158 protein-coding genes, 2 tRNA genes and 2 riboswitches are annotated in these 173,199 nt (G+C 37.0%); of the genes, 25 read left to right on the top strand and 135 right to left on the bottom strand.

The window, feature by feature from the left end:
• Positions 1-103: 103 nt before the first annotated feature.
• The 39 genes from P0N36_RS00800 to P0N36_RS00610 form a co-directional block, all read right to left on the bottom strand.
• Positions 104-191, bottom strand: a tRNA-Ser gene (locus P0N36_RS00800).
• Between the two features lie 64 nt (positions 192-255).
• Positions 256-341: transfer RNA gene (locus P0N36_RS00795), tRNA-Ser, on the bottom strand.
• 241 nt (positions 342-582) lie between these two features.
• Positions 583-786 (bottom strand): hypothetical protein, encoded by a 204-nt coding sequence (locus P0N36_RS00790; protein ID WP_275840798.1) that lies wholly within the window; start codon positions 784-786, stop codon positions 583-585.
• Positions 787-800: 14 nt separating this feature from the next.
• The gene (ispD, locus tag P0N36_RS00785; protein WP_275840797.1) at positions 801-1,496 is read right to left on the bottom strand and encodes a 2-C-methyl-D-erythritol 4-phosphate cytidylyltransferase; all 696 of its coding nucleotides are present in this window, start codon (positions 1,494-1,496) and stop codon (positions 801-803) included.
• A gap of 64 nt (positions 1,497-1,560) precedes the next feature.
• Entirely contained in the window at positions 1,561-2,580 is a 1,020-nt protein-coding gene (gene tsaD, locus P0N36_RS00780; RefSeq protein ID WP_275840796.1) for a tRNA (adenosine(37)-N6)-threonylcarbamoyltransferase complex transferase subunit TsaD, read from the bottom strand.
• Between the two features lie 12 nt (positions 2,581-2,592).
• On the bottom strand, positions 2,593-3,183 hold the full coding sequence (locus tag P0N36_RS00775; RefSeq protein ID WP_275840795.1) for a hypothetical protein: 591 nt from the start codon (positions 3,181-3,183) through the stop codon (positions 2,593-2,595).
• A gap of 101 nt (positions 3,184-3,284) precedes the next feature.
• Positions 3,285-4,193, bottom strand: a complete 909-nt coding sequence (locus tag P0N36_RS00770; RefSeq protein ID WP_275840793.1) for a ribonuclease Z — start codon at positions 4,191-4,193, stop codon at positions 3,285-3,287.
• A 205-nt stretch (positions 4,194-4,398) separates the two neighbouring features.
• On the bottom strand, positions 4,399-6,381 hold the full coding sequence (tkt, locus tag P0N36_RS00765; RefSeq protein WP_275840791.1) for a transketolase: 1,983 nt from the start codon (positions 6,379-6,381) through the stop codon (positions 4,399-4,401).
• Between the two features lie 99 nt (positions 6,382-6,480).
• Positions 6,481-6,921 carry a ribosomal protein S18-alanine N-acetyltransferase gene (gene rimI, locus P0N36_RS00760; protein ID WP_275840790.1) on the bottom strand — a complete coding sequence of 147 codons (441 nt, stop codon included), beginning with the start codon at positions 6,919-6,921 and terminating at the stop codon, positions 6,481-6,483.
• Positions 6,908-7,621, bottom strand: a complete 714-nt coding sequence (gene tsaB, locus P0N36_RS00755; RefSeq protein WP_275840789.1) for a tRNA (adenosine(37)-N6)-threonylcarbamoyltransferase complex dimerization subunit type 1 TsaB — start codon at positions 7,619-7,621, stop codon at positions 6,908-6,910. Before tsaB ends, rimI begins: the two co-directional genes overlap by 14 nt.
• The gene (tsaE, locus tag P0N36_RS00750) at positions 7,622-8,059 is read right to left on the bottom strand and encodes a tRNA (adenosine(37)-N6)-threonylcarbamoyltransferase complex ATPase subunit type 1 TsaE (protein WP_275840788.1); all 438 of its coding nucleotides are present in this window, start codon (positions 8,057-8,059) and stop codon (positions 7,622-7,624) included.
• Positions 8,040-8,582, bottom strand: coding sequence for a YcxB family protein (locus P0N36_RS00745; RefSeq protein ID WP_275840787.1), 543 nt, complete (start codon positions 8,580-8,582; stop codon positions 8,040-8,042). The genes tsaE and P0N36_RS00745 overlap by 20 nt, the downstream gene beginning before the upstream one ends.
• Positions 8,583-8,624: 42 nt before the next feature.
• Positions 8,625-10,778 (bottom strand): Tex family protein, encoded by a 2,154-nt coding sequence (locus tag P0N36_RS00740; RefSeq protein ID WP_275840786.1) that lies wholly within the window; start codon positions 10,776-10,778, stop codon positions 8,625-8,627.
• Positions 10,779-11,062: 284 nt separating this feature from the next.
• Complete coding sequence (locus tag P0N36_RS00735; RefSeq protein ID WP_275840785.1) at positions 11,063-12,271, bottom strand: aspartate kinase; 1,209 nt, start codon at positions 12,269-12,271, stop codon at positions 11,063-11,065.
• A gap of 31 nt (positions 12,272-12,302) precedes the next feature.
• A complete protein-coding gene (locus P0N36_RS00730) occupies positions 12,303-13,514 on the bottom strand; it encodes a cofactor-independent phosphoglycerate mutase (RefSeq protein WP_275840784.1) in 1,212 nt (403 codons plus the stop codon).
• A gap of 8 nt (positions 13,515-13,522) precedes the next feature.
• Complete coding sequence (locus tag P0N36_RS00725) at positions 13,523-14,761, bottom strand: homoserine dehydrogenase (RefSeq protein WP_275840783.1); 1,239 nt, start codon at positions 14,759-14,761, stop codon at positions 13,523-13,525.
• A gap of 4 nt (positions 14,762-14,765) precedes the next feature.
• On the bottom strand, positions 14,766-15,209 hold the full coding sequence (locus P0N36_RS00720) for an ACT domain-containing protein (protein WP_275840782.1): 444 nt from the start codon (positions 15,207-15,209) through the stop codon (positions 14,766-14,768).
• A gap of 341 nt (positions 15,210-15,550) precedes the next feature.
• A complete protein-coding gene (locus tag P0N36_RS00715; RefSeq protein ID WP_275840780.1) occupies positions 15,551-16,012 on the bottom strand; it encodes a chemotaxis protein CheW in 462 nt (153 codons plus the stop codon).
• Between the two features lie 16 nt (positions 16,013-16,028).
• Positions 16,029-17,142 (bottom strand): peptide chain release factor 2 gene (gene prfB, locus P0N36_RS00710; protein ID WP_275840779.1). Its coding sequence is split into 2 segments (ribosomal slippage): positions 16,029-17,066 and positions 17,068-17,142, totalling 1,113 coding nucleotides; the frame shifts between segments, so codons are not numbered across the junction.
• A 33-nt stretch (positions 17,143-17,175) separates the two neighbouring features.
• A complete protein-coding gene (secA, locus tag P0N36_RS00705) occupies positions 17,176-19,743 on the bottom strand; it encodes a preprotein translocase subunit SecA (RefSeq protein ID WP_275840777.1) in 2,568 nt (855 codons plus the stop codon).
• Positions 19,744-19,964: 221 nt separating this feature from the next.
• Entirely contained in the window at positions 19,965-20,489 is a 525-nt protein-coding gene (gene hpf, locus P0N36_RS00700) for a ribosome hibernation-promoting factor, HPF/YfiA family (RefSeq protein ID WP_275840776.1), read from the bottom strand.
• 747 nt (positions 20,490-21,236) lie between these two features.
• The gene (locus P0N36_RS00695; RefSeq protein WP_275840775.1) at positions 21,237-23,000 is read right to left on the bottom strand and encodes an NADH-dependent [FeFe] hydrogenase, group A6; all 1,764 of its coding nucleotides are present in this window, start codon (positions 22,998-23,000) and stop codon (positions 21,237-21,239) included.
• A 23-nt stretch (positions 23,001-23,023) separates the two neighbouring features.
• The gene (locus P0N36_RS00690; protein WP_275840774.1) at positions 23,024-24,817 is read right to left on the bottom strand and encodes an NADH-quinone oxidoreductase subunit NuoF; all 1,794 of its coding nucleotides are present in this window, start codon (positions 24,815-24,817) and stop codon (positions 23,024-23,026) included.
• 21 nt (positions 24,818-24,838) lie between these two features.
• Positions 24,839-25,234, bottom strand: coding sequence for a (2Fe-2S) ferredoxin domain-containing protein (locus P0N36_RS00685; protein ID WP_275840773.1), 396 nt, complete (start codon positions 25,232-25,234; stop codon positions 24,839-24,841).
• Positions 25,235-25,254: 20 nt separating this feature from the next.
• On the bottom strand, positions 25,255-25,731 hold the full coding sequence (locus tag P0N36_RS00680) for an NADH-quinone oxidoreductase subunit NuoE family protein (protein WP_275840772.1): 477 nt from the start codon (positions 25,729-25,731) through the stop codon (positions 25,255-25,257).
• A gap of 151 nt (positions 25,732-25,882) precedes the next feature.
• Positions 25,883-26,602, bottom strand: a complete 720-nt coding sequence (locus P0N36_RS00675; protein ID WP_275840771.1) for a PHP domain-containing protein — start codon at positions 26,600-26,602, stop codon at positions 25,883-25,885.
• Between the two features lie 196 nt (positions 26,603-26,798).
• Positions 26,799-29,651 carry an excinuclease ABC subunit UvrA gene (gene uvrA / locus P0N36_RS00670; RefSeq protein ID WP_275840770.1) on the bottom strand — a complete coding sequence of 951 codons (2,853 nt, stop codon included), beginning with the start codon at positions 29,649-29,651 and terminating at the stop codon, positions 26,799-26,801.
• Positions 29,652-29,667: 16 nt separating this feature from the next.
• Complete coding sequence (gene uvrB / locus P0N36_RS00665) at positions 29,668-31,656, bottom strand: excinuclease ABC subunit UvrB (RefSeq protein ID WP_275840769.1); 1,989 nt, start codon at positions 31,654-31,656, stop codon at positions 29,668-29,670.
• A 137-nt stretch (positions 31,657-31,793) separates the two neighbouring features.
• Complete coding sequence (locus P0N36_RS00660; protein ID WP_275840768.1) at positions 31,794-33,002, bottom strand: S41 family peptidase; 1,209 nt, start codon at positions 33,000-33,002, stop codon at positions 31,794-31,796.
• A 125-nt stretch (positions 33,003-33,127) separates the two neighbouring features.
• Positions 33,128-34,255: a murein hydrolase activator EnvC family protein gene (locus P0N36_RS00655; RefSeq protein ID WP_275840767.1), complete on the bottom strand. Its 1,128-nt coding sequence runs from the start codon at positions 34,253-34,255 to the stop codon at positions 33,128-33,130.
• A 13-nt stretch (positions 34,256-34,268) separates the two neighbouring features.
• Positions 34,269-35,177 carry a permease-like cell division protein FtsX gene (ftsX, locus tag P0N36_RS00650; RefSeq protein ID WP_275840766.1) on the bottom strand — a complete coding sequence of 303 codons (909 nt, stop codon included), beginning with the start codon at positions 35,175-35,177 and terminating at the stop codon, positions 34,269-34,271.
• Entirely contained in the window at positions 35,167-35,853 is a 687-nt protein-coding gene (gene ftsE, locus P0N36_RS00645) for a cell division ATP-binding protein FtsE (RefSeq protein ID WP_275840765.1), read from the bottom strand. Before ftsE ends, ftsX begins: the two co-directional genes overlap by 11 nt.
• A gap of 227 nt (positions 35,854-36,080) precedes the next feature.
• A complete protein-coding gene (locus tag P0N36_RS00640; RefSeq protein ID WP_275840763.1) occupies positions 36,081-37,172 on the bottom strand; it encodes a PucR family transcriptional regulator in 1,092 nt (363 codons plus the stop codon).
• 150 nt (positions 37,173-37,322) lie between these two features.
• Positions 37,323-38,435: an ABC transporter ATP-binding protein gene (locus P0N36_RS00635; RefSeq protein ID WP_275840762.1), complete on the bottom strand. Its 1,113-nt coding sequence runs from the start codon at positions 38,433-38,435 to the stop codon at positions 37,323-37,325.
• A 410-nt stretch (positions 38,436-38,845) separates the two neighbouring features.
• Positions 38,846-39,727, bottom strand: coding sequence for a YitT family protein (locus P0N36_RS00630; RefSeq protein ID WP_275840761.1), 882 nt, complete (start codon positions 39,725-39,727; stop codon positions 38,846-38,848).
• A 10-nt stretch (positions 39,728-39,737) separates the two neighbouring features.
• Positions 39,738-40,475: a WecB/TagA/CpsF family glycosyltransferase gene (locus P0N36_RS00625; protein ID WP_275840760.1), complete on the bottom strand. Its 738-nt coding sequence runs from the start codon at positions 40,473-40,475 to the stop codon at positions 39,738-39,740.
• Positions 40,472-41,011, bottom strand: a complete 540-nt coding sequence (locus tag P0N36_RS00620) for a hypothetical protein (RefSeq protein WP_275840759.1) — start codon at positions 41,009-41,011, stop codon at positions 40,472-40,474. The genes P0N36_RS00625 and P0N36_RS00620 overlap by 4 nt, the downstream gene beginning before the upstream one ends.
• Positions 41,012-41,029: 18 nt before the next feature.
• On the bottom strand, positions 41,030-42,358 hold the full coding sequence (locus tag P0N36_RS00615) for an LCP family protein (RefSeq protein WP_275840757.1): 1,329 nt from the start codon (positions 42,356-42,358) through the stop codon (positions 41,030-41,032).
• A 151-nt stretch (positions 42,359-42,509) separates the two neighbouring features.
• Positions 42,510-43,532, bottom strand: coding sequence for an LCP family protein (locus tag P0N36_RS00610; protein WP_275840756.1), 1,023 nt, complete (start codon positions 43,530-43,532; stop codon positions 42,510-42,512).
• A 146-nt stretch (positions 43,533-43,678) separates the two neighbouring features.
• Here P0N36_RS00610 and ymfI point away from each other — a divergent pair, with 146 nt between their 5' ends.
• The gene (gene ymfI, locus P0N36_RS00605; RefSeq protein ID WP_275840755.1) at positions 43,679-44,413 is read left to right on the top strand and encodes an elongation factor P 5-aminopentanone reductase; all 735 of its coding nucleotides are present in this window, start codon (positions 43,679-43,681) and stop codon (positions 44,411-44,413) included.
• A gap of 78 nt (positions 44,414-44,491) precedes the next feature.
• On the opposite strand, the gene argF is transcribed toward ymfI, so the two are convergent.
• The 3 genes from argF to P0N36_RS00590 form a co-directional block, all read right to left on the bottom strand.
• On the bottom strand, positions 44,492-45,427 hold the full coding sequence (argF, locus tag P0N36_RS00600) for an ornithine carbamoyltransferase (RefSeq protein WP_275840754.1): 936 nt from the start codon (positions 45,425-45,427) through the stop codon (positions 44,492-44,494).
• 65 nt (positions 45,428-45,492) lie between these two features.
• The gene (locus P0N36_RS00595; RefSeq protein WP_275840753.1) at positions 45,493-47,643 is read right to left on the bottom strand and encodes an RNA degradosome polyphosphate kinase; all 2,151 of its coding nucleotides are present in this window, start codon (positions 47,641-47,643) and stop codon (positions 45,493-45,495) included.
• An 11-nt stretch (positions 47,644-47,654) separates the two neighbouring features.
• Entirely contained in the window at positions 47,655-49,193 is a 1,539-nt protein-coding gene (locus P0N36_RS00590) for a Ppx/GppA phosphatase family protein (RefSeq protein WP_275840752.1), read from the bottom strand.
• Between the two features lie 199 nt (positions 49,194-49,392).
• Between P0N36_RS00590 and P0N36_RS00585 the strand changes: the two genes are divergently transcribed.
• Entirely contained in the window at positions 49,393-50,613 is a 1,221-nt protein-coding gene (locus P0N36_RS00585; protein ID WP_275840751.1) for a GGDEF domain-containing protein, read from the top strand.
• Positions 50,614-50,638: 25 nt separating this feature from the next.
• The gene (locus tag P0N36_RS00580) at positions 50,639-51,556 is read left to right on the top strand and encodes a tetratricopeptide repeat protein (protein ID WP_275840750.1); all 918 of its coding nucleotides are present in this window, start codon (positions 50,639-50,641) and stop codon (positions 51,554-51,556) included.
• A gap of 128 nt (positions 51,557-51,684) precedes the next feature.
• Here P0N36_RS00580 and P0N36_RS00575 read toward each other — a convergent pair whose 3' ends face one another.
• From P0N36_RS00575 to P0N36_RS00530, 10 genes are all read right to left on the bottom strand, one after another.
• Positions 51,685-52,461, bottom strand: coding sequence for a TrmH family RNA methyltransferase (locus P0N36_RS00575; protein WP_275840749.1), 777 nt, complete (start codon positions 52,459-52,461; stop codon positions 51,685-51,687).
• Positions 52,451-53,128, bottom strand: coding sequence for a potassium channel family protein (locus P0N36_RS00570; protein ID WP_275840748.1), 678 nt, complete (start codon positions 53,126-53,128; stop codon positions 52,451-52,453). The genes P0N36_RS00575 and P0N36_RS00570 overlap by 11 nt, the downstream gene beginning before the upstream one ends.
• Before the next feature lie 14 nt (positions 53,129-53,142).
• A complete protein-coding gene (locus P0N36_RS00565) occupies positions 53,143-54,525 on the bottom strand; it encodes a TrkH family potassium uptake protein (protein ID WP_275840747.1) in 1,383 nt (460 codons plus the stop codon).
• A gap of 327 nt (positions 54,526-54,852) precedes the next feature.
• On the bottom strand, positions 54,853-56,184 hold the full coding sequence (locus P0N36_RS00560) for a transposase (protein WP_275840746.1): 1,332 nt from the start codon (positions 56,182-56,184) through the stop codon (positions 54,853-54,855).
• Positions 56,185-56,336: 152 nt separating this feature from the next.
• On the bottom strand, positions 56,337-57,827 hold the full coding sequence (locus tag P0N36_RS00555) for a TrkH family potassium uptake protein (protein WP_275840744.1): 1,491 nt from the start codon (positions 57,825-57,827) through the stop codon (positions 56,337-56,339).
• Entirely contained in the window at positions 57,828-58,493 is a 666-nt protein-coding gene (locus tag P0N36_RS00550; protein ID WP_275840743.1) for a potassium channel family protein, read from the bottom strand.
• Positions 58,494-58,502: 9 nt separating this feature from the next.
• Complete coding sequence (locus tag P0N36_RS00545) at positions 58,503-58,925, bottom strand: potassium channel family protein (protein ID WP_275840742.1); 423 nt, start codon at positions 58,923-58,925, stop codon at positions 58,503-58,505.
• A gap of 16 nt (positions 58,926-58,941) precedes the next feature.
• A complete protein-coding gene (locus P0N36_RS00540; RefSeq protein ID WP_275840741.1) occupies positions 58,942-59,634 on the bottom strand; it encodes a response regulator in 693 nt (230 codons plus the stop codon).
• Positions 59,634-60,005: a response regulator transcription factor gene (locus P0N36_RS00535; protein ID WP_275840740.1), complete on the bottom strand. Its 372-nt coding sequence runs from the start codon at positions 60,003-60,005 to the stop codon at positions 59,634-59,636. The genes P0N36_RS00540 and P0N36_RS00535 overlap by 1 nt, the downstream gene beginning before the upstream one ends.
• Before the next feature lie 11 nt (positions 60,006-60,016).
• Positions 60,017-61,852 carry a sensor histidine kinase gene (locus P0N36_RS00530; protein ID WP_275840739.1) on the bottom strand — a complete coding sequence of 612 codons (1,836 nt, stop codon included), beginning with the start codon at positions 61,850-61,852 and terminating at the stop codon, positions 60,017-60,019.
• A gap of 60 nt (positions 61,853-61,912) precedes the next feature.
• Positions 61,913-62,042: riboswitch (cyclic di-AMP (ydaO/yuaA leader) on the bottom strand.
• A gap of 195 nt (positions 62,043-62,237) precedes the next feature.
• Between P0N36_RS00530 and P0N36_RS00525 the strand changes: the two genes are divergently transcribed.
• On the top strand, positions 62,238-62,534 hold the full coding sequence (locus P0N36_RS00525) for a Dabb family protein (protein WP_275840738.1): 297 nt from the start codon (positions 62,238-62,240) through the stop codon (positions 62,532-62,534).
• Between the two features lie 71 nt (positions 62,535-62,605).
• Here the strand turns inward: P0N36_RS00525 and P0N36_RS00520 are convergent, their stop codons facing one another.
• The 16 genes from P0N36_RS00520 to P0N36_RS00445 form a co-directional block, all read right to left on the bottom strand.
• Entirely contained in the window at positions 62,606-63,670 is a 1,065-nt protein-coding gene (locus tag P0N36_RS00520) for a branched-chain amino acid aminotransferase (protein ID WP_275840737.1), read from the bottom strand.
• A gap of 99 nt (positions 63,671-63,769) precedes the next feature.
• The gene (locus P0N36_RS00515; protein ID WP_275840736.1) at positions 63,770-65,785 is read right to left on the bottom strand and encodes a hypothetical protein; all 2,016 of its coding nucleotides are present in this window, start codon (positions 65,783-65,785) and stop codon (positions 63,770-63,772) included.
• The gene (locus P0N36_RS00510; protein ID WP_275840735.1) at positions 65,760-66,653 is read right to left on the bottom strand and encodes an ABC transporter ATP-binding protein; all 894 of its coding nucleotides are present in this window, start codon (positions 66,651-66,653) and stop codon (positions 65,760-65,762) included. The genes P0N36_RS00515 and P0N36_RS00510 overlap by 26 nt, the downstream gene beginning before the upstream one ends.
• Complete coding sequence (locus P0N36_RS00505; RefSeq protein ID WP_275840734.1) at positions 66,650-67,027, bottom strand: GntR family transcriptional regulator; 378 nt, start codon at positions 67,025-67,027, stop codon at positions 66,650-66,652. The genes P0N36_RS00510 and P0N36_RS00505 overlap by 4 nt, the downstream gene beginning before the upstream one ends.
• A 261-nt stretch (positions 67,028-67,288) precedes the next feature.
• Positions 67,289-70,390: a glycoside hydrolase family 2 TIM barrel-domain containing protein gene (locus tag P0N36_RS00500; RefSeq protein WP_275840733.1), complete on the bottom strand. Its 3,102-nt coding sequence runs from the start codon at positions 70,388-70,390 to the stop codon at positions 67,289-67,291.
• A 379-nt stretch (positions 70,391-70,769) separates the two neighbouring features.
• On the bottom strand, positions 70,770-71,087 hold the full coding sequence (cutA, locus tag P0N36_RS00495) for a divalent-cation tolerance protein CutA (RefSeq protein WP_275840732.1): 318 nt from the start codon (positions 71,085-71,087) through the stop codon (positions 70,770-70,772).
• A 58-nt stretch (positions 71,088-71,145) separates the two neighbouring features.
• Positions 71,146-71,970, bottom strand: coding sequence for a stalk domain-containing protein (locus P0N36_RS00490; RefSeq protein ID WP_275840731.1), 825 nt, complete (start codon positions 71,968-71,970; stop codon positions 71,146-71,148).
• A gap of 113 nt (positions 71,971-72,083) precedes the next feature.
• The gene (locus P0N36_RS00485) at positions 72,084-72,671 is read right to left on the bottom strand and encodes a CDP-alcohol phosphatidyltransferase family protein (protein ID WP_275840730.1); all 588 of its coding nucleotides are present in this window, start codon (positions 72,669-72,671) and stop codon (positions 72,084-72,086) included.
• Positions 72,665-73,717, bottom strand: a complete 1,053-nt coding sequence (locus tag P0N36_RS00480; RefSeq protein WP_275840729.1) for an ABC transporter ATP-binding protein — start codon at positions 73,715-73,717, stop codon at positions 72,665-72,667. The genes P0N36_RS00485 and P0N36_RS00480 overlap by 7 nt, the downstream gene beginning before the upstream one ends.
• A 14-nt stretch (positions 73,718-73,731) precedes the next feature.
• Positions 73,732-74,520, bottom strand: coding sequence for an ABC transporter permease (locus P0N36_RS00475; RefSeq protein ID WP_275840728.1), 789 nt, complete (start codon positions 74,518-74,520; stop codon positions 73,732-73,734).
• On the bottom strand, positions 74,520-75,410 hold the full coding sequence (locus P0N36_RS00470; RefSeq protein ID WP_275840727.1) for an ABC transporter permease: 891 nt from the start codon (positions 75,408-75,410) through the stop codon (positions 74,520-74,522). The genes P0N36_RS00475 and P0N36_RS00470 overlap by 1 nt, the downstream gene beginning before the upstream one ends.
• A complete protein-coding gene (locus P0N36_RS00465; RefSeq protein WP_275840726.1) occupies positions 75,391-76,620 on the bottom strand; it encodes an ABC transporter substrate-binding protein in 1,230 nt (409 codons plus the stop codon). The genes P0N36_RS00470 and P0N36_RS00465 overlap by 20 nt, the downstream gene beginning before the upstream one ends.
• Before the next feature lie 126 nt (positions 76,621-76,746).
• The gene (locus P0N36_RS00460; RefSeq protein WP_275840725.1) at positions 76,747-77,424 is read right to left on the bottom strand and encodes a TVP38/TMEM64 family protein; all 678 of its coding nucleotides are present in this window, start codon (positions 77,422-77,424) and stop codon (positions 76,747-76,749) included.
• Between the two features lie 16 nt (positions 77,425-77,440).
• Positions 77,441-78,226, bottom strand: a complete 786-nt coding sequence (locus P0N36_RS00455; RefSeq protein ID WP_275840724.1) for a (Fe-S)-binding protein — start codon at positions 78,224-78,226, stop codon at positions 77,441-77,443.
• Positions 78,227-78,228: 2 nt separating this feature from the next.
• Positions 78,229-80,019, bottom strand: coding sequence for an FAD-dependent oxidoreductase (locus P0N36_RS00450; RefSeq protein ID WP_275840723.1), 1,791 nt, complete (start codon positions 80,017-80,019; stop codon positions 78,229-78,231).
• A 147-nt stretch (positions 80,020-80,166) separates the two neighbouring features.
• Positions 80,167-81,147, bottom strand: a complete 981-nt coding sequence (locus P0N36_RS00445) for a sulfurtransferase (protein WP_275840722.1) — start codon at positions 81,145-81,147, stop codon at positions 80,167-80,169.
• Positions 81,148-81,685: 538 nt separating this feature from the next.
• Here P0N36_RS00445 and P0N36_RS00440 point away from each other — a divergent pair.
• Positions 81,686-82,792, top strand: a complete 1,107-nt coding sequence (locus P0N36_RS00440; RefSeq protein ID WP_275840720.1) for a hypothetical protein — start codon at positions 81,686-81,688, stop codon at positions 82,790-82,792.
• A gap of 105 nt (positions 82,793-82,897) precedes the next feature.
• Here the strand turns inward: P0N36_RS00440 and P0N36_RS00435 are convergent, their stop codons facing one another.
• The 13 genes from P0N36_RS00435 to P0N36_RS00375 form a co-directional block, all read right to left on the bottom strand.
• Positions 82,898-83,659 (bottom strand): tRNA threonylcarbamoyladenosine dehydratase, encoded by a 762-nt coding sequence (locus P0N36_RS00435; protein WP_275840719.1) that lies wholly within the window; start codon positions 83,657-83,659, stop codon positions 82,898-82,900.
• A 103-nt stretch (positions 83,660-83,762) separates the two neighbouring features.
• Positions 83,763-85,499 (bottom strand): sensor histidine kinase, encoded by a 1,737-nt coding sequence (locus tag P0N36_RS00430; RefSeq protein WP_275840718.1) that lies wholly within the window; start codon positions 85,497-85,499, stop codon positions 83,763-83,765.
• A gap of 37 nt (positions 85,500-85,536) precedes the next feature.
• A complete protein-coding gene (locus P0N36_RS00425) occupies positions 85,537-87,126 on the bottom strand; it encodes a response regulator transcription factor (RefSeq protein WP_275840716.1) in 1,590 nt (529 codons plus the stop codon).
• Between the two features lie 18 nt (positions 87,127-87,144).
• Positions 87,145-88,620 (bottom strand): hypothetical protein, encoded by a 1,476-nt coding sequence (locus P0N36_RS00420; protein ID WP_275840715.1) that lies wholly within the window; start codon positions 88,618-88,620, stop codon positions 87,145-87,147.
• A 149-nt stretch (positions 88,621-88,769) separates the two neighbouring features.
• Positions 88,770-89,732, bottom strand: a complete 963-nt coding sequence (locus P0N36_RS00415) for an ABC transporter substrate-binding protein (protein ID WP_275840713.1) — start codon at positions 89,730-89,732, stop codon at positions 88,770-88,772.
• Between the two features lie 151 nt (positions 89,733-89,883).
• Entirely contained in the window at positions 89,884-90,849 is a 966-nt protein-coding gene (locus tag P0N36_RS00410; protein ID WP_275840712.1) for an ABC transporter permease, read from the bottom strand.
• A 1-nt stretch (position 90,850) separates the two neighbouring features.
• Positions 90,851-92,353, bottom strand: coding sequence for a sugar ABC transporter ATP-binding protein (locus P0N36_RS00405; RefSeq protein WP_275840800.1), 1,503 nt, complete (start codon positions 92,351-92,353; stop codon positions 90,851-90,853).
• Positions 92,354-92,543: 190 nt separating this feature from the next.
• Positions 92,544-94,088 (bottom strand): HD domain-containing phosphohydrolase, encoded by a 1,545-nt coding sequence (locus tag P0N36_RS00400; protein WP_275840711.1) that lies wholly within the window; start codon positions 94,086-94,088, stop codon positions 92,544-92,546.
• A gap of 259 nt (positions 94,089-94,347) precedes the next feature.
• Entirely contained in the window at positions 94,348-96,003 is a 1,656-nt protein-coding gene (locus P0N36_RS00395; RefSeq protein WP_275840709.1) for a peptide ABC transporter substrate-binding protein, read from the bottom strand.
• Positions 96,004-96,231: 228 nt separating this feature from the next.
• Positions 96,232-97,224, bottom strand: a complete 993-nt coding sequence (locus P0N36_RS00390; RefSeq protein ID WP_275840708.1) for an ABC transporter ATP-binding protein — start codon at positions 97,222-97,224, stop codon at positions 96,232-96,234.
• Entirely contained in the window at positions 97,214-98,233 is a 1,020-nt protein-coding gene (locus P0N36_RS00385) for an ABC transporter ATP-binding protein (protein WP_275840707.1), read from the bottom strand. The genes P0N36_RS00390 and P0N36_RS00385 overlap by 11 nt, the downstream gene beginning before the upstream one ends.
• Before the next feature lie 9 nt (positions 98,234-98,242).
• Complete coding sequence (locus P0N36_RS00380) at positions 98,243-99,448, bottom strand: ABC transporter permease (RefSeq protein WP_275840706.1); 1,206 nt, start codon at positions 99,446-99,448, stop codon at positions 98,243-98,245.
• 2 nt (positions 99,449-99,450) lie between these two features.
• The gene (locus tag P0N36_RS00375; RefSeq protein WP_275840705.1) at positions 99,451-100,377 is read right to left on the bottom strand and encodes an ABC transporter permease; all 927 of its coding nucleotides are present in this window, start codon (positions 100,375-100,377) and stop codon (positions 99,451-99,453) included.
• A 528-nt stretch (positions 100,378-100,905) separates the two neighbouring features.
• Here P0N36_RS00375 and P0N36_RS00370 point away from each other — a divergent pair.
• Positions 100,906-102,042 carry a DEAD/DEAH box helicase gene (locus P0N36_RS00370; RefSeq protein WP_330683917.1) on the top strand — a complete coding sequence of 379 codons (1,137 nt, stop codon included), beginning with the start codon at positions 100,906-100,908 and terminating at the stop codon, positions 102,040-102,042.
• Between the two features lie 25 nt (positions 102,043-102,067).
• Here the strand turns inward: P0N36_RS00370 and P0N36_RS00365 are convergent, their stop codons facing one another.
• From P0N36_RS00365 to P0N36_RS00350, 4 genes are all read right to left on the bottom strand, one after another.
• Positions 102,068-102,841 (bottom strand): cell division protein FtsX, encoded by a 774-nt coding sequence (locus P0N36_RS00365; protein WP_275840704.1) that lies wholly within the window; start codon positions 102,839-102,841, stop codon positions 102,068-102,070.
• Positions 102,842-102,954: 113 nt separating this feature from the next.
• A complete protein-coding gene (locus P0N36_RS00360; RefSeq protein WP_275840703.1) occupies positions 102,955-103,632 on the bottom strand; it encodes a cell division ATP-binding protein FtsE in 678 nt (225 codons plus the stop codon).
• An 11-nt stretch (positions 103,633-103,643) separates the two neighbouring features.
• Positions 103,644-104,753, bottom strand: coding sequence for a coiled-coil domain-containing protein (locus P0N36_RS00355; protein ID WP_275840702.1), 1,110 nt, complete (start codon positions 104,751-104,753; stop codon positions 103,644-103,646).
• Between the two features lie 103 nt (positions 104,754-104,856).
• Entirely contained in the window at positions 104,857-105,012 is a 156-nt protein-coding gene (locus P0N36_RS00350) for a hypothetical protein (RefSeq protein WP_275840700.1), read from the bottom strand.
• Positions 105,013-105,290: 278 nt separating this feature from the next.
• Here P0N36_RS00350 and P0N36_RS00345 point away from each other — a divergent pair, with 278 nt between their 5' ends.
• Positions 105,291-106,193, top strand: a complete 903-nt coding sequence (locus P0N36_RS00345; RefSeq protein WP_275840699.1) for an ATP-grasp domain-containing protein — start codon at positions 105,291-105,293, stop codon at positions 106,191-106,193.
• Between the two features lie 12 nt (positions 106,194-106,205).
• The gene (locus P0N36_RS00340) at positions 106,206-107,651 is read left to right on the top strand and encodes a hypothetical protein (RefSeq protein ID WP_275840697.1); all 1,446 of its coding nucleotides are present in this window, start codon (positions 106,206-106,208) and stop codon (positions 107,649-107,651) included.
• Between the two features lie 80 nt (positions 107,652-107,731).
• On the opposite strand, the gene P0N36_RS00335 is transcribed toward P0N36_RS00340, so the two are convergent.
• From P0N36_RS00335 to P0N36_RS00275, 13 genes are all read right to left on the bottom strand, one after another.
• Entirely contained in the window at positions 107,732-108,106 is a 375-nt protein-coding gene (locus P0N36_RS00335; RefSeq protein WP_275840696.1) for a DUF1667 domain-containing protein, read from the bottom strand.
• 1 nt (position 108,107) lies between these two features.
• On the bottom strand, positions 108,108-109,370 hold the full coding sequence (locus P0N36_RS00330) for an NAD(P)/FAD-dependent oxidoreductase (RefSeq protein WP_275840695.1): 1,263 nt from the start codon (positions 109,368-109,370) through the stop codon (positions 108,108-108,110).
• A gap of 16 nt (positions 109,371-109,386) precedes the next feature.
• On the bottom strand, positions 109,387-110,829 hold the full coding sequence (locus P0N36_RS00325) for an NAD(P)/FAD-dependent oxidoreductase (RefSeq protein ID WP_275840694.1): 1,443 nt from the start codon (positions 110,827-110,829) through the stop codon (positions 109,387-109,389).
• Between the two features lie 200 nt (positions 110,830-111,029).
• A complete protein-coding gene (gene glpK / locus P0N36_RS00320; protein WP_275840693.1) occupies positions 111,030-112,511 on the bottom strand; it encodes a glycerol kinase GlpK in 1,482 nt (493 codons plus the stop codon).
• 120 nt (positions 112,512-112,631) lie between these two features.
• Positions 112,632-112,970 (bottom strand): Lin0368 family putative glycerol transporter subunit, encoded by a 339-nt coding sequence (locus tag P0N36_RS00315; protein ID WP_275840692.1) that lies wholly within the window; start codon positions 112,968-112,970, stop codon positions 112,632-112,634.
• 12 nt (positions 112,971-112,982) lie between these two features.
• Positions 112,983-113,336, bottom strand: a complete 354-nt coding sequence (locus tag P0N36_RS00310; protein ID WP_442957178.1) for a Lin0368 family putative glycerol transporter subunit — start codon at positions 113,334-113,336, stop codon at positions 112,983-112,985.
• Between the two features lie 331 nt (positions 113,337-113,667).
• Positions 113,668-114,237, bottom strand: a complete 570-nt coding sequence (locus P0N36_RS00305) for a glycerol-3-phosphate responsive antiterminator (RefSeq protein WP_275840690.1) — start codon at positions 114,235-114,237, stop codon at positions 113,668-113,670.
• Between the two features lie 361 nt (positions 114,238-114,598).
• Positions 114,599-115,123: a type 1 glutamine amidotransferase domain-containing protein gene (locus P0N36_RS00300; RefSeq protein WP_275840689.1), complete on the bottom strand. Its 525-nt coding sequence runs from the start codon at positions 115,121-115,123 to the stop codon at positions 114,599-114,601.
• A gap of 76 nt (positions 115,124-115,199) precedes the next feature.
• Positions 115,200-116,366 carry a glycosyltransferase family 4 protein gene (locus P0N36_RS00295; protein ID WP_275840688.1) on the bottom strand — a complete coding sequence of 389 codons (1,167 nt, stop codon included), beginning with the start codon at positions 116,364-116,366 and terminating at the stop codon, positions 115,200-115,202.
• A gap of 123 nt (positions 116,367-116,489) precedes the next feature.
• Positions 116,490-117,599 carry an Ldh family oxidoreductase gene (locus P0N36_RS00290; RefSeq protein ID WP_275840687.1) on the bottom strand — a complete coding sequence of 370 codons (1,110 nt, stop codon included), beginning with the start codon at positions 117,597-117,599 and terminating at the stop codon, positions 116,490-116,492.
• Between the two features lie 145 nt (positions 117,600-117,744).
• The gene (locus P0N36_RS00285) at positions 117,745-118,158 is read right to left on the bottom strand and encodes a YbaN family protein (protein ID WP_275840686.1); all 414 of its coding nucleotides are present in this window, start codon (positions 118,156-118,158) and stop codon (positions 117,745-117,747) included.
• A gap of 33 nt (positions 118,159-118,191) precedes the next feature.
• Positions 118,192-118,539: a hypothetical protein gene (locus P0N36_RS00280; protein ID WP_275840684.1), complete on the bottom strand. Its 348-nt coding sequence runs from the start codon at positions 118,537-118,539 to the stop codon at positions 118,192-118,194.
• Between the two features lie 5 nt (positions 118,540-118,544).
• The gene (locus P0N36_RS00275) at positions 118,545-119,816 is read right to left on the bottom strand and encodes a DUF1576 domain-containing protein (RefSeq protein ID WP_275840683.1); all 1,272 of its coding nucleotides are present in this window, start codon (positions 119,814-119,816) and stop codon (positions 118,545-118,547) included.
• Positions 119,817-120,033: 217 nt separating this feature from the next.
• Here P0N36_RS00275 and P0N36_RS00270 point away from each other — a divergent pair, with 217 nt between their 5' ends.
• From P0N36_RS00270 to P0N36_RS00260, 3 genes are read left to right on the top strand one after another with little or no spacing between them, the layout of a single operon-like run.
• Positions 120,034-120,405 (top strand): GntR family transcriptional regulator, encoded by a 372-nt coding sequence (locus tag P0N36_RS00270; protein WP_275840682.1) that lies wholly within the window; start codon positions 120,034-120,036, stop codon positions 120,403-120,405.
• On the top strand, positions 120,398-121,294 hold the full coding sequence (locus P0N36_RS00265) for an ATP-binding cassette domain-containing protein (protein WP_275840681.1): 897 nt from the start codon (positions 120,398-120,400) through the stop codon (positions 121,292-121,294). Before P0N36_RS00270 ends, P0N36_RS00265 begins: the two co-directional genes overlap by 8 nt.
• Positions 121,272-122,036, top strand: coding sequence for a hypothetical protein (locus tag P0N36_RS00260; RefSeq protein ID WP_275840680.1), 765 nt, complete (start codon positions 121,272-121,274; stop codon positions 122,034-122,036). Before P0N36_RS00265 ends, P0N36_RS00260 begins: the two co-directional genes overlap by 23 nt.
• Positions 122,037-122,191: 155 nt before the next feature.
• Here the strand turns inward: P0N36_RS00260 and P0N36_RS00255 are convergent, their stop codons facing one another.
• From P0N36_RS00255 to P0N36_RS00210, 10 genes are all read right to left on the bottom strand, one after another.
• A complete protein-coding gene (locus tag P0N36_RS00255; RefSeq protein ID WP_125136386.1) occupies positions 122,192-122,443 on the bottom strand; it encodes an HPr family phosphocarrier protein in 252 nt (83 codons plus the stop codon).
• Between the two features lie 3 nt (positions 122,444-122,446).
• A complete protein-coding gene (locus P0N36_RS00250; protein ID WP_330683916.1) occupies positions 122,447-123,817 on the bottom strand; it encodes a PTS fructose transporter subunit IIC in 1,371 nt (456 codons plus the stop codon).
• A 31-nt stretch (positions 123,818-123,848) separates the two neighbouring features.
• Complete coding sequence (locus P0N36_RS00245; protein ID WP_275840677.1) at positions 123,849-124,799, bottom strand: 1-phosphofructokinase family hexose kinase; 951 nt, start codon at positions 124,797-124,799, stop codon at positions 123,849-123,851.
• Positions 124,777-125,589, bottom strand: coding sequence for a DeoR/GlpR family DNA-binding transcription regulator (locus P0N36_RS00240; RefSeq protein ID WP_125136389.1), 813 nt, complete (start codon positions 125,587-125,589; stop codon positions 124,777-124,779). The genes P0N36_RS00245 and P0N36_RS00240 overlap by 23 nt, the downstream gene beginning before the upstream one ends.
• An 8-nt stretch (positions 125,590-125,597) precedes the next feature.
• Positions 125,598-126,044 carry a PTS sugar transporter subunit IIA gene (locus P0N36_RS00235; protein WP_275840676.1) on the bottom strand — a complete coding sequence of 149 codons (447 nt, stop codon included), beginning with the start codon at positions 126,042-126,044 and terminating at the stop codon, positions 125,598-125,600.
• 10 nt (positions 126,045-126,054) lie between these two features.
• Positions 126,055-127,707, bottom strand: a complete 1,653-nt coding sequence (gene ptsP / locus P0N36_RS00230) for a phosphoenolpyruvate--protein phosphotransferase (RefSeq protein ID WP_275840675.1) — start codon at positions 127,705-127,707, stop codon at positions 126,055-126,057.
• Between the two features lie 232 nt (positions 127,708-127,939).
• Entirely contained in the window at positions 127,940-130,483 is a 2,544-nt protein-coding gene (locus P0N36_RS00225) for a PEP/pyruvate-binding domain-containing protein (RefSeq protein ID WP_275840674.1), read from the bottom strand.
• Positions 130,484-130,644: 161 nt separating this feature from the next.
• Positions 130,645-130,794 carry a hypothetical protein gene (locus tag P0N36_RS00220; protein ID WP_275840673.1) on the bottom strand — a complete coding sequence of 50 codons (150 nt, stop codon included), beginning with the start codon at positions 130,792-130,794 and terminating at the stop codon, positions 130,645-130,647.
• A 21-nt stretch (positions 130,795-130,815) separates the two neighbouring features.
• The gene (locus P0N36_RS00215; protein ID WP_275840672.1) at positions 130,816-131,643 is read right to left on the bottom strand and encodes an MBL fold metallo-hydrolase; all 828 of its coding nucleotides are present in this window, start codon (positions 131,641-131,643) and stop codon (positions 130,816-130,818) included.
• A 55-nt stretch (positions 131,644-131,698) separates the two neighbouring features.
• Positions 131,699-132,067, bottom strand: a complete 369-nt coding sequence (locus P0N36_RS00210; RefSeq protein WP_275840671.1) for a DUF134 domain-containing protein — start codon at positions 132,065-132,067, stop codon at positions 131,699-131,701.
• A 162-nt stretch (positions 132,068-132,229) separates the two neighbouring features.
• Between P0N36_RS00210 and P0N36_RS00205 the strand changes: the two genes are divergently transcribed.
• From P0N36_RS00205 to P0N36_RS00195, 3 genes are read left to right on the top strand one after another with little or no spacing between them, the layout of a single operon-like run.
• Positions 132,230-132,940, top strand: coding sequence for a DUF4339 domain-containing protein (locus P0N36_RS00205; protein ID WP_275840670.1), 711 nt, complete (start codon positions 132,230-132,232; stop codon positions 132,938-132,940).
• Positions 132,937-135,294: a PKD domain-containing protein gene (locus P0N36_RS00200; protein WP_275840669.1), complete on the top strand. Its 2,358-nt coding sequence runs from the start codon at positions 132,937-132,939 to the stop codon at positions 135,292-135,294. The genes P0N36_RS00205 and P0N36_RS00200 overlap by 4 nt, the downstream gene beginning before the upstream one ends.
• A gap of 18 nt (positions 135,295-135,312) precedes the next feature.
• Positions 135,313-137,124, top strand: a complete 1,812-nt coding sequence (locus P0N36_RS00195) for a hypothetical protein (protein ID WP_275840668.1) — start codon at positions 135,313-135,315, stop codon at positions 137,122-137,124.
• 5 nt (positions 137,125-137,129) lie between these two features.
• On the opposite strand, the gene P0N36_RS00190 is transcribed toward P0N36_RS00195, so the two are convergent.
• On the bottom strand, positions 137,130-138,236 hold the full coding sequence (locus tag P0N36_RS00190; RefSeq protein ID WP_275840667.1) for an AI-2E family transporter: 1,107 nt from the start codon (positions 138,234-138,236) through the stop codon (positions 137,130-137,132).
• Between the two features lie 214 nt (positions 138,237-138,450).
• On the opposite strand from P0N36_RS00190, the gene putP reads away from it, so the two are divergent.
• Entirely contained in the window at positions 138,451-139,950 is a 1,500-nt protein-coding gene (gene putP / locus P0N36_RS00185; protein ID WP_275840666.1) for a sodium/proline symporter PutP, read from the top strand.
• A 104-nt stretch (positions 139,951-140,054) separates the two neighbouring features.
• On the opposite strand, the gene P0N36_RS00180 is transcribed toward putP, so the two are convergent.
• A complete protein-coding gene (locus P0N36_RS00180; protein WP_275840665.1) occupies positions 140,055-140,546 on the bottom strand; it encodes a shikimate kinase in 492 nt (163 codons plus the stop codon).
• Between the two features lie 198 nt (positions 140,547-140,744).
• On the opposite strand from P0N36_RS00180, the gene P0N36_RS00175 reads away from it, so the two are divergent.
• A complete protein-coding gene (locus P0N36_RS00175; protein WP_275840664.1) occupies positions 140,745-142,172 on the top strand; it encodes a helicase HerA-like domain-containing protein in 1,428 nt (475 codons plus the stop codon).
• Positions 142,173-142,203: 31 nt separating this feature from the next.
• Here the strand turns inward: P0N36_RS00175 and P0N36_RS00170 are convergent, their stop codons facing one another.
• Both P0N36_RS00170 and P0N36_RS00165 read right to left on the bottom strand, forming a co-directional pair.
• The gene (locus P0N36_RS00170; RefSeq protein ID WP_275840663.1) at positions 142,204-143,472 is read right to left on the bottom strand and encodes an HD domain-containing protein; all 1,269 of its coding nucleotides are present in this window, start codon (positions 143,470-143,472) and stop codon (positions 142,204-142,206) included.
• A 144-nt stretch (positions 143,473-143,616) separates the two neighbouring features.
• Positions 143,617-144,786 carry a hypothetical protein gene (locus tag P0N36_RS00165; RefSeq protein WP_275840662.1) on the bottom strand — a complete coding sequence of 390 codons (1,170 nt, stop codon included), beginning with the start codon at positions 144,784-144,786 and terminating at the stop codon, positions 143,617-143,619.
• Positions 144,787-144,976: 190 nt separating this feature from the next.
• Between P0N36_RS00165 and P0N36_RS00160 the strand changes: the two genes are divergently transcribed.
• A complete protein-coding gene (locus tag P0N36_RS00160; RefSeq protein WP_275840661.1) occupies positions 144,977-145,555 on the top strand; it encodes a protein-L-isoaspartate(D-aspartate) O-methyltransferase in 579 nt (192 codons plus the stop codon).
• A 96-nt stretch (positions 145,556-145,651) separates the two neighbouring features.
• Here the strand turns inward: P0N36_RS00160 and P0N36_RS00155 are convergent, their stop codons facing one another.
• The 7 genes from P0N36_RS00155 to P0N36_RS00125 all read right to left on the bottom strand — a co-directional run bounded on the left by P0N36_RS00155 (position 145,652) and on the right by P0N36_RS00125 (position 151,005).
• Positions 145,652-146,104, bottom strand: a complete 453-nt coding sequence (locus P0N36_RS00155) for a hypothetical protein (protein WP_275840660.1) — start codon at positions 146,102-146,104, stop codon at positions 145,652-145,654.
• A 78-nt stretch (positions 146,105-146,182) separates the two neighbouring features.
• Positions 146,183-146,746: a TetR/AcrR family transcriptional regulator gene (locus P0N36_RS00150; protein ID WP_275840659.1), complete on the bottom strand. Its 564-nt coding sequence runs from the start codon at positions 146,744-146,746 to the stop codon at positions 146,183-146,185.
• A 144-nt stretch (positions 146,747-146,890) separates the two neighbouring features.
• Positions 146,891-147,967, bottom strand: a complete 1,077-nt coding sequence (locus tag P0N36_RS00145) for a methyl-accepting chemotaxis protein (protein WP_275840658.1) — start codon at positions 147,965-147,967, stop codon at positions 146,891-146,893.
• Positions 147,942-148,880, bottom strand: a complete 939-nt coding sequence (locus P0N36_RS00140) for a PDC sensor domain-containing protein (RefSeq protein ID WP_275840657.1) — start codon at positions 148,878-148,880, stop codon at positions 147,942-147,944. The genes P0N36_RS00145 and P0N36_RS00140 overlap by 26 nt, the downstream gene beginning before the upstream one ends.
• A gap of 90 nt (positions 148,881-148,970) precedes the next feature.
• A riboswitch (cyclic di-GMP riboswitch) is annotated at positions 148,971-149,052 on the bottom strand.
• A gap of 176 nt (positions 149,053-149,228) precedes the next feature.
• Positions 149,229-149,567, bottom strand: coding sequence for a cupin domain-containing protein (locus P0N36_RS00135; RefSeq protein ID WP_275840656.1), 339 nt, complete (start codon positions 149,565-149,567; stop codon positions 149,229-149,231).
• An 86-nt stretch (positions 149,568-149,653) separates the two neighbouring features.
• A complete protein-coding gene (locus tag P0N36_RS00130; RefSeq protein WP_275840655.1) occupies positions 149,654-150,415 on the bottom strand; it encodes a TPM domain-containing protein in 762 nt (253 codons plus the stop codon).
• Between the two features lie 11 nt (positions 150,416-150,426).
• A complete protein-coding gene (locus tag P0N36_RS00125) occupies positions 150,427-151,005 on the bottom strand; it encodes a LemA family protein (RefSeq protein WP_275840654.1) in 579 nt (192 codons plus the stop codon).
• Between the two features lie 400 nt (positions 151,006-151,405).
• Here P0N36_RS00125 and P0N36_RS00120 point away from each other — a divergent pair, with 400 nt between their 5' ends.
• Both P0N36_RS00120 and P0N36_RS00115 read left to right on the top strand, forming a co-directional pair.
• Entirely contained in the window at positions 151,406-151,777 is a 372-nt protein-coding gene (locus tag P0N36_RS00120) for a hypothetical protein (RefSeq protein ID WP_275840653.1), read from the top strand.
• A 120-nt stretch (positions 151,778-151,897) separates the two neighbouring features.
• Positions 151,898-152,302 carry a cytochrome b5 domain-containing protein gene (locus P0N36_RS00115; protein ID WP_275840652.1) on the top strand — a complete coding sequence of 135 codons (405 nt, stop codon included), beginning with the start codon at positions 151,898-151,900 and terminating at the stop codon, positions 152,300-152,302.
• A 102-nt stretch (positions 152,303-152,404) separates the two neighbouring features.
• Here the strand turns inward: P0N36_RS00115 and P0N36_RS00110 are convergent, their stop codons facing one another.
• A complete protein-coding gene (locus P0N36_RS00110) occupies positions 152,405-154,501 on the bottom strand; it encodes a stalk domain-containing protein (protein WP_275840651.1) in 2,097 nt (698 codons plus the stop codon).
• 251 nt (positions 154,502-154,752) lie between these two features.
• Here P0N36_RS00110 and P0N36_RS00105 point away from each other — a divergent pair, with 251 nt between their 5' ends.
• Together P0N36_RS00105 and P0N36_RS00100 are read left to right on the top strand one after the other, a co-directional pair.
• Complete coding sequence (locus tag P0N36_RS00105) at positions 154,753-155,439, top strand: GTP pyrophosphokinase (protein ID WP_275840650.1); 687 nt, start codon at positions 154,753-154,755, stop codon at positions 155,437-155,439.
• A gap of 251 nt (positions 155,440-155,690) precedes the next feature.
• On the top strand, positions 155,691-157,019 hold the full coding sequence (locus P0N36_RS00100) for an MATE family efflux transporter (protein ID WP_275840649.1): 1,329 nt from the start codon (positions 155,691-155,693) through the stop codon (positions 157,017-157,019).
• 8 nt (positions 157,020-157,027) lie between these two features.
• On the opposite strand, the gene P0N36_RS00095 is transcribed toward P0N36_RS00100, so the two are convergent.
• The 6 genes from P0N36_RS00095 to P0N36_RS00070 form a co-directional block, all read right to left on the bottom strand.
• Positions 157,028-157,645: a flavodoxin family protein gene (locus P0N36_RS00095; RefSeq protein ID WP_275840648.1), complete on the bottom strand. Its 618-nt coding sequence runs from the start codon at positions 157,643-157,645 to the stop codon at positions 157,028-157,030.
• Between the two features lie 153 nt (positions 157,646-157,798).
• Positions 157,799-158,557, bottom strand: a complete 759-nt coding sequence (locus tag P0N36_RS00090; RefSeq protein ID WP_275840647.1) for an amino acid ABC transporter ATP-binding protein — start codon at positions 158,555-158,557, stop codon at positions 157,799-157,801.
• 11 nt (positions 158,558-158,568) lie between these two features.
• Entirely contained in the window at positions 158,569-159,219 is a 651-nt protein-coding gene (locus P0N36_RS00085; RefSeq protein ID WP_275840646.1) for an amino acid ABC transporter permease, read from the bottom strand.
• 87 nt (positions 159,220-159,306) lie between these two features.
• On the bottom strand, positions 159,307-160,110 hold the full coding sequence (locus P0N36_RS00080) for an amino acid ABC transporter substrate-binding protein (protein WP_275840645.1): 804 nt from the start codon (positions 160,108-160,110) through the stop codon (positions 159,307-159,309).
• A 169-nt stretch (positions 160,111-160,279) separates the two neighbouring features.
• Positions 160,280-160,711, bottom strand: coding sequence for a pyridoxamine 5'-phosphate oxidase family protein (locus P0N36_RS00075; protein WP_275840644.1), 432 nt, complete (start codon positions 160,709-160,711; stop codon positions 160,280-160,282).
• Positions 160,712-160,775: 64 nt separating this feature from the next.
• Positions 160,776-162,371 (bottom strand): complex I subunit 5 family protein, encoded by a 1,596-nt coding sequence (locus P0N36_RS00070; RefSeq protein WP_275840643.1) that lies wholly within the window; start codon positions 162,369-162,371, stop codon positions 160,776-160,778.
• 258 nt (positions 162,372-162,629) lie between these two features.
• Here P0N36_RS00070 and P0N36_RS00065 point away from each other — a divergent pair, with 258 nt between their 5' ends.
• The 3 genes from P0N36_RS00065 to mgtE all read left to right on the top strand — a co-directional run bounded on the left by P0N36_RS00065 (position 162,630) and on the right by mgtE (position 166,298).
• A complete protein-coding gene (locus P0N36_RS00065; RefSeq protein WP_275840642.1) occupies positions 162,630-163,787 on the top strand; it encodes an MFS transporter in 1,158 nt (385 codons plus the stop codon).
• A 113-nt stretch (positions 163,788-163,900) separates the two neighbouring features.
• Positions 163,901-164,887, top strand: a complete 987-nt coding sequence (locus tag P0N36_RS00060; RefSeq protein ID WP_275840641.1) for a Gfo/Idh/MocA family protein — start codon at positions 163,901-163,903, stop codon at positions 164,885-164,887.
• 76 nt (positions 164,888-164,963) lie between these two features.
• Entirely contained in the window at positions 164,964-166,298 is a 1,335-nt protein-coding gene (gene mgtE, locus P0N36_RS00055; protein WP_275840640.1) for a magnesium transporter, read from the top strand.
• A gap of 106 nt (positions 166,299-166,404) precedes the next feature.
• Here mgtE and pyk read toward each other — a convergent pair whose 3' ends face one another.
• A complete protein-coding gene (gene pyk, locus P0N36_RS00050) occupies positions 166,405-167,835 on the bottom strand; it encodes a pyruvate kinase (RefSeq protein WP_275840639.1) in 1,431 nt (476 codons plus the stop codon).
• Between the two features lie 428 nt (positions 167,836-168,263).
• On the opposite strand from pyk, the gene P0N36_RS00045 reads away from it, so the two are divergent.
• Positions 168,264-168,701: a DUF4395 domain-containing protein gene (locus tag P0N36_RS00045; RefSeq protein WP_275840638.1), complete on the top strand. Its 438-nt coding sequence runs from the start codon at positions 168,264-168,266 to the stop codon at positions 168,699-168,701.
• Between the two features lie 36 nt (positions 168,702-168,737).
• On the opposite strand, the gene P0N36_RS00040 is transcribed toward P0N36_RS00045, so the two are convergent.
• From P0N36_RS00040 to P0N36_RS00005, 8 genes are all read right to left on the bottom strand, one after another.
• Positions 168,738-169,478, bottom strand: a complete 741-nt coding sequence (locus P0N36_RS00040; RefSeq protein WP_275840637.1) for a DUF3784 domain-containing protein — start codon at positions 169,476-169,478, stop codon at positions 168,738-168,740.
• Positions 169,479-169,511: 33 nt separating this feature from the next.
• Positions 169,512-170,144, bottom strand: a complete 633-nt coding sequence (locus P0N36_RS00035) for a DUF3267 domain-containing protein (RefSeq protein WP_275840636.1) — start codon at positions 170,142-170,144, stop codon at positions 169,512-169,514.
• A 77-nt stretch (positions 170,145-170,221) separates the two neighbouring features.
• Positions 170,222-170,590, bottom strand: a complete 369-nt coding sequence (locus P0N36_RS00030) for a VOC family protein (RefSeq protein WP_275840635.1) — start codon at positions 170,588-170,590, stop codon at positions 170,222-170,224.
• A 21-nt stretch (positions 170,591-170,611) separates the two neighbouring features.
• A complete protein-coding gene (locus tag P0N36_RS00025; RefSeq protein WP_275840634.1) occupies positions 170,612-171,349 on the bottom strand; it encodes an MBL fold metallo-hydrolase in 738 nt (245 codons plus the stop codon).
• Between the two features lie 29 nt (positions 171,350-171,378).
• Complete coding sequence (gene bcp / locus P0N36_RS00020) at positions 171,379-171,834, bottom strand: thioredoxin-dependent thiol peroxidase (protein WP_275840633.1); 456 nt, start codon at positions 171,832-171,834, stop codon at positions 171,379-171,381.
• A 209-nt stretch (positions 171,835-172,043) separates the two neighbouring features.
• Positions 172,044-172,379: a YggT family protein gene (locus tag P0N36_RS00015; protein ID WP_275840632.1), complete on the bottom strand. Its 336-nt coding sequence runs from the start codon at positions 172,377-172,379 to the stop codon at positions 172,044-172,046.
• A 49-nt stretch (positions 172,380-172,428) separates the two neighbouring features.
• Positions 172,429-172,578, bottom strand: coding sequence for a lmo0937 family membrane protein (locus P0N36_RS00010; protein WP_275840631.1), 150 nt, complete (start codon positions 172,576-172,578; stop codon positions 172,429-172,431).
• A gap of 284 nt (positions 172,579-172,862) precedes the next feature.
• Entirely contained in the window at positions 172,863-173,144 is a 282-nt protein-coding gene (locus P0N36_RS00005) for a type II toxin-antitoxin system Phd/YefM family antitoxin (RefSeq protein ID WP_275840630.1), read from the bottom strand.
• Positions 173,145-173,199: the final 55 nt, after the last annotated feature.

Here is a 173,199-nt window from a genome sequence, read left to right as displayed (position 1 = left end):
ATCTTGAATTATACCTTGCAAACCGTTTAGGTCAGCGAAAAGTATTATATCATAACCATTTTGCTAAGTCAATGCTATTTCAACATTTTCTTAAGTTACTAAACGGAGAAAGAGGGATTTGAACCCTCGCGCCGCGTTAACGACCTACTCCCTTTCCAGGGGAGCCCCTTCAGCCGCTTGGGTACTTCTCCAAACGTTGAATAAACACACGTTGCACTTCTTATATTTATTGAAATCTGATGATTAAGATTCCAGCGGAGAAGGTGGGATTTGAACCCACGGTCCCTTTCGGGATCACTGGTTTTCAAGACCAGCTCCTTAAGCCACTCGGACACCTCTCCAAATGTATCCTTGCGCACTGATTGGCGCTTAATTAATTTATCATATCTCATTAATGGTGTCAACACTTTTCTTCTTTTTTTTATTAAACCAAATTATAACATTTTTTTAAGTGCAAAGCGTCTAAAAGCCGCTCTTATAAAGACTTATAGCGGCTTCTTTTTTCTGTCATTACCTTATAAATGCTATCACTTCCTCTTGTTGTCAGATAACTCCGAGCTAGTATGCTATGTATGAAAATATTCACTCCTCATAGCCTTCAAAATCATCACCATATTTTTCATAAGTATCCAGAAGATTGATATTCTTTTTCTTCATGGGTTTATGTTTTGGTTCTATCCTACTTAGCTGTGATAGTCCTTTTTCATTTTGGCTTGGATGACTCCGAACATGTTTTTTGATACGCTCATCTTTGTCCAACGCTTCCTGTTCCTTTCTTTTTGGCATAATATCCTCCGAAATTAAGTGTTTGTTAAGTTCTTTGCAATCCATTCACCATATGCTAAGTCAGATGGTGTGGTAATTTTAATGTTATCATAGGAACCTTCCACCATTTTCACTTCATGATTCATTAATTCTTCTACTAACATGGCGTCATCCCAAAAATCCATAGAGTGAGCATGTCGTCTTTCATAGGCTTGTTTAATAAGGTTCAACTCAAAAGCTTGAGGGGTCTGTACGGCCCATAATAAGCTTCGATCCGGTGTTTTTATAACCCTATGATTTGTATCAACGCTTTTTATTGTGTCTTTGACCGGTACACCCAAAACAGCAGCGTTACACTCAAGCGTCATTTGAATGAGTCTTAATATATCTTTTTCTTTGACAAAAGGTCTTGCACCGTCATGAATCAATACCAATCCTTCACCTTTAATAGACCTTAAAGCATTGTAAACTGAATCCACTCTTTCTTTGCCGCCTTTTACCATTTTTATGACTTTCGAAAAATCATTTAGAGTAAGTATGTTTTTTTCCACATAGGACATTTCATCTTCCCTCACGACAAGAAGAATGTTGTGAATTGCTTTCATTTTTTGAAAGATCATCAACGTATGATACAATATCGGATAACCTGCTAATTGAATAAACTGTTTGTTTTCATGATGTTGCATTCGTTTTCCCATACCTGCTGCTAGAATTACTACATTTATTTCCATAATAACCTCTTATTCATAATATCCGAGCATGCTAACTTAACATGTTGATTTTTCTATCGTCATCTCAACCAAACTGAATATTGGATGAAGCATTAAGTGACATATCATGATGAATACCGTTTTTATAGTCGTGATAGGCCGCCACACCAATCATGGCTGCATTGTCCGTACAATAAATTGGTGAAGGGTAATAGAGGTCATAGCCATTTTCTTTCGCTTTTCGTTGCATTTCTTCTCGAAGCCGGCTATTCGATGCGACACCACCCGCCAAGGCTATTTTATTCATACCTAGATTCTTCGCTGCCATCATTGTCTTATTCGTAATCACTTCTATAACCGCCTCTTGAAATGATGCAGCCACATCGGCTGCATTGATGGCCTCATTTTTCATTTTCATCTGATTTAAATAGTTTAAGACGGCCGATTTAATACCACTAAAACTAAAGTCGTAAGACCCTTGCTCTAAATAGGTTCTTGGGAAGTTTATTGCCTTCCCATTACCCGTTTTTGCTAATAAATCCATTTTGGGACCACCAGGATAACCCAATCCAATACTTCTTGCTACTTTGTCATAGGCTTCACCAACGGCATCATCCCGAGTTCGTCCGATAATCCTATAACTTCCATAATCTTTGACTTCTACTAAATGCGTATGGCCACCTGAGACCACCATACATAAAAAAGGTGGTTTTAAATCATGCTCAATATAATTAGCAGATATATGACCTTCAATATGATGTACACCTATTAAGGGAATATCAAGGGCAAAGGCAATAGCCTTTGCCTCAGCCACGCCCACCAGCAATGCGCCAATCAATCCAGGGCCATGGGTAACCGCTACCCCATCTAAATCTGCAAAGGTAATCCCTGCCGCGTTCAGGGCTTCATCAATAATTGGATTCATTTTTTCAACATGCTTACGAGATGCCACTTCTGGAACCACACCACCAAATTTGGCATGCAATTCTATTTGTGAAGATATGGCATTACTAAGAATTTCTTTGCCATTTTTCACTACTGCTGCGGATGTTTCATCACATGAAGTTTCAATGGCTAATATAATCATTTCTTTTTCTTCTTTCATTATTGTTCCCTACTATTCTATCGTAATCGCATCGTCAACCGGGACCCAACCTTTAATAAACCAAAGCCCGTCCGATTTTTCCAATACATATTGTTGTTGAATATTTTCACTTTTTCCCACGCTGTTTGGTATAAACACAACTTTTACAAACGCTAATCTATTATCTGTTGGACTATACTCCGGTAACAAAATTCTATAATCCACAATGTGATCATTACCTTCATTGGCTCTTCGAACCTCTTCAATAATATTCGCCATATGTTTTTCTTCTGGATTAAGTTCTAATAAAGCTTCTGCATAATAAGTCCTTTGAACTTTTGCAAGTAATCTGATTTCTTCTTCTGTTAACTTTCCTGAATACATAACTTTCATCAACATCGTGTTGAATTTAATAATCTCATAAGGGCTCTTTTGAAGCTTTTCAACATTAAATGTCAATACACCTGTGTTGGCTTTTGCCAAAGGTAATATTTCTTTTTCTTCAATGACATCATCAAATAGTCGCTTGGCTTCTTCTTCCTTGTTCTTGTTGTATATGCTTGGATTTAAAATCAATAAGGCACCTAATCCTATTAGGATCAGCACGGCAATAATCTTTCTCATAGATATCCTCCTTGTATAACAACTTCATTTATATGCGAGACTTAACTTTTAAGCCTTCAATAAATATATCGGAAAAATGGCGTAAAATATGAGTCACTAAACTATTCTTCGAACTTTAAAGTCATAGATTGTCGATCTTTTGCCACATAACTGTTTGGAAATATCTTTTGTGCCACATGTTCAAAATCTTTTGGCTTTACAAGAGCCGGACTAAAATGGGTCAGCCACATCATTTTTACATGCGCCGATTTTGCCAGTTCCGCTGCCTCCCAAAAAGTCATATGCTTATATTCTTTTGCTTTATTTTCTTCACCCGGATCACCATACATACCTTCGCATATGAATAAATCCGCTTCCTTTACGTGTGTGACCATGTTGTCTACCGGCCTTGTATCTGTACAATAACTTACTTTAATGCCTTTTCTTTCTTCACCTAATACCATATCTGGCGTTAACAACCGCTCTTCATGAAGGACAGAATCACCCTTTTGTAATACTGACCAATATTTGATTGGTATATCTGCCGCTTTGGCCTTATCCATGTCAAATTTTCCGGTTCTGTTGATAATTATATTATAACCATAGCAGGTCACTTTATGGTTTAACTTGTATGCTTCAATCTGATAACCTTTGTAATTAATAAGGTTAAAATCCTCTTCCAGCTCAATAAACTCTATCTCAAAAGGTAATTCAGGTGCAATCACCCTAAGTCCGTTAACAACTCTTTTTACACCTTTAGGCCCGATGATTTTCAAAGATTCTCTTCGATCTGAATTCCCCATAGTTAAGAGTAAACCAGGTAAACCACTTGTATGGTCACCATGAAAATGTGTAAAACAAATGGTATCAATTGCCTTAAAACTCCACCCTTTTTGTTTTAAAGTGATTTGGGTGCCTTCACCACAATCAATTAATAAATTACTACCATTGTATCTAGTCATCAAGGATGTTAACCATCTATTGGGCAATGGCATCATTCCGCCTGTTCCTAATAAACATAAATCTAACATAGTTTTATTTCTCTCTCTAATCTTAGCTAAAGTGCCAAAACTGTTAAGAGAATCTTAGTTTTGAAACTTTAACGATTTTATTTACTATTGGTTTTAGTGTCAATATTATAACATAAATATCTCTAAGGTTCTAGCGCATCAAAATTATAAGAAAAGCTGCCTCTCTTGTTGAACCAATCAACCGGAGGGCAGCTATTGTAATATTTTAAAGTTCTTTTGCTGCTTTATATACCGCATCTGTTGTAATACCGTAAGCTTCGTATACTTTCGAACCTGGTGCTGAAGCTCCAAAAGTGTCTATACCAAGCACTTTACCATCTAAACCGACATATTTATACCAAATAGCTGTTGCACCTGCTTCAATGGCAATTCTCCTTCGACATTCTTTTGGTAATACGGCTTCCTTATAAGCTACTGATTGTTCATCAAATAGATTCATAGCTGGCATACTGACCACCCTGACATCCATACCCTCTGACCTTAGTTTTTTTGCCGCCTCATAAACATACTCCACTTCTGAGCCTGAACTCATGAGAATCAAGTCTGGGATTGACTGATTAGAATCCGATAAGATATAGCCGCCTTTTAAGGCTTCTTTTCCTGTTTCTTTATAATAAGGAACATTCTGTCTGGTCAGCACAATAGCTGTAGGTCTATTCTTATTCGTAACAGCATAGTACCAAGCCGCTGCTACTTCTTTGGCATCTGCCGGTCTAAATGTTGTAAAATTTGGTACTGTTCTTAGCATAGATAACTGCTCTATTGGCTGATGGGTTGGACCATCTTCTCCTACACCAATACTATCATGGGTTAAAACATAGGTTAATGGTTGGTTCATGATTGCTGATAGTCTTGCCATTGGCTTCATGTAATCACTAAAGACAAAAAACGAAGAAACAAAAGCTTTAAAGCCACCGTGAATACTTATGCCATTGCCTATACCTGCCATTGCCAATTCACGAACACCAAAATGAATATTCATACCTTCATAATGATCCGCCGAAAAATCGCCTTGTCCATTCATATATGTTTTGGTTGAAGGTGCTAGGTCTGCTGCACCTCCAAATAGATTTGGAATAATTTTGACAAGTTTTTGTATGACTTCTCCTGAAATAGATCTCGTTGCATTTGGTTTTTCATCAAATGTCCAAAAGGCATCATCGTCCAAAGCACTTAAATCTTGTTCATCGTTTAGCTGGCTTTCGAGTTCAAGAGCAAGTTCAGGATATTTTTCCTTGTATTCTTCATACTTGTTTTGCCATGCTTCTTGAGCTATAACACCTTTTTTATTAATGCTTGTCATGTGTTCATAGACTTCTTTCGGCAAAGTAAAGCTCTCTGACTCAGTCCAACCTAAATTCTTTTTAGTTGCAGCAATGTTGTCATCACCTAATGGCTCTCCATGGGCACTGTGCTTACCTTCTTTAGCAGGACATCCATGACCGATTAATGTTTTTATAATAATGAGTGATGGTTGGTTAAGATTTTGCTTTGCTTTTTCTATCGCTAAGCCTATAGCTACTGGGTCATTTCCATCTTCAACTTCAATGACTTCCCAATCATAAGCTTTAAAACGTGCGCCAACATCTTCTGTAAAAGCTAAGTCCGTGCTACCTTCGATGGTGATACTGTTTGAATCATATAGTGTAATAAGTTTACCAAGTCTGAGAGTACCAGCAAGGGATGCCGCTTCTGAGGTAATGCCTTCCATTAAGCAACCGTCACCAACTATTGTATAAGTGTAATGGTTAATTATATCTAATTGATCTTTGTTGAATCTGACCGCAAGATTCGCTTCTGCCATGGCCATACCAACCGCATTTGTAAATCCTGCCCCCAGTGGACCTGTTGTTGTCTCAACACCAACTGTGTGTCCGAATTCCGGATGCCCAGGTGTTTTACTGTCCCATTGTCTAAATGACTTAATGTCATCTATGGTCAATCCATAGTCAAACAAGTGTAATAATGAGTAAAGCAACATGGATCCATGTCCAGCAGATAAGACAAAACGGTCTCTATTAATCCAGTTTGGATCTTTTCCATTATGGTTCATGTGGTTAGCCCACAATTCATAAGCCATGGGTGCTGCGCCCATAGGGAGTCCCGGGTGTCCTGAGTTCGCTTTTTGCACAGCTTCAGCTGACAAAATACGAATACTGTTAATCAATAATGTATCTATTTCCTTCATAATTACCTCCTTGATATGTATGGTCAGTTCCTACTCTGAGCATCTTCCACTAGCATTGTATCACAATTCTTTTGGAATTCAAGTGAAAAACTGTTCATATTATTTAAGTTGCTCTTTCCACATAATAATGGCATCTTCTTTGGGAAGGTCATAAAAACCTTTCCGACGTCCCGCTTCAGCAAAACCAAGCTTTTTATATAGCTTCAATGCTTGAAAATTACTACATCTTACTTCAAGTGTCAGTTTTTTGATTTGATTTTCTTTTGCATGGTCCATAAGCTGTTCCATTAGGAGCAATCCTAATCCCCTGTTTCGAAAACCTTTTTTAACAGCGATGTTGGTGATATGTCCTTCGTCAAATATTTTCCACAAACCTGCATAACCAATTATTTCGTCCTCATTCTCCATAACAAGATAATGACTTCTCGGACTGATGACTTCCATCAGAATAGATTCTCTAGTCCAAGGCGATGAAAAAGCTTCCAACTCTATAGTATATATCTGCTCCACATCTTTTTCAAGTATTTTACGAATTTCCATTCATCTTTTCCTCATATTCTCGTTCTGCTTGAGACAATCTATAGTAATTGGGTTGATGGGTCAAATAATCCTCCCATTCACCTTTTTTATATTTTTCTATAGCTAAAAACCCTAATGTACTGGCCCTTGGTAAAAATTCAATGGCCCTTGCAACTCTGATTCTATCTTCCAAAAGATAGCTACGAATGATACTTTCATGTGCTTCAAATCCATCTCCCAAAAATAGGATGGGTTTATTATATGTACTAATTTTCTCTAACATATCCAACACACCCATCTGATCTATGGTTATTATGTTCCTCAATATATTATCCTCATATGCAAAAGCACCCGAAAAAACATGCTGTCTTCTGGCATCCAACATGGGACATATGATGCTATCTGTTGCCTGAATGTTATGAGCCAAACTCTCAATGGTGGATATTCCTATGATTGGAACCCCCAGTACATGAGCTAATCCTTTTGCTGTGGCACTACCGATTCTAAGACCGGTATAAGATCCCGGTCCATTTGAGACTGCAATAGCGTCCAAGGTTGATAAATCCAAATTCAACTGTTTCTTAAGAGAATTTAGCATTGGCATAATCGTTTGTGCATGATTTTTTTTGTTGTTTAGAATAAACTCGCCAATAATCTTAGTGTCTTCTATAATCGCTACACCTGCAACCATAGCCGAACTCTCTATTGCCAACACTTTCATTTATTCACCTTCTTCTATGGTAATAGTTCTATAATCGAGGCCTTTGCTTAAGTCCTTTTTAATGGTAATGTATTTGGCCTCTTTTGGAATGAGCTCATCTATCCGTGATGCCCATTCAATCATGGTTACACCTTGCCCATAGAAATAATCTTCATATCCAATTTCATCTAACTCATAGGGATCCGTTATTCTATAAACGTCAAAATGGTAAAAATCCAACCGTCCATTTTCATATATATTCATAATGGTGAATGTCGGACTTGTTACATGATCATGGATTTGTAGACCTCTCGCAAAACCTTTTGTAAAAACAGTTTTGCCAACACCCAGTTCTCCATCTAAACAATATATCTCACCCGATTTTGCTGCCTTCCCTAAGGTCTCCCCAATAACTTGGGTTTCTGCTTCTGTTTTTGATTCATAGACTATCTTGGTCATTTAATTTTTCTTCCATTCTTTTATCCTTGTGTATAGACAGTTTTTTGTCTTCTATAAGTCTTCTAACTGTATCATAATCCTCTTTTTTCAAGAAATTTCTTTTCGGAACAATTAAAGCATGATTATCTTGTAAATAAACAAATATTATTTCTTTAAGCATAACAACCTTGATGACTTCTCGCCATGCAATTTGTGATGCCCCAGTATAAAGCTTTACTTTCAACATGTCTTCCTCAAAGATAAAAGTCATTTTATTTTTAAAAACAGGATTCATGTGAATTTGACGTCTCGCTTTCGCATAGAAGTCTAGAGGTGTTACAACAATATATGCAAAGGCTAAAAAGGCAAATATTAATGCACTTAATATGTCCTTATTGATTAAAAATATCGGTGCCAATATAAGCCCACCTACACCTAGCAGTGCCGTTAAGCGCCCACCCCATCTGCTATAATTATGATAAAACATGAACGTAACCACGTCTTTTACAATCAGTTTCCCTGATACCTTTATTTCTTTTGCCATAACAACCTCCTATACTATTCCTATGATTCACCTAATCTTGTTCTATGATTTACCATTGTTGATTTTCATGGTTAAACCTATACGTTTTTTCTCTATCTCGATTTTCATGACCTGTACTTCAACCACGTCCCCAACGGATACCACTTCTAAAGGATGTTTAATATAACGGTCCGTCATTTGAGAGATATGTACCAAACCATCTTGATGTACCCCAATATCTACAAAAACACCAAAATCAATAACATTTCGCACGGTGCCTTTTAATATCATACCTTCTTTAAGGTCTTTCATATCCAATACATCAACACGTAGAATCGGAGATGGCATCTCATCTCTCGGGTCACGCCCTGGCTTATCTAATTCTTTAACTATGTCTGTCAGTGTAGGAATCCCTACCTCAAGCGCCTTTGCATAAACTTCAAAATTACTTACTTTTTTACTAATTTGGACTTTTCTTTCATGGATGTCCTGCAAAGATAAGCCAAGTTTTTCTAGTAGCTTAGTCGCCACATCATAGCTTTCCGGATGAACACCTGTTTGATCGAGTATGTTCTTACTGCCCTGAATCCTCAAGAAACCTGCACACTGCTCATAGGCTTTTGGCCCTAACTTAGGTACTTTTAATAGCTCTTTTCGGTTTTTGAAGACGCCTACTTTTTCCCTATAAGCTACAATGTTTTTTGCCAAAGGTTTGCTAATACCGGATATATATGCAAGTAGTGATGGCGATGCTGTATTCAAGTCTATACCTACTTTGTTAACACAATCTTCTACCACGCCTGTCAATGCCTCAGCCAATCTTTTTTGATTCATATCATGTTGGTATTGTCCAACACCTATACTTTGAGGATCGATTTTTACCAGCTCGGCTAACGGATCTTGAAGCCTTCTACCAATGGATACAGCACTTCTAAGCGCCACATCAAATTCTGGAAACTCTTCTGTTCCAAGTTTTGATGCTGAGTAAACCGATGCCCCTGCTTCGTTAACTATGATATATTGAATGTTTGCCTTAATCTCTTTTAACATATCTGCCACAAAAAGTTCTGTTTCTCTAGACGCAGTACCATTACCTATGGCAATTAATTGTACTTTATGTTTTTCTATCAAGGGTTTTAATTTTATTTTTGCTTCTTCTACTTTGTTATGAGGTTCTGTTGGATAAACAACACCGGTTTCAAGTACCTTACCGTTTCCAGTGATAACAGCAAACTTACAACCTGTTCTAAAGGCAGGGTCCAGTGCTAAAACCACCTTCCCGGATATAGGTGCTTGCATAAGCAATTGGGTAAGATTTTTCCCAAAAACATCTATGGCACCTTCTTCAGCTTTTTCGCTCAACTCATTTCGAATGTCTCTTTCTATTGAGGGCGCAATCAATCGTTTATATGCATCACTTATTGCTTCTCTTATGGGTTCAGCGTATGTGCTGTTTGAGTTTTTTATTACCTTTAGACACAGGTACTGAATAAACCGTTCTTCTGGTACGATAACTTTAACATTCAGTATCTTTTCTTTCTCACCTCGATTTATGGCAAGAATTCTATGTGGCGCTACTTTCTTTATACTTTCTTCATAATCGTAATACATCTCAAAAACAGATGCCGCTTGATTCTTTTTTGCTTTTGATTGAATCATACCTAGTTCAAAGCTTTGATTTCTTATGTATTTCCTATAGTCAGCATCATCCGCTATACTTTCTGCAATAATATCTTTGGCACCGGCTATGGCTTCTTCAATTGTTAGCACTTCTTTTTCTGAATCCACATATTTTTTTGCTTCTTCATCTATGGATATATTCTCCTGCTGTAATAAGATAAACATCGCAAAGGGTTCTAATCCCTTACTTTTTGCAACAGTGGCTCTTGTTTTCTTTTTGGGTCTATATGGTCTATAAATATCTTCAATCTCTACTAAGGTTTGTACTTGATTTATTTTTATTTTAAGGGCATCTGTCAGTTGGCCTTGTTCCTGAATCGTGGCAATGACTTGATCTTTCTTCTGCTCTAAATTTCTTAAATAGGACAAACGATCAAATAAATCTCTTAATAGTTCATCGGTCAATGATCCTGTTATTTCTTTCCTATATCTTGCAATAAATGGTATGGTGTTGCCTTCATCAATTAACTTGACTGTGTTTTCCACCTGCCAGCTCTGTATTGAAAATTCTTTCTGCAATGCCTTATAAATATCCATCCATTTCTCCTTATTCCAAATAATTCCTATTATTCATTTCACCAAGCAATCAGGATTTATCTTATCCGTTTTGACTCTCTAATCAAGCATAAATACTATAGCATATCTCGCTAAGTATGACAAGAAGGGTGGACGCGTTTGGTCCTATAATAATAAGACCATCTCGAACTTGAGATGGCCTTATTATTATATAGTTATTGACTCAGTTTCTCAAAGGATTGCTATGTTCTTGGCAAACAAGTTGCCTAAATCATCACTAAGAAGTTTATATATGAGAAGGTGAGTTACTGACCTAAGCTAAATTCTTCATGAATAGCATTTACTGCCTCATCTGTATAACGCTCGTCAATCAATAGTGAAATCTTGATTTCTGAAGTTGAAATCATCTTAATATTAATGCCTGCGTCATATAAGGCTTCAAACATTTTACTTGCCACGCCTGTGTTCGATTGCATACCTGCACCTACTAAGGATACTTTTGCAACATGTTCATCGACAGAAACCGATTCAAATTTCAATGCTTCTTGATGGGCTTCTATAGCTTCTTTGGCATGGTAGGCATCATTAATGTCAACGGTAAAAGAAATATCTTTCGTATTGTTTCGCCCTATGGATTGAAGAATAATGTCAACATTAATATTCTCCTTTGCCATGATTCTAAATAACTTAAATGCCTTTCCGGGTTCGTCTTCTATACCGACTACCGCTATCCTGGCAATGTTTTTATCTGCTGCTACACCACTAACCAACATTTTTTCCACTGTACATTCCTCCTTAACAACAGTTCCTTCTGCTCTTGTCAAACTGGATCGCACCACCAGTTCAACACCATATTTTTTTGCCATTTCTACTGATCGGTTATGTAAAACTTTTGCACCAAGGGATGCCAATTCCAGCATCTCGTCATAGGTTATTTCCTGTAATTTTTTAGCGGTTTTCACGACCCGTGGATCTGCTGTGTAAACACCATCAACATCCGTATAGATCTCACATTTATCAGCATTTAAGGCTGCTGCAAGTGCCACTGCCGTTGTGTCAGAACCCCCTCGACCTAGAGTCGTAATATCATCATGTCGATTGACCCCTTGAAAACCTGTCACAATAACGATGTTCTTTCTGTCCAGTTCTTCAATAATCCGTTCACCTGTTATATTTTTAAGCCTTGCATTCCCGTAAGAAGATGATGTATACATTCCTGCTTGGGTTGCATTTAAAGAAACTGCATTATAACCTAGCTCTTGAAGTGCCAATGCCATTAGTGAGACAGATATCTGTTCACCTGTTGTAAGTAACATGTCCATTTCTCTTTTTGAAGGCGAGCTGCAATAGGTTTTTGCCTTGGATAGTAATTCATCTGTTGTATCCCCTTGAGCCGATAATACAACAACCACTTCATGCCCTTGATCGTAATCTTCAATAATCCTTTTAGCAACATTAAACACACGATCCCGATCTGCTACAGAACTGCCGCCAAATTTTTTAACAATTAGCACTTTTATATCCTCCTATATGTGTTTTCCAAACTTACTCTTCCGATAAAAAATAGCCCATAAGCTCATGCCCTTTTTCAAATCGAACACCGTTTTTTTCTGCCATGACCTCATCGTATGTCAGATGGTCCTCTAATGCCCTACGACTGTCGTAGAGAACATAAGGAACAGGATCTGTTGTATGTGTCCTTATTTCCACCGGTGTAGGATGATCAGGCATAATTAATATTCTATATGGTTCTTTCATCTCTGTCAAACCCTTAACAATTGGTTTGACAACTTTTTCATCAATCAGCTCAATCGCCAGTATTTTGTTTTCTAGTTCACCTCTATGACCACATTCATCCGGTGCTTCAATATGTAAATATACAAAATCATGACCTGTCTTAAGTGCCTTTAAAGATGCATTGACTTTTCCTTCATAGTTTGTATGCAAGCTACCGTCTGCCCCTTCCACATCTATGGATGTCATTTCACTGGCAATGGCAATCCCTTTAAGTAAGTCAACCGCTGAAACCATGGCACCTTTTTTTCCATACTTTTCCATAAAAGATGTCAAACTGGGCTTTGTACCTTCCCCCCATATCCAGATACTATTGGCTTTATTAAGCTTTCTTTTAGCTCTATCTACATTAATAGGATGGTCGTTTAATATTGCATAGCTTTTTTTCTGCATCTCTAAAATGATATCGCTAAAGTCGCCTTTTGGTAAATGATCCTTAATTCGATTTTCTAAAATGTTATGAGGTGGTTCTAGTTCCACATTTAAAGAACCCTTTTTCCAAATAAGTGCATGCCTATAAGATATACCGGGATAGAATTTTCTAATGGTATCTGAGAAAACATGATCAATTGCAGCAATCAGCTCTCCTGCCTCTTCTGTTGTTATTTCTGAAGCACTATGATCCAGCATGATTTTATCTTCATAAGGTTCTTGTTCTGATAGGGTGACAAGATTACATCTGAAACAGATGTCGTCATCCTCCATACTAATCCCCATGCTAACTGCTTCAAGAGGGGATCTACCTGTATAGTATATTTCAGGGTTATAGCCCATTACCGATAAATTTGCAGTATCACTTCCAGGTGCCATTCCTTTTGGAATTGTATCTACAAGGGCGACCTCGCCCTGCATGGCTAAAGCATCTATGTTTGGCTTTTTTGCTACTTGTAGAGGTGTTTTGTTCCCTAATCTTTCTATAGGGCGATCTGCCATGCCATCTCCTAGAATGACTACATACTTCATCCTTATACCTACCTTTCTAAACGTATCATACTTTCAACTGATATGATGGCTTCATTGTTCTTTATTTTTTCTATATTCAAGGCAATATCGCCTTCCCTTATACTCTCTGTAATAAACCCTATTGAATTTGGATCTTCCTGGACTTGTACCCATTCAACATGATTAAAGATCTTTTTAATAAAGGCTCTTCCTTCTTTTTCTTGATGCATTTTTACTCTAATGAAATAATTGAAGTGCCCATCTGTCATTGGCATAAGCTTCATTTTTTTCATACTCCATTGGACGATGATGTTTTTCCCTTTATGTTTTGAAGCATCTATGATATCCGCAACAACCGCACTGGCTGTCGGCAATTTACCTGCGCCTGCTCCATAAAACATCACATCACCAATAACATTACCTTTGATTAATATAGCATTAAACACACCATGTACATTATTTAAAGGATGATTAGCCCCGATCAACATAGGCATAACGGCAAGGCACACTCGATCTCCTTCTTTTTTACATCTACCTAGAAGCTTGATGTCCATGCCCATAGCCTTCGCATAAACCATATCCTTTTGAGTGATTTTAGTAATACCTTCTGTATAGATATTTTCATAGTCCACATGCCACCCAAAAGCCAGTGAGGATAAAATAGCTATTTTTCTACAGGTGTCATGACCCTCAATGTCAGATTCCGGATTACGCTCTGCAAAACCCAAATCTTGAGCTTCTTTTAATGCTACATCAAAATCAAGGCCTTCATCTTTCATCTTAGATAAGATATAATTGGTTGTTCCGTTTAAAATGCCTTCTATCTCATAGATTTCATCGGCTGTTAATGATTGATTCAAAGGGCGTATAATAGGTATTCCGCCACCTACGCTGGCTTCAAAAAGAAAATTTACATGATATTTTTTCGCAATCTCAAGCAAATGAGGACCATGTTTTGCGACTAACTCTTTGTTTGATGTTACTACACTTTTTCCTTTTTCAAGAGCCTGTTTAACAAATGTATACGCCGGCTCTATACCACCCATGACTTCTACAACGATATCCACTTCATCATCTTGTAATATGTCCATATAGTTATGGGTTAACACATGCTCTATAGATGAACCCGGAAATTCTCTTAAATCCAAAACATATTTTAACTCTATCTCTGTTTCTGCTCTTCTATTAATACTGATTTGGTTGGTCTTGAGTACTTCAACTACACCTGATCCAACCGTACCATATCCCAAAATCGCTATTTTTGCCATTCTATCACTCCCTAGCTAATATCTTAACTTGATGAACACCTTCTGTCTCAATCAAATGATTGACCATATCTTGAACATCTCCCGTTGTCGGTAACACCTCTATGCTAAATGTAATATCCGCAACTCCATTGATTGGTATTGTTTGATGTATTGTAAGTATATTTGCTTGATACTTAGCTATACAGTTTAGTAGCAAGGACAAAAGACCGGGTTCGTCGTCTATCCTCATTCCTAGAGTTATAGCTCTGCCCCTTGAGTTCTCATAAAAAGGAAAAATGGTATCTTTATACTTATAAAAAGAACTTCTACTAATCCCTACAGCTTCAACTGCTTCTTGAACTGTCATAGCTTTTTCCTTTTCTAAATATTTCTTTGCTTGTACGACCTTTAAAAACACTTCCGGTAAAGCCTTCCTTTGTATAATATAAAAATTAGCTTGATCTGGCATGATACACCTCACTTCATCCAATTATGTTTTTACTGGAAATACATTTGTTTTTTATAGAAAGATAATACCATAGTTCAACTTGAGTTTCAACACTAAATATGTATATATTTGATTAAAGTGTCAAAACTCTATAGTTGAACTTTTACATACAATATATAGTTATGAGTGTATCAACGTAACCTATATGTTTTATGTAATTTAGAGAAAACTTAGTTTTGATACTTTAACAATATTTGATTAAAGTGTCAAAACTCTATAGTTGAACTTTTACATACAATATATAGTTATGAGTGTACTTTTCAAAAAAAAAGTTGCTCCATTTTATGGAACAACTCTTCTATCTATACTTCAGCTATAACTTCACCTAAGGATATTTTTTCTTCATCCGTTACCACAAGATCAATATCAATGAGAACAATCATACGCTGGTCTACTTTTGCTACTGATTTAATATATTTCCTATTAATACCTGCAACTATGGTTGGAGCAACCTCAATGACTTCTTCCTCAATCTGAAGAATCTCTTCCACTGAATCTACAACGAATCCTACTTTAATACCATTTGTGTTGACAACAATTATTTTTGTTTCATCATCATGAGGTTTGTCTGCTAAATTGAATTTTTTCCTCAAACTGAAAATAGGAAGTACTTCACCCCTTAGGTTGATCATGCCTTCTATGTACTCCGGTGCATTCGGTACTTTAACAACCTCTTGGTACTTTTCAATCCCATTTACCATCATAATATTTAAGCCATATTCTTCTTTGTCCAGTTTAAATACAACTTGTTGTAACGTAGCCATAAGTTTTCCTCCTTAGTTAAATGGTTTTCACTGCCATCCACTTCAAATATGCATTTATAAAATCATCTAGCTGCCCATCCATCACCGCACCGACATTACCCGTTTCTTGATTGGTACGATGGTCTTTAACCATATTATAAGGATGCATAACATAAGATCTTATTTGACTGCCCCATCCAATTTCTTTGGTTTCGCCACGAATATCCGTCATCTTTTCAAGTTGCTTTTGTCTTTCAACTTCAAATAGTTTAATCTTTAGCATTTGTAAGGCTTTATCTTTGTTCTTATGCTGTGATCTTTCATTTTGGCACTGTACAACAATACCTGTTGGCATATGGGTGATCCTAATGGCTGAGTCCGTCTTATTGATATGCTGACCACCTGCGCCACTTGCTCTGAATGTATCAATCCTAATATCATCCGAGTTGATTTCCACATCTATTTCCTCTTCAATATCCGGTATCACATCACAAGACGCAAAAGATGTATGACGTCTTCCGGAACTATCAAAAGGTGATATTCTAACCAATCTATGGACACCTTTTTCAGCTTTTAAATAGCCATATGCGTTTTCACCACCGACTTCGAAGGTTATGGATTTTATACCTGCTTCATCACCTGCAAGATAATCAATCACTTCCAGGCTATAGTTTTTTTGATTGGACCATCTTGTATACATTCTATAGAGCATTTCAACCCAATCACATGATTCAGTGCCACCTGCCCCTGCATGAAGAGATATAATCGCATTATTGTTATCATAGGGCCCTTTTAATAGTGTTGCTATTACCATAGCGTCGTAATCATTTATAAACGTCGCAACGAGTTCCTTTATTTCATTTAAAAGGTCCTCATCTGATTCTTCTTCTGCCATATCTATAAGTATATCAAGTTCTTCATAGTCTTGCAATATTTTCTTATAATCATCAATCTTGTTGTTTAGAACCTTAATGCTTTTTAAGACTTCTTGGGATTCTTCCGGATGATTCCAGAAGTCTTGTGCACTTGACTGTGCTTCTAACTCTTGTCTTTTATTCTCCGCGCCAGGGATGTCAAAGAGAAGCCCTCAGTTCTTCAAGTTTACTTTCATACCCTTTCAATTGCTGTCGAATTTGATCCAACTCAATCATTTTAACACCTCTTTTATTTTATTATGGCTCATCTTACCTGCCATGACATTGTTTGTATTTTTTACCACTTCCACATGGACATGGTTCGTTTCGTCCCACTTTTTTTTCAGCTCTTTTAATGGGCGCCGGTTTCGAGCTTTCACCTTTATTGGTACCTGTAATTTTCGCCACCTGCTCACGTTCTATCTTAACTTTGGCTCTAATAGAATACATGGCTCTAACGGTACTTTCTTGAATGCTTTCTATCATATCGTCAAACATCTCAAAACCGACAAACTTGTACTCTACCAAAGGGTCTCTTTGGCCATAAGCTCTCAAACCAATTCCTTGGCGCATTTGATCCATACTATCGATATGATCCATCCACTTCTGATCAATCGATCGTAACAAAACAACCCTTTCTGCTTCTCTTAATATTTCAATATCTTCAAATTCATCTTCTTTTGCTTTATATAGTTCATAAGCCTTATTCGTAATGAAGTCAATGAACTTTACACGATTCATACCATCTTTTTCATCATCCGTCATCTGAACATGATGTATAGGAATAATATTATGCATTTGCTCCATCATACCAGGTAGATCCCATTCATCCGGATGATCCATACCATTTGAGAACCCATTGACGATTCTTTTAATATTATCTGCAATCATGTTCATAATAACTTCACGCATGTTCTGACCATCTAGAACCTTACTACGTTCTTCATAGATGATTTCTCTTTGCTCATTCATGACCTGATCATAATCAAGCAAATGCTTTCTTATACCAAAGTTATTGCCCTCAACTTTTTTCTGTGCGTTTTCAATAGCGTTGGACAAGATACCCGCAGCAATTGGCTCACCTTCCGGTAAACCTAGTCGGCTAATGGTATTTTTAAAACGGTCAGAGCCAAACAGACGCATGAGATCATCATCCAGTGATAAATAGAACTTAGACTCTCCAGGATCACCTTGACGTCCTGAACGACCTCTTAACTGATTGTCGATTCGTCTTGATTCATGGCGCTCTGTACCTATGATTTTGAGACCGCCTGCTTCAATAACGCCCTGACCCAGTTTAATATCTGTACCACGACCGGCCATATTGGTTGCTATGGTAACCGCTTGATATTGACCGGCATTGGCTACTATCTCTGCCTCACGCTCATGAAACTTTGCATTCAAGACATTATGTCTTATGCCTGCCTTCTTTAACTCACGGCTTAACTCTTCGGAAGAATCAATGGTGACTGTACCTACAAGTACCGGTTGCCCCTTCTCATAGGATGCTTGTACATCACTTACGATAGCCTTGATTTTTTCTTCATGGGATCTATAAACTTCATCTGCATGGTCTATACGAACTATAGGTCTATTCGTAGGGATAACAATAACATCCATGCCATAAATTTCTCTAAACTCTTCTTCTTCCGTTAATGCCGTACCTGTCATACCTGATCTTTTTTTATAACGATTAAAATAATTTTGGAAGGTTATGGTTGCTAGGGTCTTGCTTTCACGTCTAACATCTACATCTTCTTTAGCTTCTATAGCTTGATGCAATCCATTAGAATAGCGTCTACCAGGCATTAATCGACCAGTAAACTCATCAACAATAACGATTTCACCTTCTTTTATTACGTAATTCTTGTCTTTAAACATGGTATAATTGGCTCTAAGTGCCAAGTTAATATGGTGTAATATCTCCATATTCTCCGGATCAGAGAGATTCTCTATTTGAAAATATGCTTCAACTTTTTTTACGCCTTCTGCTGTCAAAGTGACATTTTTTTCTTTTTCATCTAAAACAAAATCTCCGGTCTCTTCAACTTCTTCATTTAGTATGGCGCTTAGTTTTGAGACTTCACCTATGATTTCACCTTTTCTTAGTCTTTTTGATAACATATTAGCCTGTTGATAAAGATGTGTCGATTTACTACTGCTTCCCGATATGATCAATGGCGTTCTTGCCTCGTCAATTAATATGGAGTCAACTTCATCAATGATAGCATAGTTTAACTCTCTTTGAACCATATCTTTTTTATATATAACCATATTGTCTCTTAAGTAATCAAATCCAAATTCATTGTTTGTTCCATAAGTTATGTCAGCTTGATAAGCCGCATGTCGCTCTTCATTGGTAATACCGTTAATTAAAACACCAACTGTAAGACCCAAAAAATTAAAGATTTTACCCATTTCCTCAGCATCACGTGCTGCTAGATAATCATTTACGGTAACAATATGAACACCTTTTTGGGACAAAGCATTCAGATAGGCCGGTAAAGTGGCTGCCAGCGTCTTACCTTCACCTGTTTTCATCTCACCAATTCGACCTTGATGAAAAATAATACCACCGATAATCTGAGTTCTAAAGGCTTTTAAGCCAAGTACTCTATATCCGACTTCTCGAACCGTTGCAAAAGCCTCGGGCAAGATATCATCCAATGTTTCACCATTATCCAATCGCTTCTTTAGTATCTCTGTCATACCTTTCAAAGCATCATCCGACATACTTGCATAAGTTGAATCCATATTATCAATTTGATCCACAAAGGGCATGATTCTTTTTAATTCTCTTTCACTATGTGTTTTAAATATTTTTCTAATTAGTGACATTTTTTCACCTTCCAAGCCTAACTATCGTGTTTTTTTCATCTGAACTTTTGTATTATTGCATTACACAATTTTACCATTAACCCTTCGGTTATTCAACCTATTGTGTTTAATAATTCATTTAGTTCCCATTATGAGCTTATCCTATCCTATAGTTTTAAAAAAAGTATTAAAAAAAGTATTAAAAAAAGTCTTCCGGATTATACCGGAAGACTTTGAATCCTTTATTCTGGTGATATCAAACCAAATTGTCCGTCTTTTCTTTTATATACCACAGCAAGTTCCTCTGTGTCTCGATCTCTAAAAACAAAGAAACTATGTCCTAAAAGTTCCATTTCCATACAAGCTTCTTCTGCATCCATGGGCTTTATGGGGAATTTTTTGCTTCTAACAATTTTCATACCTTCATCATCTTCATAATCAGCTTGTGCAAATGCCGTTCTAAAGGTTCCATGATGGCGATGACGATTAATTAATTTTTTCTTATGTCTAAGCAATTGTCGCTCTAGCACATCTATTACAAGATCAATAGCTGCATACATGTTTTCAGCTTCTTCTTCGGCTCTAATGATGGTGCCCTTTAATGGCAAGGTGACTTCAATTATATGATTTTTCTTTAAAACACTCAAGGTAACTTGTACTTCAGTGTCTTCTGAAAAGTACTTTTCCAACTTACTGAGTTTATTAGTTGCCACTTCCCTTAATGCGTTGGTTATCTCGATATTTTTCCCACTTATTGTATAACGCATACGAACAACTCCTTTCAAACACGATAACGTGTTTTTACAATATTATAGCTTTTGCTATAATATTAATATTCTATATTTATTAGAGATATCCTTCTTTTTATTAGTTCTTTTTTTCTTTTAACCTGTTTAAAAAATGTCAGAATATTATGAGACCTTATTGAACACGCTTGTGGATAACTTGGTTTTTATTATTATTTTAACCGCTTTTACTTGTGGATAGTGTGTTCAACTCTGTGTACAACCCCATTTTTCAAGCATTTTTCAAGTTTTTTTTGTGGATAATGCTTTTGGGTTCACCATATTATGTCAACATACTAATCGAGTATATGTTACAGATATATCAATATTTGAACATTACATATCACCATTATGACTTCTTATTCCTACACGACTTGAAAAGACTCACCCCGTATTTTCATATCCTCGTCTAACTTCTCTAATCCTCAATTTATAATACTGTGCATAACCTTAAGGTATACGGAAGGGTTTTCATAGGACACGGATACGATACAATAATACCATAGTAAGCCAACACCGACTATGAAGTTCCTGGAGTGGTGTTAGCTACATAAGCAGGGTTACATGGATGTAACCGCCGACTTTTCCTACATGGATGTAGGAACAAGAGGCCGTTGTAGCTAATCCACGGAAGGGTTTTCATAGGACTATTGAAATAATACCAAAAAAAGTAGTAACCTTAGATTTGCATCCATGGCTACTACTTCTTTCTAAACATAATCTAAACTATTATGCTTTATCTTTTTGACTATAATGTGTATGTAATAAATCATGGGCCTTGTGTGACATTGGCTCTCCAAGATATTTATCATATAACTCCATTACCGCTTCATTTTCATGAGATTTTCTGATTGGCATGTCTTGATCAATCTGATAAATAGCATCCATACGTTTTTTGATGATGGATGAATCACCGTGATGGTAAGGTTGTCCTCCACCACCGATACAGCCACCAGGACAAGCCATAACTTCAATGGCATGGAAGTTTCTAGGGTTACCATTACGGATCTCAGTAAGTAATGCCTTCGCATTACCTAGTCCGTGAGCAATACCAATATTTAGCTTCAAACCATCAAAATCAACTTCTGCAGCACGTACACCTTCAAAGCCTCTTAATTGCTCAAAATCAATTTTCGGTAAAGGTTTCTTAACATGAACTTCGTATGCTGTTCTAAGTGCAGCTTCAATAACACCACCCGTAGAACCAAAGATTACACCTGCACCAGTAGAAACACCAAGTGGCTTATCAAATTCTGAGTCTTCAAGCTCGTCAATATCAATATTAACTTGTTCAATTAAATGCGCAAGCTCTCTGGTTGAGATTACAAGGTCTACATCCGGATTACCATCCACACTAAATTCAACTCTATCAGCTTCATATTTTTTAGCTAAACAAGGCATGACGGATACAACTACCAAATCCTTACGGTCAATCTTTAGGATATCTGCGTAATAGGATTTTGCTACAGCACCGAACATTTGTTGAGGTGATTTTGCTGAAGACGGAATATCAATTAAATCCGGGAATTGACTCTCAACAAAGTTAACCCATGCAGGACAGCATGATGTTAGTATTGGAAGTGGAACATCTTTTTCACCTGCTAGAAAACGTCCTAAACGTCCTAGAAGCTCTGTACCTTCTTCCATAATGGTTAAGTCTGCTGCAAAGTCAGTATCAAATACCTGATCAAATCCGATTTGCTTAAGGGCTGTCACCATTTTTCCTGTAATGATTGTTCCAGGAGCATGACCAAATTCTTCACCAAGGGCAACTCTAACTGCTGGTGCTACTTGAACGATAACGGTTTTTTCTGGATTCGCTAAAGCCTCAACAACTTTCCATGTATGGTCGTTTTCTGACAATGCGCCTACAGGACATACCGCTACACATTGACCACAATGGGTACAGACAGTTTCAGTCAATGGTAACTCAAAAGCAGGAGAAACTACGGCATTGAAACCTCTATTGATGCCTGATAAGGCGCCAACTTCTTGAACATTGTTACACATGGTTTCACATCTTCTACACATGATACATTTATCCATGTCTCGTATAATTGAGGTTGAATAATCCTTCTTATACGTTGACATTTCATTACCTGTAATATTTATGTCTCTAATTCCAATCATTTCAGCAAGATCTTGTAGTTCACACTCACCTGATTGAGAGCAAGTTAAACAATCTTTTGGATGATCAGACAGAATCAATTCTGTTACAGTCTTTCTTGTTTCAAGGACACGCATGGTATTTGTACGAACCACCATACCGTCAAGTGCAGGTGTTGCACATGAAGGTGCTAAATTGCCTCTACCTTCTACTTCAACCACACAAACACGACATGAAGCCGTTTGATTGACCATTTTTGTATCATGTAAATCTAAATGACATAAAGTGGGGATGGTTATTCCAAGTTTTTTGGCACCATCCAATATGGTGCTGCCTTTTGGAACAAAAACTTCTTTCCCGTCAATGACTATTCTAATATCTGACATTTGGTTTTGCCTCCTTCTCTCAATTATCGTTTTTCAATCGCAGCAAACTTACAAGTATCGTAACAAGCACCACACTTGATACATGTTTCCTGATCAATTACATGTAATTTCTTAACTTCACCAGAAATACAGTTAACAGGGCATACACGTGCACATGCTGTACAGCCGATACACTTATCTTCAAGAATGTAATAGCTTAATAGGGATGTACATTGTCCTGCTGGGCACTTTTTATCATTAATATGAGCCAAATACTCGTCATAGAATGCATCCAAAGTGGATAAAATTGGGTTAGGTGCTGTTTGTCCCAAACCACATAATGAGGCACTCTTAATTGTACGGCTAAGTCTTTTTAATTCATCAATATGTTTCATTTCGCCTTTACCATCTACAATGACTTCAAGAAGTTCATGTAAACGCTTAGTACCTACTCGGCATGGCGTACATTTTCCACATGATTCTTCAACAGTGAACTCTAGATAGAATTTGGCTATTGCCGGCATACAGTCATCTTCATCCATGACAATCATACCACCAGATCCCATCATTGAACCTGCTGCAATTAGATTATCAAAATCAATTGGGGTATCTAAGTCTTTTTCAGTCAAACAACCACCGGATGGTCCACCCGTTTGAACAGCCTTAAATTTCTTCCCGTCTTTTATGCCACCACCAATGTCATAAATAACTTCACGTAAGGTTGTGCCCATTGGAACCTCAATCAATCCAACGTTGTTAATTTTACCGGCTAATGCAAAAACTTTGGTTCCGGTAGATCGCTCTGTTCCGATTCTGGAATACCAATCTGCACCTTTTAATAAGATGGCCGGCACATTAGCAAAGGTTTCAACGTTATTTACATTCGTTGGTTTACCCCAGTAACCAGATTCAGCTGGGAATGGTGGTTTTGTAGTTGGCTCTCCACGTTCACCTTCCATTGAGTGAATCAATGCTGTTTCTTCTCCACATACGAATGCACCTGCACCGTAAGTCAATTCAATGTCAAACTCAAAGCCTGTTCCCATGATGTCTTGTCCTAGAAGACCATAATCTCTTGCATCACTAATGGCTTTTTCAAGACGTTTAATTGCTAAAGGGTACTCCGCTCGAATATAGACGCGACCCTGCGATGCGCCTATTGCATAACCGCATATTGCCATTGCTTCAATAACTGAATGTGGGTCACCTTCAAGAATTGAACGGTCCATAAAAGCACCTGGATCACCTTCATCCGCATTACAAATAACATATTTTTGGTCTGCATCATAACCTGCTGCAAATTGCCATTTAAGACCTGTAGGGAAACCGCCACCCCCACGGCCACGTAAACCGGAGTCTTTAATTACATCAATAACATCTTCCGGTGTCATTTCTGTTAATGCTCTACCAATAGCTTGGTAACCATCTCTTGCTATATAATCATCAATAACATCCGGATCGATTAAACCACAGTTTCTAAGAGCAATACGCATTTGTTTTTTGTAGAAATCCATATCCTTAGAGTCTGAAATGATTTCTTTTGTGTCCGGATTGACATAAAGCAATCTTTCAACTTTTCTACCCTTAACACAATGTTCAGCAACCAATTCTTCTGCATCTTCCGGTACAACTTGTACATAAAATGTATTATCAGGTAATATTTTAACGACAGGTCCCTTTTCGCAGAAACCAAAGCAACCGGTTGTCAAAACTTGAACTTCATCACTAATATTGTTTGCTACAATAGCTTTTTCCAGATTCGTTACAATACCGTCTGCTTCGGCGGATTTACATCCTGTACCACCGCAAACCAGCATTTGCATTTTATAGTTAGCCATTTTTTAACCTCCTAACCTATTTTATTCAATTGTTTTATGAGTTTGTGGTATGATACCGTCTACTAAAGTACCTTCAACTATATGCTTTTCTATGATTTCCAGTGCCTTTTTTTGATCAACATTGCCATAGACCACACCGTCTTGACCCGGTAGAACAACTTCTATAGTTGGCTCTGCATAACAATAACCCATACATCCTGTTTGCGTGACAACAACATTTTCTACACCTTTTGCCGCACACTCATCTATGATATAGGTCATGATTTCTCTTGCTCCTGAAGCAATACCGCAAGTAGCCATGGCTACTCTCACTTTTACCAAGTTATCACTGTTTTCACCTTTTTCTCTTAAGGCTACTTGAGATTGAACATCCTCTTTGATCTTCTTTAGATCTGCAAATGATTTTATTTTTGCCATTTGAATGCCTCCTTTATGATTTAGTAGTTGCTGATGATTTTTTTAACGTCTTCTACGGTTACACGGCCATATACTTTTTCCCCTACCAATACAACCGGTGCAAGTCCGCAAGCACCTACACAACGTAAAGCATCTAATGAAAACTTACCGTCTGCAGTGGTTTCGCCTACCTTAATACCCAGTTCTTTAATAAATGCATCTTGCACCTTCTCTGCGCCTCTTACATAACAAGCCGTTCCCATACAAATTGCGATTGGATTTTCCCCTTTTGGTTCCATCGTGAAGTATGAGTAGAAACTTACAACGCCAAAAACTTTAGCCGTTGATAAATCCAACTTTTTGGCTATGAATTTCTGCACTTCCTGTGGTAAAAATCCGAAAATACCTTGCGCCTTATGTAAGACACGAATAAGTTCGCCTTTTGTGGAAGGCATTGAATCAATATACTGTTCTAATTCATTAAATTTTTCAACAGTTAATTCAGTGTTAACAGCCATAATTTACCTCCTTAAGTATAATATTAAATAAAGTTATCTGTGTTACACTACATTTAAACTAAATCTGCTTTTTACAATATAGTTAAATCATTAACAATCTTGATAGTAGAAAAATGCAGATTATGTCTCTATATTATTTTGAAGGTTTACTTCAAATAATAGTTCCATTAGGGGATTTTAGTTTTGTCAGTATCGCTTTAAGTGTTTTTTCTGATACATCGATGGTCTTTTTGCAACTACCTATATAGCCTAAATCGTGTGCATCTGAGTTCTGTATAACTTGATGATTTGGATATTCTTTTATATAGGATTCTATTGCATTGTGTCTAGAAATCTCTAAAGTCGGAAAATCAATGTTCTCAGGCATCATACCTAAGTTTGAGATAATACTATAGCTTGGTCGGTCTATGTGGGCCGGTATACACACCCCGTCATGATCAAGACATACCTGCACCACTTGCTCAAGGGATAAATCACATGCAAACGAAAGCAATCGATTGTTGGTTCCTATCGGATCATCCTCATCATTAAAGAGTATTTGTTCACCGAATATTTTACGATTATTCGGCCTATTGGGTAAGTGGCTATATACAATAGCTTGAACCTTTTGTACTTGGTCAAGTGTTGGAAAAAGACAGACAAGATGGACTTCCTCTCTTGATTCTATCTCCATACCAGGTATGACAATCAAATCGGATTTTAATGCAACCTTCATGACAGCTTCCACATTCTCACAGGTATTATGATCTGTTATAGCTATTACATCTACACCACATAACTTTGACATGTTAACGATATTATTGGGTGTCATGTCTTCATGACCACAGGGTGATAACGCCGTATGAATATGTAAATCGTAAGAAATTTTCATAAGACCTCTCACTTTTCGTTAAATTATTGTCAATTTGAGCATAACACAGTTAATTATAGCAGATTATATATATACTGTAAACAAATTTATCTATTTTTTTAATGAATAAAACCCTTATAAATCAAGGTTTTATTCACTAAAACGGGATTGATTTTTATTATCATTTACAATCAAACTTATCTTACTTATATCGTATTCATTTCTTCTCAAAATCTATATGCTTTTTTAAAACTTTTTTTAAAAATTGTCCCGTGTATGACGTATCAATCTCAGCAACTTCTTCCGGTGTTCCAATAGCAACAATGCTTCCTCCTCGATCGCCACCTTCTGGCCCTAGGTCAATAACATAATCTGTTGTTTTAATTACATCTAAATTATGTTCTATGACAATCACCGTATTACCGGAATCTACTAAAGATTGAAGGATTTTAATGAGTTTGTGGACATCTGCAAAATGTAGTCCTGTTGTTGGTTCATCTAATATATAGACTGTTTTACCTGTACTTCTTTTACTCAACTCTGTCGCTAATTTTACTCTTTGAGCTTCTCCACCGGATAGAGTTGTAGAGGGTTGCCCTAATTTGATATAGGATAATCCTACATCATTAAGGCAGTCTAATTTTCTTCTGACTTTTGGTATATGTTCGAAAAAATGTATCGCATCTTCAACCGTCATATCTAAGACTTCTGAGATGTTTTTCCCTTTATATTTGATTTCTAAGGTTTCTCTATTGTATCTTTTACCATGACACACTTCACAAGGTACATAAATATCCGGAAGAAAATGCATTTCTATCTTATTGATACCGTCACCCCGACAAGCTTCACAACGTCCACCCTTCACATTGAAACTAAACCTACCTTTTTGATAACCTTTCATTTTGGCATCAACGGTTTTTGCAAATATATCTCGAATTGGATCAAATAGTCCTGTGTAAGTTGCCGGATTAGACCTAGGCGTTCTTCCAATTGGAGATTGATCAATATCGATGACTTTATCAAGGTATTCAAGGCCTTCAATATCTTCATGCTTACCCGGTTTCATTTTAGCTCTATTTAGATCTCTTGCTAATCGCTTATAGAGAATTTCATTAATAAAGGAGCTTTTACCCGAGCCGGAAACGCCTGTTACTGCTGTTAATATCCCAAGAGGTATGCTAATATCAATATTTTTCAGATTATTTTCAGATGCACCCTTCACGATTAGCCAATTATCACCTACCGGACGTCTTTTTTTAGGTACAGCTATTTTTCTTCTCCCACTTAAGTAAGCACCCGTTATAGATTCTTTGTGGGCCATAATCTCCTCAGCCGTTCCAACTGCAACAATCTCTCCACCATGGACACCGGCTTTAGGGCCAATATCTACAACGCAATCCGCTTCAAACATGGTATCTTCATCATGCTCTACAACAATTAAAGTATTTCCCAAATCCCTTAGATGCTTTAATGTAGCCAGTAATCTAACATTGTCTCTCTGATGAAGGCCAATGGAAGGCTCGTCGAGAATATAAACAACACCTACTAATCCTGATCCTATTTGGGTCGCTAATCGAATACGTTGAGCTTCACCTCCAGATAAAGTACCTGCCGATCTGGACAAGGAGAGATAATCTAAACCGACATCCATTAGGAATTTTATACGCGCACCAATTTCTTTTAAAATCTGATCACCTATCATATGTTGTCGCTCTGACAAAGGAAGATTTTCCATAAACGCTTTAACATCATTGATGGACATTTCAGTTACTTCCGATATGTTTAGTTTCCCTAATTTGACCGCCAAAGAAGCCGGTCTCAGTCTTGCACCATGACAACTTGGGCAATCATTATTTGTCATAAGGCTTTGATACTCTTGACGCATATATTCTGATGTTGTTTCCTTATAACGACGCTCCAAACTGTTTAGAATTCCTTCGAAAGCAGTATCGTATGCGCCTTCACCATGATTATGGGCATAAACAACACGTACTTTTTCATTCCCGGTACCGTATAGAATAATGTCCTGGATTTTTTTATCTAAAACCTCAAAGGGTGTCTTTAAACTAAATCTATACTCTAAAGATAGGGCTCTAAATATGCTGCTCACATGACTGTCTTCATTAGAGGCTGATGACCACCCAGGTGCTTTAATGGCGCCTTCGTCAATTGATAGGCTTCCATCCGGTATAACAAGATCTTTATCAAATTCCATCGTAAAACCTAACCCATGACACTCAGGACAGGCTCCAAATGGGTTGTTAAAAGAAAACATTCTTGGTTCAATTTCATCAAAGCTAATATGCCCATCAGGGCAAGCAAAGTTCTGATTGAAATTAATGGCTTCTTCGCCAATGACGTCTATACGCAAGCTTCCACCTGTAATATGCATGACTGTTTCAATAGAATCTGTCAATCGTTTACCAATGGTCGGTTTAACAACTAATCTGTCTACTACAACATCGATATCATGCTTTTTGTTCTTGTCCAGTGCTATTTCTTCTGATAAATCGTAAAGATTACCATCAACAAGCACCCTAACATAACCACTTTTTCTAGCTTGATCCAGTATTTTTTGATGTTGTCCTTTTTTTCCTCTTACTACAGGTGCTAAGAGTTGGATTTTTTTGCCTTCTTCCAATTGTAGAATCTGATCTACGATCTGATCAATGGTTTGCTTCTTTATTTCTTTGCCACAGGTTGGACAATATGGAATGCCGATGCGTGCAAATAACAATCTGAAGTAGTCATATATCTCAGTTACTGTACCAACAGTGGACCTAGGGTTTCTACTGGTTGTTTTTTGGTCAATGGATATAGCGGGCGATAACCCTTCTATGCTATCCACGTCCGGTTTTTCCATCTGTCCTAAAAATTGTCTGGCATAGGATGATAATGACTCCACATAGCGCCTCTGACCTTCTGCATACAGGGTATCAAATGCTAGAGAAGATTTACCGGAGCCGCTAAGACCAGTGAAAACAATCATTTTATCTCTTGGAATGGTTAAATTAACATTTTTTAAATTGTGCTCACGTGCACCTTTAATGACTATATTATGACTTGACATGGTTTCACCTCTGTGATTAATCTCTAATATGTAGTTGTTTTTTTAGTATAAGTAGTTCATCTCTAAGTAATGCTGCCTTTTCAAATTGAAGGTCTGCTGCCGCTGTCTTCATCTCTTTTGATAATTTTGTTATTAATACTTCAAGTTCAAAGCGGTCCATAGATTCCGGATCTTTTTTTAATGTATAACTGCCTTTTTCTTCAGCAGCCTTTGATATTCTAATAATATCCCTGACTGCTTTTATAATAGATTCAGGTGTGATACCATGCGCTTCATTGTATGCTTTTTGTATGCCACGCCTTCGATTGGTTTCATCTATAGCTAAGGACATTGAACGGGTTATTTTATCTGCATACATAATTACCCGTCCTTCAGCGTTACGAGCTGCACGTCCAATCGTCTGGACCAATGCGGTCTCAGATCTAAGAAACCCTTCTTTATCTGCATCTACGATTGCTACAAGGGAAACTTCCGGTATGTCTAGACCTTCCCTTAAGAGATTGATTCCGATAAGCACATCAAAAACATCTAAGCGCAAGTCTCTTATAATCTCCATGCGCTCTAGTGTTTTTATGTCACTATGGAGGTATCTTACTTTTACGCCCATTTCTTTCATGTAGTCCGTCAGATTTTCCGACATCTTTTTAGTTAAAGTGGTCACCAAAATCTTACCTTTAGCTTCTGTTACCTTATGGACTTCATGAATTAGATCATCAATTTGGCCTTTTACAGGACGTATCTCAACCACAGGATCTAACAAACCCGTGGGTCGTATAATCTGCTCAGCGTATGATTGTTGAACCACTTTTTCATAAGGCCCCGGTGTTGCAGAAACAAAGAGAACTTGATTTATTTTTGACTCGAATTCGGTGAAATTTAATGGTCGGTTGTCTTTTGCTGAAGGAAGTCTAAAGCCATATTCTACTAATGTACTTTTTCTTGCTTGGTCACCTGCATACATACCTCGGATTTGAGGAATTGACATGTGGGACTCATCTATCATCAATAGAAAGTCTTTAGGAAAATAATCTATTAATGTATGTGGTGGTTCGCCTTCTTTTAGTCCAGTTAAATGTCTTGAATAATTCTCTATACCTGAACAGAATCCTGTTTCTTTCATCATCTCTATATCAAAGTTGGTTCTCTGAGCTATACGTTGAGCTTCTAGAAGCTTATCCTCTTCATTAAAAGCTTGCACAACTTCTAGCATTTCTTTCTCTATTGCTTCAATGGCTGTATTTAGTTTTTCTTCGCCAATTACATAATGAGATGCGGGAAAAATAAGTAAATGTTCTAACTCCCTAAGTACTTCGCCTGTTAAAACATTGATTTCGAGTAGTCGATCAATCTCATCTCCAAAGAATTCAATTCTTAAAGCAACATCTGTTATGGCTGCCGGAATAACCTCTACCACATCGCCTCTTACTCTAAATGTGCCTCTTTGAAAGTCTATATCATTGCGATCGTATTGAATCTCAATAAGCTTTTTTAGGATGTCATCTCTTTCCTTCAACATACCTTTTCTTAGTGATATAACCATCTTTCCATAATCTATAGGACTTCCAAGTCCATATATACACGATACACTTGCAATAATGATGACATCATCTCTTTCTGCTAAAGCTGCCGTTGCTGAATGCCGTAGTCTATCAATTTCTTCATTGATTGAACTGTCTTTTTCAATAAATGTATCTGTATGTGCAACATAGGCTTCAGGTTGATAATAGTCATAATAGCTTACAAAATATTCTACTGCATTATGCGGGAAAAACTCTTTAAACTCACTGTAAAGTTGGGCAGCCAGGGTCTTATTATGGGCCATGATTAAGGTAGGCTTTCCTATTTTTTGAATAACATTGGCCATCGTAAAAGTTTTTCCGGAACCTGTAACCCCAAGTAATGTTTCAAATTTGTTATTTTTTTCGAACCCTTTTACAAGAGCTTCAATGGCATCCGGCTGATCCCCTGTAGGTTGAAAGTCAGAAACCAAATCAAATTTCGCCATAATGACACCTCGTTTCAATATATATTTCATTCCGCATTTACTAACCCTTCAACGATATCTTTTTGACCTTTTACCCAAATATTATATCATATAAACCTCAAAAAGCAAACGTATGTTCTGTTGCGCGGAAGATTTTTTTATTCTTTTATCATGTCCATAATTGTATCAATTGCCACATCCAACTGGGGATCCCAATCGTCCGGCACCCTTGCATTTTCTTCTAATTCAGGTATTTCCGCTACAACATCCGGTTCAATCCCCACACCTTGGATGTAATGACCGTCTGCTGTGAAGTATTTGGCAACCGTCACTTTTAACACAGATCCATCACTAAGTATGACCGGTTGCTGTACCAATCCTTTCCCAAAAGTGGTTGTACCTACGATGACACCTCTCTCATGATCTTTGATTGCACCAGCTAGTATTTCTGAAGCACTGGCACTAGACTGATTGACTAAGACTACCAGTGGCTTTTTAAATTGTCTTTCCTCATCTGAATATACCGTTGCTTTGTTTCCCTCTTTATCCTCCGTATAATAGATTACACCTTTTGGTAAAAGTTCATCCGCAATAGCCGCTACCACATGAGTTAATCCACCACCGTTGTACCTTAAATCAATAATCATGCCTTCTTGATTCTGAGCTTCCAGTTCAAGAAATGCTTCCATAAATTGTGCTTCTGTAACCCTATCAAATCCACCTATTCTTAAATAACCTATCTTATTTTCCAACATTTCGTGACTAACTGTTGGGACAACAATCTCATCTCTGACTACTGAATACTCTAATACTTCATCATTTCGCCTCACCTTAATAACCACCGTTGTTCCCTTTTCACCTTTTATCAATTTGACTAATTCTTCTGTTGTCATACCGGACACATCCACACCATCAACAGAAATAAAACGGTCCATGGCTTTAAGGCCCGCCTTTTCACTTGGAGAACCTACCATTGGAGCAATAATTAATAGCTCCTCTTTAGTTTCACCAAAGCCTACATAGGCGCCTATGCCCTCATAGGTCCCATCAATATCTTCTGTAAAACTCTTGAATTCATCTTTAGAAAAATATACAGTATAAGGATCACCGACACCATCAACAAAACCTTTATAGGCCTCTTTAAACATAATATCAGGGTCTATATCCTCATGATAATACATATTTAATTTTTCTAAGATGTCTTCAAACTTTTCATCTTGACTTTTATATTCACTTTCAATTAAGCCTAATCCTGCTGATTTTGTTAAATCCAGTAGCGACTGCACGCCAAAGTATAAAGCGCCTACTAGTAGTGAAATGCTAATACCAGTACCCAATCCAATCCAAAAACTTTTTTTACTTTTCATTTCTGTCTCCTTAATTCACCTATTCATGTTATGTTATGTATTATAGCATCTGTTTATGTCAATTCAAAATCAATATTATAAATAGAAAGACCATCTTCAAATGAGATGGTCTTTCTCGATTTTTATCACTTTACATAAAGCATGGGATCCACCCATTCCCCATGTATCTGTATACCAAAATGTAGATGATTACCTGTTGACCAGCCTGTTGAACCAATCTCGGCAATCTTCTCACCTCTTGTAACCGCCTGTCCTGTTGTTACTAGAAGCTTAGAACAATGGGCATATATAGTGGCATAACCACTACCATGGTCAATAATAATATAGTTACCATAAGAACTACTGTACTTAGACAGTATGACCACACCTTTTTCAGCTGCTGTTATGGGTATGCCACCGGGTGCGGCAATATCTATACCGTTATGCATTCTTGTCGTTTTGAAAATCGGATGAACCCTAGGCCCAAAGGGTGAAGATATTCTATACCAACCCGGAACAGGCCATTCCATTTTCCCTCCCTTATAGACTAAAGTACTACGCCTAATGAGCTCTTTTATTTCTGCATCAACAGCTTTCTCAGCTTTCTCTAACTCAATCATCATATTTTCATAGACTTTTTGGTCTTCTGAGTAATTGGCAACTTCTTGATTCTTTGTAAGAATCTTGTCCTCAAGCTGAATCTTCTTAAGGTTTGTTTCAGCAGACATATGGCTAAGTTGAACTTCTTCTGCCTTAAGTTTAGCTTCTTTCTCTGTTATTGATACTTCAATATCCTCTAGGTTTTTAAATAGTTTATTGTCAAACTCCAACAATCGATTTATGTACTCCAATCGGTTAAAAAAGTCTACCATATCCTTAGAGGCAAATAAAACTTCTAAATAGCCTGAATTACCATACTCATACATAACCTTGATTCTATCTTTAGCCTGTTCATTGAGTATGTCTTTTTCCTGCTTGATGTTATTGAGTTCAATCAGTGTATCTTCTATTTCTATATGTTTGGTTTCTATCTGACGATTAAGATCATTCAGAAGGAATTCAGTATCCAATATATCCACTTCAATCTTTTCTATAGACTGAAGGGCCACCTTTAGCTCTGTCTTTGTGTTTGCCAAATTCTTTTGGACTGTCTCAAACTCTTTTTCTATGTTTTCTTTTTTCTTTTCTAACTCTTCCATCTTAGAGCCATGAACATGGGTTCCAAGTATTAGGCTCATCATCAGCAAGGCTAAGACTAGAAATTTTTTCTTCAAAATACACCGCCCCCTATACTTTTAAATATTTGTGGATTGTTACGCGACTTCCAATGAGTCCAATCATAATTCCAAATAATGCCGCCACTGGTACTAAGTTTTTGTATATGTCAAAAATGTTCATAAAGATTAAATAATTACTGATTAGCACAAACTCAGTCGTTACAAGTTCAATGACTTTTTCATAGAATACATAAATAATGGATAATGGGATTACCGTTCCTATAATGCCAATAATGGCACCTTCTATAATAAATGGACCTTTTATAAAAGCATCTTTTGCTCCAATATACTTCATGATTTCGATTTCTTTTTGCCTTGTTGATATACCAAGTCGTATGGTATTGGATATCAAGAATATAGAAATAATTAGTAAAATGGCTACTAAAACAAGGCTAGCATAACGCACCAATGTATTGAAACTTTGCATGATTTCAACAACCTGCTCTGCTTGCCTAATATTTCTGACATTCGGCAGTGCTTCAATGTATGCAACCAAATCCTTTTGAGTTTCTAGTCTAGCAAAATAAACTTCCAAAGATGCTGAGTCTTTTAATGGATTTTCACCTTCGAAACCTGCCAGTTGATCCTCTTTTCCTGAAAAATATTCATTCTTAAAACTCGTCCAAGCTTCCTCTGGTGATATATAATTCACTTTATGGACTTCATTTCTTGCTTCTAGAAGGTTCTGTATTTCTATAATTTGCTCCTCGCTTGTACCTTCATCAAAAAACACTGTCATCCCCATGGTTGTTTCTATCGCCTCTAACATATAATCCATATTGACACTCACCGTATAAAAAATGCCAACCATAAATATACAGGCTGATATGGTCGTAATAGAAGCGAAGGACATGAGCTGATTTTTAATGATGTTCATAAAACCTTGGCCCATTAAATAAAAAATCGTTCTAATTTTCATAGCCGTAATCCCCCTTTTGCATGTCTCTGATGACACGACCTTCTCTAAGGGTTATGACGCGCTTTTTCATCGAGTTTACAACTTCCTTGTCATGGGTTACCACTACGACGGTTGTCCCTCTTAGATTGATGTCCAAGAGCAACTTCATAATCTCCCAAGATGTTTTTGGATCTAGGTTTCCCGTTGGTTCATCTGCAAGCAAAATCGGAGGATTGTTGACAATCGCTCTTGCTAAGGCTGCTCTTTGCTGCTCACCACCTGAAAGCTGTTTCGGATGCATATTTGCTTTTTGCGACAATCCCACAAGGGAGAGCACCATCGGTACATTCCGTCGTATGGTTCTTATTGGTGCTTCAGTCACCTTTAAAGTAAAGGCTACATTATTATATATCGTCATTTTTTCCAACAATCTAAAGTCCTGAAATACAACACCAATACTTCTTCTTAATTTTGGTATCTTACTTCTTCTTAACTTGGTAATATCTTTTTCTTCAATATAGAGATTACCACTTGTCGGATTGATTTCCTTCATTAGCATTTTAATAAGTGTTGATTTCCCAGAGCCTGAACTTCCGACAATAAATACAAAGGCTCCCTTTTCTATCTCAAATGACACGTCATCCAAAGCTTTTACACCATTTGGATACACTTTTGTCACATTTTCTAATCGAATCATTTTAAGCCTCCCAGCGCCTTTAAGCCAACTGAACTTCTTTAAAAAAATGCATTCATTCTTCTAACAAGTTATGTTAAGTCACTTATGTGAATCTTTCTAGTCATTGGTCAATTTGTCAAAACCATAAAAGTATGTGTCTTAGAAAAAGCAAACTTGGTTATCAACACCAAACTTGCTTTTCATGTTCTAGAGAATCAAAACCGAATAACTATTTTGAATCTATAATCCTAATAATCAGATTCAACCATGTATTTCATGTATTTTACGACCATTAAAGCAATCTTGAAAGTTATTGCATCTTCAAAAACTCTCAAATCCAATCCAGTGTTTTTTTGTAGCTTATCTAAACGATACACTAAAGTGTTTCTATGGATATAAAGCTGTCTGGACGTTTCTGAAACATTAAGACTGTTTTCAAAAAACTTATTAATGGTGGATAATGTTTCTTCATCAAAATCATCCGGTGATTTATCTTGGAATATTTCGGATATAAACATCTTACATAAAGGAATGGGCAGTTGATAGATTAGACGTCCAATACCTAAACGGCTATAAGCCATAATATGGGTTTCTGTATAAAAAATCTTGCCAACTTCTAATGCCATCTTTGCTTCTTTATAAGACCTTGATACATCCTTAATATCCCGTACTGCTGTACCGATGGCTATAAAAACCGAACTCATAGCTTCAGCATTTAAGGTGTCCAGAATCATTTTTGCAATACGGTCTATTTCCTCTTGGCCATCGGCCTCTTTTAGTTCCTTAACTAGTATAATGTTTTTCTCATCTACAGCTGTTATAAATTCCTTGGTTTTAGATGGGAATATATTTCTAACCACTTCAAGAGCGTTATTGTCTTTTTCCATTTTTGTTTCAACAATAAAAGCAACACGTTTAACATCCGTGTCAATATGAAGTTTTTTGGAACGGTTATAAATGTCGACCAGCAATAAATTGTCCAGCAGAAGATTCTTAACAAAGTTGTCTTTATCAAAACGTTCTTTGTAAGCCACTAGTAAATTTTGGATCTGAAAGGATGCAATCTTTCCAATTTTATATACATCTTCTGCCTCACCTCTTGCTGATATAACATACTCAACTGTATTGTCATCAAAGACTTTGAAAAACTGGTATCCTTGAACCAACTGACTTTCTGCCTGAGAGTTTACAAAATCAGGAACAGCAAAATTGTATTCATCCATTTTATCTTCTTCTGTTGCGGCTATTACTTTACCTTCTGCATCCATAACACTGAGTTCAATTCTTGTTATGGTTTTAAGTCCGTCAATGGTCGTTTGCAATATTTGATTAGATATCATATGATAGTCTCCTTATACTCAATATTGAGCTACTCGTATAGCTACAATTCATTTCGAGCTAAACCTAATTCTATTCTATAGCATATTATTCAAAATTAAAAGAGGAAATACACATTTTTGTGCATTCCCTCTCATTTAATTTGGTTTAATCTAGTTTGTAATGACTTGCTCTGTTTCTTTATCAAATATATGTAGTCTTTTCAAATCAAATGCTACCGTTACAGTTTCACCTGGTTTAGCTTTTGATCTTGGACCTACTCGAGCGGTGCAATCATAATTATCAACTGAGCCAATCAAGATAATCTCTGCGCCTAGCATTTCTGTAACATTAACTTCGAAATTAACCAAAGCACCTGGGTGAGATGATATAAAAGCGTCTTCGTCATGAATATCCTCTGGACGAATGCCTAAAATAATTTCTTTGCCAACATAGCCACCATCAATGAGTTTTTGTGCTTTTTCTTCTATCAATATAACTGAGTTGGTGCCAAAAAGTAGTGTCACTTCATTATCGTTTTTTTCCACCTTTGCTTCTATAAAGTTCATTTGTGGTGAACCAATAAAACCGGCAACAAATACATTGTTAGGTCTTTCATATAAATTTGAAGGAGAATCACATTGCTGAATTATTCCGTCTTTCATAACGACAATTCTTGTACCTAGGGTCATAGCCTCTACTTGGTCATGGGTAACATAGATAATTGTTGTTTGAAGTCTTCTGTGTAGCTTGGAAATCTCAACACGCATCTGAACCCTTAATTTAGCATCTAAGTTGGATAAAGGTTCGTCCATAAGGAATACCTTAGGTTCTCTTACAATTGCACGTCCCATGGCAACACGTTGTCTTTGGCCACCTGATAAAGCCTTCGGTTTACGATCTAATAATACTTCTATGCCGAGAATCTTTGCTGCTTCTTGAACGCGTCTGTCTATTTCCGCCTTTGGTGTTTTACGTAATTTTAGCCCAAAAGCCATGTTATCATAAACGGTCATGTGTGGGTATAGAGCATAGTTTTGGAAAACCATAGCAATGTCCCTATCTTTGGGTTCTACATCATTAACCCTTTTATCACCAATATAAAGTTCGCCTTCACTGATGTCTTCAAGGCCTGCAATCATCCTTAGTGTTGTAGACTTGCCGCATCCGGATGGTCCAACAAAGATGATGAACTCCTTGTCTTCAACATCAAGACTAAAATCCTGTACCGCTGTTACATTTCCAGGATATACTTTTTTAATACCTTTTAAAGATAAACTTGCCATAATTACGCGTGCCCCCTTGCGAATAGTTGTGATTATAAGTGCATTATTTTGCAACTGTTAGATACTGCTGTTACTCATGAAAATAACTATACTATATCTAATTGCTTAAAACCACTGGTTAATTCAACAAAAGGCCTAGACACAATTTGTTCATATTGCATACGGCTTATTCTTTCATGTATTATTGAACACATCCTTCGATTATTTATAGAGATTATAACGAAATTTTATAACAGCTTTATCATTATTCTATGCCGTCTATAGGCATCTTCACCGAAGTTGGCTTGCTTTTTTCGACAACTTATGAAGCTGAACTCTTCGATTTGATTTTAATTTTTTTACCATTTACATATTTCTTAACATAATGCCCATTTTTCAAGGAAGAAAGTCGGGTTTCTATAGTAAATCTTCTAAAACTCATAATGCTCATACTCTTTAAACCCTTCTCCAAGTACTTCTCGAACATCTGTTACAATAACAAATGCTCTTGGGTCTGATATTTTAACAATTTCTTTTAGCTTGACGATTTGTCTTTTCGAAACAACGCAAAAAAGTACATGCTTAGCTGAAGCTGTAAACATACCTTCTCCCGTTAAGCCGGTTACACCTCGGTCAAGTTCCGACATTATGTTTTCAGCTATGGTTTTATGATGATCTGAAATGATGAATGCAGCTTTTGAAAAATGCAACCCATCTAAAATGGCATCAATAACTTTCACAGAAATAAAAACCGAAATCACCGCATACAATGTTGCTTCCGCTCCAAAAAGTAGAACACCTGAAAAAATAATGATTGAATCCAAAATCATCATGATTCTAGCCACCGATATATGCTTAATGACATGTTGGATTAGACTGGCAGCAAGATCTGTACCTCCTGTAGTTGAAAAAGCCGAAAAAACCAAGCCTAAACCAACACCCGCTAATACGCCGCCGAAGATACTAGCAAGAAGAATGTCTTTCGTCAAAACCGGTACCCACTGTGTATAAAAAAGAGCAAAGGATAAAAAAAAGGTTGCAAATAGACTCCGTCTACCAAAATCCTTGCCTTTGACAATAATCGCCATAATAAATAAAGGTATATTGATGACCATGTTGGTCAACCAAAGAGGTATACCCTCTTTTACTATATCTAAAGTTAATCCTTTAACAATAATAGCTATACCTGTTACACCTCCTGTGACCATATCTAAGGGCTCAAAAAAAGCATTAATTGCAATGGCCAATATGGTCACACCAACGATGATATACAGATAATCCACCCAAGCTTTTCGTGTTCTAATTAATTCCATCATCCGTCTCCTATAGGTATTTTTTACCTTCGACTATAACCTTAAACATAAATATGGGGAGTTTAAGCATTCTTTTAGCACGCGTGGGTTGTGTGATCAAACGGTAGAACCATTCCAATCCTAGTTTTATGAAAAGCTTCGGCGCCCGCCTAACCTTCCCTGACATACCATCAAAAGATCCTCCAACCCCCATTAGCACATTTGCTTTTAATCTATCTCTATTGTTTTTTATCCAGTATTCTTGCTTTGGCGCACCAAGTCCAACGAGAAGAAAATCCGGGTCTGTAGCATTGATACGCTCAACTATATCCTGATCGTGATCAAAGAATCCATTGTGTACACCTACAATCTTTAAGTTGGAATATTTATCCAGCATTTTTTCCTTAGCCAGTTCAGCTACGCCTTGACCGGCACCTAAAAAATATACGCTTACTTCTTTATTTTCAATCTGTCTGAAAACCTCTTGAACCAAATCATAGCCTGCCACTCTTTCCGGTAATGGTTGACCTAGTATTTTCGAAGCAATGACAACACCTATACCATCCGGAACTACTAGTTCACTATCATTAAGTACGGCTTGTAGCTTAGTGTCATGATAGGCCTCCATAACAATTTCTGGATTTGGCGTAAAAACAGAAGCTTTCTTCCGTTCTTGTAAACATTTTACAATGAAGGCTGCAGCTTCTGATCTTGTGACATGATGAAACTTCGTACCTAATATATTTATGGTCCTTCTATTTGCTATCATTTTAATGTGTACGCCCCCTTAATCATAACAAAGGCTTTTTCAGTAATCTTTATACCTCTTCCATCATCTCTGGAGATTAAGAGATGATGCTGCATAGGTACAAAAGCTCCCCCCTTAAGGTCGACGCCTTGTGTCAGATCCGCCAACCCATCGCCATTTTCGCCTTGAATAACTGTTGCTTTTCCCGCTCGTAAAATAAGCTCTGTTCCGCCACCACACAAAATCGTATCCCCTACTTCGGCCTCCACAACAATAAAACTGTTGCCTGACTGGCCGGCAATCTGTTGATCTATGTAAGCATAGACGGCCTTCATATCTATTTTTTCTGATTCATCTGTTGACCCAGTTGGGTTAATTTTAGCCAATAGGGTTGTCATGATTTCATTGCTTTTTTGGTCCACATAAGATTTTGTTACTAATGGGTCATTTACCGTACCCGGTTCTGTAGATCCTGCTTCCGTACTGATACCAACAATCCAAGTGACCATAATGACCATACATAACAAACCAATTATAATACTTATTTTTTTCTTCATCTTAAGCCACCTCATTCTTTATTCTTCTGTATTTCCTAGAACTATGATAATCTGATGCGTCTGATTCATCAATTCCGGTTGAATAATCATTTCAGAATCCTTAAAAAATGTTTTTATTTCTGTATATGCCTCAGATATGGGGACATATATTTTTGTCTTTTCTACGGGCTTATTTTCATAATCTACAGCTTCAATAGGATCATAGCCTTGTTCCTTTAATTTATCTCTTGTTTTACCTGCAAGCCCTTTAATATTAGTACCATTTTGCACAGATATGGTCAAGGTTTTTATATCAATAATCTCCTCCGGTGACACATCTATAACAGCTTCATCAATACTGTCTGAAGCTAGATATGGTTCATTGATGATTTTATCCAAGAGTTCTTTAGTTGCATCATAATCATAGATATAGTAAGAACCACCCTTATCACTAGGGTCTCTTGGCAACATGTGCATAACAAAGTTCTCCGGCTTGATTCGATCAAGGAATATTAAATAATCCACTGCTTGCTCAAAATTAGTATCCACCTTAACCAAAACAGCACCGACCACATTCACCATATTCAGTCTATTTTTTGTATTCAGCAACTGTTCTACAAAAGCTTTCATAAATACTTGTTGCATCTCAACACGGCCTACATCAGCACTGGCATAACCTGATCTAAATCTGACCAATTGTTCGGCTTGTGCACCGTTAATATATTGTTCACCCTTTTTTAAATTAATGTATAAATTCTGCAATGGGTCACTGTATTTCATATCCATGGGTATGTCTATCTTGATTTCACCAATCGTGTCAACGATATACCTAAATACATCTAATTTGATGTTCACATAATAATCAATAGGAATACCAAGGTTACTCTCAAGAACTTCTACAGATGCCTCATTTCGATTTTCATTCACATAAGCTGGTATGGCATTGATTTTGACAACCTGGTTCACATCATTTCTTCGTTCTTTGATTTTACTGTACATATCATCAGGTATTTTAATCCTTGTGTCTCTCGGAACCGAAAGTATGTCTACTTTACCACTTTCATGATGAAAAAATACAACCATAGTTACATCTGTCCGATAGCTATCTTCATCCACTCCAAAAACAGCAAAAGTGGTCAATTTTTTGTCACCGAAAATATCTTTTCCATCGGGATCAGCCGCATTTGCAGCCCCATACTCTGTTAAATTATATTTAGATAAATCTAACATACCTCCAATACTATTACCCATAACAACAACATAAATTACTGTACCAATACCGACGACTGCCATGAGCAGCGCAAAGGTAGATAAAAATATTTGTATGAATTTATTGACCAACTGTTTTTTTTGCTTTTTTTTCGACACAATGAAGCCTCCTATATACGATCTTTATACATCCTTATGAACTCTTTTTATACCATTAATCCTTAGCTTATTCAAATTAAAATCTATGAACTCTACTTTCCACTTGTCTCGTTTCTTAATGATGGATTAGGCTAGCTAGCTGGTCAAACACTTATAAATCATCTGCGGTTGTTGAATTATGAATCAGTGCATCTACAGCTTCTCTTGCTTCTTCTAAATCATAGTACTGAAACCATCTTTCATCGACCATCTCTCCGTATGAAGGTATGGTCATCATGTTCTCCGGTGACAACACATGTTCTAACTCTAGATTGAAAAAAAATTCGGCGTACTTTAACATAACAACCATGCCAAAATCCGTATCAATATACTTATACCCTTTTGAAATCAACTGGCTAATCTGATTGAAATCTCCAGAACCTAAAACTTGATCCACCATAGCAGCAATGAAAGCTTGCTGGACTTGAATTCTTTGCAAATCACCCATTCTGTACTTACGGTACCTAACCAGTTGCTCGGCTTTATCCCCATCCAGCAGTTGGGGTCCAGGTTGTAAATCTATATACAAATCTTGTACAGGGTCTGAATAATACATTCTTTGGGGCACATCAAATTCAACACCACCTACTGCATCCACCACTTCACGTAAACCTGATGAATCAATGGTCATAATATAATCAATCTTTAAACCTGTTATACCTTCAACAATCAGCCGTATATCTTCAAGAGCTCTCTCATCCCATCCTATTAGGGAATATATTTCGGTGAGCTTAGCATGGATTATCCTGTTTTTGGGATTGTTTTTTTTGATGGTTTTGAAAGGCTCTTCATCAAAGTAGATTTCTAAGTCTCTAGGTATGGAAATAAGCTGTACCTTATTCTCCTTCGGGTCAATGTGACCAACCATAAGAACATCTGTCAAACCACCGGATGTGTCAAAGCCAATAAAAAGGCCGTTAATCGATTCCGGTATGGTATTTTCTGCTTCTTCTGCTTCCCGTTCAGCATCTAATTGGTCTTGATCCCTCATCTTTTGAGCTTCTAACTCTATTCTTGCTTGTTCCTCAGCAATTCTTTCTTCACCCTTCATTTCTATAACAGCAATAAAGGACATAGCTATAATACCCAAAGTTATGCCCAACAATAAGCCCATATGGTTCGAAAATTTATCCATTCATGTTACCCTCCATCTTCACTTCCTATATAATAACATATTTTTCACAAAATAAAAGCTTTGTAACACTTATTTAAAGGTTGGATATATTCCTGAATTCTTGTATAGTATAGTTAGTCAATTTTTTAAAGAAAGAAGGTGTCAAAATGATTAATAACCCTGTAGCATTCGTCACCGGAGCCTCAAGGGGTATTGGAGAAGCCATTGCTATAACCTTAGCAAAAAACGGTTATGATTTGATTATAACTTCCAGTAAAAGTCAACTTGCCTTAGAAAATGTCGCCCTGAAAATTGAAAAGCTTGGTGTACGCTGTCTGTGGATAGCCTCGGATGTTAGCTCGTATGAAGATACCCAAAGACTTTTTGAGCGTATCGCAGATTATACAGATCATCTAGATCTAATGGTTAACAATGCCGCTTGTTCTTATGTGGGCTTATTGACAGATATGTCCCTCGAAACATGGCACCATATTCTTAATACAAATCTTTCCGGTTTATTCCATACCAGTAAATTTTCTATACCCATGATGGTTGCCAAAAAAAAGGGGGTGATTCTTAATATCTCTTCTATTTGGGGTGCTTCTGGTGCCTCCTGTGAAGTAGCCTATTCCGCTTCAAAAGGGGGCGTTAACACCTTCACCAAAGCATTAGCCAAAGAACTGGCACCTTCAAATATCCGTGTAAATGCTATTGCTTGTGGTGTGATTGACACACCAATGAATGCATGGCTATCCTCTTCTGAAAAAGAAAACCTCATTTCAGATATTGGTCTTGGACGTATGGGTACACCTCAAGATATTGCCAATATGGTATTATTTCTCGCCTCTGATGCTTCCGCCTATATTACCGGACAAATCATCACCGTTGATGGGGGTCTATAATCTGCTATATGGGCAATACTAAAGCCAGACGAAAGATTTTCGACTGGCTTTAGTAAATTATTTTGCTTCCTGCTTTGTCTATACTGTTGCAACCATAACCGCTTTAATTGTATGCATCCGGTTTTCTGCCTCATCAAAAATAATTTGAGCATGTTTTTCAAAAACATCTTCTGTAATTTCATAACCCTTTACAGCCGGCAAACAGTGCATCACAATGGTCTCAGACTTGCACGTCATTTCCAGTAATCCTTGGTTGACTTGATAAGGCTTTAATAATTCAAGTCTTTCTTCTGCCTCTGCTTCTTCACCCATGGATACCCAAACATCGGTATAAATCACATCTGCGCCTTTTACTTGAGTAATCTCTTCTGTACACACAATTTCAGCGCCTGATTCTAAGGCGTATTCTTGACAAACCTTAATCAAGTCCGGTTGAGGCCACAAACTTTTAGGGGCAATGACTTTGAAATTAATACCCATCTTTGTCATTCCGATCATAAGACTGTTACCCATATTGTTTCTTCCATCGCCTATGTAGACAAAATTCAAGCCTTTCAACTCACCAAACTGTTCTTTTATGGTTAATAAATCCGCCAGAATCTGTGTTGGATGGTAATCATCTGTCAAGCCGTTCCATACCGGTACACCACTGTACTTAGCTAATTTTTCAACTACGTCTTGCTTAAAGCCTCGAAACTGTATGCCATCAAATAATCTGCCAAGAACCCTAGCGGTATCTTCTACGGATTCTTTGTGCCCTAGCTGAATATCATTTTTCCCTAGATACTCAGGATGACCACCTTCATCAACACATCCTACGGTAAAGGCACATCTTGTTCTTGTTGATGGCTTTTCAAAAATCAGTGCTATGTTCTTGCCGGCAAGCAATTCTCCTTTAATTCCCATACGTTTCTTCTGCTTTAGGTCCTTAGATAATTCAAGCAAGTATTCAAGTTCTGCTTTGGAAAAATCTTTCAATGTCAGAAGACTTCTACCTTTTAAATTTACTGCCACATCATCACCTCTGTATTATTATTCATAAAAACTTATATTTATAATATATCAATTCTTACTGTCTGTCAAGGGTTATCCTTTTGACTGAAACTAAATGACGCTTCTACAGCATCTGAACTTAAGGGCCTAAAAACCTCTCTTTCAATTTCTGTAACATATTCTTTTTCATTATTTATTGCTTCATCCTCAAAATACTCTTGAGAATTTATAACCATTTTACCACGGCGATCGATTCGGTTGTATCTACATTTATTGTCTTTAATTTTACCTTTTACTACATCCATCAACTGAATTTCTAGGAGTGTTTTTACCCTGGCTTTAATGTTCTCATCTTCAACAGGAAAGAACAACTCTACCCGGCGGTCGAGGTTTCTTGGCATTAGATCCGCACTTGAAAGATAAATTTCTTCATTTTCATCATTTGCAAAGTAGTAAATTCGGCTATGCTCTAAATATTTTCCAATAATACTTCGAACCGTAATGTTATGACTTATGCCTTCAATACCCGGAATTAATGAACATACACCTCTGACGATTAATTCAATCTCAACGCCTTCTATTGAAGCTTTATAAAGTTCCTCAATTATTTCTTGATCACATAATGAATTCATTTTTGCAATGATTTTTCCTTTTTTGCCTTGAAGGACGTGTTGTATTTCTCGGTGAATCAGATCAACAAACTTCCCTCTAAGTCCTGTCGGTGCCATAGCTATTTTTAATAATTTGGGTGTGTCTGAATAGCCCGAAATGGCATTAAAAATCGCAGATACATCTGCACCTATTTTTTCATTACAAGTTAGCAAACCTACATCCGTATAGAATCTTGCTGTTATATCATTATAATTTCCTGTTCCTAGATGAACATAACGCCTTATGCCGGAAGCCTCACTTCTAACAATCAATGTGACTTTACTGTGTGTTTTTAACCCTACAAGTCCGTAAATAACATGGCACCCAGATTTTTCAAGACTTTTGGCCCACTGTATGTTATTTTCTTCATCAAATCGAGCCTTCAACTCCACCAACACCGTCACTTGTTTACCTGCTTCAGCCGCTGCGGCTAATGCTTTAATAATCGGCGATTGACCACTGACTCTATAGAGCGTCTGTTTAATAGCCAGGACCTTATCATCTTTTGCAGAAGACGTTATAAGCTCTACGACGGCATCGAATTTTTCAAAAGGGTGGGAAAGAAAAATATCCTTCTTTTGAATCGCTTCAAATAGGTCTGTTTCACCTAACAGATCTTTGGGTTCACAGGGATCAAAATCTCTAAACTTAAGGTGATCATAACCTTTGAGACCATACAATTTCATTAAAAATGTCAAATCAACCGCGCCAATAATATAATAGATATCCTTGGAATGAATATCAACAGATTTCTTCAACTTTTTTAAAAGTTTAGGGTCTATATGGCTTTGAACCTCAAGCCTTATCCCCTCACCCCATTTTCTTTTTTTGATAGATTTTTCGATTTCAATTAATAAGTCCTGGGCTTCCTCTTCATCTATTGATAGGTCCGAATTTCTGGTTAATCTATAGGCACTTGAACACTTAACATGGTAGCCCACAAAAATCTTATCAATATTATTCATGATGATATCTTCAAGTAAAACGAAGGATTTTTCCTCTTTATTTCCACTTGGAACTGTAACAAATCTAGGTAACACCGAAGGCACTTGTATTGTGGCAAAGACCTCTTCATCATCCTTTTTAAGGATCACAGCTACATTAAGACTTTTATTCAAAATTAAAGGAAAAGGCCGACTGGCATCCACACCCATAGGCGTTAATACGGGATAGATGAAGTCTTCAAAATATTCATCAAGATAATCGTTCTGATCCTGATTCAGCTCTTTTGGAGACAAAAAGTAGATACCCACTTTTTTCAACCCCGGTATGATGGCTCTTTTATATAGATTACCCCTATCTTCAACCATTTCATGAGTATAGGCGGTTATGGCTTCTAGCTGTTTGCTTGCATTCATACCCGAGAAATCCGGTTTTTCATAACCTACATTGACCTGTTCCTTTAAAGATGCTACCCGTACCATAAAGAACTCATCTAAGTTGGAACTCACAATTGAGAGAAACTTAATTCGCTCAAAAAGTGGGTTTTCCGGATTCTGTGCCTCTTCAAGTACCCTTCTGTTAAAGCTTAACCATGACAGCTCTCGGTTTTCATATAATTGACAATCTTTTAAATCTACATTCATTTCATAGCCCCCTATAAATCACGTGTAATAATCAGGATTGGCTTAATCCCAAACACTTCTTTGAAAAATTCAGATTTCTTTGAAAAATTCCATTCTTCTAATGTGGTATTCTTTACTGATTTACCTCTAATGATCAATTCTTTGTCTTTAATTCTAACCGACTCAATCTTGATTTTTTGTTTGTGACTTCGATCAAGAGCGTCTGCCATTCTTAGGATTCCAATAAGCTTTGCTACAATTATTCTTTCTTTTGTAGGCAATGCAGCTGGATTTTGATCTTGATCTTTCGGGACAACTATACCGTGGTATCTAGCTATATTTGCCACCATTTCCACTTCCAATGTAGACATCCCAAACAATTCCAAGGACTTAATAAGATTATAAGAATGCTCACTATGGTGATCAAGACTTATAAACTTTCCTATATCATGTAAAATGGTCGCAACACGAAGCAAAATACGCTCTTCTTTCATACCATGAATCTTTCTTAATTTATCAAAGAGCAATAGTGCATGTGCCTCAACATGATTACAATGGGTTTCATCGTAGTTAAATTTTTTGGCTAATACGGTTGCACTTGTTATGATGTCCTGAGTGGATATGTCATTCGTATGGAGATTATAGATATCCTCATGAATGAAACGAATGATACCGTCCGCTAGTGATATGTTCGGTATGATGATCTCTCCTGCTGTGGTTTTGTCAATAAACATGTTAATGAGCATCAGAGAAGGTACAATGATTTCTGCTCTTTCTCTTTTTATTTCATAATCCCTTTTTATTTCATCTGTTGTCTTCGACATGATTTCATTCGATATCGCTTTAAAATCCTTTTTCTTCATACTGTATATTGCTTCTCTTGCTTCATCATCCATCATACTTTGAATGACACCAATTTCACCACCGATTACGACTAAGTGCTTATAAGCATCTTGATCTCTTAAAAAATCCAGATCTTCCAAATTGGCTTCAATATATTCTTTAAGCACTTTATAATATTTTGTGGTTTGATTTTCAAGTGCGCCTAATATTTCTTTGATTCTAAGCGCACCCATTTTTACATTTTGGCTGGATTTAAGCTCACCATTCTTAAAGGTAGTAATCTGGATACTGCCTGCACCGATAACAATAACAACTGCACCTTCCGAAGTTATTGTGTTGTAATCAACCAGTTTGTGTTTTAGTGCCTTTAGAGTCAAATACTGTTCTTGAGAATTGTCAATAATACGTATATCAAGACCTGTCTTAAGCTTAATCTGGTCCATTATATAATCTTTATTTGATGCTTCTCTAATTGCGCTGGTTGCCATCATAACATACCGTTTTACACCATAGTCATCCATTGTCATTCTAAAATTTTTGAGTATTTCACAGGTCTTATCTACGGACTCAAAGCTGACCTTTTCGTTAGCAAAAGTATCATGGCCCAGTACCGCTATTTTCCGAAATTTTTCAAGCAATCTAAAATCACCCGCTTTATTAATTTCACCTATTTTCATTCTTATGGCATGAGAACCCACATCTATTGCCGCTATAAGGTTTTTTGGCATATTTAACATCTCCTAGCTTTTTAATTAAATGACACTATAACCATATCCTATAATTATACCATATTATCTTAATGGATTATGTAATGTTCTATTAAATACTAAGTTAACTTTTATTCTGTGATGTGATTTGTATAGATTTATGATATAATAGCTACAGTAAAAAACCATGATTTTAAAGAATCGATGGGTGGAGGTTTTTATGTCTGACTTACAAAACAGTGTCGAGCTTCTAATTAAGAGCCATATTGATGTTTTGACGAACAATCAAAAAGAGAAGAATTCTAATCACATCAGCCATCAAGATTTTACATTAATAGAAGAATTGTATGAACATGATGAAAAGGGCATTGTCCTTATTAACCATTTTGGTCATATTGAATACCGAAACAAAAAATTCTCAAAGCTTTTTATGCTGGATAAGTACGAGAAGGCTTTCTCTAATCTACTCAACTTAAGTCAATTACCCCTTGATATAAAATACGAAAATAAGATTTTCCTACTGACATATCCAAGTGGTTTAATCGCCAAACTCATCTTAAACCATCAAATTGTGAAATTCCAAAAGTCATCCCTTTTACTATTAAAATTTACCGACCAAACGGAACGCATAAAAAATGAAACAGATAATCAAAGTTTTCGAACAAAAGTTGCTGTATATTTCAAACATATAGAAACACCCATGTTTTTAGTTAATCAAGATGGTTATATTGTGGATGTCCCCCAAAATAATCTTAAGCTCTTTGGTCAACCCTTAAGAACCATATATGACGAAAGTATTTTCGAAGCTTTTCCTTATGATTATGCAAAGGAAATTATGGAGCGGGTGCTACATACAGGTGAAAAAATTAAGCTTTATTTTCAGTACCAACATGATTTGGGACAGTCCATTCAAGTCTTAGATACAACTTTACATAAAGTCGGTGATGGTTTAACACTATGCCACATAAAAGACGTATCCGATTTGAATACGATGTCATCCACTCTAGAATACTTGAATAACTTTGATCCTCTAACCGGCTTCCACAACCATAATCAGTTTGAATTAAAGCTAAAAGAACTGGATCAACATGGTTACCTACCTCTTGGTGTTTATGTTCTGACGGTTCAAGGACTAAAACAACTCAACAAAAAACTTGGGCACACAAATTCCGACCAACTTCTTATGGAAATTGCACAGGACTTAAAATCAGCTGCTAGCCAGTATGAGATACCTTGCCGTATAAGTGGCGATACCTTCATCCTTTTTTTCCCAAACTGTTCAACCGGCACTTTAAATAGGTTCGTAGACAAAATGGACCAATCTATTTTGTCTTATAATGAAAAATACAGAAAGCATTTATTAACCTACACACAGAAAAACATGATCATTAAAACCAAACAAAACAGCCTTTCTAAAACGATTAAAGGTTTACTCCCCTAACAACCAACAATACTAGGAGGTTTTCATGGCAAAACTTAAATCTAAATGGCGTTCTATCACTATTGGCTATCTTCTGGTCAGTTACTTTGTAATCGTCGTCATAAACCAACAACCTATCACATATTTCTTAATTGGCTTTGGCGTTTATTTTCTTATACTGGTGCTACTCTTTCTCGGAACGTTTGTCGGCGTACTTGGTGTTCTTATTCAAACTTTTACCAAGGACAACCAAAAAGCATTACCTTTTTATAAGTCGGCCTATAAGCTAGGTACACAAAACACCACCATATTAGCTACCTACGGCCTTTTACTCCTTCGGAATAATGAGGTAGAACAAGCGCTTAAGTGTTTCGATAAAGGCCTTGAAACGAACAGTTATTTCCTCACCACTAAAACTTTAATGGGCAATAAAGCCATTTGTTATTGGAAGCTGGGACACATAGACAAAGCCATACAAATCTATTATGATTTTTTTGATCAATATGGTGCTGAAAATCAAGGGTTTTTAACAGATCCTACTTATACAGATGAAACTATCAATGCTGTGGTAAAGGATAATCCTTATTATTTCCCTCAAGACTTCACCACTTTGGGTTATCTATTTGTCTTAAAGGAAGATTATGTCAAAGCAACTTTTTTTACGAAGGCTGCTTTGAACAAGAATGAGGATTATGCCGGAGCCTATGACAATCTAGGTCTAATAGCATTTAGACAAGACGACCTAACTCAAGCTAAAAAATACTTTGAGAAGGCATTAGAGTTAGATGAAAATGCACCCGATACTTTATATCATATGGGATTAATCTCTCAGTTAGAGAACAACAACACAGAAGCTCTTAACTATCTCGAAAAAGCTAAAAGTTGTTACCTTGATGGCTTAAGTACCATTAGTTATGAGATGATTGATGGGGCTATTAAACATTCAAAAACCACGCTTTCCTAACTTATAAAACATAACATACTTAATTAATTAAAAGCCATTCTCGTCATAACATCATGACGAAAATGGCTTTATTCATTATTAGAATGGTTAGGCGTCAAAACTTTTGTTTTGGCCCTTTAGCCTTCGAATTAATCTATACCCCTTTGTCTTACGGCCTCATATACAAGTATGCTTGTAGCAACTGCGACATTAAGACTTTCTGCTTCAGACCGCATGGGAATCTTAATATAATCAGTTGCAAGACTAGATAAGTCCCTACTAAGTCCATCACCTTCATTTCCAATTAAAAAGCAAGTTCCTTCAATATAATTACCTTCATAGTGGTTTTTTATGCCTTCTAAGTGGGCAGCAAATACATGAACGTCTTTTTCTTTTAGGTTTTCTATATAGCTGTTTAAATCCACATCTTTTAGGATATTCATTCTAAAAATCGCACCCATAGTGGCTTTAACAACTTTAGGGTTATACAAGTCTACAGTACCTTTTGACAGCAAAACCAAATCAACCCCTGCTGCATCTGCTGTTCTTAGAATAGTCCCTAGATTGCCTGGATCTTGAACATTTTCAAGGGCAATGATCAAAGGCTTATCCGGTAAAGACATCTCCACTATAAGTGGCTTCATATAAACTATCGCCAAAATACCTTGAGAGGTTGTCTCCTTGCTCATGGCTTTCATTACCGAATCGCTTACCTGTTCAACGTCCCATTCTCTACTTGAATCTATCGATTGTAACTTTTCCAATTGAGTTTCTTGTATATAAATTCGCTCAATCTGATGAAAAGGTATTTCTTTTATCAAACGCCAGCCTTCTACTACAAATTTTTGTGACTGTTGACGGTACCGTTGATTACTTTGAAGTTTTTGTATTTCCTTTACTTTTGGATTGGATCGACTACTTATCATAATTATCCTTTTTTATTACATTGATTTTTCTAAGGTCTTCATTGGCACCGATAACAACTAAAACATCTGAGGACTGAAGAACAAAGTCCGCACCTGGGGTAATGACTATTTTTTCGCCTTTTCGGATGGCCATAACATTTATACCATAGTTGGCACGCATGTTCAGTTCCTTTAGTGTTTTACCTACCCATTCATCCATGACTTCAATTTCCACAATACTATGGTCGATGGATAACTCAATATAGTCAATGAAATTCTCCGATATTAAATTATTAGCAATTCGTGTTCCGATTTCTCTTTCCGGAAAAATAACTTTATCCGCCCCAACTTTTTCAAGAACCCTTTTATGGATTTCATTTTGAGCTTTGGCCAGTACATAAGGCACACCCAGTTCCTTCGCCAGTATGGTCGCCATGATACTGGCTTGAAGGTTATTAGAGATTGCCACAACCGCCACATCAAAGTTACCAATGCCCAAGGCCTTGAGGGCATCTCCATCTGTAACATCCGCCTGTACCGCATGGGTAACAAAGTCTGCCACATCCTGAATGACCTCTTCTTTTATATCAATTGCAAGAACTTCTTTTCCGTTATAAGCTAAAGTCTCCGCCACACTTCTTCCAAATTTGCCTAATCCGAAAATTACAAAATCGTTTCTACCTGCCATAACTGGGCCTCCATTTATCCTACCATCACTTTTTCTTCCGGTTTTCTAATGTTTATTTTTTTCTTTTCATGTCTTATTGTAAGTGCGACAGCCATAGTGATGGGCCCAAGTCTTCCAATAAACATGGTCATGCTCATAATCAGTTTTCCTATTTGAGAAAGCTTTGAAGTTTCACCTAATGAAAGTCCTACTGTAGCAAATCCAGATACCGCCTCAAACAAGATATCCATAAATCCACCTGATTCCGTTATGGTTAACAACATCGTCACACCCATAACCACAGATAAACTGATCATAACAACTGCAAGGGCTCTTTTAATGGTATTTCTGGGAATACGACGATTAAATGCCTCAGCGTCATCTTTACCTCTTACAACAGATAATACTTCAAAAAATATGACGCCTATGGTGACCGTTTTAATGCCTCCAGCCGTACCTGCCGGCGATCCACCTATAAACATTAAGAGGATGGTAATGAACTTTGAAACATCGGTCATATCACTATTGGTGATTGTGTTAAAACCCGCCGTTCTCGTTGTCACTGATTGGAACATCGCACCTAATAATTTATCTTTTAAAGGCAGGTTACCAAGGGTTGCATCATTAAATCCTTCTAGGAAGAAGAAGAAAAGAAAACCAACAACAATTAGGCTTGTACTTATCACTAAAACCAGCTTTGTATGAAGTCGTAACTGTCTGAACCATCTTTTAATCTTAAAACCAAATCTCAACTCTTTTTTTGTTACTTTTAAAACATCCATCCAAACAGTAAAGCCTAAACCACCAATAATGATGAGCGCCATAACTGTAAAATTAATAATAACGCTACCGACATAAGGCGTAAGACTGTTATCACCGATAATGTCAAAACCTGCATTGCAAAATGCTGATATGGCGTGAAATATACTGTAAAATATACCTTTGGCTCCATATTCCGGTACAAACTTTAAGGATAAAAACAAGGCACCGATAGCTTCAATGATTAATGTACCAATAATAATATTTTTTGTTAATCGTACCATGCCTGACAAAGTGTTCTGATTTAATGACTCTTGAATCATCATACGATCTCTCAAACTAATTTTTCTGCCCAAAATCATAAAAATAGTACTGGCAATGGTCATAAATCCCAGGCCACCAACTTGAATGAGCATTAAAATAACTACTTTTCCAAAGGCACTCCAATGAAGGGATGTATTAACGACAACCAAACCGGTTACACATACTGCCGACGTAGATGTAAAAAGAGCATCTATAAATCCGGTACTTTTACCGGAATTACTTGATATTGGCAAACTCAGTAAAATAGCACCTACTATAATAACGACCAAAAAGCCTAGCACTAACACTTGTGTCGGTTTCAAATTTACATCCAGTTGATTTTTTTGTTTAGCCATAAGCAACCCTTACCTCTCCAAGTATTTTTATGTCTTTTTTACAGTCTTATCTACAGTCTTTTCATAAGCCAACCTTCATTATATAGCCTGTAGATTGAAAAAGCAATCCTATACCTATCTTAGCAGCTTTGAAAGGTAAAGTTCTTTCTGCTAACTCAAATTCTAATAAATTTTAAAAAAAGAAGTTTTTCCACACAGTTTCTTTTTTTACTTATCTTATCCACATACTAAGGCTCTATTTTTCCCGTTTTAAGGCTTTGTGGATAAATTAGTTTAATTTAGTTAAAATTTCACTTGGCAGACATCACTTCCTTTGCTATACTTAATTCAGTTCTTAGGTATGCCTTGCATATCTACTGTGAGTATATCTTCCCTTGTTAGTTGCCGACCAAAGCTGGCTAACAAATCGGAAGATATATTTTTTTGTCTTTTTTTAATCTCATTTGCTTTTAGATAGTACCACTCATATAACTGTTTTATCATGTCTGATATCTGTTGCATCAGATAATGATTTTTGATTGCTTCTGAATTCCAACTACATATATGTGTGATATTTCCCTGCCAGTTCTTCTGACGATTGAATCCTTCATTCTCTATTTTCCATCGTTTTCTTCCTGCTTCAACCAGCTTTTCTGCATTCTTATTTGTTATGATTATGTTTGTTAACCATTGAAATTCTGTCCGCATAACATTTTCTTTGATTACTTTTTCTTCAAAATACTTTAACATATTTACTGGGTTCCCTTTATAATCAATCTCATTTACATATGTTGCATGACCCGCCACTCCTTTTTCAGGAATCGCTTCATACTCAGCTGCAATACTTGGAATACTTCCTGTTTTATAGCGAATGATAAAATCCCACTTACTTCTTTTGCATATTTTCATCACGGGTTCCGATGCATAAAGGCTATCTGCAAGTAGCACAATGGGAAGGCGTGGAAATCTCTTCTTTATATTTCCGGCAAGCCTTTTAAATGCTTTTGTTTCGCTATCCTGTTTGCGTTCTTCTTCACTCATATTTTTCTGTCTTTTTGTATCTGCACGGTTGTTTTCTATAAATTCCGAACCTAGACTTACGATTAATTTATCACCTAAGACTATTTTTGCTTCCAATACATCGATATGATAGTTCACCTTTTCAGCATCTGTTTCTTTGTTGTAACGTCTTTCTAGACATGTTTCATTTATTCTACGACTTCCTGAATACAGTTGCGTTCCATCTACAATGACAAGCCATTTCTTCTGAAATCGTGCATCATCAAAACTTTTTCGTCGGATAAGATCATATACGAGTGATTGCTGTACTTCTTGGGTCTGTTTATAATCTAGTTCTTCAAAGTATTCATTTAGTGTGACGCCATGAGGAAGAAAATCTTTTTCTTTTTCACCCAGGAAATTCATAACATTATTTGCTATTTTTTTGTCATTAAACTCATAAGTCATAGACTGCATGCTAGTGAGCCCAGCAATTCCTTTGTAATAAGCGGTTCCAAGCATCGTTTTATTGTTATATCCTATATAACTCTGATGCCTTGGGTCAACTGTCTCTGAAAACTTTTGAAACAGAGTGGGGCAAAATTTGTTTTGGATCTTATTACATTCTACTACCGGATTCTTTTCAAGCTTATGTTTAATTCTTTCCTGTATTCTTCCCATTTTTTACCCCTTTGCGAATAAGTTTTTCTTCTATTTTACTATATTCAGCATCGATTGGCTTGTAATGGGATCTATTTGTGCGAATTATTTTTAGCTTTCAGAACTGCTATCTTAGGGCATATTCTACAACGATTTTGGAAGCTTTATCTTTACTAAATGATGCCTGCCTTATTACGAATCATTTTTAAATCTTTAAATATTTTTATAATTGCATAAAAAATAATCATTATTTCTAAACGACCAAATAACATCCCTATGATTTGAGCCCACAAAACAGATATTGGCGCACTCGCGGACGTTATGCCAACAGATAGTCCGACTGTACCAATACTTGATGCATACTCAAAAAGTGATTCTCGAAGTGGGTAGCCATTCATCAACATAATGCTCACACCTATAATATAAATAATAATATAGATAAAAACAAAATTACTAACATTTATTACTTCTTGGCTCTTTAGAAATACCCTGCCTTCTGGTTTATTCACTGAAATCTCTTCATAATGCTTTGATGGTAAAATAAATCCCTTTAGGTTCCTAAGAAGGCTTTTATAAAGGACGTAGATCCTATATTGTTTAATGCCACCGGCTGTTGAGCCTGTTCCACCTCCAATAATCATTAACACAATCATAGCAAGAATTCCAAAATCATTCCAATCTGAGTAGCTCACCGTTGAAAAACCTGTCGTTGACAAGGCTGAAGTCAGTTCAAATATTGCAACTCGAAAACCTTTCCCTAGACTATGATAGAGTTCATTCATAGAAAAATAGGTGACCAATGGGATCATAATGCTTAATAAGAAAAACATGAGCTTAATTTCACCTAATTGAATAAACTTTTTAAATTCTCCTTTAAGAACCAAGTAATGGGCTGCAAAATTAACCGTTCCTAAAAACATGAGTATTAATGTGATCAACTCAATGGCCAAATTATTATATTGGCCGATGCTATTTGGAACAGTTGAAAACCCACCTGTTGATAATGCAGCTATTGAATGGTTGATTGCATCAAACACAGGCATTCCCGCAATAATATAAAGAATCGTCCCTGATAAAATATAACCGATATAAATTGTCATAATTAATTTAGCTGATTTTGTGATGTTGGGTAAGAGCAAATCTGTTCTTCCCTCTGCACTATATAAACCTAATCCAGAAGGGCCAATAATTGAAGCCAGAACAATAACCGCAATACCTGCTCCACCAAAAAACTGCATCGTACTTCGCCAAATCAAAAAAATATGTGAAGTTTTAGTCACATCTACAACTGAAAGTCCTGTTGTTGTCCACCCACTCACGGATTCAAAAACAGCTTGTGTAAAGTTCAATTGACCAGACAATACAAATGGCATGGCCGATGCAATACAGATTATTATCCAAGACAAAACAACAATGATGCCACCTTCTTTAATTGACACTTTTACTTGCTGTTCTTGACTTTTTGTAAAATACCATACAACAAAACCAATAATACCAACTAAGATGGCAGGTAAAAGGAAAAATATGGCTTCTGAAGATTCATCTCTATAAAAAATCAATGATATCAGCGGAAGTATTAAAATTGCCCCGTTAAGCATTAATACAATACCTAGATAGTGTAAAAGCAGACGATATTTTGCTTTCATTTGATTGATAAAATTCATTTAGTCCACCCTTCCTCGAATGCACTTGAGAACTTCTGATTGCACTTTCGGTTTACTCATAATGACCAAACGATCTTTATCCATAATTTGTGTATCACCCTTAGCAATAATAACCTCTTGATGACGCACAATACAGCTAATTATTGCATCTTTGGGAAAATCAATTTCATGGATCTTTTTGCCTCTAACTGGATGTTCAAAAGCAACATCCACTTCCATGAGTGATATCTTATCTTCTGCAATAGGCATCAAATTTTGAATATCGTCTACAATAGCCCGCTGTTCAATTAATGAAGAAATAATATTTGTCGTACTGATAACCGTATCAACGCCTAATTGCTTAAATATCTGTATGTTTTCAGGATCATTCACAATCGCAAATGTCTTTTTGATACCATATATTTTTTCTGCAATTTGACAAACCACCAGATTATCCGGATCGTTCTCTGTTAGAGCAATCACCATGTCTGCATCTGCTATTCCGGCATCCTCTAACATATATGGTTTTGACCCATCACCTTTTACCACTGTGGCTTTAAAGGTTCTTGATAATCTCTTACAGAATTCTTCATTTTCATTGACAATTGTTAAATCGTACCCTCGAGATATAAATGCTTTTGCTAAAAAGTAAACTTCTTTACTTCCGCCTACAATAAAAATCTTCATGATGTCCACCTATTTTCTCAAAATTATTCGTTGAAATTCTAATGCGGATAAAGCTGTTGGTGATATGGTTTCTATGTTTAGCTCAGAATAGACCTTCTCTTTTGAAGGGTCCGTCAATCTAGCGACAACTTGATTGACGCCAAAAATACTTTTTGCAATTTGCGCCACCATAATATTAATATTATCATTATTCGTTGTAGCAACAACAACATCCGCTGATGCTATTTTTGCTTGTTTTAGCACTTCAATTTCTAAAGCGTTGGCTTCAATGGTAAAACCACTAAAAGAAGCATTCAGTCTTTCAAAAGATGCTTCATTTTTATCAATCACCACAATGCTATTTTTTTTCCCTTCTCCTAGCATATTTGCTAAATGACCACCTAATCGTCCACATCCAACGATAATCACATATTTTTCTGTTTTGTTTAACATTATCCTTCGCTCTCCCTTAACTCTTACCTTTTTCCAGGTTTTCACCGAGATCGATGCCGTTTTTTGTATAACTATAATTTGTTGTTCTCGATAGGTTATTGCTTGCTGCTTTATGAGAAGGCTCTAAAGCTAAAGCCGCTCTATAGTGAATTTGTGCTTTTCTTACATCCATATTCATCTCTGATAAAACGCCAAGAAGATTATGTGGGTCCGCTGCCTCAACTTCAATACTGATTGCTTTCTTTAAAAATGTAGCTGCCTTACCAAATTCTTTGTCTATGATACACTTCTTGGCAAATTCAATTAAATCTGAATAAGATTCCAGATTCACTTCCTCAAGATCTTTTCTTAATGTCACCTTTTTTACAACTGTCCTAATCTCATCCGGTGTAAAGGGTTTACTTAAGAAGTCAACAGCACCAAGCTTCATGGCTTCTACTGCATTTTCAACGGTTCCGTATGCTGTCATCATGACCACACTGACTGTACTGTTACTATCTCTTACTTTTTTTAGTACTTCCATTCCTGATAGACCAGGCATTTTTATATCTAACAGAACCAAATCATACTGCGTACTTTGGATCATCTCATAGCCTTCTTCTCCATTTACAGCAATATCCACAAGGTACTCTGTTTCATTCAAACAGTTTTTAACCGTCATCCGAATATTTTTTTCATCATCGACAATAAGTATTTTCTTTTTATTCATTACACAAGCTCCTTCAAATAATGATGTATTTTTTCTAACAGTTTCTGCGGTTCAAAGGGTTTCATTATATAATCGAGCGCCCCAACATCAAAAGCCTTGTCAATATCAATTTGCTGGCATTTAGCACTCATAATAATAACAGGTATTTTTTCTGTTACTGAGAATTCTTTAATCGTTTTACATACCAGATAGCCGTCAATATCCGGTAACACCAAATCCAGTAATATCAAATCCGGTAAGTAATCTTTTGCTGCTTTGATGCCATCAAGTCCATTGCTTATAGCTTGTACATTATAATCATGGCCTTCTAAATACATAACAATTGTATTTAAAATATTTTTCTCATCATCTATAACTAATATTTTTTGCATCTAATCTCCCCTCACTCAACAATTGGTACTGTAAAGAAAAAAGTCGTACCTTGATTAATCTCACTGTCTACCCAGATATCACCACCATGGGCTTTTATAATCTCTTTACATATAGACAAGCCTAAACCAGCCCCACCTGCAATGTCCTTTCCTTGACTGAATTTTTCAAATATGTGTTTCTGCATCGCTTCATTCATACCTGACCCATTATCTTTAACAGAAACAATCTGTTTTCCATAGATTTCTTTTATTGCTAACTCTATTTTTCCTCCCGGCTTAGGCAAATATCGTATTGCATTTCCAATCAAATTCGATATAACCCAAGTCATTTTGCTAATATCAATTCTAACGTCGCTTAAATGTTCCGGTATGTCTTTTATTATTTCAGCTTGAATTTCTTCGCACTGAATTTTAAAAATTTTAATCGTATAATCAAAAACTGCTTCTAACTGATGATTTTGAAGATCCATCTGCATCTTACCGGATTCCAGTTTGGAAAGATCCAACAATTCTCCAACAAGTGTATTGAGCCTCTCAGAGTCTTCTTTTATGGCTTCCACCAATTCCAACTGTTTTTCTGTTAGTTTTCCGGGTATTTCTTCAAGCAATAAGCCCACACCCATTGTGATTGAGGTTAGTGGTGTTCTAAATTCATGGGATACTGTTGAAATGAAATCAGATTTCATTTGATCCACTTCTTTGAACTTTGTAACATCTTGTATTAATGCAACCGCGCCATAGTGAAATTCATTACTGATTTTAATCGGACGTACATGGACTCTATAGTACTTATCCATTGATTCTACTTTTACAACAATGTCTTCATAACTCTTGTATCTATTTTTATATGGATGATCATTCACTTCCTTAAACAAACCAAATAATTTTTCATTGTTTACGACTTCTAAAAGATGTTGGTTCAAACAATTGTTTTCTCGGATATCAAATATTTTTTCCGCTTTATAATTAATGAGCTGAATTTTATTTTCTTTATCCGTTACTATAATACCATCACTTATACTTTCAACGATGGCTTCAGATTTATTTTTTTCTTCTTTAAGTTTATTAATATTATTTTCGTCATAATACAACAATTTTGTTGCCATTAAATTGAACTCTTTTGCAAGTTGCGCAATCTCATTGTCGCCTTCTATAGTAAGTTTTTGATCATAATTTCCTTCAGATATTTTCTTAATTTTTTCAATTAAGTTTTGTATCGGAACAACAATTTTGTTGGATAATATTGTAATAATAATAAGTCCAAACAGTATGGATAACACCGATACAACCACTGTTGAAATCATAGCTCTCCTTGCAATATTATGCGCATTTTCTTTTCTTTCTAACATACTGTTTTGGTTAATCGCCAATAATTTTCGAGATCCTTCTTTGGTTTCTTCAAACAGTGGAAATATTGTCTGATAGTAGTAGTCATTCATTATTTTCGGATCATCTTCTTTATTTAAAGAAATTAAATAGGTGAAACTGTCTATGTATTCTGTATAGTTTTGATTGATACTTTCCAGTACTTCCTGTTCTCCTATTTCTGTGATATTATCTTCGGCGCGTGTTAACCAACGCAAAAATATCTTTTGATTTTCTATGAAATTTGATACTGTTGTATCACTCTCAGAAAACATGTGCGCCAATTCTGCACTGTCTTGTCGCTCAATCGCAACAATCATATGTTGGGCCGCCTCAATACTCTTATAATTTGATTCCATAATATTATCAATGGAAACACTTAGACTATTAAAATTAATTAAAGCCCATATATTGCTACCTGTAAATATAAGCAAAATCATTATGAAAAATGATATCAATCTTCCTTTAATACTTTTTGGCATCGAATCCCTCCATTCCTACAAAAAAACAAAAAAACCATGAAGACCTCATGGTTTTGGGCAGTCTCCTCTTCCTACGCTGACGAGGTTAGCTGACAGGCTCGGATTGAAAGAGTATCCTATTTTAGACAAGCTAAAAATTCGCCCCAGTAAGTGGGTCCCCCGCTTCAAATGAATTAAGCGATATGATTATAGTATACGCGTGTTGTTATTTTTGTCAATTATAATTCTATAGGAAATTATACTCTTATCTCGTCAAAATGGCAATACCGATAATCTTGGTTTTTGAGCTCTTAATTCAAACCATAAGAAAATTAACCAAAGATTGAAAATGCACTTACGCAAGCTTCATGATATAATCAAACTATATAACTAAAGGAGGTTAACTATGATTAAACATATTGTTATGTGGAACATTCATGAGGATCTGGACCTTGATACTACCAGGGAAACGTTGAAAGAAAAACTAGAAGCTTTGCTCGACCGTGTGGACAGTCTAAAAGAAATATCCGTCGGTTTCAACGACAATACTTCCGAGGCTAAGCGAGATATTGTCTTGATGACAAGCTTTGATGACAAAGCTGGACTTGAAGCTTACATCGTTCATCCTGCCCATGTAGAAGTCGGTCAATACGTAAGGGCTGTTACAAAAGACCGTGTAGTTGTTGATTATGAATATGCTTAAGAGTCAACAAAGACTTTCCAATAAAAAAGGCGTTGCTAAGCAACGTCTTTTTTATTGTGATATTGTTATTTCTAGATTGTCTTAATCCATCCAAAGTCATCCATCACATCACCGTATTGCATGCCTGTTAAAGTGTCATATATTCTCCTGGTTATAGGACCAATCTCATTACCATGAACCACAAAATCAAGACCTTTGTAATGGATACCACCTACTGGTGATATGACCGCTGCAGTGCCTGTGCCAAACACTTCTTCTAAATCCCCATTTTTTGAGGCTTCAATGATATCGTCCATTGAAATCCGCTCTTCATAAACAGGCATATCCCAAGATTTTAAAAGTGTTATTACAGAATCTCTCGTAATGCCGGGTAATATGCTACCGGACAATGCCGGCGTATATACTTTGCCACGGATTTTAAAAAAAATATTCATGGTGCCTACTTCTTCCACATACTGGTGCTCTATGGCGTCTAACCACAAGACTTGGGCAAAACCTTCTTTTTTTGCATTTCTCTGAGCAATCATACTGGCACCGTAACTACCACCGGTTTTAGCCTCGCCCACGCCACCTTTAGAAGCTCGTACATAGGTGTCTTCCACATAAATTCGAACCGGGTTCAGGCCTTCTTTATAATAGGCACCTACCGGAGACAGGATAATCATAAACATATAGGCCTTAGAGGGGTTTACCATGAGTGTTGGCTCTGTAGCAATCACAAAAGGTCGAATGTACAAAGAAGTTCCCTCTTCACTGGGTACCCAAGATGCGTCTATCTGAACCAATGTTCTAACCGCTTGCACAAAATCCTCCACAGGAATTTGAGGCATACAAATACGGTCATTGGTGTTATTTAACCGCTTTCCATTCATGTCCGGTCTAAAAAGATTAATTTCTCCGTCTTTTCTTCGGTAAGCTTTAAGACCTTCGAACATTTCTTGTCCATAGTGAAACACCACTGCTGAAGGATCTAAATGCAAATCCTCATAGGGCTTAATTCTTGGGTTGTGCCAACCCACACTTTCATGATAATCCATCACAAACATATGGTCTGTAAAAAAGTTACCAAAACCTAAAGCATTTGAATCCGGTTTATCTTTGAGCTGCTTAGCTTTTATAATTTCAATATTTAACATGATAACACCCCCGACTTTCAATTATATTCGTTTCATTATAACAAACTCGTGGGAAGTTAACAAGAAGAAGGACTGGCTCATGTTATCTGGTTTGCTTTGCTAATATTGGGTCACATAGGATTTTAGTATTTCAGGCAGCTCGCCGACTCTAAAAGAGTATTCACCATAATCCTTATAGATCAGTGTAATCCTATAGCTGTCTTTTGGGTCTTTGGAGTAGTCATAAGTCAGATCATAAATTATATCAATAATATCATCATCCACAATACCAACCGAATCTATCATCCCTTGTAACTGCATATCCTTCACATACTCAGGTGACATATCAACTTCCGTATCCGGATTAAATACAGGTGTTATACGTGCACTAACAATATCTTTTCTATTTGGTACTATGCCTTCATAGCCATTTTCCCTCAACCATGCTTTTGTATTTTCAAAGCTTGGCCAAATATTCAAGCTATGATAGTTAAGTATTTCATAATTCCCCTCTCTAGTACCATCGCCCACTGTTATAGCAATATCTATGGTTCCCCAATTGTCATAACTGATTTCTTCCTTGTAGGACAATAGCATGAAATCTTTTCGATATGCTTCATATAAGGTACCACTTTTTTCCAAACTAATATTTCTTTCCTGACCACCACGTCCCCAAATGTTAATTGAAGATTTTTTTGGATGGGTTAAAATAGCTTTAATGTCTTTAAGACGTCCTCGTTTGTAACCTTCTGATTCATGAAGACGGGCAAAGCCTTCTTCCATTTGAGGGTTTTCATACATACGACTTATTCTTTTGCCATTTTTTAGTACATATACCAGATCCAACCTATATACCCGGTTATTATACCCCCTATCTTGCTCAGCATGAATCGCTGTTTCATGAAGATTAAGCACTTCTTGAATAGATGGTTGTTCAGTAAAAACCAACTCGAAATTACCCTCACTTCCGTACAATACGGTTTTATCCGCTATTCTACCTTGTCTTGGATTGCTATTTTCACCATACACAACATAAGCCACATCTTCAAAGTCCGGTACATGAGATTCAAAACCAATCAAATCAAAATCTATAACCATAAGGGCCAACATAAACAGGGCGACCACCACGAGCCATGATTTGTAATATACAAATATTCTTACCGTCTTTTCAGCTATCATCTTTGTGACGCCATAACCAATTAGAGCACCAAAAAATACACCTACATACACGCCAAGTGAACGGTTTTCATAAAACATTGACCCTAACATATTGGCCAACGTCAATGTAATTAACACCGTCAATAAGCCGATGAAGCCAATTTTGGCAAAGTCAAAAGCAATTAAATCATGATGCTTTTCAAGATGTCTTTTTTTATACAAGACATAACTTGCCATAACCGAAAAACATAAATAAATAATAATAACCAAAAAGCCTTTTGTTAGAAATTCAGTATTACTTGCATCCACCATTCTTCCAATGGTGTAATAAGGTGTCATCAATAGATGTAGCGCCTCATCATCTAAATACGTCGAAAAACCTTTTAGTGTCCAACCAATGAGTATCTTACCAAACTCTACGATAGCAACAGGTATGACCATCATGACATAGGTTAAAACCGCCTGTAAAACAGATGAACCTACCAACATTCCAAACATAACCGTTATATAAAAAATAGTCATACCACTAAGCAACATCCCGATATAATAGATACTCAAATGTAAGGCAAGATCTAAAGCCGGATACCCTTTAGATACTAGAATGATATAAGATATTAATGTATTTATAGCCAAGGGTATTCCAAATAAGATTACAAAAGATATCATATGACTAAAGAATAAAGTCTTGCGACTTACTGGAAATGCATGAATGGTTGCCAAAGCTTTTTCATCTTGAATGTATCTAAATAGGACAATACCAAGGATTACCGGTAGAAAAAATAAGATAAATACATCCCATCCACTTGGGATCTTGTATAAGAGATTATCCATATGATGGGTTGTACCGAGTGTGTTCATTAGCATCCCAAAATTAACCACTAAGAAGTGTATCACAAAGTATAAAATCCCAATATAGGCAAATCGTTTAATATTGTTTTTTAGAATGGCCTTATTATAAAATGAGGTTTGTAACTTCATAGCCTTCCCCTCCAATCTCATAAATAAATATTTCTTCTAACGTTAATGGTATGAAATCTACCAGCACAGGTTTCATAGGGCTTAAAGATCTTTCTATCTCATCCCTTAAACCTCTTACAATTATAGTATGTACAGATCCCACTTGCATTTCCTTAAGGGGGTTCAAACTTTTCAGTGTTACTTCACTGGCTTCAAAAGCCACTTGAATCTTGTGAATGTCTGACTTCATTTCATCTAAATCTCTTTCAAGGAGTAACTTACCTTCATGTAAAATACCCACATAGTCACATACATCCTCTAATTCCCTAAGATTATGTGATGAAACAACTACTGTCATATTTCTTTCAGCCACATCCTGCAGCAAGAGCGACCATATTTGACGACGCATAACCGGATCAAGGCCATCAACTGGCTCATCCAAAATCATAACGTCCGGCTTGGTACATATGGCTAGCCAGAAGGCCACTTGCTTTTTCATCCCCTTAGAAAGCTGACTGATTTTCTTCTGAATGGGAATCTTAAGCAGGGCTTGTATTCTAACAAAACGATCACGGTCAAAAACATCAAACATTTCTTCGTAAAAATCCGCCATATCTTTAATGGTAGCCATCGGAAAATAGTATAGCTCATCCGGAATGAAACGAACGCGTTGCTTTAAGCTAATATGATCTTCTACAACTTGACCATCAATGAAAACCTGACCTTGATTCTGCCTAAAAACCCCTGTCATGATTTTTAATAAGGTTGTCTTTCCTGCACCATTTGGCCCAACCATACCATAGACAGAGCCCTTCTTTACATGTATGTTAATCTGATCTAGGGCTTTAAAGGACCCATATGATTTTGTTAAATCGACTGTTTTAATCATTGACTTTCACCTCTCTTATAAGCATCCTTCAGAAGATCCATAAGGGATTCAATAGGTACATTCAATAGCTTTGCTTCAAGAATGATTTCTCTTAGCTTTTTCTTGACCCCTTCAATTTCCTGATTTCTATATAAAACATCCAGTTTTTTTGCAAAATTGCCTCTACCTTGAAGGGCATAAATATACCCATCTTGTTCTAACTGCTTAAAAGCCTTCTGAATGGTGTTGGGGTTAACTGTTAATAAAGATGCCAGCTCCCTAATCGACGGCAACTGCTCATCTTCCTTGATATGGCCTTCCAGAATCAGTCTTCTAATATTCTCATACATTTGTTCATAAATCGGAATTCGGCTTCTAATATCTACTTGAAACATAAGACACCTCCTGTATTAACTGTATTATATAACATAATACAGTTACGTGCAAGTCTTTTGACGCTTTAAAATTAATGTAAAAAATACCCTACAGATCCATGATTCTTAAACGCCGACCCTTGCTTGGCCGTAAAGGCATTTTGAGATTATAGGACTTGCAGGATATTTTCTATTGGATTAGAGTGTCAATGCTATATTTCTGTATATTCACATATATTGAATGTAAAAGACTAAGGATATAGCTTGCACCCTCTTCTATCATTACAAATTTCTATATAAACTTACTTCATTTCTTTTATTTTTTTGAATCGGTAATATGACAAACTCAAATACTGTATTTATGGGTTTTAGTTTATATTTTTCTAATTGATCTGGCCCACAACTACCATTACCTAGGCCTGATTGTCCATAATCAATCATAACCAATGTTTCAGGTATCCGCTTAAGTTCATAAGTATGGGTCGCTTCTGTTAGATTTTTCAAGTCATAGTGCATCACTGAAAAATCCATCTGCTCTTTCGCTGTTATCATAATGCCAACCCCATCCTCATTCACCAAAGAGTGCCATCTGGTTTCTGTCTTATTACCATTTTCCTGAGGTATAATATAAGGTTCAAATTGTTCTTCTACCCTACCGTGATAAATCCCTACCAATGCACTCTCCTTCTTATCACAGTAGCTTTCATGTGGTCCTCTTCCATACCAACTTAGTTGATCAAAACCTGATTTCATCTTAAACATCATACCGATTCTCGGAAGTAAGTCTATTTCTATTTGAGGCCTAACAGCCATAGTTACATCCATTCTCCCATTGCCTTGAATTACATAATTGACCGTCGTTTCAAAAGCAATATACTCTGATGTTTTGGCGAAGTTTGCTTCAACTTGTATCTGAACTTGAGACTCACTTTTTATAATCTCTACGGATTTGACATTTCTACTCAGTCTATCCAATCCAACTTTTCTCCAAAGACCAGCCGGACAATCCTCACGACCAACCCAGCCTTTTTCATCATTGTCAGTTGGTGCTCTAAAGAAATTCTCAGTTAGACCTTCTTCAAGTGCTTCGACGCCCTCAATTTTAATGCTACTTAGAACACCATAGACTTTGTCAAAAACAATTTCAAATTCTTTACCCTTTAAAAGCAATTCAAGTTTATTCTCTTTTTGTAAAGAAAAATAATTCTTTTCATTTTGACGCATAGTTGCTATTAAGCTGCTGGTTTTGATTTCGATTTGATGTTTGTAGACTTCGTGACAATCTAAGGTATACATCATAGGTTCTTTGCTTATAAAATAAGTATTAAGGTGATAATCGCGACCATCTTTTCCTATTTCATCAAGATCATAGGGTAAATGAATCAACGCATCCATATGGGGACGAATAGATAAGTCATTAATAGAACCCATCATAATGACTGCCCCGTCTTCTATCAGTTCCCAATTCATTTTTATATGACTTAAATCTATAAAGTCATAACGATTTTCTATATTTATAATACCTTTGTTCCCATCTACTTCAGTGACTTTAATAGGCGAAATCACTTGCTTAAATTCCAACAAACCTGTATGAGGTCTTCTATCCGGATAGACCATACCATCTATGCAGAATTTTAGATCGTTTGGTTCATCTCCAAAATCACCACCATAGGCAAACCAAGTTCCCTTTTTTGCATCTTGTCGAGTAATCCCATGATCTGCCCATTCCCATATACAACCACCAACCAAACGGTCATATTTGTAGATGGCATCAAAATACTCTTGTTGATTTCCCATACTGTTACCCATGGCATGTATAAACTCACAAATGAAATAAGGGCGTTTTTCATCTTCTCTTTTGCCTTCCGTAATTACTCTATCCACAGATGGGTACATCACGCTAACCATATCCACAACACCTGCTTCTCCAGCGCTTTCATAATGAATAGGGCGTGTTGTATCTATGGACCTAATATAGCTTGCCATCGCATCATGATTGGGACCGTATCCAGATTCATTGCCAAGGGACCAGAAAAGAATCGAAGGTTGATTCTTATCTCTTAAAACCATACGTTTAGCACGGTCTACAAAGGCTGCTTCCCATTCCTTAAGGTGATTAATACCTAAAGCCTGCCCTATACCATTATTGGCAATACCTTCGTTTCGAACAAAACCATGGGTTTCCAAATCTGCTTCATCCATACAATACATACCATATTGATTACATAATTCATACCAATAGGGGTCGTTTGGATAATGAGAACTACGAACCATATTAATGTTATGTTGCTTCATCAGCAAAATATCCTCTAACATATCCTCTCTAGTTACAGCATAGCCTCTCTCAGGATGGGTATCATGCCGGTTCACACCTTTAAGCTTAACGGGTACACCATTAATTAGAAACTGCCCATCTTGTATTTGAATGGATCTAAACCCAATGGTTTGTCTTCTAATATCCACCACTTCACCTTTGCTATTTATTAACGAAATAACCAACTGGTAGAGATTGGGCGTTTCCGCGTTCCAAGTCTTCACATTTTTTATCTTATGGTTTAGCTTTGCTTTGCCTTGTATAACTTCTAAGGAGGTCTCTAGGATACAGTGATTAGATGTTTCATATACAACCACCGCAGCTGTCATCTCATCTAGATCCTGAACACCTTCAGTCTCAATGCTTAAGTCCAATACCCCTGTTTTATACGAAGCATCCAGCAAACTTTGAACCCAGTAATCCTTAATATGCTTTTTATGTGTGGCATATAAATAGACTTCTCTAAAAATACCACTCATACGCCAAAAATCTTGATCCTCAAGATAACTGGTCGCTGCCCACTTATACACTTCTACAGATAAAAGATTCTCCCCAACATGTACATAAGGTGTAATGTCAAATTCTGAGGGCATATGACTTCCTTGGCTATAACCAACTTCCTTGCCATTGACATAAACAGTAAAGGCAATACTCACACCACCAAAATGCAAAATAGTTTTTAAATCATCCCAAGCATTTTCCACCAAAAACACTTTTCTATAACAGCCTACAGGGTTTTCTTCAGGTATATTAGGTGGATCCACAGGTATGGGATAAGCCACATTGGTGTATACGGGTCTATCATAACCATGAAGTTGCCAATTAGAAGGCACAGGTAAGGTATCCCACAAGGCATCATCATACTCAGGCATATAATAATCATCCGGTACATAGGCCGGATGTTTGTAATACATAAACTTCCATAAGCCATTTAACATGATAAAACGACTGGATTTCAATCTATCACCGATCAGTGCTTGCTCCAAACTATCAAAGGATATGCTTGACCCATGAGGGTCTAAAGTATTCATACCTAGTATACTCAGGTCTTTCCAATAATCTTTTGCCATATTAACCTCCACAATAATAGTTCTCAATATCTCAGTATATAAAAATATTAAACTTGTATTTCTCTAAATACTATTCTATACCCTTATTTTGATAGATTCAATATAAGTATATTCAATTATAATATAAATATTTTAAACACAACTCTTGTTATAATATTAACCAACATAAAAGGCTGCCCTCATTTTGATAAAGGCAGCCTTTTGTTGATGCATCATAACTATATTTTGATTGTAAGAGTTCAACTAATAGTTTTGATACTTTGGGTTACAGTATCAATACTAAGTTTCTCTAACTTACAATCAACATATAGATTACGTTGATGCATCATAACTATATTTTGATTGTAAGAGTTCAACTAATAGTTTTGATACTGTAACCTTATTTAGTGATAAAATCTATCCAATGTAAGTATTCTTTTGAGCCACTTTCAATTGGTATGACGATAATCTCAGGTAGTTCATATGAATGTAGGCCTTTAATGGTTCTTTCGACTTCTTCATATAAATGCTTCTTTGTCTTAATCATCAATCTTATTTCTTCATCATGGTGCAACTTGTCATTATAGTAGTAATGGCTATACTCTGTTGATGAATGTATACAGGCTGCAAGTTTTTCCTCGAGCAGTATTTTAGTAATATAATCTGCTTCTCTATAATCTCTTGATGTTGTCATGATAATAATATATCCATCTTCCATAAATGCCTCCTTAATCTTTGATTCTTAGCCTATTACTATTTAGCAATATCTTAGTATCCTAGTAATAAAAATATTCTCCATTAATAATTCTATATAGGTCGCTGGATTTATTTGGGAAGGGTTTATGATTAAAAAATAAACTTTGTCCTATATTATTATGTCCGTCCAAGGCATTTTTAGCCGCGGCCCAACTCTCCAAATCTGGTTCCAATGTTAAAAAACTTTCACGGTGGGCCGGGGGAAATTGTGTAGCGTATTTCGTATCAAAAAGAACCTCTTTAATAGACATAGGAAATCTACCACTTTTTACTCTGTTTAGAACAACATTTGCTACAGCAAGTTTGGCTTCATAGCCAATACCATTCGCTTCCACCCTTACAATCCTTGCAAGCCATAGAATGTCTTCATAATTATATTGGTTGTCCGCTATCTGTTCTTGAGATACTTCAACAGAAGGATTGTTAATTGCTACCGTTCGAATCAGTGGATTATAGTTCACATCAAACGCCAGTTCTTCAGCTATAACTCTAAGTGGCAACATCGTTCGCCCATTAACAATAGTAGGCGCCACACCCATCGTTTTTTCTTCATTGTTTACCCAGTAGTTTACACTATCGATTTTGAATGTAGTCGACTTAGGTCCCAGTACAATGGTAGCGGTTCTGTCTTCTTCATTCCAAATCACTTCCTCGGTACCTAAAGCTTCAACCACAGCACGAATCGGCACCATTGTTCGGTCTTCTTTAATGTAGGGATTGCTGTCCATTTTAATAATCATATCATTTACGCGAATATCCAGTTTCATCATAGCCGCTTCAGTGTTGTATCCCATGCTTAGTAATATAATCAGTGCCATAATGGTCGTCATTATAGATTTCTGCATTTTTCACACTCCATTTCGTTAATGATGCGCCTTTTAAACATAAAATGATTGTAGCATAAGGTCACATTACTTGCAAGAAACGAATGACAACCCTTCAATTGCCTTATCTTTCTCTACCTTAAATGCTTATAAGCTTCAATGAATCTCTGACATGCTGTTAGAAGGATTAGCCCCGAAAAAATCATAGCCAATATATCAACATAGTTAGTAAAGATCATCATCAAAGAAAATAGGATGAACCCTTCTGTTCGTTCAGCAAGCCCCGGTTGGTAATAGAAACTTTTTTCACTTGCTTTTTCTGATGCTGCACCGACGGTCAGGAATATTGTCATGGAAAGAATAATGGATGAAGCCAGTACGACAAAGACCATAGGTGCATTGGAATAGCGATAAGCTATGGATATGAGCAATGAAATCTCCACTAAGCGATCGAAGGTAATATCCATGACAGAACCAAAGGGAGACATTGTATTTGTTTTTCTTGCTATGGTGCCGTCTACGGCATCAAACAATCCTGATAGCCATAAAATAGAGACCGCAAGTAAGCTCGAAAGACCCATGGTCATCATAATGGCCGGTATCAAACCAATCACTAAGGCCAATAGCGTAACTTGGTTTGCTGACAACCCCCACCTAATAAACATCTCCGCACATTTACCAATAAAAGGCTGAACAATACTTCGTGCTTTTGTATCTAACATGTTGATTTCTCCTTGTTTTTACTTGCTGTCATAAAGTATATAGCGTTCTTAAAATCAAAATTAACCATCACCGTATCACCAGGTTTGAAGCTTTTATGCTGTAGTGTTATATGATGTAATATTTGATCTTTACATGCTATTTCATAAGTAATTTTATCCCCTAAATATGTTCTGCTTAGTATCACACCTAAAGTACCCTCAAACGTTTCATGATTCATATATATTTCTTCAGGCCTAAATACATAGGTTAACTTTAGCCCTTCTGAATGATGGGTTCTAAATGCGCCCATTTTTGTAACAAGTAGTCCATTTTCAACATAACCTTCTATATAATTTCTCATACCAAAAAAATCAGCAACCGCTCTGGACGCAGGTCTTTCATAGACTTTGTCCGGTGTGTCAAACTGTTGAATGGTGCCATCTAACAAAACAGCCACTTTATCTGCCATAGAGAGTGCCTCTTCTTTATCATGGGTGACCATAATCATAGTAATCCCAAGTTTCTTCTGAAGATCTCTTACGAATTTTTGCATATTTTTTCTAAGTACAATGTCTAACTTGGAGAAAGGCTCATCCAGTAGCAATACTCTTGGCTCAATAGCCAAGGCTCTTGCAATCGCTACTCTTTGCATCTGACCTCCTGAGATCTCATTGGGTCTTTTATTTTCATGCCCCCCAAGCTCTAATAATTCAACCAGGTTTTTTACTTTTTCATCAATATGTTTTTTATGCACACCCCGCATTTTTAAACCAAAACCAATGTTTTGATTGAGGGTCATATGAGGAAAGAGTAAAAGACTTTGATCCACTAAAACAGCATTTCTTTTCTCAATCGGTACTTGATCAATACATTCTTCATCAAAAAAAATGCTACCTTTATCCATATGAACAAGACCGGCTATGCCATGAAGCAATGTTGTTTTTCCCGATCCACTAGGGCCAAGTAAAACAACAAGCTCGCCTTCTTCAACTTCCATATCTATATTGTGAATAACTTGATTGCCATCATATGCTTTACTTAAATCATTTATCCTGATTTTGGACATAATACCACCTATTTCTATACATAATATTTACTGCTCTTCTGATAGAAGAAACCAACGGATTTTTCTGATATATACACAACCAAAGCAATAGATAAAATAAAAATGATGCTGAGTGCCGATGCCATTGTTCTATCACCGGACTGCACAAATGGGAATAAAAACATGGCATAAGTAACAACGCGACCACCGCCAATTAAAAAAGTTATAAAATATTGACTAAAGGATATGATATAAATCATAGATCCGGCAATAACCATACCCGGCATAATCAGAGGCAAAGTGATGTATCTAAAGGTTTGTAAAGAGGACGCGCCAAGCACCCTTGCTTGTGCTTCAACTTTGTTTCCATTAAGTTCAAATATACTAAGCAATATCTTAACACCATAAGGTATGCCGGGCACCACATGAATCAGAATGACGCCTATATAATTATTGGCAAGTCCAAGCTTTGTGAAAGTCAAATGAATCCCCATAGCCACACTCAACATGGGTACTATTACAGGCATAAGAATAAGGACTTTGACTAAAGATTTACCTTTAAAGTCATAAAAAGCTATGGCTCTAGCCGCCGGGATGCTTATCGTTAGTGTGATCAATGTTACAATTATTGAAAGGAGGATGCTTCGTAACAATATGGTAAAGGCTTTGGTCGTAGGATGAACTGCATAAAAGTAACCTCTAAGAGAAAAGTTCCTGGGTAACAAGTGGGGCCAAGGCCAGCTACTGGTTACACTCCAGATTAACATCACAATAAAGGGTATTAGTATCATGAGAAGCATCATATACTTCAACAGTTTTCGCATTATGCACCTCCATATTTTTTGAGTAATCTAAAGGCTAAAACATACAAGCCTAATGCGATAAAAGCAAAGAAAGCAATACACATGTTTATAACCATGGCATTGGCGCGATTCGCCAACTCTATGTTCGCATAATATATATAGGCAAGGACAGGTAAAGCTTTGGGCGTTGAAGCACCCAGTAAATGAGGAATCTCATAGGCGCCAAAGGAAAAGGCAAAAAGAATCATAAAACCTGATGCTATGGTCGGAAACAGTTGGGGTAAAAGCACATACCTAAAAACTTGTATATGACTGGCACCCAGATTGGCTGCGACTTTAGCATATTTTTCATCTAAATTTCTTAGTATATCTATGGTAATAAAGGTTATAAAAGGTAAGCCTTTCCATAAATAAGCAAGTATAATCCCAATACCGCCTCCATCAAAAATCAAAGGTGGGAAATCCGACATATCTTTAATGATGCCTAAGCCATAAAAAATTCTAGCCAATAAGCCGCTTTGGATGAATAGTATGAAAATCAATAACGCCGCTATGGTATGAGGGACCAAAATAGGTCCTTTATAGACATTAACCAAACCTTTTACCCGTTTGCTTTTGGTGTATATAATTAAATAGGATAAAAGAACACCTAAAACCACCGATAATAAGGTGGCTACAAATGAAGTGTAAAGACTAAACTTAAAAGAAGACAAAAAATCAGTATTATGAAGAACATTCTTATAATAATCTAATGAAATCTCATATAAGCCTAAGGCCGGAAAGTATCCGAGACTCTGTAAGAGCCCGAATACTAATCCAGTGATAAATATACCGATGATAAAAATCATAACCGGCATAAGCATTATATATGGTTTTAACTTTCTGCGAAAATTAGTTGCCCGGTATTTCATCACGCCAAATTTCCTCTATAATTGGTACGAGGTCTGCTCTCATCTCCGGCATACGCTTTACCAGCAATTCTTCTTGAGGAACCGTCCCTTGTCCAATATCAACAGCATCAAACAATGCCATCTGCGTTTCTGTCAGCTTCAGTGGATCCGTTACAGGAAGATCTCCCCATATGGAAGGGTCATATTTGGTCACTTGAATTTCTGGTGACAAGATATGGTTGATTAAGACCATGGCTGCGGCTTTGTTAGGTGCATTAAAAGGCATCGCCATAAAATGTGTATTGCCAATGGTGCCTTTGTCAAATAAAAACCCTTGAGCTGTTTTTGGGAAAGAACCATCTGCAATCTTTCCTGCCACATGAAATGGTGTGTAGGTCATGGTCATATATATTTCTCCATCCTCAAACATGTTATCCATCTGCGCATCTTCCGCCGGATAAGTCACACCTTCACGCCACAAGTAAGGCTTTAACTCTTTTAAATAGTCGATTGCCGGTTGTATGGTCTCTCTTAAGACTTCTTTGTCCGCAACATGATCTATAAAAACTTCGTAACCTATAATATCATAAATAATGTTTCTTACAAAAGCACTACCCGTAAAATGACTTGCATCAATATAGGTCAATTTCCCCGGTTGGGCTTTGGCAAGTTCTAGTAATTCTTCATGACCTTTGGGTAAAGTCAATAACTGATCTGTATCACCAATAAAAACCATTTGCGCTTTACCATAAGGTGCCTCATAGCCCTCTACCGGTTGACCGAAATCATACAAAACATCCGGTGAAGTCCCATCTACATAGGTATTGAAATTTGGCAATTTTTCTGTAAATGGTCCGTAAAGTAAGTCGTTGGTTTTTGCACTGTAAAAATTCTCACCATTAATCCAAAGCACATCTATGGTACCTTCACTGGCTAACTGCTTCTCATTTAATAATTTAGGTAAATACTCAGTAGGAACCATGGGCACGCGTTCTAAAGTAACTTCATATTGATCCATCAAAGTTTTTGCAACGGTTTCATCCAACCATTTGTTGATGTCTTCACTACCACCCCAACCATAAAAGGTTACAGTGGTGCCACGTGCCGCTTCAATGATTTCATCAAAACTCATTTCTGCTATGTCTTTTTCTATAATCGCTTCTTTTTTACATCCAACCAAAGCACTCATAAAAATCAAGATTAAAATCAGTATCATCCATTTATTCTTCATAAAATCCTCCCTTTTTATCTATTAACTATTTTCACATATTTTCAACTTATAAGCAACCTCTACAGATAAAGAATCAGACCATTATCTTGTTTGATAATAATCTGATTCTGAGCATCTCTTCTGAATTTACTTAATATCACTCATATCAATACCTTTTTTCTTGGCCAATATCTTCGGTATCTGGGATACACCAAACAGGATAATCCCTGCAATAATGAGTTGTATAAACAACTTGGTGCTAATACCGTTTACAGCGATTTCACCTGCCATATAAGCATATATAAATGCACCCGGTGCCATCGTGATTGCCGAAATAATAACATACATACCAAAATTCAGGTTAGTTACACCATAGGCATAGTTTTGGATGTTATAGGGAAATACAGGAACCAGTCTGGTTAGGATCAAGAAATCTTTACCGTTTTTCTCCACGCCGGCTTCAATTTTCTTGAAGATGGCATTCTCTCCAAACTTATCCACAATAAAGCCTCTAGCAAGATATCTCGCTACAAGGAATGCTGCTGCTGCACCAAAAGTTGCCCCTGTCAAAGCAAGTAGAGCTCCAAGTATAGGACCAAATACAACACCACCGGTTATGGTAATGACCGATGCCGGCAAAGAAAATACCGCCGCCGCAATAAAAATTAATACATATACAAAATAACCCCAGAAACCGGCACGTTCAATCATAGCTCTGAATGCATCGAAATCAGAAACGGTTTCGATTAAGCCTGATTTCCAGATGGCAAAAAATGCAACTGCGAGTACTGCTACAATAAGCAGTGTTCTTACTGTTTTATTCATGATGTGTTTCCTCCAATTATTTGAAAGCCTTATTGATACCGGCTTTTGATTTATATCTATTTAGCCATGAATTGACTGGTTTAGCCAACACATCGACTGGTGCCATATCACCTGCTTGTACCACAGGACCCCAGACAAGATCTAAAATGTGCCATGATTTTGCTCCACCTTGTAATAAGGAAGAACGACAAGCTGAACAATAGACCACCACATTTTCAGAATCCAAAGTTTCTACCCTTCGTTTCATAACTTTTTTAGCCACTTCAGGGTTTGCCGGCACAACCATACCACCAAATCCACAACATCTGGTATTTTCAAAAGCGTATTCTGACTCAATGTACTTATAGCCAAGTTCATCCAGAATCCATCTAATACCCTCTTGCAAGGGTCGATCGTTACGGGTAGAACAGGAATCATGAATGGTAAACACAATATCACTGTTTTTGGCTTTATCCTTAAATCCTTCCGGAAGACCAATCAAAGGTAATACTTCCCATAATGAAAAAGTTGGTGTCTTACTCGCTTCATCAAAAGTTAACTTACAACTTTGGCAAGCCACAATCATATTCTCAATACCCACATCGTCCATGTCCTTTTGAAGCTCTGCAAAACGTTCCTTGAATAAGTCATATTGTCCCACGGCTTTGGTCGGTTTACCACAGCACTTTTGTACCGCTGAGAACTTTGGGAAAACAGACATTAAGTATTCTGTTGTTTTGATGACCGCTTCCGGACTATAGGATGGTAAACTACAACCCGGCATAAAGCCATATCGTTTGCTCTTATCTATAATAATCGCCATAATTATTTACCTCCACGCTTCTTGGTAGTGAACAGTTTTGAGAAACCAAGCATTTGATGCATTTTGATTGCTTTATGACCGGGTATTGGAGATTCTCCATGGTTGGCTGCAACATAGTCTTTTCTAGCACCTACAAAAATCTTCTTCATCGGTAACTCATGTGGGCAAACGATGGTACAGTTATCACATCCATTACAGGAATAAGCCATAAGAACGTTCATATCGCCTTCTTTTGCTAAGGGCATCATAATTTCTTTAGGACATTCACCAAAATCGTTCATCATAATACATTCTTTCATACAAAGCTTACATTCACAGGATAGACATCTTGAAGACTCTTTTAGAGCTTGTTCTTCTGTAAAACCTAGGTCCGCCTGTGCAAAATCTTTAATACGTTCACTAACAGGGCGCATATTTGTATGCAGTCGCTGAAGGTTCTCTGTACCTTTTGGTAAAGGTATTTCCAGATTGGTATCATAAATCTCTTCTAATCGAAAATCTCTATTTTCTAATAAATCAACACCTTGTAACCTTCTATCAATACTAATAGCCGCTTTTCTACCTAGTGCCATGGCTTCAACCACGATATTGCTACCACAAGCATCACCGGCAACAAAGATGTTCTCTACACTTGTTGCTAATGTTTCTTTATCTACAACAAAGCGGCCGCCACGGGTCTGTTCTAACAAACCACCACTTACATCTTCAACCAACTGACCGGCTGCCATAACAACCGTATCTACTTCTATGATTCGCTCTTCATTATGGTATGTTGGTGCAAAATTACCAGCTTCATCGAAAATGGTGTTAACACGTTTCATTTTAATGCCTGTTACTTTGTTGTCCTTGGACAAGATTTCAACTGGACCCCATCCGGCATTAAAAAGAATGCCTTCTTTTAGTGATTCATGTATCTCTTCTTCTGATGCTGGAAGGTTGTCAAAATCCTCGAGTGAACATTGATGCACTTCATCCGCACCAATTCTAAGGGATGATCTGGCACAATCCATGGCAACATCACCACCACCGATTACCATGATGCGTTTGCCCGCACCTTTGAAGGCTTGGGTTAAACTAATCTCCATCAAATACTCTGTCGCTGGGAAGACACCTTCTGACTTATGGCCAGGTATTGGAATGACATTTCCTTTATGGGCGCCATGAGCCAATAAAATGGCGTCATAATCATTTTTTAGTTGTTCAAATGAGATATCTTTACCAATTTCCACACCCATTTTAAACTTGACACCTAGTTTGTCCAAATATGTATATTCATAATCAATAATATCTCTTGGCAAACGATATGCAGGTATGCCCACGCGCATCATACCACCTAATACTTCAAGCTTATCATATATTGTTACATCATAGCCTAATTTGCTTAAGTTGATTGCCGCTTGAGCACCCGCCGGTCCGGCCCCGATAATGGCAACTTTTTTCCCATTATCCCCTTCTTTTGTCACATCCCATAATTTTTCGTCGTCCGCTTGCTCTGCTGCAAACCGTTTTAGAGCTGCTATGGATAAAGGTTGGTTATATTCAACACCTCTTCTACAATCCATTTCACATGGATGGGCACAGATTCTTCCTAGTGTGTTCGGCAAAAACAACTGTTCTCTAATAACCTTAACAGCTTCATCGTACTTTTTTTCACCAATGAGATTCACATATTTTTTGACATCTGTGTGCATTGGACAACGGCTTTGACAAAATGCCGATGCTTCGCCCATACACTCATCAACAATTTTTTCAGCATCTTTTAAGATGCTTTCGTTAAATTTAACCTTATTCAATACCTTGACCTCCAGTTTGATTGTTGGTGTTTGACTTTGAGTGTCACTATCATTCTTGTCTAATTGCAAACTATCCGGCAATACCTTGTTTTCAAGATCTTGCCGGATGTTATGCTTTGTTTTATTAAAAATATTTTTTATCGTTAATTATTCTGCGCCATTCTCAATTCTAGCAAGTTCATTGCCATTTTCATAGACTTCGTAGCTGTATTCAATCCATGAACCATCGTAGTTCTTAATGTTCTCATACCCTAATGCTTGGCTTAGTACCAACAAAGTATGGGCACTTCTTACGCCTGATTGACAATATGAAATTACACTTTTACCTTCAACACCGCCATAAATTTCTTTAAGTTCATCTATAGTTTTTAAAGTTGTGTCTTCTGCAACCGCTGCTGTCCAAGGAATAAAAACTGCACCTTCGATTTTACCAGGGCCAAATGCACCATCCAGTGTTTTTTCGCCGCTTTCCTCATCCGCTGCTCTTGTATCTAATACTTCAACGGATGCATCATCAAGGGCAGCAACAACGTCATCTAAAGTTGCTAAGAAGTTCGTATTGGGGTTCGGTGCTTTATAATTAGTGGCTTCTACTGTTGGGTTGCTACCACCTGTAGGATAACCAGCGCCTGCCCATGCATTAAGGCCACCATCTAAATATCTAACATCTTCATGCCCTAAGCTTTTTAATTGGAACCAAAGTCTTGCCGCATCATGGTGACTGTTAGAAGCATAAGTTACAAGGATTGTATCTTCTGTAACACCCATGGATGACAAAAAGGCTTCCATCTTTGCAACATCTGCACTCATACCGCCAAATGGATAAGCACCTTCTTCTGCTGAATATGCACCACGCCAGAAGCTAAATGACCCTGCTATTTGTGCATCTGCACTTGTAGGATTAAGTGCGCCAAGTACAACAACATCGCCACCGTCTTCCATAAGTTCTTTTAATTGAAAAGGTGTAATAAATGCATCCGGATTCGCATATTGTTCAATTTTTTGACCTTGCTCTGATGAGTCTACTGCCACTTTTTGAACACCGTACATCATTCTCCAACCTATAAAGGCACCAACTGCTAAAACCGCTACGACTACCAATGAAATGATTACTTTTTTATTCTTCACAACTATTCCTCCTAATTTTTGTGTGTCTAGGGTTTTTACCCTATCACAGTTAATATATTAATAAAGGCTTAAGCAGTCCCTTATACCGCTTTTACCATATTAATCCTGAGAATTACAGAAACCACTTCCGCTTTGTGTATTTATTCACAATATTTGGCGCTATAAAAATTTTTTACCGTCTATGCAAAAAAATAAAACCACGACCCTATCCATCTCCCAGACCACCGGCTAACTCTCTACTCTCTGCAGCGTCTCGACAAACATTATGGTTTTATGTATTCTAAATAAACATTAAGTTAATTTTACTTCACACCGGGAACAATGTCAAGATAAAAATGCATCATAGTGTAATAATCGGTGCTTATTCTTTTATCTATATTGGTTTGTGTTCTTTTTGATTTCTATCATCCAAATCTTTGAGACTGTGGTATAATATCATTATATATATTTTTGAAGTATTTTGGGATTACTTGTTTGTGAAAATTCAACTCGATAGATGGTTTATTATTTGTTAAAATTATAACTATTGGAGGCTAAAATGGAAACATTTGAACAACTTAACCGACATGCTTTAATACAACTTATTGAGCATCTCCCTTATAAGGATTTCAAACATGCCGTTTTACTTTTTTCAAAAATGGAGAAGTTGGATTTCCACGAAGAGCTTAGTCTGCTGATCGCCATCGACTTTCAGCGACGATTGGAAAGACTCGATATCAATAACACTTGTCCTTCTTGTGGATCAAGTTGTCAAACCATTCATGCCATACGTAAAGAGGTTAAACGCTATAGATGTAAAGACTGTAAAAAAACCTACACCCTTTTTAGTGGTACGGTTCTTGAAAAAACTAAGTGGCATTGGGACATCTGGGTTCGTTTTCTTGAACTCACTATTCATGGCTACTCCTTAAAGGAAATTCAGTCTACCCTAGAAGATGAATTTGACTGTAACAATATCAATCATAAAACAGTATTTCTCATGCGTCATAAGCTGATTTATGTGCTTAGTCAAATGTCAAAAATCAAATTAACCAACTATGTCCATATGGATGGTATCACCATTCGCGAATCACAAAAGGGTTCCCGTGCATTGGTGAATTATAAGAATTTAAAGCTAGAACGAAAGCCTAGAACCGGTCGGCTTTCTGTAAAGAAAGAAACTTCAGAGGTAGCTTATACAACCATTGCAACCGCTGTTGATAATACCGGTCATTGTATTTGCAATGTTATTGGCATGGGCGATAGCGAGCCGGAAGATATTTTTAATGCATTGAAGCACTATTTGGAAGATGACAGTCATACCATCCCAGCTTCTTCTAATAAGAAACACACACACACAACTAATCCACCTGGCGAACCTTGTGATAAAGCTATATTAACTTTTGACTACTTTAAGGATCTTAATATTAACGGTATGTCTTCATCCGATATGTCGCTTAAGCTACATGCTGACATACAAAAATTTATCTGTCAGGATATGGCCAATGTTTCAACCAAGTATTTGGAAGACTATCTCGGTTTTTTTACTTATATGCGCAACTGGCGTATTGACCATGGACGATGTCCTTTATCGAAAAAAGATATCGAAAGCATCTTTATTGACATCATTAAATCCAGAATCAGCTATTCCAAGAAAAGAAGCTAGGCTTCGTTATGAGCTCTGCTCATATTTCTGAATGGTTCGAAAGGAAAGGACCTTGACGTATATACTAAAGTATGTCTTTCCTTGAATAGGATTAACAAAAAAAGCCTAAATAGGCTTTTTTGTTTTTATCAGGTCTTTTATAACTTCAGAAGCTATAATCATACCGGCAACAGATGGTACAAAAGAAACACTTCCAGGTATAGACCGTCTCTGATCACAGGTCCTGTCCTTGTTCGGACAAATACAGTCCGTCGTACAGTCACTACCGATATCTATAGGCTTTATAGGTATTTCTTTCGAATATACAACCTTAAGCTTTTTTACACCTCTTTTGCGCAACTCTTTTCTCATGACCTTAGCAAGAGGACAAACACTGGTTTTATAGATATCGGAGACTTCAAGCATCGTAGGATTCAGCTTATTACCTGTCCCCATGGAAGCCATTAAAGGTATATTATCATCTTGACATCGTAAAACCACATCTATTTTTGCGCTCACCATATCAATGGCATCCACAACATAATCCGCATCTGTCGGAATAATCCGATCTGCTGACTCCTTGTTATACAAATAGGGATGGATTTCTACCCTTGCCTTCGGGTTAATGGATAAGATTCTGGCTCTCATAACTTCCACTTTTAACATTCCCACGGTTTGCCTTGTGGCTTGGACCTGACGGTTGATATTGGTTAAACAGACCTCATCATCATCACAAAGAATAAAATGACCCACGCCTGACCTAGCGAGACCTTCTGCAACATAGGAGCCAACACCGCCAATCCCCAGTATAACCACTTTACTATGCTTAAGTATTTCTAATCCTTTCGTACCAATGACCATTTCAGTTCTTGAAAATGCATGTAACATATCATTACTCCTAATCACAAAAAAATAAACGTTATCCTTCCATAATGTACCAGAATTTTCACCATTTGTCACATGAATTTTTAGCGTCTTTATGGAATATATTCTAAACCATTCTTCTTTTCATCAACCGTACTTCTACAGTTGTACCTTCATTCTCCTTAGAATCAATATACAGACCGCATCGTTCATTATAGGTTAACAATAATCTGGCATGTATGTTTCGAAGACCAAATCCTTTTTCATGATCCTCTAACAAAATGCTAGCCAAGGTTTCCAAAGGCATGCCAACACCGTTGTCTTTAATTGTAATCTTTATCTGTTCCTTGTCGTCCTGACAACTAATGGTGATGATGCCTTCTTTGTCTTTTTTATTCAAGATGCCATGGACCACAGCGTTTTCAACGATTGGCTGTAATGTTATTTTGGGAATCAAATACATTTGCAGGTCTCTAGGACAATACACTCGATAATCTATAGGCTTTTCAAGTCGATGATTCTGTATTTCCATATAGAGTCCAACGTGGGTCAATTCGTCCTTGATGGAGATGAGACTTTCTCCTCTTGATAAACTCAGCTTATAGAATGTTGATAGCGCCCTAGTAATCTTTCTAATCTCTTCGCCTTTGTTTTCATAACTCATCCAATTGATCATGTCCATGGTGTTATATAGAAAATGGGGGTTGATTTGAGCATGTAATAGTTCAAGTTCTGTGCTTTTCATATTAAGACCAAGCTGATATTGACTTTTTGCAAGGTTCTCAATCCGTTTTACCATAAAATTATATGAACCTGCCAGTTCACTCAGCTCATCACTGGGCTTATCATCAAAATTAATTTCATCATATATATTCTCAGTGACCAGTTTCATTTTCCCTGATAAAACTGAAAGTCTTTTAGTGATTTGATTGGCAAAAAATATTGAAAAAATAATGGCTGCAGGTATTATTAATAGTAAAAATATATACATTAACCTTACCAAACCGGCTACTTCTTCATAAATTTTCGTTTTTGGTATAATGGTTATGATGGTCCAGTCCGTATCCGGAATAAGTCTTGTTTTCACATAGCAGGGCTCATTATTCATTATAAGAACTTCCCACTGAGCTTTGTCAACCATCCATTCAACTTCTTGTAGAGAAAGTTGATACTGACTTAACAACTCCATGTTGGTAGAACTCACAATTCTATCATCTCGATTACGAATATATGTTAGTGAACCGTGTATGGCATTGGCATAAGTCAATATTGATCCTACGGTCGACCCGGCAAAATCGATTCTAAGGTAACCAATGACTTTCACATAATCCGTTGAGCCGGTTATTCTCCTTGCTAAAGACAGTATTGGTTCTTCTTTGATGTTCGGATTGGTATAAAATAGTGGCGGTACCATGAAAACTCTAGAACCGGCACCCGGTAATTGACTATACCAATGTTGTTTCATAGCGTAATCAATTGAATTGACCTCCTCTTCCATATCATCATGGGGTAACTGAGGATTAATATACACAACAATATCTTTAATATCTTGATCCTCTTCATACGACTTAATTCTCTCTTTTAAGTCGTAGTGGTCTTCTAAGAGTTGTCTTTTTTGTGTAACATCAACGTCTCTTTCAAGTATTTCTTTCACCCTACTATCCACAGCAATTTGATCAGATATCTTAATGATTTTATCGATTTTATAAGCCACATAGTCCGTACCTTGATCAAATGCCTGTGTAGCTGAATATATTATTTTTTCTTCCAGCAACGATGAAACTTCCCTAAAAAAAAGTTGGCTAAATAGCAGTAAAGGTAACGCAATCAGTACAATATAGCTGATTAATAATTGATTTTTCAAATTAACGCTCCTAAACAATTTTAACATAATCGGTCCCCTAAATCATGAATTTTTTTCTATATTCTGTTGCTGTACAACCAACTTCTTTTTTGAAGATTCTTGAAAAATAGTCCGGGTCATAATAACCAACGGCCATGGCTATTTGTGCTATTGAGTGATGATGATGATTCTCTTCTTTTAGCATCTCTTTTGCTTTATTAAGTCTATACTGGGTCAGATATTTGTTAATGGTAATACCAATAGCTTTCTTAAAAACAACATTGAGATAAGAACTGGTAACACCAAGGGCCTGTGACATCGTTTCAATTGTCATATTACAATCCTTAAAATTCCTATTGATGTATCTTTCTACGGATCTTGTTAGATTATTCTTCTCATTTTGAGCATCTCTTTGGTGGAAAAATTCATGAATACTTTGGCATAAATATGTATCAAGAGCTGATAGGCTTGTCATCGGGTTCAAATCATTAAGTATCATATCACTTTCATTATGATTACCTGATGTAGAAAATTTTAGTATTTCTAATCGATGTCGATAGTAGATTTCTTTAACCGAATTAATGGGCGTATCTTGATGGTTTATCAGCTGTTCATATAGACCTTTGGCATATAAAATCGCTCCGGTCTTATTCTCCTTCTCCAATAAACCAGCAAAGACCATCAAATCCTTTAAATCAAAATTTAAAACTTTGCTTTCTCCCCCATGCTTATATATTTCAATCATTTCACCTGATTTGAAAAAAAGTTTTTCATTGGTAATCACCGCCCTTGCATAAGAATCATAAACTTCATTCATCTGCTCCACTACTTTGCCTATACTTATGTTGGGCTTACAAAAATTATTTAAAAACAGATATAGTTTTTTGGCTAGTGACATTAGGTTTCTTTCACTCATTCGAACCTTATGACCTGGTTTGTTCCAACAGTTAAGAATGACTTGGTCTTGCTTGTAGTGCCAGACATAACCTACATCTACTGTTTCACGCACTTCAAATAAGTATGTGTCAATTCTATTTTTTACCTCTTCTTGTTCATATGAATCTAAATGCTCTTTATAAATGTGTTTAACCAATAGGGTAACATAGGTACTCTGAGGGTCAAGCTTCAAATTCAAGTCTTTAAACTTATTCACTAATTCTGCTTCATTAATTTTCCGGCTGATCATTAACGCTGATAGTTGTCGCATCATCACATGTTGGTTGTTCTCTCTTAAAACATCTACTTCTTCTTTTAGTGATTGCATATTTCTATATTGTTTTAGATCACTTATCGCATTTCTTATGGCGGCCTTTAATTCTTCTAAATCCAATGGTTTCTCAATATAGTTAATCGCACCGAGTTTTATTGCATTCCTATAATAATCTAGCTCTGTATAAGCACTCATGAAAATAAGGCGACAATGTGGTAGTGCCTTACGCACTTCAAACGCAAAGCCTATACCATCCATTCTCGGCATTTTTATATCCGACAAAATAATATCCGGCATAAAAGTCATTGCTTTTTCTAACCCATGAATACCATCATCTGCTTCTTCAACATCAGTAATTCCCAATGTTACAAAATCAACTTGGTTACAAATCCCTTGTCTTGTTCTATATTCATCATCCACAATCAGTATTTTAAACATCGTCTACCTCGCCTTGATTTAGTCTTCGGTTACCAGCTGTTTTTTATAGTTTCCAAAGCCCTCTTCCAACAACTCTTCTTGATAGGTTTCTATTTGATTGTTATGTTGCACATCACCTATAAGGGCCGGATATAGAAGTGTTTGTGTCTTTTTTTTATAAAGCTCATGAGCCCTAGGATTATAGTCTTGTACCATCTTAATTTCATATGGGTTCTTTGTTGCAAAAGGCGCAATACCATTTATTCTAAACCGATAGCCTAAAGCAAATTCGTTGGTCATAAACCACACAGGAATATTGTATATTGGATAATATATACTGTTGGTAAGGGGTATATATTCCCCATTCCCATTAATGGCATAATGTTCATCTAAAACACCATAATTAAGTAGCCTAAAGAGCCTTTCATCATAACGTAATAATTCTATGAACTCCAATGATTTGGCTGCATTTACAGAACCGTTTTTTATGGCTATTCCCATTTGCGATGCCTGTGTAAAATGATTTGCCTTCTGATTTAAGGTTACAATTTGTGGTGCGTATTCCGGTTTTTTCAAATACAGATGACGGACAAGGTTCTCTGCCCTATACACTGATGTAATAATGGCAGCGACTTCTCCTTTAACAAACAATGCTTCTTCTGACTGACTACGCAAATAACTGTCACCCCTTATAAATCCTTGTTTTTTCCATTGAACCATCTGCTTTCTATAATCATCTAACCCTCTTTCATTCACCAACCAATTCACACCGGTATCCTTCTGATTTAAATACATAAGATAAGCATCATACAATACTTTTTCTTCTTCTTGCAGGTAAAACATCTCTAGAGCTAATAAAGCATCTCCACCAAAATCAAGAGGTACTAGAGGTAATTCTTGTTTCAAAATACCTTCGAAATAAACCTGGAGATCTTCCACCGTCGTTATTTGCGTCAAACCTACCGCCCCCATCAAATCTCCCCTAAGAAGCAAAACCTTATGATTATTTAAAAATCCTGTTGAAGGTATCATGTATAGACGGTCTTTAACTTCTAGTTCTTTTAATAAACCATCACCCAGTTCTTCAAAGGTCTTAGGCATGGTTTTGATAATCATGTCTTCTGTAAGATTCATATATGCTTTTTTGGAAACATAATCTGTATATCCCATTGGTAAAACTTGAATCATATCAAAGTCTGCGCCTCCGGCAAATAACCTAGGATATGTTAAGGCCATTTCTTTTGGATTGATATAGCGAATCGCTAAATGAACATCAATGGCTTCTTCAAGCAATTGATTGACTTCCTTTATCACTTTTTCGCTATCCGGATATGCATCACCGATGACAACTATTTTTAACACCACCGGTTTTGCATTAGATTTTTCCCCTTCGTCAATAATGGCAATTTCTTTACCACTGTTTTTAACAGATGCCATCTGTATTTGATACATCATGCCCATGATGATTAAAATCAATGTGACAATAATGATTGAGCTTATATTCTTCTTTAGCATTGCTTCACCTCGACACCCCAATAATCTTAAATAATACTACCCTTACCATTATAATCAATAAACACAAATTGGCAAAGCCATTCATTGACTTTGCTCATTTGTGTTTGTGATTTTGTGAAATATCTTTTTGATGTTTCAACTATTTTTTACTATTTTATATCTGCTAGATTATCTTTCGTTGCTACTGTTACACCTGTATCAATATCCTTGACAGACACTTGTCCACCTGAAACCACTGTGCTGGCTGCTTTTATACCTTCGTATCCCATTACATAAGGATTTTGAACCATACTGGCTTTTATGGCACCTTTTTCAATCAACCCTTTTACATCAGCTGAGAAGTCAAACCCAACCACATGTATACTATCGGATTTGCCTGCTTGGTCCACTGCATTTCCAACGCCGACGGTTGAGCCTTCATTACAGGCATAAATACCAACCAAGTCAGGGTATTGGGTCATATAGTCCGTGGCATAGTTAAGTGCCTTTTGTTTGTCACCATCAGAGTATTGTACACCTACGATTTCAATATCCGGGTACTGGCTTTCAATACGATCTCTAAACGCATTTTCTCTTGTCATGGTTGTTCCAGCACCAGCTTGCGCATTTATTATCGCTATTTTCCCTGTTTTTCCAATAAGTTCTGCTAGATTATCTGCTGCAAGTTCTGCTGCCGCTGCATTGTCCGTTGATAAAAATGCATCATAGTTTTCTGTGCTGACACCTGAGTCAACAAGTATAACCGGTATGCCTGCTTCTTTTGCTTTTTCAACAACCGGCTTTAATGCCTCTTTATCCAGAGCCGCTAACAATATGGCATCTGATTTGTTTACAATAGCATTTTCAACCAATTGTGCTTGTACGGTAGCATCCACTTTAGTTTGTGGCGCATCAAAAACGACTTTAATGTTTCCCAGTTCAGCCGCTGCAGCCTCAGCACCGTTCTTCACTTTAAGCCAATGCTCATCCATTGAATCCATTGTAATCAGTGTCATGGTATAGTTTTCGCCTTCGCCTCCGGCAGATCCTTCCTTTTCCGGTGCCTCTTTGGCACATCCGGCAACTGATATAACCAATACCCCAAACAGTAACATTGCTAATAACTTTTTCATATAAAACCCTCCTGTTATTTTTGGTGAATCGTCTTTATGACCATTCATTTATTCTAATGGGTAATCCCAGTAGATTCAACTTTATTGTTCATGCTTTATAATTAAGTTTCTGCAACTCCATATCTAATACATCGATTACAGGGTTGGAATATTACTTGCTGTGTCTTAATTTGTCAAAAAATACAGCTGCAATAATGACAACACCAATGACAATCTGTTGGATAAATGGTGAAACGCCCATCAGGTTTAAACCATTTCTGAGTACGCCAATGATAAATGCACCCACCACTGTTCCGAAAATGGCACCCTCGCCACCCATGGTACTGGCGCCACCGATGACCGATGAAGCCACTGCATCCAGCTCATAGCCCATACCGGCTGTAGGCGGTGCCGATATGATTCTTGCCGCCATGACCAATCCTGCAACACCGGCTAAAATACCACTAAACATATAGACTTTAATCAGTGTCATGTGAGCATTCACACCTGATAATCTGGCCGCTTCAAAATTGCTACCAAGTGCATATGTATATCGACCGGTGCGTGTTTTACTTAATATAAAGCCAAAAATCACTGCAAAAATTACCATTATAAAAATTGGATTCGGTATACCCAAAGTTTTTGCTATTCCTATATTATTAAAGGCCTCAGGTAAACCACTAATAGGGATACCTTGCGTCATCGTAAGGGTAATACCACGTACTGTTGTCATGGTTCCTAGAGTAACAATAAATGGCGGTAGTTTGCCATATGCAATCATAACTCCGTTAAGAACACCAACCCCTGCGGTAACGCCTAAACCTAATAGCATAGCGATTGGGATAGGTATACCTGCTTTCATAAAGATCGCTGCGGTAACCCCTGCAAGCGCAATATTCGAGCCTATAGACAAATCAATTCCACCTGTTATTAGCACGTAAGTCTGCCCCATCGCAATTAGAAGTATAGGCGTTGTCTGTACTGCAACGTTTAAGAGGTTCGCTGTTGTTAGAAAATTCTCATTGTTTAAGCTAAAGATAATAATTAGTATAAACAGGCCACTAATGGTTGAAAAAAACTGCTTGGTCTTGCTGTCAAATAGACTTTTTGATTGTATTTTACCCACTAATTCACTCATCCTACCGTTCCTCCAAGGCGTCATATTGTGTTGCAAAATGAAGTATTTCTTCTTGATTCGTATCCAAGGTTTTTAAGTCTGCTTTAAGCCTTCCGTTGCACATTACCAGCACTCGATCTGATAATCCAAGGACTTCAGGTAGTTCAGATGAAACATAAATAACAGCAATACCATCTTCTTTTAGCCTATTCATTAAATGATAAATCTCTATTTTGGCGGCCACATCAATGCCTCTGGTCGGTTCATCAAATATAATGACTTTTGCATCTCTTACCAACCATTTACCTACAACGATTTTTTGTTGATTACCACCACTCAGGTTTTTGACCTTTTGATGAATGGAAGGTGTCCTAATATTCAGTTTTTCAACCATGTTTTTTGTCAAGGCTGCTTCTTTTTTCTCGCTGGTCATCAAACGCCCAGTTGTAAAATCCAAATTAGGCAAAGCCATATTCTCATTAACGGTCATCTTAATGCTAAGACCATCTTTTTTTCTATCTTCCGGCACACAATACAAACCATTCTTAATTGCATCTCTGGGGGATCTGATTTTTACAAGTTGATCCTCAATCCGAACTTCACCGGATGTTATAGGGTCCGCTCCAAAAACAGCTCTAACCAGTTCTGTTCTTCCGGCTCCCATGAGGCCGGCAATGGCAACGATCTCACCTTGTCGAACCCTGAAACTTACATCTTTAACGCCGGTTGGTGTCGTTATATGGTCAACTTCAAAAATAACATCTCCAATAATACTTTCTACCCTTGGAAATTTATCTTTAATGGCACGACCCACCATATGTTTGATGACTTGTTGTAATTGTGTGACATCGTAATCCATGGTCGTTATATACTGTCCATCCCTGAGTATCGTGACACGATCTACTATATGTGCTAATTCTTCCAAGCGATGGGAAATGTAAATAATGCCTTTATTTCTCTTTTTTAATTGATGTATAATACCAAAAAGCTCTTCGATTTCTTTCTCGGTTAATGCGCTGGTTGGCTCATCCATTATAATAATCTCCGCATCGATGGATAAGGCTTTACATATTTCCACCATCTGCTGTTTAGAAACTTGTAAGCTACTCACCAAATCTGTTGGTTTTATATCCAGATTCAAAGAGTCCAATATTACCTGTGTTTTTTGATTGATCTCTTTTTCATCTAAAAAACCAAACTTTGTTGTTTCTCTTGTCAAAAAGATGTTTTCTGCCACTGTAAGATGTTTACACAAATTGAGCTCTTGATGAATGATTGCAATACCTTTAGCTTCTGCCTCTTTTGGTGTCTCAAAGGCTACCTCTTCATTATTCACCCATATGGACCCGGCATCTTTTTGATACACACCGGATAATATTTTCATTAATGTTGACTTACCTGCTCCATTTTCACCTAATAAACCAAGTACTTCACCATGTTTCAAAGTCAATGCAACATGGTCCAATGCTTTTACACCTGGAAATTCTTTTTCAATATCCCTAAGTTCAACCAAATATGAGTCCATCATCATCTACCTCTTTATCTAAGCTTGCTTATAGTTTAGCAAATGATGAGACGTGTCAAACTGGATATTCACTAAATTAACTGGATTAATTCAAACTAAAGATTCAAAACGTCATAAAAAAAAAGAGTAACCATAGCCATGATTATCTCTTTTTAAGGTCATCTTCATATTGTATTTGAACTAGTGGAACCTAGTTTTGACCCTTTAACCAAGGTTTAATTGTAATAAAAACATTCACAAGCTCAGGATTGAACTGGCTACCACGGCCTTTTATTAGTATATCTATCGCCTCTTCTTTGCTCATGCCATCTCGATACGGTCTATCTGACGTTAATGCGTCGAAAACATCTGCAATAGCTATAATTTGAGCAATCATGGGTATGTCATCGCCTTTCAGTTGCAAAGGATATCCGGTTCCGTCATACCATTCGTGATGATACCGTATACCATCTTTAATTCTCTGATCAAAATCTGTGTCTTTTATAATCTTATAACCTTCTTCAGGATGCTTTTTAATGATTTCATATTCTTCGTTGGTTAAACGGCCGGGTTTATTAAGTATATGATAAGGTATGGCTATTTTACCTATATCATGAAGCTTACCCGCCACTTCTACCGCCTCAGTATCTTCGTAACCGATTGCCTTGGCCAAAGAAAGTGCATAATCCGCTACCAGATTGTTATGCTGATGTGTATATGAGTCATTAATCTCCATGGCATTGGCGATAATCTCAATCATCTGAATGTATTTACTGTCTATCTTCTCTATATTGTTCTCAATTTCAGACGACATTTTATTTATGGATTCTGATAACAGTGATATTTCAGGTAAGTACTTACTTTCATGAATCGTAAGCTTACTGTTATAATCTCCTTGGGAAATCTTATGAACACTTTCAATTGTTACTTCCAGATTTTTTGCTATCTTTTTTAAAATATTAAGCTCTATAATCGTAACGAGGACAACTAATAAAATGATAATAGCAAAAATATGATTTCTTTGATTAATAAACAAGAGTTGATAAATAGGAACATTCGCATCAATATTAAAATATAGACTCTGGTTACCATATCTAAATGGCTTGCTCCAAGATATCAAACTATAGTTTTCACTTACTAAATTATGGTAATTCAAGGTTTTTGTTATACTAATCTGAGAGATTGTATTTTCTCCGATTGCGGATTTCATCTTTGTGATTTGGGCTTCATCCATCACCCTCCCAGCACCATAGACACCTTCAGGATTCTCCCCATTATTATCTAGGACAGGTGTTAATTTAATAAGCACAATATAACCCTCATGCCATAGGAGCAAATCATTAGAAGTGTTATCATTTAAAGTCGCTTCATAAGCGGATGATTTTGTTATTGCATCCATCAAGTCTATACCATAACTTCGTATATAACTCTGATCTTCATTACTGATGAAAATCAAATTAATATTCATTGTTTCGCTATCCGTTATATATTTTGTAGCATTTTCTTCCATCCATGCTTCATCTTGCTCATGAAGCGCTAGTAGTAAATCTGTCCATATGGCATTAGTCTCTATAATATCTAGTAGACTTTGTTCTTGCTCTAATATGAAGTACTCAACTTGTCTGGTTTTCTCTGCAATATATTCTTCAACTAAGGCATCCCATGCCTTATTATTAATGATCGTAATTCCAATACTAATGGCAACAATCCCTACTAGGGTAATCAATAGGATGACGTACTTCACTGTTTTATACATATTCTACCTCAAAGTATTCATTTATAATGGTTTAATATATTTATTCTTAGTCTTCTGTACTATGTTTACATCATATCATACTACCACGAAGTTGTAAGCCAGTTTTTTCGCTATCTGAATTTTTTCATACCACTATCGATATTGACCATGAATTTCCTAGAAGCAATATGTGGAAGTGTTTTATGGATCTCTAATAAAATCAAAAAAAGCCTGCTTAAATCAAGCAGGCTTTTTGATTGTTCTATTTTGATGATTTATCTTATTCTACTAAAGTAGCGCTACTGAAATCGACTGTACCAAGAACGGAACGATCCCATCCTTGTAACTTTTCAGATACTAACATAACATCTGTGTAGTGGTATACAGGGATTACAGGCATATCTGCAATAAACATTTCTTGTGCTTCATAAAGAACGTCAAAATGCTCTTTACCTCTTGTTACAGCAGCTTTTGAAAGTAATGCATCATATTCTTCGTTGCTGTACTTAGGATCGTTATAAGCGTTTCCAGTTGTGAAAATACTTAGAAGTCCCATTGGATCCATAAAGTCTGTCAACCAACCACCACGTGCAAGTTCAAAGTCGCCAACTTTACGTGTGTCTTGGAATACAGCCCATTCTTGGTTTTCAAGTTTGGTATTGACACCAAGATTGGTTTTGAACATTTCTTGAATCAATTCTGCAACAACTTGATGACCTTCTGAAGTGTTATATAGAATTGTAAACTCTGGGAAGCCTTCTCCGTTAGGATAGCCAGCTTCTGCAAGTAATTCTTGTGCTTCAGTTACTTTGCTACCATCTGTTGGTACGCCGTAAGATCCGGCAGTTTCAAAGAAGTCATTACCGTCCGCATCTAAGAACCCTGGTGGTACAAAACCAGCTGCCGGTACTTGACCTGCTGCTAATGTTTCAACAATCATTTCTCTATCAATGGCTAAAGCAAAAGCTTTTCTAACACGAACATCTTGCCACATATCAAGATTAAGATTGAAGTTATAGTAATATGTTCCAAGTAATGGGAACACGTAGAAATTTGGATCTTCAGCAATGAGACGTGGTGTCTCTGCTGTTGGTACCGTCGGTATGAAGTGTAACTCACCATTTTGGTACGCTTGGTAAGAAGTTGCTTCTTCATCTATAAATACGCCCTTAATACCGTCAAGCATTACATTTTCAGCATTCCAATATTCTGGGTTCTTAGCTAGTGTTAAACCTTCACCAATTTTATATGATGTTAAAACAAATGGTCCGTTTGATACTGCAAGTGCAGGATCTTTAGCCCAAGCGCCGTCTGCTGCTGCTTCTACAGATGATTGTTTAACAGGCATAAAGTGATAGAAGGACAATAAGCTTACGATGTAATCTGTAGGGTTATTAAGTTTTACTTCAAGGGTATAGTCGTCTGTAGCTACAACGCCTACATCATCCATTGAACCTTCACCGTTTACAACATCCATAGCACCTACAACATTGGTATACTCCCAAATCCATGAGTATTCAGATGCTGTTGCCGGGTCCATACCACGCTTCCATGAATAAACAAAGTCATGAGCTGTAAGTGGTGATCCGTCTGACCAGTTGGACTCTCTAAGTTTGAAAGTTACCGTTAAACCATCTTCAGAAACTTCCCATGATTCTGCAATACCCGGGAAGATTTCTCCGCTTTTTTCTCTAACTAAGGCTTCGAAAGTTTGGTTGATCACATCTCCACCATCACTTGCCCCATTTAAAGTTGGGTCGATGGTTTTTGGATCTGCACCAACGTTCCAATTAAGAATTTTTTCAGTTCCTGTTTCTGTAACTTCAGGTGTTTCTGTTGTCTCTGGTGTTGTACTTGGTTCTTCTGTTTTGCCACATGCTGCTAACAAAGAAACAGATAATGCAAGTACGAGTAATAATGATAGTAATTTTTTCATGTTCTTCCTCCTTTTATTGTTTTCTATATTTGGTTAAAGCCTCAAACTTAAGTTTCTCTATTACATAAAATATATAGATTACGTTGATACATTCATAATTATATATTGTATGTAAAAGTTCAATTATATACTTTAGACGCTTTAACCTTATTTATATCAATTGTTATGTTCTTCATAACAAGCAATATCAGTAAAATTATTTTCACACTTCTTTATTATACCACATCTTTAGAGATTGTTAATCTTTTTTACCAAATGGCAGGCAACAAAATGATCCGGTAAAACTTCTACAAGCTCCGGTGTCACTTCATCGCAAATTTCTTCACAATAACGACATCTAGAACTAAAGCGGCAACCTTCTTTGGGATCAATGGGACTTCTTACATCACCTTCAAGAACAATACGGCCCTCTTTTTTGGAACGAGGATCCGGAATCGGTATGGACGATAACAAAGCCTTGGTATATGGATGTAATGGTTTCTCATACAGTTCATTACTTTCGGCGATTTCCATCATGTGACCCAAATACATCACACCAATTCGGTCGGATATATGCTTAACCATAGACAAATCATGGGCAATAAACAAATAAGTTAAGCCCAACTCTTTTTGCAAATCTTCAAGCATGTTGACCACTTGTGCTTGGATGGAAACATCTAGAGCAGAAATCGGCTCATCACAAATAATCAAATCCGGTTCAATAGCTATGGCTCTTGCAATTCCGATTCTTTGTCGTTGCCCACCGGAAAACTCATGAGGGTATCGACTGGCATGCTCTTTTTTAAGTCCAACACGTGTTAATAAGTCATGAATACGTTCCATTCTGGCTTCGCCTTTAATATTGGTGTGTATATCAAGACCTTCTCCAATAATATCAGCAATGGTCATACGCGTATTCAAGGATGCATAGGGGTCTTGGAAAATCATTTGAATACGTTTTCGATATTTCAACATTTCTTTGGGTGATATATTGGTAATGTCTTCACCATCATAGATGATTTTGCCACCGGTCGGTTCGTATAATCTAACAATGGCTCTTCCTGTTGTAGATTTACCACAACCGGATTCTCCAACCAGACCAAAAGTCTCACCTTTATTAATTACAAAAGAAATACCATCAACTGCTTTTAAGTACTTACGTTTGCTTTCAACCATACTGTGCTTAACTGTAAAATATTTCTTAAGTCCTTTAATCTCTAATAATACTTTCTTATCCGGCATCTATATCACATCCTTTTATATAACCTTCAACATCTGGCGCATCTAAGTGAATTAACCAACATGCTGATGTATGTCCATCACTGATTTTATAGGTCGGCGCCATTTCTTCTTTACATATTTCCATTGCATGTGGGCATCTGTACGAGAAAGGACAACCTTTAGGAGGGTTTAATAAATCCGGTGGTGATCCCGGTATAGGTATCAATCGCTCTTTAGCAGCTGCATCCATACGTGGTACTGAATTCATAAGTCCTCTTGTGTAAGGATGTTGAGGACTGTGAAAAATCTCATCCACTGTGCCCTTTTCCATAATCATGCCACCATACATCACAATCATATGCTTACAGGTCTCTGCAATCACACCTAAATCGTGGGTAATAATCATAATGGACGTATCAATCTCACTGGCTAGCTTTTTCATAATCTCCAGGATTTGTGCCTGAATCGTTACATCTAGTGCTGTTGTGGGTTCATCTGCGATTAGCAACTTAGGGTTACATGACAACGCCGTCGCAATCATGGCTCTTTGACGCATACCACCCGAGAACTCATGAGGATAAGCATGGATTCTTTTCTCCGGTTCTGGAATACCGACCATGCGTAGCTTATCAATGGCAATCTCAAGTGCCTTTTTCTTAGATACTTTTTGATGTCTTCTAATAACTTCAACCATAAGGTTTTTTATCGTAAAAACAGGGTTTAATGAGGTCATTGGATCCTGGAAAATCATTGAAATTTCTTTTCCACGAATCTTGCACATTTCTTCATTATTCTTAGTCGAAATCACTTCGCCATTAAAGATGATCTCCCCATCTTTTATTTTTCCGGGATGATCGATGAGTCCCATTATCGAGAGCGCTGTTACACTCTTACCGCTACCTGATTCACCGACAATACCAAGAATGTCGCCTTTTTCCATAGAAAAACTATTGCCCCGTACGGCTTGTACTTCTCCCATATGGGTATAAAAGGATGTACTCAGATTTTTAACTTCTAGTATTTTACTCATTATATTAACCTATCCTTTCCTTAGTCGTGGATCAAGTGCATCTCGTAATCCATCCCCTAAGAAGTTAAATGCAAGAATAATGATTGCAATCGTAAGGGCAGGGAAGAACAACTGATAAGGGTATGTCAAAAGCCCTGACAGGGAATTGTTAGCTAGTGTTCCAAGAGATGCTTGAGGTGCAGATACTCCAAGACCAATAAAGCTTAAAAATGCCTCCGTAAATACTGCACTTGGAATCATCATGGTCATTGAAACAATGATGGGACCCATGGCATTTGGAATTAAATGTCTGAAGATAATCTTATACTTAGGCACACCAATAACGCTGGCTGCTAATACAAATTCTTGTTCTTTTAGTGCCAACATCTGCCCACGAACCAACCTAGCCATGGACACCCAGTAAACCGTACTGAGTGCTATAATGATATTGGTCAATCCGTCATTTTCCTTAAAGGTAACCATTAATAGAATAACATATAACATCAAAGGCACGGAATTGATGATGTCCACAATACGCATCATAAACTCATCAATCTTACCACCTTCAAAGCCGGAAATACTTCCATATACCACGCCTATCAGAAGGTTGACGAGTGTTGCAATGAATGCAATCATGAGTGATATTCTCGTACCATACATAACACGAGTTAAAATATCGCGACCTAAATCATCTGTTCCAAAAGGAAATGTTCGATTAAAAACCTTATCATTAGGTTGGGTATAAACAACACCATCGTACTCAATGGTAAAATCATAATCGTAGCCTTGTTTGGTTGGTAACAAATTATAAGAAAAGTCAAGAACAACTTCTTCAAAATTATCTTCTGTACCATATTTATAGATATAAATCTTGTTAATCATGTCTCTCTGATTTTTATCCGGTTCAAGACGGTCATAGACTTCACCCTTATCCGTTACTAAGAATATATTGTAGTCATTGGATAAATGGAAGTTTAGATTCTCTTCTACATGAAAAATCTCTAATCTCGGTGGTAGATTCTTGAATTTATTCAGTTGATCTGAATAAGAATAATCTGTCGTACTGGGTCCAAAGATACCAAACAATAAAACCATAACAATCGTAAAGGCTCCAACCATCGCAAGTTTGTTTTTCTTCAGTCTTCGCCAAGCATCTTGCCAGTAGGTTAAACTTGGGCGAGATGCTTCCATATCTTCTTTATTATCTTTGATAAACACAAATCTTTTATCTGCCATGATTATTTTTCCTTCCCAAGTTTTATTCTAGGGTCAATAAACCCATATGCAATGTCGACAAGCAATACCATAAGAATATAAAATGCTGCATAAAAGACAGTAATACCAGTAATTGTCGTATAATCTCGGTTACCAACACTTTCAACAAAGTATCGGCCCATACCAGGTACTGCAAAAATCTTCTCAATAACGAAAGAGCCGGTCAATATAGCTGCTATCATGGGACCCAGATAAGTGACAACCGGAATCAAAGCATTTTTTATGGCATGCTTATAGATGACTTTGAACTCACTCAGGCCGTTTGCTCTGGCTGTACGGATATAGTCTTGTCTTAAAACCTCAAGCATGCTTGATCTTGTTAGCCTTGCTACAAAAGATAATGAATAACCGGACAGAGCCAATACCGGTCCAACATAACCCAATGGTGATGTGACCCCAAAACTAGGTAAAATTCCCAGTTTACCCGCAAAAAAATAGATGATTAATGTCGCCATAACAAAGCTGGGAACGGTTACCCCCAGTGTTGCCATGAACATAACCAGATAATCAATGGGCTTATTTTGTTTTAAGGCTGAAATAATACCAAGGGGAATGCCAAAAATTACTATAAGTATCGTCGCATACAACCCGATTCTAGCAGATGCGGGAAAACCGGAAATAATTAAGTCATTAACGGTGGTTCCTATTTTTGAATAAGATGGTCCAAGATCAAAAGTGACCAAGCCTTTTATATAATCAAAATACTGTTCATACATAGGAGCGTCCAAATTGTACTTTTCATTGAGTGTTTTTAGTATTTCATCCGGTACAGGTCTTTCCCTTGTAAATGGACCTCCAGGTATAGATCGCATCATCACAAATGTTAGTGTCGTGATAATTAAGAGGGTAATCAACGCTGAGAGAATTCGTTTTGCGTAATAACCATTCATTTTAAAGCTCCTTTCGACATTTATGATTCTTATACTAACCGATACATTCATGCGGTTAATGACTATAATCTTATCCAAGTAAAAGGTTCATATTATTCATCCAAATTCGCCTTTATTCTAGTAGATTATAAAATAATTTTACTGTACAGAATCCTTGATTTACTAGGATAGTATATAATAAATCAAAACCGATGTAAAGCGTTTTCCCATAAAAGACATTTGTTTTTCTCCGGCATTAAAAAAATTTTACTACCTTATATATTTTTCTTAGATTTTATAGATTTACATGATTCCACTCGAGCTTTTTTCACCATAAGACAAAATAAATATAATTAGCAAATATATCTCTTATTCTACCTACTCTACTGTTAATAATATTGCATTTCATTGACAAAAATGTCATCTATCTATAGAATCAAGGCATACAAGGTTTTCCCAAAAGACCTTCTCACTTTCCTATAATAAAATATGGCTAAAGGGTCAAAACCATATAGTTTTGACACCTTAACAAAATATAAGGAGAAAATTATGGCTACTTTTAATGAATTGAGAATAAGCGACACCTTTATTGCAGGACTTAAACAAGATAATATTACAAATCCTACTGATATACAAAGCAAAACCATTGAGCATATCTTGGATAATAAGGACTTAATCGCTGAGGCCATCACCGGAAGTGGTAAGACGCTCGCCTATCTTTTGCCATCTTTCCAACGTATTGATACGGATACTAAAGATTTGCATACTTTAATATTAGCACCTACCCATGAACTGGTTATACAGATTCATAATGTAATTAAGACATTGGCTCAAAATTCTAACCACCCCTTAAGATCTACACCTATCATAGGTGATGTTAATATTAAACGCCAGATAGATTATTTGAAAGAAAAGCCACACATCATTGTCGGAACACCTGGACGTGTTTTGGAATTAATTCAGCTCAAAAAAATAAAAGCCCATCAAATTAAAACCTTAGTTATTGATGAAGCTGATAAGTTATTAAGTGATAGTAATGTTCAAACGGTTAAAAGTATCATCAAAACCACACTACGCGATCGTCAATTATTGGCTTTTTCCGCTTCTATCAGCGAAAAAGCCTTAGCAAGTGCAGTGTCCTTAATGAAAAGTCCTACAATCGTCAATATCGCGCCTGACAAGGTTAATCCAGCCATTGAACACTGTTTTGTTATAGCCCCACAAAGAGATAAGATAGATATGCTTAGAAAACTTATTCATGCTGTAAATCCTTCGAAGGCTATTGTCTTCATCAACAAAAATGAAGCTGTTATTGATGTTATGGAGAGACTAAATTATCACAAAATAGACGCTGTTGCTATTTTTGGTAATGCAACAAAGCAAGATCGAAAAAGAGCCATCGATCAGTTTAAGGGGGGGCAAGCCAAAGTACTTGTCGCCTCAGATCTTGTAGCACGTGGACTCGATCTTCAAAACCTATCCCATATCATCAATATGGATATTCCTGTTGACCTTAATGAATATATTCACCGCGTCGGTCGTACCGGTCGTGCCGGCGAAAAAGGTATGGCTATATCCATCATCACTTTAAGTCAATTACAAGACATCAAAAAGATTGAAAAGATAAATAATATCTGTATTCAATCAAAAGCTATTAAAAATGGACAACTTACAGACTACAAATAACTTGACTGATCATAATGTTGCTTTTCTAGTTTTTGCCTCTGGATGAACTGACCCCAAAAGCACTTCCTAAGTACCCTAAAATCAAACTTAGGCCAATAACCATCAAGATTAGATTTTGCATGACACCACCTTGATCGGGCAAAGGAATAAACGGCAGGGGACCAGATACCTGTAAATAAATCTCACTTAACACAAAATGGCTTAGTATAAGTGACAATAACCCACCCGTTAGTGTCATGCCAATACCTTCTATATAAAATGGAAGTGCAATAAAGTATTTGGGTGCACCCAACAGTTCCAAAGTATTGATTTGTTCTCTATGATGGTAAATGCCTTGTCTTATGATATGCGATAAAATCACCAATGTTGTTATGCCTACTGCAGCTATGGCAAAATAACTGACCAAATTAAGAACATCTGACATATGACTTAATCGATTCAACACCTCCTTATTATCCCTAACGAGGTCAACTTTCTCCATTTGATTGATTTGACTTACAATGGCATCTATTTCACTAAGCTCTATACCCACTTCCAAAAAGGCATCGAATGGGTTCTCTTCAAAAAAGGATAACACCTGGGCATCACCGCCTAATACGCTTTCCATTCGCTCATAAGCCTCATCCTCATTAACAAGATTGACCGATTTTACACCAAACACATTGGTGACTAGATTGGTCAACTCTATGATTTCTGCATCTGTTAAGCCCTCTTTGAAATAGACACTGATTTCTGATTCACCTTTGATGGCATCAGTCACTGAACTACTGACGTTCCAACCAGCAATAATCAATGTCAAGACAAAAAATATTAAACCTGTACTAAGTAAGGAGAAAATGTTGGATATTAAGTTTAAACGGAAAATATCAATTGATTCTTTGATGAAATAACGAAAGTTGTAAATATAAGTTTTCAATAGGATTTGCCTTGCCTTTCAATATTCACCCTGCCTCGATCCATATGAATGTACGTGGCATGAGCATGACCTTCTATTAAATGAGTTGCATGGGTTGTCATAATGACCGCTGTGTCTTTTGTTCTAAAAGATGCTAAAAGCTCTAACATCTTAATTGCATTTTCCCGATCCAAATTACCTGTAGGTTCATCTGCTAAGATAAGAGCTGGCTTTCTGGCTACTGCCCTTGCAATGGCCACTCGTTGACACTCACCCCAAGAAAGATAATCCACCTTAATATTTAATTTATCCTCAAGACCTACCTTAATCAACACAGATTGAGCTTCTTCCTCTATTTGACTCGGCTTCATACCAATAAATCGCATCCCCAGCTTAACATTATCCATAGAGGTTTTTCCTTTGATTAATCTAAACTCTTGAAAAATGGGTCCAATTTTATGTCGTATTTTACTAATGCTTTTGCTGTTACCTTTATTAATCGGCTCTCCTAGAATATTTAAGGTACCACCCGTTGGATATTCACTTCCAATAAGCAATTTCAGCAGACTCGTTTTACCCGATCCGCTAGCACCGGTAATATAAACCAGCTCTCCTTTGCCTACTTTTAGATTAAAAGGTTTAACGGCTACTGTGCCATCACTATAAATCAACTCTAAATCATGTGCCTCTATCATTTTTTCTCCTTCTAAAACAAATTAATTTGTACCGCAAGTATTAAGTCATTCTCTTTAGACTTTGCCGTCTTGATTTTATTGTTACCAATAATTGGCTTTAGGTTCAACCTTAGACCGCCATCTTCAAAAAGCTCATTCATCAATTGAGTATTCAGCGGCATGTCATAAAAGGTACCTGTTTCAGGAGTAAACACCAGTTCAGTGCCATCTATAACTTGAAAATTACCATTTACACTCAAATGTTTACTAGGTACTGATAACTGAATATAACCTTCCTCAAACTCAAATTCCAGCTCCGGAATATCCGGATTCTGTACAATAGCATCATTAAAAACCTTTTCAGATATTATGGCATCAAAGCCTGACATAGATAACCTAAGCTTCATAGCATCTTCAGGTAGACTACCACTTTCAGCTAATTTAGAGAACCCTTCACTGGCTTGAACAAACATAGGCTTAAGTACTTTCCACGCCGTGTTAATCTCATATAGAATATTCTCAAAAAAAACTCTCTTATCTAATAGATCTGTTAAATAGGCTTCTTTTTCTGCCCTTGTTGCTTTTATCTCGCCCACAACTTGTCCTAGTCTATCCTGCTCCTTTTCCAAGTTAATCAGTTGTTCAGCTAATGACTCTTTTTCTATTCCTAGACGTTGTTGTACATCCTCTAAGTGGTTCAATAGCGCTCCGGTATTTTGTGTCAAATCTCTAAGTATATTCAGTCGTCTCAAAAAATCAGATAAATGATCCGAGTCAAGCAAGATTTCTAAGAATGTACCAACGCCTCTTTTCTGATACGCTCTCAAAATATGTTCTAGAATATCCCTGTTTTCATTAAAAGCATTTTCCTCATCTACAATTCTTTTTTCTAGCTCTTGTATTTGGGCATAATACCTGTCAATATCCTCTGATAAGGTCACTTCATCCGCCTCAAGCAACATTATTTCTTGTTCAATACGGTACAAATCCGACAAAATTATAGCTTCTTCTTCATCAATTTGTAGAATTTGATTTTCAGCTTCTGTAACCACTTCCATATTAACGGTGGCATATGACCAAGAATAAACAGAAAGAACCATTACCAAAAGTATCCCTATGATTCTCGTATGTGTTTTTATCATTATTATCTTTACGCCTCTTTCTTGTGAAATTATAAAGCCTCATTCTTGTTATAACATCAACAAAAATGAGGCTATGAAATGAAAAGCATCCATCTACACACAACTATACCTTGTTGTTTGAGCCTCCGGCTTTTTGATTAAGTTTGCCTTTTTGGCTAGATCCTATTTTTTTATCGGGTTTCATTTTTTGCTTGTTACTTTGTGTTGCCTTCTTCTGCTCTAATATTTTTTTCATCATTTCTTGATTTTTCTCTGACATGTGTACTCCTTTAATGTAACTTTCATATTTGGTTAAGGTGTCAAAACTATATATTGTATGTGAACTTAGTAAAACTTATTTTTGATCTTTCAACCATATTTGTTGCTGTAAATGTATTATATCATTAAATATATTTTTATTCATCATTTTTTATTTTGATAACCTCATTCAATCATGTATAATAAAAATATATTGTCTTTTTTAGATATGATCAAACTACTAATTGAGCGCTATAAAACATACACAGAAAGGTAAGTGGCAACACTTAAGGGTCATCCATGAAAGGTTGGATTATCTACAAAGTATCCAAAGAAGCATTAAATGAAACACACTATGAAATCAATCGTTTTATTGAGGAAGCTGAAAAAATGGGCATAGATATTGAAGTCTACTGTCCTGATCAAATTGATATTATCGTCACAAGGGAAGATGAAAAAAGCATCTATGTCAATGGAGAATTTACTGATTTACCTGACTTTGTACTCCCTAGAATGGGATCCGGTACGACTTATTTTGCTTTGGCACTGATTCGACATATTGAAAGATTGGGCATCCCGTGTATCAATACATCCCTTAGCATTGAAACGGTTAAAGACAAACTTTTTTCTCATCAAATTTTGGCCCAGCGTAATTTACCTGTACCAAAAACCATGCTTCTTAAGTTCCCGGTTGAGATTCCACTCATTAAACGTCTTTTTTCTTTCCCCATTGTTATAAAAACCCTATCCGGCTCTTTAGGCAAAGGTGTTTTTATGGCTGAGAGTGAAGATGCCTTCAAAAACAGCACTCGTATTATTGAAATAGCTAACCCACAGCTTAATATCATTTTGCAAGAAATGATGACCGACAGTCTCGGCCGGGATTTGCGTGTTTTTGTAGTTGGTGGCCGCATTATCGGATGTATGCATCGACAAGCCGGTGATGATGATTTCCGAGCCAACTATTCTGCCGGCGGTTCTGTTACACCTTATACTTTAACGCCTGCAATTGAATGGCTGGCTCTTGAGGCTACAAAGGTATTAGGACTTGATATTTCCGGTGTGGATTTACTCTTTGACGGGGATCATTTCAAGATTTGTGAAGTCAATTCTTCACCTATGTTCAAGGGTATGGAGTCTTGTGTCAATGTTAATGTACCACACGAAATATATGAATATATAAAAACACGTTTGCATAGATAATCAGGAGGTTTTATGAAAATAAATTTTGCAGAACCGGCTCTTCTCATCAGGCCGGGTAACTTTATACAAGAAAATCATTATTATCATAAGGTGGTAAATGCTCAAATTAGTCCCTTGGTACTTTTTTTCCTTAATATGGACATAGAAAGAATCATCGAACGTTACTGCCATCTGAATCCAAGAGTGGACAGTGAAGGTCTCACAAGACTTCTTACTTATCGTCCTAACCACATACAGTGGTCAGGTACAGACCTTTTTCATGTAACCACCGCTAACGGAAAAAGACAGATGGTTGTCATCGAAACCAATTCATCACCCTCCGGTCAAAAATCTATGCCACTATTGTTCGACCAAGAAGAAATGGGTGGCTATCAACGTCTTATTGAGACTTCCTTTTTACCTCTTGTCAAAGAAAAGCGCGTTGTAAGTGGTCATTACGCTGTAATCTACGATAAAAATGAAATGGAAGCTTCCGGTTATGCTGCAGCACTTGCACAAATCACAGGTGAGGATGTCTATTTGGCCTCCTTTTATGATGGTGACCCGAATCCTAGTGTACGATTTGTGGATGAAATCATGGAGGTCCGTGACAAAGATGGACACTGGTTTCCAATCAAAGCTGCTATTCGTTATGTGACTCAAACACCCTGGAACCGCATTCCTGTCAAATCCAAAACACTAATCTATAATCCTATTATTGCTTGTCTTGCAGGTGGTCGAAATAAGCGGATGGCCGCAAAAGCTTATGACTTTTATAATGGTGATCTAAAAAATTATGGCCTTAAAATAAATACACCAGAAACCATAAAAGATGTAAAACTCAACGAGATTCCTTTGTGGGTGGATCGATTTGGCGGACATGCTGTCATAAAAAATCCATATAGCAATGCCGGCCAAGGTGTTTATACCATTACTTGTAAACAAGAACTGGATTATTTTATGTCTTTAAGCCATCCTTATGAAGATTTCATCGTACAGAGTCTTATTGGTAATTATCACTGGAGTACCCAGGGTAGTGATGGTCTGTATTACCATGTAGGTATGGTTCCTAATAAAAAGAAAGAAATCTATGTGGCCGATCTAAGGTTTATGATTGCATCTACACCAAGTGGCTATCGACCTATAGCCATGTATGCCAGGAGAGCTGAAAAACCTCTGACAACCAATTTAGACCCTTTAGAAGACTCATGGCAAATACTTGGTACCAATTTATCCATTAAAATGATAGATGGATGGGCAAGTGAAACCGGTCGACTTAAGTTGGTGGATCAAAAAGACTTTAACCAGTTAGGTCTTAGTCTTGATAGTCTAATTGAAGGCTATATACAGTCTGTATTGTCCACTATAGCCATTGACAAATTAGCTGCCGAACTCGTCAACACCAAAAAACAGCTTCGAAGAAAACTCTTCATGGCCATAAACGGTGACCCCATACTCATGAATGAAATTATTACATAAACATAGAGATTACCTCAAGATTTGATAAAGAGCCCACAAAAAAAGTCATCCCCCCCGGAATGACTTTTTTGTGTGTTTTTTTAAGAATTCTTTTTACTCATACTTCTTGTCGTTACAACATTAATACCTGTACCCAATAAATTCTCTATAACAATCTGTCTTACTTTAACGGGTGCTTCAACAACGATTTTATTGATTTCATCCATCGCTTCAAAAATCAAACCTTTAGGAATCTCGTCCTCTGTGAATACCGGTACACGATTTAGAAAGCCATTTTTTATTGCTACAGTTGTACACAATGTACGTGTTGGATGTGTTAACTCTGCTTTTGCATATTCAGGGCCACGTTTACATGCGTTCCCAGTTACTATAAACTCGTCACCGTTTTGCTCAACTTCCATTAAACATCCAACGGGACATGCAATACATACTAATTCTACTTTGTTATCTGCCATCTTATGCATCCTCCCCTACAATAGAAAATACCAGTTCGCCTTCAGCTTTCGCCAAATCGGAAGGTTTTAGTTTGACTTGTTCCATTTCTCCCGGCGCCAAATGACGTCGTTTAATTGACTTAATCACTGTATCTCCTGATTTCACTTCTAAACGCATATTGGAGTATACATTGTTTACACGCATAAACATAACCAGTTCATCCTCAACGTTATCTACCAAAATTTTACTTGGCACAACATAGGTAATACCAAAACCAGTATTGGCTTCTACAATTTTACCTTCTGTAGCTTTTTCATTTTTAATGTATTTTGCCGCATTAAGGCCTGCACGTCGACTTTCTTGAGTTACAAAGTCAACTAGGTCGTGGACATGAACAACGTTACCGCAAGCAAAAATACCTTCAACACTGGTTTCCATAGACTCATTAACAAATGGTCCTGATGTAACGGGATTAAGTTTGATACCCGCTTTTTTAGAAAGCTCATTTTCAGGAATCAATCCAACAGATAGTAATAATGTATCTACTTCATATTCTTTTTCAGTTCCTGGAATTGGTCTAAAATTCTCATCTACTTGAGCAACAATAACTTTTTCAAGACGATCCTTACCTTCTATCTTGATGATTGTATGGCTTAGTAATAGTGGAATATTATAGTCATCTAGACACTGTACAATATTACGTTTTAATCCACCGGAAAACGGCATCAATTCAGCAACACCTAACACTTCTGCGCCTTCAAGAACCATACGTCTTGCCATGATCAGCCCTATATCACCTGATCCTAAGATAAATACTTTTTTGCCTGGCATAAAGCCTTCCATATTGGTATATCTTTGTGCCGTTCCTGCTGAATAGACACCAGATGGTCTATAGCCTGGGATGTTGATTGCGCCTCTTGTACGTTCTCTACATCCCATAGCCATAATAACAGCTTTCGCTTGGAAGGTCTGATAGCCCGTCTTTGGGTTAATAACATGAACAACTTTTTCTGGTGTAACATCAAGAACCATTGTATCTACTACATAATCAATATTCATGGATTTTGCTTCTTCAATAAAACGCTCCGCATACTCAGGTCCTGTTAATTGTTCCTTAAATATGTGTAGCCCAAAACCGTTATGGATACATTGTTGTAGTATACCGCCAACCTCACGGTCTCTTTCAATAATCAAAATACTATCTACATCATTCTTTTTTGCCTCTATAGCGGCAGCCAAACCTGCTGGTCCACCACCGACAACAATCAAATCATAATTTTGCATAGTTTTGTCCTCTCTTTTATTCTTCTACATTTTTTGTTCTGCCGGTTAATATATACGCTTTAGGCGAGTCATAACTCACTTGATTCATCGACTTACCAAGTTCTCTAGATAGAATCTCTATAACACGTGGCTCACAAAAACCACCTTGGCAACGACCCATGCCTGCTCTTGTACGTTTCTTAACAGATTTCACAGTGGTTGCACCAACATTACGATGGATTGCATCCATGATTTCGCCTTCTGTAACTGTTTCACATCTACATATAACACGACCATAAAGAGGATTCTCTTTAACTAAAGCTGCTTTTTCTTCTGTATCTAACTCATCAAAACGAATGAATGGACGACGAACCGGATTAAAAGTTGGGTTTGGCTCAAAGCCACCGTTTCTTTCTTTAATCTGATCAGCTACATATACCGCTACAGCAGGTGCTGCAGATAGACCAGGAGATTCAAAGCCACCTACGTTGAAAAAGCCTTGTACGTCCGGTGTTTCACCAAGTACAAAGTCATGGGTTGTTGAAGTCGCTCTAAGCCCTGAAAAAGAACGAATGACTTTTCTATTATCAATTTTACTGGTTGTTAAAGCAGCAGCCTCACGAATCATAGCAAGCTCAGGGGCTGTTGTACTAACATCTTCTCTATCATCTACAAATACTGAATCCGGTCCAATAAGTAGGTTTCCATGCACCGTTGGCGCTACCAAAATACCTTTACCGACATCTGAAGGACATTGGAAAAGTACAGTATTAACAAGGGTGCCTATATCTTTATCCATGATGAAATATTGACCTTTTCTTGCTTGAATCTCAAAAGTTGGTGCTGCAATCATATTGTTGATTTTATCTGAAAATACACCTGCAGCATTCACAACATATTTTGTTTGGAAGTCTTGTTGATCTGTTTTTACTGTAAACACATCTCCGTCTTTTTTGATGTCTTCAACTGTGGTATTCAAAAACAACTCTGCACCATTATCCATTGCATTTTCCATACAGGCAATAGCCACTTCCCATGAAGAAATAATGCCGGCTGTTGGTGCATAAAGAGCACCAAAAATAGTATCATTTACATTTGGCTCCATCTCAAGAACTTCTTCTTTGGTTAATAATTTTTGATCCGGAACGCCATTTTCAATACCTCTTTCATAAAGAAGTTCAATGGTTGCTAAGTCTGCTTCTGAAAATGCAAGCACAAGCGATCCAACTCTTTTAAAAGGTATATCTAATTCTTCTGTGAGTTGTGTATACATTGCGTTACCCTTTGCATTAAACTTTCCTTTATTCTTGTAGGGCTCTGCGTCATACCCCGCGTGAATAATGGCACTGTTTGCCATGGTTGTTTCATTTGCAACATCGTTTTCTTTGTCAATTACAGCTATTTTCAGCTTATATCTTGACAACTCTCTTGCAATAGACGTGCCCGCTACGCCGGCACCAATTATTACTACATCATACATTTTATTGCCTCCTTAAAAGTGTTTTAAATATGTTTCCATCTATTGTAATTATTTGATCTGAAAAACCTAGCCTTCTGTTTATCACATCAAATAATTAATAAAAAAGGCCGCACATATCCAGTAAGTCTGAAAAGATGTACGGCCTCTCAATATGATGCCATTTACTACTTTTTAATTATCTCTCTATACCGGTATCTTTATTAGTCAGTCCAAGCTTGTGCGCGGCTAACAGCTTTTTGCCATCCAGCATAAAGCTCATCTGCATTATCAATTGAAGGCTCAAAACGACGATCTAGGTTCCAAGAATCAATAACAGATTGCTTGCTTTCCCAGAATCCAACTGCAAGTCCTGCAAGGTAAGCAGCACCAAGAGCTGTTGTTTCGATAACTTCTGGACGCTCAACTGGCGCTTTTACGATATCTGCTTGGAATTGCATTAAGAAGTTGTTAGCGCAAGCGCCACCGTCTACTTTAAGTGCAGCCAATGTGATACCTGAATCTTCTTGCATTGCGTCAAGTACGTCTCTTGTTTGATATGCTAATGATTCTAATGTTGCGCGAACGATATGGTTTTTACCAGTACCACGAGTCAATCCAAGGATTGCGCCACGTGCATACATATCCCAGTAAGGTGCGCCAAGTCCAGCAAATGCAGGAACAACGTAAACGCCATCTGTACTGCTAACTTGAGTTGCAAAATACTCACTGTCTTTTGCACTGTCTAGTATTTTAACTTCATCTCTTAACCATTGGATGGCTGCACCAGCTATAAATATTGAACCTTCAAGAGCATATTCAACTTTACCGTCAACACCCCATGCGATTGTAGTTAAAAGACCTTTAGTTGATGGAATCATTTCTTCGCCAGTGTTCATAAGCATGAAGCAACCGGTTCCGTAAGTGTTTTTAGCCATACCTTTTTCGAAGCAAGCTTGTCCAAACAATGCTGCTTGTTGGTCGCCAGCCGCGCCAGATATTGGTGTATTTCCACCAAGTAATGCTGTGTATCCATAAACTTCACTTGATTGTTTAACAGCTGGAAGCATAGAAGTTGGCACTGTCAATGCTTCTAATAATTTATCGTCCCACTTAAGGTCACGAATGTTGTACATTAATGTTCTTGATGCGTTTGAGTATTCAGTAACGTGTGCTTGACCTTTTGTCAAGTTCCAGATTAACCATGTGTCCATAGTACCGAACAATAATTTACCTTCGTTAGCTTTTTCTCTTGCGCCTTCAACGTTGTCAAGGATCCATTTTACTTTTGTGCCTGAGAAGTAAGCGTCAATTACAAGACCAGTGTTTAAATGAACATATTCAGTTAAACCTTGAGCTTTTAATTCTTCACAGATACCAACTGTTTGACGAGATTGCCATACAATTGCGTTATAAACAGGTTGTCCAGTTGTTTTGTCCCAAACAACAGTTGTTTCTCTTTGGTTAGTAATACCAATGGTAGCTACTTCTTCAGCTGTAGCATTAACTTTTTTCATTGCTTCCATCATAACACTTCTTTGTGATTCCCATATTTCAAGTGCATCATGCTCTACCCAACTCGGATTAGGATAGATTTGAGTGAACTCTTTTTGAGCTACTGAAGCGATTTGTCCGTCATGCGTAAAAAGAATAGCTCTACAGCTAGTAGTACCTTGGTCTAACGCCATTACATATTTTTTTGCCATATTCTAAATACCTCCATATTATATTGATATACCTTCTTTTATACAGTTACCCATAATATATTTCTGTAAATTACCTATTATAGTTCTTTTATTGTTAATTGGCACTCATGCGTTCGTTACTTATCCCATACAGGATAGTAAGAAACCACCCAAAACACCGCCAACGATTGCAAATAATGCGTTTACTAAACCTTTGCCCATGTCTGCTTTGTCCACGACAACGTTCGCTGCGAACAAACCAACACCTGCTGCATAAGCCATATCAATCCATGCTGCGCCTGTTTGATAGATTAATCCAACGCCATGGTTAAGTGACCATGCTGTACCTACGATAAAGCCGGCTGCCAACCAACCACCGATTGGTCCAAAGTTTGATACTAATTCGCCCCAAATTATTCTGATTAAAAAGGCAAATATAAATCCTCCTGAAAATGTAGCTAATCCTAATTGTAGAGTCATTTGTCTTCCCTCCTAATCTTTCTTGAGTGCTGAATTTTGTAGTAAACCGCCAACGATACCACCAGTAATACCACCTAAAGATACGATGATCATTGTTGGTAAAGAATCAACAACCACTTGGAATGTTCCTGCTTCAAATGCGCCACGTGCTGTACCGGCAACGCCTATACCTAGAGCCATATCTACCCAAGCTCCATCGTTGTTGTGAACGCCGATAAAGTGATTCATAAACCACATTGTTGAAATGATAGCAAATCCAGCAAACCAACCGCCACCAATTCCGTATGCACCTGCAAAAGCGCCCCAAACGCTCATTACAAACATGCCGGCAATTGCTGCTCCTAAAATTGTACCTAAATGTTTCATGTTTTTACCTCCCAAGATAAAATTAAGTTTTGTGTTGATCAGGCCTTTGTTATCATGCATCATTTTAACTTGACCGGTAATGATGCACAAAAAAAGAAAGCACAGTTGATACATTAAGAATGTGAAAATCAATACTAATTTCCAACTTCTTGATCTACACGGCTCTCAAACTCTCGACCTAATCGTTATTAACTTATAAGACAACTATACATTATCAACAAACCATTTGTCAAGTTCATTTTTTCTTGTTGCACATTGACGAAAAGAGAGTGACTGTCGACATGTTTGTTAAACTTTTAACTTAATCTTGCTGTTATTTTAGGTGTTTTCCTTAACTATACCATATTTTTTCACTACTGGTTGAAATCGAAGTTGCACCTGCTTTAAGGGCTTCAAGTACTTCCTGTTTATATTCAATCAAACCGCCTACAATAATAGGCACAGATAACTCTTTGCTCATTACTGTTGTAATCTTAGGAATAATACCAGGCATGATTTCTACCGCATCCGGCTTCATACCTTTAATCGTCGCAATACCGGCATTTATTGACTTCGAGTCCAACATAAATAAGCGTTGAATAACCAACATGTCCATCTCTTTTGCTTTTTTGGTTAGGCTGGATTTGGTGGTTACAATACCTGTTGGATTAATCTCCGATTGGATATAACGAAGTGCATAATTATCATGAGAAAAGCCATGAATTAGATCGATGTGAATAAAGACTTTTTTGTCGTTGGCTTTGGCGTAATTCACATCATCTTTCAATGTCAATATATCACCATAAAGCATAAAAATCACATTACATGGTGATTTAATGGCTTTTTCCATATGTTCTCTTGAACTGACCGCTGCAATAATCGGATTGTCGATTAAGATATCATTTATTTGCGATTTAGACATTCTTTTTCCTCCAAGTGTTTATTGAACTTACCGTTGCTAAATGTACTATAAATATACACAAAAGTCAAGCAATACCGGTCATACGTAGCCTTAATAGTATGTATTTTTTTAATCAACATTGTATACAATAAACGATTGCCTTCCACTAATTCGTTATTTAATTATCAAGGTTGAGTTCAGTATCTTATATTATATTTCTTTTATTATAATTATTCAACGCTTTTATGTATGGTTGGTTTTTTAGTTTAATTTAGTAAATTTGGTTAAAGGGTAAAAGCCACCTACACAAGGGACAAATAACATGTTCTTTATCCCTTTTCAAGAATATGCAATAAAGAAGTAGGCCCACCGGCCTACTTCTTTATTGCTCCGACAATACTTTTATAAAATCACGCATATAGTCCGGTAAATCCGGTGGTCTTCTAGCAGAAATCAGATGACCATCCACCACACTTGGTTCATCCAGCCACGTTGCACCTGCATTTATCATATCATGTTTAATGCCCGGTGTACTCGTTACCTTTTTACCTTTTAATATATCTGCCGATATGAGTACCCACCCTGCATGGCAAATTTCTCCAATAACTTTCTTTTCTTGATCCATACGTTTTGTTATGGTCAAAACCTCATCAAAACGACGCAATTTATCCGGTGCCCATCCACCCGGTACCAACAATGCATCAAATTCCATGCCCACAGCCTCTGCAAAATCCATATCCGATGTGGCCGGCACGCCATATTTGCCAATATAGGTTTCCCCCTTCTTTTCACCTGCTAAGACCACCTCTGCACCTTCTTCTCTAAGACGGTATATAGGATACCACAGCTCAAGGTCCTCAAAATCTGTATGAACAAATGCTAACACTTTTTTGCTTTTTAATTTCATTCTTTCGTCCTTTCTTGTTAATTTTATTTTTTCCAAATGGTTCAAGGGTAAAACCATCTTAATTATCATGTGTCTTTTACGTATGTTTTTCTACTAATAAATTGTAAATCTTTTCTGCGTTTTCAGCATAACTTTCTTTGGAGAGTGATTTCACAATCTCTAGACCACGTTCACGCATCGCCACCGTTTTACTTGGATGATTTATAGCATCCGTTATTTGATGCTTCAATTCTGATTCTGTTTTAAATAAGCGACCCGATTCACCTTCCATCACAATCCCTTTGACATTTGTATCGTCATAAACAACAACGCCAAGCTCAGATGCCATGGCTTCAATAATGGTTAGCCCTTGTGTTTCTGTATATGACGCACTCACAAATACGTCTGCCATTTTATAATACTGGCCGATTTCTTCATAGGGAACTCTTCCAACAAATATAACATGTTTATCAAGATTTAGCGCGTCATATTGTTTTAACAATGGATTCAAATAAGGTCCATCTCCAACGATTACTAACTTAAGTTGCTTATGCAATTTTGTAAGTTCAGGCATTTGTCCTAGTAAAAATTCAATATTTTTTTCTTTACTTATACGCCCTAAGGATAGCAACACAAAGTCACTTTCATTAATATGATATTTTCGCCTAAGTGCCGCTATAGCTAACTCATCCGCTTCAATTTTAGCAAATTTGTCTATGTCAATACCCGTCGGAAGGATATGAATGTCATTCTTGATGCCATACTTTCTAAGAGATACCAATGTTTTATCTGTTGGTGCGATAATGCAGCTGTATTTCTTCGCATAGACTTTACAGCTTTTAGTTACCATTTTTTTTACTACTCTTTGTCCGTACTTTAAGTTGTAGATATAATGGGTGTAATCTTCATACATGGTATGATAGGTGTGGACCAAGGGAACATCCAATATCTTAGCCATATATTTACCAAACAAGCCCACGGAAAATTCAGTATGTGTATGTACCAAATCTAGTTCTAAAGCCTTAATCATTCTTATTAAAGGTACATTAAAAGAAATACCTAATCTAAATTCATTCATCCTAATAATTGGTATGGACTTGATTCGAATAACATTTATACTTTCTTCAATATGATGGGGTACCTTGACGGTAATTATGGTTACTTTATGCCCTCTTTTTTCAAGTTCCTCTTGTAGCATCATAACTGAAGTCACAACACCATTAATCTGGGGGTAATAGCAATCTGTAAAAATACCAATATTCATTTAACCACCTCAACCAACGTTAAATACGTTATTTTTAACTCTCTAAGTTTAGTCCTGTCCAAATCAGTATAACAAACTTTTATTAAATAACCGTTAAGACTTTCTTAGGTTTTCTTAAAGGGATTAACCTTCAAACTTAAATTTATAGTGGTCCAATTTTAACTCATCTCTAATCTCAATCAATTCTTTTTGTACCGCTTCATTAACAGGTACACCTTTGTCTTTTCTGAACAATCCATGATTATATTCTTTTTCTCCCGCTGTGAATATTGCCTCTTCACCAGGCGCTTTAGTAGAAACTCTCAGTTCTCTTAGAATATCACCTGTTGTTTTTTTAAAACTCTCAAGGCCCATAAAGGCTTCTGTATCAATGGCGATAAAAAAATGACCTAGATGATATGGCACTTTTTCACCCTTCTCACCAATGCCTGTTAACATTCTTAGAAAGTTGCCTTGTTGTAGTGCCGCAGACAAGACTTCAACTACAGTCGCATAACCATAGCCTTTGTACCCTGCCAATGTTTCACCTATACCGCCAAGAGGTGCCAGAGCCGCATTGCCACTAACCAAATCTTCAAGAATCTGTTCAGAATCCGTCATTGCTTTACCATCTCGTCCAATAACCATTCCTTCCGGTGTGTCTTTTCCAACACGTGCAAAATACTCAATTTTGCCTCTTTGTGTAATAGATGTCGCACAATCTAATATAAAAGGAAAAGGCTCATCAGTAGGTAGACCAAAGGTCAATGGGTTTGTCCCTAACATATTTTCTACACCAAAGGTGGGCGCTATAGAAGGTCTTGCATTGGTTCCTGTAATACCTATACATCCGGCTTTTGTAGCCATTTCTGCATAGTAACCCGCAATACCGTAATGTGTTGAGTTCCTAACAGCAACCATACCCATCCCATATTTTTTTGCTTTTTCTATAGCCATGGACATGGCTTTATAGCCAATGACTTGGCCCATACCATCATGACCATCTATTACGGCTGTTGTAGCCGTTTCTCTTAAGACTTCAAAATCCGTTATCGGTTTTTGAATCCGGGCTTTTATTCGATCTAAGTATATCGGTTTGAAGCGATTGACGCCATGAGAGTCAATACCTTTACGATCTGAAGCTATAAGAACATCTGTGCAAATAGTTGCATCTTCTTCTGGTACGCCATAACCTATAAAAGCTTCTTTAACAAACCCGGTAATGGTTTCCCAATCCACATAAACTTGTTCCATTGTACATTCCTCCTTTAAATCTGTTGACACGTATAATCATCTGTTTGCATATGGTTTTGACGCCTAACCATAACATTATTATAACACGTTTCTACCTCATCTGAACAATTAAGCACCATTTGAAGCATGTCCGTAAGCGGTATTATTATTCGAATCTATTCGGATTGGTTTCATCATCCTTTGGCATTGTTTTTAGTGTTATAAGATGAATTGTGACCCCTGTACCTATGGCAACCAACAAAATCTTGACGTGGAAAATTGGTGCTAGATATATTGAAAACCCTAATGATCCCCATAGGAAAAGTAAGGCACTTATTCTGGTTCTTTTTTTTATCGCCTTGTATTCTATATAATTATGGATATAACTACCAAATGTCTTATGGTTCATAATCCAATGATACATTTTCTTTGAACTTCTCAAATAACAATAAGATGCCAAAAGTAAAAAAGGGGTTGTCGGTAATAAAGGTAAGAAAATACCTAACACACCCAAAAAAACCGCTATGGTGCCTATGGTTAATAAAAAGTATTTCCTTGTTTTAACGTAAAACTTATTCATACCATCACCCAACTTATTATCTTTCCTAGACTTTTACATTGTATACAATCTTGTCAGTTCTAAAATCAGGTTACCATCTTTTTTCTCTACAATCGCCGAGTCCACCATAGCGCAGATTAATGTGATTTCGTCATCCTCATCTGTTTCTCCTGCTAGTTGCCAATAATATTCTTCGATTTCTCTTTGGCGCTGGCTATTTAAGCGCTTTGATAGCTGGTCAATATAAGCATCATCAAGATTCGTATGATAATCTACAATCTTTATGATACATTTTTCCTTCGTAATGACAATCTTAAAATCTAATTCGTTGGTATCTTCTTTTAGAAATAAGGTCGTCAGCTCATCGACCATACGGCTTATTTTCTTCACTTCATGTCTCATAATGATTATTCTCCTTTTTTAAATGCGTCAATAATAGGTATTAAGAACCCCGCAACCAAACCGCCTGCAAAACCATTGTTGTACAAATTTATACCGCCATGGATGACACCTACATTGGTAACGAGAGTGAGGTGCAGTATACCGGCAATAATACCAATGATTGGTCCGAATGAACCGGCTATTGGTGCTATGGTTGTGGAAAATAGTATAGAAATGATAAATCCGGTACTCGTAAAATCATAGCCAAAAATAAAACCACCTAATAGGACACCCAAAACAATGGGTAAGCAGTTTTTCGGGTGCTTACCAAAAGCGCCGAAACCAACAATGGTTAATATACCTGCTATAACCGGTCCGTTTACAATACCACCTAGCAGAAGAACCAAAGTGGTACTTAATATACCTAATAAACCCATATTGATAAATGTTATACCATAACCTACAAGTTCTGTGAAGTCAGTTATGGTACGACCTCTATACTTAAGTATATTCTTATATTCTTCAAAGCCTCGATTATTGACTCTATATCCCATTAATACAAGGTAGGCAAACAATAGATACAGCATAATAACAATGGTCATATGTTGATTGGTATCTAATATATTAACCGGTGCTATATGCATCTTGAAATTTCGAAGTAAACTTGTAAAAACAGTTCCCACAATGCCTGCTGTAAAACCGATATTATAAAGGTTATAGCCATCATGAAATTTTAACATATGAGAGGATAAAGGTACAATGATAAAACCAATAAGGGTCCCAATCAAGGCTCCCATAAAATAGTTAAATCCCTTGTCAAAATACCCACCAAATGTTATTTCACTGACAATCGGTGCTAAAGCTGTGCTGAACATAATGATTAAAATAATATTCTTCATAGCAATCCCTTGCCTACGTGCATAAAGATAACCGCCTAAATATATAGGCATAATATTTAGAATATTTTTTCCAAAAAAGGAAAACCCAATCACTGTAAAAATTGCAGCAATGAGTAATCCGTTAATCCTCATCTCAAAACGTCTCAATAAATATATGTTGAATATGCCAACCAAGGCTGCATTTACAAAAGTAGCACCTACACCGCCAACTTTCAAAAAATCTGTCAACAGTGTTGTTGGCGAAAATAATATAGCCATGAGTCCTTCAAGTAGGTTCTCATGGGTAGCAATGCCGTATATAATACCAAAAACCATAAACACCAGCGGAAAAACACTAAGAATAAGTTGCTTGCCTTCTTTCTGTAGCTCTTTCTCTTCATACGAATTGGAATAAATCATCTTGTCTCCTCCAAGAAGCTGTATTTTCTTTTTTTTTATTATTGTTTAAAGGGTCAAAACCATCCTTAGAACAAAAGTGACTTCTTATATAATAATGTAAGCCATTGTATTTCACAAGCTTTATTCACTCTCCAACTAAAAGTATTGACAAGGCTTTATATTTGTTATATAGTTAATTACATAAGTAGTTAACCGAAGAAGAAAGGGTGTATGCCTGATGAAAATTGATTTTGGCAGTCAAGTTCCTATTTACCTTCAAATATCTCAATCCATTGAAGATGATATCATACGTGATATTTTTGAAGAAGAGACACAGATACCATCAACGACAGAAGTTTCTATGAACTATAATATTAATCCTGCAACCATTGCTAAGGGCTTCAACCTTCTCGTCGATGAAGGCATACTTTATAAAAAAAGAGGTGTTGGTATGTTTGTAGCAAAAGGTGCAAAAAAAACGCTTATTAGAAAACAAAAAGAACATTTTTATGAGAAGTATGTGGTAAGCCTCTTAACTGAAGCTGATAAACTTGGCATCAAGCTAGAAGATCTCATAAAAATGTTAACAGGAGGTCCTGATTATGAATAATATTGAACTTAAAAATATCACAAAATACTATAATGCCAATTGTGCACTTCAAGAAGTATCTCTAATTTTTGAAGAAAAAAGAATCTATGGTTTACTAGGACGTAATGGTGCTGGAAAGACCACTCTGCTTAACTTAATAACGAATCGTATTTTTCCGACTAAGGGCTACATAACTCTATCTGACCTCCCCATTAGAGAAAATGATGCTCTTCTTGAGCGCATCTTCTATATGACCGAAAGCAATCTTTATCCTGAGAGTATGAAAATTCATGAGGTGTTTCGTTGGACTCAGACTTTTTATTCGAATTTCGACTTGACCTATGCCAATAGGTTGTGTGAGAAATTCGACTTGAATCCTAATAAAAAATTCAAAGCACTTTCCACCGGATACAATACCATTGCCAAACTGATTATTGCTTTAGCCTCAAATGCTGAAATGCTGATTTTTGACGAGCCAATATTAGGTCTTGATGCCCATCATAGGACGCTTTTTTATAAAGAACTTCTTGCCCACTATATCAAAACACCAAAAACCATTATTCTTTCCACACATATAATAGAAGAAATAGCTGACTTGCTTGAATGGGTCGTCATTCTTGGCAATCAAAAAGTACTTATCAATGAAAGTGTGGCATCCTTAATGAATCGTGCCTATGCTATTACCGGTAAATCATCAGATGTTGAAGCCTTTGTACAGAATAGGAAAGCTCTAGATCTCGAGTATTTGGGCAACTATTGTAAAGCCATTCTTCTTGAAGAACCGACAGAAGACTCACTTAAACTCATGAAGCAAATGGGACTTGAACAAGCAAAAGTCGGTTTACAAGAACTCTTCATAAAACTAACGAATGTAGGAGGTGTTCATCATGAAATCTCTAAAGTTGGCTAAATTCCATATACGAATGATGCTACCTTCCACTATGATATACTACATGATTTTTATTATGGTTATTTCTTTCCTGGCTGTCAGTAATTCAAATAGTGGTCAGAATTCTTCTTCCTCCGGACTTGAGTTTTCAACCGTTGTGTTTCTTTTTATTATGGGTCTAAATGCCTTCAAAGAAAACTTCAACTTCTCTCAAGCCAATAATCTATCAAGAAAAGCTTTTTTTAGCGGGTTATTACTTGCCATTTTACCAATAGCATTCTTAATGTCAATTATTGACCTGGTTATAAATCGTATTTATAATATTTTCGTTCCTTCACCAACGAATTATGACATGATTTATGGTACTTTTCGTGATACAGGTATGTTTGATTGGAATACGATGGAATATGTATGGAAGCAAAGCAATACTTTTTTCACACTTTCTTCTACAGTCATTTGGCAATTTGCCGCATATGTGCTTTTCTTTGCATTGGGTGTTGTCATTACGATGGTTTATTTCAGAAGTAATAATCTTGTGAAGGTCATTGTCTCCGTTGCCCCTATAGCACTCCTTGTATTGCTTAGGAATTTAGTCGGCTTTCTACCAAAAACCTGGCTACTTAGTTTTGGTGCATTCATCGACACTATTTTTGGTTGGCAAACCAGGAACCCCTATATGGCTGTATTAACTTTCTTCATCCTAAGTTTGTTTCTGGCTGGATGCTTCTATTTACTACTGAGAAAAGCAGAGGCAAGAGAATAATGATTTTTTCCAAACAAAGCGTCTAATCTCCTTTTGCCTCTTAAATGTTAACGATTTAATTCCCTTAACGCTAAAGCAATCGTAAGCATTTCCTAGAGAATAAAAAAGAACCGACTCGGATGTCAATCCAATCGGTTCTATTTTTATCTTGGGTTTTATTTGTTGAAGAATGCTTTAAGATTCTTGGCTACATCATTTTCATCTGATCCATTGACAAGAATTCTGATCTTATCTCCATGGGCTGCGCCAAGGGTCAATATGCCTAGAATGCTTTTGGGGTTTACTTCTAGGTCATCTTTTATAATCTTAATATCTGCCAACGCCTTCTGACATACTTTAACCAGTTCGGCCGCCGGTCTTGCGTGTAAGCCTTCTTCAAAGCCTACTGTTGTTGTGAATTCTACCATGTTTTACACCTCTGTTTTTTTCTTTAGCATACCTATAAGGATTGCTGTTACAGCTGTACCTGCAAGGATTGCTACAATATACATTGCTACGTTTTCAACTGCAAAAAATACGAACAGTCCACCGTGAGGCACCGATAAAGTCGCGTTAAATGCCATTGATAAGGCACCAGTCACTGCAGCACCTGCCATGATGGAAGGAATAACACGAAGTGGATCTGCTGCTGCAAAAGGAATCGCACCTTCTGTTATAAAACTAGCGCCAAGCACTGCAGCCGCTTTTCCGGCTTCTTTTTCTGCTAAGGTGAATTTATCCTTAAATATAAATGTTGCGACTGCAAGTCCAAGTGGTGGCACCATGCCCGCTGCCATAACAGCCGCCATAATCGCTGAGCCAGTTCCTGCAACCAACGTACCGGTTCCAAAAGCATAGGCCGCTTTGTTGACAGGACCACCCATATCAAAGGCCATCATTAATCCGATAATTAATCCTAGAAGAATTGCATTCGTACCCGACATACCTGTTAGGAAGTTATTCATTGCTGTGTTAATGGCCGCAACTGGTGCGCCTATAATATAGAAAAATGATAAACCGACAATCAATGAACCAAATACAGGTATAATTAATACCGGCATAATACCTTGAAGTGTTTTAGGTAATTTAATATACTTCTTAATCAGGTTGACCACATAACCGGCCATAAATCCGGCAACGATGGCGCCAAGGAAACCTGCGTTCAATTGAACCGCTACTGAACCACCGATCATACCTACAGCCAAACCGGGTCGATCCGCTATAGAATAGGCAATATAACCGGCTAGTACAGGAATCATAAGTGCAAAACCTGCACCACCACCGATGTTCATTAAATAAGCTGCCAAAGTACCTTCTTGTTGAAAGGCGTCATAACCAAACATAAAACTAAGTGCAATGGCAATACCACCAGCTACAACGAAGGGTATCATAAAGGATACACCATTCATCAAATGTTTATAAGCACCCTTGCTTTCATCTTTTCTTTTTGCTTTGATACCAGCAACGTCATCTACAAGGTTGCTACCTGATGCTTTATAAACAGGTGCTTTTAGTGCGTCCTCAATTAATTTGTTTGCGTCCTTAAGTGCATCACTTACTGCCACAGATACCAGTTTTTTCCCAGAAAACCGTTCCATAGGCACAGATGTGTCACAGGCTAAGATTATGGCGTCGGCTGCTGCAATGTCTTCACTGGTTAGTTCGTTTTCGACACCTACAGAACCCCTTGTTTCTACTTTGATTTCATAACCTTTTTTCTTTGCTGCTTCTTCAATGGCCTCTGCTGCCATATACGTGTGTGCGATACCCGTTGGACATGCTGTTACTGCTAAAATCCTCATTTTCATTCCTCCTATACAATTTTTGTTAAAGCTATAGCCTTGAAATGGCGACTTCCTTCGCTCTCACCGTCAAAGTTAATGCTTCAATGGGCATATGACTTTGAGTGCTGATGGCGATAGAACTTGATGCCACTCCATATGACAGTGCCTTTATCAAACAATCAAGCTCATCACAATCTTGATGTGTTTTCAATCCGTAGATGAATCCTGCCAGCATTGCATCACCTGCGCCGACTGTACTTACCACCTTAAGTGGCAAAATGCCTGCCGATAGTGCATACCTTTCACTGACCAGAATACTACCCTCTTCGCCCATGGACACCAGTACATAATTGACGCCATAATCATCAATTACTTTTTTGCATGCATGGACAATACGCTCCTTACTCTCAAGCTTCATATCAAGCGCCGCTTCCAGTTCATGGATATTCGGCTTAATCAGATACGGTGATCCTTTAAGGCTTTCTAATAAAATTCTGTCATCCGCATCAATGATTACCTTTGTAACGCCTTTTAGTTTCTCTGCAATTTCCCTATAATACCTATTAGATATGCCTTCCGGAAGACTGCCACTGAGTACCACATATTCGCTGTTTTTTCCTGCCTCTAAGATTTTTGCAGTCATGGCTTCCCGTTCACCGTCTGTAACCTTAAAACCAATTTCGTTGATATCCGTCGTTCTATAATTCTGGTCAGGTTCAACAATCTTAACATTGGTTCGAGTACTACCACTGACCAGTATTGCATCAATCGGGATGCCATCTGCCTGGGCATGATTCTTAATACCTTCAAAATTATCCCGTCCGGCAAAACATATGGCTTTTGTTGCCTCACTAAGACTCGATATAATTCGTGCAACATTAATACTTTTACCCCCAAGGGTTACGACTTGCCTTTGAGCTCTATGCACTTGACCCACTGTTAATCCCCTGATTTCGATAATCTTATCAATTGCCGGGTTAAGCGTCACCGTCGTAATCATACATGCCCGCCTCCTTTTTTGTTGCTTCAACCAATAAGACACCTTCAAGCTTAAACTTCTCTTTGATTTCATCCTCTTCAAGAGATGAAGTGATGATGGTGTCAACTGCGCTGATTGGTAATATTTCACACAATGCTACTTTATTGAACTTACTGGCATCTGCAAGAATATACCTTTCTCTTCCTTTTTCTAATATTGCCCGCTTCATTTCCGCTTCTTCAAAATCAGGTGTTGTTAATCCATACTCAAGGCTTATGGCATTAACGCCTATAAACACCTTGTTTATGCGGAATCTTCGTATGGTATCAATAGCCAACTGTCCTACAACTGCAAGTGTGTTGTTTCTAATTCTGCCCCCAAGAATAAATTGCTCTGCCTTAGGGTTTCCGGCTATAAACTGAGTAAAATGAGGTGCATTGGTAAAGACATTGATTTTTATTCTGCTTCTACCAATTAATTTGGCCAACTCAATGGTTGTTGTTCCCCCATCTAAGAAAATGCTGTCATTCTCCCGCAAATAAGAAAAAGCTACTTTTGCGATTTGTTTTTTTTCATATAGATAGACACCTTCTTTTTCATTATAAGTGTCTTCTTTTTCAATGGGCACATTGGACTGAATAATGGCACCACCATGTACCCTTTCAAGTTTTTCTTCATCCTCAAGTACCGTCAAATCCCTACGAATCGTTGCTTCCGAAGCCATAAGTTGATCACATAGATTTTTAACAGTTGCACTTTTATTGGCGTATAGAATCTCAATAATCTTCTGTCTTCTTTCTTCTGGCATCATAAGCTCACCTATAGCAGTTCATTTTTCTTCAACACATCAATAATCGCTTGAGCGTCTGTTGCTTGTGTCAGTTCACTTCGAAATTCTTCTTTCATAAGCCTTCTAGATAGCTTAGCCAATATCTGTAAATGGGTACTACCTGCTTCTTTTTCCGGTACACCAATCATGAACACATGATCAACAGGTTCTCCATCAAGTGCCTTCCAATCTACTTTATCTACACGGCCATACATTAAGAAAGGTTCCGTTACAGCGTCTGTTTTTCCATGGGGTATAGCTACATGAAAACCAACAGCAGTTGAATACTCTTCTTCTCGCTTCAAAACGGCAGCTACATACTTGGCTTTGTCAGCAATTCTTCCTACAGAAAACGCAACTTCTGCCAATTCCTCTATAACACCTTCTTTTGTTTTTTGTTGCACAGGTATAACAATCAGTTCTTCATTTATTAACATAATTTTCCTCCTATCGTTTTATGATGCGTTGTGCATCCACCTTAAGATCTTCATAGTTTGAGTTTATTATGACTTCTTTTACATAGGGAATCATAGATGGACTTACAGATAGTTCATCTACACCCAGTCCTACAAGAATTTGGGCTGCTTCTACATCACTGGCCATTTCCCCACAAATCCCTACTTTGACCCTTTTTGGCTTACATCCTTGTACCACATGATCAATCATACGTATGATGCTGATATTAAAAGCATCGTATAGATAAGCCACTTCCGGATTCAAGCGATCGACCGCTAATGTATATTGACATAAATCGTTGGTACCAATCGATACAAAATCTACATGGTCGGATAATAAGTCGATGGCAAATACCGCTGATGGTATTTCTATCATAATTCCTACTGGGATATCTTCATTATAAGCTTGGTTTTCCGCCTTCAAGGATTCCTTTGCTTCATCAAGACATTTTCTTGCTTCTAATAGTTCTTCTAAGGAACCAATCATAGGAAACATAATTTTTACCGGATAGGCAGCACTGAGTTTTAAAATTGCTCTTAGTTGTGTTTTGAAGATTTCCTTATTTTTATGACAGAACCGAATGGCCCTAAGCCCCAAAAATGGGTTTTCTTCTTTCGGAAATGTGAAATAGGGCAAAGTTTTATCCCCACCAATGTCTAATGTTCGAATAATGACCTCGCCATTGACATTTTTTGCTATACCTTCATATGTTTTATATTGTTCATCTTCTGTCGGCCAATCCTTACTGTTCATATAGACCAGTTCTGTCCTAAGCAGTCCGACACCAAAGCCACCATGGTCCACAATGGATAGGGCTTCTTCTGCCGAACCAACATTGCCAAAAAGCTCAATATGTCTATGATCTTTTGTTATGGCTTCCACTTTTACCAGTTGTCTTAAACGCTTCTGATGTAATGCTTCTTCTTTAACTTTTTCTTTATAGGTTTCTAATTCCGATTCTGTGGGGTCAATCAATAACTTTGTTGCTACAGTATCTAAAATCAAAGATTTACCATCGGGAATCTGAGCCTCTTTGTACCCCACTATGGTCGGTATGCCTTTTGCTTTGGCCACAATAGCGCTATGGCTGGTAATACTGCCTTCACTGAGTACAATTCCTTTGACCCAATCATTCAAATGTATGGTCTCAGATGGGCTTAAATCTTTAGCAAATAGGATTGTCGCTTCCCTGATGTTATCTAAGGGATTATCTGACAGCCCTAATATGTTTTTTAGTAAGCCTTCCATAACGTCTTCAATGTCTCTTGCACGTTCCCGGATGTAGTGGTCTTCAAGGGCACTTAACATTTCAACATAAAAGTTCTTTGCTTCATCTATAGCGGCAACTAGGTTCATCTTTTTTCCAACAATATTCTTACGAATCCGACTGATCAGTTCAGGGTCGTTTAGAATCTCAATATGAGCAGAAAAAATCTGACTTTCAGAGGTACCTATGGTTTCTTCCACATGTTTCATATGTGCTTCTAGTGATGTCTTTTGATTGCCAATGGCAATATTAAGGTTATCAAGTGTAACATCCATCTCATTTTCTTCAATCATCTCTTTAGGTATGATTATGGATTCGATTTCATAATTGAAAGCTTTTCCAATGCCTACACCTTTAAATACTGATACTCCTATCACAGCAAACATCCTTTCTTTTAATTGACTTCATCATATCACTTCGCTCAAAAACAATCAATAACCGTCATATAATTTTGGCGTTTTGACTGTTTTATGCATTTTCAGTTGGTAATACTGCACTTTAAGGCAATCGTATAATCAAAAAACAATCATATTCATTCATCAAATATGATTGTTTTATTATAGATCTTTATTTAATATGAATGGTCGTGTCAAAAATCTTGCTTTGATCTTATAAACAAATCAGCTGCTGAGTAACTATATCTGAAAATAACTCCAAGGACGACATATGGGCAATATGAATCACATTTTCCCATTTTTTTGCGTTGTTTAATACCTTAGATAGCTGATTTTCTTTGGATAATACTTGTTCCATATTAAGTAGGACTTCATCATTGCCTTCAAATAAAGCAATATAAAAAATACCTGTTTCCACGATGTCTTGAAAGAAATGGCTACCGTAAGACAGTTCAGGCATGAATCCCGCCTCAATGGATGCCATCTCACAAACCACTGACATATGACAGAGTTCTTGAAAGTTAAGGGGTACACCCAGTGATGGTGTGGTCGTTCCAAATCTTCCCGGACCCATCAGCATGGCTGATTTACCTTTTAAGGCTTTATTAATTTGTCCAATTTGTCTTGCTAATTCATATTTTTTTTGTTCTGTTAATTCAAGATAAGCCTTGGGTTTAATGAATACCACATATTCTATAGGTAAGTGAACGTTTCCACCCATAAAATTACCGGAAGATTTAAAAAAGCAGTCCTTTTCATGCTGTATCCTTGGCATTTCCACCGATTTACCAAGGCCTTTTGTCTGCAAGGGTCTGCATTGTAAAAGATTGATTTTATACTCTTCTACAGATTTAAAGTTTACCGTGAATTCAATATCCACCGGATAATCATAAACTTTTGAAAGCAATTTCAGGAATTTTCGCATTATAATGGGAAAATCGGTTTTATTAACCATATTTCTCATATCCAATATATAAGGTGCAGGTACATCATAGCGTTTCATCTCCCTCAACCTTTTAACCATTGGTTCATCCGGTCTAAAAAACAGAGATTGATCCACCTTTAAGTTCCGATTAGCAAATAATGCCATTTCTTTGGTCTTCCATGTATTTTCTTTTAGCGCGAGTACATCAACAAAATGCTGTGAGAACTTCTTCTCATCCTCATGATTCATAGGTGGTACCCTAGATGGTTGATCAAGATTGACGATTTTGGCATAGTCGACAACGGTTCGGTCAACAGCCCTCGTACCAAGACCAAAAACCAATCTAAGCATACCTGCATCCATATCCACACTTTTGTCCCATACATAAAAGTTGGATGAGTTTCCAACACCAGCAGCATGAGGGAAAAAATCATCTTCATAGAAGTCTCCGGATACTCTTTGCACTAGAATAGCCATCTGCTCATCTTGTTCAAAAAGACCTCTGTTCATTCTATATTCTAAAGCTTCCTCATTCATTGTGCTGGCATAGACTTTTCTAACTGCATTTTCAAAGGCTTTATAACGTTCTTCTTCTGTTCCTTGGTTAACACAGAAAACACTTTCATATTTTCCTGCAAAGGCATTGCCAAAATTATCTTCTTGAAGAGAACTGGATCTTACAATAATAGGGGATTGTCCAAAATATTCTAGCATCAGCATAAATTTTTCTTTAATATTTTCCGGAAACTTGCCCGTCATTAGTTTTTCTTTAAGCTCTGAAGCATATTTGAAATAACCTTCTAGTGTTTTTTGTTTTGAACGTAGTTGCCACCAACCATTTTGCACAATATAAGTATAGAAGATATCCGATCCCAAATAAAATGAATCATGAGGTTCAAGAGCATGAGAAATTGCCTTTTCCCCTTCTTTCTCTATTATTTTTCTAGCTACAAGCATACCTACACTTTTACCACCAATAAAACCAGTTCCAAGTGTTCTTGATTGAATCATCAATATATCTGCCAAGTCAAAGTACCTTCTACATAACTCCAGCATACGAGACTCATGTCCAATTAGCTTTTTCATAAGCCTTTCTTTGACCTTGGTTCGTTCCTCATCGCCTGCCCCCAAAGCCAACCTCGCTTCTTTAAAAACAACATCCCAATAATCCAGTCTTTCTTCGCCTAGCCGAATGGTTGAAAAAAGTGAAGCAGACTCGGTGCTGGCTGTAATACAAGTAACCTTATCCGTTTCAATTAAATGGGGGAAAAACATGGTTGGTGAATACCGCTTCCAGACTTTAAGAGGATGAATATAAAACTCATCCTTTACTTGGTATACATCTAATAAAAGCTGAGTCGTTTCTCTAATGGTCGCAATGGTGGAATAGGTATGGGCATTTCTCATAATAGCAAAGTAGGCAATGGTATCAAGTTCATACAAGAACGGACAAGTCACCTCAAAAAAGTTTCCAATCATCAAATCTGAATACCAGTTTTGTAATAGGTCCGTTAAGACATCAAAAACATAAAATGTCTTGAGGCCTTCATTTGCTACTATATTATAGACTTCTGTTGCAAAACTCTCAAAGCCTTTTTCTGGAGAAGGCTCGTAAACCTTTATGACTTCTGATGCTTTTAGTAAAGGTCTATGGGCTCCAAATCGAATGTAGACCATTTTCCTTTGATCTTGTAACGCTTGGTCCACATAAGGTTGCAAAACCTTTTCATAACTCTCTAAGCAATCCACTTGCCATACCACATTGTCCCCTAAACGAAAGTGATCAATAACTGCGTCAAAACCTATGATACCTGTTTTAACTTTTTCATGCATAAGCGCCTCCATTTGTCATCCATTCATTCTTTTGGTAAAGGGTCAAAACCATACTGCTAAACCAATTTTAACCTATTTCTTTTTAATTGGCCATGCCTTATTATAGAAGGTCCATGGATAAAATAAAAGAAGCAGGCCTAAACCTGCTTCTTTTGTTTTATCTATGCAATAATCGAAGGATTTTTATTGCCTTTTAATTCAAATGATTTTTCTAAAGATTTTGCGTTTTCTAAATGAATTTTCTGCTTTTCTACCCTGTCTCCACAATTTTCACTACAGGTACTACAACTATCCGTACATTGTTCGCTCATAACTGTCTCCTTAAATCAATCTTATTTTATGTTAAACGTTAATCCTGTTGTTAATGCTTCAATGCGATGGTTCATGATATCTTTCAAATACAAAAAAGCTTTTTCCCCTGTGCAGTGACCTGTATAATACATTGCACCCGTCTCATTGAGATAGTCTCCTATGGCTTTTACCACCTGATTTTCTTCCCTTATACCAGATGTACTTTTGCTTAAATGAAAACCACCAAGCACATGGGTCGGATAAGTTTTTGTTAAATCCTTAGCTTTATTTATAATGTTAACAATACCCTTATGGGCACATCCTGCTACAAGGACTTTCTTATCTGATTCATGGATGATTAAATTAATCTCATGACGAAATAAATCAGGTAATAACCCTTCATCTGTTTTCTCAAATAAAGTACGGTTACCTATTGGGAAATATTCTCTCTTTGTTACTTTTGAAAACAGAAACAATGTTTCGTCAATCCACAAATCGTCTGCCATCCATATAATCTGCTTTTCAACTTTTAATTTTTGATTCAGTCCTATGTACACTGTTCCTTCATCTTTTCTTTCTGAATAGAATTGGCCAAAGGCTTCTGGATGTATATAAATCTTAGCGTGTTTATTAATCTTCAAAAAATCTTCAAGACCACCACCATGGTCATAATGACCATGGGAAACAATAACCGTATCCACTTCTTCTAGTGGCACTTGTAATTTTTTTGCATTTTTCATCATACAATCGCCGGCACCGGTATCAAAAAGAATTTTATGTTTTGTTGTTTCTATATAAAGACTAAGCCCATGTTCTTGACATAAGTCTTCTTGCCCTCTTGTATTTTCAACTAACGTGGTGACCTTCATCTGATCCCATCCTTTTTCCTTGATACATCATCTGTTTATTCGTAGCCCTATTCTTTTATTCATGGATTATTGTCTGATTTGCATGATGGCATTTTCTATTTTTGCCACATCCAAAGCCTCGTTCATCTCTCGTGCATAATTTATAGTCACCACCTTCAATTCTTAAAACACTGCCTTCTACTAGAGATTGTGCTAATTTTTTTCTGGCATCATTATAAATACGTTGGACCGTTGTTCTGGCAACATTCATTTGGGTTGCACACGCTTCTTGAGTCATACCTTCAAGATCAATTAATCGAATGGTCTCAAACTCTTCCACAATCATAATCACCGTATCCGGACCCTTGTTCTTATTATCTAAAGGTCCAAAGGATGCATTCTCTGGCATGCAACAAACTTTTCTCCATTTTTTGGGTCTTGGCATAAGAGCCTCCTTTAATTGACATATGTTCATTACTATTTTTAGTATAGCATCTATATATCATATGTCAATATTTTTTATATAAGATTATGAATTGTCGATTTTTTTTCATCTGAAAATATGGTATGATAAATGATGAAATAAGAAACATAAGGAGGGTGAACCATGAATGAAAACTGGTATGCATTTGTGAACGAAGTAACATATGGACCTTATTCATTCGACATCATGGTTGAAATGACAAAAACAAGACAACTCATGCCTGACACCTTAGTCTATCATGCGTCTTTGACGCAATGGGTTTACGCTTCTTCTGTAGATGGTCTTTTTTCAACTTACACTAAGCCCTCAAAAAAGAAAACCAAAAAAAAATCCACCCCAAAACCAAAGTGGTTAAGACTTTTGACGACCAGTCTAATGGTTCTTTTTATGGTGAGTGCGATAGGATACAGTATATGGAAAGTTGGGGATATAACCGGTTTTTGGCAAAAGCAAGCTATTGCTAAAGCCGCAATCGCTTGGCAAAAAGAACCCGACTATGAAGACAATGAAAAAGCAATCTTTCAAGTCCTTGGTGCCTTTTCTAGACATTTAGAATCCGGTGACTTACTGTCAGCCTTAGAATACGTTAACCCTGATGAGAGAAGTACTGTTGAGGCCATGATTATGGAGAATCCTGAACGCTTACCTGTCTTCTTGAATATGCTAAATACTCTGGAAATAACCTTCATGAACTCGGACAATGATTATTTTGCTGTTGAACAGATAGCCATTGTGATGGCTGGTATACCTTCAGACGAGATTCCTTCTACAGGTACAACAACCATCATGATGGTAAAAATAGATGATCGATGGGTGGTGGATCAAATACGATGAACACAATCATAAAACTACGAAAATTTATTAGTCGATTTTTAATTCTATCCTTATGTCTTCAAAGTTCTTCCATACCCGCTTATGGATGGGAGCAAAATACCCATGAAGAGATCAACAGAGCTTCAGTTGACCGTTTTCAAACCCAGTATGAAGATTCAAAAAAATACAAAAATAATTTTGTGAATTTTAACAAGAATACTTCCGCACCCACCGTGACTTCTTCCGGGAAATTCGAGCGTACTTATTTACAGCAATGGTTTTTAAAACCGGCTCGTGATCACATCGTTCATGGCGGTTTTTCGGCTGATGAACCACATGTCTATGTGTCGGTTAAGCATTTTTATGATCCACTAGCTTTGTCCGGTAGCCATCAGTTGACCGATCAATACAGCCTACATGGATGGCATATTTATGAAGCTATCCCAGCTAATGACTGGGCTCTCTATAGGAGGGACAACCCTTATTCTTTAGTCAATGCCATGCTTAATTATAAAAGGGCTCTTGAAATTCCATATGACGCTTCGGTATCTTCTATACCGATAACTGCCGACTTTAGAGATTTTGCCGGAACCCCTAAGGATTTGCAGGAGATGCGCAGTATGTATACCGGTAAGGCCATGCGTGGACTTGGGGAAGTTATGCATTTAGTGGCTGATATGACCCAACCTGCTCATGTAAGAAATGATGCCCACCCTAAATATGAGATTACTGAAACCGCACTAAAGAATAGAATCCTCTCAAGGAATATTACTAAAATGCCTCGACTTGATGGTCTACAATTAGATGACTATGGAAGTACGATTAACCAACTTATGATTGGCTTGGCCACATGGACCAATCAGCATTTTTATTCTGAAGATACCTTAGCTGACACCCAACTGGGTGTTAAACCTAGAAATTGGGAAACACCTTATCCATCTCCTCAGATCTCGAATATGGATAAAAAAGTTACAGATAAATTCTACACTTGGTATCAAACTTTTGGTGGTGTCGAGGTGCCTATGGTGCGTTATGAGACTGGTTATGTCTATAACTCTTATGTCATAACTGCCGACTTTGCTATTCAACAGGGCTTTGTACTTGTTCCTTTGGCCGTAGCTGCCACGACACGAACGATGAACCTCTTTTTCCCAAGTCTTGAAATGAAACAAACTGTTACAGAAGTTGAACCGGATGAAGATGTCTTATCTGAAGCTCTTGATAAAGGCGCTGAGGCAGTAAAACAATTTTCTTATAATGCCACTTTGACCCACTTAGTCCAAAACGATCCTGAATGGCGGGTGGTTGACTTAAAAATCAATTATGCCGGTCCCGGTGAACTTTGGACAGTCAAAGGCAATAAACATGAGAAATTATGCGATGTCGAGTTTAAAGATGGTAAAATCGTGCGCTATCCCGATCCAATGACTGGTGAAATGGTGGATGGAACCCCTACCTTTTGGATACCTTTAGGATCAGACAAAAAGATATCCCTTGGTGGCACGGCTGTTGATTATACCATTGAAATGGATGATGCTATTTATGCTCTCGCTCATGCAGGGGTCCAGATTGTCAACAGTGAACACTATATCTTTGAACAAAACGCACCCAAAATAACCCTTGAAGCCGACCGTACCACCATTATGCCCGGTGAAGCCGTCAGTTTTAAAGTGGAAGTAGAAAATGCACCAGAGCGCTATAAACTAGAGTGGACATTTGGTGATGAAGAAGATGATGAAGAAAACATCTTACCGCCTGTTATCACAAGAGACAAAGAGGTAACCCATATCTATGAAAAAGAAAATGAATACCTTGCACGAGTTAAAATCATTGATACCAAAAGAAGTCTTGAACGAGCATCAGACAGTATAAATATATCTTCTTATATGGGTGAAATGGCCGGTCCATGGGATGTGGTTCTAACCATAGAGGAAGAAAGCAAGTTTCTTAGAACTATGATTATAGCTCTCATGAAGATCATTGTTAATGTCTTCATCATTCCTATAGCTCAGGCCTTTGGGGAAGATCCCGGAAACATGGATAGCCAAATTGAAAGCTTTACTTTTGTCGGTACAACCATGACCTATGCCTTAGAACTTAGGCGTATCGAGGAAAGCGAAGTGATCTATGAAGGACCTTTTACTTTTGTAGAATCAAATACTGGTTATATAGAAGGTGCCGATGACATCGTCGGACTTAGAATGGAGATTAAAAAAGGTGCTGTCGTTATGGTTGCACTTGCCTATACGGAAGACGGTACATATGTAGAATATGAGTTTTTAAAAAACGGAAAAATGGTAGGACCGGGAGAAATTGTAGGTGATTATGATTTAACCGGATTTATGAGCGGCAGTTGGCGCGCGACTAAAAAGTAACTACCTGGAGGCTTAACATTGAAAAACATAAATTTGTACAAACACTTAAGCATCATCACTGTATGTATTTTACTTCTTATAGGTATGAACAAGGTTGTCTTAGCCGGACCTTTAACCGTTGAAGGCACTCTATCCCTCCATGAGGATACCAAAGGCGGCTTCATTTGGACGCTCCCCGATCAAGTAGGCGAGATTTTCACACCCATGCTCACCATTCATCCTAGTTATCTCTTAGTACTTGATGAGGAAAAAGTCTCAAAGACTGATGATTTGATGATGACCACGCACCACTACTTCTTCACTATTCTTGAAAAGCAATCCCAGATGCCTATTGCTTTGCTGGATATTCAGTTTAGATTATTTCTTAAGGGAGATGTGTCTTATCATTTAAGCTTGTCTCAGGCTTCTGAAGATACGCATCTAAAGAATCTTGTTTCGCAGAATGTGACACCCCCATCTACAATGGACTTAGGTCTTACTTGGGCCGTCCTTGAATCATTTGCTGATGGGAAGGATACGAACCACATAAAGATTGATGATTTGTTTCAGATTACCTACGCTAATGTCATCAATAATACAACCAGCCAATGGGCGCCTTTGCTAATGACAGATTTCCTTCAACCTGTGGCCTCTAGAAGTGATACTTTTGTATTACCGAAGACCGCTGTTTTTTCTAACCAAATGCGTTTCGGAATGGTCGATGTATATACCTTATTAGACGCCAATGTCATTGTTGAGAATCTCGAACTTTCTCCTACAACCCTATTAACCAAACGCATTAGTGGTAGAAAATGGACCGCCAGACTACCCCTTCCGAAATCAGAAACACATCAAACACTAACAGAACACTGGGGTATTATGTCTTCAAATCACATTTCACCTTTTACACATAATCAAGATCCCATCATTGCACAAGACATACGCATTGCTGATTTAAACCGATTTCGAAAACTTAGAACCGATGGTATTTACTATGAAGTGCCATCTTCCTATATTCCCTATGCACCTCGTGCCTATTGGCGTGTGCCGGCTGAACATATCGGACAGCGATTTGTAAGCTCTATTCAAAACCAAAAGAAAAGAGGACTACAGGTAACCAACACATACCTTGAGACCCTAAGTATTATGAGCCTTAATCATAGCTTACCTCAACAAAATGATATCGGTTTTTGGATTACGGAACCAAAGTCTAGATGGCTCTACGATGATTATGGTATTGAAGCCGGTTTCTATGACACACGCTTTTCTACGGATGCTGCATTGTTCATAATGGACATGTATCTTTATCATAAGGACATGCATTATGAAGGCATACCACACTTGTCTTCTGAAGATTCCAATCGATTAATGACAAGTTTGACTGCTTATGCGGATTTCTTGTTATGGTATGCAGACAGATTCAGTTTTGTCACTAAAAATGGTGGTTTACTGATTCAAGATTACTATCATCCCACCCTTCCTCACGCACCAACACACGTTTCCCTCAATCACCTCGTAACTGAAATGAATTTTTTGTTATCCTATAGCCTACTCCTAGACCGTCAGAATGATTCGAATCAAAAATACCCCTATCTAGAACTGGCCGCCAAAATTCAAACAGCTGTTCAAGATACGGGTACCGATTGGATAAAAGACAACCATGACTTATGGTATGCCTATATGCCAGATGGTAGCTATGGATTACTAGATTATCCTAGACTTACTAGAAATGATCTTATGATTAGCCTTGTTTTACTTGAGACTGTTTTTGGCGAAAAAGATCCGATTTTTCAAATGCTTGTTCAGTCCAAAGAAAACTATCTCATAAAAAACAACCTACCTTTGTGGTAAAGCTTTCATCCATGCGTTTTTGCATGGATGTCTTCTTTTAAAAGCTGGTAAATGACCGATAAAGCCGGTACACCAAGCAACATACCTAGAACACCAAATAGTCCACCACCTATAATAATACCAAGCAAAACCCACAAGGGTGGTAGCCCAATGGTTCCACCTACCACTCTTGGATAGATAAAATTACCTTCAATCTGTTGAAGGACGATTATAAAAACCAAAAACCAAAGAGCTTGGATTGGCTCAATCATCAATAATATAAACAAAGCCGGTATCAAACCAATAATAGAACCTACAATTGGAACTAAGCTGGTAATTCCAATGATGACACTAATTAATATGGGATATTCAAAGCCCAGAACTAACATGCCTGTAAAGCAAAGCACACCTAAGATAAGGGCTTCTGTTAATTGCCCTGATATAAATTTTGTAAAGGTCTCATTAGAGAGCTGTAGTACTTTTAATAGTTTCCCCCCTACCTCTTGTGGTAGATAAGCTTTTATAGCTTTGTGAAACTGACTTTTTAGGTGACGTTTGTCTGCTAGCAAATATACTGACAGTACAAACCCTATAACAATATTTACCACTGTAGCTAGAAAGTTCGTTGTAAAATCGAAGATTTTCGGCATAATACCTGTTGCAAGGCTACCCATAAGATCCGGCACTTTATCTAAAGCATTGTCTAAATTACTCATATCAAAATTATCTAGTCTTAAGTATTTCGCTGTATTCATTAAAAAAGTCTCAAAATTACGCCCATATTCGTCCATATTTTTATACAATAATTGGACACTTTCTGTAAACTGTGGAATCACAAAGGCTAATAATAAAGTAACCACACCAAAAAAAAGTAGATATACAGAAGCAAGAGCAAGTGGTTTTTCCATCTTATCAAATTTTTCATTCTTAATAAGGTTCCCAATAACCTTCGTCATAAAGTTATATGGTCTTTTTAAAATAAAAGCTATTGAAAACCCAATGAATATTGGCACCGCCATACTTAAAGCATTACCTAGCATTTGCATGACCAAATCAATTTTGACAATAACTAAAACCAGTAAAATCCCATAGGTCATTAAAAATAATATACTTCTAACCATTTTCTTATCCATGATATACCCCACTTTATATTCTATGTTGCTAGCTGCGTCTATAGATTTTTGCTACTATGATTTTACCACAAGGATGAAAAAGCCACCAGTATCTTTCTCAAATCCATTTAGATGTTGTGGCTAAACTATTGTTTACACGTCCTATTTCCTGTATAATGCTATAAGACTGAATGGAGAACTTCAGATGAAATAATAATGAGAGAGGTAACATAATATGGATATTTCACAGGTAACGAAATTAATTGTTTTGGCTTTTTATTTACTTTGCATGATTGGTATCGGCTATATTGCCTACCGTAAGACCAGTAATTTTTCCGACTATGTGCTCGGAGGCAGAAATCTGGGTAGCTGGACAACCGCTTTATCTGCACAGGCATCCGACATGAGTGGTTGGTTACTTCTTGGTTTACCGGGTGCGGCCTACCTGGGTGGTATTCAAGCAGCTTGGATTGGCATTGGATTAGCGCTAGGGACTTATGTCAATTGGAAAATGGTCGCAAAAAGATTAAGACAGTATACAGAACTTTCAAAGAACTCCTTAACTCTTTCGGATTTTTTTGAGAACCGTTTTAGAGATGATACTAAGATTCTTAGAGTCGTTTCAGCCTTGGTCATCATTGTCTTCTTTTCCGTTTATACTTCAGCCCAATTTGCTGCCGGTGCTAAATTATTTGAACTGGTTATGGGTATACCCTATATGTACGCCTTAATTCTAGGCGGGTTTGTCATTGTTCTTTACACTTTTCTCGGTGGTTTCATGGCCGTTTCATCAACAGATGTAATACAAGGTGTTCTAATGTTTATAGCTTTAATGATTGTTCCGATTATCGCCGTTGCAGAACTTGGCGGTTTTGGTGAGACATTTTTAGCTCTTAAGTCTGTTGATGTAAGTTATATGAATCTTTTCAAAGAAACCGGAACAATGACTAACATTTCTTTCATTGTCATCATTTCTAATTTAGCTTGGGGACTTGGGTATTTTGGGCAGCCACATATATTGGCAAGATTCATGGCAGCCAGATCCTCTGACCACATAAAAAAAGCCAGACTCATCGCCATGATCTGGGTTATTCTTACACTCTTTGCTGCTGTTTTTGTAGGTATGGTTGGCAGACTTTACTTTGTTGATGCCCCTGTTGCAGATGCTGAAAAGGTATTTATGCATATGGTGGATGGTATGTTCATACCCGTCTTATCCGGTCTTTTTTTATCAGCCATCTTGGCGGCTAGTATGAGTACTGCTGATTCACAACTTTTGGTTACAGCCTCCTCTATTTCTGAGGATTTTTACAAACAGTTTTTTAAGAAGAAGGCCGATGATAAAGAATTGATTTTAGTTGGTCGACTGTCTGTAGCCATCGTATCTGCAATTGCTATTATTATTGCCCTTAACCCTAACAGTTCTGTATTTGGTTTGGTTTCTAATGCTTGGGCTGGCTTTGGAGCCGCTTTTGGGCCGGTTATATTGCTTTCGCTTTTTTGGAAGCGTATGAATAAATGGGGTGCCATGGCTGGTATGATCTCAGGTACTTTGACAGTCATCTTCTGGATTACCCTTGCGAAGAATTTTGAAGGTGCTATTTGGCAGATTTATGAAATCGTACCGGCCTTCATTGTAGCTCTCGTAGCCATTGTTCTCGGTTCACTCCTTACTGCACCACCAACTCAAGAAATCACAGATGAATTTGATGCTGTCGTTTTAATGGAAATATAGAATCTTTAATAGATGATATTAAGGGCTGTCACAAAAGACCTACCACAATTATAGTATTGTGGTAGGTCTTTCTATACTTTTTATACTCCTTATATGTCAACTCTTTATTTTATTACTAGTATGATCGCTTCAACACATGCTTCAACATCCTTAAGGCTACAATCTACAACAGTATCACAATAATGATTATATAGTGGTGTTCTTTCATCATAAACATCTTTGAGACTTCTACCTTTACGCATAATAATGCCTCTGGATTTTATATTGTTGACCCTATTCTCAATTTCATCAAAAGGGACATAGAGGTAGACAATCCTTCCCAGTTTTTTCAAATGATTCATGGCTGCTTTGGAGTATATCACACTTCCGCCTGTCGCAATCACTGTGTTTTCCACCTTCATTGACATAATCACTTTTTCTTCAATATCAAGAAAAGCTTTAATCCCTTGTTGATTTATTGTATTTTGAAGTAATGCCCCTGTTTTTTTCTGAATGAGCAGATCGGTATCAAGGAATTCTTTTCCTATAGCTTTTGCAAGTAGAATACCTAAAGTACTTTTCCCTGCGCCTGACATGCCAATAAGTATGATATTCATATAGCCTCCTTCATAATCTTATGTTCAAAAAAGTTTATAATTCGTGTTAAGGGTTCGTATCTATTGGAAAATAATTTTATTGTTCAGCCTCACATCTACAAGATGAAAAGATCCTATTTTTATGCTATGATAAATAATAGCCTAGGCATATTCGTGCCTAAAAGGCTTCTAAAAAAAAAGAAAAATATGAGGTGTATAATGGAGATAGGTATTAATGCAAGTAAAAGAATCCGAATGAATCCAAAAATGATTAATAGACATGGGCTTATTACCGGTGCAACCGGCACAGGAAAAACTGTAACCTTAAAAGTACTGGCTGAGACTTTTAGTGAACATGGTATACCCGTTTTTATGCAAGATATTAAAGGGGACCTTACGGGTTTTATTGAACCCGGTTCAAAAAGCGATAAGTTTCAACAACGCCTTAAACAACTTGGACTTGAGAGTGTTGATTTTACAACTTACCCGACGACTTTTTGGGATATCTTTGGTGTAGAAGGCCATCCTATTCGGGCAACTATTTCAGATATGGGTCCACTTATGCTTAGTAAATTACTCACACTCAATGACGTTCAGACCTCCGTTTTATACACAATCTTTAAATTTGCAGATGAAAACGGCCTGCTTTTACTTGACTTTAAGGACTTGCTGGCCATCCTTAAGTACATTACTGAAAATGGGTCTATACTGGAAGGACAATATCGTAGTATTAGTAAAGCAACACTCGGTGCTATTCATCGAAAACTTATTATTATGGAGCAGGAAGGTATTGAGCATTTTTTTGGAGAGCCTGCTTTTAATATTCATGATTTGCTTACGTTCGGCAACATGGGACGTGGTATGATTCATGTCCTAGAATCTTCAAAGCTTTCTACCAACCCCAGTCTATATTCTACATTTCTTCTATGGTTACTCTCCGAACTTTTCGAAGATTTAGATGAAGTTGGCGACCTAGACAAACCACGACTGGTATTCTTTTTTGATGAAGCACATTTGATTTTTAAAGATATGTCCAAATCATTACTAGATAAATTCGAGCAGATTATTAAGTTAATACGCTCAAAAGGTGTCGGTATTTATTTTGTTACTCAAAATCCCCTTGATATCCCCGAATCAGTACTGGCCCAGCTCGGCAATAGAATTCAACACGCCTTACGTGCCTACACACCTAAAGAGCAAAAAGCAGTACGTGCTGCAGCAGAAACCTTCAGGCAAAACGAAACTTTCGATACAGCGGATGTCATTTCAAATCTAGGTGTCGGAGAGGCATTGATTTCCTTCTTAAATGATCAAGGCATACCCAGTATTGTTGAGAGGGCCTATATTATGCCCCCAAAAAGTAAGATCGGTCCCGTTGCTGAGCAGGAGACCGTCATCAAGCACATTCATCAATCTTACTTCAAGAATAAGTACAACCAAAGTTACGACCGCCATTCTGCTTATGAGGCCCTAAAAGAAAAGGCGCTTCATATGCAAACGTCTTCAACTACTAAAGAAGATGTCAAAAAAAGTGTTCGTAAGACCGATTCTCCCTTGGATCGATTTATGAAGTCAACCGCTTCTTCCATCGGTTCTCATCTAGGAAGGACTTTAATTCGTGGCATACTTGGCTCACTTAAGAAGTGACACACCTTGGAAAGGACATTATAATACATCTTTATAGAAAACGTTTCTTCATCTTAAATAACATCCATTTCATTTCTTGCTTCAATCTGGATGTTTCTTGTTCATAGTAGATCAGCAATCGGTCCATTTCCTTCTTTTTGAGAGAAATGGACTTTTTTTTCATGAGTGTCTTAAGCAACCTTTTATTTTCCCTAATATCATTAAGCCCACCGACAGTTTTGTGAATATTACTATAAAGCTCACCATCGTCCTCATCTATAAAAGAAACAAGGCCGGACTCTGCTAAATATAAAAATTTTTTTCCAAATATTCGAAGCTTATGCAAGGATTTTAAATCCTTAATCGATACTGTTTTAAGAAGGAATACGTAGTCTCTATTGATATCTTCTTGTATTTTATATTTTAAGGCTATAGCCTCATGATGCGACATTGACTTTAATCCAAAACTCACTTTTTGAATCGCCTTTTCTTGGCCTAACAATTTCTTCTTAATCTTTTTAATCATTTTTTTGTTTTCATCTTGTATAAGATTACTAACTTCCTTAACAAATTTAGGCGACATCTCTGCTTTTTTTAATGACTTTCTAAAAACTGTAAGCTTTCTTGATAGCTCTAAGTCAATAAATATCTCTTTAAGAAACGCATCCAATCTTTTGATGTCTTTGGACTGATATCCCTTAAGCAACCAAATCATCGCTCTTAAAGTTCTAATCTCAGTTCGAATATTATGAACCCACTTACCATCTATTGATTCCTCATCCACATCCTTTAGAAGCGACCATAAATGGACATATTTTTCTTTAAAAATCCTATCCATTTCATCAAAATCTTTCATAACCATTTTGAAAAAAAGTTTATAGGCTTGTTCACATCTTAATTGCTCATATTTTGGAAGATATTCTCCAATCTCTAGTTTATGAGCCAAAGCATCACAATCCTTGATCAACTCATCATATGGACCATCAATTTGTTTTTTTCTATTATGCTTGGCCACTGCGTCCACTATTGTCAGTTTTGTCACTTCATCCACATCATAATCCGTAAGCCACCTATAAGTCAACTTACTACCCACAGTAGCATGTTCTTTACCTACAGCATTTTCTGTAATTCGGCCCATGTCATGAAGCAATGCAATGGCCTGAGCAACCTCTGTATTTAAACCCCGTCGTTTTGCCATATCAAGGCTTAAGCGCTCAACCGTTCTAACGTGCTGATAATCGTAGCTTTGTTGACCCATTTGGTCAAGCACTTCATATACTCGGTACCTGATTCTTTCCAAAATTCCACGTTTCAAATTCATCTAATTCCACCTACCCTCCTACATTTTATTACATTTATACGCTCTTACTTCATTATAATGTATAATTCTATAACTTGCTATGATTAGTTTCACAAAAAAAAGTACAATATGTCAACACTTTAACATATTGTACTTCTTATGTTTTTATTCTTCAACACCTAGGCCAGACATCCATGTCCCAAATGAAGATACATCCTCCATGGTAAGGTTATATTTATCATCTATTCTATTAAGCAATTCATAGGCTTCCCCTCGTACAGATTCATCCAGTATATGATTATTACTTGACACCAATTCCATAAAATCCGTTACAAGCTCAGCCATATAGCTGTCCTCCAATGTCTGTATCTCTTTGAATACTCTTATAGAGTCTTCCTTTAAACGTTGATTATCATAGTCAAAAGTCGGTGAATTGTCTATGCCCATAAGCAACATACTCATATGGTCTTTAAAACGAATGGCCATATACCTTTCATATAGTGTACCCTCATATTCTTCCAGCATTTTCTCCATACCATAGGTTCTTGCTGCAATGGTGTCACCATCAACAACAAATCCACCATCTGAAGCCATGGGTTCAAGGCTATCAATCGCCAATGTGATCAGTAAGTCTCTCATTGGTTTTGTATTATAATCTCTGTTTTTTGCAAACTCCGTAAAATCAACAAGGTAAAATAACATGCCTTCGGCACTGGCAATATAATAACCTTGATTTTTTGCTGCCAATAATAATGCCTTTATTTCTGCATCTTCAATTTTATCTACATTCTGACTTAACTTAATATACTTATAATCATATGGTTTTGCTTCTAGAAAAAATCGGTCCAAAAAATCCGGTTGCAATACATAAGATTCTAAATCACTATAGTCTTCAAAACTGTTCCTGCGCATTCCGGAAATAGCATACGCTGTAAACAAATCTGCTTCTTCTGAGGCCAATTTACTGATTCCTTCCTTGTATAAATCATATATAGCTTTGGAAGTGCCCTTTTCATCATATAAAGTTCTCATATCCTTTACCCATACTTTTTGTGCATCAGAAGATACCGGTTCATCTGACTGTTTAATGGGTAAAGCGCTTCGATACGCCCCTAATATATCCTCATATTTTTTCTCCACTACATTTATTACCTCTACTTCAAGCTGAGGCAATTTAAGATTTTCATCTTCTTGATTTTCCAAGGTTTCTTCAACATATGTCGCCTCTTCATCCACTTGCTGAGATTCTTTTGATTGGCAACCATATAATAATATGGTTCCTAGAACCATGAGCATGATATATAATGCTTTTTTATGATTAAAATGCTTTTTCATTTTCTTACCTCGCCTTCTTGTCCATATGCCTTACGCTTTATTGGACGTATCAACCTATTAAAAAGATGCATTTTCAAGGTCATAGGACGGATTTCCTATGATCTGACCTTATGTTATACTTTTTATATAGGTTAAAACCTCTATCGCAACCACTTTAATACATTATTTTTCTTTACTAGGATGTGATTTCATGAACAAAAGCGCCACCAAAACCTTTTTTAAGCAATTGGATCGTCGTTTTTTCATGGAGCAGTACAAAGATTTGGCTCATGTCGATCGTGCTTTTCCCATTGGTTTTGGACAAACCATCTCACAACCTTCACTTGTTCTATACATGACAGAGCTTCTTGAACTTAAGCCTGAGCATAAAGTTCTAGAAATAGGTACAGGTTCCGGCTATCAGACGGCTTTTCTAGCACAGTTCTCCAAATGGGTCTACACCGTTGAAACCATAGAACCGCTAATGAAAAAAGCGGAAACACGCTTAAAAGAATTGAACTATCATAATATTGACTTTGTTCTAGGGGATGGTACTTTCGGCTTAAAAGAACATGCCCCTTATGATCGCATCATCGTAACCGCTGCAGCAAGAGAAATCCCGCCACTTCTAATTGACCAGCTAAGTCCGAATGGTAGGCTTCTTATCCCAGTTGGAAATAAGGATAGCCAAGACCTAAGCCTTATAAGAAAAGACAGTGCGGGAAATATTTCAGTTTCTTTTATCGAACCTGTTAGATTTGTTCCACTTGTTGGGGACTATGAGTTATAATAATACACCCTTATTTAAAAGCTTACTCTCCTAATCAAAATAAAGAGAAGTCCAACTTATGATAAGCATGGCCTTCTCTTTATTATACTTTACCACCTATTCTACTTTTTCAATATCGTGAATAATGCTTGCGTTGTTTTCATCTACTTTAAATGAAATCATTACCCGATCACCTTCTGTAAGATTGTAGTCACCAAAGTTTGCTTTTACGGATTCAGAGAATCTAAATGCTTTGAAGGTATTTTCCACAGAAATATCTGTGAGTTCAACCTCGATGCTATTGGAATCAATCTGTCCGACATAAATACCTGTTGTCGTCTCCATATCTTCATCCATATCTTCATCCATAACCGGTTCTTCTTCCTCTTCCGGTAATATGTTTTCTGTTACTTCCTCTGTCGCTTCCTCTGAAGTATCTTCGTTCATTTCTTCTTCAATGACATCTGAAACAACCGGCTCTTCCTCCACGACTTCTGGAGTGCTCTTAAAGCATCCTGAAAAAAGTCCTACGACTATAATCAATATGCCAAAAATCATCCACTTCTTCATAAATAAATACCTCCTATGTATGTATATTCTGTTCACTCTTTTTAGACGTATGAAATATAAAACTGTTCCATTTTATGTCTATTTTCCTATTCCCAACCATAAAAGATTCACCAAGTGCGTCGCCTCATAACCTGTATCCACCACTTGCCCCGTTCTTATTAAGCTTCTCATTTTATGTTCTAATAATGCTTGATAGGCGAATCCGATATCCATATAGCTCCATCTTCTAGAAAAACAATCCGACGCAATCCCCTCACGTATAATCTCATACACTTGTGCTAATTTAAGGTTTTGCCAATTCTTAAAAAACTGTGCTGTTTCCTCTTCCAAGTCAAAAAACTCTTCAAAAAAAATCCTATAAATCATTTTATTCTCTTGAAGTTGGTTAAGAGAAGATTGAATGAGATAAATAAGCTTACTTTTGGTATCACCTTCAGGTAGATCTTTTGGATGTTGTAAAATCATTGGTTCTATAAGTGCTAATAAGATATCATCCTTGGAACTAAAATACTCATAAACTGTCGTTCTGGCAATTTTTACATTTTTTGCTATTTCTTCAATCGTAGTAACCATAAACCCTTGTTTGACAAACAAACGATGCCCTGCTTCTAGAATCTGTTGCCTTCTTGCTGCTGCATTCATCTCAGCCCTTGCCTCCTATGAAATCCGACGTTGTGTCGTTATACTCTCATATTACCCGACGCATCGTCGTATGTCAAGTAAATCAAAAACAAGCTATTTCATAAGTCGGCCATGAAAGGTTTTTAGGGAATCATTTTACTAATCCTAATACTTGAATTTTGCAATCCTTGTCTGCATATCCTCAGCCAGTCGAGATAAAGCATCACTGGCATTGGAGATCTCTGCCATCGATGCTGCTTGTTCTTCCATCGTAGCTGATGTTTCTTCCGAACCGGCAGCATTTTCTTCTGCTATCGCTGCTAAACTTTGCATGATCTCTGCCAACTCATTCTTTTTATCATCCATCATACTAACTGAATCTAGCGCTCTATTGATAATGGATTTAACATCTTCGACCTGTTTGGAAATACCGTTAAATTTACTTTCAGTAATACTAACACTTTCAACCTGTTCTTTAATAATTGCTTGAACTTCTTCCATTGACTTTACAGAGCTTTTCGAGTTATCTTGCAACTTCTTCAACATATCGTTAATATCTTTTACTGATGTCGTGGATTCCTCAGCCAGTTTCCTGATTTCGTCTGCAACCACTGCAAAGCCTTTTCCGGCTTCACCAGCTCTTGCCGCTTCTATGGCTGCATTAAGTGCCAACAAGTTGGTTTGTTCTGCTATGCCTCTGATAAGCTCACTGGCCTGTCCAATCCTATCTGCGCTCTGATTGGTCTCTAATGTACTATGGTAAATTTTTTCAATGGCCTTGTTGCTATTTTGGGTTTTTGTATTAAGACCTATAATAACCTCTGTACCTTCGTCTTTAAGCACGGTCAATTGCCTCATAGCTACATCTACCTGCTTCATATCCTTAAGGTCTTCTTCAATAATATGGCTGATTTCATCCGTTCTCATAACGCCATTTTCAGTGTCCTTTGCCTGTTCTGTGGCACTTTTTGCAATTTCCTCAATGGTTCTAGCCACTTCATCCGCTGCATATGCTGATTGTTGACTGGTTGCTGTTAATTCTTCTGAAGACGCTGCAACTTGTTGTGATGTGTCTGATATATGTTTAATGAATTCACGTAAATTGTCTGTTACACTTTGAAAAGCTTTTGCAAGTGATCCTACTTCATCTTTTTTGCTAATATAGACTTGTGGTACATCCTCAGTAATATCCAAATTGGCAATTTTTTTGGAATGCTCAATAATCCCAATAATCGGTTTCACAATAGAATCCCCTAGAATATAACATAGGGCTATACTGATAATAAGTATAATCACTGTCGCTATCAAAATACTTTTTTTGAAGTGTGGGTATGGCCTGTAGCACCTCTCCCGCATTGGCTGTTATAACTATAATCCAATCCGTTCCTTCAATACCCGTGTATCCGATATATAAATCCGTTCCATCATATGTGTATCTATCTACATTATCCTCACCTGATATGATGGTCTCAAACTGAACAGCCAATGATTCTAGACTTGGATCTTCTTCTAAGGCGCTTATTGGATTAAATTGATCTAAGACCATTTGACGGTCAATATGGGCCACAACCGTACCTTTATTATTAATCATATAAGCATAACCGTTTTCACCATATCCAAGATCATCTGTTATAACACTAAGCGCATTACCATCTCGTCGTCCTACTAAAACCCCGACAACCTCACCATTGTTTTTAATAGGTGTGGCAAACATTAATACCGCAGAATTTGTCACTCTACTGATAATAACATCAGAAACATTGGATTCTCCCTCAAATGCTTTTATAACATAAGACCTATCCCCAAGTTCAGCGGTTGTTCCATCATGATAATTGGTTGTACCGTCTGGACTAACGACCCCTAAAGCTAAAAAACCCGATTCTATCATTTGTTTTTCCATAACCGTTTTTTGCTGTTCATAGTCCATGCTTTCGATTTCCTTGATTTTTGCAATGGTTTCTAGTGATTGAATACCTGTTTCAATCCGACTTTCCGTGAGCTTGGCGCCCTCTTCTGCCAATAGTACCAATGATGCCTCCGCATTCTCCGTTACAGTCCTACCAATAATAACTAGAGAAATAACACCAAAGCTGGCCGATATCAATAAAATTAATATTGAAAAATAAACCACCAATTTGCTTTTAATACTTTTCATAATATGCTCCTTTCGTATTTAAATAATAAAAACCACCAGTCAAATAAAGACCGATGGTTCGTGAGATACGCGTAATTTATCTTATGTCCAAACGGCAACCTGGCAGTCATAGTCATCCCTTAGACCCATAGCTTTGCGACACTATCTTTCGACAGCTGTGCCTGTTTCATTTATGTGATTAGATTGGACAGGATTGACATTAATCTTGCCAATGAATTTCTATTCATTTTTCTTCTTAAAGTATAATTATACTACAACAGAGCATAAAAGTACAGTTAATCCCGCATTTCCTTTATTAAAAACCAGAATTATTCTATTTCCTGTTTTTTCTAAGAAGGCTTTTTAATCTTATGGCTTAAATACAACAACAAGTAGCATTTTAAATTGTTTCTTAGCCAGCAAAGCATGTGGCACATTTGAAGGCATTATGATGGTTTCTCCTTTTTTTAGAAAAAACACCTCTTCACCAATCGTAATCTCTGTTTCACCATCCATAACATACACCATGGCATCTCCAGATGAGGCATGGGAGCTGATTTCCTCTCCTTGATCAAAGGCAAAAAGTGTCATGCTTAGGTTCTTTCCTTGTGCTAAAGTTCGACTTACAACCTGTCCCGTTTGATAATTAACAAGGCTTGCCATCTCCATGGCTTGTGAAAATTCTATGTTTTTAATAAACTGTTCCATAGTTGGTCCTCCTTAAGGATTTGATTGGTTTATAGTCATTATTATAGACTTCATCCTTAGAGATTACGGTACCATAGGTTACTAAACTACCAGCCTCTAGAGCTTCCACCGCCGCCACTTCGACCGCCACCGCCACCAAATCCGCTGCCACCGCTACCGCCGCCTCTACCTGAATTCCTTACAATCATATACAACACAACTCTTGTCATGCGTCCACGATTAAATATTAAGTCTAACATCATAAGCATGATGCCGATTATAATAAGAATCACATGGAATATTCTTATATTTCCTTCTTCCTCTTCCGTACTGGGATAATAATAAACATTCTGACTGGTAATCGCCGCTTCATCAAGGCCGTACTCTATAAATACTTCTTCTGCAAGTTTTAAATATGTTCCTATGATACCTGCATCATAATTGCCCTCTTGAAAATGCCCAATAAGGTAGTCATCTTGTATCCGTCCTGTTTTTGCATCATTTAAGGCACCCTCTAGACCGTAACCCACTTCAATACGAGATCGTCGATCATTTAGAGATACCAACAATAGTAAACCATTGTTCTTCGTTGCATCTCCAATGCCCCACTCTCTAAAAAGATTAAGCGCATAAGACTCAATATCCTGACCTTCTAAGCTATCTACAGTAACAACAACAATCTGCGCACCTGTTTCTTGCGCCAAAGGCACTGAAATATTCATGATGGCTTCCTCAGTTGCAGTCGAAAGAATACCCGCAAAATCATTGACATAGAATTCTGTGGTATGGCTTGGATAGCTTTGACCAAATATCACCGACATAGAAAGCAGCATAGATAGAATAAACAACGCTGCTATAGTTTTCTTCAATCTAATCCCCCCTAATTATTAAAATCTACAGTAGGGACTTCACTTGCGCCTTCACTGGCTTCAAAGTATTCTGCCGACTCAAAACCAAATGTTCTGGCAAAAAGGTTCATAGGGAACTGCTTCGCAGTACTATTAAAATTTCTGGCCACAGAATTGTAATCTTGTCTAGCTACGGCAATTCTATTTTCAGTTCCTGCCAGTTCATCGGCTAATTGTCTGAAATTAGCATCTGATTTTAGCTCCGGATAGCTTTCTGATATTGCAAGCAATCTTGATAAAGCACCGGACAATTGTGCGTCAGCTTCTGCTTGTTCCCCCACTGTACCAGCACCCATCATTCGTGCACGTGCATCTGCTATGTTATTAAATATTTCTTGTTCTTGACTGGCGAATCCTTTTACGGTTTCAACCAAGTTTGGAATTAAGTCATTTCTTCTTTGTAATTGATTATCTATCTGGCTTAGAGACATACTAACCTCTTCATCTAAAACGACCAAACTGTTGTATCTTGATACCACCATGCCACCTGTACCAAAGATGACTAAGACGACTACTGCTATAACGATTAATGCTATACTACCTTTTTTCATATTAACACCTCTTCTGAATTTTCATTTTCTTGATTGTTAGGATGCCTACTATAACTGTATGAGCATAATAACAAAATATCTTCTATATTGTACCATTATACTTTATGCCTTACTATGATATGCCAATCGATTTAATCATTTTTTAATGCTTTTCACTTAATATTGACAATAATGGATCTCTTAACCCTATATAAAAACTCAAGAATCCCATTTATAGGATTTCTTAGTAATGGATGAGGCTACCTTGTTATTCAAGAGCTAAGAAATCCTCTGAGAAAGTTGTGTCATTACAATAGAAATTCTAATCTTATTATGCTATAATGAGATTGTTAATGATAATGATTATCTTCAAGCGCTACATTGTTATTCGGATTATACTTACCTTGAAAGGACTGATTACATGTTGGGTTGGTTCAACGCTTTTTTATTATTTGTGCTCCTCTCCTTTCCAATTGCTATTGAAGTGAACAAACGTTGGCTAAAGGGAAAAAACAAAAACTATAATCAATTCTTAAAAAAAGGTCGTAAAATGCATCCCTATGTCGGTGGTCTATTAATACTATCCGGACTTATTCATGGTTATCTGAAACTGGGTCGTTTTGACTTTCATACCGGCTCATTGTTATTATTGGTTTTGGCTTTGAATGGTTTTTTAGGTCTGCTTTATAAACGTAGCAAAAAGAGATCTTTAGCAAAGGTCCATCGATATATGGGTGTTTTGATTGTATTACTCTTTTTACTTCATTATCTACGTCCTTGGTATTTTATTTAACCTATGGTTAAAGTGTCAAAACTATATAGTTGAACTTTTATATGCAATAGTCTATAATTTTGAGAAACTTAGTTTTAACACTTTAATTAACCCAGACTGTTTAAAGAAAGTGGTGATGATATGAAATGGTTCCTAATAACTCTTGTAGTATTAACATTATCCCTAACCGGTTGTCAATCGGATGAGGCTACCATTGTTCCAATTGATGAGGCAGATGTGCCCATTGAAGATGAACAACCTATTGACACCGATGAACCTGATACGGGTATGGATGAACCTGCTACAGATATAGAAAACATTGAATTAACCCTAGAGGCTTTAGCTTCCTATAATGGTAAAGATGGTATGCCTGCATATGTCGCACATAACAACATCATTTATGATGTATCGGATATTCCCCAATGGGCTAATGGTACCCATAATGGTCAATACGCCGGAACAGACTTAACCGGCAAAATCGAAAAAGCACCTCATGGTGTAAAAAATCTTGAACTGGCAACAAAAATAGGTATAATTGTCGAATAATAAGGTGTTATCTCTTATCTTGATGAAGAAACAGGACCCAGTCAAAGGCATCTAGCCTTTGTCTGGGTCCTGTTTTAGTGAGTTACACATTCCAACTATGAATTAAATGCCAACTCTATCTAACTCCTTCAAGTTGTATTGTCGAATTAACTTCATCAGCTTAATCGGATATTGTGGATCCGTTGCATACCCTGCTCGCTTAATGGCCCATGCACCTAAGCTACTGTGATACATCACATCTCTAAAAGGTGCATATCGATCTGCATTGAACAACAAGCTTTTATGATCGTTCCAGCTTTCTTGTGCGTTATTGTATGCTCTAAAATTCGCATCTACTCTATAGGTTACGCCATTATAGACTTCCCATGTATTAGACGTGACAGATCCATTGGTTGCTGAACCTTTTATACCAAAAAGGTTATAAGAAAACTTACCACTGTATTTATCCCTTGGCACGCTTTGTCCCCAACCGGTTTCTAATATGGCTTGTGCTGTTTGTAACGCCGCCGACATGCCTGTACTGTTCCAAGATGTCTTTGCCATACCGGATGAAAATGCTAGAAACTTGTCTTTTTCTATTATGGCCTTTGGACCAAAGGTTTTATCCAAATATATCCTAAAATCTATGGTCTCTGATATGATTTTAGTACCATTGTAGTAACCTTCCGCTTTCAATGATACTTGCCCCCCATCGGATGCTGTTGGCTTAAATATCCATTCACTATCAGCCGGAATATCTTGTCCGACAATCTTGGTTGACCCTGTACTTTTATTAATCAGAATATAATTGACTTTATCCATTGTCACATTACTATTTACATTAAGCTTCGTTTCACCGGTTAATACTTGATTAGGACCGACACCTGAGAGTTGGAGTCTTGGACTACCATCTACTTTCACTTGAATATAAGCACTTTCTCGTGTTGTTCCGCCTGCATCAATCACTCTGACTTTTAGTGCTTTATTTCCAGAAAAGCTTTGATCTGGAAACCATCTATAACCACCATAAGGTAGGGTTGCCAGTACCGTTTCCACACCCGTTTTTTCATCTTTGATTAAGTAGGTTGTTTCTCTTACATCAAAATTCCTTGATGCCAGCAAGGTGACTGGCTTATTCACCGTCATACCTGTCGTGACGCCGGTCAAGCTAAGGCTTGCTTCAACCTGAACACTAAAAGTATAGGGTGCACTATGGTAGACCTTTCCCGTAGCATCATAGGCCATCACTTTAACACTATAATTCCCTTCTTGGGATTTAGTAGGTGTCCACGTATACGAACCAAAAGGATCTTGTTCAATGACCGTTATAACTTTACCGGTGCTTAGATTGGTAAGCTCATAAGTAAGATGTTCCGCTATGAAATTCACATTCGGCTTAAGTACCACTGTTTTCTGAATGACTTCATCATGAGTAAGTCCTTCTAATACAATATTAGGCGTTACTGAAATAACCACCGGCACTGCATCTGCAGCGATTAGTTTATTGTTCTTATCATAGAGTGCAACAACCATGACCTTATTTCCATTCTCTTCAAGGGAAGGCACATATATTAGGCTATTTGAATCGCCCAAGCTTCTACCGACAACAAAACCGGTAGCTGTTTGTCGGTCCACAAGAAGCAATCGCGTCTCTGCAAGCGATGTCTTATAACGGTCACCAAAGGTGAACGTTACTGCTGTTTTACCTTGAATCGTTTGTCCTGGGGAAAGGGATGATATGACAACCTCATGAAAGGGTGCTTTTACAGATGTTTTATTCGAGTCTACAAGAACTTCCCTTGTCTCATTCACCCACTCAATACCAATGCCAAAAGCGTTACTGATTAATCTCAGTGGTACATAAGTACGACCCCCAAGGATGAGGGGTGTCACATCACTCACTTGATAAGAAGCGCCTTGATTATAGCCTACTAAAGCGCTACCAATCTTGAGAAAAACACTTTGATTTCCTTTAATGACTTCAACTGTTCTATTATTGGGGTCCCAGTTAACGGTTGCTCCAATTTCCTCTGTAACAAACCGTATGGGTACCATGGTTCTACCATTTTGAATAATGGGTGTGGACAATTCTGTTATGTCTTTTCCATCTACAATCAAACGAATATCTTGGGCATGGCCCTGGATGGTCAGCATGCTTGATGTGATGATATATATTGCAGATAGTATAAGACTTAGTGTTATAATTCTAATCAACTTCATAAGAAACCTCCTTCGACCCATCGGTCATACTTATTATAGCAGATATGTTCACTTTCAATCTAGATATGCATGATTTTGTAACCCTATTGTCATAAGACGACTTAGGCATGTGGATCATTCGCTATTTTGATGGATTCTATTAGGTTTTGATTATAAATATATTTTTAATGTTTATTTATACATTATTTATATGAACTTTCGACATGTTCTGATATACTCAAAGCATCACAAATGACGATAGGAGTATATGTATGGAATTTCATAAAATATTACAGATGAATATAGGTAATAAGCACCTTGACATCCTGAAAAATACAGAGTTTATTGAAAATATTCAAGAATTTGGGGTCATACAACAACTGTACCGAGCCGCGATTAAAGAGGTACGCACCAAGTTGGAAATACTAGATGAAGAATTCCAGATCAAACACGACCATAGTCCTATTCATCATATTGAATACAGACTCAAGTCACCACAGAGCATCATGGATAAACTCATGAAAAAAGATCTGGAAATCAACACCCAAAGTATATGGAACAACTTGTCGGATGTAGCCGGTATTCGTGTTATCTGCAACTACATTAACGACATCGATCGAATTGCTGCTTTTTTAATACAACAAGATGATGTCACCTTGATACGGCGTAATGATTATATTGAGAGCCCAAAGTCAAACGGATACAGAAGTCTCCATCTCATTGTTGCTGTGCCTATATTTCTTTCCGACTCGACAGAACATGTCAAAGTTGAGGTACAGATTCGTACCATCGCTATGGATTTCTGGGCCAGTCTAGAACACAAGTTGAAATACAAGACCCAAGATGAGGTCTCCGAAGATCTTCGTGATCGTTTATTGGATTGCGCCAACTCTATTACACTCTTGGACTTAGAAATGCAATCTATTTATGAAGGTATCAAGTCTGAACAAGATGATTGACCTATAATAGACTTAGAACTTATCTTAAAGAGCCTACTTATAAAGAGCATCCGATTGTTAAAAACATTTGGATGCTCTTTATAAGTAGGCATAACTCTATTCATTTTCTAAATTATAACCTACTTCACACTTTTGTTTCGGTTGTTTTGTTTTGTTGACATATATAGATAATCAAGTATAATTCAAGTTACAAAAGATTCGACATCCAAACAAGCACTATAACCATAAATGAAGATCCATAGGAGTACATCATGGTAAAAAAAGTAACCTTAATGAGCTTAGCTATCCCCATATTCTTCGAGGTCATACTCTTTATGACCCTTGGCGTTATTGATACCTTGATGTTAAGCCGTATATCTGATCAAGCAGCCGGAGCAGTGGGTATCGCTAATCAGTTAATTAATTTCACTAATATTATATTTACAATTATTAGCGTTGGTGCTGCCATATTAATTGCTCAGTTTATCGGCGCAAAAAAATGGGTTGATTGTCATATGACCATCATAGTCGCTTATGTTGTACTAACCATCATAGGTGGGCTTTGTTCTATCGGTCTTTTCTTCTTCGGTCCGGACCTATTAATTCTTATCGGTATCACACCAGGTCTTATGGGTTATGCCAATGATTATATCCGTATCGTAGGTATCTTTATGTTTCTTCAAGCTTTCTTAAATATTTCTACAGTTACGATGCGTAGTTACGGCTACAGCAAACAAACACTTTATATAACTGCAACGATGAACATTATTAATATCGTCGGTGACTACGCCTTGCTTTTTGGTGCTTTTGGTTTGCCGGCTCTTGGTGCAGCCGGTGTTGCTATTGCTACTTCAATCAGTCGACTGATTGCGGTTGTTTTATCAACAATTTTTGTGTTTAAGCACATTGTACCACTCTCTGCCATAACCTATATTAAGAACTTCCCCAAACACATATTAAGGCTGTTGTTAAAGCTAGGTTTTCCTGCTGCCCTTGAAAACCTCTCTTATAATGTCAGCCAGATTGTGATTACAGGTATTGTACTGGTCTATCTCGGCGAAGAAATGTCTATCGTACGTACTTATGTTGGCAGCATCGTCACCTTTGCCTTAATCGTTACTATTGCTATTAGCCAGGCCAATCAAATCATTATCGGTCGCCTTATTGGTGAAGGACTTATAGATGAGGCTTATCATGTCTGTATTAAGAATTTTAGGATTGCTTTTTATGTTATGTGTGGCATCGGTGTTATCTTTTATTTTTTTGGTGGCCATCTCATGGGCATTTTTTCAGACAACCCTAGTATTATAAAATGGGGTATGATTATTCTTTCAATCGATGCCTTTTTAGAGCTTGGACGCATTTTTAACATCGTTTTTATCAGTGGTCTTCGCGGTGCTGGTGATGTTGTTTTCTCCGTTGCCATCGGTCTCGTTTTTATGTGGGGCATTGCCGCTGCCGGTGCTTATGTTTTTGTCGTCATCTTTGATTGGGGGCTTCCTGGCGTATGGCTTGCCTTGTTATTGGACGAATGGGTACGTGGCATCTTGAATTTTTTAAGATGGCACAACAAAAAATGGGTCACAAAAGCTTTGGTATAGTGCCTTCTTTAACGAATAAAATTCGTAGCGATGCGTTTCTCCCGTTCCGGTTGGCCTATCCCAGCCGTTTTCCCAGCCTCTAAACACTTAAGTAACCATACCATGTTCTTCCCAAGGGTTCTCATAATCTGCATCCCTTCAAGGTCTTGCTTGACTTGATCCGGCGTATTGCCATGGACCATGTTCCAATATTGTGAGGGTACCATTGGCATATTACTAATAGCAAAATATTTATTTAACTGATCTAGAGCTGCTGTGGATCCACCTCTTCTACAACTGACAATGGCCGCTCCTGGCTTATAAGCATGATGCTTAGCCGCATAAAAAAATCGGTCAAGAAAAGAAGTTATAGCTCCAGATGCTCCTGCATAATGAACCGGTGAGCCAAAAATATAGGCATCTGCGACTTCAGATTTCTCAATAATTCGATTGACGATATCATCATCAAATATACAGCGGTTATTGGCACATTTGCCACAACCTGTACACCCTCGAATCGGTGACTGCCCCAAGTGGACCATCTCCACTTCGATGTTTGCGCCAATCAGTTCTTTTTCCACCTCTTTCAAAGCGGTATAAGTGCATCCCTCCTTATGAGGACTTCCATTAATCATCAATACTTTCATCGCTACCTCCTTGTGACCATCTTTTACTTAATTATTGGTTTACCAATCTGATTATATCATATATTCAACGTAGTATTCTCCTGAAATCCCACTCAAAAAAAGGCCTCTAAGCTTTTATCCACTCAGAGGCCTCGTTGATATATTTTTATTAACCTAATGATACCCTTTAATAAAAGCCTTTGTCCTATCACTCTTAGGGTTACCAAAAACTTCCTCCGGTGTACCCTCTTCAGCTATAATGCCTTCATCCATAAAAATAACATGATTGGCTACTTCTTTTGCAAAATTCATCTCATGGGTCACAATCACCATGGTCATATGCTCTTTTGCCAATGATTTAATGACCTTAAGCACCTCACTGGTCAGCTCAGGATCTAAGGCAGACGTTGGCTCATCAAAAAAGAGGACCTTTGGATTCAGAGCTAAAGCCCTTGCTATTGACACCCTTTGTTGTTGACCGCCAGAGAGCTGAAAAGGAAATGCATTTTCTTTTTCCGACAAACCCATTTTTGTAAGCAGCTTCCGACCTATATCATATGCCTCTTCTTTACTTTTATTCTGAGTATGAATCAAAGCATCTGTCACATTCTTCATCACTGAAAAATGAGGAAATAGATTGAAGTCTTGAAAAACAAGACCAAAATAACTACGAATCTTTTTCAGCTCTGCCCCTGTAACCTTATGAGGTTTACCCTCCTGATCTGTCTTAAAGGCCGATTCTCCCAGATAAAGAATGTCACCGGCATCAATGGACTCTAGCATGGTCGCGCATCTCAGTAAAGTTGACTTCCCGGAACCGGATGGACCGATAATTGCAACCACTTCTCCCTGCTGAACTTTTAGGGATATGTTCTTAATGACTTGAAGGTCACCAAAGCTTTTTTTTAGCTGTCTTATTTCAAGTAAACTCATATGATGACCTCCTATCTGTAATAACTTAATTTATTTTCAATTTTTTCCATTACCGTTGCAACCACAAAGTTAAAGACATAGTAGAAGACACCGGCTGCCACATAAGGCATCATATTGGCTTGAGCTGAAGCCACTGCTCTAGCCACAGTAAACATTTCTGTAACCGATATAACATAAGCTAGAGAAGTATCTTTTACCAACGTTATTACCTCATTGGTAATAGAGGGGATAATACGTCGTATGACTTGTGGCATGATGATTCTAAAGAAAGTCTGCATTTTGGAATAACCAAGAATCTTTGCTGCCTCATATTGACCGACGGACATAGATTCTATACCACCTCTATAGATTTCAGCAAAGTAGGCAGCATAGTTTAATGCAAAGCCAATGATAACTGCATAAAACCTGTAACCTCTTGGCATACTTAGACCTAATATATAATAAGGACCAAAATAGACAACCATCAATTGAAGCATCAAAGGTGTTCCACGCATAAATGATATATATACCTTAACAAAATTTCTCAATATGGGATTTTTGGACATTCTACCGAGTGCCACAATCAACCCTAAAGGAAGTGAGAGCACCAAGGTCAAAGCAAATATTTGTATCGAGACAATCATACCGTCACTTAAATTTGATAACAGGGTCAATAAATCCAAAACATCCTCCTAATTAGATCACTTTATCTTTAATATGATTAAAGTGTCAAACTATATAGTTGTGCTTTTACATACAATACATAGTTTCTATTTACCTATTGTTGTAACGTCTTCGCCAAACCACTTCATAGAAACGGTTTCAAGGGTTCCATCTGTCGCCATAGCTTCAAGGGTTTCTTGAACTTGATCTCTAAGGCTATCATTTCCAAGTAAGAATCCAACACCATATGATTCTGCTGCAAGGGCTTCTTCAAGCACAACAAATGCACTGCCTCTTTTTTCAATCTGGTATCTAGCAACAATTTCGTCCATGACAACAGCATCCACTGCACCGGATTCAAGGTCCATTAATGCCATGTTATAATCCGGTGCCTTTAGATAATCACCAAAAGTTGCAACTAAATCCTCGACTTCACCAAGTGCCGCTTCTGCACTTGAATCTGCTTGTACCACAACAGCCTTATCCGCCAGATCTGCGAAAGTCTCTATACCTGAACCCTCTGTTACAACAAACACCTGGTTATTAGCCATATACGCATCTGTCCATGTATACGTCTCTTCTCTACCGTTAATCGTAAAACCATTCCATACACAATCAATATTTTTTGATTCTAACTCCATATCTTTTGAATCCCAAGCAATTGGTTGTAAGACAAGTTCTTTGCCTAGTCGCTCAGCAACAATCGCTGCAAGATCAAGGTCAAAGCCGGTAAACTCACCATCATCGCCAACAAATCCCATAGGTGGAAAATCTTGGTCAAACCCGACAACCAATGTGTCTTTTGTTGTTGTCTCTTGTTCATAAATATCCTCAGTAGGTGTTGCCTTACCACATGCACCTAATGTTAATACCATTGCCAATATCATTAAAGTAAAAATCGTTTTTTTCATTATCATTTTCTCCTTTTATTTTTTCTGCCCCACTATGTTACCACACTAGCACAATGAAGTAAATATACCAAAAGGATAAAAGTCCTAACCTTTAACAACTTAACGCGTTAAATTTTTAACGATTAGCATGGCTTATTTAATTGGAATAACCTCTTTCAAAATCTTGATGTTATATGCGACCCTCTTCACTTTTAGTTGGTCCCATTAAAAGCTTATAAGCTTTTAGCCGAATACTAAGCAGTCTACATTTGGGATCTTGAATAATTTCATGCAAATCTGGATGTTTTTTAAGTAATAATGCTTTTCCCTCTTCAGCCTTTTCTTTATCCACTGCCTCATAACTACCTTCAAATGTTACTGATATTATTTCATTTTTGGATGCCTTGCCTAAACGCTGTCTGTTATCCATCAATATACTTACACTTGGATTTAAGGCTATATTTCTATATTTCTTCGAATCATCTATAGCGACCATGTACAATATTTTATTGTCTTTACCCAGCGTAAATGTCATTAATGAACAATAAGGATTACCTCCGTATTCAGTACATAAAACACAAAGATTATTTTCATTCAAAATAGCTTCAATATTTTTATTCATGATATTCCTCCTTTTTCCTACTGATTAATTCTACTTTAAGGTATTTTCATCCATTTGCCTTGCTTTAATAGGCCACCATTAGAAAACTAAGCATACTGCCGAAAAAGAATACAATGGAGAAGATAATCTCGTTAAAACTTAGTTCAATTTCACGCATGGTTCTAAAAAATCCAATCCTCGGATATAGATGTTTATAGAATAGGTAACCTAGTACCAAGCTAAATAAATATAGTGTACTTTTTAACATATAGCTTTTAAAATCTATGATGACTTCCAGATTGAAAAGTATACTGGTGATGCGTTGTCCAAAAACGCCTGTTACGAAACAAACCGTTGCTAGGATACCTAATGCTATTTTTTGATTGAGACGGACTTGATATCTCTTCTTATGAGGGCCAAATAGCATGGTTGCGTACTTAACAAAAGACACGATGGTCCCTAGATTAATAAATAATAACCCATACTCAAGATAGGTTTGATAGCCTATACCTTTTTCTATGAGGTATTTGGATACACTACCGTTAAATAAAGGTGCACCGGTAATACTGAGTATGGCCACACTCATTATAATAGCCACATATGGCATTCGTTTGAAAACGCCTTTAATTTTTCTAATGTCTCTGGTCTCATATTCTTCAATAATCATACCTGCTGTTAGGAAGAGCGTCGCCTTAAAAACAGCATGATTCATGATATGGTAAATAGATCCATAATAACTATATACTGAATTCATAGAAAGACCAAATATAATCAGGCCAATTTGACTGACTGTATGGTATGCAAGTATAAGCTTAATATCCGTTTGAGATAAGGCAAAAATAAAACCAAAAACCGCTGTCATAAAGCCAATTAAGAGAAAAAGACTTGTTGTATCCAGTCCTGCCTTAAAAGTATCTTGAAAACGTATAAAAAGATAAACACCACCTTTAACATATAGTCCTGACAACACCGCCGAAACGATAGAAGGTGCCGATGGTGTACCATGTGCTCTTGGTAACCAACTAAATAGAGGCATGATGGCGGATTTGAGTCCTATGGCTGTAATAAGAAAAACATAAGGTAATATTAAGCTATCTTTGTTTTCTATAAAAGGTACGCCCGCCTTTATTAATGATAAATCCATGGTGCCAAATATTTTATAAATGTACCCAAGTCCAAATAGAAAGAAGGCCATGGCAACCAGATTGGTTAACAGATAAACCATACCGTCATATAGGGACTGACTGTCTTTTTTGAACATAATCAGAATACTAACCACTACTGTGGCTACTTCTACAAGTGTATAAATATCAAAGAGGTCGTTGGATAAAAAGATGGCTATAATCAGGCCTTGAAGCGTTAAGAATAGAAACAAAAACAGTTTATTCATATACGTCTTATGATAGTTAAATAATAGCATGATCGTGAACAGAAAAGTCGTTAATACCACAAAAAGGCTACTAATAGCATCGGCAACCAGGTTAATACTGATAGCACCCGAATAATTACCTAGTGTTTCAGTAATGGTACCTTCCCCGATAACCTTAACAAAAAATATAATGGCCATAATAAACGTACTGACTTGAGAAACCCAGATCATGCGATGAATTTTCTTATAATTGCTCAGATAGCCAATGAGCGCTGTAAGAATGGGAAGTACCACTAACCAAAATAAGGACACCTTTTCACCTACTCATTATTTTCAACATTCTTATGTTGTAATAAACTCTATACTCTATATATAACACATTTTCAGATAAAAAACCTTAGCAATTTGTCAGGTTTTTTATAAATACATTGTTGTTTTGTAATTTTCATTTTATAGTTATTAGTATGGTTAAAGTGGGGGGATACTTAAAAGCAACTTCCTGTTATAATGGTAGTTGCTAACATCCTGTAGTAAGGCTCTATGCCTCTGACCCCTCGTAAGGAAAATCCTATGAACCCTTCTCGTCATGAACGCTATTCCATTTATTTCTTCACCTTTGCAACCAGTATGTTCTGGTTTTCACTTTATGCCTATATCGCTGAACTTTCCACCTATGCCAGCACTTTAGGTGCCAGTTATAAAATGATTGGCTTTATAACCGGTTCTTATGGCTTAACACAGCTGCTGCTTAGGATTCCCCTTGGCATTTTTTCAGATATGTTGGGTAAGCGTAAGGTTTTTATTGTTATAGGTCTTTTTGTTGCTTCCGTTAGCGCACTCGTTTCATTTTTTTTCCCATCACAACTGTCTCTCCTTGTCACAAGAGCACTCGCCGGAGTTTCTGCCGCTACATGGGTCATTTTCACAGTCACTTACTCCAGTTATTATAAGAAAGATGAGGCTACAAAAGCAATCGGTCTAATGAACTCTTACAACGCTGTAGGTCAATTGACCGCTATGGCCATGGGTGCAGTGGTGTCTTATACCTTCGGTACAAGGTATCTTTTTTTACTTGCAGCTATAGGTGGCATCGTTGGCCTTCTTTCTGCTCTATTCATTTATGAGAAACCTGTCGTTATTAGAAAGTCAAATTTTAAAGATTATTTGGATGTCGCAAAAAATCGACAACTCCAAATTGTATCTTTACTTTCTATACTCTCTCAACTTATAACTTTTGCAACTGCCTTCGGCTTCGTGCCTATACTTGCTAAGAATCTAGGTGCAAAAAATATGCAACTGAGCCTACTAACAGCACTCGCCATTATACCTGCCATTTTTATATCCAGACTTGCCGGTTCTTATTTCCCGATACGCTTTGGCCGTCGAAGGACCATTAGTGTTGGGTTCATAATAAGTGCCTTTCTTTGCATCTCGATGCCATGGATTGGTCATTTATGGCTTTTGTATGTGGCTCAGTTCTTTTCAGGCATTGGGCGAAGCTTGGTTTTCCCGCTCCTTATGGGGCTCGGTATAGAACATATCGATCAGGAAAAAAGAGCCACTGCCATGGGTATGTTCCAAGCTATTTATGGTATCGGCATGGTCTTTGGTCCTGTATTACTAGGTTTTATTGCTTTTACTTATGGACTCGTAGCCGGCTTTGCTGTAACCGGTGCCATTGGACTCCTTGGTCTTCTCATCACCCTTATTTACTTAGAAAAAAAATAAACAAGAAAAGAGCACAGCCACCCTTGAGCCCAGCGCATATTTCATTTGATGCTTGCCCATAAGAATGTTAGAATAAAAACACAACCTAGACAAAACCAAGAATGGAGATAAAAATGAGAAAAATTAAACTTGGCGTCATCGGCGTATCAGGACATTTGCTGACCCGAATCATGTTACCGCTAACCGCTTCCGACACCGTAGAAATTATCGCACTTGCATCAAGAAATCATGAGAAGTCCAAAGAAGCTGCCGCCAGCTGGCAGATACCAAAGGCTTATGGTAGCTATGAGGCACTTTTAAGTGACTCTGAAATCGAAGCCGTTTATATCCCCCTTCCCAACCACTTGCATTTAGAATGGGTTAAAAAATCCATTCTTGCAGGCAAACATGTCATCTGTGAAAAACCCCTCACCATGAACGCCCTTCAAACAAAAGAAATCATGGATCTTGCTAAAGAACAACAAGTCAAAGTTATGGAGGCATTTATGTACCGTTTCCATCCCAAATGGCAAATGGTGCAAGAACTTATAAAAGTCAAAGGCATTGGTGATATTAACGCAATCCATACCATCTTCACCTATAAAAATGATGATCCAAATAACATCCGTAACAATAAAGCATATGGTGGTGGTGCTCTAATGGATATTGGGTGCTATGCCATTTCAACAGCACGCTTCATTATGAACACTGAGCCAAGTAAAGTTCTTGGTATGTTACATTATTCCGATTTATTCGGTACGGATGTACTCACCTCAGGCATAATGGATTTTGGTAAAGCGAGAGCCCTTTTTACTGTAAGTACAGGTATGCATCCTGCGCAAGAAGTCAAAATCTATGGTACAGGCGGTAGTATTGAAATACTGGTTCCCTTTAATGATCACTACGATGTAAAAGGCCAAGTAAAGGTTATCAATAGCCTCGGAGAGCGTATCGTGACCTTTGATCCTACCAATCAATATGATGCACTTTTTTCCGCTTTTGCAAAATCTATAAGAGAAGATACCGCTGTACCCATCTCCCTAAATGATAGTTATATGAACATGCGCATCATCGACCAGTTATTTGAATCCGGGAAAACCGGCCAATGGGAAGCCATTTAATTCAAGACTTAATAGGCTTGTATTGCCTTGACAATCCACTTATAATAATAGTACTTATTGAAAAGAAGGTGATTCCATGGAACACAAGCGCGAAATTATAGACTTCATAAATAGCAAAACATCCCTTGAAATACTTCAAAAGATTGATGAAATCCATCCGGTTGACTTTTTAGAAGCGTTGACCGGTTCTGATGAAGATCCCCTTAGCATTCTCGAGAAATTACCCGATGATTATATCGCTCAACTGGTCGATCACGCTGATGATGATGAAAAATATGGTTTACTAACTCTTTTCTCTGAAAATAGAAAACAGCATATCATTTCTGAAATGTCTTCTGACGAATTGGTTGACCTGTTAGGTAGCATTGGTAATGCCGAAAAAGATGCCATCATTTTGTCTCTTGATCAAGATGATGCCAATGAAGTCAATGAACTTCTCGCCTATGATCCCACTTCTGCCGGTGGTATCATGGCTAAGGAGTTCATCGCCATCCATGAAAACATGACCGTCAATGCCACGATAGAATTTCTCAGGGATATGGCACCGGCTTCTGAGACACCCTACTATGTTTATGTCCTTGATCAATCTCATGTGCTAAAAGGTGTTGTACGATTAAGAGATATTATCGTTTCTACACCAGAAACGCCCATTAAAAATATTATGATTGAAAACATCATCACCATACCTGTGGATATGGACCAAGAAGAAGTCGCACTTATCTTTGAAAAATATGGATTCATGGCCATGCCGGTTATTAATGATCTCGGCATCATGCTCGGTATCGTAACCGTCGATGACGTTATGGAAGTCATACGCGATGAATATACAGAAGACATGTTTCGACTTGCAGGTCTTGATGAAGAAGAAAAAATATCCGGTTCCATTAGTAAAGCTATTAAATCTAGGTTACCTTGGCTTTTGGTGAATTTAGTTACGGCTATCCTTGCTGCGGCCACTGTTAGCCTTTTTGAGGCTACCATTGTCAAGATTGTAGCACTAGCCACCTTTATGCCCATCGTCGCCGGTATGGGTGGTAACGCCGGCACTCAGACCTTAACCATGATTATACGAGGTATAGCCCTTGGAGAACTGACCTTTGAGAACCAAAAAGAAATCTTAAGAAAAGAAATTGCCATCGGTTTAATTAATGGGCTGTGCTTAGGCTTAGTTGTTGGATTACTTGGTTATTACTGGGTTGGTAACTTGATATTTGGGCTGGTCATCGGTCTTGCCATGTTCCTAAACCTCGTTGTTGCAACGATTTCCGGTTATTTCGTCCCTGTTCTATTAAAAAAATTCAAAATAGATCCGGCTCTAGCATCCGCTGTCTTTGTTACCACTGTAACCGATGTACTTGGATTCTTCTTCTTTTTAGGACTGGCTACACTCACCATCAACTATCTCGTCTAAAATAATATTTTTTTAAAAAAGCAGCAGATTCACAATTTCGAATCTGCTGCTTCTTTGTTAATTTTTTTTATATAATGTGCATTTCTTGAACTTCTCAAGATGACGATTATCCACCAATAACTTCGTCCCCAACTTTGTGCATTTTCAACATGTTGGTCTTACCATCATAACCTGTAGGAATACCTGCTGTCAGGATAATTAGATCACCTTTTTCAACCAACTTTGTTGCCACGGCTTGGTCTAGAACTTTCTCAAAAAATTCTTTCTGATCCCCTATAAATCTGCTCATCATCGGTTTAATGCCCCATGATAAATTCAACTGACGTTGTAAACCTTCTTCTAAAGTTATCGCAATAATTGGACACGCCGGTCTAAAGCTTGAAATCATTCTTACTGAATTGCCTGAACGGGTCGGCACAACAATCGCTTTTGCATCTATCTTTGAAGCAGCAATCACCGTCACTTCACTTATGGCATTAATCACATTCTGGTCAATAACTTTCCATGCGCCTTCATCTAATTTAACTTTATAGTCAATATCATTTTCCGTCTCTAAGATGACCGTTGTCATCATCTTTAATGTCTCTATTGGATACTTGCCTGCAGCTGTTTCCCCCGAAAGCATAACCACACTGGTGCCATCATAGATGGCATTAGCAACATCTGATACCTCGGCTCTGGTTGGAACCGGGTTATCCGTCATACTCTCTAGCATTTGGGTAGCTACGATAACCGGTTTTGAACTTGTATAACACTTCTTAATGAGTTTCTTTTGAATAATGGGTACGGATTTAACCGGTAATTCAATACCCAAGTCACCACGAGCAATCATAATACTATCGGATGCCGCAATGATTTCATCAATGTTTTTTATCGCTTCAGTGTTTTCAATCTTTGAAATAATCTTAATATCTTCTCTGTTTTTTTGTTTAAAAATCTCTCTCACTGATTCAACGTCTTTTGCGTTGCTCACAAAAGAAAGGGCTATGAAATCAACGTCCTGATCAACAGCAAACTCGATATCTGCTCGGTCTTTTTCTGTCATGAAGGGTAAACCTGTAATACAACCCGGCACATTAACACCTTTTCTGCTGGATAAGACACCGCCTGCTACAATCTTACAAACAATATCCGTACCTTCAATACGCACTACTTCTAGATTGATACGACCATCATCGATAAAGATAGATTGGCCTATACTAACACTTTTATGGAGCTCTTTAAAAGAAATGGTAACGGCTTTTTCATCGCCTTCAATTTCTTCAGAGATGAGTTTGATGATTTCTCCGTTAATTAAGTTCACCTTGCTTTTAAGCACCCCAATACGCATTTCCGGTCCCTTTGTATCTACGATTAACGGAATCGGCTGATTCAGTTTTTCTCTCGCCGCCTTCATGGTTTTGATCCTATGGCCGTGAACTTCATGGTTCTCGTGAGAGAAGTTAAATCTAGCTGCATCCATGCCGTTTAGAATCATATCTTCATAAATACCTTCAGTTGCCGGTCCCATCGTACAAATAATTTTTGTTTTTCTCATCATATTCTCCTTGTGACTTTCTATAAACCTAATTAATAATCCCAACATTATAATCTATATTTTATATTTTTCAAGCAACAGTTCAACTATAGGTTTAACCCCTTAACCCTTCTAATATTATACATCGCAATTAATAACATATACTCTATTACCATCTATAATATTTGCCGGTCAAATCATGTTCTTCATTTTTAGAACTCAACAAGGAACTATTATAATGATTTATGTGACTAATGACAATGCTTATTTTAATAAAAAAACATCTTATCTATATCTGGTTACTATTTTATATTATATTGTAGTATTTTGTTTATTTGTATATCGATTTAAATACGCATAATTACTACGTGTTTGACAGTTTTGGTTTTACGCTGTATAATCTATTTATCGAAATAGTTCCAACCTTAATCCAATACAGGAGGTCTGCCATGAATACACTCATTTGTCCCATATCAAAAGAAACCGCCAATAAGGCTGTGGTTCGTATTACCGGATTTTTGATTGCTACGTTAATCGTACTATATACCTTAACAAGCAGTGTCTACATCATTCTTGCTATTGTTATTGATTTTATTATACGTGCTTTTACATCCATAAAATATAGCCCACTTAGTTGGTTAGCCACACAAATTGTTAAAGTTTTTCATTTAAAGCCAATTACTATTGACAAAGCGCCTAAAATTTTCGCTTCCAGAGTTGGCTTTCTTTTCTCCATAACCGCTTTGATTTTATATCCCCTCAATCCACAAATTAGCCTTATCGTGCTATTGGTTCTTATGGCTTTTGCTCTTCTTGAAGCCCTTTTTGATTTTTGTGTCGGTTGTATTGTATATACATATATTGTACTGCCCCTAAACAAAGAATAGAAAAATACCTTCTTCAATATTGAAGAAGGTATTTTTCTATTCTTTGACTTTCATTTTTATGTTTTCGAAGGCTTTTGTCGTTTCACCCTGATCTTCTAGATTAAATATTACAGGTTGATTTACAGTCAACATAAGTATATAAGGTGGTTTCTCTACGTCCACAAAAAGCTTAACCGATCCATAGGGCTTAGTTTTGAAGTGACCCTTAAGTTTCGAGCCTAATGCTGACCCATTGGTACGTGTTAATACAAGAGGCATTTCCTCAAGTAGTTCCACTGACTGAATCGATGTCCATGCATAAGTATCGCCGTACATGCCGTGAATCTTTATTCCCTTGTCTCCTATGTTGATTTGAGTACCCCTTGAAGAAAAAAACAGTAAAAAAATAATGGCAACAAGGGTAATCGTAACAATCACTAAGGGCAGGATAAGTTTTTTACCTGCACCTTCGACAAATCTACCTTCTTTGTCAAATATATTACCATCATACTTTTGAGCTTTGATAAGTATAACTATAGTTGATATAACTAAGAAGACATAGGCTAAAGTGACACTTATGTCGACTTTAAAAAGTTGCAATATACCAATGAAAATGAATATCCCACCATTCATATAACAATAAAATCCTAATAAACGTGCAAGCCCTTTTGTATCAACCTTAGCCTTTTTTTCTTTAGACATGGTGTTATAACCCGATATTAGAAAATACCATTTAAACAAATGAACCGCCATACCAACAATAATCAGTGATCCTCCAATCAAAAAATTAGTCCACATGATAAACCTCCTTAATATCACTCATGTAATATCTTAGTTTTGAATAACAGCTTCAATCTGTCTGTAATACGTTTCATAGCTATTATTGATAACCATAGCATCTTTAGGTACCTGAAACAAAATCAAACATGCATTTAAAAGGTCCACTGATGAAGCCATCGCATTGATCATAATCAAAGAAATCAAAATGCCATTTAGTACATTCAGCATGCCCAAAATTAACGGTAGTAATATAGATAGCGTCACATATGGCGCAAGGCAAATCATAATAAATCTTCTTTTAGTCAATGACTGCGATGTAAACACAAACCCACCCCATATCTTGATACCGAAAAAAGTATTATCATCACTTAAAAAATTAGGTATCCAGAAGGCGTGTAGCATTTCATGTATGTAAATCATTATAATCATCAATAAGATGTAATCCCATCTAAAGTTAATGGTTATATTGTTATTTGTAGACACACGTTCAAAAATATTCACAACCGTTGAGTCAAAGTATGTAATGATAAGAAAGGATACTAAGCCACAACCAACCATGAATGGTATGGAAGCCAACAAAGCCGCAAATAAATTGGCTGGTTCTTTAATTCTAGTCCAACCCTGTTTTACTAATGTCTCACTTAATTCTTGATCAACTGGTGGTATATTCTTTGCATACTTCATATCAATCGTCACCTCAAAACTTTTTTTACCATTATAGCATTGGTTAAGGTCATAACACGCCCTACAAGTCTAATTATTTATCTTGTTGGAACAATCTCCAACCAATAGCCATCTGGATCTGATATAAAATAGATACCCATCTTCTTATTTTCATAGCAAATGCAACCCATTTTTTCATGTAGCTCATGTGCTGCCTCATAATCATCGACTCTAAACGCCAAATGGAATTCATTGTCGCCTAGATTATAAGGTTTTTCCCAGTCTTTTAACCATGTAAGTTCTAGTTGAAAGTCTGAAGCGTCATTCCCTACAAAAACAATGATATAGGCCCCATCTGACGCTTCTTTTCGTCTTATTTCTGTTAGTCCTAATGCTTCCTTATAAAAGGCTAAGGATTTTTCAAGATTTAATACGTTATAATTTTCATGCACCATTCTAAACTTCATATTATTTTCCCTCTCTGATATCTAGATTTTTATATTCCATTTTTGACCACTGTATAATACTTCCATCACATTCGTGTTATGCATAAATTTTGCTCTTTCTTTCTTATATTGTTGAATAATTGAAGGTTGATCCCAAAAATGCATGGGAAATAAATAGTTAACCTTTGCTGTATTTAGTAGCGTCTCCACACCTAAATGATAGTATGCTTCTTGTCTTGGGTCAAGTGGTGCAAACGCTATATCAATATGAAGGTTCTCTAGGGCTTTCATTTCATTATTGAATTTTTCTGTCATCTGAGCATTATAGATTTCGGTCTCACCGGGCCATACCCATAGATTAAGGTCACCGGCATAATAAATCGTTTTGTCTTGATACGTTAACAAAAATGCAACACCTTCATCCGTTGATACAAGTGTTTTTATGGAAATTTCTCTATTCTTCCGAACACGCAGATTATATATTTGAGATGGATGTGCCCAGATAATCCTATTTAACAGCTTTTGGTTCATAACCAGCTTCGGATCATTCAAAAGCAATGCCTGTACATCTGAGGATAAAACATACTCCACATCCTCATACATCGTATATAGGTCAAATATCTTCGGATTAAAATGATCTTTGTGCTTGTGGCTAACAAATACTATGATTTTTTTATTTGTTTTCATAACCGGTATATCTGACTTATAATAATCAAACAACCAATAGCAGTCTTCCCACTCTAAGAGAAACCCACTATGATCAATATATGTGATTTCCATGTGATTATTACCTGCTTTCCAAATTATACTTAACTAAGGTTCTCCAACATCTCTTCCGGATTCTTTGCCGCGTTGACCTGATCATATACTTTTATAATCATACCTTCTTCATCTATCAAGTATGTGGTCCTAACTACGCCCATATACTTCTTACCATACATACTCTTTTCCTTCCAAACATCATAAACTTCTACGACCTTGGTTTCAGTATCTGCCAGTAATGTGAATGTTAAATTGTATTTATCTGCAAATTTTCTATGTGATTTTACGGAATCTTTGCTGATACCGATAATTTCGGCACCTTTTTCCTTGAAATCCGGATATAACTGGGTAAAACCACAAGCTTGGCTGGTACACCCTGGGGTATCATCTTTTGGGTAAAAATATAATATAACTTTTTTCCCTCTATAGTCCGAAAGAGATACTTCCCTACCATCTTGATTTAACAGTTTGAAATCTGGTGCTTTTATGCCTATTTCCAACATATTAATGCCTCCTTCATATTCTATCTTTATATAGATCTAACTCGATTAATTGGGGTTCTGTTTTTACACCAGTATATCATATATTCTTCATTTTATGACACTAGAAAATGTGTTGTCGTAGATTTTTCAAAATACAAAAAAAATCACCATCGGCTATAAAACCGAATGATGATTATTGAATTATGAATACATAAGCTTTTGAAGGTTGCTTATAACTTTGGTTTTTTCATAATCTCCACTATACGAGTAATACCATAAGCTAATAGGGCATAAACTGCCATGGCTATAAGTGTTGCTGCTTCCAGATATGCCGTCGTCTCTATACCTTGAGCTGTACCCGTTCTGAAAATACCGATGAAAGGTGCCAGAAAAAGGCCAGACAAACTATAAATAGCAGTTACAAATGGACTTCCTGGATTTGCTCCAAGTAGTTTAAAAATAAATCGAAATGCAAGAAGTACTTCTAATATACCAAATATATACATTACTATTTTACGAAACTTAATGTTTTTTTCATGTGACTGTTGAACTTGAGGTTCATTCATATTTGTTACTTCCTTTCTATTGAGTACAATCTAAAAAATAAAACAAGCTTTATAACACTTTTTTTCCACCGATTATTCTTAAAAGAAAAATAATCATTGCAATAACCAATAGAATATGAATAAAACCGCCTATGGTATTAGAACTGACAATTCCAAAAATCCAAAGAACAATAAGTATGACTGCTATTGTATTTAACATATTATCACCTTTCTATAATTTATTTGTTCAAGTATCTTCCGGTGGGTTTTACTGATGTTTACGCATTGGATGCCATTATATTTTCCCATCTAACCTATATTATACTCTTTTACTTATTATAAGTCAAATTATATATATTATTATTTGTATAATTATTTTAATTATTATTATCTTTCAATTGAATTTCTCATCATTATAAGCCACCACTTTTACTTTTATAAAATTTAAAAAGAAAAACCGACTAAGTGACATCACTTAAGCCGGTTCATCTTACCTTATTCTTACTATTTCTCTTCATTATTCAAATGATCCATAGAATATTTTTTCCTTATACCTTCTTTAGGCAAAGACGCTGCATATTTGATTGCATCTTCCGCCTTAAGACTTTCAAAGTATTCAATGATAACCGAAAGCCTTTCATACTCATCAATCGATAGGAGTACTGCATCTGGTTGGTTGTTCTTTAATATAAACAATTTACCGTAATCATCTGCTTTTTCCCTACAAGCTTTATAATTTTTTATCATTTCTGAATTTGAGACAAGTGCTTTTGTTGAAATTATCATTCAGATATCACCTCTACACTAGTTATTATATATTTTCATCGTACTTTTTAACTTT

This window comes from Petrocella sp. FN5 (genome assembly GCF_029210395.1).
Lineage (GTDB): Bacteria > Bacillota > Clostridia > Lachnospirales > Vallitaleaceae > Petrocella.
Note: the sequence above shows the minus strand (reverse complement) of the source record. Positions and strands in the feature narration are given on the sequence as shown.

What these genes read in the sequence shown, in the direction of transcription:
- P0N36_RS00390 (WP_275840708.1), bottom strand. Translation starts at nt 97,224, where the DNA reads ATGCCGGATAAGAAAGTATTATTAGAGATTAAAGGACTTAAGAAATAT.
- P0N36_RS00725 (WP_275840783.1), bottom strand. Translation starts at nt 14,761, where the DNA reads ATGGCAAAAATAGCGATTTTGGGATATGGTACGGTTGGATCAGGTGTA.
- tsaB (WP_275840789.1), bottom strand. Translation starts at nt 7,621, where the DNA reads ATGAAAGTGTTGGCAATAGAGAGTTCGGCTATGGTTGCAGGTGTAGCG.
- P0N36_RS00330 (WP_275840695.1), bottom strand. Translation starts at nt 109,370, where the DNA reads ATGCAAAATTATGATTTGATTGTTGTCGGTGGTGGACCAGCAGGTTTG.
- P0N36_RS00035 (WP_275840636.1), bottom strand. Translation starts at nt 170,144, where the DNA reads ATGAAGTATGCAAAGAATATACCACCAGTTGATCAAGAATTAAGTGAG.
- P0N36_RS00125 (WP_275840654.1), bottom strand. Translation starts at nt 151,005, where the DNA reads ATGAAAAAAGGTAGTATAGCATTAATCGTTATAGCAGTAGTCGTCTTA.
- putP (WP_275840666.1), top strand. Translation starts at nt 138,451, where the DNA reads ATGGATATTTCACAGGTAACGAAATTAATTGTTTTGGCTTTTTATTTA.
- P0N36_RS00225 (WP_275840674.1), bottom strand. Translation starts at nt 130,483, where the DNA reads ATGCATGAAAAAGTTAAAACAGGTATCATAGGTTTTGACGCAGTTATT.
- P0N36_RS00485 (WP_275840730.1), bottom strand. Translation starts at nt 72,671, where the DNA reads ATGTTAGATACAAAAGCACGAAGTATTGTTCAGCCTTTTATTGGTAAA.
- P0N36_RS00570 (WP_275840748.1), bottom strand. Translation starts at nt 53,128, where the DNA reads ATGGCAGGTAGAAACGATTTTGTAATTTTCGGATTAGGCAAATTTGGA.
- P0N36_RS00675 (WP_275840771.1), bottom strand. Translation starts at nt 26,602, where the DNA reads ATGAAAATTTCTTACGATTTACATATTCATACGGCGTTATCACCCTGT.
- P0N36_RS00280 (WP_275840684.1), bottom strand. Translation starts at nt 118,539, where the DNA reads ATGAGACATGAAGTGAAGAAAATAAGCCGTATGGTCGATGAGCTGACG.
- P0N36_RS00180 (WP_275840665.1), bottom strand. Translation starts at nt 140,546, where the DNA reads ATGAATATCATACTTATTGGCATGTCAGGCGCAGGGAAAAGTACTTTA.
- P0N36_RS00740 (WP_275840786.1), bottom strand. Translation starts at nt 10,778, where the DNA reads ATGGATATTTATAAGGCATTGCAGAAAGAATTTTCAATACAGAGCTGG.
- P0N36_RS00695 (WP_275840775.1), bottom strand. Translation starts at nt 23,000, where the DNA reads ATGTCAGATATTAGAATAGTCATTGACGGGAAAGAAGTTTTTGTTCCA.
- P0N36_RS00210 (WP_275840671.1), bottom strand. Translation starts at nt 132,067, where the DNA reads ATGCCAAGACCCAAAAAATGGAGAAAAGTTTGTTGCATGCCAGAGAAT.
- P0N36_RS00685 (WP_275840773.1), bottom strand. Translation starts at nt 25,234, where the DNA reads ATGGCAAAAATAAAATCATTTGCAGATCTAAAGAAGATCAAAGAGGAT.
- P0N36_RS00535 (WP_275840740.1), bottom strand. Translation starts at nt 60,005, where the DNA reads ATGCAAAAAATATTAGTTATAGATGATGAGAAAAATATTTTAAATACA.
- tkt (WP_275840791.1), bottom strand. Translation starts at nt 6,381, where the DNA reads ATGAAGGAAATAGATACATTATTGATTAACAGTATTCGTATTTTGTCA.
- P0N36_RS00550 (WP_275840743.1), bottom strand. Translation starts at nt 58,493, where the DNA reads ATGAAGATTTTTATTGTAGGCGGAAGTAAAGAAGTTTACTTTTTAGCA.
- P0N36_RS00345 (WP_275840699.1), top strand. Translation starts at nt 105,291, where the DNA reads ATGAAAGGTTGGATTATCTACAAAGTATCCAAAGAAGCATTAAATGAA.
- P0N36_RS00560 (WP_275840746.1), bottom strand. Translation starts at nt 56,184, where the DNA reads ATGGGAAGAATACAGGAAAGAATTAAACATAAGCTTGAAAAGAATCCG.
- P0N36_RS00250 (WP_330683916.1), bottom strand. Translation starts at nt 123,817, where the DNA reads ATGAGGATTTTAGCAGTAACAGCATGTCCAACGGGTATCGCACACACG.
- P0N36_RS00340 (WP_275840697.1), top strand. Translation starts at nt 106,206, where the DNA reads ATGAAAATAAATTTTGCAGAACCGGCTCTTCTCATCAGGCCGGGTAAC.
- P0N36_RS00490 (WP_275840731.1), bottom strand. Translation starts at nt 71,970, where the DNA reads ATGCAGAAATCTATAATGACGACCATTATGGCACTGATTATATTACTA.
- P0N36_RS00265 (WP_275840681.1), top strand. Translation starts at nt 120,398, where the DNA reads ATGAATAATATTGAACTTAAAAATATCACAAAATACTATAATGCCAAT.
- P0N36_RS00260 (WP_275840680.1), top strand. Translation starts at nt 121,272, where the DNA reads ATGAAATCTCTAAAGTTGGCTAAATTCCATATACGAATGATGCTACCT.
- P0N36_RS00355 (WP_275840702.1), bottom strand. Translation starts at nt 104,753, where the DNA reads ATGATAAAAACACATACGAGAATCATAGGGATACTTTTGGTAATGGTT.
- P0N36_RS00720 (WP_275840782.1), bottom strand. Translation starts at nt 15,209, where the DNA reads ATGCCAGATCAAGCTAATTTTTATATTATACAAAGGAAGGCTTTACCG.
- pyk (WP_275840639.1), bottom strand. Translation starts at nt 167,835, where the DNA reads ATGAGAAAAACAAAAATTATTTGTACGATGGGACCGGCAACTGAAGGT.
- P0N36_RS00350 (WP_275840700.1), bottom strand. Translation starts at nt 105,012, where the DNA reads ATGTCAGAGAAAAATCAAGAAATGATGAAAAAAATATTAGAGCAGAAG.
- P0N36_RS00065 (WP_275840642.1), top strand. Translation starts at nt 162,630, where the DNA reads ATGAACCCTTCTCGTCATGAACGCTATTCCATTTATTTCTTCACCTTT.
- P0N36_RS00620 (WP_275840759.1), bottom strand. Translation starts at nt 41,011, where the DNA reads ATGAAGAAAAAAATAAGTATTATAATTGGTTTGTTATGTATGGTCATT.
- P0N36_RS00190 (WP_275840667.1), bottom strand. Translation starts at nt 138,236, where the DNA reads ATGGATAAGAAAATGGTTAGAAGTATATTATTTTTAATGACCTATGGG.
- P0N36_RS00295 (WP_275840688.1), bottom strand. Translation starts at nt 116,366, where the DNA reads ATGAATATTGGTATTTTTACAGATTGCTATTACCCCCAGATTAATGGT.
- P0N36_RS00315 (WP_275840692.1), bottom strand. Translation starts at nt 112,970, where the DNA reads ATGACTCTACAATTAGGATTAGCTACATTTTCAGGAGGATTTATATTT.
- P0N36_RS00110 (WP_275840651.1), bottom strand. Translation starts at nt 154,501, where the DNA reads ATGAAGTTGATTAGAATTATAACACTAAGTCTTATACTATCTGCAATA.
- P0N36_RS00425 (WP_275840716.1), bottom strand. Translation starts at nt 87,126, where the DNA reads ATGTTTAAAATACTGATTGTGGATGATGAATATAGAACAAGACAAGGG.
- P0N36_RS00525 (WP_275840738.1), top strand. Translation starts at nt 62,238, where the DNA reads ATGATTAAACATATTGTTATGTGGAACATTCATGAGGATCTGGACCTT.
- P0N36_RS00090 (WP_275840647.1), bottom strand. Translation starts at nt 158,557, where the DNA reads ATGAGTTTACTTGAAATAAGACAGCTAAAAAAAAGCTTTGGTGACCTT.
- P0N36_RS00405 (WP_275840800.1), bottom strand. Translation starts at nt 92,353, where the DNA reads ATGGACTCATATTTGGTTGAACTTAGGGATATTGAAAAAGAATTTCCA.
- P0N36_RS00465 (WP_275840726.1), bottom strand. Translation starts at nt 76,620, where the DNA reads ATGAAGAATAAATGGATGATACTGATTTTAATCTTGATTTTTATGAGT.
- P0N36_RS00285 (WP_275840686.1), bottom strand. Translation starts at nt 118,158, where the DNA reads ATGAATAAGTTTTACGTTAAAACAAGGAAATACTTTTTATTAACCATA.
- uvrA (WP_275840770.1), bottom strand. Translation starts at nt 29,651, where the DNA reads ATGTCAAGTCATAATATAGTCATTAAAGGTGCACGTGAGCACAATTTA.
- P0N36_RS00505 (WP_275840734.1), bottom strand. Translation starts at nt 67,027, where the DNA reads ATGTTTCAAGTAGATATTAGAAGCCGAATTCCGATTTATGAACAAATG.
- P0N36_RS00575 (WP_275840749.1), bottom strand. Translation starts at nt 52,461, where the DNA reads ATGATAAGTAGTCGATCCAATCCAAAAGTAAAGGAAATACAAAAACTT.
- P0N36_RS00435 (WP_275840719.1), bottom strand. Translation starts at nt 83,659, where the DNA reads ATGTTACATGCATTTTCAAGAACTGAAATGGTCATTGGTACGAAAGGA.
- P0N36_RS00500 (WP_275840733.1), bottom strand. Translation starts at nt 70,390, where the DNA reads ATGGCAAAAGATTATTGGAAAGACCTGAGTATACTAGGTATGAATACT.
- P0N36_RS00270 (WP_275840682.1), top strand. Translation starts at nt 120,034, where the DNA reads ATGAAAATTGATTTTGGCAGTCAAGTTCCTATTTACCTTCAAATATCT.
- tsaE (WP_275840788.1), bottom strand. Translation starts at nt 8,059, where the DNA reads ATGACCAAGATAGTCTATGAATCAAAAACAGAAGCAGAAACCCAAGTT.
- P0N36_RS00235 (WP_275840676.1), bottom strand. Translation starts at nt 126,044, where the DNA reads ATGTTAATAAATGAAGAACTGATTGTTATACCTGTGCAACAAAAAACA.
- P0N36_RS00660 (WP_275840768.1), bottom strand. Translation starts at nt 33,002, where the DNA reads ATGAAAAGTAAAAAAAGTTTTTGGATTGGATTGGGTACTGGTATTAGC.
- P0N36_RS00400 (WP_275840711.1), bottom strand. Translation starts at nt 94,088, where the DNA reads ATGTATAAAACAGTGAAGTACGTCATCCTATTGATTACCCTAGTAGGG.
- P0N36_RS00610 (WP_275840756.1), bottom strand. Translation starts at nt 43,532, where the DNA reads ATGGATAAATTTTCGAACCATATGGGCTTATTGTTGGGCATAACTTTG.
- P0N36_RS00415 (WP_275840713.1), bottom strand. Translation starts at nt 89,732, where the DNA reads ATGAAAAAGTTATTAGCAATGTTACTGTTTGGGGTATTGGTTATATCA.
- P0N36_RS00595 (WP_275840753.1), bottom strand. Translation starts at nt 47,643, where the DNA reads ATGAATGTAGATTTAAAAGATTGTCAATTATATGAAAACCGAGAGCTG.
- P0N36_RS00370 (WP_330683917.1), top strand. Translation starts at nt 100,906, where the DNA reads ATGGCTACTTTTAATGAATTGAGAATAAGCGACACCTTTATTGCAGGA.
- rimI (WP_275840790.1), bottom strand. Translation starts at nt 6,921, where the DNA reads ATGGAAATTCGTAAAATACTTGAAAAAGATGTGGAGCAGATATATACT.
- tsaD (WP_275840796.1), bottom strand. Translation starts at nt 2,580, where the DNA reads ATGAAAGAAGAAAAAGAAATGATTATATTAGCCATTGAAACTTCATGT.
- P0N36_RS00105 (WP_275840650.1), top strand. Translation starts at nt 154,753, where the DNA reads ATGGAATTTCATAAAATATTACAGATGAATATAGGTAATAAGCACCTT.
- P0N36_RS00510 (WP_275840735.1), bottom strand. Translation starts at nt 66,653, where the DNA reads ATGATTAAAACAGTCGATTTAACAAAATCATATGGGTCCTTTAAAGCC.
- P0N36_RS00590 (WP_275840752.1), bottom strand. Translation starts at nt 49,193, where the DNA reads ATGCCAAAAAACCTTATAGCGGCAATAGATGTGGGTTCTCATGCCATA.
- P0N36_RS00275 (WP_275840683.1), bottom strand. Translation starts at nt 119,816, where the DNA reads ATGATTTATTCCAATTCGTATGAAGAGAAAGAGCTACAGAAAGAAGGC.
- P0N36_RS00475 (WP_275840728.1), bottom strand. Translation starts at nt 74,520, where the DNA reads ATGCGAAAACTGTTGAAGTATATGATGCTTCTCATGATACTAATACCC.
- P0N36_RS00420 (WP_275840715.1), bottom strand. Translation starts at nt 88,620, where the DNA reads ATGCTAAAGAAGAATATAAGCTCAATCATTATTGTCACATTGATTTTA.
- P0N36_RS00520 (WP_275840737.1), bottom strand. Translation starts at nt 63,670, where the DNA reads ATGTTAAATATTGAAATTATAAAAGCTAAGCAGCTCAAAGATAAACCG.
- P0N36_RS00460 (WP_275840725.1), bottom strand. Translation starts at nt 77,424, where the DNA reads ATGAATAAAACAGTAAGAACACTGCTTATTGTAGCAGTACTCGCAGTT.
- P0N36_RS00410 (WP_275840712.1), bottom strand. Translation starts at nt 90,849, where the DNA reads ATGAGTGAATTAGTGGGTAAAATACAATCAAAAAGTCTATTTGACAGC.
- P0N36_RS00775 (WP_275840795.1), bottom strand. Translation starts at nt 3,183, where the DNA reads ATGAGAAAGATTATTGCCGTGCTGATCCTAATAGGATTAGGTGCCTTA.
- P0N36_RS00635 (WP_275840762.1), bottom strand. Translation starts at nt 38,435, where the DNA reads ATGGCAAGTTTATCTTTAAAAGGTATTAAAAAAGTATATCCTGGAAAT.
- P0N36_RS00455 (WP_275840724.1), bottom strand. Translation starts at nt 78,226, where the DNA reads ATGGCGATTATTATAGATAAGAGCAAACGATATGGCTTTATGCCGGGT.
- P0N36_RS00170 (WP_275840663.1), bottom strand. Translation starts at nt 143,472, where the DNA reads ATGAATTTGAAACGTGGAATTTTGGAAAGAATCAGGTACCGAGTATAT.
- P0N36_RS00080 (WP_275840645.1), bottom strand. Translation starts at nt 160,110, where the DNA reads ATGAAAAAAACGATTTTTACTTTAATGATATTGGCAATGGTATTAACA.
- P0N36_RS00040 (WP_275840637.1), bottom strand. Translation starts at nt 169,478, where the DNA reads ATGTGGACTAATTTTTTGATTGGAGGATCACTGATTATTGTTGGTATG.
- P0N36_RS00630 (WP_275840761.1), bottom strand. Translation starts at nt 39,727, where the DNA reads ATGGAATTAATTAGAACACGAAAAGCTTGGGTGGATTATCTGTATATC.
- P0N36_RS00010 (WP_275840631.1), bottom strand. Translation starts at nt 172,578, where the DNA reads ATGTTAAATACAATAGCAGTCATACTTATTGTTCTTTGGATTTTTGGA.
- P0N36_RS00470 (WP_275840727.1), bottom strand. Translation starts at nt 75,410, where the DNA reads ATGAAATACCGGGCAACTAATTTTCGCAGAAAGTTAAAACCATATATA.
- mgtE (WP_275840640.1), top strand. Translation starts at nt 164,964, where the DNA reads ATGGAACACAAGCGCGAAATTATAGACTTCATAAATAGCAAAACATCC.
- uvrB (WP_275840769.1), bottom strand. Translation starts at nt 31,656, where the DNA reads ATGGCGAAATTTGATTTGGTTTCTGACTTTCAACCTACAGGGGATCAG.
- P0N36_RS00690 (WP_275840774.1), bottom strand. Translation starts at nt 24,817, where the DNA reads ATGGCTAACTATAAAATGCAAATGCTGGTTTGCGGTGGTACAGGATGT.
- P0N36_RS00565 (WP_275840747.1), bottom strand. Translation starts at nt 54,525, where the DNA reads ATGGCTAAACAAAAAAATCAACTGGATGTAAATTTGAAACCGACACAA.
- P0N36_RS00300 (WP_275840689.1), bottom strand. Translation starts at nt 115,123, where the DNA reads ATGAAATTAAAAAGCAAAAAAGTGTTAGCATTTGTTCATACAGATTTT.
- P0N36_RS00580 (WP_275840750.1), top strand. Translation starts at nt 50,639, where the DNA reads ATGGCAAAACTTAAATCTAAATGGCGTTCTATCACTATTGGCTATCTT.
- P0N36_RS00385 (WP_275840707.1), bottom strand. Translation starts at nt 98,233, where the DNA reads ATGAGTAAAATACTAGAAGTTAAAAATCTGAGTACATCCTTTTATACC.
- P0N36_RS00150 (WP_275840659.1), bottom strand. Translation starts at nt 146,746, where the DNA reads ATGAATGCAGCAGCAAGAAGGCAACAGATTCTAGAAGCAGGGCATCGT.
- P0N36_RS00100 (WP_275840649.1), top strand. Translation starts at nt 155,691, where the DNA reads ATGGTAAAAAAAGTAACCTTAATGAGCTTAGCTATCCCCATATTCTTC.
- P0N36_RS00205 (WP_275840670.1), top strand. Translation starts at nt 132,230, where the DNA reads ATGAATGAAAACTGGTATGCATTTGTGAACGAAGTAACATATGGACCT.
- P0N36_RS00245 (WP_275840677.1), bottom strand. Translation starts at nt 124,799, where the DNA reads ATGATTACGACGGTGACGCTTAACCCGGCAATTGATAAGATTATCGAA.
- hpf (WP_275840776.1), bottom strand. Translation starts at nt 20,489, where the DNA reads ATGCGTTATACAATAAGTGGGAAAAATATCGAGATAACCAACGCATTA.
- P0N36_RS00555 (WP_275840744.1), bottom strand. Translation starts at nt 57,827, where the DNA reads ATGAATTTTATCAATCAAATGAAAGCAAAATATCGTCTGCTTTTACAC.
- P0N36_RS00790 (WP_275840798.1), bottom strand. Translation starts at nt 786, where the DNA reads ATGCCAAAAAGAAAGGAACAGGAAGCGTTGGACAAAGATGAGCGTATC.
- P0N36_RS00220 (WP_275840673.1), bottom strand. Translation starts at nt 130,794, where the DNA reads ATGAGCGAACAATGTACGGATAGTTGTAGTACCTGTAGTGAAAATTGT.
- P0N36_RS00325 (WP_275840694.1), bottom strand. Translation starts at nt 110,829, where the DNA reads ATGTATGATGTAGTAATAATTGGTGCCGGCGTAGCGGGCACGTCTATT.
- P0N36_RS00680 (WP_275840772.1), bottom strand. Translation starts at nt 25,731, where the DNA reads ATGGCTGTTAACACTGAATTAACTGTTGAAAAATTTAATGAATTAGAA.
- P0N36_RS00140 (WP_275840657.1), bottom strand. Translation starts at nt 148,880, where the DNA reads ATGAAAAGTATTAAAAGCAAATTGGTGGTTTATTTTTCAATATTAATT.
- P0N36_RS00155 (WP_275840660.1), bottom strand. Translation starts at nt 146,104, where the DNA reads ATGAAGAAGTGGATGATTTTTGGCATATTGATTATAGTCGTAGGACTT.
- P0N36_RS00290 (WP_275840687.1), bottom strand. Translation starts at nt 117,599, where the DNA reads ATGGAACAAGTTTATGTGGATTGGGAAACCATTACCGGGTTTGTTAAA.
- P0N36_RS00095 (WP_275840648.1), bottom strand. Translation starts at nt 157,645, where the DNA reads ATGAAAGTATTGATGATTAATGGAAGTCCTCATAAGGAGGGATGCACT.
- P0N36_RS00715 (WP_275840780.1), bottom strand. Translation starts at nt 16,012, where the DNA reads ATGGCTACGTTACAACAAGTTGTATTTAAACTGGACAAAGAAGAATAT.
- P0N36_RS00515 (WP_275840736.1), bottom strand. Translation starts at nt 65,785, where the DNA reads ATGAAGTTACAAACCTCATTTTATAATAAGGCCATTCTAAAAAACAAT.
- P0N36_RS00135 (WP_275840656.1), bottom strand. Translation starts at nt 149,567, where the DNA reads ATGGAACAGTTTATTAAAAACATAGAATTTTCACAAGCCATGGAGATG.
- P0N36_RS00115 (WP_275840652.1), top strand. Translation starts at nt 151,898, where the DNA reads ATGAAATGGTTCCTAATAACTCTTGTAGTATTAACATTATCCCTAACC.
- P0N36_RS00030 (WP_275840635.1), bottom strand. Translation starts at nt 170,590, where the DNA reads ATGAAGTTTAGAATGGTGCATGAAAATTATAACGTATTAAATCTTGAA.
- P0N36_RS00075 (WP_275840644.1), bottom strand. Translation starts at nt 160,711, where the DNA reads ATGAATAAAAATATTGAAGCTATTTTGAATGAAAATAATCTTTGTGTT.
- P0N36_RS00025 (WP_275840634.1), bottom strand. Translation starts at nt 171,349, where the DNA reads ATGGAAATCACATATATTGATCATAGTGGGTTTCTCTTAGAGTGGGAA.
- P0N36_RS00770 (WP_275840793.1), bottom strand. Translation starts at nt 4,193, where the DNA reads ATGTTAGATTTATGTTTATTAGGAACAGGCGGAATGATGCCATTGCCC.
- P0N36_RS00530 (WP_275840739.1), bottom strand. Translation starts at nt 61,852, where the DNA reads ATGCCAAAAAGTATTAAAGGAAGATTGATATCATTTTTCATAATGATT.
- P0N36_RS00625 (WP_275840760.1), bottom strand. Translation starts at nt 40,475, where the DNA reads ATGATAGCAAATAGAAGGACCATAAATATATTAGGTACGAAGTTTCAT.
- P0N36_RS00440 (WP_275840720.1), top strand. Translation starts at nt 81,686, where the DNA reads ATGGAAACATTTGAACAACTTAACCGACATGCTTTAATACAACTTATT.
- secA (WP_275840777.1), bottom strand. Translation starts at nt 19,743, where the DNA reads ATGTCACTAATTAGAAAAATATTTAAAACACATAGTGAAAGAGAATTA.
- P0N36_RS00160 (WP_275840661.1), top strand. Translation starts at nt 144,977, where the DNA reads ATGAACAAAAGCGCCACCAAAACCTTTTTTAAGCAATTGGATCGTCGT.
- P0N36_RS00730 (WP_275840784.1), bottom strand. Translation starts at nt 13,514, where the DNA reads ATGAAGTATGTAGTCATTCTAGGAGATGGCATGGCAGATCGCCCTATA.
- P0N36_RS00165 (WP_275840662.1), bottom strand. Translation starts at nt 144,786, where the DNA reads ATGAAAAAGCATTTTAATCATAAAAAAGCATTATATATCATGCTCATG.
- P0N36_RS00240 (WP_125136389.1), bottom strand. Translation starts at nt 125,589, where the DNA reads ATGATGCCAGAAGAAAGAAGACAGAAGATTATTGAGATTCTATACGCC.
- P0N36_RS00305 (WP_275840690.1), bottom strand. Translation starts at nt 114,237, where the DNA reads ATGTCTAAATCGCAAATAAATGATATCTTAATCGACAATCCGATTATT.
- P0N36_RS00545 (WP_275840742.1), bottom strand. Translation starts at nt 58,925, where the DNA reads ATGTTAAACAAAACAGAAAAATATGTGATTATCGTTGGATGTGGACGA.
- P0N36_RS00640 (WP_275840763.1), bottom strand. Translation starts at nt 37,172, where the DNA reads ATGATATCTAATCAAATATTGCAAACGACCATTGACGGACTTAAAACC.
- ftsE (WP_275840765.1), bottom strand. Translation starts at nt 35,853, where the DNA reads ATGATTCGATTAGAAAATGTGACAAAAGTGTATCCAAATGGTGTAAAA.
- ymfI (WP_275840755.1), top strand. Translation starts at nt 43,679, where the DNA reads ATGATTAATAACCCTGTAGCATTCGTCACCGGAGCCTCAAGGGGTATT.
- P0N36_RS00255 (WP_125136386.1), bottom strand. Translation starts at nt 122,443, where the DNA reads ATGGTAGAATTCACAACAACAGTAGGCTTTGAAGAAGGCTTACACGCA.
- P0N36_RS00395 (WP_275840709.1), bottom strand. Translation starts at nt 96,003, where the DNA reads ATGAAAAAATTACTATCATTATTACTCGTACTTGCATTATCTGTTTCT.
- P0N36_RS00360 (WP_275840703.1), bottom strand. Translation starts at nt 103,632, where the DNA reads ATGATAGAGGCACATGATTTAGAGTTGATTTATAGTGATGGCACAGTA.
- P0N36_RS00015 (WP_275840632.1), bottom strand. Translation starts at nt 172,379, where the DNA reads ATGAATGAACCTCAAGTTCAACAGTCACATGAAAAAAACATTAAGTTT.
- P0N36_RS00175 (WP_275840664.1), top strand. Translation starts at nt 140,745, where the DNA reads ATGGAGATAGGTATTAATGCAAGTAAAAGAATCCGAATGAATCCAAAA.
- ftsX (WP_275840766.1), bottom strand. Translation starts at nt 35,177, where the DNA reads ATGAAAATTAGAACGATTTTTTATTTAATGGGCCAAGGTTTTATGAAC.
- P0N36_RS00120 (WP_275840653.1), top strand. Translation starts at nt 151,406, where the DNA reads ATGTTGGGTTGGTTCAACGCTTTTTTATTATTTGTGCTCCTCTCCTTT.
- bcp (WP_275840633.1), bottom strand. Translation starts at nt 171,834, where the DNA reads ATGTTGGAAATAGGCATAAAAGCACCAGATTTCAAACTGTTAAATCAA.
- P0N36_RS00215 (WP_275840672.1), bottom strand. Translation starts at nt 131,643, where the DNA reads ATGAAGGTCACCACGTTAGTTGAAAATACAAGAGGGCAAGAAGACTTA.
- P0N36_RS00380 (WP_275840706.1), bottom strand. Translation starts at nt 99,448, where the DNA reads ATGGCAGATAAAAGATTTGTGTTTATCAAAGATAATAAAGAAGATATG.
- P0N36_RS00375 (WP_275840705.1), bottom strand. Translation starts at nt 100,377, where the DNA reads ATGAATGGTTATTACGCAAAACGAATTCTCTCAGCGTTGATTACCCTC.
- cutA (WP_275840732.1), bottom strand. Translation starts at nt 71,087, where the DNA reads ATGGAAGATGGATATATTATTATCATGACAACATCAAGAGATTATAGA.
- ispD (WP_275840797.1), bottom strand. Translation starts at nt 1,496, where the DNA reads ATGGAAATAAATGTAGTAATTCTAGCAGCAGGTATGGGAAAACGAATG.
- P0N36_RS00045 (WP_275840638.1), top strand. Translation starts at nt 168,264, where the DNA reads ATGAATACACTCATTTGTCCCATATCAAAAGAAACCGCCAATAAGGCT.
- P0N36_RS00585 (WP_275840751.1), top strand. Translation starts at nt 49,393, where the DNA reads ATGTCTGACTTACAAAACAGTGTCGAGCTTCTAATTAAGAGCCATATT.
- P0N36_RS00310 (WP_442957178.1), bottom strand. Translation starts at nt 113,336, where the DNA reads ATGAAACATTTAGGTACAATTTTAGGAGCAGCAATTGCCGGCATGTTT.
- P0N36_RS00060 (WP_275840641.1), top strand. Translation starts at nt 163,901, where the DNA reads ATGAGAAAAATTAAACTTGGCGTCATCGGCGTATCAGGACATTTGCTG.
- glpK (WP_275840693.1), bottom strand. Translation starts at nt 112,511, where the DNA reads ATGGCAAAAAAATATGTAATGGCGTTAGACCAAGGTACTACTAGCTGT.
- P0N36_RS00335 (WP_275840696.1), bottom strand. Translation starts at nt 108,106, where the DNA reads ATGGCAGATAACAAAGTAGAATTAGTATGTATTGCATGTCCCGTTGGA.
- P0N36_RS00745 (WP_275840787.1), bottom strand. Translation starts at nt 8,582, where the DNA reads ATGGCAAAAGAAATAAAGGTATCAGGGAAACTGATTGTAAAAGACGTG.
- P0N36_RS00540 (WP_275840741.1), bottom strand. Translation starts at nt 59,634, where the DNA reads ATGAATAAAAAGAAAATACTTATTGTCGATGATGAAAAAAATATTCGG.
- P0N36_RS00480 (WP_275840729.1), bottom strand. Translation starts at nt 73,717, where the DNA reads ATGTCCAAAATCAGGATAAATGATTTAAGTAAAGCATATGATGGCAAT.
- P0N36_RS00200 (WP_275840669.1), top strand. Translation starts at nt 132,937, where the DNA reads ATGAACACAATCATAAAACTACGAAAATTTATTAGTCGATTTTTAATT.
- P0N36_RS00005 (WP_275840630.1), bottom strand. Translation starts at nt 173,144, where the DNA reads ATGATAATTTCAACAAAAGCACTTGTCTCAAATTCAGAAATGATAAAA.